The sequence below is a fragment of the Mesorhizobium sp. WSM4817 genome, assembly GCF_055811135.1.
This window is the reverse complement of record NZ_JBVVQQ010000012.1, coordinates 1-197081: the sequence shown is the minus strand read 5'-3', so window position 1 is coordinate 197081 and position 197081 is coordinate 1. Positions and strand designations below refer to the sequence as shown.

Below are 197081 nucleotides of genomic sequence, written 5' to 3'. Positions count from 1 at the left end.
TCCCGGCGTCAGGCCGACGCGGTATTCGTGGTTCTTGATTTCCCGGGGGCAGCCGACGCGCATCTTCTTCTCCTCCTAATCCAGCCTTTTGGGGCATGTTCGCTGTTGAGAGACAGTGAACCACGAATCGTCGCGTAGGTGTTTGCGAATACGCTTGCGCAAGACGGTGCGGTTCGATAATCGTTGCGTAAAACAGCTGGGTTGTCGCAGGAATCCCGAAAAATGCCGCTAGACAGGATTGATATCGCCATCCTCGAAACGTTGCAACGGGATGGGCGGATACCCAACGCGGCGCTTGCCGAGAAGGTCGGCCTGTCGCAGTCGGCCTGCTCGCGGCGGCTCGACAATCTGGAGAAATCCGGAACCATCCGCGGCTACCACGCCCGGCTTTCCAATGCCGCTCTTGGCCACCAGATGACGGCGATCGTGCATATATCGCTGTCGGGGCAATTCGAAAAGACACTGTCGGATTTCGAGGCGGCGATAAAGCGCTGCCCGAATGTGTTGTCCTGCCACCTGATGTCGGGTGAATACGATTATATCCTGCGCATCGCGGCAAAGGACCTCGTCGACTATGAGCGCATCCACAAGGAATGGCTGTCGGCAATGCCGCATGTGACGAAGATCAATTCATCCTTCGCCTTGCGCGAGATCGTCGACCGGACGGCGGTGGGGATGAAGCCGGAACTTGCCTAGGCTTTGAAAGCCTCCGTTACCACCCGGTCCATCGGGATATCATGCGGCTGCGGGTAGATGGTGGCGATGCGCTGCAGTTCGTAGCCGACACCGATGACCAGCGGCTTGAACGGCATCGCCGCCAGCGTGCGGTCGAAGAAGCCGCCGCCATAGCCCAGCCGATACTGTCCCGGATCGATGCCGACGACAGGCGAGATGACGATGTCGGGCAGCACCGGATCGCCTTCAGCCGGGATCGGGATATTCCAGACACCTTTTTCCAGCCGATCGCCCGGAACGTAGGCGCGAAAGATAAGCGGGCGGGCTTTCTCGATAACGATCGGCAAGGCAGTGCGGCCACCACGCGCGTTGACCGATGCCATCCAGGCCCGCAAATCCGGCTCGCCGCGGAACGGCCAGTAGAGGCTGACCATGCGGCCGGCAATGTCGCCGATCATCGCGTCGAGGCTTTCGCCGATGCGCTGCGACATTGCCGTCCGCACGTCAGCCGGGACAGCGAGGCGGGCGGCAATCAGCCGCTCGCGCTCGGCCTTGCGCCATCGTTTCACGTCGTTCCAATCGGATAGGCGCGGCCGGAATTCCGGGTCGAACTCGTGCATGAAGCAAGGCGGCGAGGAATATTGCCCCGGACCGTCGTCGTCAAGATCGCTAGCCAACTTTCACTCCTGTCATCTGCTTCGATGAAATTATACGCGGCGGCAGGATGGGGGCATGTACAACAGCGACATCTCAGGGCGGGCAATCGGCAAAGTCGGATGTTGTTGCGGTGCACAAAAATAGCTACATCAGCCTTGACGAAATTGCTGTCCAGTCTGCGCTCCCGCCCACCTGCTCTCCTGGCCCAACCTGCTCCCGGAGTGAATGAGATGAACGAAACCAGCCATCATGTCGTCGTCGTCGGGGCGGGATTCGGGGGTCTCGAATTCACCCGCGCGCTTGACGGCGCGCCGGTGCGCATCACCATGATCGACAAGCGCAACCATCATCTTTTCCAGCCGCTGCTCTATCAGGTGGCGACCACGGCGCTGGCGACCTCGGAAGTCGCCTGGCCGATCCGCCATCTCCTGCGCAAGCGCAAGGATGTGACGACACTGCTGGCCACCGTCAGCGGCGTCGACCGCGCCGGCAGAAACGTGCTGCTCGATGATGGCGGCGCGGTTGGATACGACACGCTGCTGCTGGCCACCGGCGCCCGCCACGCCTATTTCGGCCATGACGAGTGGGAGCCTTTCGCACCGGGGCTGAAGACGTTGGAGGACGCCACCACCATTCGACGGCGCATCCTGCTCGCCTTCGAGCAGGCCGAGCGGGAGACCGATCCCGCCAGGCGCCAGGCGCTGCTGACACTGGCGATCGTCGGTGGCGGACCGACCGGCGTGGAACTGGCCGGCACCATTGTCGAACTGGCGCACGAGATGCTGCGCGGCGAGTTCCGCAACATCGATACGCGACAGACGCGCGTGGTGCTGATCGAGGCCGGCGACCGTATCCTTCCCAATTTCGCGCCGGAACTCTCCGACTATGCCAGCAAGGCGCTCGAGCGGCTTGGCGTGACGGTCGAACTCGGTCGGCCAGTGACACGTTGCGACGCGGAGGGTGTCGTCTTCGGTGAAACGCATCTGCCGGCCAGGACTATCCTGTGGGCAGCAGGCGTCGCCGCTTCGCCGGCCGCCGAATGGCTGGGGGCGGCAGCGGACCGCGCGGGCAGGGTGCTGGTCGAGCCTGATCTGACCGTGCCGGGCAACCCAGAGATTTTCGTCGTCGGTGACGCTGCACACGTCCTGCGGCCGGATGGCCGCATGGTGCCCGGCGTAGCACCCGCCGCCAAGCAGCAGGGCCGGCATGTCGCCGCGACGATCAAGGCCCGGCTTGCCGGCGACGCAGCCCCGCGGCCTTTCCGCTACAGGCATGACGGCGATCTGGCGACGATCGGCAAGCGCGCCGCCGCGATCGACTTCGGCTGGATCAAGCTCACCGGCCGGCTGGCCTGGTGGCTTTGGGGCCTGGCGCACATCTATTTCCTGATCGGCTTCCGTAACCGGCTTGCGGTTTCGCTGAGCTGGCTATGGATCTACCTGACAGGGCAGCGCAGCGCGCGGCTGATCACCCAAGGCGATGACGACAAGAACTGACGTCTCCGCCCGCGCACATGCATCCGCACGTCATCTGTTCCCAGATGGACTCGACCGGATTCAGGCGCGAAGCTCTGCTTCGGTCAGGACTTGGCACGCTGTTGAAGGCTGGCACGCCGTTGAACAGCAGCCGGCTCGAACCGCATCATCGACTTGATGTTCGACGGAGAACCAATTGATCCCATGCGGAAATCAGTCGTCGCCACCCTAAGCCCTGTAAACCACCTGGCGGACATCGATGTAGCTGGCGCGGAAGCCGGCTTCGCAATAATGCAGGTAAAACTCCCAGAGCTTCTTGAAGCGGTCGTCGAAACCGAGCGGGACGATCTTTTCCCATGACCCACAAAAACGGTGGCGCCATTCGGCGAGCGTGCGGGCATAGTCGTCCGGGAAAATGCGCTCGCGCAGATGAGCAAGGCCATGGTCTTTGCCGAGCGTTTTCAGGATCGACGGCGTCGGCAGCATGCCGCCCGGGAAGACGTAACGCTGGATGAAATCCGGCCGGGCGCGATAGGTATCGTAGGCTTTCTCGTTGATAGTGATGATCTGCAGGCCAGCGGTGCCGCCAGGCCGCAGGCAATCCTTCATCTTGCCGAAAAACACAGGCCAGTACTTTTCGCCGACCGCCTCGAACATCTCGATCGAGGCGATGCGGTCGTAGGAACCGGTTTCGTCGCGGTAGTCCTGCAGCTTGATGTCGACCTTGTCGGCAAATCCAGCCTTCTGGACGCGTGCTCTGGCGAAATCATGCTGCTCGCGGCTGATCGTCAGCCCGGTGACGCGGCAGCCGATCTCGCGCGCCGCGAATTCGGCAAAGCCGCCCCAGCCGCAACCGATTTCAAGCACGTGGTCGTTCGCGCCGATGCCCGTGTCCTTGGCCAGCGCACGATATTTGGCGGCTTGCGCGCTTTCCAGATCGTTGGCGCCAGCCGCATAGAGCGCCGACGAATAGGTCATGCTCGGATCCAGCCATTCCTTGTAAAAGGCGTTGCCGAGATCGTAATGCGCCGAAATGTTGCGCTTCGAGCCGGTGCGGGTGTTTTGGTTGAACCAGTGGCGGACACGCTGGACGGCGTTGATCAGCCAGTTGGCGCCGCCGGCGATGCGCTCTCCGATTTCTGAATTGACTACGAACAGTTCCAGGAAACTGGTCACATCGGGACTGTCCCAATCGCCGTCGATGTAGGATTCGGCGATGCCGATGGTGCCGCCGGTGAAGGCGCGGCCGGGCAAGCGCCAGTTCTTGAGCACCAGTTCGGCGTCCGGACCCGGGCCCTTGCCGCCGACGAGGACGGCGCGGCCGTCCGGCATCCTCACCTTGAGCGAGCCACGCGGCAGGTTCATCGCCGCCGACAGCACCATGCGCGCCTTGGCCGGCAGGCCTTTGACGGTTTCGGCGAAATTGAATTCGTCCAATCTGACCGCGTCGCCCGACGCAACGCCGGTGTCTTCCTTGTGAGCCATGTCACGCCCCCGGGACTTCTGCGGCGCCGGCGCAAAATCGCCGGTTTCCAACTCTCTCGCAGTTCATCGGCAGGGCGCGAACGCCGCTTCCCGATGAATCCCCGCAGCAATCTTTCACGTCATCAAGGGGAACATCAAGAGCCAAGGCAAGCGAGCACGGATCATGGAAAGATTTTGCGGGAGGGCGCTGATCAACGCCGGAATCACTATGGTTGCAGCCACCCGGATGCAGTAGTTTTAGCCATGCGTTATGTCATCGTCATCTGCGCCGTCACGTTCTTCCTGATCTGGGACGGGCTCTACAATCAGGGCAGCTATCTCGACACGACGGTCAGGGAGATTAACCGCATCGTGCGCTACATCACCAGCATGATGTAGGTTTCCTCGCCTTCGCCCCAACGCGTTGTTGCCGCGACATCGTTGCCGGTTGACGCGCCCGTGTTGCCCACACAAAACAAGTCGCCCACACAAAACATGGCTGCACATCGATCGAGGAGGCTGGGGTTGATCCGGCATATCGTTTTCTTCAGCGCACGGCACAAAGAGGATGTTGAGGCCGTACGGACGGGTTTGCTGACGCTCGGCAACATCCCCCATTCCCGTCGGTTCGAGGTGACGCTCAACAGCAAGGTCGACCCGCTTTCGGACGAGATCGACGTGGTCGTTTATGCCGAGTTCGAGGACGCCGCCGCTCTGGCCGCCTACAAGGCGCATCCGCTCTATGCCGAGACGACCAGCCAGGTCAAACCGCTGCGCGAATTGCGCTATTCGGCGGACATTGTGGCTGCGACTTGAAGTGAAACTGATCGAAGCTGGAGCGCACCCGTCTGCGGCCGTTGGTTCGGTCGGATCAGCGCCCTGCCGCTTTCGCGCGTCGCCAAGGCAGCGTGGCCAAGAACAGCCATCGCGACGACCGCTGCCGCTATATGAAATCCCTGCGCGTCAGGCGAGGGCTCTTGAACCAACTTCCGGAATGATGCACACCGCGCCAGCATGATCGAGACGATGCCAGCACGCCCTCATTCGCCCGGCGCTTATCCGCCCGGCGCTTGTCCGCCCGGCGCTTACCCGCTTGACCATCTTGTGCTGCCGACCGCCAGCCTCGACGTGGCACGGGCGCGGCTGGTTTCGCTTGGCTTTGTCGTGGCGCCGACCGGCATCCATCCTTTCGGCACGGAAAACTGCTGCGTCTTCCTCGAAGACGGCACCTATCTCGAGCCGCTGGCAGTGGGCAATGCGCAAGCGGCGGCGAAAGCGATCGCCGACGATAACGCCTTCGTCGCGCGCGATCGCGCCTATCGCGACAGCTGCGGCAATGAGGGATTTTCCGCCCTTGTCCTGGGTACCCAAAGTGCGGATGCCGACCACGCACGCTATGTCGAAGCCGGCCTTTCGGCTGGAGACATGCTGAGCTTTTCGCGCGCCTTCACCGACGCGGCGGGAAGCAGCGACACGGCATCGTTCAAACTGGCCTTCGCCTCCGGCACCGGGGCGACGGACGCATTCCTGTTTGCCTGCGAGCGGATCAATGCGCCGAAAGTGGACCGCAGCGCGTTGCAGGTCCACGCCAATGGCGCAAACGGCATTGTCGAGGTCGTGGCGGTCAGCACCGAGCCATCCGAACAGCGCCGTTTGATTTGGATCGCGACGCACAGTCCGGCGACCGTGCCGGGGAGCAGCACTGCGTTTGAGCTGCCGAACGCGACCTTGACCCTGCTTGACCCCGTCGCTTTCGAATCGCGCTTCGGCATACCTGCCGGCGCGCCATCGGAACTCCGCTTCGCGGCGATCGTCTTTTCAATTGGTTCCGCCGACACGGTCGCCAAGCTGCTTGCAGCAAGTTCCGTAGAACATGACATTCGCGGCGATGATATTGTCGTGTGGCCGACATCCGGGCAGGGTGCGGCCTTCGTTTTCCAGGAGAAAGCATGAGCAAGCCCAATTCGTCCGTAACCGTCGGCAATGTCGTCTTCGGCAACACCGCGCCGATGTCGCTGATTGCCGGCCCGTGCCAGCTTGAATCGCGGCAGCACGCCTTCGACATGGCTGGCGCGCTGAAGGAACTGACCGAGAAGCTCGGGCTGGGCCTCGTCTACAAGACCAGTTACGACAAGGCCAACCGCACCTCGCTTGGCGGCACGCGCGGCGCCGGGCTCGATGCGGCGCTGCCCGTCTTCGACGATTTGCGCAAGGCGTTTTCGCTGCCGATCCTGACCGATATCCACACCGAGGAACAGTGCGCGCTCGTGTCGCCGCATGTCGATATCCTGCAGATTCCGGCTTTCCTCAGCCGCCAGACCGATCTGCTGATCGCGGCGGCAAGAACCGGCAAGGTCGTCAATGTGAAGAAGGGCCAGTTCCTCGCGCCGTGGGACATAAAGAACGTCGTCGCCAAGGTCACCGGTTCCGGCAACGCCAATGTGCTGGTCACCGAGCGCGGCGCGTCCTTCGGCTACAACACGCTGGTGTCCGATATGCGCGCCCTGCCTATCATGGCCGAGATCGGCGCGCCGGTGATTTTCGACGCCACGCATTCGGTGCAGCAGCCGGGCGGGCAGGGCGGCTCGTCAGGCGGCGATCGGCGCTTCGTCGAGACACTGGCGCGCGCCGCGGTTGCGGTCGGTGTCGCCGGCGTCTTCATCGAGACGCATCAGGATCCCGACAACGCCCCCTCCGACGGTCCCAACATGGTGCCGCTGAAGGACCTTCGGGCGCTGCTTGAAAGGCTGATGGCATTCGATCGCGTCGCCAAGGGCTGAGCAAGTCAAGGGCTGAGCAAGTTCAGCGGTCCAGCCCTAAGTCCGACCCGAAACTTGTGATCAACAGGCGCCGGTTGTACGCTGCCCAGGCAACCGAGTGCCTTGGAGGAGGAAGCCATGTCCGTCGCCCGCGTCACCGAAATCACATCATCGTCGAATAAGAGCTTTCAGGACGCCATCGAACAGGGGATTGCCCGCGCCGCAAAGACATTGAAGAACGTCGAAGGCGCCTGGATCCAGGACCAGAAGGTCGTCGTCGAGAACGGCATGATCTCCGCCTACCGCGTCAACATGAAGGTCACCTTCATCCTCGCTGAGTGATCAGCCCTGCACGTATGACCGCGTCCATAAAAGTCTGGAACCTTCGCAGCCCTCTCCTCATTGTCGACTTGAAGTGAACGACAAGAGGAGCACATCATGACAACCCAGACAGGACACACTGAAGCCATCGCTGCCTCGCGGGTGATCGGCACTTCCGTCTACAACACGGAAGGCACGCACATCGGCGACATCGAGGATGTCATGCTCGACAAATTGTCGAATGGAATCATGTTTGCCGTGATCGGCTTTGGCGGATTTCTCGGCATCGGCGAGAAATACCACGCCATCCCGTGGGCGAGCCTCGACTATGACGAGAACAAGGGCGGCTATGTCGTGCCGTTCACCAAAGAGCAACTGAAGGCTGCTCCCGCCTATTCGATCAACGAATTGACGGGCGCCGACGGCGAGGCCGCGCGTGATGCTTCATACAGTTACTACAATGTCGAGCCTTATTGGCATTGACCTTGCTCTGCCGTAATCAAAAAGGCCCCCGGTTGAACCGGGGGCCTTTTCTCTGGGATATCTACTCCGCTGCAAGGGTCGACAACTCTACCGCGCCCTGTTGAGGCTGCTGAGTGTCACACGACGTCAAAAACGCCGCCGCGATCAGGAACAAACTCACAATACCGCTCAACTGAGACATGGCGAAACTCCTCCTGTTTCGCCCCGCGCAGCTGTGAGCATAAACCAGAAAGACGCACGCCGCCAAGGCCTATGACTAACATGACTTATGATGACAGCAATTTGTGCTTCGTGATTCGATGTGGCGGAAGTGGCGGCACTATTTGCGGACGCCCCAATTGCGTTTTGCGGCACTTTGGCTAAGACGTGCGCGACGCTTCGTCAGATCAATCGGGGACATCGCAATGACTGCCATCATCGACATTGTCGGGCGCGAAATCCTGGACAGCCGCGGAAACCCGACCGTCGAGGTCGACGTCGTGCTCGAAGACGGCTCGATGGGCCGCGCTGCGGTGCCTTCCGGCGCCTCGACCGGCGCGCATGAGGCGGTCGAACTGCGCGACGGCGGCGCCCGCTACCTCGGCAAGGGCGTCCTGCGGGCGGTAGAGGCCGTCAATGGCGAGCTGTTCGAGGCGATCGGCGGGATGGAAGCCGAGAACCAGATCCACATCGACCAGACCATGATCGAGCTCGACGGCACACCCAACAAGAGCCGCCTTGGCGCCAATGCGATCCTTGGCGTGTCGCTGGCGGTGGCCAAGGCTGCGGCGGAAGCGGCTGGCCTGCCGCTCTACCGCTATGTCGGTGGCACCAAGGCGCATGTGCTTCCGGTGCCGATGATGAACATCATCAACGGTGGTGCCCATGCCGACAACCCGATCGATTTCCAGGAATTCATGATCCTGCCGATCGGTGCGCCGACACTGCGTGATGGCGTGCGTTGGGGTTCGGAAATCTTCCATACGCTGAGGAAGCGGCTGAAGGACGCCGGCCACAACACCAATGTCGGTGACGAGGGTGGCTTCGCTCCTAACTTGAAAAGCGCACCCGCAGCGCTCGATTTCATTATGGAATCAATCGAGAAGGCCGGCTTCAAGCCGGGCGAAGAGGTTGCGCTCGGCCTCGACTGCGCCGCGACCGAATTCTTCAAGGACGGCAACTACGTCTATGAAGGCGAGAAAAAGACCCGCGATCCGAAGACCCAGGCCAAGTATCTGGCCAAGCTCGCCGCGGACTATCCGATCATTACCATCGAGGATGGGCTGGCCGAGGACGACTGGGACGGCTGGAAAACGCTGACCGACCTCATCGGCAACAAGACCCAGCTGGTCGGCGACGATCTGTTCGTCACCAATACGGCCCGGCTGCGCGACGGCATCCGCATGGGCGTCGCCAATTCTATCCTGGTCAAGGTCAACCAGATCGGCTCACTGACCGAAACGCTCGATGCCGTCGAGACCGCGCACAAGGCCGGCTACACCGCGGTCATGTCGCACCGCTCGGGCGAAACCGAAGATTCGACCATCGCCGATCTCGCCGTCGCCACCAATTGCGGGCAGATCAAGACGGGTTCGCTGTCGCGCTCGGATCGCATGGCCAAGTACAACCAGCTCATCCGCATCGAGGAAGAGCTCGGCAAGCAGGCGCTCTACGCTGGCAAGTCGATCGTGAAGGGCTGAGCCGCAGAAAATCCGAAAACCCAGAAAATCCGAAAACGAAAGGGCGGGGCATTCTCGCCTTTTTTGTTTCAACACCGCCAGATCCGGTCGTCCGTAACCGTCCATTAAGCACAATCGGGCGAGAAAGGGCTCGGTCGCAGAGTGGTTAGAGCGCCCTTGCGCGTCCAGGCGGGCGCGCGGCGCTCTAAGGGATTTGGATCATGTGGACACGTCAGCACAAGCAGAGAAATACCGGTCGGCTGATCATCCCCTCGCTCTGCGTGGCGTTCCTCGCCTATTTCGGCTTTCACGCCTACCACGGCGAATTCGGCATCTATTCCAAATACCGGTTGGAAGCCGAAGCCGTCGACCTGCAAGGTAAGCTCGATGCCGTCAAGGCGCGCCGGCTCGATCTGCAGCGGCGTGTTCAGCTCATGCATCAGGGCACGCTGGAGAAGGACATGCTCGACGAGCAGGCGCGCAAGGCGCTCAATGTATCCCACGCCGACGAAATCACCATCATGTTGCCGGCTACGGCAAGATAACCGAATTCAAGTTAATCGCCGATATTTTCAACGATTTTAATCGCTTAGACGCATGTCAGCCATGCATTTTTCGGCATGGCGAAACGCTTTCTTGCGTGTTAGCCTTTGCCAAATCGGTGGGGAGAACTGATCTCCCTCAGTGTCCGCAAGAGACGCCAACAGGGAGTGATGCATGGCCACCGCCGCCAGAAAAGCGCCTGCCAAAACCAAACCCAAATCCGACGGCAAATCGGCGGGGCTTTCAGCCCCCAAACCTGTCGACTTCACCAAGGATGAGGAGCTTGACGCCTACCGGCGCATGCTGCTGATCCGCCGGTTCGAGGAAAAGGCCGGCCAACTCTACGGCATGGGCTTCATCGGCGGCTTCTGCCACCTCTATATCGGCCAGGAAGCAGTTGTCACCGGCATGAAGATGGCGCTGATCGACGGCGACCAGATGATCACCGCCTACCGCGACCATGGTCACATGCTGGCGATGGAACTGTCGCCGCGCGGCGTCATGGCCGAATTGACCGGGCGCCGCGGCGGCCTGTCCAGGGGCAAGGGCGGCTCCATGCACATGTTCTCCAAGGAGAAGCATTTTTACGGCGGCCACGGCATTGTCGGCGCGCAGGTTTCGCTCGGCACCGGCCTCGCCTTCGCCAATCGCTATCGTGGCAACAACAATGTGACACTGACCTATTTCGGCGACGGCGCCGCCAATCAGGGCCAGGTCTATGAAAGCTTCAACATGGCCTCGCTGTGGAAGCTGCCGGTGATTTTCATCATCGAGAACAACCGCTATGCCATGGGCACCTCGGTAACGCGTTCGTCGGCCGAGACGGATTTTTCGCACCGCGGCGCCTCCTTCAAGATCCCCGGCATCCAGGTCGATGGCATGGACGTCCGCGCGGTCAAGGCAGCCGGCGATCTCGCCACCGAATGGTGCCGTGACGGCAAGGGGCCGCTAATTCTCGAAATGCAGACCTACCGCTACCGCGGCCACTCGATGTCCGATCCGGCAAAATATCGTTCCAAGGAAGAAGTGCAGAAGATGCGCTCCGAGCGCGACCCGATCGAGCAGGTCAAGGCGCGCCTGCTCGACAAGAAGTGGGCTGATGAGGACGAGCTCAAGGCCGTCGACAAGGAGGTCCGCGACATTGTCGCCGACGCCGCCGAATTTGCCCAGAACGACGCAGAGCCGGATCCGTCCGAGCTCTGGACCGATATCGTACTGTAACGAGAGGGCAAGGCCATGCCGATCGAAATTCTCATGCCCGCTCTCTCGCCGACGATGGAAGAGGGCAATGTTTCCAAATGGTTGAAGAAAGAGGGCGACAAGGTTGTCGCTGGTGATGTCATCGCCGAGATCGAGACCGACAAGGCGACGATGGAAGTCGAAGCGGTCGACGAAGGCACGCTCGGCAAGATCCTGGTTGCCGAGGGCACCGAGGGCGTAAAGGTCAACACGCCGATCGCGGTGCTGCTGCAGGACGGCGAGAGCGCCGCCGATATCGGCAAGGAGGCCAAGGCTGCACCGGCCTCCACCCAGGATGCGATTTCAGACGGCGGGCAGCGCACCGACGCAGCCGAGGAAGGCTCGAAGGCCGCGCCGCAGGATGCCGGCGAGGCGCCGAAGGCGTCCGTACCCGCTGCCCCTGCGATGAAGGCAGCCGCCGATCCCGACATCCCGGCCGGCACGGAAATGGTCTCGACCACGGTGCGCGAAGCGCTGCGTGACGCGATGGCCGAGGAAATGCGCCGTGACGGAGACGTCTTCGTGATGGGCGAGGAGGTCGCCGAGTACCAGGGCGCTTACAAGATCACGCAAGGGCTGCTGCAGGAATTCGGGCCGCGTCGCGTCGTCGACACACCGATCACCGAGCACGGTTTTGCCGGCGTCGGCGTTGGCGCGGCGATGGCCGGCCTGAGGCCGATCGTCGAGTTCATGACCTTCAACTTCGCCATGCAGGCGATCGACCATATCATCAACTCCGCCGCCAAAACGCTCTACATGTCCGGCGGCCAGATGGGCGCGCCCATCGTCTTCCGCGGGCCAAACGGTGCGGCCGCCCGCGTCGCCGCCCAGCATTCGCAGTGCTATGCCGCCTGGTACAGCCACATTCCCGGCCTGAAAGTGGTGATGCCCTACACCGCCGCCGACGCCAAGGGATTGCTGAAGGCCGCGATCCGCGACCCGAACCCGGTCATCTTCCTCGAGAACGAAATCCTCTACGGCCAGTCCTTCGATGTGCCGAAGATCGACGATTTCGTGCTGCCGATCGGCAAGGCGCGCATCCACAAGTCGGGCACGGATGTCACCATCGTCTCCTTCGGCATCGGCATGAGCTACACGGCAAAGGCCGAGGCCGAATTGCGCGGCATGGGCATCGATGCCGAGATCATCGACCTCAGGACCATCCGCCCTCTCGATTTCGACACCATCATCGCCTCGGTCAAGAAGACCAATCGTCTCGTGGTGGTGGAGGAAGGATTTCCGCAGAGCTCGGTCGGCGACCATATCGCCAGCCAGGTGTCGCAGCGCGCCTTCGATTTCCTCGACGCGCCGGTCATCACCATTGCCGGCAAGGACGTGCCGATGCCCTACGCGGCAAACCTCGAAAAGCTGGCATTGCCCAATGTCGCGGAAGTCATCGAGGCGGTGAAAGCCGTGACGTACCGGGGTTAACGAAATGTCGCGCGAACTAGAAGTTCCCGCGGTGGTCGTCGAGAACAGCGAATTCGATGAAATACTCCGCGTCTGGATTGGTTCGGACGCGGTCGTCACGATGCAAGACCTCTTTGGACCAAACGCTCACAACTGGGGCATGGTGCTCGCTGATGTCGGCATGCACATAGCCAGGATGAGACTGGAACAAGATGGGATCCTGAAATCGAGACGCTTCAGGCATTGGAAGAAGGCTATCGAGGCAGAATGTCGGAGCAGTTCAATATCCAGCACCGTTCGCTAACCGGGCGGAACTGAGGAGGAAAAATGCCGATCAACATCACCATGCCGGCCCTGTCGCCCACGATGGAAGAGGGCAATCTTGCCAAGTGGCTGGTCAAGGAGGGCGACAAGGTTTCGCCGGGCGACGTGATCGCCGAGATCGAGACCGACAAGGCGACGATGGAAGTCGAAGCCGTCGATGAGGGCACTGTGGCCAAGCTGGTGGTTCCAGCCGGCACCGAAGGCGTCAAGGTCAACGCGCTGATCGCCGTGCTCGCCGCCGAAGGTGAAGATGCGGCGGCTGCCGCCAAGAGCGGTGACGGCGCTGCGCCGGCAAAGGCCGAGGCAAAACAGGATAAGGCGCCAATCTCCCCACCCGTGGGGGAGATGTCGACGAAGTCGACAGAGGGGGGCGCTGTCCCGCCAGCGGCAAGGAACGAGGCGCCCCCCTCTGGCCTGCCGGCCATCTCCCCCACAAGGGGGGAGATCAGCCAGTCGGACGGTCGCACCTTCGCCTCGCCGCTGGCCCGTCGCATCGCCCGGGAAGCCGGTGTCGATGTCTCCGCGGTGACAGGCTCCGGCCCGCATGGCCGCGTGGTCAAGGCCGATGTCGATGCAGCGATTTCCAGCGGCGGCGCCAAGGCGGCACCGGCCGCGAAAGCCGCACCTGCCGGCGCTCCGGCTCCGGCGGCCGCAGCCAAGCCAATGTCGGACGACCAGGTGCTGAAACTGTTTGCCGACGGCTCCTACGAGCTTGTCCCGCATGACAACATGCGCAAGACCATTGCGCGCCGGCTGGTCGAGGCCACGACCACCATCCCGCATTTCTACCTGACGCTCGACTGCGAGCTTGATGCGCTCCTGGCCCTGCGCACGCAGGTCAATGCGGCCGCCCCGGTGAAGAAGACCGACAAGGGTGAGGCGCCGGCTTACAAGCTGTCGGTCAACGACATGGTCATCAAAGCGATGGCAATGGCGTTAATGGCGGTGCCGGATGCCAATGCGTCATGGACCGAGAGCGCCATGGTCAAGCACAAGCATGCCGACGTCGGTGTCGCCGTGTCGATCCCCGGCGGGCTGATCACGCCGATCATCCGGCGTGCCGACGAAAAGACGCTGTCGGTCATCTCCAACGAGATGAAGGATCTTGCCAGCCGCGCGCGCAGCCGCAAGCTGAAGCCGGAAGAATACCAGGGCGGCACCACTGCGGTGTCCAATCTCGGCATGTTCGGCATCAAGGACTTTGCCGCCGTCATCAACCCGCCGCATGCGACGATCCTGGCGGTCGGCGCCGGCGAGGAGCGCGCGGTGGTCAAGAACGGTGAGATCAAGATCGCCACCATCATGTCGGTGACGCTGTCGACCGATCACCGCGCCGTCGACGGCGCGCTCGGCGCCGAACTGCTCGTCGCCTTCAAGCGCATGATCGAAAACCCGATGGGCATGCTGGTCTAGAAAGGAAAGAAGGCGGTGCGGGAACTCTTCACCAGCCTTTTTGCCTTCAGCCTTTCCAGTGTTGCAACGATCGTCGTGCATTGGCTGTTCGTGGGCTGGCGGGTGAGGCGCGCACAGGCATATTTCGGCCGGAGTGGGGCAAACGCATGAAAACAGTCCTTTGCTACGGCGATTCGCTGACCTGGGGCTATGATGCGGCAAGTCTGGATCGCCACCCGCTCCAGGACCGCTGGCCGAGTGTGCTGCAGGCGACGTTGGGAGCCAGCGTCGAGGTCATCGCCGAAGGCTTGAACGGCCGCACAACGGCTTTCGACGACCATCTGGCCGGCGCCGACCGTAACGGCGCAAGAGTGCTGCCGACGATCCTGATGACGCATGCGCCGATCGACCTGGTCGTCATCATGCTCGGCGCCAACGACATGAAGCCGTGGATTCACGGCAATCCGGTCGCCGCCAAGCAAGGCATGCAGCGCCTGATCGATATCGTGCGCGGTCACGACTACCCGTTCGATTGGCCGTCGCCGCAGGTCCTGATCGTCGCGCCGCCCGCCGTCAGCCGCACGGAAAACGCCGAATTCAAAGAAATGTTCGCCGGCGGCGATGAAGCGTCGAAGCGGCTGGCGCCGCAATATTCTGTCCTTGCCGACGAGGTCGGCTGCGGCTTCTTCGATGCCGGCTCGGTGGCCGAGACCACGCCACTCGACGGCGTCCATCTCGACGCAGATAACACGCGGAAAATCGGGCAGGCATTGGCGCCAATCGTGCGCGTCATGCTGGAACTCTAAAGAATCAGGGGAGAAATCCGTGGCTGAGAACTACGACGTCATCATCATCGGCTCCGGCCCCGGCGGCTATGTCACGGCGGTGCGTTCCGCCCAACTCGGATTCAAGACAGCGATCGTCGAGCGCGAGCATCTCGGCGGCATCTGCCTCAACTGGGGTTGCATCCCGACCAAGGCACTGCTGCGTTCGGCCGAGATCATGCACTACTCGGATCATTTGAAGGACTACGGCTTGAAGATCGACGGCAAGGTCAGCGTCGATACCGCTGCCGTGGTCGACCGCTCGCGAAAGGTCTCGCTGCGGCTGAACGGCGGCGTCGCCTTCCTGATGAAGAAGAACAAGGTCGATGTCATCTGGGGCGAAGCCAAGCTGTCCAAACCGGCTTCCGGCGACAGACCGGGCGAGATCGTCGTGTCGAAATCGTCGAAGAAGCCGATGGAGCCACAGCCACCTGCGCCCAAGGGCGTCAAGGGCGAGGGCACATACACTGCCAAGCACATCATCCTGGCGACCGGCGCCAGGCCGCGGGCGTTGCCCGGCATCGAGCCCGACGGCAAGCTGATCTGGACCTATTTCGAAGCAATGGTGCCGAAGGAGATGCCGAAATCACTGCTGGTGATGGGTTCGGGCGCAATCGGCATCGAATTCGCCTCATTCTACCGCACCATGGGCGCGGAGGTGACGGTGGTCGAGCTGTTGCCGGCGGTGATGCCGGTCGAGGACGCAGAGGTCTCGAAATTCGCGCAAAAGCAGTTCGAGAAGCAAGGCATGAAGATCATCCTCGATGCCAAGGTCACCAAGGTCGAAAAAGCTGCGAACTCGGTAACCGCGCATGTCGAGATGAAGGACGGCAAGGTCGAGAAGATCACCGCCGACCGGATGATCTCGGCCGTCGGCGTGCAGGGCAATATCGAGAATCTCGGCCTCGAGGCGCTCGGCGTGAAGACCGAGCGCGGCTGCGTCGTCGTCGACGGTTACGGCAACACCAATGTGCCCGGCATCTATGCCATCGGCGACGTTGCCGGCCCGCCTATGCTCGCCCACAAGGCCGAGCATGAAGGCGTGGTCTGCGTGGAAAAGATCGCCAACGTCCCCGGCGTGCACGCCACTGACAAGCTGAAGATTCCGGGCTGCACCTATTGCAACCCGCAGGTTGCCTCCGTCGGGTTGACCGAAGCGAAAGCCAAGGCCGAAGGCAAGGACATCCGCGTCGGCCGCTTTCAGTTCGCCGCCAACGGCAAAGCCATCGCGCTCGGCGAGGACCAGGGTTTCGTCAAGACCATCTTCGACAAGAAGACCGGGCAGTTGCTCGGCGCGCATATGGTCGGCGCCGAAGTGACCGAGCTGATCCAGGGCTTTGTCGTGGCGATGAACCTGGAGACCACCGAGGAAGAGCTGATGCACACGATCTTCCCGCATCCGACGCTGTCGGAGATGATGAAGGAAAGCGTGCTCGACGCCTATGGCCGCGCGCTGAACGCATGATAAATTGAGTGCGTGAGACTCGGCACGTGAGAGCCAAGGAACTCAACCGCAAGGTAATTCGTTTCCGGATGCATTCGTCACACAAGGAGAGGGCATATGGACGTGAATGGCGTGGGCTGGATCGCAGCCATCATCATCGGCGGGCTGGCGGGCTGGCTTGCCGAGATGTTCATGAAAAGCAACATGGGCATCTTGATGAACATCGTTCTGGGCATCGTCGGCGCGATCGTGCTGAATGCCATCCTGCAGGCGCTCAACATCGGCGCCTTCGGCACCGGCTGGATCGCCTATCTGATCACCGGTTTCGTTGGCGCCTGCCTGCTGATCTTGGCAGGGCGCATGGTGCGCCGTTAGTTGCTGAACTCTTGCCATGCGAAAACGGCTGTGGCGGCATGCGCCGCCGCGGCCTTTTTCTTTGCAGCGAAAAGTCCTAGATGACTTGCTATAAGCGAACGCCGGAAGCGATCGCGAATGAACTGGATTTCTGATGGTCACCGTCCTCGACACGATCGCCAATGCGCCGCGCCTGCGGCATCCTGAAAAGGCGCACAAGCCTGACCAGGATGTGCTGCGCAAGCCCGACTGGATCCGCGTCAAGGCGCCGATGTCGAAAGGCTATGCCGAGACGCGCGACATCGTGAAGTCGCACAGGCTGGTGACGGTGTGCGAAGAGGCCGGGTGCCCCAATATCGGTGAGTGCTGGGAGAAGAAGCACGCCACCTTCATGATCATGGGCGAGATCTGCACGCGCGCCTGCGCCTTCTGCAACGTCGCTACCGGCATTCCGACCGCACTCGATCCCGATGAACCGGCGCGCATCGCCCACGCCGTCAAGCAAATGGGTCTAACCCATGTCGTCATCACCTCGGTCGACCGCGACGATCTCGCCGATGGCGGCGCTCAGCACTTTGCCGAGGTCATCCGCGCCATCAGGGCGGCAACGCCTTCGACGACGATCGAAATCCTGACGCCCGACTTCCTGCGCAAGGACGGCGCGCTGGAGATCGTGGTGGCGGCCAAGCCTGATGTGTTCAACCACAATCTGGAGACCGTTCCGTCGAACTATCTGACGGTCCGGCCGGGCGCCCGCTATTTCCATTCGATCAGGCTGCTGCAGCGGGTCAAGGAACTCGATCCCTCGATCTTCACCAAATCCGGCATCATGGTTGGCCTTGGCGAGGAGCGGAACGAGATCCTGCAATTGATGGACGATCTGCGTTCGGCCAATGTCGACTTCATGACCATCGGTCAGTATCTGCAGCCATCGAAAAAGCACCATCCGGTGATCCGTTTCGTCACGCCGGAGGAATTCAAATCCTTCGAGACGATCGGCAAGACCAAGGGCTTCCTGCTGGTGGCATCGAGCCCGCTGACGCGTTCGTCGCATCACGCCGGGGACGATTTCGCCAAGCTGCGCGCGGCACGGGAAGCGTTTCTCAACAAGTCCGCCTAACACACTGGTTTCATGCCACAATTCGAAGCCCATCGCCGCGTTGCGCATACGCCGGAACAGATGTTCGCTCTGGTCGCCGATGTCGAATCCTATCCGCAATTCCTGCCGCTTTGCGAGGCGCTGACGGTTCGCTCGCGCAAGGAACGCGACGGACGCACCCTCCTCGTCGCCGACATGAGCATTGGCTACAAGGCGATCCGCGAGACTTTCACCACGCAGGTGTTGCTAAAGCCTGACGAGAAGGCCATCGACGTCAAATATATCGACGGTCCGTTCAAATATCTGAGCAATGCCTGGCGTTTCGAGCCGGCCGACGGCGGCTGCAATGTCTGCTTCTTCATCGACTACGAATTCAAGAGTCGTATTCTGGGTGCGGTGATGGGAGCGATGTTCGATCGCGCCTTCCGCATGTTTTCCGAGGCGTTCGAGAAGCGCGCCGACGTCATCTATGGCGCAGCGCCGGCAGCCTGATCCGCAGCGAGCGCGCGCAAGCCCAGTTCAAGCGCGTGTCTGACGGTCTCCCGGCGGATGAACTTGCGGCCTTTGTCGGCAAACAACTGGCATTCGCTGACGACCGGCCGGCCGGTCAAGGCGATACCGAACCAGACCAGGCCGACGGGCTTTTCCGTCGAGCCGCCGCCCGGACCGGCAATGCCGGTGACGGCAAGAGTTAGCCCGGCGCGCGAATGGTCCAAGGCGCCGGCCGCCATCTCGACCGCCGTTTCCCGTGAGACCGCGCCGTGCGCCTCGAGCGTGGCGGCGGAAACCCCGAGCATCTCAGTCTTGGCCTCGTTGGAATAGGTGATGAAACCCCGGTCGACCACTGTCGAAGAGCCGGCGATGTCGGTCAAGGCGGCGATGATCATGCCGCCGGTGCAGCTCTCGGCCGTCGCCAGCATGATGCCGCGCTGTTGGCAGGCTTGAAGCAGGGCATCTGCGAGATCGCTGTTGCTCATTCGGGGACATCACCTGGAAACACGACGCTGGCGGTGGCGATGGCGGCTATGCCTTCCTCGCGTCCGACAAAGCCGAGCTTTTCGTTGGTTGTCGCCTTGATCGAGATGCGGTCCCGGGAAATCGCCAGCATTGCCGAAAGGATTTCGGTCATCGCTTCGCGATGCGGGCCGACGCGCGGCGCCTCGCAGATCAGCGTGATGTCGGCATTGGCGATGCGCCCGCCGCGCGCGCGTACCAGTTCTGCCGCATGTTCGACGAAGATCCGCGAGGCCACGCCTTTCCACTGCGGGTCCGACGGCGGGAAATGCGTGCCGATGTCGCCGGCACCGCAAGTGGCGAGCAGCGCGTCGGTCAAGGCGTGCAGGCCGACATCGGCGTCCGAATGGCCGGACAGTTTCTTGTCGTGCGGGATCGAGACGCCGCACAGGACGACATGGTCGCCGGGCTCGAAGGCATGGACGTCGTAGCCATTGCCGGTGCGGATGTCCGGAAAACGCGGCCGTTCGCCGGAAAGCCGCTGATCCGCCATCGAGATATCCCTTGCCCAGGTGAGTTTGACATTGTCCGGCGAGCCCGGGACGATTTTCACTGGAATGTGTGCCCATTCGGCAATCGCGGCATCGTCGGTGAAGTCCGCCTTGCCCAGATGATGGGCCTTTTCATGGGCGGCCAGGATCGGCCAGAACGGGAAGCCCTGCGGCGTCTGCGCGGCATGAAGCCCGTTCCTGGAAACCGTCTCGCCGATCATGCCCGCGGCCGACTCGCGTTTCAGCGTATCGGCGACGGGCAGGGCAGGCAGCGCTGCCTGGCGCTCGCCGATGGCGGCGATCGTGCGGTCTATCAATTCCGCGTCGACGAACGGGCGGACGGCGTCATGGACCAGAACCCGGCGCGGCGCATGGCCTCTCAGCGCAAGCAATCCGAGCCGGACGGAGTCCTGTCTGGACGCGCCACCGGTCACCGTGACCACCCGGTCGGCGTTGGCGCCAGCGGCGCTGCGAAAAAGCCCGCTGTCGTCGGCATGAATGGCGACGACGACAGGACCGATTTTCGTATGCGCCAAAAATACGTCCAATGTGCGCGCGATGACGGCACGGCCGCCGATCCTTTGGTATTGCTTCGGCCCGTCGGCCTGACCGGCGCGCGCGCCGCGGCCGGCGGCGACGATAACGACGGCAACCTTGTCGTCCGCAGCCAAAGCCTGCTTTTCGCTTGCGTCTGTCATGCCGAGACGCTTAGCGCATCATCCCAAAAAGTGGAATCGCTTTTCGGAAGAGATCATGCGCAGATGCAAAGTGCCAATAGCGTCCCCTACACGCACCGCACTTTGGCTAGTGCCAGCATTTTCCCAAATGCGCCTTAATGCGACGTCATTGCGCGTTGCACATTGCCGCCATTCTGGCTAGTGAATGTGCAGCTATTAAAAATGCTTGGTTTTTGTGCATGCTTGACCTGACCAAATTGGCATCTCCGCTGGATGTGGGTCGTGTGAGAATCCGCAATCGCGCTTTTCTCGCGCCCATGTCGGGCATAACAGATGAGCCGTTCCGGCAGCGTGCCTATGCGCATGGCGCCGGGTTGGTGGTGTCGGAGATGGTGGCGAGCGGCGAACTTGCCAGGGGCAGAGCCGGTTGCGGCCTGCGCATCCGCCATTCCGGGCTGCCGGTGCACATGGTCCAGCTTGCCGGCCGTGAGGCGGTGCCTATGGCAGAGGGCGCCCGTATAGCCGCGGGCGAGGGCGCCGACATCATCGACATCAACATGGGCTGCCCGGCCAAGAAGGTGACGGGCGGCTATGCCGGTTCGGCGCTGATGCGCGATCTCGATCACGCTTTGTCGCTGATCGAGGCGGTGGTCGGCGCCGTCGAGGTGCCGGTCACGGTCAAGATGCGGCTCGGCTGGGACGAAAGCGCGCTCAATGCGCCTGTTCTGGCGCGCCGCGCCGAGCAAGCGGGGGTTCAGATGGTGACGGTGCATGGCCGCACGCGCTGCCAGTTCTACCAGGGCAAGGCCGACTGGCGCGCCATCGCACGCATAAAGCAGGCTGTTTCGATCCCGGTCGTTGCCAATGGCGATGTCGGCTCGCCGGCGGAGGCAGCAATGATCCTCGACCAGTCGGGCGCCGACGCGGTGATGATCGGCCGCGCGCACTACGGCGTGCCATGGACGGCAGGCAGCATCGCGGCAGGCGCGGCAAAAGAGGCGACGCCCGGTGTGCCGGAAAGCCCGCAAGCGCTGGCCGACTACGTCGTTGCCCACTACCAGGACATGCTGTCGCTCTACGGCATCGAAAGCGGCGTGCGCCAGGCGCGCAAGCATCTTGGCTGGTATCTCGACCACCACGCCGCTGGCGTCGTTGATGAGCAGCGAAAGGCCATCCTTACCTGCTTCGAACCCGTCCGCGTCATCGCCGCGTTGCGTGAGGTGTTTTCAAGCGCTGCCGAGGCGATGAACCTGCGGAGCGCAGCATGAATGCCACCGTTGCACAAAACATGGACATGGCGGACGCCGCACACATCGTGCTCAACACCATCCGCCGCCCGGTGATCATGCTCGATGCGGAAGGGTTCATCACCTTCGCCAACGCCGATGCCGAGGATTTCTTCCGCTCGAGCGCGACCATGCTCGCCCGCAACACATTACCCAAGCTCATTCCATTCGGCAGTCCGTTGCTGACGCTTGTCGACCAGGTGCGCGAGCGCCGGGCACCCGTCAACGAATACAGGGTCGACGTATCATCGCCGCGCCTCGGCATCGAGAAGGTCGTCGATCTCTATGTCGCGCCGGTGTCGGAATTCCCGGGCTCCGTCGTGGTGATGTTCCAGGAACGGTCGATGGCCGACAAGATCGACCGGCAGATGACGCACCGCGGTGCGGCACGCTCGGTGACCGGCCTTGCCGCGATGCTTGCCCACGAGATCAAGAACCCGCTATCCGGCATCCGGGGCGCCGCCCAACTGCTCGAATTGTCGGCTTCCGACGAGGATCGCGCGCTGACCCGGCTGATCACCGACGAGACCGACCGCATCGTCTCGCTCGTCGATCGCATGGAGGTGTTTTCCGACGAGCGGCCCGTCGATCGCTATCCGGTCAACATCCATGTCGTGCTCGACCACGTGAAGGCGATTGCCAAGAACGGTTTTGCCAAAAGGATCAAGATATTGGAGGATTATGATCCATCATTGCCTCCGGTTTTCGCCAACCGCGACCAGCTCATCCAGGTGTTCCTCAACCTGGTCAAGAATGCGGCCGAGGCCATTGGCGGCGATCCGCAAGGCGAGATCACCCTGTCGACCGCGTTCCGGCCGGGCATCCGTGTTTCCGTTCCGGGATCGCAGGGCCGCGTGTCGCTGCCGCTGGAATTCTGCGTGCGCGACAACGGTTCTGGCGTCTCCGAAGATATCCTGCCGATCCTGTTCGACCCCTTCATCACCACCAAGCCGAACGGGTCGGGGCTTGGTCTGGCGCTGGTCGCGAAAATCGTCGGCGAGCATGGCGGCATCATCGAATGCGATTCGACGCCGCGCGCAACCACCTTCCGCATCCTGATGCCAGCCTGGAAAGAAACGCCGTTCGGCACAGACGACGATGGCGAAGGAGACCGCAAATGACGGTTCGCGGCAATATTCTCGTCGCCGACGACGATGCGGCCATCCGCACCGTCCTCAATCAGGCGCTTTCGCGCGTCGGCCATGAGGTGCGCGTGACGTCCAACGCCTCGACGCTGTGGCGCTGGGTGGCGGCGGGCGAGGGCGATCTCGTAATCACCGACGTGGTCATGCCCGACGAAAACGCCTTCGACATGCTGCCGCGCATCAAGAAGGCGCGACCGGAATTGCCCGTCATCGTCATGAGCGCCCAGAACACGTTCATGACCGCGATTCGCGCCTCCGAAACCGGCGCCTACGAATATCTGCCGAAACCGTTCGACCTGACCGAGCTTCTCAACATCGTCAACCGGGCGCTTTCCGAGCCCCGACGGCCGAAAATCGATGCGCGGGCGGACGAGCCGCCGGAAACCATGCCGCTGGTTGGCCGCTCGGCCGCAATGCAGGATATCTACCGCATGCTGGCGCGCATGATGCAGACCGACCTGACGGTGATGATTTCAGGCGAATCGGGCACCGGCAAGGAACTGGTGGCGCGCGCGCTGCACGAGTATGGCCGCCGCCGCGGCGGCCCCTTCGTTGCTATCAACATGGCTGCGATCCCGCGCGACCTGATCGAATCGGAACTGTTCGGGCACGAGAAAGGCGCCTTCACCGGCGCGCAGAACCGCTCCACCGGCCGTTTCGAGCAGGCCGAAGGCGGCACGCTCTTCCTTGACGAGATCGGCGACATGCCGATGGAGGCGCAGACCCGCCTGCTGCGTGTCCTGCAGCAGGGCGAATACACCACTGTCGGCGGCCGCACGCCGATCAAGACCGACGTGCGCATCGTCGCCGCCACCAACAAGGATCTGCGCACGCTGATCAATCAAGGGCTTTTCCGCGAGGATCTGTTCTATCGCCTGAATGTCGTGCCGCTGAGGCTGCCGGCGCTGCGCGAGCGGTCCGAGGACGTTCCGGATCTCGTCCGGCACTTCTTCAAGCTTGGCGCCAGCGAAGGCCTGCAGACCAAGCGCATTTCCACGGGCGGCATCGAGCTGATGAAGCGCTATCCGTGGCCGGGCAACGTGCGCGAGCTCGAAAATCTTGTCCGCAGACTTGCCGCGCTCTATTCGCAGGACGAGATTTCTGCCGAAGTCATCGAGGCAGAACTGAAGACCGGCGAGAGGCCGGTCGTTCCCGGCGGCGGCAACCTCATTCCCGACGACCTGTCCATCGGCCAGGCGGTGGAACATTTCCTGCAGCGCTATTTTGCGTCGTTCGCCGGCGACTTGCCGCCCGCCGGCCTCTATCAGCGTATCCTTTCCGAGGTCGAATATCCGCTGGTGCTTGCTTCGATGACGGCAACCCGCGGCAACCAGATCAAGGCTGCGGAACTCCTCGGGCTCAACCGCAACACCCTGCGCAAGAAGATTCGCGAACTCGGCGTCAACGTCTACAAATCGACCAGGCAAGCTTAGAGCGCCGTTTTCTTTCATCAAATCGATCCCGAATTTCGGGCCGGTGTGACAGAGCGAAGCCTTTTCCGGGGGATCGAGCGCCGAAACAGTTCCGTCCAGGCCACACTTGTTGCATAATCGCCACAATGCGTTGCATACATCCGACGCAATCACTGGCTCTAGACGGCGACATGGCTCCACGGGCATCGAGACTGAGCGAAACGCTTTTCAGCGAACCCCGCACAAGTGACGGGCGCCGGCTGCTTGCGCTGCCGGGCGTGGTGGCAATTGCCGGTGCGCTGGTTACGGCGGCGATCTCCTTCGCCATCCTCGTCGGTGCCACGCCGATCACGCCGGACGAGAGCACAACGCTGGCGCTAATCGCCGTCAATGCGGCGTTCATCCTGTTCCTGATCGCGCTGGTTGGCCGCGAAGTACATCGTATCGTGATGGCGCGCCGGCGCGGCAAGGCGGCGTCGCGGCTGCATGTGCGGATCGTCGCGATGTTCGCGCTGGTCGCCGCGATTCCCGCCATCATGGTGGCGATCATCGCCTCGATCACGCTCGATATCGGTCTTGATCGCTGGTTCGAAATCCGCACCAAGACGATCGTCAATTCGTCGCTGTCGATAGCCGATGCCTATGTGCAGGAGAACGCGCGCAATCTCCAGGGAACGACCCTGTCGATGGCTTACGATCTCGACGCCTCCCGCACGCTCTACGGCCTCGATCGAACCGGTTTCCTCGATCTGATGAACAAGGAAGCCGTCGGACGCTCGCTGGCCCATGCCGCACTGATCAGGTCCGACGGTTCGTTCGTCATGAGCGCCAAGACCGACGCCGATTTTGCCATGCCGGAGCCGCCGGAAGGCGCCATGAGCGGTGCCGCTGACGGCAGGCCGGTGCTGATCGAGCCGAAGACGCGCAACATCATGGGCGCCATCGTCAAGCTGCGCGAGATCGAAGGGCTCTATCTCTACACCATCCGGCTCGTCGATCCCGAGGTGATCAAGGCGCGGCAGATTGTCAGGTCCAACACCGACGAATATCGCGGCCTCGAAGACAGTCGCCGCACTTCGCAGGTGGCCTTTGCACTTCCTTATCTGTCGCTGACGCTGATCATCATCCTGTCCGCCATCTGGACGGGCATCGCCGTGGCCGACCGCCTGGTGCGGCCGATCCGCCAGCTCATCGGCGCCGCCGACGAGGTCGCGACCGGCAATCTCGACGTTGCCGTGCCGGTTCGGCCCTCCGACGGCGACGTCGCCTCGCTCGGCGACACCTTCAACAAGATGCTGCTGGAGCTGAAATCGCAGCGCAACGAGATTCTGTCCGCCAAGGATTTGATCGACGAGCGGCGGCGTTTTTCGGAAGCCGTGCTTGCCGGTGTCACCGCCGGCGTTATCGGCGTCGATCCCTATGGCATCGTCACCATCGTCAACCGGTCGGCCGAAACGATGCTGGCCATATCCGCCACCGCCGCACTCGGCCAAAATCTCTCCGCCGTGCTGCCGCATGTCGGCCGCGTCTTCGAGATCGGCCGCAAGTCGGGCAAGCCCGTCCATCGCGAGCAGGTGACCTTCTATCGCGCCGGTGCGGAGCGCACCTTCAACGTGCAGATCACGGTCGAGGCCGGCGACGACGGTTCGGAGGAGAAATCCTATGTCGTGACGGTCGACGACATCACCGATCTGGTCCAGGCGCAGCGTTCCTCGGCCTGGGCGGATGTGGCGCGGCGCATCGCCCACGAGATCAAGAACCCGCTGACACCGATCCAGCTTTCCGCCGAGCGCATCAAGCGCCGCTACGGCAAGGTCATCACCGAAGACCGCGAGGTGTTCGATCAATGCACCGATACGATCATCAGGCAAGTGGAGGACATCGGCCGCATGGTCGACGAGTTCTCCGCCTTCGCACGCATGCCCAAGCCCGAAATGAAGGCCCTTGATTTGCGCGAATCGTTGCGCGAAGCCTCGTTCCTCGTCGAAGTGAGCCGCTCCGATATCACCTTCGAGCGCGTATTCGGCAATGAACCGCTCAAAGGCACGTTCGACAGCCGCCTGATGGCGCAGGCTTTTGGCAATGTCATCAAGAACGCAGCCGAGGCGATTGACGGACTTGATCAAAAGGACCGCTCGCACGGCATAATCCGGATTCAAGCCGGGCGCCAGAATGGTACGATTCGCATCGATGTCATCGACAACGGCAAGGGCTTGCCGCGCGAGAACCGCCAGCGATTGCTCGAGCCTTACATGACGACACGCGAGAAGGGCACCGGGCTCGGCCTCGCTATCGTCAAGAAGATAGTGGAGGACCATGGCGGCCGGCTCGAACTGCATGACGCGCCGGCGGATTTCCACAACGGGCGAGGCGCGATGATCAGCATCATCCTGCCGCTCGCCGCCACTGTGCCGTCGCACGGCGAAGGCAGGACAGAACCCGAAAGAGAAACTGAAAAGGTCGGTAATGGCGTCTGACATTCTCATCGTCGATGACGAGGAAGACATCCGCGAGCTTGTCGCCGGTATCTTGAGCGACGAGGGTCACGAAACCCGCACGGCATTCGACGCCGACAGCGCCCTGGCGGCGATCGCCGACCGGGCGCCGAGGCTGATTTTCCTCGACATCTGGCTGCAAGGCTCACGTCTGGACGGACTGGCGTTGCTGGACGAGATCAAGACGATGCACCCGAGCCTGCCGGTGGTGATGATCTCGGGCCACGGCAACATCGAGACGGCGGTCTCGGCCATTCGCCGCGGCGCCTATGACTTCATCGAAAAACCGTTCAAGGCCGACAGGCTGATCCTCATCGCCGAACGTGCCATTGAAACCTCGAAGCTGAGACGCGAGGTTTCGGATCTCAAGCTGCGCAGCGGCGAAACCTTCGACCTGATCGGCATGTCGTCGGCGATGAGCCAGTTGCGCCAGACCATCGAGCGCGTCGCGCCGACCAACAGCCGCGTCATGATCATCGGCCCGTCCGGCTCGGGCAAGGAACTCGCGGCACGCGCCATCCACACGCTGTCGGCGCGCAAGGGCGCCCCGTTTGTCACGCTGAGCGCCGCCAACATCACGCCCGAGCGCATGGAGGTCGAGCTGTTCGGCACCGAATCAAACGGTGTCGAACGCAAGGTCGGCGCGCTTGAGGAAGCCCATCGCGGCATTCTCTACATCGACGAAGTGGCCGACATGCCGCGCGAAACGCAAAACAAGATCTTGCGCGTGCTGGTCGAACAGCAGTTCGAGCGGGTAGGGGGCACCAAACGGGTCAAGGTCGATGTCCGCATCATTTCGTCGACCTCGCAGAACCTGGAGGCGATGATCGCCGACGGCCGTTTCCGCGAGGACCTCTATCACCGCCTGGCGGTGGTTCCGGTCATGGTGCCGGGATTGGCAGAGCGGCGTGAGGACATCCCTTATCTTGTCGACAATTTCATGAAGCAGATCGCCCGCCAAGCCGGCATCCGGCCGCGGCGCATCGGCGACGACGCGCTGGCGGTGCTGCAGGCGCACAACTGGCCAGGCAACGTTCGCCAGTTGCGCAACAACGTCGAGCGATTGATGATCCTGGCGCGCGGCGACGATATCGACGCACCGATCACCGCCGATCTCTTGCCTGCCGAGATCGGCGATGTCATGCCGCGCACGCCGAACCAATCCGATCAGCACATCATGGCGCTGCCGTTGCGTGAAGCGCGCGAACAGTTCGAGAAGGACTATCTGATCGCCCAGATCAACCGTTTTGGCGGCAACATCTCGAAGACGGCCGAGTTCATCGGCATGGAGCGCTCGGCGCTTCACCGAAAGCTGAAGTCGCTGGGCGTCTGACAGCCAATCCGGTCGTGGCCTACGCAATTATCGGTTACGGCGGCGGCGGAATCGCATAAGAAACGCTGCCGCACGTCTTTCGGGACGCGCAACGGACGCTGTAGCATTTTGTTTTTTGCGCATGGTCTTCCCCGAAAAATGGATTCCGATTTTCGGGGGCCATGCGCTGACTTCTTCAGGGGTGACCCATGCCGCGCATTGCCTATGTGAACGGGCGCTATGTCGCTCACGCCGACGCTTTCGTGCATATCGAGGACCGTGGCTATCAGTTCGCCGACGGTGTCTACGAGGTCTGCGAGGTGGCGCGCGGCTTCATCGTCGATATGCCTCGCCATCTCGGACGGCTGAACCGCTCGCTGACCGAATTGTCGATCGACTGGCCGGTCACGCCGGGCGTGTTGCCGATTATCCTGCGCGAGGTGGTCCGCCGCAACCATGTCGCCGATGGCCTGGTCTATCTTCAGGTGACGCGCGGCGTCGCCAGCCGTGATTTTGTTTTCCCGGCAGGGACGAAGCCGTCGCTGGTGGTTACCGCCAGGAAAGCCGACCCCGCTGCTGCCACCAGGAGGGCCGAAAGCGGAATCAAGGTCATCACCGTGCCGGAGAACCGTTGGGACCGGGTCGACATCAAGTCGGTCGGCCTGCTGCCAAACGTGCTCGCCAAGCAGAAGGCCAAGGAAGCCGGCGCCCAGGAAGCCTGGTTCGTCGATGCCGATGGCACCGTCAAGGAAGGTGGGTCGTCGAACGCCTGGATCATCACCAGGGACGGCGTGCTGGTGACGCGTCCGGCCGAGCACGGCATCCTGCGCGGCATCACCCGCACCACGCTATTCGACGTGGCCGCCAGGCTCGGCCTGAAGATCGAGGAGCGGGGCTTTTCGGTCGCCGAAGCCAAGGCCGCGCGCGAGGTTTTCATCAGCTCCGCGACGACAATCGCCATGCCGATCGTGGCGATCGACGGTGCTCCCGTCGCCAACGGCCACCCGGGCTCGATAACACTTTCCTTACGGCACGCCTTTTTTGACGTTGCGGAAAAAAGTCCAGCCTGATAACCGCACAGGTGGAATGAACATCAATATATCTCGTTCTGCTTGTCGTTATTGACGACAAGACGGTGTTTGCGTGCTTGACATGTGCCAGTTAATTTGGCGCATTGGCCTGCAAACCGAAGGGGATCGGCGAAAGACAAGAACAATGGCGGAACGATCGCAAAATCTTCAGGACCTGTTCCTGAATTCAGTTCGCAAAAGCAAAAACCCACTCACCATCTTTCTCATCAACGGCGTGAAGCTGACCGGCGTGGTCACTTCCTTCGACAATTTCTGTGTTCTGCTGCGTCGAGACGGCCACTCCCAGCTCGTCTACAAGCACGCCATTTCCACGATCATGCCGAGCCAGCCGGTTCAGATGTTCGATGGCGAGGAAAGCCAGGGCGCCTGATTGGCACGTAAGAAAGACGCGGACCGCAGCGTTCGCGAAAAACCAGCATATCAGCCGGGGGCGGAGGCCGAAGGCCCGACCCGGGCCGTGGTCATCGTGCCGGTGCTTACTCGCCAGCCGCGCGGCGACGAAGACACCAATCGTCCGCGACTGACGCGTTCTGCCGAGGCCCGCCACGACGAGGCGGTTGGTCTTGCCCAAGCCATAAACCTCGACCCGATCCATACCGCGGTTGTGACCGTCAACGATCCCCGGCCTGCCACCCTGCTCGGCAGCGGCAAGGTCGCGGAGTTCGCCGAGATCGTCAAAGAGGGCCGTGCCGAACTGGTCATTGTCGATCATCCGCTGACGCCGGTGCAGCAGCGCAACCTGGAAAAGGAATTGAACGCCAAGGTGCTGGATCGCACCGGCTTGATCCTGGAAATTTTCGGCGAGCGCGCGCGGACCAAGGAAGGCACGCTGCAGGTCGATCTGGCGCACCTCAACTATCAGAAGGGCCGGCTGGTGCGAAGCTGGACTCACCTGGAGCGCCAGCGCGGCGGTGCCGGTTTCCTCGGTGGCCCTGGCGAAACGCAGATCGAATCGGACCGCCGTGTCCTGCAGGACAAGATCAACAAGCTCAAGCACGAGCTCGAAACAGTGCGACGCACCCGTGACCTGCACCGCGCCAAGCGCAAGAAAGTGCCGTTCCCGGTCGTGGCCATCGTCGGCTATACCAACGCCGGCAAGTCGACGCTGTTCAACAGGCTGACCGGAGCAGGGGTGCTGGCCGAGGACATGCTGTTCGCCACGCTCGACCCGACACTGCGTCGGGTACGGCTGCCGCACGGCACGCCGGTCATCCTTTCGGACACGGTCGGTTTCATTTCGGACCTGCCGACGCATCTGATCGCGGCCTTCCGGGCAACGCTCGAAGAGGTGGTCGAGGCCGATCTCGTCATCCATCTGCGCGATATTTCGGACCCCGACACCGCCGCCCAGGCCGAGGATGTCGAGCGCATCCTCGCCGATCTCGGCGTCGATGCCGGCGACAGCAGGCGCGTCATCGAAGTGTGGAACAAGATCGACCGGCTCGATGCGGGCAACCGGGAGCGGTTGCTCGCCGACGGCATCGACGGCAACAAGGCACCGCGGATTGCCATATCGGCCAGCACCGGGGAGGGCATCGATGTGCTGAAGGCGATCATCGAGACACGAGTGTCAGGCGAACTGGAAACGCTGACCGTCACGCTCAAGCCTGACCAGCTTGGGTTCGTCGACTGGCTCTACCGCAATGGCGACGTCGTCTCGCGCACCGACAATGAAGATGGCGGCATAACCGTGTCGCTCAAAGCGACGCGAAGCGCACACGAAGAGATAGAAACAAGATTGAACCGTAAAAACAACGCGTAATGGCCGTTACTTCGCGCTCTTGGCTTGCTGCCAAAGCGCCTCCATCTCGTCGAGCGTCGCCTTTTCCAGCGTGTTTCCGGACGCTTGCAATGCTTGCTCGACATAGCGGAACCGCGAGCGGAATTTCTCGTTGGTGCCGCTGAGCGCCGCTTCGGAATCAACCTTGAGATGACGCCCGAGATTGACGACGGCAAACAGCATGTCGCCGAACTCGTCCTTGATCGAAGCCGTATCACCCTTGGCAAGGGCCTGGCGCAACTCGCCGATCTCTTCCTCGATCTTGTCGAGGATCGGCGTGGCCTCGCTCCAGTCGAAGCCTACGCGGGCCGCCTTTTCCTGCAGCTTGAGCGCCCGCGTCAAAGCGGGCAGGGCGACCGGTACGCTGTCCAGAAAACCATTGCCATGATCCTCCGGATCGTGCCCGCGGGCGAGGCGGGCATTTCGCTTTTCGGCTTTTTCCTCGGCCTTGATCTTCTCCCACATGCCCTTGGCCATGCCGGCGCTGCGCGCCTCATCGTCGCCGAAGACATGAGGATGGCGGCGGATCATTTTTGTGGTGATGGCCTGGACCACGTCGCCAAAGGCGAATTCACCGGCTTCCTCGGCCATCTGCGCATGGTAGACGACCTGCAGCAGCAGGTCGCCGAGCTCGTCGCGCAGATCGTCCAGGTCGCCACGCGCGATGGCGTCCGCCACCTCGTAGGCTTCCTCGATCGTGTAGGGCGCGATGCTCGAGAAATCCTGCTCGACGTCCCACGGGCAGCCGGTTTCCGGCGCCCGCAGCGCCGCCATGATCTCGATCAGCCGGGAAATATCTTTCGAGGGTTTCATCGGTCGCATGCTAGCCTGCGTCCGACGCTGCAGCCAACGCCGTCGCACGGCGAGGGGCGATTGTCCACAGCGCCGCTCAAAGTCTCAGTCGAGCACGGAGACGATCGCCTTGGCGAGCGCGTCCATGCCGTCCTCCGGCAGGCCGGCGACGTTGATGCGGCTGTCGCCGACCATATAGACGCCGTGCTCGGCGCGCAGCCGCTCGACCTGCGCTTCGGACAGGCCAAGCCGGGAAAACATGCCGCGATGGCTGGCGACGAAATCGAAGCGATCGGAATTAGACTGCCGCCGCAGCGCTTCGGCGAGTTGCACCCGAAGCCGCAGCATGCGCAGGCGCATTTCCTCGAGCTCCGCTTCCCAGTCGGCGCGCAGCGTGGCGTCTTCAAGCACGATGCGCACCGCGGCCGCGCCGTGGTCCGGCGGCATCGAGTACATGGCGCGTGCCGCCGACAGCATCTGGCTCATTGCGACATCCGCCTGCGCGCTGTCTTTTGCCAGGATCATTGCCGCGCCGACGCGGTCGCGATACACGGCAAAGTTCTTCGAACAGCTCGAGGCAACGACCATTTCCGGGACTTTCGCCGCCAGCAGGCGCAAGCCGGCGGCGTCAGCGTCAAGGCCCTCGCCAAACCCCTGATAGGCGATGTCGACAAATGGCAGCAGGCCGCGCTCGACGACGAGGTCGGCTATTTCAGCCCACTGCGCGGTGTCCAGATTGGCGCCTGTCGGATTGTGGCAACAACCATGCAGCAGCACCACGTCGCCGCTCCTGGCGGTCGCCAGCGCGCTCATCATGTCGGCGAAGCGAACAGCACCTGAGGCTGCGTCGAAGTAGGGATATTCGCGTATCTGCAAGCCGGCGGCGCGCATCACCGGCATGTGGTTCGGCCAGGTCGGGTCCGACAGCCAGATCGTCGCGTCGGATCGCGTCCTCTTGAGCAGCTCGGCAACCAGCCGCAGCGCGCCCGAGCCGCCGGGCGCCTGCGCCGCGCGAATACGCGAAAACTCGGCTGCAGGGCCAAAAACCAGCCTCGCCATTGCCGTGTTGAAGCCGGTATCGCCGGCCAGGCCAAGATAGGTCTTGGTGTCCTGGCTCTGCAGCAATCGTTCTTCGGCTTCGCGCACGGACCGCATCACTGGCGTCTTGCCATCGCGGTCCTTGTAGACGCCAACGCCGAGGTCGACCTTGCCGGGGCGGGAATCGGCGCGATAGAGGCCGATCAAGGCGAGGATCTTGTCGGCTGGGGCAGGCTGGAGGTCTTCGAACATCGGCGCGGTTCCGTTGGCGGCGGAGTGATACGCAAATCGGCTGTGCTGCGCCAGCGGTTTTCATTTGCGCCAGGTTGAAAACCGCCAACCGGTAGACTGGACACGGAAATCCATAGCGTGGCCTGGAGGACAGCCTCGCACCCGGCGAAAGGCCTTGATCGCACGGCGCGTCGCGCCGTTCTATCATGCCGGTTTGAGAGCAGCAGACGGCAAGGCGGCTCCAGATTGCTGCTTCTTGCCGCCCCAACCGATCCGCGGCAGCCATTCGAGGTAGTAGGCGAAGCCGAACTGCAGCGCGATGCCTGTCGAGATCAGGATCGAATCGTAGAGGAGGCCGCCCGGGCTGACGACTTTCATCACCTGCGCGATCATGGCGAGGATTGTCCCGGCGACGAAGACCGGCAGCGAATGCTTGCCCAAAACCGCGAGCGGGTGTCCGGGCCTCGTCTTCGCCAGGTTGGAAAGCGCCGGGATTGCCACGATCAGATAGGCGATCGCCAGGATGTGCATGAGGCGCGACAGCGACAGGAACGTCTTGTCGAAGCCGGTCAGCACGGTAGGCAGGCCGGAGGCCGTCTCGATGCCCCACAGCGGCAGCCGCACCCAGATCAGCGCGCCGACCAGATACAGCACGGCCGCGCTCGCCATCATCCAGTTGAAGCGGATTTCGCCGCCGCGCTTGATATGCAGCATGCCGGCGATGCCGATGACGAAAAGAAACTGCCAGGAGAGCGGGTTCAGGAACCAGAAGCCGTCGCCGGGAAAATTCGAAGGCGCGATCTGAAAAATGCCGGCGACGAGCCAAAGAAGAGCGGACGCAGCAAGCATCAAGCGCAGGCTGAAAGTGCCGAGCCACAGGAAAAGCGGCATCATCAGAAGTACGACGGCATACATGGAAAGAATGTTGTTATAGCCGATCTGATGCCCGAGCGCCGCGATGCCGAGCAGCGCTTCCGGCGTGTCCTCGATGATCAGCTGGATGTTGATCAGCTTCAAAAGATCCGGCCGCGAAAAATGCAACGCAGCCGCCGAGAAGATCGCCAGCGTTGCGACAGTGGTCATGACGTGAGTGACATAGAGGACACCGGCACGCCGCCAGGCTTTTAGGGTGATGAGCAACCGGTTCCCCGGCTGGAACTTCAGTCCGTAGGCGAGCCCAACGGCAATCCCCGAAATCAGCACGAAGGCTTCGGCAGAATCGGAAAAGCCGAGATTCTTGTGCGTGACATACTCGAAGATCGTCCCCGGCACGTGGTTGACGAAGATCGTCAGCAGCGCCAGCGCGCGGAAGACATCGATGCGGGTATCCCGCTGGGCTGGCACATTGCCTGTCATGTCGGGGCTTGTCATGTCGGGTCGATAATTCGTTGAACAAAAGCGGGCCCAAAGGGCCGTCGGCGAAGGGAAGATTCGGCGGTGAATGTTTCCTGCCTATAACTCGCAAGTGCCCCGAAAAAGATGACACTTTCGCGATTTTTCGCGTCACAAATTAATTCAGGGATAAACATCGGAATCCCCGGTGGCGCTAAAACCGCGCGGCGAACTGAGGCGGCTGCGGGGAGGGCCGCTCGTTCCCGGACAAGGAATCGTACGCGCACCGGTGGCGTTGTACCGGTTGTGCCTGACATCCCGGATCGCAAAAAACTCAAAGAGCGGGATTAAAAGCCTGCCATGCTCCGTAAACAGGACGTGAGAGGGTCGATGCCACGCTTCGATATCGTAGGACAGCTTGGTTCTTTGCGCCGCTACGCGCGTTCGCTGACGCGCGACAGCGCGGAAGCAGAGGATCTTGTGCATGACGCGCTGGTGCGTGCCTATGAGCGGCGCGGCACCTTTCGATCCGGCGGAAACCTGCGCGCGTGGCTGCTGTCGATCGTCCACAACGCTTTCATTGACGGCCTGCGGTCCCGCAAATCCGAAGCGGTGCGCGTCGAGCAGGCCGGATATCTTGCCGACGCCAGCATGCAGGCACCCCAGGAGCATTCCGTCCGCCTGGCACAGGTACGCGAGGCTTTTTTCAAATTGCCCGATGAGCAGCGTTCGGCGCTGCATCTCGTCGCCATCGAGGGACTTACCTACAGCCAGGCGGCCGAGGCCAGCGGCGTGCCGCTGGGAACGCTGATGTCGCGCATCGGCAGGGCGCGCGCAGCGCTCCGCGAGATGGAGGAAAAATTGCCGGCACATGCGAAAAGCCACCTCAAGATCGTGGGAGGCCCGTGATGTCCATGACGAGCGAACTGCGCGACCCGGTGACCGATGCCGACCTCGACGCCTATGTCGACGAACAGCTGGACGTTGCCCGCCGCATTGAGGTCGAGGCGTTTCTTTCCGCCCGTCCCGAGGCTGCCGCCCGCGTGATGTCAGACCTCAGGACGCGCGACGAACTGCGCGTGGCGCTTGCCGGATGCAAGGGCATGGCGCGGCCGGCGACGGCTGATGCGGCACGGCGGCTGGAACGGGGACTGGCTCGAGGGCGCGCCTTGCGCACGTTGCAGCGGGCTGCGGCGGTCGCAGTCCTGGTGGCTGCGGGCTGGCTGGCCAACGGGATCGTCGGGCCGATATCGGTGACGAAAGTCGTCGCCTCGACCCAGCCGCCTATCTATCTGGAAGAGGCGATCCGGGCGCACAGGACGACGATCATACGCGAGGCCATGTCATCCCAGCCCGAAGCGCCGGATTACGATGCGGACGAAATCCGCGCCGCCACGGCGATCGTCATGCCGTCGCTGCCGAAGGACTGGAAAGTCCGTGACGTCCAGATCTATCCATCGCAGTTCGGCCCGAGCGTCGAGATGGCTGTCGAAACAACAGACCTGGGACTGGTCTCGCTGTTCGCGATCAGGCCCGGAACGTTCGACGTCGTCCAGCCGACCGTCGCCCCGTCGGGCGAAATTTCCTCGGCCTATTTCCAGATCGGCGAAGTTGCTTACGCAGTCGTCGCCCGAAGCGGTGTCCGCGATCTCGATCGCACCGCAGAAACGCTCGCCAACACGCTTTACTGACCTTCACAAAGGAGAAGCCGCATGAACACCCCCAATCTAGGTTACCGCACCGGCGTCGGAGCCCAAACCGGCGCCGTCTATGACGAGGGCCTGCGCCAGCACATGCTGCGCGTCTACAACTACATGGGAATTGGCCTCGTCGTTACCGGCGTGATCGCCTTCGTCGTGGCTTCGACGCCAGCCCTCTACGTGCCGATCTTTTCCACTCCGTTGAAGTGGGTGGTGATGCTGGCGCCGCTCGCCTTCGTGCTGTTGTTCTCGTTCCGGATACAGACGATGTCCGCAGCCGGCGCTCAGGCGATGTTCTGGGCATTCTGTGCGGTCATGGGCCTGTCGCTGGCGTCCGTGTTCCTGGTGTTCACCGGGACCAGCATCGCGCGCACCTTCTTCATCGCCGCCACCATGTTCGGCGCGACCAGCCTTTACGGCTACACGACCAAACGCGACCTGACCCAGTTCTCGTCCTTCCTGATCATGGGTCTGATCGGCGTGGTGATCGCCAGCATCGTCAACATCTTCCTCGGCTCGACCGCGCTCCAGTTCGCCATCTCGGTGATCGGCATCGCCGTGTTCATCGGCCTCACCGCCTGGGATACCCAGACGATCAAGGAGCAGTTTGCTGAAAACTTCGGTGCGGAATCGCAGCAGAAGCTCGCCGTCTTCGGTGCATTCTCGCTCTATCTGAATTTTATCAACATCTTCCAGCTGCTGTTGAACTTCACCGGCGAGCGCGAATAGCCGCGTCAAATCCATGCATGTCGCGGCAGCGGTTTTGGAGCAGCGACATGCGTGAACAGCGACTTGAGGCGCTTCGCGAAAATCTCTCGCAACGCGGCGCGCCTGGATATCGGAGTTGCTTCCCATGGACAGGAACGATCAGCAGGCGATCGGCACTCTTTTCGAGAAACTTGCCAACGTCGAGCGGCAGACGCCGCCGCGCGACGCCGAAGCGGAACGCTTCATCAACGATCAGATTGCCCGGCAGCCCGGCGCCCCATTACTACATGGCGCCAGGGAGGGTAGGAGGCACGGCAATCGAGGAAAAGGTCGGGCTGATACGGACCTGTCGCTGGGTGGCTGCATCGCGCGAAGCTGGCTGGTAGGAGACCGGGCATCCATGGTGGCGATACGCTTGCGATCCAGCCGACGAAGCAAGCCGCTGTGACCACTGTGTCTTCGAGGTGCCCAAGGCGAACTCTGCCAACCTGAGGAGCTGCACGTCAGAAGTGCCCGCCGGCGCGAAGATGTGGTGCGCATCCCGCAGCAATCTTTCGATGGGCCGGTCGGCGAACAATCCACAGGCGGCATGCACCTCCATGGCATTGCGGGCGTCGACAGCGACGCCGGGCGCGTCGCCAGCACTCGATCTTCCGACGTGAATCCAAATCGATCTGGGATAGGTGCGTTTCACGAGTGACTCCTTGCTATGCGATAAGACGTTGATCGCTGCAATGTCGCACTTCAAGATAGAACCCGCTTCCACCCATCAGAAAGTCGCATAAGATAGATTATGGAACTGATAGCGTTGCTTTTCGGCCCAACCGCAGTTCCTTGTTTCCTTGGAACCAGCGGAACTGCGGTTGGTAGTGCATTGCGCGTCTCCTGCGACGCACCCAAGTCCTACGCCGCTTGCGGCACGCAGGCCTCGCAGATCGCCGCGATGTGCCGGTGGTCGGTGCCGCAGCAGCCGCCCAGGATGCGCATCGTCGGAAACGAGGCTGTCAGCCTGCTGTAGCGCCGCCCGAGATCGTCCGGGTCGCCCGCGTCGAGCGTTTCCAATTCGTCCAGTTCGGCATGGCTTTTGGTTGAAGCGTTCGCCTTCACGCCATAGACGCGATCGAGCCAGCGCTCGCCCTTGTTCAGCGCCTGCATGAAATGCGTCGGATGGGCGCAGTTGATCATATAGTAGGCCGGCGCACCGTCTGTCGCGTCATCGACCCTGTCGATCGCCTCGCTGAGCGTCGTGCCGGTTACCAGCTTGCCGTCCGTCTCCACCGTGAACGAGATCATGCACGGCATCTCATGCGCCTTGGCAGCCCGCGCCACGCCGATTGCCTCGTGGAAATTGGTGAGCGTATAGGCCGCAACCATGTCGGCCTCGGTCCGCGCGAAACTCTCGATCTGCGCCGCGTGATAGGCTTCCGCCTCGCTGGCGTCCATCTTGCCGGCTTTGTAGCCGTCGCCGCGCGGTCCGATCGCACCGCTGATGACGCACGGCGTTTCGGCGGTCTCGAACTCATTGCGCAGGTCGAGAAGAAGCTCGATCGAGGCCTCGTTGACGGCCCGCAACGCTTCCGGCCCGTAGCCGAGCAAGTTTCCCCAATCGGGGTTGGCTCGCCATGTCGGCGTGTCGAGGATGAAACCGGTCCCATTTCTGCGCGCAATGGTCAGATAACGGACAAAATATTCCCTCAGCTTCTGCCGGCCTTCGGCCGTTGCCATCAGCGTGAATGAAGCAAAGTGCGGAAGGTCGAGGCCTTCGTGAAAGATGAGGGTCGTTTCCATGCCGCCATCGCTCAGGAATGTTCTGTTGGCGAGTTGCGGCAGATTCTGGCGGTACTTGGCCATGTTTGTCTCCAGTGGTAAGATGACACCGTGCCGACCTGATGGCGGCCGGTTCGCAATAGCCAGGTTTTAGCAGTACGTGCCGCCGTTGCGGTAGAAGGCTTGTGGTCCGGTACTCCACCGAAGCGGAAACCGCAGCAATTACAGACGGATAGCCGCGCTGGGCCGGTCATATTGCTATCGGTGCCGATGGTGGCGGGTGTGAAAACCATACCGCCGGTACAGTAGATTTGAGGGCATTCGGCCATGCGCAAAGGTGCGGAAACGCGCGAACGCATTCTGGAGATCGCCGAGGCCTCGGTGCTCGCCAAGGGGTTCGGCGCGACGTCCATCGAGGAGGTGATCGCCGAAGCCGGCATCACCAAGAGCGGCTTCTTCTATCATTTCAAGGACAAGAACGAACTCGCCCGCGCCTTGATGCTGCGCTACGTCGAGGAGAACGACCGCATCTTCGATGATGTGTTTCACCGCGGCCGGCAATTGTCCGATGATCCGTTGCAGTCGTTCCTGATCACGCTCAAACTGCTTGCCGAACTGATGGGTGATCTGCCGAACGGCCACCCCGGCTGCCTGATCGCGACGTTCACCTATCAGGAGCGCCTCTTCGACCGCACCGTTCGCGACATCGCCGCCGCCGCCGTCCGCTCCTGGAACGGGCGGTTTCGCGATGCGCTGAACGAGATCGCGGCCGTTTACCCTGCCCGCAAGGGCATGGACCTCGACGACGTCGCCATCATGTTCTCCTGTGTGATCGATGGCGGCATCATCATGTCGCGGGGGCTCGGCGACCCGCGTGTCCTCGAACGCCAGATCCTCGCCTTCCGCAACGTCATAAAGATGTTGTTCGCGCCGGCGGCGCCCGAAATCATGCTGCCGCCCACCGCCATCGCCGCCGAATAGAGTGCTCCGGTCGCACGTTGCGGCGCGCCGAGGTCCCATTGCCCGGCTGTTCGCCGCGCTGCGATATCCAGCGCGTTCGATTCAGACTGCCAGCGTCGCCACGACAGCCTGCGCTGCCTGGACCATCGCCTGTGGCTCGGCGGCGAACACCGCATCGTGCGCGCCGGCCGCTGCCCAAATACGATCGAAACCGAGCAGCGTTTCGTCGGCGAACGCCGGGATTGCAATCAGATGGCCGATCGGCGCCACGCCGCCGATTGCAAATCCAGTCTCGTCGCGGATCTGCCGCGGGTCGGCGCGCTTCAGCAGCTCGCCGGCCAGTGCTGCAGCCTTGGCTAGATCGAGCTGGTTGGAGCCGGAAACCAGGAAGAGAAACAGCTTTCCGCTGGTTTCTCCCTGGAACACCAGGGATTTGACGATCTGGGCGACTGTGCAGCCGCATTGCGCGGCGGCTTGCTCGGCGGTGCGTGTCGAGGCGCCCATGCGCCTGATTTCGATGTCGAGGCCGGCATCGGCCGCTGCCCTGGTCACACGATCAATGCTTCCAGCCATGAAGAACCGAACCTATCGTTCAGATTCATAAGGGATTTCGATCGTCATGCCGTCATAGGCCGGGTCGACGTCGGCCGGCGTCTCGGCCATCACCGCAGCGTAGTCGAGCGGCACATGCATATGCGTCAGTACGGCCTTTTTCGGCGCCAGTTTTTCGATCCAGCCGAGTGCCTGGCCGAGCGACAGATGGCTCGGATGCGGCCTGTATTGCAGCGCATCGATGACCAGCACGTCGAGATCGCGCAGCCGTTCGGCGGTGGCGTCGGGGAAATCACTGACATCGGGGCAATAGGCGAGGCCGCCGATGCGAAACCCAAGCGATATGATGTCGCCATGGATCTGCGGCAGCGGCTCGAGGGACAGGGCACCCCCCTCGCCTTCGATCACCACCGGCCTGGCATGGTCGATGATATGGGGCTCGACAATGGGCGGATAGGAACTGCCTAACGGTGTTTCGAAACAATAGCCGAATGCTTCCCGTAAGCGCAGCATGGTCGGCTGGTCGGCGTTGATATCGATCCGATGACGCTGCTCGAGCACGAAGCCGCGCAAATCGTCGATGCCGTGGATGTGGTCGGCATGCGGATGCGTATAGACGACCGCATCTATGCGCCTGACTGAAGCCAGCAGCATCTGCGCGCGGAAATCCGGCCCGGTGTCGATGACGACTGTGGTCCTGTCGCCGTTTGCCGCGATCCGCTCGATGAGCGCTGCGGTGCGCATGCGCCGGTTCCTCGGATTGGCCGGATCGCAATTGCCCCAGTCGCCGGTGATGCGCGGCGTGCCCGGCGATGAGCCGCAGCCGAGAATGGTGAGGCGCAGCCGGTCGCTCATGCGTCAAACGCTCAGCGCGGTCGGGCGCGGCATCTTGCTGAACAGCCGGAAGAAATTGTCCGTGGTGACAGCGGCGATGTCAGCCTCGCTGACGCCGATCGTTTCGGCCAGCACCTTGGCCGTATGCGCGACATAGGCAGGCTCGTTGCGCTTGCCGCGAAACGGTACCGGCGCAAGGTACGGCGCGTCGGTTTCGACCAGCAGGCGGTCATGTGGCACATCGGCGGCGATGGCGCGCAGCTCGGCTGAATTCTTGAAAGTCACGATGCCGGAAAAGGAAACATAGCCGCCGAGCGCCACGCCGATTTCGGCCAGCCTGCGCCCTGACGAAAAACAGTGCAGGATGAACGGGAAGGCGCCCTTCCCTGTTTCCTCCTTGAGGATATCAGCCATGTCGCTGTCGGCATCACGCGCGTGGATGACCAGAGGCAGGCCCGTCTCGCGCGCTGCGGCGATGTGCGTGCGAAAGCCCTGCGCCTGCGCATCGCGCGGCGCATGATCGTAGAAATAGTCGAGCCCGGCCTCGCCGATCGCCACCACTTTGCGATGAGCGGACAGCCGGACAAGCGCCTCGACAGTCACGTCCAGCTCCTCGGCGGCGTTGTGAGGATGGGTGCCGACAGAGCAATAGACTTCGTCAAAAGATTCAGCGATCTCAATCACTTGTTGGAACCGCTTCACATGCGTCGAGATCGTCACCATGCGACCGATTCCAGCGGTCAAGGCGCGGGCGACGATGGCCGCCCGCTCCTCTGCGAACTCCGGAAAGTCGAGATGGCAGTGACTGTCGACCAACATCAGATGTTCGCGTCCGGCTGCTCGACGTAACGCGGAAACACGCCCTCCGGCGCGGGCAGAGTAACCCCCGATACCAGCGCATGGTCCGCGTGGACATGCACGAAATCGCGGCTGTCCTGTGGCACAGCCAGCAGGTCGAGCAGCTTGGCGGCCGACCCCGGAATGAAGGGCTGGCACAGCAGCGCCACGCGTCGGACGACTTCCGCGGTCGTCCACAGCACCGTTTCCATCCGCGCCGGATCGGTCTTTCTGAGCGCCCAGGGTTCCTGCGAGGCGAAGTAGCGATCGGCCTCCGCCACGACGCCAAAAATCGCCGCCAGCGCCAGATGGATGGCCTGCTCCGCCATTGCCTTGCGTGCAGCAGCAAGCGCCTCCACCGCCTGGTCGAGGGTCGCCCTGTCGGCCTCCACCAGCTCGCTGCGTTTCGGCACCATGCCGCCGCAGTTCTTGGCGATCATCGACAGCGAGCGCTGCGCCAGATTGCCAAGACCGTTGGCGAGGTCGGCATTGGTGCGGTTGACGATCGCCTCGTGGCTGTAGCTGCCGTCCTGGCCGAACGGCACCTCGCGCAGGAAGAAATAGCGCACCTGGTCGAGGCCGTAGTGCTCGACCATCGCGAACGGGTCGATGACGTTGCCGACCGATTTCGACATCTTCTCGCCGCGGTTGAACAGGAAGCCGTGACCGAAGACGCGGTTCGGCAAGGGGATTCCGGCCGACATCAGGAAGGCCGGCCAATAGACTGCGTGGAAGCGCACAATGTCCTTGCCGATGATATGTGCATCGGCAGGCCAGAAGCGCCAATTGTCAGCATTTTCATCGGGATATCCGGCAGCGGTGATGTAGTTGGTCAAGGCGTCAACCCAGACATACATCACATGCTTCTCGTCGCCCGGCACGGGGACGCCCCAATCGAACGTGGTCCGCGAAATCGAAAGATCCTTCAGGCCTGACTTGACGAAGCTGACCACCTCGTTGCGCCGTTCGGCAGGGCCGACGAAGTCGGGTTGGTTTTCGTAGAGCGTGATGAGCTTGTCCTGATAGGCCGACAGACGGAAGAAATAGCTCTCTTCCTCGACCCATTCGACAGGTGTTCCCTGCGGCCCGTAGCGGAGATTGTCGGCGCGGACCTCGGTCTCGTCTTCGCCGTAATAGGCTTCGTCGCGTACCGAATACCAGCCGGCATAACCGCCCTTGTAGATGTCGCCATTGGCGGCCATCGCCTTCCAGATCGCCTGAGAGGCTGCGTAGTGCCGCTTTTCGGTAGTGCGGATGAAATCGTCATTGGAGGCGTTGAGCGCAACGGCCATGCGCTGGAAGTCGGCCGCATTGCGGTCGGCCAGTTCACGCGGCGAAATGCCTTCCTTCTTCGCCGTCTGCAGCATCTTGATGCCGTGCTCGTCGGTGCCGGTGAGGAAGAAGACTTGCTTGCCGTCGAGCCGCTGAAAGCGGGCGAGTGCGTCGGTGGCGATAAGCTCGTAGGCATGGCCGATATGCGGCTTGCCATTGGGATAGGAAATCGCCGTGGTGATGTAGAATGTGTCGCGTGACATGAATGAACCGTCATGAATGTCTGAATGAATGATGCCGGTGGATATCGCATCGAAACGGCGATTGCCATCCCGATGGGCCGTCACATTCGCATTGCAGAATTCAGGCGGTCGATCATGGTCAAGGCATGCTGCTTCTTGTCGAGATTGTAGGTGTCGGTCTCAGATATAGCGTTCAAAGCCTCGTGCCAAGTATCGGACAGCGTTTTGGCCCGCGCCAGATCGCCCGCCAGCGCGGCCTGGCTGGCGCCGGTCGAGAGCAGGTCTAGCGCCCGGCGATTGAAAATTTCGAACTGGATCGCCCGGTCGCGCCCGGCGACCGCCTCCGCGAGGCGATAGGCGCCGGCAACATCGCTCTTTGCCGCTGTCGCCAGGGCGTCGAGCGTCTCGGCGATTTCCAGCCCGCCATACTGCGTCAACAGGATTGCGGTGCGCGCGCTGCCCCCTGCCCGCTTGGCCAGTGCCGCGCGCGCCGCGGGATCGTCCGGTGGCGGTGGTTCGACGCTCTCCAGAACCGTCATCAGGCTCTCGGCATCGAGCGGTGTCAGCCGCACCATCTGGCAGCGCGAGCGGATCGTCGGCAGCAGGCTGCCCGGCGCATGGACGATGAGGATGAACAAGGTGCGTGCCGGTGGTTCTTCAAGATTCTTCAGCAAGGCGTTGGCCGCATTGGTATTCATGTCGTCGGCCGGGTCGACGATCACCACCCGGTAGCTGCCGTCATGCGAGGTCAGCGACAGGAAACGGCTGACCTTGCGGATCTCGTCGACGGTGACGACCGTCTTGAAACTCTTGGTCTTGTCGTTCGGCGGGCGGGTCAGATGCAGCACCGAAGGATGCGCGCCGGTGGCGATCTGGCGAAAGAGCGATGACGTCGGATCGGGAACGGCAAGGACCTCCGGCGCCTGTTCGAACGCGGGATGCTTCAACAGATGATGCGCCAGATGAAAGGCGAGTGTCGCCTTGCCGATGCCGACCGGCCCGACAAAGATCAGCGCATGCGGCAGCTTCCCGGAGCGATAGGCTGAGGCCAGCATGTTCGCTGCCTGGTCATGTCCGACCAGGCGCGGCGTCTCGGATGGCTCGGGTACGCCGTCAAGCGTGTCGTGCTGTTCTGGTGCGATCCGTTCGAAAATCATCCCGGCGCCTGCTTCCTGTGCCTCGGCGTCATCGTCCCCAGCGCCGCGAACACGGCGCCGGTGACGACATTCTCCACCGTATCGGGGTCGGCGGACGCGTCGACGACGATGCAGCGCTCGGGTTCTGCCGCGGCGATCGCCAAAAACGCTTCGCGGCGGCGCTGGTGGATATCAAGCGTTTCCTTTTCGAAGCGGTCGGCGCCGGCATCGGTGCCCCGCCGTGCGGTGGCGCGCCGCAGTCCTTCGGCCGGGTCGACATCGAAGATCAGCGTCATGTCGGGCACCATGCCGTTGATGGCGACCTTTTCCAGAGCGTCCATAAAGGCTGGATCGAGGCCGCCGGTGACGCCCTGATAGACGCGCGAGGAGTCCATAAAGCGATCACAAAGCACGATCGAGCCGCGCTCGACCGCCGGCCGGATGACCTGCTCGACATGGTCGGAACGCGCGGCGGCGAACAGCAGCGCCTCCATCCTGGGACCGAATGGCTCGGCAGCCCCGGAAAGCAGGACATGCCGGACCGCCTCTGCGCCTGGCGAGCCGCCCGGCTCCCGCGTGACAACGACATCGTATTGCTTGGCGCGCATCTTGCCGGCCAGGCGCTCGATCTGCGTCGACTTGCCTGCCCCTTCTCCGCCTTCGAAAGTGATGAAGAATCCGTGCGCCAAAGCCTTTATCCATGCTGCGGGACCGTAATAGTCCTGACTTGAGAAAAGGTCTACGCCGCGGCCGCTAACGCAGCCAGCCCACCGCCAGTTCCTTGGCGGCATCGAGCGCGCGTTGCGGCAGCGAGCCTACGCCAACCGTTTCGGCGGCGAAAAGCGGCGTTTCCTGGCTCAGCGTGTCACCGATCCAGACCCGCAGGGCACCCACCGGTTGCCCCCCCTCCACGGGGGCTGCAACCGGTCCCTCATAGACGATCCTGGCGGTCAGCTTGTCGCGGTTGGCGATCGGCAGGAAGATGACCACTGGCGCTTTTGCCTTCAGCGCCACGCCGGATTTCGCGCCGCCGAAAACCTGGGCCTCGCCGACCACCTCGTCCTTGGCGAAAATCTCGGTTTTCTCAAAGGAACGAAGGCCCCAGTCGAGCAGCTTTCGCGCTTCTTCGGCGCGCTCGCGGTCGTTTGCCAGGCCGCTCATCGCCGCAATGACCCGCCTGCCACCTTGGCTGACCGAGCCGACGATGCCGAAGCCGGATGCCTCGCTCCTGCCCATCGCCAGCCCGTCGGCGCCGATATCCATCGCCAGCAGCGGGTTACGGTTCCTCTGGGTGATCTTGTTCCAGGTGAAGTCCTTCTGGCTGTAATAGCGATAAAGCTCCGGGTACTCGCGCCAGATATGCAGGGCAAGGAGCGCAAGCTCTCGAACCGTCGTTTGCTGACCATCGGCCGGCAGTCCGGTTGCATTGACGAATGTCGATTTCTCGAGGCCAATCTGCCTTGCGCGCTCGGTCATCTCAGTCGCGAAATTCGTCTCCGACCCGGCAAACCCTTCTGCGATGATGATGCAGCCGTCATTGGCTGCCTGGACCGTCACGCCCTGGATCAGGTCTTGAAGCCGGATCGTCGACTTGAGTTGGGCAAACATCGTCGATGTTCCGGATGGCGCGCCGCCGGTGCGCCATGCGTTCTCACTCACCACGTATGTATCGTCGAGCGTCACGCGCCCCGATTTGATGGCGTTGAACACCACCTCCATCGTCATCAGCTTGGCCAGCGACGCCGGCTGAATCGGCCTGTCGGCATCCTTGGAAAACAGCACCGTTCCGGTTTCGGCATCGATCATGAAGGCCTGCGCGGCCTTGGTTTCGAAAAGCTGCGCCGTGGCCGGAGCCAGCGAAAGCAGCAGGAGGCCAAAACCCAGAAGCCCGGCGAGAGGCGCGGCGAAGCGAAATTTCATGAGAAGTTCGACCTGTCAGCCGGTAGTTCCGGGCAAGCTCTATCAGGCTTTGTCCCGGCCGAGCAACCGCGCGATGGAGAACTGGCCAAAACTTCAGATTTTGCCGGTCAATTCCGAACCACGAGCGCGTCCGGCGCGCCATGCGACCATGCCGCCTGCAGCATCTCGTCCAGGCTGCCATGGCCGTCCGGGTAGAGATTGACCGAATACCAGTCCTTGCCCTCGAACTCGGAGCGCTGGATTTCGGTCTTGCCAAAGCCGGAAAGTTGGGTTGCCACCTGCTGCGCCTCGGCGGCATCCTCGAACGAGCCCGCCGCGATATAGTCCGTGGGCAAAGCGGCCGTAGAAACTTGCCGCTTCCACGATTGCAGGATTTCGGCGGGCCCGGCGCCATCCAGCGCGGCAAAGACAGTGGAGGCGCGCTGCACGCGTTCGTTGGCGTAAGACAGCGTCGCTACCCTGAACGGCGATTGCGGCGGCAGATTGATCTGCGGCCGTTCCGGTACGATCGGCCCGAAATCGGGCAGCGTCACACTGCCAGCGGCCGACGTCTGCGCTGCCACGACAGGCTGTGCTGATGCGGAATTCGTCAACTGGCCGGGAAAGGCAGCGGCGGCGGCCAACGCCGTGCTCGGCGATGGTCCATTCATGGCGATCATGACGCCGGTGGGCAGGCTGTCCGACGGATCCGGCACTCTGTTGCCTGGATTATAGGAGGCCATCAGATACTGTTCGTCATTGCCGTGAAGCGGCGCCCGTCCGACATATTCGACCTTCACCTTGGCCGTGCCGATATTGGCGTAGTCGAGCATTTCGGCGGCCCGCTTCGACACATCGATGATGCGCCCGTCATGGTAAGGACCGCGATCGTTGACGCGCACGACGACCGAGCTGCCGGTCTTCAGATTGGTGACGCGCGCATAGCTCGGCAGCGGCATTGTCGGATGCGCGCCGGTCAGATGTGTCATGTCGTAGACTTCGCCGTTGGCGGTCAGCCTGCCGTGGAAGGCTTCGCCATACCAGGAGGCGAGACCCTTCTTGGCGTAGCGCTTGTCTTCCTTCGGATAATACCACTTGCCGCGCACTTGATAGGGCTTGCCGAGCTGATCGCGTCCGCCGCCACGCTGCAGGCCCGACATCTTGAAGGTAACGCGCGGGCTGGCTTTTACGCCATATTCGGATTCGGAAAAATATTCCTTGGAGCGAGGCTTCTTGTTGACCATTGCCTTCGGCTGTGGCGGCGCCGCGCAAGCCGCCAGCAAGGCAGCCGACAGGGCACACAACGCGAAAGCGGAAGCGCGACGAAGACGCGGGCGCGTCGTGCGTGGCATTTTTCGATTGTCCCCTCTCAACAAAGGCGCCGCGACTTGACCGTCGGCCGGGCCAAAACCTACCCGACAATGCCAGCGCCGCCTTGATTCCCAATCCCTTGTGCACAGGAATTGTTTATCACCGTATTAACCGATTATGGTCGGAACCGGGCGAGATTGTGGCCCAAGCCGGCGATCGCTGTGAGAAATCACAGCGTTTCGAGCTTTGGCGCAGCGCTGCTCGTCCTGCTCAAGCCCCGCTGTCAAGCGCCCGTGCCCTGCCCCTGGCAGGAACCGGCAACAGCCGGTTGACAGGACTTCGTTGGGCGCACTAGAGCAATGAAGCGCGAACGATCTCCGAGGCGCGCCCACAGGGTACGCGTTGCGATCAGGACGAGCATCCAGGTGGTTGAAAAATCACGATGGAGGGATGGCCGAGCGGTTTAAGGCACCGGTCTTGAAATTCGGTGCCAGCCATACCGAGCCATATCGCAGCGTCCCTGCAAAGCCTTCTCTAGCAAGGGTTTGAAGACTCGCCAGCGCCGTTTGTGCCACGTCGTCCCGTCCGATACCGTAGCGTTGCGTTGCAAAAAGCGTAGCAGCACGTTCTTAGCCTGTTCCCCAAAGGACGAAGCCGCCACCATGAGGCAGCGGGCTAACCGGGAATATCGCGTTGAGACGTCAGGGGCGCCTCTTGCGGGGGCGAAGCTTTTGAAGTTCAGTGTGTGGAGGGGGAACCACAATGCGCAAACGCTTTCTACTTGCAGCCCGCCGCTGTGATTGCCGGCTGTCAGACAGGTCCGGCGCCGATCATCTTCAAGCCGGGCGTGGATCTGAATTCGACCGTCGTAGCGCTTGACCAATGCAAGATCGACTCCTTCAAAGAGATTCCGCAGTCGCTCGCGACGGATGTTCGCCCTGGATACAACAACCCAGGCACAATCCAGTGCAACACCTATGGAACGATGGTGACGTGCAACCGAATCGGCGCCGTGAATATCCCGGCCTCTTCGACAACCTATGACGTTAATGGCGAATTGCGCGACCGATATATAGTTCGCTGCCTCCAGTCCAACGGCTTCACCGTCAAGATGGATGGCCGAGCCTGCGTGACAGAAGCTGAGACGAAAAAGGCGCTTGCAGATCGGGCCGCGGGACAGTTTCCGCAATGCGCCGTCAAAGCAGGGCCCTAAGCACAAGACGAGCTACGCTCAAATCGTCGAGCGCGCCTTGCAGCAAGCGGCGCCGGCCACTTTCAGCCCTTTCGTTCGAAGGTTGGCTTCCAGTCGCGATTGCGCGCCCGCTGCTGTGAAGAACACTTGCCGGCGGTCACGGCCAGCAGCCTTGCAATTTGAGCAGACAAAGAGCCCGACCAGGTCGTCATGCATCGAGCCGTGGTCACGCCCGAGCCTGTCAATCAGCGCCTGGATGTCGAGCTTCGTCGATTTGCAGCACATCGGGTGCGCACAATTGACATAGATGGTTTCGCGGGCGGCCAGGGTGTCGGCGAGGGTTTTTTGAGGCATGGCGATCTCCGTAAAAGGGGTTCGCCGCAATGGAGATTATATTCCTAAAATTTGATGTCGCTGGCAAGCGGGTTGGAGCGCGAGGAAGCTTGCCGACCCTCGCTTCTCGGCCTCGCTGATAGCGTCTCGAGTCTTCAGCGATGCCGCCCGGCTAACTGGCCCGGCGTCATAGCGGACATGAGGCGTTCGCTGACCCACCCTCGAACTACGCCGCGGCCCCATCCAGGGCACCTGAACATTAGCAGCTTCTAACATTTTGTGGTATAACCGGCATCAAAATTTGCTCTATCACATCAAGCGGGGGCACCATGATCGACCTGCCACCGGGCATCGAGCCAGCCGACTACGCCCGCCTCCTCATGGACAAGCAGACCCCAAGAGCGACGACAAGTGGGGTCCAGCTGGCCGCCTCGACCTCGGTGGCGGCGAGCACTACTTCTTTGGATGAGGCGTCGACATGAAGACGCTAGTCGTCGCGGCCATTCTCATCGTCTGCATCCTCGTGCTGGATAACATTCGAGGATCGCGGACCGAGTGCTACACCCAGGGGAACCTCCAGATCGGAGGCGTTCAGCAGCCGTGGGTATGCGTGGGGCCGGATGGAGTGGCGTATGGGCCATGAATAGAGGGAGACACACGTCGTCGTCTTCAATCGTCGTCCAGAAATCCTGCAGTGAGGCGTGCCGAAGGTCTTCCTCGCCTCTGAGGTGCTTTACGCGGGCTTTGATCCCCGGCTTAACCCACTGCGTTGCCGGCCGCTTTGGCATGTCCTTGGGCGGTGGCCCGGCATGTTCCTGGACGCGCTTCCAAAGCCGCTCCCGCATCTCGCGATTGACGCTCACGAACGCACTGCCGACATATTTCCGGGTACCTGGGTCAGCCATCAGAGCAAACGCCGGCTTGCCCCTCTCGCGTTCAACTCCGAGAAGTTCAAACTCGCTTTCGGTGAAGGATTTTGTCTTCAGCCAATTTGTAGTCGGGCCGCTGCGATATTTGCTGTCTCGACGCTTCGATACCATCCCTTCCAGGCCTGCCGCGTCGATCAGATGATAGATCCCGTTGGCTTCGCCTGGCATCGTCTCGCTGAACTGGATGCGGCTGTCAGACCCTATAAGGCCGGCCAGGATTTCCCGCCTGTCCTCCAGCACCATGTCGCGCAAGTCGTGGCCGTTGAGATGCAGCAGATCGAACGCGACGAAATAGAGGTCGTGCTGGCGCCTGGTGATGGCCTTGCGCAGCGCGGCAAATCGCTCACCGGCATGTTGGCGGTGTGGTTAGCTGCGAGATCCTAGATTGCGGCTACGCTGCCTGCGCATTTTGTTGCGCTTAGCAGTCGCTGGCGTAACTCCCTCGTGCTCAGCTTCTTGATCAGCCGCCGCCGCTTCCAGTTCAAGCCGCGCCAAATGGGCTTTGATCTCCTCGGGCTCGGCATGCTCGAGCCCGACGACATTGTTCCTCGTTTCCTTCAATGCGACAATGATCTCGTCGAGCTTCGCATGGATGGCAGCAGTGTCGCGATAGCCCTGAATCAGCACGACGCCGGTAATCACTATCGCAGCTACAGAAAGCGCATAGGTGATTACGTTTGTTAGCCCAAACGGAACCATCGCAGTGCAGGCTATCATCGCGGCGATCAGCACATAGAAGCCGGGCGGGCGGGACAGAAAGTCGGCTATCACGAAGAGAAATCGGTTCATGCGAATCCCCGTACGATGTGATCCGATTGGGGCCGCATTTCGGGTGCTCGTCAATGGCACCCTCTTTTTGTTGGCCTACTGCCCATGTTGGTCCTCGGGCCGTCCCGATCTGGGGCCGGCGGAACTCCTTATATTCCAGGTACGCGCTTGGAACCACGGCAGACACGCGGCGTTTGGCGTTCTCACAGGAGACAAGCCATGCCCGACAACGATGAGGAATTCAAAAGCAAGTTTTGGGATTCGATCCGTTCCGACATGACGGCAATGATCGGCGTCCCGAGCGTCCACCCTCGACCGATGACAGCGCAGTTCGATGGTGACCGCAACGTCATCTATTTCTTCACAGCGAAGGACACCGACCTGGCCGAGGCCGTTGCATCTGCAAAGGAAGCGACACTGGTCTACTCCTCCAAGGGACACGACCTGTTCGCCACCGTCGAAGGCAAACTGAGGATCGACGATGATCGGGAAGTCATCGACCGATTGTGGAATCGCTTCGTCGCCGCATGGTTCGAAGGAGGCAAGGAAGATCCGAAGCTGTGCTTGCTCAGGTTCGATCCTGCGGACGCCGAAATCTGGAAAGATGCATCCAGTATCGTCGCCGGGGTGAAACTTTTCCTCGGGATGGGCGACCCGAAAGCGGACTACAGGGACAGCGTGGCACAGGTTCGCATGAAGTAACCGGCCCTCTATACTGGACCCAGGCAGTGCCCTTTCGACCGTGCTGAAGAGCGCGTCCGTGCCATAGCGCCTGATGAGGGCGGGCGCCTTGACCTCCGCATGGTGCGAGCAATTTCTGCACCAGGCCCGTAACATGTGCCATTTGCGGAGATCGCTCAGCGATACGTCCAGCCCGGCATGTATGCTGCCCTCTACGATGGTCTGCGGCGCCCGGATGGCGGTTTGCCAGGCCGCTTGGCTGACAAATGAGTCCGGCGATCGACAGATGGTCTCGACAAGCGCCTTCTCCTCGCGGTCCCAAACCTCGATCCGGAAATTGTCCTCCGCTGTTGTTGCCATGGCTCGAGTCGCGCCTCGAGCGATAGCGCGTTATCGCCTCGCCGTCGCCTGCGATCGTTGCCCTGACCTCGTCACAGCTCATGCTGGTCGAGTTGTAACGAGAAATCGCCTGCGCCTCGAACGAGACCAGCAACGGGCATAGGAAAATCAATGTGCGTTTCATGATCATCTCCGCACGGCAATTCGGAACATTTCTCTCTCCCTGCGGTTGGAGAGTCGAGGGCGGTCAGCCCCAGCAATGAAGGCCATCATCGCAGCGCTGGTTCCCCAGGAGCTTGCCGCAATAACAAGGACAACAGTGATGAGCGACGCAATTCCCAACCCCCGCCAAGAAGAAAATTTGGCTTACTCGACCGCAAGTGATGATGCTCACGCGATCCTTCTGAACAAAGTCAGTTGGGGCGCCATTCTCGCCGGAGTGGTTGTGGCTCTCGTGACGCAAGTCCTGCTGACGATGCTGGGTGCTGGTGTCGGCATCGCGACGCTCGATCCCGGGACCGGTGACAATCCCGAGGCATCGACGTTTTCAATTGTAGCCGGTATCTGGTACGTCCTGTCTGGCATTGTTGCTGCGTTCGTCGGCGGCTACATCGCTGCTCGGATGTCCGGCAAGACGCCCCCCACCACGGGCGCGCTCCATGGGCTGACAACCTGGGCACTCACAACCTTGCTGGTGCTATATTTCCTCACCAGCACAGTCGGCATTATTGTTGGCGGAGCTTTTAGCGGTATCGCAAGCGCCGTCGGCGGCTTGGGCGAGACCGTAGCGCAAACCGCGGAACCAATTGTGGCAGAGGCTAATCCTCTGGAAGCCATTGAGGCTCAGGTGCGCTCGACCGGTACGGACCCGGAGGCGCTTAACAATGCGGCCATCAGTGCGATGCGTGCGCTCGTCATGGGCAACGAGGCGGATGTCAATTCAGCCCGTCAAAACGCAGCACAAGCACTGGCGACGGCACGTGGTATCCCTCTCGAACAAGCCACGGAACAGGTGACGCAGATGGAACAGCAATATCGCCAAGCCGTCGAGCAGGCGAAGCAACAAGCGGCGGAAGCCGCAGATACCGCTGCTTCGATCGCATCGACCGGCGCGCTTCTGGCATTCGTCTCCCTTGTGCTTGGCGCGATTGCTGGCTGGTTTGGCGGCCGTTCCGGGGTGGTTCACCCAGTCTTTGCAGACCGTCTCATACCTTCGCGGCGCGGTTTGTAACGTAACGCGTCGCGCTCCATTGATGCTTAGAAACGTCTCCGGCGTGCTGCTGGAGCCCGCAATGGATGACGCTCTCAACTTCATAGCGGCTGAAATGAAAATTGGCCGGTCGGAACTCATTCAGATCGTGCTGCGCGAATGGCTGGAAATCAACGCCTATCAGCCAGTTCGAACGATCGACGAGGGTATCGAAATAGACGGCAGCGCTTAGGACTTCCGTGATCCCTACCTACCCTCTGGTAGTTGTCGTGCGGCCGACCCCAATCCGCCAGGCCGGCACCCTACAGGCAATCCACCCCAACGCCCCCCCAGCGGCGCCGGCCTTCCCCGTGTCTGACGTTGCCAATCAGTAGTCTTCGGTAGTCTTCTTCATTTGCCCGGGGGGCGGCGGTATTGGCGTCCGTGTCCTGCTGACCGGGGGCGGCTTCCCCTACTTTAGGCGCGGCGCCCCGTGCCTGGCCGGCAACCGATTGAGAATGCAGCGCTTTTGAATTTTACTCCCCCCGTTCGCTCTATTTTAGACCCCCGAGACTGACGTTAAAAAAGCAGTAGCGTCGAAGCATGCCGAGCCATCAGAACGCCCTAAACACTTGATTCATAAAGAAATGCCCGGTTAACTGGTGGATGCCTGCGCGCGGGGAGCCTTCTCCAGCCTAGGCAATATCAGGTGAGGCAAAACACTCACGTATTGCCGGCGGGGCTGGTGGGATCGATTTTCGTCATGCGTTCCCTCGCCTCGCTCACGCGTCTTTGCTCGGACCGTATGCGGTCGCACAACGCGAGATTGACGGCGACGCAGCCATGGTCCGCCAACTTCGCATGCTTAAGCGAGCGCTCGGCTCGTTTTACGCGCAGCCTGGCACTGGCCAATTCGAAGCTAAAAATATCAATCATCATCATACCGCTTCGTTTGCGGTCCCTTCGATTGTTAACCGGCTTCGATCCCATTTGTTCCGACCGCACGCGGCGCAACGCCGGGACGGAGCGATCTGACTGTGCCGGGGAAGTCCCCACCTCGCAACCAAGCCGCGGGGCCGTCCCCGCTAGAGCGAAGCGCGCTGTCTCGGAGATTACCAATCTGTTGACTAAGATCCCACCCGCTCCAGAATCCTATCCATGCCGCGGGAGATCAATATCGGCGACAAGGTGGCGATCATGGCCACGGTGGGCAAGCGTATCGAGGATCGCGTGACCCTGCATATCTGGACGGCAAATCAGTCCTATTCAACCATCGAACCGAAGGCCAAGCCAGGCGACAAGATCAGGCTTGAAGGCGAGGTCGTACACGTTGACGAGGAGTTGCGCCGCGTAACGGTGCAGGTGCTCGGGCGGATCACGGTCGATGCCAGTTCGGTCGAACTGGTGAAAAAAATCCGCCGACCGAAAGGCACAACGCCGCTGCCGGCCGACTAGGCAGCTTCGAGACTCTCGCCCGCAATAGCGGCATTCTCTCTTCGGGGGGATAAGGCGTGGGCAAAGGTCACCGTTATCAAGGCGCCAATCAGGCTGACCGCTGGCGAAGGCGCGCTGGCAGAAGAATGCCGGCACGGCGGCTGCCGCGACCGCTCTTGGGGCTGATGTTCCGTAGGTACGCTTGCCGCCACAATCATCCAATTCGTAATGCAGAGCACCGCAAGCCTTCAGGGCACGGTAACGAATTGGACCGAGCCGCTGCCTGCTTCGATGGAAGGCCGCGCCTCCGTGATCGATGGTGACACGGTAGAGATTGCCGGCCAAAGGATTCGGTTCAGCGGCATCGACGCGCCTGAGAGCCGGCAATATTGCGATGACGCCAAAGGCTTCGATACCCCTGCGGGCGCCGCGCTGCCGCCGCGTTGGATACCTTCCTGTCCGCATCTAGGCCCCTACACTGTAACTTTGTCGACCGGGATCGCCACGGTCGGCTCGTCGGCGATTGTGCGCGTGCCGACGGTCGCGACGTCCAGCAGTGGCTTGTAGAGCAAGGTCTGGCACTCGACTGGCCGAAACACAGCAGCGGCGCCTGTGCACCCGCGATGCGTTCGCGGCGCTGATCGCGGTCAGGTCATGACTCAGGCAACCTCGATCTCGCGGGCAGGACCTTCGCCACCGTTGACCGAATCCGGCGTTAACATTGCCGCTAATTGCCCGCCGTTGTCAGCGCGCGACGCTGCCGCTGCCTCCGACGCTGCCGCTGCCGTCAATGCTGCCGGTGGCGCTGCCGTCAATGCTGCCGCTGCCGGTGGCGCTGCCGTCAATGCTGCCGCTGCCGTCAATGCTGCCGCTGCCGTCAATGCTGCCGGTGGCGCTGCCGTCAATGCTGCCGCTGCCGTCAATGCTGCCGCTGCCACCGATGCTGCCGGTGGCGCTGCCGTCAATGCTGCCGCTGCCGCCGACGCTGCCGGTGCCGTGGTCGCCGACGCTGCCGCTGCCGGCGATGGTGTCCCTACTAGCTGTGCCTGTCGGATGGCCCTCGCCAGTGGTGAGCGGCGGGCACAAGCGACATTGCTGCCCCGCCAAGATCTGGCGCTCAAACGCCTGCGCAAATACTGGAACGGTCGCCGCTGAGCCGAAAAATGCACCTGAAATCAGCACCATACCGGTGCCGGCGAGGAGATGATGGATGGTTTTCATTGTGTTGCTCCCTAAGACTTTCACCTTGGGTTAACAATTGAAACTCAGAGCTTGTTAAATCGGTTCCCTGCTATGTCGTTCTTAGGCGGGCCGTGCCGGAAACTGGCCGTTGGCAAGCGCCTGGGGTTGATTTTGAAACGCAGGCGAGCCGCTGGACGCGATCTCGCCCTTGGCTGGTCTTATGGACCGGGATGCGGCTCCCGCGCGTCCTGACGCGGCCGTAGGACTCGCCAATCGCCAATCCTGCGCCAGTCTGGTCAGCCGCGCATCGTCTTCGATCCACTCGGCATGCATCGGGTAGCACAACACCGCCCATGTTGGCGCGCCGTACCTCCGCTCAAGCTCATCGTCGCTCACGCTAAGATTGCCCCAGTACCTCGCACGCCATACTCGATCCGCCTCGGGCTCGGGCTCCGGATCGACCTGCACCCGCTTCGGTTTCGCGCCCTTGAGCTCCAGCAGCATTGCATCGAGACTGGTTTTCGTCCGCGTAACTGGGATCGCGTCAGCGACAGACGGCGCTGCGGTCGCGTCGAGATCGTTGAAGCGGCAGCCAAGGCCGCCGCAGCGGCAGCGGCGGTTGAAGTAGCCGCGAGGCCAAGCAGAAGGCGGCGGCGGTTGATATCGGGCATACCTTCGGCGGCTGCCCGAACAGTGGTGTTCTCGGGCTCGCCCAATACGCAGCGGGTCAATACGCCGATGCCGTCGAAACACTCAGGCATGAGGCGACGCATCGGCTCGGTTCGCAACGCATCTTGGCTGCAAGTCTGGCGCGGCTGGGGCAGTTGGCAGAGGCCAAGGAAGAAGCAAGGGAATTCCTCGCCTCGAACCCGGATTTTTCGATACAGCACTTCGCCTGGTCTTCCGCCGTCCGGCAAAGCTGTCAGGAACTGCCCTCGCAATCGATGCAGTTCGGCGTCCGGCCAGCGCTGCCCCGCCGCTCGACCGCCGCTATAGCCTCATCCAGTTCCCCGAGCGCCCGTCGCACGTCGCCGGAGAGTGCGCAGGCGTCGGCAAGCAGGCTGAGAAAGAATGGTCGCATCCATTCTGCGCCGCTGCCCGTCCACTCCGCGAGACCGCGCCGTCCGCTTCGACCGAGCATGACACCGAGGCGCTAGGTTCATGAGGTTGACGTTATTTTTTTCCGTCACCCTGCCCCCCATCGACATCGCACGGCATGCCGTGCGATCCTCCGGTACAATCACCCACGGGGATCTCGACGGCGGCCTGCCGGGCTCCATCGGGGCTCCGGGCTTGGCGGCTGGCGCTCCGGCTCGCAAATAAGAAGAACGCGAAACGTCGACGATGCAGCTTCCGCAGGACGCGACGGAAGCGGTCACCGTCCATGACTTCGGGACCCTCCCCCGCCGGGCGGCTTTTCGGGCCCTCCGGTCGACACAACGCGCTTCCTGTTCGCTGCGGCCAGAATCGCCATCCCCGCGCCCAGAAAGAGTGTTTTCAGTATCTTCATGCGACGCGGGAATGCGACGTAGACTCAGCCACCGGAGCACGGCAAGCTTCGGCTGCTCACATCGAGCAGGGACAGTTCAATGTCGGCGACACGACGCAAACTGACGACCATCTTTTCGGCGGATGTTCAGGGCTATACGCGCCTGATGGAAGCCGACGAAGAAGGAACGCTGGCGACTCTGAAACAGTACAGGGACGCAATGGCGCGCCTAATCGAGGCCCGCGGCGGGCGTGTCGTCAACACCTGGGGCGACGGGTTGATCGCCGAATTCCCGAGCGTGGTCGAGTCCGTCCGGACGGCCATCGACGTTCAGAACGAGTTGGCCGGGCACAATGCCGTTCGCCCGGCCGAAACGCAGATGCGCTTTCGGATTGGAATCAACCTTGGCGATGTCATGGTCGAGGGAGATGACATTTATGGAGACGGCGTCAACATTGCCGCCCGCGTTCAGACCGCCGCCCCGGCAGGCGGGATCGTGATCTCAAATACGGTGTACGATCAGGTCCGCAACAAAATGGCGGTCGGGTTCGAGTTCCTGGGCGACCTCGCCGTCAAGAACATCGAAGAAGGTGTGCCGAGCTACGTTGTCCGGATCGGCGGTGAGAAGAGCGGGGCCGAAGCGGTGGCGCGCCGTGCCGAACCGGCCGCTGACGGGCGGTCGCGCGACGCCGCCCGGTCTGGCGCTTTCCTCGGGCGCAGGATCAGCCGGAAATTCCTTCTGCTTGCCTTGACCGCGTTGGGGTTGGTGGCCATCAATGTGCTTTCGTGGAATGGGATTTTCTGGGCTGGGTGGCCGATGCTCGCCGTAGCGGTTCTGGCGGGCCTCCGCTGGGCAAGCATGACGAGGCTCATCAATCGGGGCGTCGCCATGCTGAGTGTCGTCGCATTGGGGGTCGTCGGTGTAAACCTGCTGACCTGGAACGGGATTTTCTGGGCGAAATGGCCGCTACTCGGCATCGCGCTTGCGGGAGGCATCGGCTGGATCATCCGGAAACGGGCGTCATGAGCAGGCTACATGCCTGATCGTCCCAGTTCTCAGTTTCATCCTCTTTGGCGTACAATGATTTCAAAGGTTTACCAACCAATCGCCCAATCGTAATGGCGGAAGGAAACCACGTGCTAGCAACAGCCGAATCTATTGCCCCACGCGTGCCGTCGAACTGTCCTAAAACTTTTTTCGTGGCGTTTATGGAAGAGAGACGACCCGACCGGTACGCACGCTCAGATGGCGCAGGGTTGTCGGTGCCCCCCCGCCCCCCAGAGCCTCAACCGATGTCGTCTAGCGTCTGTCGGCAGAGCCACGCCATTGCTCGGACGTTAGCCAAGGATGCCATGATTTCCTTTGTCTGCCCGCCGTGGCGATAGTTGCCGTTACGCTTGCCCTCAGGTGCGCCGCCGGAAGCGCAAGCCGAACACGGGTGGCTAAAGCGAACGCTGGACACTCTGCGCGGGTGGATGAAATAGCCCTTCATTCAATCAAGGCCGCAAGCTAAGGAGCGCAGGCACAACGCCAGAATGAAGGCCGCGGCGAGCAGCATGGCGACTAGTGCCCAGTTAATCCGGTAGATCATCGATCGTCTGCCGACATATCCGCGCCATTGCCTGGACAACCGCCAAGGCTGCCATTGTGCGTTTGGTCCTGCCTCCGTTGCGATAGTTGCCGTTCCGCTTGCCTTCAGGTGCGCCACCGCCGGCACCGTGCATGCGACAGACTGCGCTGCCCCTCACCGCTGGTGACCGACACTGGCAACCCGTCCGCTTCGACCGAGCATGACACCGAGGCGCTAGGTTCATGAGGTTGACGTTATTTTTTTCCGTCACCCTGCCCCCCATGCGAGACGTTGCCGACAATAGCTTGGCCGCCTTCGTTCACCGTGACGTGCTTCACGGTGACGAGCTGCTGGCCGCCCGTGCGGTATTTCTTTAGGGCTTCGACCTGGGCCGCGAATGTCCTGGTGAGCTTGTTGAAAGCACGTTCGGCGCTGTCTTGCTGCGGGATAGTTTCGCAGTGAGCAAGGCGGCGGGCGAACGTCATTGTCGCTATGTGCACAGCAGCCATCTGCGAAGCCAACATAGCTTCGATCTGATCCTGCGGTTCAATGCCTTTCACGATCGAGGCAACGAAGGCCGTGCCCTGATCGTCTGGCATTTTGCCGTGGCTGCCGACATTCACCAGCTGGCGAAGGAAGCCATTGATGAAATCTTCGTCTGATGACCCGAAGGCTTTCTGGGCTGCCGTATGATCGATCGTGACGCTGCTGCCCTTGATCTTTAAGAGGCGCGACGGCTTCGCTTGGCTCGCGCTATCGGGCTTGGGAAGGACTTCTGCTTTTGCCGTCATGGATTAGGCCGCCCATATTTCACGACTGCGATTAAGCGGCACCTTGCCCTGCTGGACAGGAACGTTGCCATCACGGTTGCCATGGGGATCGAACTTTGCCGCTGCGATGTCGCGGACCCAACGAGGAGCCTTCGCAGCGGCTTTGGCTTGCTTGCGCTCACGCTTGGTCTTCTTCTTCGGGCCGACCGGCATCGGGCCGCTCGACAGGATCTTGCTCGATATCCAGTCCGCACGATTTTCGGCCGTCGATACCGGCGAGTCCGCTAGCCGATCGGCGCTTCCGCATTCGTCGGGAATGGTCCGGCGAGCGTTCGCCGATCATTCGGCGAACCGTCGTCGACCACAACGAGGCCTCCCTCAGTCTCAATCACCGTCATGCTGGCACCCCTCCTTTTCGGACCAAAAAATTTTTTGGCTTTCTCGCCCAAATCCTGTTTTTCCCCCCTTAAAACAGCAAAAATCGGCCGAACAGGAGAGACGGAGGAGGAAGAGGCCGGGGCACCTCTCTCCATATGTAAGACGTTTATGGCACACGTTCCTGTATCCATTAGGTAATTTCCTTCAGCCAAAGGTGACTTGCAGGGCTTCTATTCCAGTCTCGTAGGCCGCCCTCTGCATTGCCTCTTCAAGCAATTCGGCCTTCGACGCTTGGACCAGAAAACTGTCATGTACCGGCAGGACCGTGACGCCAGCCATCAGCATCAAGTGCATGACAGTTTCGGCAATGGCGCTGTCCAGGCACATAAGTTCCGCGCCTTTGTCAGAGTGGAAGTACTTAGCGATGCGGTGATGAGCCTGCTTCACATCGGTTATCAATTCGTCTGCCGCTGCAAACGCCAATTGCGATCCAGGCCCCGCAACCCGCGCCATCTCCTTGTGATGCGCAATGGCAAGGCGAGCTTTTGCCTTGGTTGGGGCGTTGACCAGAACAAGCAATCCAAGTTTGGCGAGCGGTCTCGGCCAACCTGCTATGGCGTAGCAGTCTTCGGGCAAAGCTGCGCCCGCCTCGGCGTATAGGAGAGCTGGGTGCAGGGTTTTGTAATCAATCTCTACGACGCTCTCGCCGCCGATCGTAATCAGTTTTCGCGCTTCTTTGCTCATCGACTGCCAGCCGCCACCTAATGCGTAATAGCGGCCACCTCGGTTGAAGGTGCGGTTGAATATTCGAACCATTGGAGAAGGCAGGACGCCCGTTAGAAGCGTGCCGCGAATGGCTTCGTTCATCTCTTCGACACGACGGCGCATCCGGCGAATCGTGGGGGTGTCGCGATAGTCGACAGGCTCTTTGTCCGCGTCTCGAAGGATGATGCTTTCCCGAGGTCTGGCGATTAAAAGAGCGGGACCAGCGTTCAGTATTTTGCCGGTTCGCTCGATTAGCTCAGGCGTGGCTACCATCGAGCTTTGCCACCTCCGATGATTGGGTGGCACCTTGTCATGATGAACAAGGCCGACGCCATCGAGATAGTCGGCCGAGCCCGTCACCTTGACGTAAGTGTAGAGGGACTCAATGTAGCGGCGCGGCCGGGTGTAGTGATTGCGATTGCGCGAATACGAAACAGCACCATCAGCGGTGACAAGTGAGAGAATAATGGCGGCCGTTGTTTCAGAGCCGCCATACTCTTTGCGAAGGGCCGGCCAGTGAGGCCGGTGCTCCCATCGAAGTGACAGAGGGGTTTGCGCTTCCTCCAACCTACGCAGCCCTCGCCGTGATCAAGTGGCTTCTCGCATTTGCCTGGAGGGCCTGCAATGCAGTCATCGCCCAAGCCGGCCGGCCTTCAAGGTGGAAGATTTCGCCATCCGGCTCGACCTTGACCGTGAGAGTGAATTTCTTGTTCGCCGATGCTGAATGTGAATTAACGTGCGCCTTCGCGCCTGCTATGTCCTGCATGTCTGTTTCTTTCAATTCCCTGGGAGGGGTTGCGAAAAATTGGGCAGATTGGCTTGAGCGGTCGGGTCTGGAAACTGGACCGCTCAAGCAGCTTCCCTCCCCGCCGTTGAGCGGAGGCCGAGTTGCAGTGCGACCGGCGCCACCGGCACTACAATCTTTCGACCAATGCGGATTGTGGGAATGTCGCCACGTTTGGCGGCATCATAAGAGCCGTTCCGACTCAGGCCGTAGAATACCGCCCCGGCATCTGTCACGGAGATGGTGGGGCGGCTCAGCGCGTCTTCCAACGTCATATGGCCGTATCCTGTTCGTTCACGTGGTCGGATCATCCAACGCACTGCCATAGTAATACATCCCGCGATTCGGCGGTTCAAGGGCGGACAAGGGCAAAGTAGGGCTTTCCCCAGTCAAATTCACGTCATTTGAGGGTTTTTGTTGCTTCAATCGCCGACAGCGTGTACCGCTATGGCACTACAAAGGAGTAAGTGGCATGGCGAAAGAGGCGAAGCGCGGCGGCAAGACTGAGACGTTGACGATCCGCCTCGATCCGAAGACTCGCTTCATTCTGGAATACCTCTCCAGGTTGAAGGGCCAGAACATCACCACGGTTGTGGAGCGCGCTATCATGACGGCGGCGTCTCACGAGACGGTGCGTGATCCGAAATTTCCCGAGGAGCCGGACAGCTGGCAACGATTTTGGGATGTCAGCGACGGGTGTCGTGCGCTGCGGATGGCGGAACGCCCCGAATTCTTTCCAACGTATGAAGAAGAACGTCGACTGGCGTTTGCAAAGGAACACTGGCCTTTTTTCTACGCCTCACAGCAAAAAGAAACGTTCCTGACGTTCTACGTTGATGTGCTGTGGCCGCGCATTGACGAATTTATTCAGATTCATGACGACCAGAAAGCCGATGACTACTTTGCGGCCGGAAAGGCCATGCAGGGCGCTCTCCGAGCGGCTAAGCTCAGTGCGCCGGAATGGCCGATTCATGCGAAACCTAAACCGTCAGGGCCACCTCGCGACCTCGACGACGAAATCCCGTTTTGAAAGGGTGAATTGCGATGAAAGGCCACATTCGCGAGCGCAGCCCAGGCAAATGGGCAATTGTCCTTGATGTCGGCGAGATCGACCCGAAGACCGGCAAGAAGAAACGCAAATGGCATAGCTTCAGCGGGACGAAGCGCGAGGCGCAGAAGGAATGCTCCCGCCTCATCACGATTCTTGACCAAGGGCTTTACGTCGAGCCTACCAAACAGACGGTCGCCGAGTTTCTTGACGAATGGCTGGCGTTTATCAAGCCGTCAGTCGCCCCAAAGACGCACGAGCGGTACGCCGAGATTTGCCGGAAGGGTCTGGCGCCGCTCATCGGCAATGTGATCCTGTCCAAGCTGAAGACCGACCGGATAGACGCGACCTTCACCAACAGCGCTGACAACGCCACGCGTTGACCATCGCAGAAAGAAAGATGGCGAAGCGCGCGATCCCCTGCCGCCTCGTACCGTCCACCACTACCGCCGCGTGCTTATCAAGGCGTTGGGCCAGGCGGTGACATGGAAAAGGCTGTCGCGCAATCCGGCGCGCGCGACGACACCGCCGAAGGTCGAGCGGAAGAAAATGCTTGCCTACGACGTGAGCCAGACCGCCATCTTGCTTGAAACGCTCCGACCGACGCGCATGTTCATCCCGGTTCTGCTCGCTGTGACGTGCGGATTGCGACGCGGCGAGATCCTGGCGTTGCGCTGGCACCATATCGAACTAGGCGATAACCGCCGGCAGGTATCTGTCGTGGAGAGTGCCGAACAAACTGCAGAGGGTGTCCGCTACAAGGAGCCGAAGTCCGGCAGGGCGCGGACCGTGGCGCTGTCGGCCAGCGTCGTTGCCGAACTGAAAGCGCATCGCATTCGGCAAGCCGAGGAATAGCTCCGGTTGGGGCTGCGGCCGGACGGTGACAGTTTCGTTATCGCCCAGGTCGACGGCTCGCCTTTGCAGCCAAGGTCGCTTACGCATGAGTGGGTGCGCGTCTTGGGCAAGACAGCCCTGCCCCGCATCCGCTTTCATGACCTTCGGCACACCCACGCCACGCAGATGCTATCGGCCGGCGTTCATCCAAAGGTCGCCAGCGAACGCCTTGGGCACTCGACCATCGGGATCACATTGGATCTGTATTCCCATGTCATGCCCGGCATGCAGGCTGACGCGGCAGAGCGAGTTGACGCGGCGTTGCAGGTAGCTATAAGCGCAAGTCGAAAGAACATATAGTTGCAAAGTGCGTAGCAAGCGGCCTTTTGAGCAAACCGCAAAGAGGCAGAAAGCACTGTAAAGTCAACTACTTGGAGGGATGGCCGAGCGGTTTAAGGCACCGGTCTTGAAAACCGGTGTGTGCTATCTCGCAAGACATTGTGGATTATTGAGTTTTACGGAGATAAGGCGTCGCAAGTGGCACAGAAATGGCACAAACTGAAAAAGCGACGCCGAGCAGTGACTTGGATGGGTGGCCGAGTGGTTTAAGGCTCTGGTCTTGAAAACCAGCGTAGGGGCAACTCTACCGTGGGTTCGAATCCCACCCCATCCGCCAGCCCTCCCCGCAAGTTGCCCCGCTTGACGGCGGCTTGCCGTTAGAGACAACTTCACCACCAGGAGTGGCATCAGGAGGAGGAACCATGCCGAGCCAGGCCTGGAACAAACCCAAATCGTATCGGCGGTCGTTTTCAGTGCCATTGGCGTTGCGACAAATGTCCCCGACGAGAGCCGTCCTTCTCGCTGTCAGCTTCTCGTCTTTTGCCACTGCGACGTCGGGTGCAGAGTTGCAGAGAAGCTGCATAGAACCGCCTGCGACAGTCATCGAGATCACCGGCGTTAACACCAAACATGCACGCGCCACGGCAAAATTCACGGAGCCGGATATCGTCAAGGCATGCCATGAAGGCTATGTGAACCAAGGCGGCTATGCCTCGCCCGAAGAGTGCATTCGCCAGACGAAAGCGGACCTTCTCGGCGATGCAATTCGTGCGGAAGCAAATTGCAGTAAGGGCACCATCAAGTTGGGGCAAATGTCCTTCAAAATGCCCGTTGAAAATAACTGCGCCTCCGGCGGTATTTTTGCCGCGCCAGCTTTCACAATGCTCTGCCCTCAATATCGAGGCAAGGTTGTGAATGAATGAGCGAGCATTAGCTTTCTTAAAAACTGCCGTGTGGGATCACACGAAAGCTCCGACAAACGACCGACCCAGCAGAAGAATACAAGATGGTTGGATGCTGCCCTCGCCCGGCACTTCCGAGGCGCCGTGGTTCGCCCGATCGGGATCAAGTCTTCAAATGGGTGGGGTCGCAGGTTCAATCCCTGCATCGCCCACCAATTCTTCAAATTATATCAGCCACTTACCGTCAACTCTCCTCGGCCGCTGGACCTCTGCATCTTCCGTGTCGCCACAGTGTCGCCACCGTGCTGGCCGCTTTCGGATGTGTCTGCAAATGCGATGGACCCGCCACCAACGCCTCTTTCACGGCGGCAACAGGGGTTCGATTCCCTTGGGCGTACCAGAAAAATCAAGTACTCAGCTGAAAGCCTCCCCTCCCTGTCCAACGTTTGGACCAATTTCCCTTGGCGGGGCCGATTCGCATAATGCCGAATTTGCTTTCCACGGGTTTCCTGCGAGTATCCGCCTAGGGACTTCCGCGATCACGGAAGTTACATGAATCGCCACGGTCGGTACTTTCTAACGGCGGACCCCAATCCGCCCGGCCGGCGCACTCAGGCGATCTTACCCCAACGCCCCCCACAAGCGGCGCCGGCCACTTTCAGCCCCTTCGTTCGAAAGTTGGCTTCCAGTCGCGATTGCGCGCCCACTGCTGGCCTTCGTAGTCAGGAATGCATGTGAAGAACACCTGCCGGCGGTCACGGCCGGCAGCCTTGCAATTCGAGCAGACAAAGAGCCCGACCAAGTCGTCATGCATCGAGCCGTGGTCACGGCCGAGCCTGTCGATCAGCGCCTGGATGTCGAGTTTCGTCGATTTGCAGCACATCGGGTGTCCGCAATTGACATAGATGGTTTCGCGGGCGGCCAGGGTGTCGGCGAGGGTCTTTTGGGGCATGGCGATCTCCGTGAAAGGGGTTCGCCGCAACGGAGAGGATTATATTCCTGAGGTCTATGGGAAACGCAAGTGGGCCTCCCGATCAGAGTGTTGACGCAACCGCCTCATCTAATAGCCCGGAACCTGCCACGCCCAGGAGCAACAGCACGGAAAGCGCCAAAACAGCCAATAGCATGATGGGTGTTGCGTCTGGGAAGATGACGGTGATCGCGCGAGTCGACAGAGCCCCCAAAATCTCACCGCCGCCCTCGATCGACGCTTCTTTCCGCTGGCTTCTCCTCATCCCACGGGACGGGACCCCAACATTGTTCATGTTCAAAATTCTGGCCGAGATGTCTCTGGCAATTACCGGATCATCGGACAGATGGCCTGTAATCCATTCAGGGAGGTATTCCTCACCGCGCTCGCTCATGGCACCTAGTAACCCGCGTCACATTTACTCAACTTTTAGACTTAATCATATCAGTTACTACCATCGGTTGCGACAGGCAAGTCTTAAAGCGCGCGTCTGACCGACCTCATGCGACGCGCTTTATCCTGGCGCGCGGCCGGTATGTAGTAGACCCGCCGCTCCATTTGCGAAGCGACCGGCCTCCAACCCATTCCCCATCCTTGACCATGCAATTGCGGTGCCAGACGTATTGACCCATTGCGGGGCACCTTATGGCTTTACACAGCGGACTACCGCCAGTCAGCTTTGACGACAAGACGCCGTACAGCGAAAAGCCCGCTGGCGGGAGGGGCCGGCAACGGGCTTTCACTTGGGGAGTGTCTTAGCGGCTACATCCTGAAGGAATCGACCGCTGCAGTTGTAATGCGTGATTTCTGCAACGGTTCCGAAGTTTTTTGAGGCAGGGACCACGACCAACCAATCAAGCCCGAGGCGGAGCATTTCGAACATTGTCCAGTGTGCGGCATTTCGACATGCGCGATCTCGGCCAGGTGCTTCACCATGCGAAGCCGGAGCATCAACCGCTGCAGCCTGTGAATTGAAAAGCCCGCGCTCCACAGAGGAGAATGAACCCTACGGCGGGGTGGCGCCTGCCTTGTCGGCTAGACGCTCTAGCTGCTCCGGGTGAAGCTGCGGAACCACTGGCGAAGGTGCGCGTTAGGCACGACCCTGGTGAGGATGCAGCATGACAGCTCGCCCAATCGTATCGACAGCCGCGGCGATCCTGTTCGCGGCCACAAGCATGGCTTACGCCCGGCCGGATGCGCGCACCATGACTTGCGAACAGACGCAGCAGCTGATCCAGAGCCGGCGCGCGGTCGTCCTGACCACCGGCCGCAACACCTATGATCGATATGTCCGCCAATTTGGCAATGAGTGCGACCGGCCCGCCGTGCCCGTCGCCTCCTATGTCCAGACGCTTGAGGGTCAATGTCGGGTCCATCGATGCGTGGAATGGCAGCATTTCGATTTCCCGTGAGCCGGCTTTTGATCCAATGTCTGTTCGCGCGACGTCTCTGCCCCGCTCTTCACGGAGAAAAGCGAGAGAAGCCCGCGCCTCTGGCGGAGAGCGCGGGCCCGATCGGGTTGCAGCCCGATCTACAGCGGGCAGCGGGGGGCATGCCCACTGGTCACAGACAATTTTTAGAAATGGCTAAAGTTCCAGGAAGTTTCTGTGTTGGATTATGGCTCGCTATCGTCGGGTTGGAATGGCGCAAACCTCCCATGCAAACTCCAACGCAACAGACCCCACTCAATAAAATTTGAACGTTTCGGTTCCTGTGCACGGCGAAGCCAGCCCCATGAGGGGATTCGGTCCGATCCTCCACCGGACCTAAGTCTTATCTGTTCGCAAAACAGGCAAGGACGTATCGCCGCTCGGAACCGCGGCTGCAGGCAGTCGTTGCTAGGGTCCTTTCAACGTGCCGTTTGCTTGAACCCGGCTAGGAATACGGAAATGGAAGACAACCAGAATCGTTTGTCGATCGACGAGTACTACGAGATAGAACGTTTCGCGCGAGAGAATGGAATCTCGCCGAGCCAGGTCAGCAAGCTGATCAAAAAGAACGGCAATGATCGGTCAGCCCTGACAAAAGCCGCGAGGGTATTGCGGGAGCGGAAATGAGATATCGGACCAACAACGAAGGCACGGGTTTTCGAGGCAAAGATCACGACCGGCCGATCAAGCCCGAGGCGTAGCATTTGGAACACTGCCCTACATGCGGGCAGCATTTCGACATGCGCGATCTCGGCCAGGTGCTTCACCATACGGAGGCGGAGCACCAACCGCTCGAGCCTGTGAATTGAAAGTGTGCGACATCCGGTGTTCAACAGCACGCACGCGAAGTGAGCCCTAGTTGGAGGACTTGCGTAGCAACCCCTCCTCCTGGGCAGCAGCCTCGAAGGCCTTTCCTTACGTCGTCGCGGCCCTACTGACGCCGCGCGAGCCGGTCCATGGGTGCGTTTGCTTCGGCCAGACTAGCCAGCGCTTGCTCGACTTTTTGAGCCGCGGCGCCAGTGCGCTTGATGTGCCGGATCATTTGCTGCCTCAGGCGAACAAGCCTTGCGGCGCGATATACGTCGCCGTAACTCGCAATTTCAAGGTGGAGGGTCGCGAGCCTCATGGGCGACGATTCCGATTATCTCGCAGTAGAATTCGCGAATCCGCCTTTCGTTCCGATATAAGACCTTGCCTCGCAAAGGGCCGGCCGGACGGCCGGACGGCCACGGCGAATGAGCCGCATCCCTGCCCAAAGAGATCGTCCGCTGATGCTGCTCAGTCGACCGCCGGTCCAACCAGACGGTAGCGGAAGTGATTGCGGATGTGCTCGTTGAAGTAGCGGCCCTTGGCAAAGGCGGCTTTGAACGCGGCAAAGGTCTCCGGCGGCACGCCCTCGAACTCGTACCGTTTGCCGCTGGCCACGAACCACACCGAGAGGATTCTGCTGTCGGGATCGTATGCCATTTTTCGTATCGAGGTCGATGGCATGATATGGCTCGATCAAAAGCCTTCAACGATCGGAGAGCCTGTCACGTTCCTTCGTGGTGTTGCTCCCGGAGCAGCGCACGAGGATTTGCGCTGGGCCACCTAACGCATCGCGGCATCGCAAACGCGGCAGGCACGGTCTTCCGGAAGCTAGCCTTCCGGGTCTCTGTTTTCTCCGAAATAGGCGTCTAGGGTCGGATCGTTCCGACGCTCCTTCGCGTTGGGTGAGAACCTACAAGGAGGAACGTTCATGTCAGACGACAAACACGAACGCATTCGGCGCCGCGCATATGAGATCTGGGAACGAGAAGGCCAGACGCACGGTCTGCACGAGCGTCATTGGAATCAGGCGACCTTGGAAATCGAGAACGAAGACCGCTCGCTTGGTGCTCGTCCACCGGCCGACGTACCAGCTCCCGCGCAGACCCAAAGCCGAGGGAAGCAAGGCAAGCGCGCCGCTGGTCAATCGGATGTTGAGGCAGCGGAAGCGCTGGCGATGAGAACAGCCATCACCGGCGATCAAGCTCAAGACCTCATAGATCGCCTCGGTGACGATCCGCTGGCACTCGATGAGGCGGCGCGGAGCCTCAGGGCATCCGAAAGGTAACCGCCGGCTTTCTCAGGGAGCCCATCGCTGTACTCGACAGATCACCACAGATTTTCAACCTCGGCCCCCCGCCAGCGGACCGCCGCATCGGCCAAACAAATGAAAGCCCGCGCCTCTGGCGGAAAGAGCGGGCCGGCCGGGTCGCGGTCGGAGTTTCACGACATTGGACTGAGACGGCGGTTTCGCCTTCGACGCTCGATGACGCGCGCGTTTCGACGAGCAATTCTAAGTTCGCCAAGCGTCGGCCGCCACCAGCCGCGGGAGTGCTCCATTTCGCCGGCCTCACGACGAGCGGGCCATGTCCTGATGAGTTCCGTCAGCGTCGCCGAGCACCACGTTCCCCACACGTAGTCGATGTCCGTCCGCGTCGCATGTGGATAGAAGGCGGCCATTACTGGCGGCTCGGCGACTTCGCCTGACACATCGGTAAAGACGACGACGCCGTACTGCTCTGTTGCGACGGGGCGGCCCATCGGAGGCAAGTCTTCAGCCGACAACGGATAGCGTTGGCGGCGGCGTTCCGCATATCGCAACCGTGTGGCTCTTTGAGCCTCCGAGTCCTTCTCCGCCTCTCGTCGTCGCTTCCTTTCCTCGGGTTCGCTACATTTGGCAGCCTCTTCGATTGTCGGCCATCGGCGCCGCAGTTCCTCATAGGACCGAAACGGCACGCGCCACGCGCGGAGTTCATCATCCCAACTTGCCCAGGGAATTTCGTGTAGTTCCCGAAGGATGGTCTTCGAATAGGGTGTCCGAATGCGCAGATCCTCGGCAACCTCGAGATAGGGACTGGAGATGGGGTCGAACGAATAGGCATCCCGCCCCTTGCTGTCGCCGTGGATCGCCAGCAATTCGGCCTCGCGCGCCAGCCAACGGTCGACGCGGCGGGCTGCCGTCTTGCCTGGTACAAACCAGCTCCTGCGCTCGTCGCTCCACCTCGCTCGCGGAAAGGCCGCCCGAAATCGTTCGACAGTCATTCGGTCGTACGGAAAGTTCGCCAAAGCACCGGGCGTGTCTTGTTTCTGCCGCGCAGGCTTATGCTCGGATTTCTCCACGGTCTTGCCGTCAATGGTGTTGGATTCGCAGAGAAACGTCCGCCGGCCTTATCAGTTCACTCGCGAACCAGAACGCGACTGCCCTTCGCGACTGAAGGTCGCCCGCGGGTCGGAGCGCGAAAATCACGAATGTGGCAGCCGCTAGGCCGCGCGATCTTCGCAGGCGTCCCTTCGGGTCGCAACTCGGCATAAGCTCGAATCACTGCTCCCTTCGCCGCCTTGCGCTGCACCGCCACTGATCATTTGGCCCGCTCCCTGCCGGCCAGCACTGAAACTCCGTGTTAACGTCGTTCGCGGGTGAGAGGATGCGGCCGCAGCTCGAAAGTGTAGGGTACAGCTCGCTGCCAGGCACGGAGGCGGAAATGAAATTGCTTCGGATTGCGCTCTTGTGCACGGGCATGATCAGCGTAGCAATGCCGGCCGTTCGCGCTGAGGATCAGCTTGTTCCGCCTAACCACGTAGAAGCGCCAGAGCCGGCAGTTCATTGCGAGGGCCAAAACTGCCTTCCACCAGCCGATAACCCTGTCGAGGAATGCAAGGGGCAAGATTGCACGCCGGCTCCGCCGGTCGACCCAGGTCCGCAGATTGAACAGGTCGACTGAACAGCATCGGCCGAACACCCCGACTACGAAGGTGATCGCAGATTCGTGGAGAAGGTTGGATTTCAGGTCCTCTCCCTCCGCCAACGCACCTTGCCCCAACATTCTCTGTCGGTCTAACGGCCCGCGAATCCCGCAGAACTGCGGGCTTTTCAAAGAAAAGCTGGCAGCCGCACCGCCGACTATTCCCCGTTGAATGAGGGCTCTCTCGGCCGATATTCTCCGAACCTGGCAACCTCGCTCTTTTGGTTCACAGATTTCGATACCAATAGTCTCAACAGGTTACCGGTTTCGTGATCGTGCGAAGTTGCTAGGCGAATGCAATTGAGTTCCAACCTGCATGACGCGAACTGACCGCCAGTAGCGGCCGTCAGAGCGAGTGGCATTAAAAGACCGAAATGGGCCGGGAGCAGTAGGTCCGCTTGTGGTGCAGGGAAGAACGATAGCGGACGTCGATGCAGAGGAGCTTAGCCCTTTGCCGTGGCGTCATTCGCAGCAGGATCTAAATTCGGCCGCTCGATCCCTTGCGTCTCAACATTGTAGACGCGAACGTGCCCGTCTAGGCCTTTGAACTGGCGAGTACTGAGGTCAACGATCGGTATTTTGTCATGCAGATGGCGCGCTACGGAATAATCGATGAGGATTTGTCGATCTTCAGCGGACGAACACAGCCTCGATGCCAAGTTCACGACATTGCCAATTGCGGTGTAGTCAGCGCGGGCCTCATAGCCAATTCGACCCACCGTTGCCCACCCCATAGCGAGCCCCATGCCGAAGCCAATATCATAACCACGCTGCCGCCAGCCAGATATGAGCTCTTGTGTGGAATCCTGCATGTCGACAGCCATTTTTACGGCATGAAGCGCCGGCTCTTCACATGGAACCGGGGCGTTGACGAGAATCATCAATCCATCCGCCGAAAAACTGGTCAGCGTCACCTCATACCGGGTGATGATCGCGCCGAGCGCCTCGTAGTACTCACGCAAGAGCTGCATGATGTCCTCAGGCGCAGCGTGCGCCGAAAATGCGGTGAAGCCACGCAAATCGCAAAAAACAGCGACCACTTCCGCGCGCTGTCCGGCGAGCATTCTCTCGTCGCCAGCCTTTTCTACGAGCTCCGCCACCTGTGGCGCCAGGAAGCGCTTCAAACGCGTCATTCGCTCAGCGCGGTCCCGCGATATGGCGAGTTCCTGCGCCATTTGGTTGAACCGCGCAGCCAGCCGCTCGAGTTCGTCTCCACTGACAATGTTGATCCGATGATCGAATTGCCCGGCACCGATCTTGAGGGCGCCTTCTTCCAGCAATCGGATGGGCCCGCTCATTCGTCTGGCAAGCCAATAGGCGAGTACCGCCGCAAGGACTGTGGCGGCGAGGAACAACCCGCCGGTCCGCCACAATGAAGCGTATAGGGGTGCAAAAGCCTCTGCCTGCGACTGCTCGACAAATACCGTCCACCCGGCCGCGGCAACGGGCGCGCCAGCGGTCACAACGCGTTCATTCTCGGCGTTGCGGTTTGCAATCGCAGTGCCGCCCGCGGCGGCGATCGCATCCCCCAATCCGCGCAGGGCCAAAGCTGCTTTCTCGTCGGCGCCCTGCATCACTTTGCTGATCGCGGGGTGAGCGATGAGGTGGCCGGTCTGGTCGACGACAAGTCCCTGGCCGCTGCGGCCCACGCGGATTTCGGAAACGATGAGCCAGATCGGCTTCAGACTGATTTCGGCGATGATCGTGTTTTCTAGGACTGTATCGTCGTAGTTCGCCATCGCCATGGTTACCGACGGTTCGGAACCCTGGCGATAGGCGACCGGGCCATACCAGACCTTCGCCGTCCTGGCGCCGACGACAGCGGGATCGCCCGAGCGATCCGCCCCGCCTTCCGTCCTGTTTGAGCCAGTGCGCGAGACGTGCAGCCGTTCCGCGCCGGCGCCGTCGACGAAACTGATGCTGAGAATTCCCGGGACCTGGTGCATCACGCGCAGGACAAGAAGCCGAAGCTGTTTCACGCCGGCATTGGCCGACACGTCCTCCGGGATCGTGGAGCCGAGCGGAATCTTGATGCCGTCAAGATAGCTCTCAATTTTGTCGGCCGCCGATGTTGCCTCGGACCGCAGCAGGGCACTGAGGATCGCTCGCTGGTCGAAATAGCTGAACCACGTGTTGCTGATGCCACCGGCAGCCATTGGAAAAATGGCCGCCGCGAACAAGACTACAAAATACTTCTGAAATAGCGATCGACGCATGGAAGCGGCTTTGAGATTGGAGAAAGGTCTCCCACATGATGCGACCGACCATAAGTCGCGACAGCTCAGTCCCAGAAAGGTAGCCTAAATTCTTGCGTCTTGGTATGGGCTGAGCCGTTCCCACTCATGGTCGAGTCTGGTGCCTTCCATGGGGCTTGGATGGACGTTTCCCTGATCGGGGAGAGTCGCGTATTCACCAGCCACGTGAGCACGCCCCCGAAGGCTCGCTAGGCCCAGCGACCTCCCCCCGCAACCAAAGCCGCTGGGCCGCCCCGCTCCGCTAGTCCAGTCTAGAGCTTCCCTTTGAACCGATCTCCATTCATGGGGCTCGGCAGCTACATCACAGGCGAACGAATCCTATAAGCGGCAGATGATCGGAGGCGACCCGCGAAAGCGGCGTGTCATGGGCTTCGACGGATGAGATCATTCCGTGTCGGTTTGCCATGATCCGGTCGAGCGACAGCAGCGGCAGACTCGATGGAAAGGTGGGGACCGCCGGTGGCGCGGGACCGAAAGTCGTGTGCAGCGTATTCAGCGCGGAACGGTTTCCGAGTCGCCATTCGTTCAAATCGCCGAGCAGCAGTGTTGGCTTTTCGTCCGGTCTGTTCATGATTTCGAGCACGACACGGGCCTGTTCGGAGCGCGATCGGCGCAGCAAGCCGAGATGGGCTGCGATAATGCGCAGAGTTCGTTTCTCGTCCAGATCGATTTCGGCAACCAGGGCTCCGCGCGGCTCCAGCCCCGGGAGCTTTATCTGATGGACATTGCGAACGATGCCCCGTTTGAAAAGCAGAACGTTGCCGTGCCAGCCGTGTCCTTTGCCGTTTCCGGACACCGGCACCGGCACCAGGCCTGTTTCCAATTCGAGACGCAGCAGATCCAGAAGGCCGGCACGATCTCCAAAGCGATTGTCCGCTTCCTGCAACGCAATGACATCCGGGCCGATTTCCCGGATGACGCGAGCGATTCGTTCGGGATCGAACTTTCTGTCGACGCCCACGCATTTGTGAACGTTGTAAGATGCGACCAGAGTCCCCGCGGGGCGTGCCCCTTCGGACGGCGCAGCCTTCGCCTTCTGCTTCTTTCTGTCGCGAATGGATTTGAGCACACTTGCAGGAAAGCTATGTCCAGTTCTTTGCATGAGTCTGCTGCTCGTCCTCACCACCTTCAAGACTTAGCTTTGTCTCACTCAAACAGGATGTGCAATCGCTGCTTCCTGCCCTGACGAGATGCGGCGCTCGAAAGGAGCGATGGCTGCGTCGCCCGAATTGCCGCGGGCAGAACGAGAAAGCCTCTAAAGGTAGGGCGATCCCAGCCACAACACTCGGTCGAACAGGCGGACGATGAATGGCCGGGCTCTCAAGGTTTCGATCGTTACAGACGTGGCGGAGGCGATTGCCGATCCGATCCGCGCTTCAATCTCCGCGGCAAAGCCTGCATCAAGAACCTCTACATCAATCTCAAAATTCAGCCGCAGGGACCGGGCGTCAAGATTGGAGGATCCTATAAAAGCCCAAACCCCATCGACCGACAGCAGCTTCGAATGATCGAACGAGCCCTGCGTGCGCCATACGCGGCAATAGTGCTTCAGGACCTGATCGAATTGCGCCGTCATCGCCCGGTCAATAAGGAAAAGATTGTTCGTCGCCGGTACCACGATGTCGATCTCGACGCCTCGCCTGGCTGCGGTCGTCAGCGCGCTGATCAGTTCCCGATCCGGCAGGAAATAGGGCGACATGATGCGGATCGATTTGCGGGCGACGGAAAATGCCCCGATCAGCAAGTTGTGGTTCGTTTCGATGCTGGCATCCGGCCCGGATGCAACCGCCCGCGCCAGCATTGGTTGACCGGGAGCCGCGGGAAGCGCGACCACTTGCCAGGTGTCGCCTTTCAGGAGCTCGCCGCTCACGAAGCGCCAATCTTCGGCGGCAACCGAAAAAAGGTCGGCAACGACCGGCCCGGTGACCTGAAAATGCGTGTCCCTCGCGCTGGAGGAGCCGGCGAACTCGGCTGAGAATCCCTTTCGGATGTTCATCCCTCCGGTGAACGCAATCGTGCCGTCGACGACCAGGATCTTCCGGTGCGTTCTGAGGTTGGCGTAGGGAAGACGCAGGCCCATGACAATGTTGCCGTTGAAGAGGTCTGCTGTGATTCCTGCCTCTCGCAGGCGCCCAAGAATGCTGGGGACGGAGTAACGCGCCCCGACGGCATCGATCAGCACGCGAACGCTGACACCCCGCTGGACGGCTCCGGCGAGAGATTCCACGAAAAGCCGCCCGACATCGTCGTTGTCGAAGATGTAGGTCTCGAGCAGGATAGCGCGTTGAGCGCCATCAATCGCTCGGCACATTGCGGCATAGGCCTCGTCACCTGTCTCCAATATCGCAATCGCGTTTCCCGAGGTCAGGGCACGCCGGGCCACCCTGTCGCCCAATGTCTTCAGGCCGGTGAAGCGTTGGCCGTACCGCTCGGCAATCAATTCCTCGGCGGCAAAGTTGCGCTCATGTTTTGCGGAAGCCGCCTCGCTGGAAGGGGGCCGCATGGCGCTGATCGTTGCACGACGAATGCGGTTTATGCCGGCAACGGCGTAGATGATCGCGCCGAGGAATGGCGACAGGAACATCACGCCGACCCAACCTGTGGCGGCGCGGACGTCTTCCTTCGTCATTATGGCGTGGACGATGCCGATGGCCGCCATCACCACCGAAATGATCGCGAGGACCTGGGGCCAATGAGTCATCAAGGTCTGCAACATCGCCAGGACTATCCAGCGAGCGGTTGCAGAACGCAATGCAACTCATCCCCGGGGTCAGACCACGGTAACAAACTGGACAGAGCCGCTGTCGGGTTCGATGGAACGGCCCCGTCGCCGGAGGCCAGCAGCCACGAGCGGGCACTACAGGCCTAACTTCTCCCGGAGTGCATCGATGCGTTTAGAGGCTTCCGCCTTGCTGAGGCCGTCAGCATAGGCGTCAGGGTCGTCGGCCTGTTCGGCCAAAGTTTTCAAATAGGAGGCTTGTGCGGGGGTCATGGGATCATCTCCGCTGATCCAATCTTCCGGGTCCTTTTCGACATTTGCCGGTGCCTCGATTTTTGGGTTGTGCCGGTCACCCATGATCAATCTCCCTTGATGATCACCACAATGAGAATGATCATGATTTGTTCCGCCAGATTGGTATGCGCGTCGCGTCCGCCCGCGTAGGCCTCAAATCGGTGAGGACGCCCGTGAGCAGCGATCAGGGCATTGGAGCCGTGCCTGGCTCATAAACGACCCCCAACTCGGGAGTCGGCTTCTTCAAATTTTTTGGCCTTCAGCCATGTGCTCGACAGTCCGCTCCTATAGCGGCTGTCGGCGCGCTTCGAGATAATTCCATTGAGCCCGATCTTCTCGACGGTGCGGAAGAGCGCCAGCGCGCTGCCCTCGAAATGCTCACTGTATTGGATCTTGCCGAGGCCAGGCTCAATCAGTTGCCACAGCGCCTGCTTGCGCTGCAGCAGCGGCAAGGAGCCTAGATCGTGGCCGTCGAGATGGAGGATATCGAACGCGACGAACACCAGCCGGCTCGGCTCGTTCCAGATCGCCGCTTCCAGCGCAGGGCAATCGAAAGCGCTCTGCTCGCCGGGAACAATGACTTCGCCGTCGAGAATGGCAGTCCGGCATGGCAGATCGACGGCTAGTGCGATGGGCCAGTATTTCGTGGTCCAGTCGCGGCCGTTCTTGTTGTAAAGACGCACACCGCCATTATCGATGATGATCTGGGTTCGATAGCCGTCGAGATTCGCCTCGTGGACCCAGCCCTCACCTTCAGGCGGCCGCTCGACCCGAGTCGGGATCTGCGGCGGAAGAAACTCCAGCCGGCCGCCAACGACCTTGGCACGCTTACTCAATGACGCCACCTTTGACCGCGCAGCGGCGGCTATCGGCACAGGCAGCACGACATCTCCCCAACATGATGCCTGCCACCTGTGCCGAGCCCCCGCCAAGCCGCCGAGCCCCCGCCAAGCATTGCAAGCATCTACGCACGAAGCCGATCTGTCGTTAGCTTTGCATCCTAATACTTATCCCGGCGTACATATCTTGCCCGGCGCGGCGCTCTTGCACCGTTCCCGACCGGCTAATTGCTGTCCGGGATCGCCGCCAGCCTACGCAGCCCTTTGCTGGTGAGATAATCCGGGCTAGAGCGGTTCGTCATTTCAAGGAACCGCAGAACCGCTCTATCTCTTTGTTTCTTGACTTGGCAAACATACGACTCGCGGTCTCAACAAGTGTCTTATGCTGCGTAGTTGCAATGTATGCTCCGCTGTGATGCGCGGCGACATCGATGAACAGTTGGTCGATAAATCGGGAATTGGCTATAATTGATGGCGCGGTGGACGCGACACGAAAATATTCTGGTCCATGAGCTTCCCGATCCTGTACTCAGCTTCCGAGCGCTTTGAGCCAATGTTCAAAGGAAGAGGCCTCCTCGTGTCCGGCATGCGAAACAGAGTGGGCGGGGCGCGGTAACACCACGGAGCTTCGGACTTCGCGGGGGCTGTAGCCGAATTCCTTGCTAAAAGCTCGGCTGAAATTAGCCGCTGAACTAAACCCGACGGCTTCGGCAATATTAACAATGCGCCGGCTGTCCGCCGGATTGCTAAGCGCAACATGGGCTGCCAGAAGTCGGCGACTTTGTATGTAGTGGAGAACACCACCGCTCGGTTCGAACAACTGATAAAGACGAGAGCGCGAGACGCCGAGCGCCCGGCACATTGAATCCGGCGTCAGATGAGCCGCATCCAGATTGTTGTGGACGTATCGACGGGCTCGCTCCATCAGCGCGACACTCACCAATTGTTCGGTGGCCGCGGCATGTTCCGCCGGGGGCGAGAGGCAGGCAATGATCATGCTGCGTGTTGCGTGCACGATGCGGGGCAGATCGTCAACCGTGAGACTGCGCAGTCTTGCTTCGATGTTCTTGAGGTAGTCGAGCAAAAGGTTGGCAAAGTTGCCGGACAGAATTGAATTATTCTTTGCGTCCAGGGTTGCCGCCGCATCGGCGAACAAATCACGCGGCAAATAGAGAAAGAGACTTTGGGATTCCGTTGCCCTCCCCCGAAACGGGTAGCCAAGCGATCTAATCTCCAATTTGCCCGGCTGGTTTTCCGCTACGCGGCGATCGACCTCCGTCCACGACCGGCCAGTATGCGGCAAAGCGATATACCAGTGATCGATCGAGCTGGACCGAAGCTTCGCAGCAGAACGCATATAACTATGTGCCGGTGCGCGCTGTTGAACGATCAGCATGCCGCCGAGGTTCCAAGCCGTGTGGTCGGCGGGAAAGCCATCGTCGAGCGATTTGTCATCCGGCAACTTGATCTCGACAAGCGGAGCCATATGCGCCTGCCAAGCGACGAATTGATCTTCTGGCGCCAGTTCGAGCGTCGAAAAGGGCAAAGGTTCGAGCGCCGGCGCAAGTGACGGGGCAGCCTCATTGTAAGGCTGAGCTTCGCGCGGCCAACGACGTCGATCGCGCTCAAGCGCCTGCCTCGCAAGCGCCTTGTCCTGCCTCTTAGCGTCCATCGCGTAGTGCCGTATCCGATTCCGGTATGCCCATCGCCACCGCAATCATGTGGTGTATCACAGCCATCTGGCAAGACCAGCTGAACGCGAGTCCACAGAGGGCTATCACACTGGGTTACAGCAAGAAATGCATTCCGAGATAAGTTTCTGGATGCGACGATAACGACACTCTTCAACGTGGTGCGTATAGAGTCTGGCACGGTGAAAGCGTAGTTGAGGAGGCAACGAAATGAACGCAAACCTCAAAACAGAAGCTCGTCGCAAGATAATTCTTGATGGATATTTTAATAACGAACCTTTGAAAGATATTGCAGCCAAGGTCGGATGCTCACTGGCGAGTTTGAAAGTCACCGCCAGTAGACTCGGTTGCACACGAACTCCGAAAGAGGCGGCGGAATTTCGGCGAGGATTTCATGTCCCAGAACAAAAATTGCGGGATTACCGCCAACTTATGATTGCTGGACAGTATAGAGCTCGCGAGTGCGCCCTGATTTTGGGACTATTGAAAGACCAATTATCGGTCAGCGAGTAAACTTATTCCAATCACGCCTCAGCGGTTCATCGACAAAAAAAATCCGCCGCAAACACTGGCAACAGGCCCTGAAAGGTTCGCACAGATGCTGCGTCGGCGTTTCAATCGCACCTGCCTCAGCCCTCATGATCTGGCTATTTGCGAACGCGTGTTCGATCAGGTTTGCGCAGATGAACACATGGACTCTTCAAGCCGGGATGCCGAGGCCTTAGCGGTGGCGATTGTCGCAATCTTCCGAAACATTACTACCAAGGAGCGCGAACTGCTGGATGAATTGAGGTCTCTTCGTCTCTCAAAGGGCGCAGAGAAGGCGCACTAGCTGGGCGGCTTTCCCTGACGAATTGTTCTAGTCCCGCGTTGGCATTCGCATCTGCATTGCCCCATTGAGTCCCGCCAGAGTGTAGCCACAGCGCTTGCGAAGGAGATGGAAATGGGTTTAGCCCAAGACTTGTCTGATGTTGCGCTCACATTCGATTGTCCGGATTGCTCGCATCCGGCGGTAAGGAAGGGCTCTGCGCTAAGAACGATCGCGCACTTCAGATGCGACGGGTGCAACGCCAAGGTACGGATCACCTATCCGCAGAAGCTAGCGATCTTCGAAAAGTACAGGCTATTAGCCGCCCAAGGGGCATTGCGATAAGACGATCCGGAAACGCGTCGCCAATGGCGGTCACGTGGACCAGATGCAAGAGGTCGATGCCCTGGTGGGTCCCCGCTAAAGAAATAACGGCAGTAGCGCACGTTCCCGCAGCTGCACTCGGCTTTGACGAGCATGTTGTGCCGGGTCGCCTTGCCGAGCGTATCGATCGGATCATGCGCCATGGAGGATTCGCAGTATCGAGTCCCGGCAACGTCAACCGATTTGCGACTTCTCCCAAATTTCTCGTGAAGCGCTGGGGGATAACCGCACTGACCCCATTTGCGGGGGAATCGGTGTCCGTTACACTTCCGTTAACAAATGGACGATTAGATCTGGTGGGGGTCACCGCGAAAATGTTGCGTGAACGAGGAACCCATCAATGGCTGCGATTGCTCTTCCTGGCGATTGGACTGGACAGTACAAGGGATCGGAGCTGAACCTCTCCGGCTTCAAGCTCTCCTTTTCTGACGAGTTCAATACGATGGATGTCGTGCCGAACAACGGCACCGGCAAGTGGTTCGCGCCTGTGCACGCCCCCTATGGGGCCGCCACGTTCATGTCGCCGGTGGGGGCAACGAACCCGTTCTCCGTCTCTGACGGGAAGCTGACCATTACCATGAAGCAGGTGGACGGCGTCTGGCAGTCTGGAACGATGCAAACGGTTAACAGCGCCGGCCAGGGTTTCGCGCAAGAGTACGGGTACTTCGAGATGCGCGCAGCCTTTCACGGCGGGGCGGGAGCCTGGCCGGCTTTCTGGATGCTGTCGCCCAATCAGACTGTGCCACGCGTCGAGGTCGACATCGTTGAAGCGTATGGGGGCGATCCCGATGGTCATCACCAGGCGGTGCACTTGAGCAATAAGGAAAGCCACGCCTGGGAAAGCAACTATACGGGCCTCCCCGGTTCGATGTTCGACGGGGCGTTTCACACCTACGGCGCGAGGATCACGACGGACTGGATCACCGTGTACTATGACGGCAAGGAGCTGAGCCGCTTTCCAATGAGCGAGTCCTTCCGCACGCCGCTCTATATGATAGCCTCACTTGCCATGAATCCCCTTGAGGTCGAGCGGGCGTCCGGCACCTACAAGATGGTCATCGACTACGTGCGCGCCTATGCCGCGCCGGACGTGATGGAGCAGCACCTGACCGGGACGGATGCGGCGGATATCCTGAACGGCGGCAGCTTTGATGACGTTCTGGACGGCAGAGCTGGTGCTGACAAAATGTCCGGCGGTTTCGGCAACGATACCTACCGCGTCGACAACGCATTCGACGTAGTCATCGAGGCTGACGGCGCCGGCATCGATGTGGTCATCACGTCGATGACGTATTCGCTGTCCGGCCAGCAAATAGAGCAGCTCACACTCACCGGCGTTGCCGACATCGACGCGATGGGTAACGAACTCGACAACACGCTGGTCGGCAACGCTGGCAGCAACCTGCTCGACGGCGGAGTCGGAATCGACAAGATGGAGGGCGGCGCAGGCAACGATACCTACTATGTCGACAATGCGCTCGACCGTGTGGTCGAGGGCGATGCGGCGGGCAACGATTCGATGTTCAGCTCGAGCACCTATTCACTGCCACGCTATGTCGAAAATCTGACCCTCATCGGCCTTGGCGCTATCAATGGTCGCGGCAATTCTTCCGACAATGAGCTGACCGGGAACAATGGGAACAACACGCTGGACGGCCTTGCCGGCAACGACACCATAAGGGGCGGGGCGGGTAGCGACCGGTTAGCGGGCTATGATGGCACCGACCTTCTCGATGGCGGGACCGGGGCCGACCTGATGAATGGCGGTGCCGGCAACGATACCTATTATGTGGACAATGCACTGGACAACGTCATCGACGAAGCGGGCCTCGACCAGATTTTCAGCTTGGTCACGTACTCACTGGCGGCCGCTAACCGAGCGGTAGAAAATCTGCGTCTGACCGGAAACGCCAACGTCGGAGCCACGGGAAATTCCCTCGACAACGTGCTCGACGGCAACGACAGCGACAACAAACTGGACGGCGGCCGAGGCAATGATTCCGTGTTTGGGTGGGGTGGCAACGATACACTAACGGGCGGCCTGGGCATTGACCGGCTTACTGGTGGCGCCGGCAACGATTCCTTCGTTTTCAGCGCGCCGCTCTCAGTGGCTAACCGCGACATCATCACGGATTTCAACCATACGGCCGATGCATTCAGGCTCCAGAATTCGGTAATGCAGGGGCTTGGAGCCACGGGAGCCCTCGAGTCAAGGTACTTCTTCGCTGGGACTAGCGCGCACGACGCCGACGACCACATCGTCTATGACGAGGTTACGGGTGCGTTGTTTTACGATTCCAACGGAAACGTCGCAGGCGGCATGACACAGCTCGCGACGCTGACGAACAGGCCGACGCTGCTGGCCGACGATTTTTTCGTGATCTGATCCGGCGCTACAGCGGTGCGCGTGAAAAAGAGATTAAGCGCACCGTTGTAACTTCTTGTTTGCGCATCGCTTTGTTCGAAAAACCGGTGACTTCTTTTTCGAGCGATGCTCTAAATTATGTTGCTAGGCGATACGTATCAAATCTCTATCTGACGACGTCCCTCAGGTCTGCCGCAGCGTTTCAAAAATTCGATGACGAACCATGATGTAGAGTGAGTGCGCCGGCCGGCGTGATCGTGAGATCCTCGCTTACTCGAACATGATCCGAGAGGTTCCTCTTTCTGCGATCGACATTCTCCGAGCTTCTTGGATCCGCTCGGCCTGTTGTTTGGTATAGGGACCCATCGGCCGGGTCTTTTCATGGCCGCGGCGAACCCGACAGTACCAGTGGCCGCTGTCAGAGAAGATCTCAACCGAGGTCGGTGCATCGTTGGCCGCCGCCTTGGCGACCTCGCTGATGAATTTCACGACCTTTGAATGGTGCCGGGCGGGTGCAACCGTGCGCAAACCACTGGTGACGATAAGTTCCTGCTGCACTGGGGACATGGTCGAACTCCTGTCGGTCATTTGCTTGCGCTCCCTCCCACCGGCGCTGCGCAGCATTCAGCGCAGAGCTGGGTGGATAATCTCGAAGCCTATTGCTCTGACTATCTATCTAGCAAACGAAATTGATTGACATTTAAACGCAATTTTTATGCTATATGTTTTATGGACATTGAACTCGCCCGGACTTTCATCGAGATCGTTTCGACAGGGAGTTTCATTCGAGCATCGGAGCGCTTGAATGTCGCCCAGACGACCGTAAGCGCACGGATTCGCAGCCTCGAGCAGCAATTGGGCCGCGCGCTTTTTGTTCGCCACAAAGGCGGAGCTTCTCTCACCCCGGCCGGTGAGCAATTTCTGCGCCACGCCCCGATGTTCGTCCAACTATGGCAACGCACCCTTCACCAGGTTGCCGTGCCCCCGGGACGTCGAGCTGTTCTGACGGTCGGCAGCGAAGTCAGCCTAGCGCAACCTCTTCTGCTCGATTTGGTCCGATGGATGCGCGGGTCGCTTCAGGACATTGCACTTCGAGTACACGTCGATGTGCCGAAGGATTTGATCAATCAGGTCGCGTCAGGAATGGTCGACTTGGCTATCATGTACGCGCCCCCCCACAGACCGGGTTTGAAGATCGATCTGCTTCTGGAGGAAAAACTCGTCCTCGTTACGACCAATTCCGAAGCGCGCCTCCTGGACGAATCCGATTATGTTTATATGGATTGGGGGCCGGATTTTGAACTTCACCACGGGATGAATTTCCCGAGTGCTGCGCCGGATCTTTCTTTCGATCTCGGTCCGCTCGCACTGAGCTATGTTCTTGCGACTGGCGGCTCCGGATATTTCAGGATGAGTTCTGTGCGGCCTCACATGGAGGCCGGCCGGCTGCACCTTGTGCCTGGAATGCCGCAGTTCTCCTATCCGGTTTACGCGGTGCAATCCGCAAGTGCGGACGAGAGCGTGGTAGGTCCTGCCCTGGCAGGATTGCATTCCGTCGCGAGCGCCGACATCAAATTGTAGGAGTTGTTGGGCGTCTAAAGGTCGCTTGGATTGACGGGAACAGAAGGTCGACCGTTGTTCCAATCCCTCGCTCACTCTTTATCCGGATCCGACCACCAACCATTTGCGCCAATGCCTGCACTTGCAACATCCCTATCCCGGTGCCCTTCTCACCCTTCGTCGTGAAGAAAGGATCAAACACCTTTCGCAAGACTTCCGGAGCCATGCCGCAACCATCGTCCTTGACGCGAACGCATGCGTAGGTTTCGGGCCCGGGCAGGTCAGGCGTCGGGGCCGTCTGCACCAATCGCTCAGTGGTGACGCGGATCTCCCCGCCACTTGGCATCGCATCTCGTGCGTTCATTACGAGATTAAGCACTGCAGAGTCGAACAGCGCCGGGTCGATCAAGCAGTTCGGGATATCGGAACCAAGCTCCAGCTTGACTCGGACATCGGGGCCTGCGCCATATCTCAGGAAAGGCTCAAAAGACCTGAGGAATTCATTCAAATTGCCAGCGTGGATTTCGAGTTCCTGATGTTTTGCGAAGGCCAGTACCAGTGACGTCAGTTCGATACCTCGATCGATTCCCTGCCGCGCTGCAGCAATGTAGGTCCTCACGCTTTCGGGCTCCTCGGCTCTTATTTCGGCAAGCCTCAGGCCGGATCCGATGACTGCCAGGAGGTTTCTGAAATCATGGGCAATACCGCCAGTCATCTCGCCTAAGGCGGCAAGCCGATGTGTGGCACGCTCACGTTGTTGGGCTGCGGCCCGAGCACCGAGAGGCATATCTACCTGACGCTCGTCGCGCTTCGCTCGTGTTTCATTATCGTATGGAAACGCGCTGCCGGTCATGATGGTCGCCCCTATCGATCATTGACGACAAACAGGAAACTCGGGCTCCCATTCGCATCGTCGTTTGGGTTCTCCTGTTGCTGGTGTCACGCATCCTGCACGCATGCCTAGGCGCGCCGCACGATCCCTTTCGTCATGATGTCTTCGACCATCGGAAAGGCCTTGACGGCCTCTTCCGGTAGGTCTCCCTTCGCTCCGGTTAGCTTCGTCCAGTCATGCGCCTCGGGCTCGCCGACGACGATACGACCGACCATTCCAGCATGCTCATGCGGAATGCAGTAATAATCATAGACCCCCTGCTCGGTGAAAGTAACCGAAAAGCTTTCGTCGGGCAGTAGATAGTCAGAATCCCAAGATTTTGCCGCTTTGGGCATGCGGAGCGGCCGCTCGAAGTTTGTGGGATTGTATGCCGTCGTCGTGTGCGAATTGCCGGGATTGAGATTGGTCCAGCGGATCGTCTGTCCTGGTTTGATCAGAATGCCTATCGGGTCGAACCAGACGTGTGAACCGTCGTCGCGCCCTTGCATCTTGACTTCGATCATCTCGCCACCCAACACGGCCAGAGAAGAGAGGGAAAGGGCGGCGGCGAGCCCGCCGCCAGCGCCCAGTATCTCACGACGCGTCAGTGTCATTTGGCGACCTGTGCCTCGTCAGCCGCCGAAGCATGCCACAGCACGACATGGACATGCGGCTCTTCTACCCCCGGATGGCCGGCATTGTAGTAGACGTCCACATGGTCGACATTGCCGCCGGGTGAAGCGAGGTCGTCAAAACGCTTGTCCGGATTGAGGTCTTTGATCGGCAGCATGTAAATCGTGCTGACAAGCTCGCCATCGTGGTCATAGGCAAGGAATGGTCCGGCAGGCAATGTCGTCGGATCGACGAAAAGTTGGCCCATGCCCGGCAGGAAGTCGGGCAGTTTCACAAGCTTGCTGACCTGTTCGTAAGGAGCGGCTGGCGGAGCTTTGGTGACCTCATTCGCCGCCATGGCGCAAAGCGAACTGCCCACTGTCAAGGCAACTGCGAGGACGAGTTTTTTCATCACGGCATCTCCTGGTTGAAATAAAAATTGCGACGGTTGAAGATCTGGAAGTCCGTCTAAAAATTCGATTTTCACTTTCTGACACGGCATGTTCGCGCCCAGCTAGCAAGCAGGAGACTGTTCTGTTCGTCAAACGAAAATAACTGGCATTTAAAAGCATTATTTCTGTTAGTCAGGCCCGTACCTGTTTTGCTTGATTTTCAAATATCTTCCACTACCTCTGAATTGCTATGAATATTTTCAGCCTCAATTTCCGGCGGGAGCCTAAACGCCTCAAAACGGGCCATTAGCCCGGACGCGAGAGAGTTCGCGTCCGGGACAGCCAGCCTCATCTCCACTCCTTCAGTCCACTGAGAACTCTGTCCTGCTTGACCAGTGCGGCTGAACGCTCATTTGCGATCGCGTCTGGATCGACACGGAGGTTGACCCTGATGATCTCCCCCATCCTGTCAAAAGATCTTGTGACGAAGGGAAAGCAATCAGCCTTGTCAAGAATTGCGATCAGGATTGCTCGGAGAAATGGGCTTGACGAGCAGATGGTTATCCGTGGTCTTTTCGACCGTGAGTGTCTCGGCTCGACGGGCATCGGTCGTGGCGTCGCGATCCCCCACGCTCTGCTCTGTATGATCTCTTCGCCTGCCGCGTCTTTGACACGTTTGGCTCAGCCTATCGATTTCGACGGCCCGGACGACGATCCCGTCGACCTCATTTACACTATACTTTGGCCGGCCACTGCCACATCCGCCTTCCTCCCTGCCCTTTCCCAAATATGCCGGCTGCTTCGGGCATCTCAGGTTCGGGCGCGACTCCGACAGGCACGGACATCCGATGAGGCGTTGGCGATTCTCGAAGCTAAGCCGGTTCCGGCAATTTCCACCAATTTGCATACTTGCTGCTTCGAGCCTGGCGTTCTGGTGTCCGGCACCTGAGCAATGCCTAGTCAGATGGCCCTGCTCGACCAGCGCCTTCAGATGGTCCTTGATCGTGTTGCGGCTCGCGCCGCTGACTCTCGCGGTCTCGGCCACCCTAGCCCGGCCATGCTCACTCGCCAGTTCGAGGATCGGGACCGATGACTCCGGCAGCGCAGCGAGCATGACCTGCTCGCGCTCCATCTTCTTCTCGAGGTGCTGTTTTTGGCTCTGCAAGGCCCGCAGAAGAACTCCAGCCATGGGTTCCAGTCCGGCGCATCCATCCGGATCGTCCCCTGCGTCCGCCGAAGCGACAGGTAATAACTTCCTTGTTCTGCTCGATCACGCTCTCCAGCGAGCTTGTAGGGCACGTAGGCATAGCCCGCGCGCAGCAGCAGCAGCGTCGTCAGGTGATGCCGCCATGGCCGTTTGTCCACCTGTTTCCATCCAATTGTCGTTCTGCGCAACACTCCTAACAGAGGATGGCCGGAAGGGGCCGTAGCGTAATCCAAGCGCACCTCCGCGCACATCGCTGGCAAGCATCGCACATCGCGGAATCGCCAGATATACAGTAAGCCTTTGTCCTTGCGCTTTGTGAGTTGTGGCGTTTCTGTTCCAAACTCCATTTCTAACCTCCACAAACGATGAAGCTCGGCCATCGTGCCGCGCTGCTCAGTCTCCTTTGACACGCGCGGTGAACGGCGAGCGACCGCACCCCTAAAGTTTGGAAAGAAGACTGCTCCAGATTGGTATCGAGTTCGTGGCGTCGCCGTGGTTCCGCGCAGTTGCGGGTTGCGCCGACGCATCTTGCACGGCAAGCTGCCTCGAAGCACTCCAGCGATCGCACGTGGCCGCTCCAATGGGGCTATTCTGGATCTTCAGGTTCTGGCGTTCCTTCTCAGCCGCTGGCCTGCTGATCGGAACACTTTTCTTTGCGGCCTCGCTCACCCCTACCCTGCTTCCACGCACGTTTGTGACGCAAGGCATTCTATCCGGATGTTCTTTCGCGGCCGGATATGGGCTTGGCGTGTTCGGGCGCTGGCTGGCCGACTATCTGGAGTTGCCCAAGCCCACCGGCCGCATCTTGCGGGCCATCAAACTCGTCGCTGCGGCCACCTGCATCCTGGTTGCCGTCGCGTTTCTCTGGCAGGCTTCGGAATGGCAAAATTCGATCCGGCAGCTCATGAGGCTCGAGCCGGTAGACACTGCGCACCCCCTGAAGGTCGGTCTGATCGCGTTGCTGACCTTCGTGCTCTTGATCCTCTTGGCGCGATTGTTTCAGGTCACGTTCCTGTTCATCTCGCGAATGCTTGGCCGGATGGTGCCGAAACGCGTGTCATACGTGATCGGCATTGCCGCTGCGGCTGCGTTATTCTGGACAGTGGTCAACGGCGTTTTCTTCAGGGTTGCGCTCCATGCCGCGGATTCGTCCTTCCAGGCATTCGATGAACTGATCGAGCCCGAGACCCAACAGCCTGCCGACCCCAGCAAGACCGGAAGCGATACCTCGCTGATCGAGTGGGACGAACTAGGAAGGGCGGGACGGGAGTTCATCGCGACCGGGCCGACGAGCAAGGATTTAGGCTCGTTCCTGGGGATGGATGCGCGTGAGCCGATCCGCGTCTATGTCGGATTGCGGTCTGCGGAGACAGCCGAGGAGCGCGCAAAGCTCGCCCTCGAGGAGCTCAAGCGCGTCGGCGGATTCGATCGCTCGGTGCTGATCGTGGTGATGCCGACAGGCACCGGTTGGATAGACCCTGCTGCAATGGACACCGTCGAATATCTCCACGGCGGCGACGTCGCGAGCGTCGCCATGCAGTATTCGTATCTCACAAGCTGGCTGTCTCTCCTGGTCGAGCCCGGCTATGGCGCCGAGGGAGCTCGCGCCCTGTTTGCGGAAGTCTACGCGTATTGGACCACGCTTCCCAAGGAAAGGCGCCCCAGGCTCTATTTGCATGGGCTGAGCCTTGGCGCCTTGAGCTCCGAGCAATCCGCCGAGTTGTTCGAAGTGATCGGCGACCCGTATCAGGGGGCACTTTGGAGCGGCCCGCCATTTCCGAGCAGGATCTGGCGTTCCGTCACCGGCGACCGCGAGCGAGGATCGCCAGCCTGGCTGCCACGCTTCAGGGACGGGTCGTATGTGCGGTTCACGAGCCAGGAGAACGGCCTGGCGATCCCGGACGCACATTGGGGACCGATGCGGATCGTCTATCTTCAATATGCGAGCGACCCGGTGACGTTCTTCGACTACCGGTCCCTGTACCGACAGCCGGAATGGTTGGCGGGACCGCGCGGTTCCGACGTGTCTCCCGAGCTCAAATGGTATCCGGTCGTGACGCTTCTCCAGCTCACCGTCGACATGGCGATGGCCACAACGGCCCCGATGGGGTACGGCCATGTATATGCGCCGGAGCATTACATCGATGCCTGGATCGAAGTGACTGACGTTCGGGGATGGACCGCGGAGCAGATCAACCGGCTGAAGCTGGAATTTTTGCGACGGCGGTGAAGGGGCGCGGCTGGCGAAGGCCAAGCGCCTGGACGTATGCCGTTCACGACCATCCCGGGCGTTGAAGGGGGTGAGGCCTCACGGCACGGCAGCGAAAAACAAGAACACTGCGAAGATGACCAAGTGTACTATGCCCTGAAGCACTGTGGTCCGGCCGGTACCAAAGTGATCACGCTGACGATAAGCGTCAGAAACCAGCAGGACCTGGTGCCGATCGACTCGAAATAACCCGGCTTTTGATCCATTTCTCTCAATCGCCCACGACCTGCCACGTATCGTCCGGATTGAAGCGGTCGATGTATTTGACGATCTGCTCGGTGGTTGGCCCGAGATCGGCCTCGTAGACGACGCCGTGCTGGTTGACGGCGAAGGTTTTTGCGCCTGTCTCGCCATATTTGGCCGGCCAGGCGATGAGGCCGAAACCGGCGATCATGTTGCCGTTGATCACGTAGTCGTAGGCGCCGCCAGCGATATGATCGCCCTGGCCGGTCAGGATGTTGTATTTGTAGCCGAAATAGCCTTCGCCCTTGGCCGCGTCCTGAAGTTCGGCCTGATCGATATTGCCGCCGGCCGGACTCTCACCGTTGATGTCGTCGGTCGGCCAGTAGAGCCCGTCGGTCATGCCTTCAGTACTGATAAGCTTCTGCGCGTACTCCTCCACGCCGTCCTCGTCGCGGTCCTGAGCCGCATAGTCCTCCTGCGCATCGACATAGGCGCGCATCGTCTCGATCGCGGTGAGCTCGTTCTCGCCGACATACCGGTTTACGATCTCTTCGAGCCCGGCATAGGTGTCGAAAGCCCACTTGCCGTCCTCGCCCTTGACGATCGGAAAAGGCAGCGGCCACAGCTTGTCGCCGATCTGCGGCGTGCGGCGGTCGCCCTCGCCATCGAGGACAAGCTGCTTGGCCACACCCTCCTTGATCGCCGCCAGCGTCTCGTCCGCGTTCTCGTCGGCCTTCAGCTTTTCCGCATCGAGGCCGAGTAGGGCCGCAACCGCACCGTTGCCGGCGTCGTTGAGCGCCTGCTTGAATGCTTCGACCGCTGCCTCGGGCGTATCGAAGACAGGCGGCTCGGCGGCGGCCGCAAAGGCGGTGATCTCCGGCGCATCCGGCGCATCCTGTGCAGTGGCTGGCTGCGAGACGGCGATGCCCACTGCAAGCGCCACCGCGCAGACAGAGCGGAGAAGGATCGTATGCAAAACTCCCGTGTGACGGGTGGTGCTGAACATCTGTGTCATAATCCTGTCCTCCCGTTCCGTTAACGCCCGCGTCCGCCGCCGCCGCGCTTGATCTGCTTGTGGCCGCCACCGCCGCGCTGGCCGCCGCCCATCGACTTGTGGCCACGGTTGGAGCTGGCCTTGGTCGCCTTGCCGCGATCGACGTTGCCAAGCCCCGACGGTTTCTTCGGCCGGTTGTCGACCCTTGCCGCAGGTTTTGGCTTGCCAGCCGGACGGTTCACCTTGGCCGGCTTCGCCGCCGGGCGGTTGGCGGTAGGCCTGGCCGCAGGTTTCTGGATGTTGGCGGGCTTGGCGGGGCGGGTCACGTTGGCGGGCTTGGCCTTCAGCCCGTCGAGCGTGCTCTTGCGCACGTCTCTCGTTCCCGCCGTCTTGCCCGGCGCCCTGGTGGCGAGGCTGTCGTTCTTCTTGATGTCGCGGGCGCGGTCGCGGATGGCGTTGTCGCCATTCTTCTCGATCCTGTTCTTGATGTTGTTCTGGTCGAACTTGTTCAACTGATCGCGGTCGATCTTGATTTTGCTGCGATCGACATTCTTCCAGTCGACGTCGTTGATGTTGATATTGCCGTTGAAGTCGCGGTTGTTGAAGCAGTTGTTGCAGTCGATGTCGATGTCGTTGCCGTTCCAGCGGCCGCCCCACACGCCCCAGTCGTCCCAGTCGACGGCGGCGGCCCAGATGGCGCCCGTCACCGCCCCGGCGAAAAAGGTCGCTCCCGGATACCAATAATAGGGGTAAGGATCAGGATAATAGCGGATCGGTTCCCAGACGTAATCCGGCTCATAAAACATCTGCGGCGGATATTGCGGGACGTAGATCACCTCGGGGCTCGCCGACTTGATGACGAAATTGTCGTTCTCCTTGACCACCTGGATCTTGTCGTCGGTCTTGATGACGCCCTTGGCAACCGCCTCGTCGCGCAGCTGCTGGATGGCAACCAGCACGTCCTTCTGCTGGTAGGCGATGGCATCGCCGAGCGTCTGCGTCCATTCGAGGTCGTCGCTCATCATCTTGACGATGTCCGGATAGTTGAGCAGCGACACCACTGAGCCGTCCCAGCTGTCCTTGGGTTTCAGGCTCTTGTCCTTCTCGTAGCGGTCGAGGAAGCGCGCCGCCTCGACGATCTGCAGCGGATAAAGCGCAGCCGCAGTGATCACCGCGATCAGCTCGTCCGGGTAGAGCGCGATGCGCGCGACCAGAACCTCCATCTCGTCGGCGCTCAACGGCTCCGGCGAGGCCGCCGCATCGGCGGATGCGTCAGCCGCCGCGACCTGTTCTTGTGCAAGGACAGGATGCGCCGAACCAAACCCGGCAAGCAGCAGCGCCAGCGCCGCAGCGCCGATCTTCAACAAGTCATTGCCCGTCATGCTCGATCCTCCCTGTCGGTCTCTGTCCGGGCAGCCTTTGCGCCGAAAGGCCGGCACCAACGAGGACGCCTGTCCGCAGGCTGAAACGATGCGCCAATAGACCCTGCTGCACCAGCGACTCTATGTAATTTACGTCGAACGCGAGCAGCCAAATGCGGGCGACCGCACAATTGGCGGTGAGCGGAAAACTGCATCTCGCCGGTGCCTACTCTGGATCCAATGCTCGACATATCGCGCCGATAAGAGATGTCCCGCAGAATACGCGGAGCGTCGAGAAGGCTGGTTCGAAGCCGCCTCAAGCGTCTGGTCGAGACCGCCCGTGTGCTCCCGGCGGGATAAGTCGCCACACTGCATAAGGCTTGTAAACGGATCGAGATGGATGTGCTGAATTTTGCCGTGCCAAGTGAAGCGGCGGCCGGTGACCATGTCCTCCACTTCGATCGAGGCGACTCTACAACCTCAAGAGCCAGGCCTCTACTTTCCCTTTGCCCTTGACTTCTATAGCGCCGCGCGGCTCGAAAACGAACTGGTCCTTAAGCCGCTCGTAGACGGCCCGCGTCACCTGAACCGCGTCGGGAATGCTACCTGATTCCATGCGGCTCGCGAGATTCACCGTGTCACCCCACAGGTCGTAGATGTACTTGCTCTTGCCGATGACGCCGGCCACCACCGGCCCGCTGTTGACGCCAACCCTAAGCTTCATCGGGACGTTGTGCTCCATGGCGTGCTCGCGGGTAATGTGGACCATGCGGATGGCCATGCGCACCATGCGCTCGGCGTGGTTGGCGACCGGCACGGGCAGACCGCACACCGCCATATAGGCATCGCCCACAGTCTTGATCTTCTCGATGCCGAGATCGTTGGCCGCGGCATCGAAGCGCGTGAACAGCCCGTTGAGAAACGTCACGACCTCCTGCGGCGGCATCTCCGATGTGAGAGCGGTGAACCCGACAAGATCGGCGAAGGCCACCGTGACCTCCGCGAAGCCGTCGGCGATCCTCTCTTCGCCTCCGCGCAGCCGATTGGCGATCGGCGCCGGCAGGACGTTCAGTAGCAGCTCCTCATTCTCGCGGTTCTTGTTCTCGATGACGACATTTTTTTCGCGCAGATCCTCGACCATGCCGTTGAAAGCTGCGCACAGCTGGCCGATTTCGTCGCGCGTGCGCACTGGCACGCTGGCGCGATAGTCGCCGGCAGCGAAGCGTTTTACTCCGGCAGTGAGCTCGCGCATCGGTCCGAGCAGCGCGCGCGACAGCCACGCGGCGGTGGCGGCCACCACCAGCAGGGCCAGTCCCCCTACAAGCAGCAGATCCTGGCGGAGCCGGGCGATCGGCGCGAAGGCCTCGGCGCTGTCGATCTTGGCGACGAGGGCCCAGGTGACGCCGGGAATCGCCAGCGGCCCCCACGAAGCGAGCGTCGGGACGCCACGGTATCCGATGATCTCGCCGGTGCCCTCGACACCGGCCAGTGCCGCCTGAGTGGCCTTGGTGTCAATGCGCTGATGCAGCACTGGCGTCCCGTAACGCTGAATTGCGTCGAGCTCCTCGTCGTCGGCGCCAACGGACTTTAGTTCGGCGAAGTAGGTCTCCCGGTTCTCGTAGAACGCCCGCGGGCCGGAGCGAACCAGATAATCGGGCCCCACGAGATAGGCCTCACCCGTTTCGCCGAACCCCTCCTGCCGCCAGCGGCGACCGCCGGTGACAACGTCGTCGATCTCCTCGTTCGACAATTGCGCGATCAGCACGCCGATGACGATCCCTTGGTCGATCACCGGTGCTCCCATGAAGGCAATCGGCGCGCCGCCAGAGGGCGCATAAGGAGCGAAATCCTCGAGACAGACGGCCGATCGGTCGGCGCTCTCCGCGCAGCGGGCGACGACGGCGGCGGCGTTGGAGCGGCGGTACGGACCGAACTGGAGGGACGTGGTGAAGTCGACCTCCTTCTGGACGGTGTAGATCAGGCGACCGGATTTGGAATCGGCGATCATGAAATCGAAAAAGCCGACGGTCATAGCCGCGGCGCGCATCAATGGATGATAAACGGCGTGCAGCCTGCTGTAGTCGCTCCTGTCGCCGGCGTCGTCCAGAAGCTTGCGCCGTTCCGCCGGGTTCGGATTTTCCACAATGTAGTGATACTGCAGATGGTAGGGGGCGCCACCGACCGGCAGGTAGTCCGACAGGGCTGGTTCCCTGCCCAGGATACGCGTCATCTGGGGGATGAAGTTCGCGGCGTACCAATCGCCGACCTTCTTCTGCAGTTCGGGCGGCACGCCCGCCCGGTCAAGTTGGTCGACTGCAATCCGGAACTCGCGCGTCGCATCGACCACCATCTTGGAGGTGGCGAGCAGGCGCAGATCGGCCTGTATCGTACGGAAGTAGGTTTCAACCTGGCGCGTCTTGGTCTGGCGGGCGGCCGTGAGCTGGTCGAAGACTGCCTTTTCGAGAGCATTCTGTGCGCGGAAGTAACCGAGCACCCCGGTCACCAGCACCGCGATAGCGCCGAGCAGGACGAGGATTGTAAACAGCTTCGCCGCCAAGCCCCAGCGCGCGGGTCGAAACGATCCAGCCGCCTCCATAGAAGACATCAATTAACCCGCTAACCCGCTGCGGCAGAAATGACATCTGCAGCGCGAACAGGGAATGTGAGCATGGCGCGGCAAGCAAAATAAAGAACAAGGCGCTTCAGGTCAGATCGCATTGGAGACCTCTTCTGCCACAGCACAGCGTTTTACTGATCGACTCGAAAATAAACCGTTTCTCGATACATTGATATTAGCGTTGGCAGATGGAACGCGGTTTTCCTCAATCGGCCACCACTTCCCAGGTGTCACCGGGATTGAAGCGGTCGATATGTTTTACGATCGCCTCGGGTGGCCGGGCCGAGATCGGTCTCGTGCCGGGTCTTTTTAGCAGTATTTGTCACGTTCTGCGTGCAATGCAGCGGAACCCCAGATGGCACGTCGACGTGTCGATCGGCTGCGCCATTCGGGCGGCCGGGCGGTAGCGCCGGCAATAGTTGGGCGCGCAAAGATGCGAGCCGCCTTTCATCACCTTGCGCGGTATCCTGATCTGCGGCTGCCGTGGATCGAGGCTGTCGTCCCGTTTGGCACCGCGGGGGTTGTCAACCGTGCAGCACGGGCTGTCGATCTTGCCGTGTTCCTGGTACCAGTCCGTGGTCCACTGCCAGACATTGCCAGCCATGTCGTAGAGGCCGTAGCCGTTGGCGGCAAAGGAGCCGACGGGTGACGTCCCCTCGTAGCCGTCCTCGCAGAGATTCTGCCATGGGAACTCGCCTTGCCAGGTATTGGCCATGTGTCGGCCAGCGGGCGCCATTTCACCGCCCCAGACAAATTCGGCCGCGTCGAGCCCGCCACGCGCCGCGAATTCCCACTCGGCCTCGGTGGGCAATTGCTTGCCCGCCCACGATGCGTAGGCTTCGGCATCCTCAAAGTTCACATGCACGACCGGATGGTCGGCCAGCCGCTTGATCGAACTCGCCGGCCCGCGCGGATGGCGCCAATTGGCGCCGCGCACGTAGACCCACCAATTGTAGTGATCGCGAAGATCGACACCCTGTTTGGCCCTGCTGAACACCACGGACGATGGCGCCAGCATGTCCGGCTTCGCTCCGGGATAATCGTCGGGATTTACAGGACGTTCGGCCGAGGTGACGTAACCAGTTGCGTCGACGAAGCGAGCGAACTCGCGGTTGGTGACGGTGCAGACGTCCATCCAGAAGCCGCCCACTGTCACGCTATGCGCCGGGGCTTCTTCGGGATAGTGCTTGTCCGATCCCATGAGGAATGTACCGCCAGGAATCCAGACCATGTTCAGGAATGGCTCTTCGACCTGTGTAGATTGAGCCTGGCGTTCCACAACTTGACGCATCGTCTTGCTCCGACTCCTTACTTCTCGAAGGCGAACACCCGGTTCCAATCCTTCTTCATATCGACAACCGTCCAACCAGAATCGGCTGCAGCGTCGAGACCCTTGTCCAGACGGCCGATGTGCGACTGGCGGTCGTAGGCCCATTCGCGCTCCGCGTCGGTGTGGTGCACGTAAAGGCAAAAGTGCGGGCCAGGTCCCGAGCATGTCCATTGCAGCATCTGCAGGTCGCCGTCCGAATTGCCAAACGCCGCGATTGGCCGGCGACCGATGTGCTGGTGGATGCCGACAGGCTTGCCCGCCTTGTCATCAATGAAGTTGATTTCCGGCAACCGCATCAGCACCGGCGTTCCGTCGCGCATCTCGAACTTGGTCTTGCCACTGCTGCCGACGACCTGCTCGGGCGGTATGCCATAGACCTTCTCCGTCCATGGACGCATGAAATCGATGCCGCCGCCGGAGACGATGAAAGTCTTGAAACCGTTGGCGCGAAGATAGGCGAACAGCTCCAGCATCGGCTGGTAGACCATCTCGGTGTAGAGCCGGCCAGTCTTCGGGTGTTTGGCGGTGGTAATCCATTCGCGAACGATCTGGTCGAATTCCACCGTTGTCATACCTGAGTGCGTGGTCATGACGATGTCCATGATCGCTGGCTCGCCACCGGAAAGCGCAGTCTTGATGTCCCCTTTCAGCAATGAGGCGAATGGTTCCTTGTCCTTCCACTCCGGATGCTGCGGCGCCATTGCCTTGACCCGATCGATTGCGAACAGGAGCTGGAAGTACAGCGGTTGCTCGCCCCACAGCGTGCCGTCATTGTCGAAGACGGCGACACGCTCTGCTTTGGGCACGAAGTCTGCCGCGCCTTCCGCAGTTACACGTTCGATGAAGGCGACGATGGCTTGCTTGGCCTGGACATCATTCCAGGAAGGCAGCTGATCGGCGCCCTGCGCAGTGGCAGAGCCTGCGACCCCCAATAACAGGAGGATGGACACCAGGTAGCGCTTCGCGGCGCAAGCAAGATTGGTCATGGGTTGATGTCTCCTGTAGGTCAGCGCCCATCGGGAGCGCCATCATCAAACAGCGTTACCGGGAAAGGTGATCGCTCGGGTTCGTTGGGCCTGACTCTCTCGCGGCAGCTGCCAAACCGGCTGACTGAGGTTCGTCGAACAGCAGCGTCCAAAGCCTGCCTTCCCCAAGCGCAACGTTGACTTCCCTGGACGCCAAATAGGGGATCAGTATCAGCAGCATGATCAAGCTTGTGGCGAGCGTCTGCGGCAGCTTGTCTCCTCCGAATTCAGCGAGGGAGGCAGCGCTCGTTCGCCCGTGAACCAGCCCGACGATGACTTCCTCAATGACCGAGAGGACGAGAAGCAGGATCAGGTATAGCAGGGCCTTGTAGGCTATGACGTAGACCATCCTGCTTCGACGCCGGTCGCCCAATCGGATCATCTGCCCGAGCATTATGAACTTTGCCAGGATCAGTGCCTTGATGGCCGCCAGGCCTGATGGCAGATAGCTGATGCCCTCCTCGCCAAGGATCGCTGCCTTGTAGAGAATGAGCGCACCAAAGCAGACGAATAGATACAAGGACAGGAGCGCGTACTCGCGCAGCTCGTTCTTTGCCCGCTGAGCAATGGTCTCGGTCGAGGGATTGTTGTTCGCGACTGCCATTGATCTGCTTCCGAGTTGGCTTGGAGGCCGCGCCTGCCGATAGTGCGAGCGCGGCCTGTTCACAGCGAAGACTCAGTTCCTGCCACCCTCCTGCAGTTTCGCCAGGACCTGGTCGAGCGCGAAGCTGCCGGGCCTCTGCCGCGGCGGGAACTCGACATAGGTCTGCAGGTGTTTGGCGACATAAGCCTGCGCCGGCACGAGCGCGAAGGCGTGCTCGACACGCCATCTGGCGTATTCCCCGGCGTCCGTCTGCGCCCGTTCGAACGGGTCACCCTTGATGTCGAAGAGCTTCGGGAACCGCAGCGGAATCAGCGGATTCTCCCACACGGCAAGCCCCTCCTCGCGCTGCTCGAGGAAGACCATCTTCCAGCGTTCGTAACGCAAGCCGGCGAGATTGCCGTCATCGGTCCAGTAGAAGTATTCGTGGCGCTTGCCTTCGCCTTCGCCAGCCAGCACATCGCGTTGGTTGTAGCCATCCAGATGCACCTTGAAGCTCTTGCCAGCGGCTTCGTATCCCTTCAACAGCTTGGCCGTCACGTCCGGTTCGCCTGCGGCGGCGACGAGCGTCGGCACGAAGTCTTCATGTGACGTTATGTGATTGATTTCGGTTCCGGGCTTGATGACGCCGGGCCAGCGCATCATGCACGGCACGCGGTAGCCACCTTCCCAGTTTGTGTTCTTCTCGCCTTTGAAGGGCGTGGTGCCGCCGTCCGGCCACGAGAAAACCTCCGCGCCGTTGTCGGTCGTCCAAAGGACGATGGTGTTGTCGGCGATGCCGAGGTCATCGAGCTTGCCCAGAAGCTGGCCGACCATGCCGTCCATCTCCACCATGGCGTCCGCATAGATGCCCAAGCCGGTCTTGCCCTTCGAGGCCTCCTTGAGAAACGTGTAGATGTGGGTCCGGGTCGAATTGAACCAGCAGAAGAACGGCTTCCCGTCGGCGTTCGAGCGGTCGATGAAGTTGAGCGCGCTGCCGAGGAACTCTTCGTCTACAGTTTCCATGCGCTTCTTCGTCAGCGGACCGGTGTCCTCGATCTCCTGTTTACCCACCCGCCCGAACCGCGGATCCTCGGTAGGATCGTCGGTTGCACTGGCCTTGCATTTCATCACGCCGCGTGGACCGAACTTGGCCTTGAACTCGGGGTTCTTCGGGTAGTCGGGATGCTCAGGCTCGTCCTCGGCATTGAGGTGATAGAGATTGCCGAAAAACTCATCGAAGCCGTGAACGGTGGGCAGATGCTCGTTGCGGTCGCCGAGATGGTTCTTGCCGAATTGCCCGGTAACATAGCCCTGCGGCTTGAGCAGTTCCGCAAGTGTCGGGTCCTTCTCCGACAGCCCTTCCTTGGCACCTGGCAGGCCTACCTTCAGCAGGCCGGTGCGGAAGCAGGATTGGCCGGTAATGAATGCGGCGCGCCCGGCTGTGCAGGACTGCTGGGCGTAGTGGTCGGTGAAGATCGCGCCCTCTTTGGCGATCCGATCGATGTTCGGCGTGCGATAGCCCATCATGCCCCGGTTGTAGGCGCTGAGGTTCCAATAACCGACGTCATCGCCGAAAATGACGAGGATGTTGGGTTTTGCACCGGCTGCTTGAGCTTTCGCGCTCGTGGCTATTCCGGATGCGACAGCTGAAATGGCGAGCACAGATCCTCCGGTCAGCAAAATGTCGCGCCGGTTCGGTTGTCGGTCTGGATTCGCCTGCTTGTCACTCATCTGACGTCCTCCTTTGATTGTACCGCTTTTCCAAAATGAGCCGGGTTTTCGGTTCCTTGGCGAGAAAAACATGCTCCGCGTTCTGTCGACGAGACGAAACTCGTGGCAGGACGCTTCAACCATGCCTTCGACAAAGTCGTCCTTCGTGAGGTTTGCCTATTGCCGCTCGGGGCGGAAGGTAATTAACGGTAACCTACGGACGGAATCCGCTCGGTTGCATCGAAAGCGGGCTATCCAGGATACGGCTAGCTCGATGGGACAAATGGCAGTAGGGAGATCCAATTCCCGGCGCCGATATACCGCGCAATGGCCTTGGGTCGGATCGGGAAGACATTGCGGGTTCTTTGAGGACCGCTGCCACAAGCGTGTCAATCCTCGGCCATCGGCGGATACAGCTTCACCAAGCAACAGTCCGACTGCGTAACTTACATACCGATACTGGCACCATCAAAAAGACTATGCGCATTCTAGCGCATAAGGGATGGCGCTATGGCAGCAAACGGCAAAACTCCTGGCAGGGAGCAGTGATATTCGGCGGCAAGCGACGCCTGCCAAATGCCGAATTTGCGATCCGCAAATGAGGCATTCCGCGACAGTAGGGTGTGGACGGTCGACACCGACGTCTCCTTCAGTGAAGCGACGGCGCAGCCTGGGTGGATGCCACGGCCGGTCGTCGCGGAAACTATTCGGTCAGGCCCGAGGTCTATTCTGGCCGGTGGGGCTCGTCGGCGCCGGCGAAGCCGACATTGACTGGATGTCGCCGTGGCGATCGGCTATCGTTTCAGCGATCGCGTCTCATCGGTCATCGGGTACCGGGCATTGGGCGTCGACTACAGCAACGACGACGGTTTCCTCGATGTCGCAGCAAGGTCCGATTCTGGGACTCGTTGTCCGGTTTTAGTGGCACAAGGAGTCTGATGGATTTTGACTTCGCCCTTAGCTTGCAGCCACTCTGCCCGGAGACGTAGCATGCAGCCAGAACAGTTGCCCATAAAAGGGCGAGGAGCCAATATGTGCAGCTGCGGCATTCAAAACTCGAGGCACTCATGAATTACAAGCTACGGCTCGGGTTCTTGCCAGTTATCGTCGTGCTCTTGCTAGCGCTCTTGCAGGGAACTTCGCTAGCTCAACAGCCCTCCCCAGACCTTCCGCCCGAAAAGGCAAAGCAGTTCCTCGAGCTTTTGTCCGATCCGCAACTAAAGGCGTGGCTCGAGGGAAAGATTCCAGCGGCCACGGACGAGCCCGGCCTGTCCATTTCCGAGGACATCTTGAGCTTGGAGGCGGGTATTCGTGCCCGTATCGGTGCGCTCGGCGCCGCGATCCCGCGCCTGCCGGAAGAACTGTCGCGCGCCGCCAAAATTGTCTCGCGTGACGTGAACTCCGGCAGGCCAGGGCTGGTCATGGGCATCCTGGCGGTCTTGATCGCGGTCGGTTTCGGAGCCGAGTGGGCGGTGCGACGAGCGCTCGCCAGGACGAGGAGCGCGGTTGCTCAGGAAGACGCCGGACAAGCGATCCTCTTCGAGACTGTCGCCCTGCTGACTTTTGCGCTCGCCAGCGCCGGTTCGTTCTTGGCACTCGGATGGCCACCCCTGCTCCGCAGGATCATTCTGACCCTGCTTCTTGCGTTCATAGCGTTCCGTATCGTTCGCGCGGCAGCCCGATTGCTGTTTGCGTTCGGCGGTGCGACGAGCGCTCCCTCGGACAGGCCGACTCCGCTTTTCGAAAGCGAAGCTTCGACCCGTTTCTGGCGGTGGCGAGTCAGCCTTGTGGCCGGGTTCCTGTTGTTCGGCTGGGCGATTGCCAGCCTCATGCCTGGCCTGGGCTTCTCTCCCGAGGCTGCAGAGCTCGCCGCCTTCCTGTTCGGGCTTGGCATTCTGGCAACCGCAATCGACGTTGTCTGGCATCGGCCCGACGTGCGAGGTTCTCTGGTCAAGCAATCGTTTCTTACCTTGTTCCTGATCGTGCTCTGGGGGGCTTGGGTCGCCGGCCTGCTCGGCGTCCTGTGGCTTGGGATTTTCGCCCTGGTGCTGCCGACAGCCTTGCGCGGGGTCGGCGCCGCGGCACAGGCCTTCGCCGGCAGGTCGAAGCGCAGCGGCGCGATGGGCGTCGTATTCAACGTGCTCATTGTCAGGGGCGCCAGGGCGGCGGTCATTGCCGCGGCGGTGGCGTGGCTCGCCTATATCTGGCGGATCAGGGCCGCGAGCCTCGCCGGCAGCGAAACCGGCGGCTTCCTGATAACCGGGCTGCTCAACGGCATCATCATTTTGCTCATCGCCGACCTGCTCTGGCAACTGTCGAAGGCCTTGATCGAATATCGGATGAACCTCGCGCCGGCGGATGCGAGCAGCGCCGACCAGCTGGCCCGCAGCGGCCGGCTGCGCACGCTGTTGCCGATATTCCGCAACGCCCTTGCCTTGTTCATAGCGGCGGTCACCGTGCTAACGATCCTCGCCGGGCTCGGCGTGAAGATACTCCCGCTGATTGCGGGTGCCGGAATTTTCGGCGTCGCCATCGGCTTCGGCTCGCAGACCCTGGTCAAAGATGTGCTGAGCGGCGTCTTCTACATGATGGACGACGCCTTCCGGGTCGGTGAATACATCCAGAGCGGCAGCTACAAAGGCACGGTCGAATCCTTCAGCATGCGTTCGGTGCGTCTGCGGCATCATCGCGGCCCCGTCTACACCGTCCCATTCGGTGAGCTCGGGGCGGTCCAGAACATGAGCAGGGATTGGGTGCTCGACAAGATGATGATCAACGTTACCTACGATTCCGACGTGGATCTGGCGCGCAAGCTCATCAAGAAAATCGGCCAGGAACTGGCAGCCGATCCTGAATTTGCGACCGACACGATCGAACCGCTCAAGATGCAGGGCATCGACAGTTTCGGGGACTATGCGATCGTTCTGAGGATGAAGTTGATGACGAAGCCCGGGACCCAATTCGGCATCAAGCGGCGCGCACTCATGATGATCAAGGCGGCATTCGCGGAAAACGGTATCAAGATCGCGGTTCCCACCGTTCACGTCGAGGGTGGCGGGGAGACTGCGGCCGCTGCTCATCAGGCAAACCAAACCCTGAAAAAGAGCAAGGCCCCCTTGGAGGCGGTGAGGGACACGCCATAGAGCTGCGCGGTCCTGTCCACGTCATCCGAACTCGGCCTGACCTCTCTGAGAAAGGCATCGATGTTAACCGTGTACGTGGCTCAGATTTCAGGACGTGGGATTGTCGCCTCGACGCGGCGAACGAAGACGAGGCTAGAGTGCGGCTGGCAGACAGGACAATTCGGCGGGACCGATTGTGTTTTCAAAACCAAGATCGCCCCTTTGGAACGGCGTCTCGCAGCTTGCCCCCGATCTATCGGAGCCCTTCAAGAGCAAAGGTATTGCCGATCTCGAGGACGGCACCCTTGTCATTCGGGCAAAGTTCACGGCGAAACCGGGCAAGCAATTCGCGATCTGCCGGGCGGCACTGAAAGCGGTTCACAACGCATTCCGAGAGAACGGAATTCGGGCCGTGCCAAAGCCGACCAAAGGGCAATGGCTATCGCGTGATGGTCGTTCGCCGGATGTCGGCTATCTCTCAGGACGGCCGCAATGGGTCAAACCGGACATCATGCCGTCGTCGATGGCGTCGAGGACTGAACGGTCCGCAGTGCGCTGGCCAGCATTAGCCCGTAGGTTACAGTTATTTACGTTCCCTGACGTGAGCCGATCGGCCAAGGTCACTCACAGCGCGTAATATCGCCTCGCCCCGCAAGAGGATAGCAGCCTCTGAGCAATCGAAATGGGGGCGCCCATAGCCAGAAACAATCCTGCACACAAGGGGAATATCAATGCGAAAATTCATGACACTCATCGCGGCAACGTCAGTAGCACTTTCGTCTGCGATGGCAGCCTACGCACAAGATCAAAACCCCCTTCCCAAGGCCAGCGATGTGCTTGTCCGATACGGGGACGACATCGAGGGCTGGACGGTCTATGCCAATCAAACCCGCGGAGATTGCTTGATCGTGCGCCAAGATGGGCCAAGTGCGGTGCAAATGGGCGTTACCGCAAATCAGGAGGTCGGGTATCTTGGCGTGTTCACCAAGGAGGACATCGGCCTTCAGAACGGGAAGACGTCAGATATCTTCGTCTCTATCGACGGCCAACTCTTTAAGGGTGTCGCCACTAGCACGAGCGGCGAACTCAAGGGCGGATATTCTGGTGGCTACATATTGACAGACGATCCGAAATTCAAGCGCGCCGTGGCGAAGAGATATAAAATGACCGTGTTTCCGGAAACCAAGGGGGCCTTTGTCGTCGATCTGAAGGGGACTTACAAGGCAATGGCAATGGGCCGCAAGTGCCTCACGCAGTGACCCCCGCTGTGACCACTCATTTGCCTTCATGGGTCCGGAACGCGAGGTTGGCGTTTAAAACACAGAATTGAATTGGCAATTCTGTTCCACCCGATGCCTAATTGGGCACCGGGCGCGGGTGTATTTCTTGGGTGGCGCGGAGCACCATGGTCCGCCGATCTGCGGGCAGAAGAAAGGTGCAATTCCAACGCCGTCTTGAGCGTCGCAGGGTGGAAGGCCGTCGTCGGCCTCGTCGATCAGAACCGGCAGGAAGCGCCAAAAGCTGCCGTAGCGCCAGCGCGCAGGCGACCCTCGCCACGCACCCGGCAACTGGACGACGGCATAAGGGTAGATGGCACTAGCCGTCAGGTTTTCGGAGGAAATCGACTATTCGAGACGCGGCTTCCTCCGGCTGCTCCAAGGGTAGGAGATGCGCCGCCCCGGGGACATTGACGAGCGTCCCCTTGCCTTGTTCATAGCGGCGGTCACCGTGCTAACGATCCTCGCCGGGCTCGGCGTGAAGATACTCCCGCTGATTGCGGGTGCCGGAATTTTCGGCGTCGCCATCGGCTTCGGCTCGCAGACCCTGGTCAAAGATGTGCTGAGCGGCGTCTTCTACATGATGGACGACGCCTTCCGGGTCGGTGAATACATCCAGAGCGGCAGCTACAAAGGCACGGTCGAATCCTTCAGCATGCGTTCGGTGCGTCTGCGGCATCATCGCGGCCCCGTCTACACCGTCCCATTCGGTGAGCTCGGGGCGGTCCAGAACATGAGCAGGGATTGGGTGCTCGACAAGATGATGATCAACGTTACCTACGATTCCGACGTGGATCTGGCGCGCAAGCTCATCAAGAAAATCGGCCAGGAACTGGCAGCCGATCCTGAATTTGCGACCGACACGATCGAACCGCTCAAGATGCAGGGCATCGACAGTTTCGGGGACTATGCGATCGTTCTGAGGATGAAGTTGATGACGAAGCCCGGGACCCAATTCGGCATCAAGCGGCGCGCACTCATGATGATCAAGGCGGCATTCGCGGAAAACGGTATCAAGATCGCGGTTCCCACCGTTCACGTCGAGGGTGGCGGGGAGACTGCGGCGGCTGCTCATCAGGCAACCCAAACCCTGAAAAAGAGCAAGGCCCCCTTGGAGGCGGTGAGGGACACGCCATAGAGCTGCGCGGTCTGTCCACGTCATCCGAACTCGGCCTGACCTTTCTGAGAAAGGCATGAAGCGGGGCGAGCATCCACCCACGGGTCAGAGCCTTCCTGCGGATCGGATCGCTGCTCGGATTTCATTGTACCCATGGGGTCGCTCTACGCCCGCTACATGAACATTGAATCAAAGCGGTCAATGCTCCAGAACGCTGCGATCGCCCCGATGACATAGGCTGAGGCGACAACCGCCTGCCGCGGCAATTCATAAACGCGCTGGACTAGATGGATGGCGACCAGCACGACGGCGATAAATATCAGCTGGCCAAGTTCGACGCCGACGTTGAATGAGAAGAGCGCCAGCGGGACCATGGGATCCGCGCCCCATGGCCAACCGTATCCACTTGTCACGGGACGAGTTCGATCTCGCCCGGCTTCCAGGTCTTGTCGAACCATGGCTGCAGCGGACCATAGAGGCGAAGAAGAACGTTCCAGCCCTTGCCGGGAACTGTCTGGATCCAGTTGGCCTCATGGCCTTCCGGCGCCGTCGGGCCGAACCAGACATCGACCGAGGAGTCCGCGTTGATCACAATGTCTTTCTTGTCGCTGCCGATGCTAGGGAATTGCTGGTCCGTCTGCAGCATGGAACGCGTCTGATTGTCATACAAGACGAACGACCAGAAATTCTTTGCCGGAATGTTTGGCGGCAGATGCACCTTATAGGTCTTGCCGCCATCGAACGGCTTGCCGTCCTTGTCGGTCGTGGCGCCTGCATACTGCGAACCGATGCCGACGCGCTTTATCGCCATGGCCGGCGTGATGCCCGTCGCATAGTAGTGGAACAGGACACGGGCATCCAGATAGCGCACGCCGGGCTGCAGAAGAAACTCGTAGCTGCCGCCGACAAAACCGGTGAACCAGGCACTGTCCGGGTAGTAGTAGGCATCCTTCATGCGGGTCTTGAAGGTGATGGTGCGCGCCGTCGCGTTGCCGACGGCTACGGCTTCGGTGAGGATCTTTTTCATCCGCTCGTCCGGCGCGAAGGGTTTGCCTTTTACGATGCCGATGGCGGCGAGTTGTCCCAACACTTCCGGGTGATAGGACTCCTCCGGCTCGTATTGGACGATGTCGTTCACTTCCTCGTAGAAATGAAAATCATTGGCATGGATGGTGTTGAACTCCTTGCCGGAAGAATTGATGATCTTCATCGGCGGCGGGTTGTCAGCTTCCGAAAGAGGATAAACCTTGGCGAATTTCCTGGTGTTTTCGACAGCAGTGGCGGTACTGCCGTTCTCGAGGAAGCCGCGCCAGAAGAACAGGTTTCCGTAGGTTGACGTCTTAAACACGAAATAGCCTTCGGGTATCTCGCCTTGGTAACCCGGCGGCAAAAGCAGGTATTTTCCGCCCTTTCCCTTGTCCGGTCCGGCATTGCCGACATCGCCGACATATTGGAACCAATGGTTGTCGATCATGCCCAGGATATTGGGCGGTGTCTCGATGACCAGCGGGCCAGCCTTGGTGTCCAGCCACATGAGATTGTAGATGCTTTCGGTGTTGGCCGTCAGGAACAGCGAATGCGAGTCGGCCAGGTTTTCGAACACCAGGATGGTCTGGTTGTTGTCGGCTCCCTGGCTGGCAAATCCAACCCGCATAGCTTCGACGGATGCACCAGGCATGGCGTTGAGAAAAGCATCGACGCCGCGCATGAAATCGAGATTGTCGTAGATCTTCTCCGAAGTGGCGTCATCCGGGAAGCCATCGAAAAAATTCAGTTTGCCAATCCTGGTGTCCACACTTTCCGGCGTGACGATGGAATCCGGTATCGGCGTCGTCATTTTCATCTTCGGCGCTTCGGCGGAAGCGGTGCTCATGCCGATCAGTACCGCCGCGGCGGTGGCGCAAAGCAGTCTCGTCGTGCGTGCAGCGGTCGCAGTAGAGCCGGCCAATTTCAGGTAGTGTTTCATGGCTTTTCATCCTTCACAGCGGTTCAGGCCGCGGGGCGGCCGGTCTTCTCATTTTTTCGGGAACAGAAGCGTCCGGTCCATCAACCGACGGATCGGGAACCGACGCGCTGCGCTGAAAATGCTTTTCTTGCCTTTTGGCCGATACTCGCTGGCATTGCGCCACGTTATTCAAAGCAACTTAGGCTCGGCATTCGTGCCGTGCTAGCCGCAGTATGTAAATTACGTGGACCAACCCGTAATTGACGAAAAAACGAGGCGCGGGCGGTCGAAAACCTCAACACGCGAGGGTACGGTGATCCGGGCGGATGCCTCTGCAGTAAGGAAGTTCAATCCCCTGCGCGGAAAGACTGTCGTGCCCAAGTCCACCGGATCGCGGACGGCATACCGGTGGGCCTCGTTCCCAAGGCCAGCGCTGGAGCACGCGTTTGCCTTGGATGGTCGGGCGATTTCCTAACTATGCGACTGCCTGGGCCCTGCTGGCTCAAATCACCATCGACGAAGTCCGATTCACGCTTTCCGGCTGCCTCCGCCTCGTCGTCGGCGGTCGGTCGTGCCCTGGCCATCGCCCGGCACGCGGTGGAGTTAGATCCCCGCAAATGTGTGCGCTCTGCACGCCGAAATGTCCGCTCTATCAGCAAAGAATTCAGGGCGAGAGCCGTCGCGACAACTGGCGGCGAGAGCCTCCAGGGCCAGGCAAGATGTTCGGCGGGACGCGGGATGACGTCAGCCTTCGCGGAGATCACAGCGTCGGTCACGGATGACAATGTCGCAAGATTAACAAGGTCGCCTGGCGCGAAAGCTGCTCTCGAAGCCAAGCCATCATTTGAACCAAAGCCGTGTTTGAGCCTTCTTGTCTTGGCAGGCGGCGCACGATCCGCCTGCCCCAACACCAGCCAAGCAAAATCCGGCGTTTCCTTTAGCCAGCCGGATTGTACCAGATCGGCGAGGTGTACGCGCGCTCCTGCATCTCCATCGTCGCTTCCGGCGGCATTTTTACGCCGAAATATTTGGCGTCGTAGGCCGTCCAGCGCGGCGTCGGGATTTCCAGCACGCGGCCGTAATAGAACGCCCGCTGGGCCGGATCGAACTCGGGATCAACCCAGACGGCGACCAGTTCCGGCGCGCCTATCGTGTTGGTCCAGGTGGCGTCGGCGACATCGACAGTGCTCCCGACCGAAGGCATCTTGCCGTCAGCGCCCGGCTTGCGGTCGCCCGACCACGCAACATCATAGACCTTTTCCTGCACTTCGCCCGCAGCATCGAGCCATCCCTTGACGATCTGGTAGCGATCGAGGTTTGCGCCGATCGGATCCTTCAGCGCTGCAACCAGGAAGGTCGGCGCCTTGCCTTCCGGCGCGGCTGTGAGATCGCCGCCCATCGGCACGCCCTTGGTATAGCCGGCCAGCGCCGGACTACGGGTATCGGCATCCGCGGCGACGAAATCGAAGCCGCCAAACAGGCGAACCAGCATCCGCGATCCGGTCGTGGCATAAGTCTCCCGGCGTGCCATCGCGTCGAAGATCGCCTCGCGGGTGTTCTCGGTCGCCCAGACCGCCGCGTAGCCGGAAGCGGTCTGCTCCCAGCCCATAATGGTCGCCTTCTCGGTCTTGACGAACGGGTGTGTGGCGCGGCCCGGCCCCGGCTCGCTGTTGGATGTCTTGCCGAAAAAATTGTCCTCCTCGACAGCGGCAAGCCCGGTATGCGCGTCGGTCGAGCCGACCATGCCGAACTTGTAGGGGTTCACCCCGAGTTCCTGCTCCAGCTTGAGCCCGTTCTTCAGGGCCGAGCGCGCATATTCGAACTCCAGCATATCGGGCGTCTTTACGACGGTCAGGTCGAGATTGCCCTTGTCCCAGCGCTCGAAGTTGGCGAATTCGTCATTTGGCGACAGGAAGGGGTGCGTTTCGCCGTCGCCCTTGATCTGTGTCGCCTCGTAGAGACGCTCCCACTTGGCGCGCGTCTCCGCATATTCGCGGTCTATTGGCTTGTCGACGCCCGGCTCGATCATCGGGAACATGCGGCCATTGGAAAGGTTGCCATTATGGGCGATGGCGAGCACGTCGCCGCCGGTTTTCTCCTCATAGGCCGCCATCCACTTCCATAGGTCGCGCGGATTGTCGCTGCCCGGTGCGAGCACGGTGAAAGGCACGATCTGGCGGGCGAGATCGCCATTGTCGCGGAAAATGACGTTGCGATGCAGGTTGTTGCCGCTCGTGTTGGAGGTCCACTCGTAGCCAATGACCGCCGTGAAGCGGCCTGGATCGTTCGCCTCCTCCGCCGCGTCGATAGTCTCCTGCCATGCCGAGCGATAGGGGGCGGAGTCGGGCGAATAAAGCAGCGGCCCGGTGAGCTCCCCTGCACCGAAAGCAGTGATGAGCTCGATCGCGGCAGCGGCGCCCTGGCCGGACTGGATCATGTCGTACCACCGTCGTCCCTTGGGGTCCGCCACGATATCAGGCTTGCCGGCCAACAGGTCGTTGAAGAAGCCCATATTGTCGGAATGGTCGGTGACGACCAGGAAATCGAGCGGCCGCGACAGTTTCACCAATTGCCCGGAGGATGCCATCACCTCCTCACCTTTGCCGAAGCGATAGGCATCGCGCGGTCCAAGGCGCGCACCGAAGGCGCCGGCATCGAAGGAGAAGGATGTGTGGGTGTGGGTGTCGCCGAACAGCGGCCTCGTCGGGAAGTTGCGCCCGGCCCAGGGAGAATAGGGCCGTTTGGCCGGATAGAGCTGGTCGGCGGTTCCCTTGTCCAAGGAACCGGAATCCAGCAGGGTATCCTGCGCCGCAGCGGGCAGCGCGCCTGTCAGGCTTGCTGTTCCAAGAGCGGCGACCGAAACAAACTGCAAAAGTCCGAACGTTCTCATCATAGTCCTCCTCCAACTGTGGTGCATGCCCAAGCCAATCATCCCCTGGAAAACTGGTCATCGGAGACCACCGGACCGCGTGAACACGGCCTTGGAACTCGCGCCTTCATCAGCGCTTGAAAGGTACATAGCGATCGCGAAATGCGATGCTTCGTCCAGGCCAACGCCCGCATTCAGGATTTCACGCAGCCGGGGGACGAAACGAACCACTTTCCAATCGGACAGGTCATTTGCGACATTCCCGGCAAGCTCGGGGTGATGCGCGAGCAGCCGACCGTAAGCTTCGATGATCGCGGATCGCAGTTCGACTGCCCCGCCTGTCCCCTGCACCGACAATGCTCTCACGATTTCGAGCAGCTCTGCATGACTTCGGCCCGGCTCGACGAAGTATTCTTCCGCAAGCTGCGTCACCCCGTCCGCGCCCGTCATTTCAATAAGCGCAGTGGCATAGGCACCGAGGCTGATCGTCAGCCCATACTCCGCCGCGGTCTTCAGTTTTCCGCGAACGAAGGCGATGTCGTCCGGGCGGTCCGACATGCCCAGCATGAGGATGTAGAGCCCACGCCATTCGACATGAAACAAGTCGTTGACGATTCGATAGATGTCGTCACGCGCAACGCTTGTCTTGAGATCGCGCAGCGTTGCGTAAGGCGCGCGCGCGACCTCGAGGAAGGCCAGTTCGGCGAGCCTGCGATCTTCGTGCCGGAGGTAAGTGGCGAAGAACACCGCGCGTTCGGCCAGCGTCTTCGAGCTCTTGTCCCACTGAGCCACCTGGCGCATTACACTTTGATACTCGCGCCCCGCCATGCCAAGCGCCCTCCAGGCCCCGCCGGGACCGTTCTGGACAAGAATAACCTGGAGAGCCGGATGCAGCTGGAGGGCGCGCGCCGTCGTCGAATCGAGGAACAGAGGGATGGCGCTGCCGTCGTAACGTCCCTTGAATGTTTCCAGCACTGCGTAGGAGAAAGGCCTTGTCGGATTCTCGCGCGCGAAGACCGCCGTGCCGCTCCCGACGACCTGGTCGGCATTCGTCACCTTGGGATAGGGCATACAGAGCACACAGGCATGTGCCGGCGTCGCGGTCAGTAGGAACGCCGCGGCAATCATGCACATCAGCGATGCCAGTGCTGCGCTTGTCAGCCCGGTTCGCCGATCCCTGCGCGAGGTGTTCATATGCCGCCCTTCCCGACAATCTCAAAAGGTCGCCACACGTTCGATCACCCAGAACATTGCAATCGTGCCGATAGCGTATGGCGGCACGAGATCCAGCCAGGCCGGCAGCGATCGCCTGCGGACCCGGATCAGTGCGACCAGCGCAAGTACGGCTCCGACAAAAAGAAGCTGTCCGACTTCCACTCCGAGGTTGAAGAACAGTAGCGCAACGGGAATCTGTCCCGCCGGCAGTCCAATCTCGCTAAGGGCGCCGGCAAAACCGAAGCCATGGAGAAGCCCGAATGCAAATGCTACCAGCCAGGGTGCTCGAGCGGCTAAACTTCTGCGCCCCTGCCGTACGTGGACGATCTCGACTGCGACGAACGCGATCGACAACGCAATCACCGCCTCGACCGGCGGCGAGGGTACGTTAACAAAGCCGAGCGTCGCCAGCGCCAGCGTGATGCTGTGCGCAACGGTAAAGGCGGTGACCGTCTTGACGAGCCGCCACGAGCCCTCGGTGATGATGAGCAGGGCAAGCACGAAAAGCAGATGATCGAAGCCTGACAGGATGTGCTCGACGCCAAGTTTGAAATAAGTGGCGGCCGTAAACCAGCGGCTTGGAGTTGCAGGGATCATCGCTTCCGGGTCGCCGGGCGTCAGCCGCTCGATCCACACGTCGCCGCTGGCGAACTCGATGCGCACGAGCGCATCGGTCATCGTGTTTTGCAGGCCGTCAATCGATACTACCTGGCCTTCCAACGGCTCGACCGCGCGCATCTGCCAGGTCTGCACCATTGCGTCGCCGGTCGGGCGCGAGACGACCGGCGTGAGGTTCTCGACCTTGCCCGAGAATGCTGCCGACAGCGCCAGACGCGCGTCACCCTGCATCGGTGTCTTGAACAGCACGCTGAACGCGTTCGGCGCTTCTTCCTGAACGCTGAGGTAGGCTGGGCGCACCTCGTGCGCCGAGGCAACCTCCGAGAACAGCATGGCGATGGCCGCTGTCAGCACGACCAGCCGAACGCACTCCGTCGCGGCGCGGGCACCTCGGACGAGTGCAGACCATTTGGCCAGCGGGTTCATTGAGTGGCCACTTTCGGTGCGGGCTCGGGCCCCAATACCGCTTTCGTGGTGTCGTCCAGCTCGACGCCATACTTGTTGCGCAGCGCGATCAGATAATCGCGGCTGAACCCGGTCTGCTTCGCAGAGCGCCACTCAGAAAGGACCGCATCCCTGACCGTCTCGAAGGGCTTCAGCGCCGTCGCCGTATGCTGCGTGACGAGCACCAGATGAAAGCCATAGCCGGATTTCATCGGTCCCTGCCATCCGCCGGCTTCGAGTGCAAACACGGCGCGCGCAAAATCGGCACCGAACATTCCGGACAGCGCCAACTCGTCGGTATCGGCGAAGCTGTCGCCGAACAGCAGCCGGTCGCCCGCGGTCGAACCGTCCTCTGTATTCGCTGACAGCACACCCAGCGCGGCGGCCGCGTCCGCCGCGGCATCCTTGCGATGCTTCGGGTTGAAGTAGACCTGTCGGAACGAGAGTTTTCCAGGCGTCTCGAAGTGTGCAGGGTTGGCGGCATGGAACTGCCGCAATTCCGCTTCGGTCGGCTCGGCAAGCTTGGCCGTGTCCTCGACAAGGAATTTCAGCTTTTGCGCCAGGCGGCGGCGGATGATGGTGTCGTCCTTATCGAGGCCAATCTCCCGCGCCTCGCGCGCCATCACTTTCTCATTCAGCAGATCGTCGACAAGACCCTTGAGCTCATCGGCGGTTGGCTCACGCAGCCATTGGCTCGACCAAGTCTGCTCGAGCCAGCGCACATCGCCTTCACCGATCCGGATCGGCTCGGCGGCTGTGGCTTCGATGCGCCTGTCGTTCAGCCAGGAATAGCCGCCAAACAGGATCGCACCGACGACAGCAAAATGCAGCAGAGGCTCCCTGAGCAATATCATACGCTTTCCTGCGCCCCCGCTGTCGCATCCATGGTTCGGTCCAAGACGACAGCATCTCGCATCAGAGCCATTCGAATGTGATACTTCGAAGACTACTTCTTTCGCTCCTGCATGGATGGTAGGCCCCAAAGATCCGGGGCGGAATGTAATTTACGTGGGCAAGCACGTAACAGGGCAACAACAAAGCCGCTGCTGAGCGTGTGAGGAGTCGTGCCAAAATTACGGTGAGCATCGATTGCGAGCCGGTTACGTCGCACGACGATGCTCTCGCTCCGGCGAATTCATCAAAACATCCGGCACCAAAGGGACCGTGGAGAAGATTTCGATACGATCAGTGACACTGTGCACTTCGAGCGGTTCGTAGCACAGTTTTGCCGAGCCACTTAGGGCCGGAGACGAACCTCGAAATTACTCCGCGCAGGCCAACCGAGGGGCTATTTCTTGCAATCTTTTGTGGCGGAGCCAACGCATTTCTTGCCACCACCCGATTTCTGGCTGGTTTGGGAACCCGTCAAGGCGCCGATGTGATTGCCCAAATTTTCTCTGCTGTTTTGATCGACGGCTGCAACGGGTGCGGCAATCACCAACCCTGCCGCGCTGCCCGCCGCTGCCGCCACACCGGTCGTTGCGTGAATGATCGTGTCGCCGAGGCCTATCCTGTTGTCGGTCAACGTCTGGCCGCCGGCCATACGCGCCCCAATCAGTTGCACGACCTGCGGTGACGAGGCGAACTTGCCGTGATGCAAAGGATCTCCGGATTTGACTTTCGTCAGATCGATGACGGTTATGTTGTTGCTGGCGAGATCTTCCTTGTATGGAGCTTGTTCCGGATCAATCGATCCGAGCCGGGGGATATCGCCCCAGACCCGTCGCGAAACTTTGAGCGCGCGATCGTCCTGCGAGACAAAGAGGGTGAACTGCGGGTGCTGTTTGCCCATGTCGGCAATCTGTGTGCGAAACACATCGACGTCGACGTCTGGCGCTGCCAGCATGACGTTCTTGAACTTTTTCGGAAGGCCGCCATTGCGGATGGCCATCTGGCGCAAGCCTTCCAGCGCAAGCCAGTTGCCCATCGAATGGGCGAGGATCGAAACTTCCTTTATCTGGGGATCGCGTGCAAGGTATTGGAACAGCAGTTCAAGCGCATTTCGCGTGTAGTTGGTGCTTTCACGATCGTAGCCATACGCCAGCGCACTGCCTCGGGAGGGCCAGGTGACCAGGATCGGGACGCTCTGCGTGTCCGTGTCCTTTGCGATCTGCGCAAAGCGATAGACCGCGTCTTCAAAGCGATTGTTGAATCCGTGAATAAAGACGAGGGCACTGTGATCCGGGCTCTTCCTGACAGAGGCGCTAAGCCACGCCTTCGCTGTCTCGAGCGTCAATTCCTGGGCCTGCACGACGGCGAAATCGGTCGCCGGGTTTGACGGCAGCTTCTTGGGCCATGCGACCTCTCCAACCTTGCGGACCGATGCCGGAGGGATCGACACCGTAATCTCCGCGAACGAGGGAGCCAGTCCGCGCTCGCCCGTAAACATTTGTGCCGGATTGGAGGAACGACTGCGTGTCGTTGTGACCAGCATCTCCACCTTGCTGGAGGAAGGCGAGGTATCGGCCACGGGCAGCAGCACATTCGTCGGACGGGACGCGCACCCCAACAGCAGGCCAGCCAACGCCGACGCCAACAAGACGTCGCTGATACGCCTGACTTTGGACAGGCTCACGAAACAGTTTCCCAAACTCTTCTCCCGTTTCGAAGTCATCCCAGGCTCAGATCCGATCAGAACCGAAATCTGGCGCCAATGATTGGACCCTGCATTGCTATGTCAAACACAAATCGGTCGTCGTCGTAGTCTACGGCAAGGTAGCGATAGCCCGCTTCCAGCGTGACCCAATCACTGTACCGGTATTGAAGCGTGCCCTGCACTTGCCAATCGATGTCGGCGCCAAGGCCGAAGCCACCGACATCCGCCTCGCCATGGAGCACGAAACCGTTGCCGAGAGCAACATCGCCGGCCACGCCAATAATGGGGTCGACCCAAGTCTTGCTGCCGCTGGCCTCTCTTACGGCGAGAGGGCCAGTAACGGTCAGATCCGCATCGAGGTACCAAAGCCGTCCGCCGGCCAGAACGTCCAAGGTCGCGGTGGCATTGTCGACGACCCGATAGGAGCCGCCGAAGGTCCACACCACCGTATTCATGTTCGCTTCGGCCGAAAAAAGAGCCAATGGGCCGGGCGACGTGCCATCGGCCTCGAGTCCCAGGTATATGAAGTCGGTGAACAGTGCGTAGCGGCCATTGCGCGCCTCGCCGGCAAGCATGACCGGCGGAGGAGACCAATCGATGTGGTCGAAAATCTGGCCGAAATCGACGTCGATGTCTACCGGCGACAGGCCCCTGACGCCGACCCTGCCCTTCATTCCAGCCATCCAGAAATAGGGTTCTGCGGTGAAGGTCCAGGCCGGCACGGCTTCAGCAGGCACGGGCGGGGCTTCAGGAAGTTGCGTCGCAGCGTCCGCAGCGATCGCCGGCACCGCAAACAGCGCTGCCGAAGCCAACACGAGAGTTCGAAAGATTCCCATATCGAAGTCCCCACTAGTTCCGTCCTTTACTTCATGTCCGACGCGATCGTCTTGCCCGCAGTGACAACATATCTCTATTCGCGCCGCTCAGCTAATGGATATCGGTTTCCGATCGTCTTTCATGTCGACAGGGGTTCATTTATTGCTGTCACGGACGGACAGTGCCGGGCCTACTTCGGGAACAGCAGGCTGATTCCCGTGCGGAAACCGAAGCTGTCGGGGCTTACCGCCCAACACCGCACGCAGGTCGATTGCCATTCCAAGCCAGCCTCGGCTCAGTTCTGGCGTGGCGGCCAAGGAATGACGTGCGGTTTCCGGGCGGCATCCGCGCGCAGCACGGCTCCGACCTCCCCAACCAACCGATCAACCAGTTCCTGCCATTCGGCTCGTCTGGACTCGCGGGATGCCGGCGGGACCTTGTCGATCCTTGAGAGTGCGAGTTCCGCTTCAGCAAGTTCCTCGCACATATCCTGAAAGCCCTCACTTCGGTCCACCAGCCGATGGATCGACAACTCAAATTGCGGGAACCGACGCACCGCCGCCGAGACCGCTCTTTTTTTATCAGCCGGTTCGTCGTCCATCCTCATGACGCAGATTCGTGTTTCCCTGGACCACCGTAACCTATCGCATGGAGGCGGCTGCGGAATGTAAGTTACGTGGGCAACAGGGTAATTTCTGAACATCCCGTAGCGAGTTCGATCGGCGCCAAGCCCTATAAAATCGCAAATTCAAATTGCGCTGCCGGCGAGGCCGCCCAACTCTTTGATCCGTCGTCATCCGCCGGCGCATTGCGAGAACCGTCGCCGTCGTCCCAGCGTTATCTGTTCAGACTACTGGGAGTATTGCAAGAACAGGCTCGCGGTTATAAATTACGCAGCGAGGGTAGCCGGCGAAAAATGAAATATAACTGGGAGTGGTCACCCCCAGAACGTCAGGTGAGGGAACCAAGGTGATCCGGGCCGAACCAGCCATAGGGAGGGAGCATGGGCTCGCCCCAGAGGATTGTCGTGCCCAGCTTGCCCGGATACTCAACAGCGCGGACTTCGATGCAACCGGTCGCGAGCGCCGCTTCCTCAGCCATGTGGTGGAGGAGACGCTGGCGGGTCGCGGTGATCGGATCAAGGCCTATTCGATCGCAGTCGAAGTGTTCGGCCGTGACATGTCCTTCGACCCGCAGACGGATCCGATTGTCCGCATCGAGGCTGGCCACCTCCGGCGCGGGCTCGAACGATACTACCTGACTGCCGGACACGACGATCCTATTCTCATCACGATCCCGAAAGGCGGTTACGTTCCAACGTTCTCGGTGCGATCGCCCCTCGAGACCATTGAGCCGGCCTTGCCGGTCAACCGAGCAGAAAAAGTCCCGCCCCCTGCTCGATGGATGAAGGCATCATGGCTGACGGTGGCTCTTGCGGCAATCATCGCGGCACTGGCTGTTCTGGCATTGGGATTGGCGAGGAGCGACGTTCGCCCGACTTCGCCTGAGATCCCGCGACTGCTGGTCGAGACGTTTGACGACCTTTCAGGAACGGAAGCCTCCAAGGCCATCGCGAGTGGATTGAGGCAGGAAGTCGTCAGCCAGCTTTCCAAATTCAAGGATATCGTGGTCGTGGAGTCGGCCGCAAAGGGGGAGGATCCATCGATCTCGCCGGCACGATTTGTCCTGGCCGGAAGCGTGAACCTGTCGACCGATGCCTTCCGGCTTCGGGTCCGGCTGCTCAACCGGGCGGACAACTCGGTTCTGTGGGCAGAAAGTTATGATGGCGGGCTGAAAGTGGCGCAGCTTGTGGAAGTCCAGACGGACATCGCGCGTAATGTGTCATCGAGCCTGGCCCAGGCATATGGCGTCATCTTCCAGGCAGACGCCAATCTCCACGTCGTCAATCCGCCCGACGATTGGGCCGCCTACTCTTGCACGCTTTCTTTTTACGCATATCGGGTCGGTGTCGATGCAGAAAGCCGGTCATCGGTACGCGCGTGCCTTGAGAAGGCGGTGGACCGCTTTCCGACCTACGCCACCGCTTGGGGTCTTCTCTCGCTGATCTACATAGATGACTACCGATTCGAGTTTTCAGCCAACCCCGCTGAGTCCGCCGCTGCGCTCGATCGCGCCTTGGCGGCGGCAAGGCGATCTGTGGGGCTTGATCCTGTCAACATCCGGGGACGCCAGGCGGAAATGGTTGCGCTCTATTTCCACAAGGAGATCGATGCCGCATTGAAAGTGGGCAAGCAGACTTTGACAATCAACCCGAACGACACCGAGTTTATGGGCGAATATGGAGAGCGCCTGGCGGTTTCTGGAAATTGGCATGACGGATGCCAGTTGATAGCGGAGGCGCGTCAGAAGAACCCAGGGCCAGGCTACTATGACGTGGATCTGGCCCTTTGCTCGTATTTCAGCGGGGATTATCCTCAGGCAGCTATGTGGATCAACAAATCGCCATTTCCGTCGAATCCGATCTATCATTTGCTTGCCGCTGCCGTTTTCGGTGAGGGAGGCTACAAAATCGCGGCTGATCGCGAGGCCGCATGGCTGAACCAAAATCAACCTGATTTGGTGAAGAACATGCGCCAGGTGGTTTCGGCGCGGTTGGCCCGTCCGCAAGATGTCGAGTTGTTCCTCGGCTCGCTAAGGAAAGCGGGCCTTGGCGTCGCAGACGACTAAGAGGTCAGCGGCGCCCGCCCCTCACCTGCCCTGCGTCGAAGCCGGCATCAAAAACAACGAGATCTGGATGGACGGAAGTGTTCGTTCGAATGATGCTATTGCGTTGTCTTGAGCGCAGATTTTGCTCAGCCAGCACAGCGCCTCCTCTTAAGCCCGCTGGTCTTGGCCCGGCGGCCTGCTGACAGTCCCCCAGTAGAGCTGCCGGGCCACTCGAACTTGCTCAATGGAAGGCGCGGACTTCCAGGATTAGAACCAACAAGCACACCAGAGGCATCATCTTTGGCGAGTTGCTGCATCATTGAGCACTTGCCAATGAAGAACGCAAAAAAGCCCCGCCGCTCCATTTGCGAAGCGGCGGGGCCCCCCACTCGCCCCCCATCAATGCCCATGCAATTGCGGTGCCAGACATGTTGACCCATTGCGGCGCACCTTTGATGCCACGACCGCCTGTCGCAGTTGCGAGGGCTGTATCGAGCCGGTCGATGGAGTATCGACTTTTTTGCCGCAAAAGCCTTCCCGCCGGAACGCTTGCTCGTCTGGATGGTTGGTTGGGATGCAGGAGATGCAGGCGTGGCCAAGAAGCTGTCAATCGCGCAAACGTTGCGACGAACCTCCGACCAACTGAAGAGGATCCGCAAACACGTCGCCAATGCCGGTCATGTGGACCAGATGCAAGAGGTCGACGCCTTGGTAGGCCTCGCCAAAGAAGTGGCCGACCGGCAGCTGGCCGGGTTTGAAGGCCCGGCAGATGAAAACGATGGCTCTGTGCAAGACGATGACGATGCAAAGGACTGAGCGTTGTCGACCGGCTCGTGACATTCCGCGATAACGGAATTACTTGATTTGCCAAAATCGGTACTATCCAACGGCGGCGGACCCCCAATCCGCCTGGCCGGCGCCGTCGAGCGTTCTTACCCCACGCCCCCCAAGCGGCGCCGGCCGCTCGGCTGCGCACCCTCGTGTCCGGCCCCGAGGGCATGCTTTTGGGCAACATGCATTGGACCAGGAGACGCGCGGGTTTGACGGGTTTTTTCTGCAACTTGCGGCGATCTGTTCACGCGCCACGCAATCGGCAGATTCCCATCGCTCTCGGCGGCCTTTAATATCCGATCTGCGATATCGCAGCGGATAATGGGATCGTCTGTTAGATGATCCATTGAATTCTGTGGATTCTGTTTGAAAAACATCTCCGCCCCCGCGCTTGGCGCTGAGAATGCTCAACGGATACCGCTTTGAACAGTCGTCAAATGACGACCACAGACGGATTTATACGCCATCCCACGACGCACGTTGGCGTAATTGCGTGGAGGCGAGATGCGGATCCTGCCGGTGGTCGGTGCAACAGAAGCTTGCAGCCGGGAACAACCACTCGACGGTTCGCGTTTGTGCAAAGGCCCGCTTCTTTTGCACGGGCAGCGAGCCTCGAAGGTTCGCAATGCCGCACCGGCGTTTCAATCGCACCCGCCTCAGCCCTCACGATCTGGCTATTTGTGAACGCGTGTACGATCAGGTTTGCGCAGATGAACACATCGACCCTTTGAGCCGGGATGCCGAAGCCTTGGCGGTGATGATTGTCGCAATCTTCCGAAACATTACGACCAGTGAGCGCGAACTGCTGGAGGAGGTCAGGTCGCTTCGTCGTTCAAAGGGCGCAGAACAGGCGCGCTAGCTTGGCGGCTTTCCCTGACGAATCGTTCCAGTCCCGCTTTGGCACAGCCGGATTGGCATCGTAATTGCCTTTTGAGTCTCGCCAGAGTGTAGCCACAGCGCTTGCGAAGGAGATGGAAATGGGTTTGGCCGAAGACCTGTCTGATGTTGCCCTCACATTCGCTTGTCCGGCTTGCTCGCATCCGGCGGTAAGGAAGGGCTCTGCGCTGAAAACGATCGCCCACTTCAGATGCGACGGGTGCAACGCCAAGGTGCGGATCACTTATCCGCAGAAACTGGCGATCTTCGAAAAGCACAAGCTATTGACTGCGCACGGGGCATGGCAATAACTCAACGCAGTTAAGAGCCAGGTTCGACTTCTACGTGATTCCAAAGGGTTTTGGCGAATTGATGAATTGATTTGGACGATGACGGGGATCCCCGATCGCCCGGAAACAACTTGGCCGAGCATGGCTGCGCTGTGAAACGGATTTGACGGACGCCGAATGCCATGGTTGAACCGCAGCTGCCATCGCCTGCAAGGCGGATCAGGTAAACTTGCGAGACCCTCCGATCGTATTCAACCCCAGGTGGTTTGATTTGATCGCAACGGTCTGAAGGCGGACCGTTTGGTGAAACAAACTGTTGAAGTCCAGGATCGGACTACGAAACCGACGCGATGACCACGGCAATTGAGGACATATATCGGCCGCTTGCCTTAACCGCGAGATTGCTTGTCCAGTGCTGGCCGCAGCTATTGCTTGTCGGCTGCCTGGGTATGATCGCTCGTGGTCTGCTGCTTCAGGGCGCCGTGACGATCGGCCTCCAATTCCCGCTAGGCGGAATGGTCATGCTGTCGCTGGTGGTCCTCGCCAAGCTTACGGTGCTGGTCATGATGTTCGTGGTGCTCCGGCCGCATATGCCGGCGGTGGCGGCACTGAGGCAAAAAGCCAAAAAGGCAGTGGACGAAACAAAGCGCGAGCCGGTCCTGGCGATTACCGCCGCTGCGATCCTGCCGTTCTTCGCCTATTATGCCGCCTGGGGTTTTCTTGGCGATACGGTTCGCGAATATTCGCGCATGGCGCTCGCCCAGGCCGATTTCGGCAAGAGCGTCGACATCTTCGCCATTCTTCAGTCAAGTGGCGTGGCACTGTCGATCGTCATCTGCTGGCTGGTGCGTTTTGCCGCCAAGCGACTGGATGCGCGGGCGTCTCATCCCTACTGGCGGCTGCTGATCGTAGCGACGGACGCAACCTGGGTCTTCATCGGCCTCTATGCGCTCGGCGTATGGAAGGACCAGTTCATCCGCTGGCTTGGCGCAGGCGCCGCTCTGCAACAACTCGGCCTCGATTTGCTTGCGCCGGTAAGTCAGGCGGCCGCAGCCGGCCAGTTCGTTCCCGTGGAATTCCGGCCGCTTCCCTTCGGCGAGCAGCTTCAGAATCTATTCTTTTTCGCGTTGCTGCCGATTGTCTGGCTGGTGATGGCGGCGATCATCAACGGCTATGAGCTTTCCGCGCCGGCCGCTCCCGGTCCTGCGCCATCCCGAGCGACCTCCTGGCAGAAGTGGCTGAAGGATTTCGCGTCTCACTTCGTTGGCGGTTACCGCAGCCGCTATTCGCCGGTCTGGACTTGCGTCAAGCTGACGCTCAGTGCCGGCCTGGCCACGCTTGTCACCTTCGTCATCGCCTATCAGGCCATCTCCTGGGCCGGCGCCTGGACATGGTATGGCCTGACGAGGCTGATCGGAGCGCACGATCTCGGGACCTGGCAGATCTTCGCCGATGCTACCAGCCTGTTCATCGGCAGCCCAAGCGACCTCGACGGAGGAATCCTGCTCGACCCGGTCCGGGTCGCGCTGCTTGCAGCCGTGCTCGAGACCGCGGTCGCCATGGCTGGCGCAGCGAATGGAGTCAGGACCGCGGCTCGCTGACGCTGAGATAATTCGGCAACGCCGAGTAGAGGGCAATCGATAGCGTGAGGCTGCTCGCCGCAGGTGGGATCGAAAAGCTGGCAGCCATCCGTGCCGGTTTGCCGGGCTCCGTCGTCGCGAATGCCATGCCGCCGCACAGGGACCGTTGCTCGGCCTCCGGATACTGTTTCCTGACCACCGGATCGGCAAACAGGGTTGGCCGCCATTCGCGACTGCTGCCATCGGAAAGCCGCACCTCGCAAGGTACCGAGCCGAGCGCTTTCGGGTCAGCAGCGAGAGCTTCGAATTCGGCAAGCACGACGGCGCTGCCCGCGCTGCCTGCCAGTCTGGTGAAGCGTGTCACGGTCCAGCTGGCGCCGGCATAATCGACCGGCTGCCCCAGGCTCGCAGATAGCGGCTGGCGCAGATGTTGGGAGCGCCAGTCCTTGATGCTTCCCCACGTCTGCACGGCCAGCGCGGCAGGCAGTGCGACCACCAGCGCCATCATGCTCAGCCAGTAGCCTGCGCGTTGACGTCACCTTTGCGGGAGAACTGTCCATGGCGGCCTTTCTTCGTTGCGGCGGATGGTGATCGCCGGCTCGATGTCTTTGCCCGAAATGTTCGTGGCGATGCGGATCTCGTCGTCGAGCGGCAGCAATTTTGTGGGTGCGACCACGACGGTGCCGTCGGCGACGGCATCCTCCGGCACTTCGAACACCAGAAGGACCCGGCGTGGCAGCCCGGGCTGGTAGACATCGCCCGGCATCATTTCGATCGTCGCCCACAAGCGGTCGGTCAGGACATAACGGATGCCGCTGCGGCTCAGCCACTCGCCCGATGTGAGCCCCAGGGTCTCGAATTTCGCCTCGGCCTCGCCTTCGACCACAACCCATACGCCGGAACTCGTGTAGGTCTTTGACTTGCCGAAGGTCTCGACGTTGAGAACACGCGCCACCCTGGCGCTGTCCAGCGAAAGCGCGAAGGCGCGGGCCTCCACACGCTTGTTCATCCCGCCCGAAGCGACTATCGGCGATGTAATGTCGCTGTACAGCGGGCGCGTGTGCTGCATGCCGTAGAGCACGGCGGCAGCCAACAGCAGCGCCAGCGCCGAACGCAGCATGCGCATTATGGCGCCTTCTCCACCGGCAGGTCGACCGTCGCAACCGGATCACGGTCGAACCACCCGCTTGCGCCGTAGACATTGTCGCGCAGCTTGTAGATCTGGCCGGTGACGGTGATCGTCACCTTGTCGGGCACGGGCACACCGGCCGGCCACTCCCAGGCCATGGTCAGGCGTTCCGGCATGTTGGGATTGAAATATCCCGCCAGATACTTGTCACGATCGAGATAACCCGTTGGCATCGGCAGCTTTTGCGCCGGCGCGCTGAGCGTGACGACGCGATGGAGCACGTTGTTGGGGGTGGCGGAACGGTTCACCACATCCATGTCCACCATCACAAGCTGCACGGGCAGCGATGGGGGAACGCCTGTCGGCGGCACGGTTCCGACACGTGCCGTTCGCAAGGTCACAAACCAGCGACCGGCATCGATTTGCTGGCCTGCCTGCACAACCGGCACCTTTGGCGGATGGGCAGCTTCGTAGAGCGTCATTGAAAACGGGATTGCCGATGCGGCCAGCCCGCCCAGGCCTGCAATCAAAAAAGCATACAGCCTTTGCCGTATTGTCGTTCGTGTCGGTTCCGTCATGCGCCGTGCGGTATGCGATGGTCCTCAGGCCAGCCTTATACGATGCGAGATCAATTTGTTACAACAGCAGCGGCAGGCATCTCCAAGGGGTTCAGCGCAGGGACACCAGCCGCGCAATCGGATCGTTGGTGGCTCGCCCGGTCAGTGTTCAATCCCCGCTCCTGGCGCCGAGCGCGGCCCGCCTAAACCATTCGCCCCCAAACCATTCGAGAGGCACCGGACTCGGCTCGGCGCCCCTCACCTTCTTCACTTGTCCGACCACACGGCCAGCTCGTAGCCGTCCGGATCGGAGAAATGGAAGCGGCGGCCGCCCGGGAAGGAATAGGCGGGCTTGACGATCTTTCCGCCGGCCTCCTCGACATGGCGCTGGGTCTCGTCGAGCTTGTCGGCATAAAGGATCACCAGCGGTCCGCCTGCCGCCTTGCCCTGGCCACCCAGAGCGAAGCCGCCGGTCAGGCGGCCGTCGTTGAACTCGCAATAGCTCGGCCCGTAGCCCTTGAAGGACCAGCCGAACGCCTTTCCATAGAAGTCGCGCGAGCGCGCGATGTCGCCGACGGAAAACTCGACATAATCGATGCGCTTGTCGTTGCTGGATTTGGCCATGATCTTCTCCTTTCGCGGTTATTGGATGCTCAGCGCTCGAGCATTGCCTTCAGGCTGTTGAGGTCGCGCTGCACGGCCTCGGCGTCGGCAGCCAATATCTCCTCCGTCATGTCCGGCGTCCTCAACAGCACGAACATGACCTCCGCGCCGGTCCCGTTAGGAACCACGCGCACCGCATTGCGGGTTTCCTTGTCATCGGCAAAGACGATGTGATCGAGGACGCCGTATTCGTTCGGCCGGGAGAAGCGGATGCGGATGGGCCGGCCGTCGGGGTCCTCCGCGGTCCATTCCTCGCCCGATCTTTCGAAGCGCCTGCCGAGGCCTGCCGCCCAGCGCTGGAAATTCTCAGGGATGGAGGCGAAGTCATAGACTTCGCGCCAGTCCCGGTCGATGGACACGGTGATGATGCGGGATTTGTAGATCGTCATATCTGCCTCCTTTCAACGAAGGCAGACTAGGCCGCGTTGGCGGTGGCGTATTGAACGAAACGGCCAGCTCAGGCGCCGAGCTGCCGCAGAACCGTCGCCGGCGAGAAGCCCGACAGGCGCCGCACCTCGCGCGTCAGATGCGCCTGGTCGGAATAGCCCGCCTCGAACGCCAGACCGGCCAGGCGCGGCTCGGTGGACTGCCGCGCCAGGTTCAGGAACCGCTGGAAGCGGAGGATGCGGTCGAGCGTCTTCGGGCCATAGCCGAAAGCCTCCTGGCAGCGGCGGCGAAGCGTTCGCGGGCTGACGTCGAGCCGGTCGAGGATCACCGCCATGCCCGGACCGGCGGATTCGGTTTTCAGCGCGTTGAAGGCAAATCCCATGTCCGCAGGCGGCGGCTCGACATCCGGCGCAAGCCTGCAGAGTGCCGCTTGCATCGCCCGCATCCGCTCTATCGTCGAGGACGCCTCGCCAATTTTTTCGGCGATTTCGCGCGCAAGCGCTCCCCAGAAGTGGCTGAGCGCCACCCGGCCGCCGACGATTTCCGACATCGGCAGGCCGAGCCATCGGCTTGCCGCACCCGGTCGGAAGCGGGCGCCGATCACCGTAGAGCCAGGTGTCAGAGTAGAGAGGGCAACGGCCACGTCGGGGCCCGCCACGACCAGATCGCCGTCGATCCAGGTGATGTCGACGCAGCCGTCGGGGACCACGGCCGACAGGCTCGCCGCGTCCGGGCGCAATGTATTGGACCAGGCACACTGGAAATGCCCTTCGAGTGCGGCCGCAGGATCGAACTCGCGGTATTCCCCGATTGCCCCGGAAAGGATTGGTGCCCCGGAAAGGACGGGTGTGTTGTCGTCAGACGTCACGAGCCTCTCCTGTGAGGAACACTTTAGGCATCGTACTCTTCGGTCCCCGAAATCTATTGCGCTGGCGGCGCGCTTCAACCCTGTCCTCTGCGCTCCACCCTCGTTTGAGGCCTGCACTGTGAGCGGACGTCTGCGGTGCAATGCGTCCTGACGACCGGGGCGCCGTTCGATTGGCAGCTTTCACCGGCTGCTGGAGATGTCGCCCGCGATAGGCAGTTTGCCGTCTTTATCGCCATGGAGCCTTGACGCACGGGAACCATACACGTTAGGGCGTCCGGGCACGAACGATTGGCGACCAAGCAAGGAAATTCCAGCTGATGGAAATTTTTACCGCCGCCGGCCTCGCGGCCCTGCTCCAGGTCATTGCCATCGACCTTGTGCTTGCCGGCGACAATGCCATCGTCATCGGCCTTGCTGCGGCGGGCCTGCCGTCGGATCAGCGCAAGAAGGCGATTCTCGTCGGCATTGCGGCGGCCACCGTGCTTCGCATCTTCTTCGCTCTGATCACCCAGTGGCTTCTCACCATCGGCCCCATTCTCCTCATAGCCGGCGGCCTGCTGCTGCTTTGGGTGTGCTGGAAGATGTGGCGCGAGTTGCGTGTCAGCTACGAGCAGGAACATGACGCGACGGAAGCGTTGTCGAATGTCGATTATGACAAAAGCGGGACGATTGGCGGCAAGGGGCCGCGCAAGACCTTCGCTCAGGCAGCCTGGCAGATCGTCATTGCCGACGTTTCGATGTCTCTCGACAACGTCCTTGCAGTCGCCGGCGCGGCGATGGACCATCCGACGGTCCTGATCATCGGCTTGGGCCTGTCGATTGCGCTGATGGGCTTCGCCGCTTCGTTTGTCGCTCGCCTCCTGCATAAGTACCGCTGGATCGCCTATATCGGCCTGGTGATCATTTTCTATGTCGCCGTGAAGATGCTTCTGGATGGTGCTGTGCAGCAGTGGCCCGAACAGTTTGCGTTCCTGGCGCCCTGGTTCGGGCCGGGCGGTCATTGAACCTGAGCAGTGCCGGTCTTAGCGTGCAGGCCCGCCCGAGGCGCCAAGCCATTCCTCGGTTTGCCTGATTGCGGAACTATGCTATTGCGCCGTGCGAATTGAGCTTCTGCGAAAGTTCAAAAGATCAACATGCATCGAGACTTCCGGGCCGGGCCTAAGGGTTTCCGGCCCGCGTCCATTGGAAACCGCAAATGTCTGCCCCTCGCGTCAGTTTCGTCAGCCTTGGATGCCCCAAAGCCCTCGTGGACTCGGAGCGCATCATCACGCGCCTGCGCGCCGAGGGCTATGAGATCGCGCGCAAGCATGACGGCGCCGATCTGGTCGTCGTCAACACCTGCGGCTTTCTCGATTCGGCTCGCGATGAATCGCTCAATGCCATCGGCTCCGCCCTTTCGGAGAACGGCAGGGTCATCGTCACCGGCTGTCTCGGCGCCGAACCGGACGTCATCCGCGAAAAACATCCCAACGTTCTCGCCATCACCGGTCCGCAGGCCTACGAGAGCGTGATGGCCGCGGTGCATGAGGCCGCGCCCCCGAGCCACGATCCCTATGTCGATCTGTTGCCGCCGCAAGGCGTCAAGCTCACGCCGCGCCACTATGCCTATCTCAAGATTTCGGAGGGCTGCAACAACCGCTGCACGTTCTGCATCATCCCGGCGTTGCGCGGCGATCTCGTTTCGCGGCCGGCGGCCGACGTGCTGCGCGAGGCCGAGAAACTGGCCAAGGCCGGCGTCAAGGAAATCCTGGTGATCTCGCAGGACACCAGCGCCTACGGCATCGACATCAAATACCAGACCAGCATGTTCGGCGATCGCGAAGTGCGGGCCAAATTCCTCGATCTGTCGGAGGAACTCGGCAAGCTCGGCGTCTGGGTACGCATGCACTACGTCTATCCCTACCCGCATGTCGCCGATGTCATCCCGCTGATGGCCGAAGGAACGATCCTTCCCTACCTCGACATTCCTTTCCAGCACGCCTCGCCGCGAGTGCTGAAGAACATGCGTCGGCCCGCCCATGGCGAAAAGACGCTCGACCGCATTCGCGGCTGGCGCGAAATCTGTCCGGATCTGGCGATCCGCTCCACCTTCATCGTCGGCTTCCCCGGCGAGACGGACGACGATTTCGAGATGCTGCTCGACTGGCTGGACGAAGCCAGGATCGACCGCGCCGGCTGCTTCAAATACGAGCCGGTCAGGGGCGCCCGCTCCAACGACCTCGGCCTCGAACAGGTACCGCAGGAGATCAAGGAGGCGCGCTGGCACCGTTTCATGCAGCGCCAGCAGAAGATCTCGGCAACGCAACTCGCCAGGAAGGTCGGCAAGCGTCTGCCAGTGCTGATCGACGAGGCGCATGGCACCTCGGCGAAGGGCCGCACCAGATACGACGCACCCGAAATCGACGGCTCGGTGCATATCCAGTCGCGGCGTCCGTTGCGCGCCGGCGATGTCGTGACCGTCAAGATCGACCGTGCCGACGCCTACGATCTTTACGGCTCAGCGGTCTGACCGCATCTCGCCCTACGGCGCCGCGTCCTTTCGGGCGGCAAAGGACGCCGCATAACATCACACCTGATTTTGCGCATGACCCTTCCCGAAATCGATCCCTATTTCGGGCTCTTGCTAAACGAAAGGGCGCCGCGCGGCGCCCTTCCTGTCAAGATTTTGGCCCATCTTGCGCTTACTGCGGCAGCTTGTCGTCGACGCCCTTGACGTAGAAGTTCATGCCGAGCAGCGTCGGGTCGTCGGCGACTTCGCCTTCCTTCAGCCACGGCGTGCCGTCCTGCTTGGCGATCGGGCCGGTGAACGGGTTCCATCCTTCGACGATCTTCTTCTCGGTGGCTTCCGCCATCGCCTTCACGTCGTCGGGCATGTTGGTGTAAGGGGCCATTTTAACGGCGCCGTCCTTGATGCCCAGCCAGACATTGCCGGGTTTCCATGTGCCGTCGAGCGCGGCCTTCACCCGGCCGATATAGTACGGGCCCCAATCGTCGACGATCGAGGTCAACTGCGCCTTGGGGGCGAACTTGATCATGTCCGAAGACTGGCCGAAGCCCTGCAGTCCGCGCTCTTCGGCGACTTGCAGGGCAGCGGTCGAGTCGGTGTGCTGGACGATGATGTCGGCGCCCTGGTCGAACAGAGCCTTGGCGGCATCGGCTTCCTTGCCCGGATCGAACCATGAATTGATCCAGACGATCTTCGCCTTGAAATCCGGCTTGATCGACTGGGCGCCGAGCATGAAGGAATTGATACCCATCACCACTTCGGGAATCGGGAACGAAACGATGTAGCCGGCGACGCCCGACTTCGATTGCTTGGCGGCGATCTGGCCGAGGATGTAGCGGCCTTCGTAGAAGCGTGCGTTGTAGATGCCGAGATTTTCTGATGTCTTGTAGCCGGTCGCGTGTTCGAACATCACGTCGGGGAATTTCTTGGCGACCTTCACTTCGGGGTCCATGAAGCCGAAGGACGTACCGAAAATGATCTTGCATCCTTCGCGCGCCAGGCGCTCGAAGGCACGATCGGCATCGGGACCCTCGGAGACGTTCTCCAGATAAGCGGTTTCGACCTTGTCGCCGAGCGCCTTCTCCACGTCCAGGCGGCCCTGGTCATGCTGGTACGAATAGCCGAAATCACCGATCGGGCCGGTATAGACCCAACAGGCTTTCAGCTTTTCCTGCGCTTCGGCGGTCGCCGCCAGCGACAATGCCGCCGCCGCGGTCATCAGCGCAATAAGCAGTTTTTTCATCGTGTTACCTCTCTGAGTTAAGCCTTGGAGCTTCCCGTTTGTCTTTTTATCGTCAGCGATCCGGAACGAATGGCTGCCCCAAGGAAGCCGGTGTGTTCATCATCGTCAAACGCTTGTTGCGCGAGATTAGAACGAGAACCACGATGGTTGCCAGATAGGGCAATGAAGAAAGCAGTTGCGAGGGAACCGGAATGCCGAAAGCCTGTGCATGAAGCTGGCCGATCCAGACCGCGCCGAAGATATAGGCGCCCGCCAGCACCCGCCATGGCCGCCATGATGCGAACACGACCAGCGCCAGCGCAATCCAGCCGCGCCCGGCGGTCATGTTCTCCACCCATTGCGGCGTATAGACCAGCGACAGGTGGCCCCCGGCAAGGCCCGCACAGGCGCCGCCGAAGATCACTGCCAGATAGCGGTAGCGGATGACCTTGATGCCAAGTGCATGGGCCGATGTGTGGCTGTCGCCGATCGAGCGCAGCGTCAGTCCGGTGCGGGTCTTGAACAGGAACCACATGACGGCGGCGGTCAATGCAATCGAGATGTAGAAGATCGGGTCCTGGCCGAACAGCAACCTGCCGACGACGGGCATCGCTGTCAGGCCGGGAATGTCGAGGTTTGGCAGCCTCGCGCCGGGCTGGCCGACAAAGCTGGTGCCCATCATGCCGGAAAGCCCCAGGCCGAGCAGTGTCAGCGACAGGCCGGTCGCAACCTGGTTGGTGGCCAGCGACAAGGTCATGACGGCGAACAGCAGTGAAAACACCGCACCCAGGGCGATCGCCGCCAACAACCCGATCCATGGCGATCCGGTGAGATAGCCGGCGCCGAAACCGCCGACCGCCCCCATGATCATCATGCCTTCGACGCCGAGATTGAGCACGCCGGAACGTTCGACCACCAGCTCGCCGATCGCCGCGATCAGCAAAGGCGTCGCCGCGGTTGCGATGGTCAAAAGAATGTTGACGGTGATGTCCATCAGCGGGCCTCCTCCAGCTTCGGCGCGGCTTCAAGCGTCGGCGCAGCCAGGCCGATCAGACGAATGCGGTAGTGAATGAGCGTGTCGCAGCCGAGCACGAAGAACAGGAGCATGCCCTGGAACACGCGCGCCACCTTGTCGGAGATGCCGAGCGCGCTTTGCACCGCCTCGCCGCCAAGATAGGTCAGCGCCAGCACCAGGCCCGCCGCGACAATGCCTAATGGATTGAGCCGGCCGAGGAACGCCACGATGATGGCGGCAAAGCCGTAGCCGGGCGAAATCACCGGCTGCAGCTGGCCGATGGCGCCGGAGACTTCCGAGATGCCGGCAAGTCCGGCCAGTGCCCCCGACAGCATGAAGGCGAAGAACACCATCCGGTGGATGCCGAAGCCGGCGAAGCGCCCTGCCCTGGGGCTTGAGCCGAGCACGCGGACCTCAAAGCCTTTCAGCATGCGGCTCATCAGGATCCAGACCAGCACCGCCGCGACCAGCGCGAACACGAAACCCCAATTGGCGCGGCCGGAGGCCGGCATCAGTTCCGGCAATATCGCCGAGTCGTTGAACTGTATCGTCTGCGGGAAATTGAAACCCTTCGGATCGCGCCACGGCCCGCGCACCAGCCAGTCGAGGAACAGCTGCGCGACATAGACCAGCATCAGGCTGGTCAGGATCTCGTTGGTGTTGAAGCGCGCCTTGAGCAGGGCTGGAATGGCGGCGTAGGCGGCACCGCCGACCATGCCGAACAGCAGCATCAGCGGCAGCACCAGCGGCCCTTCAAACTGCGGAAACAGCACCGGAATGCTCGATCCGACGATGCCGCCCAGGATGAACTGGCCTTCCGCGCCGATGTTCCAGATGTTGGCTCTGTAGCAAACCGACAGGCCGACCCCGATCAGGATGAGCGGTGCCGCCTTGATCGCCAGCTCATGCAGCTGCCAGACCTGACTGACAGGCTCGAGGAAGTAGATTTGGAACGCCTTCAAGGGATTGACGCCAAGCAGCGCGAACAGGATGGCGCCGGCAATGATCGTCAGCACGAATGCAATGAAGGGCGACAGCGCCGAGAACAGCATCGAGCGCTGCGGCCGTTTGACGAGTTCGAGGCGCATCATGACGTCTCCAGAGCGTGTTCGGCGTGGCCCGGCTCGGCCCCGCCCATCAGCAGTCCGATCTTTTCGAACGTCGCCTCGGCGATCGGCAAAGGCTTCGACAACTCGCCATTGTGCATCACCGCGATCGCGTCGGATATCTCGAACAATTCGTCGAGATCCTGGCTGATGACCAGCACTGCCGAGCCGCTGCGCGCCAATTCGATAAGCGTCTGCCTGATATGGGCGGCCGCACCGGCGTCGACGCCCCAGGTCGGCTGATTGACGACCATGACGCTTGGCCTGCGGTCGAGTTCGCGGCCGACGATGAATTTCTGCAGGTTGCCGCCTGAAAGCGCTGCCGCCTCCGGGTCCGCAGCGCTCTTGCGCACATCCATCGCCTTGATGATGCGTTGGGCAGCTGCATAGATCGCATCGCTTTTGACCATTCCGCCGGCGCCGACAAAAACCTTGCCGTCGGTGGCATGGCGCGACAGCAGCAGGTTTTCCGAAAGCTTCATGCGCGGTGCTGCACCGTGGCCGAGCCGCTCTTCCGGCACGAAGGCAGCGCCCCTCAGCCGTCTGCCGGTGATGCTGAGGTGGCCGGCGTGCTTGCCACGGACACGCACCGAGGCGGCATCCTGCTGCGGCACCTCACCGGAAACGGATTCGAAGAACTCGCCCTGGCCGTTGCCGGCGACGCCTGCAATGCCGATCACTTCGCCGGCGCGTACGGCCAGGTTGATGTTTCTGAGCGGGATCGAGAACGGCGTTGCGGGCTTGCGGCTGAGCGCGCGGATTTCAAGCAGCGGCTGCGCAGTCTCGATACCCTGGGCCGGCGCGCGCACCACGGCCTGCACGTCGTTGCCGACCATCATGCGCGCCAGCGATGCCGCGGTTTCCTTGCGCGGATTGCAATGGCCAACGACCTTGCCGTGGCGCAGCACGGTAGCGCGGTCGCAGATACGCTTGACCTCTTCCAGCCGGTGCGAAATGTAGAGGATGGACTTTCCTTCCGAGCGCAGCCGTTCGAGCGTCTCGAACAGCTTGTCGGCTTCCTGCGGCGTCAGCACCGAGGTCGGCTCGTCGAGGATGATGAGCTGCGGCGTCTGCAGCAGACAGCGGATGATCTCGATACGCTGGCGCTCACCGACCGAGAGGTCGCCGACCAGCGATTGCGGATCGAGCGGCAGGCCGTAGCTATAGGAAAGCGCCCTCGCCTTCGCGGCGATCGTGCTGATCGGCGAACCGTCGTCCAGCGACAGCGCGATGTTCTCGGCCGCCGTCAGTGCCTCGAACAGCGAAAAATGCTGGAACACCATGCCGATGCCAAGCTTCTTCGCAAAGCCGGGATTGGTGATCGTGACCGCCTGGCCGTTCCAGAAAATCTCGCCCGAATTGGGCTCCAGCGTTCCGAACAGCATTTTGACGAGCGTCGACTTGCCGGCGCCGTTCTCGCCGAGCAACGCATGGATTTCGCCTTTTGCGACGATGAGATCGATATGGTCGCACGCTGTCAGTGTGCCGAACGTCTTGGTAAGGCCACGAACCTCAAGCAGGTTGGCGTCGTCCTGATTTGCACTCACAGTGCCTCCCATCTGGTTTGCCAGATATGTTCTGTGTTCCCGCAGGCATGGTATGCGTGGCCTGCTGTCGTCGCAAAGCGGCACCCGTCTTGAAAGAGCTTCAAGAATTTCAGCGGAAACCTAACGCATCGGCCCGAAAATCGAAATCGATTTTCGGAAAGCACGATGCGCAGATTCAAAATGTCAGAGCGTGCTTTTGTGCGTCCAAGTGGACGCAGGTCGCTCCAAGCGATGGCAAGGCTCAGGGGACAAAAATGGTTGTCCCGGTCGTCCTGCGGCCTTCGAGGTCGGAATGCGCCCTGCCGGCGTCCTGGAGCGCGTAGCGCTGATTGATCTTGATCTTGACCGCGCCGCTGAGCACGATTTCGAACAGCGCGGCGGCTGACGCCTCCAGGTCTTCGCGCCTGGCGTTGTAGACGAACAGTGTTGGACGGGTTGCAAACAGCGAACCTTTCTGCGCCAGCAAGGACATGCTGAACGGCGGGACCGGTCCCGACGATTGGCCGAAGCTGGCGAACATGCCGAGCGGCTTCAGGCAGTCGAGCGAAGCCGGAAAGGTGTCGTTGCCGACCGAATCATAGACGACGTCGCACTTCTTGCCGCCGGTGATGGCGAGGACGCCGGCGACGAAGTCCTGCTCGCGGTAGTTGATGACGTGGTCGAAGCCATGCGCCTTGGCGAGCTCGATCTTGTCGGCGGAGCTGGCGGTGCCGATCACGGTTGCGCCGAGATGCTTGGCCCATTGGCCGAGGATCAGCCCGACGCCGCCGGCCGCCGCGTGAAACAGGATCGTGTCGCCCGCCTTCACCTCGAAGGTACGGCGCAGCAGATATTCCGCCGTCATCCCTTTCAGCATCATGGCGGCCGCCTGTTCGTCGCTGATGCCGTCCGGCACCTTGACGACGCGATCGGCGGCGATCACGCGTTGTTCGGCGTAGGCGCCAGTCGTCACGGCGTAGGCGATGCGATCGCCCGGCTTCAGCCAGTCGACGTCCGCGCCCACTTCCACCACCACCCCGGCCGCCTCGCCGCCGGGTATCAGCGGGAAACCGCCTGGCGGCGGGTAAAGGCCGGAGCGATGATAGACGTCGATGAAATTGAGGCCGATCGCCGTGTGCCTGACCAGGATTTGCCCCGAGCCGGGTTGGCCCGGATCGGCGTCCTCATAGGTCAGGACCTCCGGACCGCCATGGGCGTGGATGCGTATTGCTTTGGACATTGATGAGGCTCTCTTGGGACCAGACTCTATGGGATCAGGTTTTCTTGGCGCCGAGCGTTGGAAAGAGCTGCATGATACCGCCGATGCATGCGAGGTAAAGTCCGGTGACCGTGATGCCGATCTTGGTGAAGACACTCACCTGCTCGCCCAGGACACCGATCTGGTCGTAGAAGGCGGCAAGAGCTGCCTGCGCCAGCGCCAGCGCTCCGAAAGCGCACCATAGCAGCGTCATGCCAAGGTTGATCGGCCGCAGCCGCGCCACCCGCACCGGGTGGATGAAATTGATCGGCACAAAGGTCAGGATGCCGGCCACCACGACCACGGCGAAGGAAACCCATTGTCCCGGCTCGATGACGAACAGCGTGAACACCACCATGTTCCAGACCACGGGAAACCCCTTGAAGAAATTCTCCTTGGTCTTCATCCCGGTGTCGGCATAGTAGATCGCGCTCGACACGACGATGATCGCCGCCGACAGGAACGACAGGCCCTCGCCCATGAAGCCGCGCTGGTAAAGCGCGAAGGCCGGTATCAGCACATAGGTGACGTAATCGATGATGTTGTCGAGGAGTTCGCCCGACCACGTCGGCAGGATTTCCTTGACCTCGAGCTTCCTTGCGATCGGCCCGTCGATGCCGTCGACGAACAGCGCCAGCCCCAGCCACCAGAACATCGCCGTCCAGCGCTGCTCGCTCGCCGCCACCAGCGACAGGAACGCCAGGAACGAGCCTGATGCGGTCAGCAGATGCACCGAAAACGCGCGCGCCTGCGGCCATGTGACTTTCTTCTTCGGCCTCGGAATCTTGTCGGCGATTTTCCTGGCCGTGATTTTTCCGGCCGTGATTTTTCTGGCCGTTGTTTTTTTGCTCACGGGCCCCGCCAGTCCAGCTTGCAGATTTCGGCCGAGCGGCCGGCAAAATTCCAGTTGCGGCCGAAGGCCCGCATCTTGCTCTTGTCGGACCTGGCGACGATGATTTCCGGTGCGATCCAGTACTCCGAATTGCTGATCACCGTATCCTTGTCGCGGTCCTTGCCGGAAATCGGCGTTACGGCTCCATCGATGATCTTCGGGATCTGGAAGATTCGGGTCCTGTCGCGCGTCTCATAGGTGATCGGCGCCTGCTCGACGCCGAGGAACTTTCCGACCAGGATGGAGAGCAGCGAGGTGGTCCCGCCAGCCTTGCCGGTGAAAATCCTGGTCAGCGCCTTTACCGCGTAGACTGAGGCGCGCTTGTCGATGAACAGTCCGGCGGTCCAGTTGCCGCGGCTCATATAGCCGGGGATTTCCATGACCAGCCCAAGATTGAGGCCGGACAGCTCGACCTCGCCGAAATGGCCGGCATCGATGCGGAACCCCGCCCAGGTCTGACAATAGCCCTCGGTCGGCGGATGACTGCCGAGAGAGAGCACGCAAGGACAAAAAACCGTGCAATTGCAGGAGAGCACCAACTCTCCTTTCATTGCCCAGCCTTGATCCGCCATAGAATTCTCTCCCTATGCCGAGACTACTAGCAGGGCGGTTGCCCAGACAAGCAGTATCGCACCGGCGACCCGGGTTGGCAGCCTGCCCGCCGTCTGTTTTTCGATCAAGGTGAACAGGCCGATCAACGCCAACCAGAACACGTTCATCACACCGACGGCGAACATCACCAGCATCAGCGCCCAGCAGCAGCCGAGGCACCAGACGCCCTGCTCCATGCCGAGCCGAAAAATGCGGCCGGGCCTCGCGCTCCAGTTCGAAAACAGGATCGAGAACGGGCTTTTGCATTTTGTCAGGCAGGCTTCCTTCAGGCCGCTGAACTGATAGAGGCCAGCAACCAGAAGCGCAGCCGCTCCTGTCGCTCCGACCACCGGATCGAGCATCTGCACAGATGAGGCGAAGGCGTGAACGATGAGCGTCAGCGCCGCAAACACTGCCGACGCAGCCAACCACACGCTGAGGTAACCGGCGACCAGGATCAGCGGATGGACGACCGCTTCGCCCTTGATCCGCGCGGTATCGGCAATCTCGCAATAGGTGCGGATCATCGGCGCCGCCGAAGGCAGCATGGTGGCGACCGCCATCAGGAACCACATGACGATGAGCGCTCCGGCCTGCGCGCCGACGCCGCCGTCGAGCGGCGCAGGTGCAAGACAAAGGCTGAAGAAGCGCTCGAGAAGATCCGGCAGCGGCAGCCCCGGCAGGTGCCTGAGCATCGTGTCGCCGGGTGCATCCACGCCCGGAACCCGGCTTTCGGCGCCACGTATGGCCATGGCGCCAAGCAACAGCCATGCCAGGACGACGGCTGCGCCCAAAACGATGTTCACCGCCAGTCGAGGATTGCGCGAGACGCTCGCCGCTGCGCGGCCGAAACGGTCGAGATGACTGAAATCATGGTCTTCGGCGGTCATGGCAGTCGAATGGGCCGAATCGCCGCGTTGATCAAGCCGCATGATCTGATCTATATGCTCCTCAGGTCGGACCGACCGCCTCGCATCGCAACCGGGAAGCCGAATTGGACCGTCGGGAAACAGCACGGATACTGGTGGCCGGCAGTGGCCCGGCAGGGCTGATTGCAGCGCTTGGTTTCGCAGACGCCGGCTTTCCCGTGACGCTCGTCGGACCCGAGGCAAATGGCCAGGACGGCCGCACGACGGCCCTGATGAACCCGGCCCTGAAGATCCTCGAGCGGTTGGGCGTCCTCGATGCGGTGAGGTCCCAGGCCGCACCGCTGAGGGTGATGCGCATCGTCGATGCAACCAGCCGGCTGATCCGCAGCCCGGTGGTCATTTTCCGCGCCAGCGAAATCGGCGAGCAGCAGTTCGGGCTGAATTTACCCAATAGTGCGCTCAACCCCGCACTTGCCCGTGTTGTTGCCGCCCATTCCGGCATCGAATGGCGAAAAGCGATGGTGGAGACCTGGCGCCTGGACGGCGACCATGCGCATGCGATCCTGCCTGACGGCAGCGAGATCACGGCATCGCTGGCCGTCGCTGCCGATGGCCGTTTGTCGCCGGCCCGCGAGGCTGCCGGCATCTCGACGTCGGCGCGGTCCTATCTGCAGGCGGCATTGGTTCTCAATTTCGGCCACCGCAGCGACCACTCTTTCACGTCGACCGAGTTCCACACCGAGACCGGCCCGTTCACCCAGGTTCCCCTGCCCGGCAACCGGTCCAGCCTTGTCTGGGTGGTAGAGCCGGAAACGGCGAAGGAACTCGCCGCACTGGACGACGCGGCGCTTTCGATGCGCGTCGAACAGCGGATGCAATCGATGCTGGGCCGGGTTTCCGTCGAACCCGGCCGGCAGATCTACCAGCTTTCCGGCGTGACGCCGCGGTGCTTCGCGCGCAACCGGGTCGCACTTGTCGGCGAAGCCGCCCATGTGTTTCCGCCGATCGGCGCACAAGGTCTCAACCTTGGTATCAGGGATATCGATGATCTGATTGGAATTGCTTGCAAAAAGAGGGATGACCCGGGCGCCGTCAAGGCCCTCGCAGCCTATGATTTCAAGCGCCGGCCCGACATCCTGGCGCGCAGCAATGCGGTCAACCTGCTCAACAAATCGCTGCTCTCGCAGATGCTGCCGGCACAGATGGCGCGCAGTGCTGGCCTTGGCGTGCTCGGCGGATTCGCGCCGCTCCGCGCCTTTTTCATGCGCGAGGGGCTGCGGCCCGGCAGTGGTTTTGCAGCGCTCGCCGGCGGCTTAAGGAAACAGATCCGGCGCTAGCACAGGGCGGGCTGGCCCGTAGCTTGGCGGGGCGTCAAGCGTTCGGCATTGAAATCATGCGGCGTCTGCGTCAAATAGGTCAGGTATCAGCCATAAGTCGGGCTCGATTTTTTGAAGCGTAACGCGTAAATTCAAGGTCTTAGGGAGTCTTTGCGCGTTCCAAGGGCGCGGCACTCTAGGACTTAGTGGTGAGTTCCATGATGAAAACAGCCAAATTCTCGATCGGACAGGTGGTCCGCCACCGGCTGTTTCCGTTCCGCGGCATCATTTTCGATGTCGACCCGCAATTCGCCAATACCGACGAATGGTACGAGGCGATCCCAGCGGATGTGCGGCCGCGCAAGGACCAGCCCTTCTACCACTTGCTCGCCGAGAATTCGGAAACGGAATACATCGCCTATGTGTCTGAGCAGAACCTGCTCGAGGACCGGTCTGGCGAACCGGTGCGGCATCCGGAGATCGGCGAGATGTTCGACAAGAGGCCGGACGGACGCTACGAGCCGAGACGCCAGTCAAGACATTGACCTGACGAAAATTACGGGGACCTGACGAAAATCGCGGAGACCTGACGCGATTGCGGGCCTCATGGGATCAAGAAGAGGCCGGACGGAACAAAAAAGCGGGGCATGACCCGCTTTTTTGTTGGCTTGAGAAATTGTCTTGTTTGCCTCAGGAATCAGTTGGCGGTCTTCGCTTTGTCCTGTTCTTCCTTGAGCTTCTTGGCGAAGTCCTGGTTGTTCTTGGCAACGAAATCCTGAAGCTTCTTCTGCCGATCCTCGATGTCCGACTGCTGCAGCGGCGGCCCGTCGAAGGCGCCGCTGAAGCCGGTCAGAGCGACCTTGATCGGGTTCGGCTGGTTCTGGAAATTGACTGAGGTCAGCGTCAGGTTCGAACCCTTCTTGAAGGAACTGATGAGCTGATCGGTCAGCGGCACTTCCGCCACGCAGCGGTCGGGGAAGCAGATCACATAGTCGAGCTTCTGCGCCTTCGCGGTATCGATCTGGAGGCCAATCCCGGGAGGAATCAGGCGACCGCTCGGAACCGTCACCTGGAACACCTTGCGGTTTACCTTGCCCTTCAATTCGATCAGGCTGACGCCGGTGACGAGCTGGCCGTTGCCGGCGGTGGTGATGTTCTGGACATTGCAGATGTCGACGTCTTCCTGCTTGGTGCAGGCTTTGAACCAGCCCTGCGGAATCTGCTGTTGCTGCTGCGCAAGAGCAGCGGGAAGCTGTGCGCCCAAAAAGCCGACCACTCCAGCGGCCATGACCGACAGGCGGTACGCGTTGCTGTTCAGGCTCGTCATATCGTGCACTTCCTCTCAAATGATCCCGGGACCGGCTTCTTCGCGCCGTGTGGTCCAGCTAACTGTTGCCGAAATGAGGCAACAGAATGACTTCGAACGGCGTGTTACACTGCAAGCGGTGCCGAATCCAGTCCGATACCCGCAATTCTTGAGCTCGCGATTAGCCGGGAGGCGGTCGGCTCATGTTAGGGTGCGCTCCGAATCATCAAGCCGACCCGGTAAGGAGACGGTCATGGGCCGCGTTCTTGTTTGGCTGATCGCCGCGATTATCACCCTTTCGCCCCGGCCGGCCTTGTCGGAGCCGAAACACGCGATCGCCATGCAGGGCGAGCCGGCGCTGCCGGCCGACTATGCGCATTTCAACTACGTCAATCCCGATGCGCCGAAGGGCGGCAGCATCACCTATTGCGTCGTTGGCAGCTTCGACAATCTCAACCCGTTCATCCTGAAGAGCCTGCGCACGACGGCACGCGGCATGATCGACAGGATTTTCGGCAATCTCGTCTTCGAGCCGTTGATGCAGCGCAACGACGATGAGGCCTTCAGTCTTTACGGCCTGCTTGCCGACACTGCCGACATTGATCCGGAGCGCAAGAGCATCGAATTCCACCTCGATCCGAGGGCCAAATGGTCTGATGGTCAACCGGTGACTGCGGAAGACGTGCTGTTCACCTACGACGTCTTTACCGAGAAAGGCCGGCCACCCTACAGCGCCCGCATGAGCATGGTCGCCAAACTGGAAAAGACCGGCGACCGCAGCGTGCGCTTTACATTCAACGACAAGGCTAATCGCGAGACTCCGTTAGTTATCGCGATGACGCCGATCGTGCCGAAGCACGCTTTCGACAAGGCGACCTTCGACAGGACCACGCTGAAACCGGTGATCGGCAGCGGCCCCTACACCGTGGCGCATGTGGCGCCTGGCCAGCGCATCGTGTTCAAGCGCAACCCGAATTATTGGGGCAAGGACATCCCCGCCAAGCGCGGTTTCGACAATTACGACCAGATCACCATCGAATATTTCCTCAACGCCAACGCCAAGCTGGAAGCTTTCAAGAAAGGCATCTGCGCCATCGCTGACGACAGCGATCCGGTCAAGCGCGAGCGCGATCTCGACTTCCCGGCCTTCCACAAGGGCGACGTGATCGCCGAAACGTTCGACACCGGCATCCCGCCAGTGGTGACGGGGTTCCTGTTCAACACGCGGCTGCAGAAGTTTTCCAATCCGGTGGTTCGACGCGCGCTCGGCATGCTCTACGACTTCGAATGGGCCAACAAGAACTTGTTTGGCGGCAAGTACATGCGCACCATGAGCTATTGGCAGAATTCCGAGTTGTCGGCACTCGGCCATCCGGCCGACGACAGGGAAAAGGCGCTCCTGGCGCCCTACCCGGGTCGTGTGCCAGCCGATGTCATGGACGGCACCTGGCGGCCACCTGTCACCGACGGCTCGGGCCAGGACCGCAAGGTGCTGAAAGCCGCCTTCGACATATTCAAAGGCGCGGGCTATGCCTTGCAGGATGGAGTGATGCTCGATCCCGAGGAGAAACCCTTCGGCTTCGAGATCCTGACCGCCTCCCAGAACGAGGAGCGCCTTGCCGCCATCTACCAGCGCACGCTTGCGAAGATCGGCATCGATGTCACCATCCGCAGCCTTGACGGCGACCAGATCCAGTCACGCAAGCAACGTTTCAATTTCGAGGTGCTGATCGGCGCCAGCGGCTTCGAGAACTCGCTGTCGCCGGGCATCGAGCAGTTCGGGCGCTGGGGATCGGCTGCCGCCGAAGGATCGTTCAACCTTGCCGGCGTCGCCGATCCGGCGATTGATGCAGCACTTGAGGCGATTGTCGACGCCCGCAGCCGCGAAGATTATGTTGCCGCCGTCCGGGTCCTCGACAGGTTGTTGATCTCCGGCCACTACATGGTTCCGATGCAGCACAACACGCAGCAATGGCTCGCCTACTGGAGCTATCTGGAACATCCGCGAAAGACCCCCATATCCGGTTATCGACTGCCGACATGGTGGCGCAAGCCGAAGTGACCTCTTCGGAACAGGAGATCAAGATGAGCGACGCGAAGTCGATTACCGTCGATGTGGTCTCCGACGTCGTCTGCCCCTGGTGCTTCATCGGCCAGAAGCGGCTCGACAAAGCGATCGCCGCGGCAAACGAGGTCGAGGTGCATATTCGCTGGCGGCCGTTCCAGCTCGACCCAACCATCCCGCCCGAAGGCAAGGATCGCCGCGAATACATGATGGCCAAATTCGGCAGTGACGAACGCGTCAGCGAGATCCACGCCCGCATCGAGCCATTGGGCGAAGCCGAGGGCATCAATTTCGCCTTCGCCGCCATAAAGGTTGCGCCCAACACGCTGGACGCGCACCGCCTCATCCGTTGGGCTGGTGCCGCCGGCGAGGTCATGCAGAACCGGCTGGTTCGACGTCTGTTCCAGTTGAATTTCGAGGAAGGCGCCAATCTCGGCGAACATGTCGTGCTGATCAACGCCGCCCGCGAGGCCGGCATGGATGCGTCCGTCGTCGAGACGCTTTTGCCGACGGACGCAGATGTCGAGGCGGTGCGCACCGAAATCGCCACCGCATCGAGCATGGGCATCACGGGCGTGCCGTGCTTTCTGCTTGAGGGCAAGTATGCGGTGATGGGCGCGCAAGACGTTGACACGCTCACCGACGCCATTCGCCAGGTTGCGGCGGCGAAGGCGCGGGGCGAGTTGAAGAAAGCGAACTGATAGACGTCCTTCTATAGGCGCGTTTGGCGACATCGCCACAGCAGCCAACGCCCTCCGGGCCAACGCCCTCCGGTCACTTTCCGGCTGTCGCCAGGTCGATTTGGCAACAAAGATGACGGCGCGCTTTGCGTCGATTCGTCTTCCGCAGCATAAAAATCGGCCGATCGATCACGCTCTTCCCATAACAAAACTGTGCAAAAGCTTTCCCTCGGGGAAGATGCTGACGCTTGCACACGTGAATCAGCAACTCATTGATATTAGACGGACAATCGGCGTCGAGGGCGACCTCGCAAGGCGTTGCCGCTGTTGCTTAATGGCAACGGCCAGGGGTTCAATCCTCGACAGCCCGAGAAAAGATAATGGAAAATGATCAATTGGTGTTACTGTCTGTAACAAAACTAAAAGAGGGTTGGGCGGGATTGTGATTCGGGTCGGTAGACCAGGGCGACATTCAATATCGGAAAAATGGCTCCGCGGTGCCGCAAGGTCGCCGCTCCTGACACCGGTTTCCTCGATGCGCAGCTTCTGGGGACTGATGCGGGCCTACTGGTTCTCGGACCGCTGGGTGGAGGCCTGGACGCTGACGCTGGTCATCGCCCTGTTTACCGCGCTCTCCAGCAAGGCTGGCGTCTGGTTCGCCGAAGCATCCGGGGAACTGGTCAACTCGATCGCCTTCTACCACGACGCCGCGAACACCACGCCGCTCGCATCGCTGCTCACCAATGCCGGCGTGCTCATCCTTCTGGTCGTGCTCAAAGACGCGGGCTTTACCGGCATCCGCACTTTTGTTTCCGCGACGCTGCATCGCAAATGGCGCGCTTGGCTGGACAGCCGCTTCAACGCAGCGCTTCTCGACACCAATCACACGCATTTCCATGCTCAGCACGGTTCCTCCGGCGCTGCTGCCCCCGACAACATCGATCAGCGTGTCCAGGAATCGATCAAGGACATGACCGGCGGAGCCATCGGCCTCGCCATCGGGGTGATGGCTGTCGCCACATCGCTTTATTTCGTCGGCCGGAAACTGCTTGAAACCTCGGCAGAGGTGAAAGGGCTGGAGTTCCTCGGCAGCTATGGCAGCGCGGTCCTGGCTTTCCTGGCGGTCGCCATTTACGTGCCGCTGAACACCTGGATCGCGGTGAAGCTCGGCAGGTTGCTGGAACGGATCAACATCCGGATGCAGCAATCCGAAGGCAGTTATCGCGGCGAGCTGACCACGTTCCTGCGCCGCAGTTTCCATGTCGCCGCCTCCCAGGGCGAGAATGTGCAAAAGACGATGCACGAACGGCTTTATGTCGACATCGACCGCACCTGGGCAAGGCTGAACATCGTCAACACCAGCTATCGTTCTTTCGAGCTGGTCTACACTTTCATCGGCGCCCGCATTGTCGCCTACGCGCCGGGCCTGGTGCCCTATATCCACAACCGTTTCGACCTCAAGGGCTACATAACGGGCTCCGAGATGGTCAACTCACTCATCAATCAATGTTCGTGGTTCATCCATGTCATGCCTTCCATTGCGGCGCTGCGCGCCAACAGCCTACGCGTGACCGAACTCGCCAACGCGATCGAAAACGTCCAACACCCGCAGGAATTCTATAGTCTCACCGGCTGTTCCGATTTCCGCTACGACCGTCAGAACCCGGTTTTCGGCCTGACCATCCAGAAACTCGAGCTGACCCATCAGGGCGAGGACGCCACGCCCTTCCTGAGTGCCGCGAATTTGCGCTTCCGGCGTGGCGAGTGGACGTTCCTGAAGGGCGAATCCGGCTGCGGCAAGACATCGCTGATCAAGGCGATCAACGGCCTGTGGCCCTATGGCCGCGGCTCCATCGTCTTTCCGGAAGGGGTCGAAAGTTTCTATGCCGCCCAGGAGGTCAAGCTGCAGCAGGTCTCGCTGAAGCAACTGGTCTGCCTGCCCGGTTCAGAGCGCGATCACACCGACACGCAGGTTGCATCGGCCCTGCATAAAGCCGGCCTTGGCGATTTCATCGAACACATGGGCGATGAGAGCCGCGACGGAATGAGCTGGGACCAGGTGCTTTCGGGCGGCCAGAAACAGAAGCTGGTTGTCGCTCGTATCGTGCTGCAGCAGCCGGGGCTGCTGTTCCTCGATGAAGCGACCGGAGCGCTCGATCCGGAAGGGAAGATCGCTTTCCATCAAGCGATCAAGGACAATTGTCCAGATGCCACGGTGATCTCGATCATGCACGAGGCCGTGCCGCCAAGGTCGCTTTCAGGCGCCGAATTCTACCACAGCATCGTTGCCATCGCGGACGGCGTCGCGACCAAAAAGCCGCTGGCGCCGAGCCTGCCGGTCGAGCTCACCACCATCCTCGCGCACCCCAGGCCAGTCGAGGAAACAAGGCCGGTCGAGGAAAGATGGCTGCGCTTCCCTCGCCGCATCAGGCAGAAATAGCGGCGAACAGAATATCGTTGCACGTCGCATCGGATTGGTGATCTGTGGTCGGGTGGTGCGGCGCCATTGCTTGCGAGCATCGAGTGCTCCGTTGGCGAGGGTGTGGGAAAAACGTCAGGCGCGCTCGCCGTCCCTCACCCGGTAGGTCGGCTTGTACATGGTGACGAGTTCTTCCGCCGCAGTCGGGTGCACGGCCATCGTGCGATCGAAGTCATCCTTGGTCAGCCCGGCCTTCAGCGGAATGCCGAGAAGCTGCGCCATCTCGCCGGCATCAGGCCCGAGGATATGGGCGCCGAGCACCTTTTTCGAGGCGCCGTCGACCACCAGCTTCATCAGCATCTTTTCGTCGCGGCCCGACAGCGTGTTGCGCATCGGCCGGAAGCTGGCGCGGTAGACCTCAACGTCGGAAAAACGCTTTATGGCCTCGTCTTCCGACAGGCCGACCGTGCCGATCTCGGGCTGCGAGAACACCGCTGTGGCGATCGTTTCATGGTCGGGCGAGGTCGGGTTGCCCTTGAAGGCGGTCTCGACGAAACACATCGCCTCATGGATCGCCACAGGCGTCAGTTGCACGCGGTTGGTGACGTCGCCGATCGCCCAGATGTTGTCGATGCTGGTGCGCGAATATTGGTCCACATGGATAGCGCCGGTCCTGGTCATCTCGATGCCGACGCCCTCAATCCCCATGTTTTCGGTATTGGGCAGACGGCCGATGGCGAGCATGACCTGATCGACCGTCAGCACCTTGCCACCGGTGACGACAGCGTCGAGGCGCCCGTCGGGACGCTTCCTGACCCATTCGGACACGGCATGGCAGAGGATTTTTATCCCCTTCTTTTCCATCGTCTCGTGCAGCATGCGCCTGAGATCCATGTCGAAGCGAGAGAGGATCTCCTTGCCGCGATAGACCAGCGTTGTGTCGACGCCGAGGCCGTGAAAGATGTTGGCGAATTCGACGGCAATATAGCCGCCGCCCTCGATCATGATCGCGTCAGGCAATTCCTTGAGATCGAAGGCCTCGTTGGAAAAGATACAATGCTCATGGCCGGGCAGAGCCGGGTGCGGTGCCGGGCGGCCGCCGGTGGCGATGAGAATCTGGTCGGCGGTGACGGTGCGGTCCTCGCCGAGAAGATGCACCGCATGCGGATCGACCAGCATGGCGCGTGACTGAAACGTCTCGCCGCCGGCGCCTTGGACATTTTTCCTGTAGATAGCTTCCAGCCGGCTGATCTCGCGATCCTTGTTGGCAACCAGTGTCTGCCAGTCGAAGCTCGCCTGCGGCACGGTCCAGCCGTAACCGGCGGCGTCGGCAAAGTGCTCGGGAAATTGCGAGGCATAGACATAGAGCTTTTTCGGCACGCAGCCGCGGATGACGCAGGTGCCGCCATAGCGGTATTCCTCGGCGATGCCGACGCGCTTGCCGAGTGCCGCCGCCACGCGCGCCGCCCTCACCCCGCCGGAGCCGCCGCCGATGACGAAAAGATCGTAGTCATAGACGGCCATGGCGCGGCTCCTTGCCCTTCAAAATGTCTGAGACAGGTAGGCTGCAAACCGGCAAAAGAAAAGCCCGGACGCCGCGCATCCTGTCGGACGCGCAACGGAGGCGGGCTTTCCGGTCCAGCAGCGATGACGCCGCCGGAAACAGGCTCAGTTCTTCGGTGCTTCCGGCTGCGTGCCATCAGCAGGAGCCGCGGCATTTGACGGTGCTGTGGCCTTTGCCGCCGCGGCCAGCGTTTCGCCGACCTGCTGGGCGAGGTCGCGAGCGAGGCCGTTCTGCCATATCTCGGCGGCCTTGAGCAGCTCACGCGTCACGGCCTGGCCGCTGTCGAGCAGTTTCTTGCCGGTATCGGAATTGTAGAAAGCGGCGATTTCGGTAAGCTCTTTTTCGGAAAATACCTTGGCATAGGCCAGGGCCGCTTCCTTCTCGAGATCGGCGCGGCGCGAGGCCAGCGCCAGAGCCTTTTCGCTAACCGTTCTGCCGATCAGCTCCTGCATGTCCGGGTTCTTTTGGATAAGCTGCTGCTGAAGCGCGGCGGCGGCCTGCGGCAGGATGTTGTCGAACGGGTCCGTCGCGTCGATCGCCGCGACTGCGGCGCGGGCTGCCTTAAGATGCCCTTCGCTGACGTCCTGCGAGAACGCCGGCGATGAAAACGCAAAGACGGCTGAAGCTGCCAGAATTGCAGAAAAACGGCGAACCCGGTTATGCAACATCATGATCGATAGAACTCCCTTATTTTCGGGCGGCATGGACGGTTTGGACGCCGTCGCCGGCTACGATGGCCGCTGATGCCAGCCCGATGAAAAGACCATGCTCGACCACGCCCGGAATGGCATGGAGAGCATTCGAAAGCGCTCTTGTATCCGGAATGCGGCCAAAAGATGCATCGAGGATAAAATGGCCGCCGTCTGTAACAAAAGGCTGGCTTCCCGTCATCCTCAATGTGACGGGGCCGGAAAGGCCGAGCCTTCCGGCTGCCGCGGCGACGGCGATTTCCGTGGCACGCAGGCCGAACGGGTTGACCTCGATCGGCAGTGGAAAACGGCCGAGCGTCTCGACCATCTTCGAACGGTCGGCGATGACGATCATGCGGGCGGAAGCCGCCGCCACGATCTTTTCGCGAAGCAGCGCACCGCCGCCGCCCTTGATCAATGTCAGCTCCGGATCGATCTCGTCGGCGCCGTCGATGGTAAGGTCGAGCTCGGGCGTTTCTTCCAGCGTCGACAGTGGCACGCCAAGCTCGCCGCAGAGGATAGCGGTGCGCTCCGAGGTCGGCACGCCGATAATGGTAAGTCCGGTGGCGACCTTTTCGGCGAGCAGCCGCACGAACTCGTCGGCCGTCGAGCCGGTGCCGATGCCAAGCCGCATGCCATCGCTGACATGGGCAAGTGCCGCCCGCGCGGCCTCGACCTTCAGTTGCCTCGCATCCATACTTTGCCCCGGATTTCGCTTGTTTCGGCGCTCCTAGCATCTTTGCCCGTCCGGTCAAAGACTTTGCCCTGTGGATTGACGCCCTGTGGATGAGTTGGCACGGCTTGCCTGGATGGGCTGCAGCGGCTATCGCCTGCCGGCAGCGCAATCGTCACAGGACATGCCATGACCCGACCGATCATCGTGTTCGACCTCGACGGGACGCTGGTCGACACAGCGCCGGACCTGCTCGACAGCCTCAACCACAGCCTTGCCGCCAGCGAACTCGCAGCCGTCGACGAGGCCGGCTTCAAGCGCTTCGTCGGCCATGGCGGCCGGGTGATGATCGAGCGCGCGCACGCCGCGCAGCAGAGATCGCTGGTGGTAGAGGAACACGACCGATTGCTAAAGCTGTTCCTCGATCACTACACCGACAACATCCCGGGCAAATCGCTCCCCTACCCCGGCGTCGTCGAGACGATCGCGCGATTCGAGGCGGCTGGCTATCTCCTGGCCGTCTGCACGAACAAATACGAAGCCAACTCGGTGGCGCTGATCGAGGCGCTCGGCCTGGCGAAGCATTTCGCGGCGATTTGCGGTCAGGACACGTTTGCGTTCCGCAAGCCCGACCCGCGCCATCTGACCGAAACCATCGTGCTCGCCGGCGGCGATCCGCACCGCGCGCTGATGGTCGGTGATTCGCAGACCGACATCGATACGGCGAAGGCGGCCGGCATTCCCGTGGTGGCGGTGGATTTCGGCTACACCGACCGCCATGTGCGCGAATTCGAACCGTCGGCGGTGATCTCGCATTTCGATGCGCTGACGCTTGGTCTGGCCGAACGCCTGATTGCCGCTGCCGGGCACTGAGCGCGACGGCGACCGGACCGTTCCCGGCGTGGTTGCATTCGGTCTTCGTCGGAACGCCAGCACATCGCCTTGACTTCCCCGGCCGGCCTCCCTTATATCGCGGCGCGCTTGGCCTTCGGGCAACGAGCGGGCGATTAGCTCAGCGGGAGAGCACACCCTTCACACGGGTGGGGTCGCAGGTTCAATCCCTGCATCGCCCACCAATACCCGCTTCCGGTACAAAGCTACCATCCGCTTCGGAGCCGCCTACGCTTCGAACTTCCGCCTCATCGCCAGGTTTGCCATGACTTGGTCATACGACTCGCCAGGCAGCCGGGGACACATCACAAGGCGCTCGTTACCCTTGGAATCGCTCAAGCTGCACATTGAACGCGGCCGGGAGAAAGTTGACGGACGATAAAATCGTCCTAGGTGAACTGCTATCTCAGTGGCCCGGGAACTGACGAGGGGAAATCGCCGTCGACCTGCTGCTCCGACCAGGTGAAACTGCGCAATTGCAAATGCGTCCGGCTTCCGCGAACATTGCTCGACCCCATCAAGGGCCCGTAGCGGCCGACCCGAAACTGAGCGCTGGCTTCCCGGCCCGCTGTCCTGGCGGCCTCGCCTTGGATCCAGCCAGCGTCCTTAAAGTCAAAAGGGAGGAATATCAGATGAAACTGACAAAACACCTTGCCGGTGTGGTGATCGCGTCGACCTGTCTGTGTGCGCCCGCGCTGGCGCAGACCAAGTTGACCATGTGGTATCACGGCGCCGGCAATGAGGTGGAGTCGCGAATCCTCAACCAGATTATTTCCGACTTCAACACCAGCCAGTCCGACTGGACGGTGACCATCGAGAGCTTCCCCGAGAAGAGCTACAATGATTCCGTCGCGGCGGCGGCCCTGGCGGGCAACCTGCCCGACATTCTGGATGTGGACGGGCCCGTCATGCCCAAATGGGCCTGGGCCGGCTATCTGCAGCCGCTGCCGATCGACAAGAGCGAGTTCGCCGACTTCCTGCCCGGCGCCAAAGGCGTGTGGGATGGCAAGCTCTATTCGGTCGGTCTGTGGGAGGCGGCGGTGGCGCTTTTTGCACGCCAATCGACGCTGGATGAATTGGGCTTGCGCACCCCGACCCTCGACAAGCCTTGGTCGCGCGAGGAATTCATGGCCGCGCTCGACGCTGCCAAGGCCTCCGGCAAGTATGAATTCGCCCTTGATCTCGGCATGAACGACCAGGCCGAGTGGTATTCCTACGCCTTCTCGCCGTTCCTGCAGAGCTTCGGCGGCGACATTGTCGACCGTTCGACCTACAAGACCGCGGAAGGCGCGCTGAACGGCGAGGCTGCGCAGGCGTTCGGCAAGTGGTGGCAAGCGCTGTTTACCGGAGGCTATGCGCCTGGCACCAGCGAGGACCCGGCCGATCAGCAGACCGGTTTCATCGGCGGCAAGTTCGCCTTCCAGTGGAACGGCAACTGGCGCGCGGTGGCAACGATGGAAGCCGTGGATGACGTTGTCTTCCTTCCAGCCCCCGATTTCGGCGCCGGCAACAAGATCGGCGCGGGATCCTGGCAATTCGGCGTGTCGGCCAAGTCAAAACATCCGGAAGGCGCTGCCGAGTTCATCAAGTTCGCCGCGCAGGACAAATACCTGGCCGCCTTCTCCGACGGCATCGGCCTGATCCCGCCGACGCCCTCGGCGGCGCAGATGACGAAGAACTACAAGGATGGCGGCCCGCTCGCGGTGTTCTTCGACCTCTCCAAGGCACAAGCCCTGGTGCGCCCGGTCACCCCGGGCTACGTGGTCCAGGCCAAGGTCTTCACCAAGGCACTGGCCGATATCGCCAATGGCGCCGACGTGGCCGACACGCTTGACGCGGCGGTCGACGAGATCGACGCCGACATCGAAAGCAATGGTGGCTACGGTCACCGCTAGTCTGTCGCGCCGGGGTCCTCGCCAGCCGCGGACTCCACCCTCTGTGGCTTGCTGGGCGGATACCGCAAATGGCGTCGAAGCTAACCCTGTCGAACCGGGCGGGCTGGACATTCGTCCTGCCGGGCTTCGCACTTATCTTCACATTCATCGTGCTGCCGTTTTTCTTCGCGATCGGTCTGTCATTGACAAATCAGCGGCTGCTGTCACCGAACCCGACCCAGTTCGTCGGGTTGGAAAACTATCAGCAGCTCCTGGGCCTTGCTGTGGTGACCCTCAAGCCAGAGCGCGACGATGCTGGCGAAGTGGTCCGAAACGAGGCCGGCGAAATCCAGTATCCCCGCCTGCGTGAGATCACCCGTAGCGACGACTATCCTCAGTATCGCGGCATGCGCGAGTGGTTTCGCTGGCAGTCCGGCGAAAACGTCATGATCGTCATCGCCAGCGACGTTGTGTTCATGAAGGCGCTGGTAAACACCTTCCTGTTCGTCCTGGTCGTGGCGCCGGTACAGGGCAGCCTCGCGCTGATGCTTGCTTTGCTGATCAACCACAAGGTCAGGGGCATCAACCTGTTCCGGACCATCTACTTCATGCCGGTGGTGGTCTCCATCGTCGTGGTCTCGCTCCTCTGGCGGTTCATCTATGACGGCCAGAACGGGCTGTTGAACAGCATCCTCCAGGCCCTCACCTTCGGCCTCTTCCAGCCCGTCGACTGGCTCGGCAATCCCTCGACGGCGCTGCCCGCAGTCATGGCCATGTCGATCTGGCAGGCCGTCGGCTTCCACATGGTCATCTGGCTGGCGGGGTTGCAGACGATCAGCCCCACGCTCTACGAGGCCGCCGCCATCGAGGGGGCTTCGAGATGGCAGACCTTCCGCTATGTCACCTGGCCGGGCCTGCGCAACACCGCCGTGCTTGTCCTTGTCGTGATCACCATGCAGGGCTTCGCGCTTTTCGCCCAGATCGACGTGATGACCAATGGCGGTCCGCTCGACAGCACCCAGACCCTCGTCTTCCAGGCGGTCGAGCGCGGCTACGGCAAGCAGGACATCTCCGGCGGCTCGACCATCTCGGTCATCCTGTTCGCGATCGTGCTGGCGATTTCACTCATCCAGCGCTGGCTGACACGGGAGCGTTAGGATGGCCTTCGATCCCGACAATTACGGCCTCAGGCTGTTCGTCCGCTATCTGGTGCTGTGCCTGATCGCGCTGATCTTCGTCTTTCCGCTCGTGTTCATGATCAACTCGAGCTTCAAGCCGGACAGTCAGCTTCTCGCGGACACTTCCAGCCTGCGTGCATTCCTGCCCGTCGGGGACATCAGCCTCAACAACTATTTCGGTGCGTTCCGGCGGGCGCCTGTCGGCCTGTTCGTCCTAAACTCGGTTCTGGTCACCGGGGTGACCGTCCTTCTCTCGCTGCTGATCTGTTCGCTGGCCGCGTTCTCCTTTGCTTTCCTGCGGTGGAAGGGGCGCGATGTCCTGCTCACGATCGTGATCGCGACGCTGATCATCCCTTTCGAGACCATCGCTATCCCGCTCCTGCTCCTGGTCTCGAAACTGCCCTGGATCGGGCTTGATGGGCTGCATTGGGGCTGGCTCAATACCTACCGGGTGCAGATCATTCCGTGGATCGCCGACGGACTGACGATCTTCCTGTTCGTGCAGTATTTCAAAGGGCTGCCGGGCGAACTGATCGAGGCAAGCCGGGTGGAGGGCGCGAATTGGTGGCAGGTCTACTATCGCGTCGTCATGCCGCTTTCAGGGCCGGTACTGGCGACTGCCGCCATCCTGAAATTCCTCGTCATGTACAACCAATATCTCTGGCCGCTCATCGTCGTGCAGCAGGAAGGCTATCGCCCGGTCATGGTCGGCCTCGGCTACTTCTTTCAACTCAACGTCGCCTGGGGCGAAGTCATGGCTTATCTCACCCTTATCACCGTCCCGGTGCTGGTCTTCTACCTGTTGCTGCAGCGCGCCTTCATCGCGTCGATCGCCTCGACCGGCGTGAAGGGCTGACTGCATGGCTCTCGCGCTCAAACGCCAGTGGATCTGGGACGGCCGGTCAGCCCCATTCCTCAAGGCCGACCAATCGATCGGAGACCCCGAATTGCCGCACATGAATCAGGAAACGGGAGCCATCGCTCATGGCTGAGGTCTCACTCAAGGGCGTCAAGAAATCCTTCGGTCGCGTCGAAATCATCAAAGGCGTCGATATCCACATCAACGACGGCGAGTTCGTCGTCTTTGTTGGACCGTCGGGCTGCGGGAAGTCCACGTTGCTGCGCATGATCGCCGGACTCGAGGACATAACCGAAGGCACCCTCGAGATCGGAGGCCGGGTGGTCAACCAGCTGCAGCCCAAGCAACGCGGTGTTGCGATGGTGTTCCAGAGCTATGCCATCTTTCCGCACATGACCGTGCGCGAGAACATCGCGTTCGGCCTTACGATCGCGGGCGCTTCCAGGCAGGAAAAGCAGCAGAAGGTGGCCGAGGCCGCACGCATCCTGCAAATGGAACATTTGCTCGACCGCCGGCCAAGTCAGCTTTCGGGCGGCCAGCGCCAGCGCGTCGCCATCGGGCGCGCAATCACCCGGAAACCGGCCGTATTCCTGTTTGACGAGCCGCTCTCCAACCTCGACGCCGCACTGCGCATGGACATGCGCATGGAAATCGGTCGGCTGCGCAGGCAACTGGGCACAACGATGATCTATGTAACCCACGACCAGGTCGAGGCGATGACGCTGGCTGACAGGATCGTCGTCCTCAAGGACGGTCAAGTCATGCAGATCGGAGCGCCGATGGAGCTCTATCACGAGCCGGCCAACAGGTTCGTTGCCGGCTTTCTGGGAGCCCCGTCGATGAATTTCCTGGACGTCGACGTCCTCGACCTCGATGGCGAAGCGGCAATGGTTGGCAACCAATCCCTGGAGCCGATCAGGGTAGCGACCAGAGGACGCCCCTTCCGGAAAGACGGCAAGGCCATCCTGGGTGTCCGTCCGCAGTACCTGCGGCCGGTGCAATCTGGAAAAGGCTTGCTGCATGGCATCGTGGCACATGCCGAGCGCTTGGGCAGCGAGACGGTCGTCGACCTGACACTTCGCGATAACAGCGAACTCATTGCGGCCTTCAATGAAGACAAGGTCTTTCAACCGGGCGACGCTCTGGAGCTCACGTTCGACACGGCCCTGGCCCACCTCTTCCCCGACGAAGGTGAGTTGCAGACGCATTAGCACGAGCAACGACAACAAGATGCGTCGGCGCAGATTCGCGGGTGTCCATTCCGGAACCCGGAACAAACCTGCATGGCCGCGAGTTTCTACTTTTGCGAGAAGTGAGGGAAAGCCATGTTCAGACTTGTTTTGGCGACAGGCGTCGCAGTTCTCTTTTTCGGTGAACCGGCCCTTGCCGCAGACGGAAGTCCGTTGCCGCCGCAGAATGCCAGGAAACTGTCGGAGATAATCGCCAAGGTCGAGCAGCGCGACGACTTTCGCTATGTCGACGAGGTCGCCTGGGACAGCGGCGCCTACACCGTTACGTATTACACAACCGACAAGGCGAAGGTCGAAATCACCTACGATCCGGTGACAGCCGAGCCCAAATAGATCGCGGCCATCTTCCCCCAGCCGATACGTGCGGCCGGCTTATCTCAAAGGAACCGGGAATAATTCCGGCAACCAGGTTACAGCGCAGCCTGGGGACGATCCCTCGGAAGCGGGCGGCGGCGTAGCTTCACCATGACTGGGGCGACGGTTCCCGCACGCTTTTCGGCATCCCCTTGCGCCGATGCGCCTTTGATGGCTGACTGCGGCGTGATCATTGAGCCGCACGGGGGTGGGCATGGCGACGGCAAAGCATGTGGCGAAACGCGTTCTGATGATGCTCGCCGGCTATTTCGTTGCGGTGCTGGTCGGACTGATTGCCGTGGCCACGATCTATGGTGCATTGAGTTCGCTGCCTGATGCACCGGCGTATTTCGATCTCATGGGGGTCTCCCCCATCGCGGCGCTGGTCGTGCCGCCCCTCGGCATGTTGATCTATTTCCTGACGATCATGCTGACGGGTCTGCAGACGCTGATCTTCGCGCTGATCGCCGAATTGTTTTCGCTGCGCAGTTTTTGGCTGCATATGGTCTTCGGCGCCGCAGCAGCGGCTGCCGGCTTCGTCCTGATCTGGCCGAGCGCGCCGGAGGACCTGAGCCCCGAGCGCTGGGCCGATATCGGCATCATCGCCGCCGCTGGCCTGGTCGCCGGTCTGGTCTACTGGCTGATTGCCGGGCGCGAGGCCGGCTTCCGGCGCCCGCTCTCCCTACGTTAGAATCCTCAGCTTGCCGGCGAGCGCACCGCTTCCGTGCTGTCGAGTGCCTGCTGCAGCCGCGTGTCGCGGTCATAGACGTCGCTGAAATATTCGACTTTGCCGGACATGTCCGGCCAGGCGGTGAAATAGGCGACATAGACCGGGATCGTGCGCGCCACCTTTTCGGTCGAATGTCCGTGCTTCAGCTTCTCCGCAATGTAGTCGACCGAGGTGCCGAGCACGGCCGCCGCCATGCCGCGCGGATCCTGCAGACGAACGCAGCCATGGCTGAGCGCGCGCGTGTCACGCTGGAAAAACGTCTTTTGCGGCGTGTCGTGCATGTAGATGGCGTGCTTGTTGGGGAACAGGATCTTCAGTTCGCCCAGCGCATTGGCCTCGCTCGGCAGCTGGCGCACGCCATAAGGTATCTTCGCGCCATAGGCGCCCCAATTGACCGAGGAGGAGGGAATGCGTTTGCCGCGCGCGTTGACCACTTCGTAGCCGGCGCGGTCGAGATAGCCGGGATCCCTGCGCAGCCGCGGCAGCATCTCGTTGACGAGGATCGACTGCGGCACGCCCCAATAGGGATGGAAATCGACCTGCTCAAGCTGGTCGTAAAAGAAGGAAGTCTGGTTGGTGGTCTTGCCGATGACGACTCGGGTCTTCAGCTTCTCCTCGCCATTCTCGATGTAGCTCGCGGTAAAGGCCGGCTGGTTGATGAAGACACGCGGGCTGCCGAGATCGGATGGCAGCCAGCGCAACTCTTCCAGCGCGACATGCACCTTTTGAATCTTGTCGGCCGTGGACGTCCCGACCAGCGCCGCGACGGTGCGCGGACCGATGACGCCGTCGCCCTTCATGCCAGCCTTTTTCTGCACCGCCTTGATGACCGGCACCAGTTCCGGGGCATAGACCTCGCTGGTGGCGAGTTGGGCCAATATCTCGCCATAGGCGCCGCCCATCTCGTCGTCGAGATTGCGCGCTATCTTCGTCAGAAGCTTCGGCAGTTCGGGGCTGGTCTCCCCCGGCTTCAGCAACAGCTTGGGATCGACGACGATCTCGTCGTCGACGCTGGCCTGAAGTGATTCCAGTTCGACGCGCAGCGCCTGATATTCGGCGTTCTGCGGATGCCGCGATTCGAGATAGGTGCGCACTTGCTGGGTGCGTGCCAGCGTTTTCAGCACGCCTTCCATGTCGAGCGGCTTGACCGGGAAATCATAGTAGCCGGTGATGCGATTGGGATCGACGCGGCCGCTTTGCGCGTCGTGGACATAGCGCAAGACGCGCGCTGACAGCGCCATCTCGAAGCGGACGAGTTCCTTCAGCCGCGCATCGGCGCTGCCGGTCGATGCGCCGGCGGCAGGCACTTCAACCGTATAGTCGGCCGGCGTGAGGCCATAGCTCGTCGCCTCGCCAAGCACCCTGACCGCATCTTGCGCGCGGCTGTTGGCACTGGCTCCCGTCACCCAGATGAAATCCGGATTGGCCGCGTAATAGGCGACGAGCGCCTTGGCGATGTCTTTCTCGGCGTAGAGCTCGTAGTCGTCCAGTCCGGCAATCGCTTCGCGGAAGGCCGCGCCGGTGGCGGAAGATGGCTGGAATGCGGCGTCCTGTGGCATTGCCGGCTCCGGCGCTGCCGTCAGCGTCGAGAAGTCGACGCGCACAAGCGGATCGCTCTTGTAGGTGTAATAGGACGGGCTGCGGATCCGAGAGGCACCGGGCGCTGCTGCATATGGCTTGTATTTCGGCTTCTGCCTTGATGGCGGCAGGGGGAAATCAGCTCGCGGCGAATGCCTGACACCACCGCCGAAGAGCCTCTCGAAAAACCCTTGCGCGTCTGCCTGCGGCACGCCGAAGGCCAGCATTGCCGCGACCGCCGCAAGCGGCATCACGGTTGCTTTGTTTCCGAGGAATTTCATCGAATCACCCGCTCCGGCTGCAACCGGCTCCCGTTCCGCATCCCTTGACGGTCTCGCCACCGCATCATGGATGTAGGGCGCGACTACACCGATTCATACTGATTTCGTTAAGCTTTCATAAATTTCAGAAGGTCTGTTGCAGAACAGTTTCACAGCGGTAGCAACCGAAACGAATTGGATCCGCTCCGGTTCCGGCAAATAGCGCGCGGGGTCAGGCGTTAGCGCCGCCGTCGATGGTCAGTGCGGCGCCTGTCACGAAGCGCCCTTCAGGACCTGCCAGCCAGGCGACCATGCCGGCGATCTCTTCAGCCTTGCCGAAGCGAGGCGTCGCCATCTTCTCTCGCTGGTGTTCGGCGTGCGGGCCACTTGCCGGGTTCATATCGGTATCGGTCGAGCCAGGATGAACAACGTTGGCGGTAATGCCCCGCGATCCGAGGTCGCGCGCCAATGCCTTGGTCAAGCCGACCAATGCCGCCTTGCTGGCCGAGTAGGCACTGAGGCTGGTGTCGGTGACACGCTCCGCCAAATTGCTGCCGATCGAGATGATCCTGCCGCCCTCGCCCATATGCACGGCTGCCGCCTTCGAGGCCACGAACGGGGCTCTGACATTGACCTCCATTGTTTCGTCGAAGTCGGCAAGCGGCAATTCGTCGATTGGCGCGACGCGCCAGATACCTGCGCTGTTGACGAGGATGTCGAGCCGCCCGAAGGTCTTCACTGCCTCGCAGACCGCCTCCTGGATCGCGGCGGCGTCGCGATTGTCGGCTTTGAGGGCAATGGCGCGACCGCCGGCTGCCGCGATTTCCCCGACGACAGCGCGGGCCTGCTCCTCGCTATTCACGTAAGTGAGCGCGACGCTGGCGCCGTCGGCCGCGAGCCTTCGCGCAATCGCCGCGCCAATGCCACGGCTGCCGCCAGTTACGAGCGCGACCTTGCCGTTCAAGCCTTGTGATGACATTTGTTTCTCCTTTATGTACTGATCGACACATAAATATCTGCCAGCCTTGCTCGGGTGCGTCAACAGTTTTATGTATCAATCAACACAGAAAGGATGCCATGCCTGAACGAGGCCGCCCCCGCACCTTCGATCGGACCGCCGCCTTGCGGCGCGCAATGGAGGTATTTTGGGTCAAGGGCTACGAGGGCGCATCGATGAGCGACCTGACCGCGGCGATGGGAATCAACTCGCCCAGCCTCTACGCCGCATTCGGCTGCAAGGAAGCGCTCTTCCTCGAAGCGGTCGAGTTCTACACGCAGGTCGAGGGCACCGATATCTGGTCCGCACTCGAAAAGGCGCCAACGGCGCGCCAGGCGATCGAGTGTTTCCTGCGCCAGACGGCCAAGGCCTATTCGCAGACTGATCGTCCACAAGGCTGTCTGATCGCGCTCGGCGCACTGCACCAGGACTCAAGCCGTGGCGCCATCTGCGATGACCTGCGCCGCCGCCGCGCCGAAAGCCACGCAGCCTTGCTGAAACGCTTGGAACGTGGTGTGGCGGAAGGCGAATTTCCGGCAGATTTCGACTGCGGCGCGGCGGCGACCTTTTATGCGACCGTCCAGCACGGCATGTCGATCCAGGCGCGCGACGGCGCGTCGCACGCAGCCCTGCTGGCGACTGTCGCCGGTGCGTTGGCAGCGTGGAAGGTGATGGCGGGCAGCAATACGTGACAAACGCCGCCGATGTTTAATGCAGCGATACCGGCTCCCGGTGTTCGGCAACGAAGCCGACCGCACGCTCGACCACGCCCTTGTCGGCGAGGATGCGGCGGTGGCCGAGCCCATCGGCCCAGTACAGCCGCACATGGTCGCCGGCGCCGGCATAGAGCCTTGCATGGTCGGCGGACACTTCGCGGTCGTCCGGCGCATGGATGACCAGCGTTGGCACCGGCGTGCTGGCAAGCTGGCGGTCGCCGGTGAATTCGTGCAGCGGCCGGCCGGCGATGCGTTCGACCCGGTCGGCCATGGCGGCCTGCGAGCGTGGGCCGACACTGAGCATGCGGCTGAAATCGTTGAAGATCTCCGGCAGCGAGCTCGGTGCCGCGATCAGCACCAGCCGCTCGGCCGCCAGCGGCGGAACGTCCTTGACCGAACCGACGACGGCATTGGCGGCGACGGCACCGCCGAAGGAATGGCCGACGACCGCCACGAACGGGCCGAACCATTCGCCAGCGAGTCGGGCGGCCTCTACAGCGCTGACCAATGTGAGCCGGCGGCCCTGCGACTGGCCGTGGCCCGGCAGGTCGAGCGAGACAACCTTGTAGCCGGCGTCTCGATAGGCTTCGATCAGCGTGCGCATATATTCGGTGCGCGAACGCCAGCCATGGATGACGAGCACCGTGCCGGCGGCCCGCCTGCCCGGCTCTGGCCTGAATTCATGCACCATGACGCAGCCGTTTTTGGTCTTCAGCCGATGATGGCGCGCCTCGGCCATGAAGCCGGCGGCGCGGTCGACGGCGCGCCGCTCGCCGTCGCTGAGGATTTTGGCGTTCGGCGTGCGGCAGAACAGTTCGAATGCCGCGCGACCGGTCAGGCGGGGAGCCACATGTTCGGCGGCGGCAAACACGCCCCGGATGACCTTCAATCCAAATGATGCCATAGTGGCGATCCATCCATTCGTTCAAGCATGAACATAATAGTTCAAACATGAACATTAAACAAGAGCTGCCCTGGGACAACCCGCGTTTTCGCAACTGGGTCGCGGTGGCGCGCGCCTGCCATGCGCTGGAACGCACGCTGGCAGTGAAGCTAGCGCCGCTGGACCTGAAGCCGGCGCAGCTCGACGTGCTGATGAACCTTTACCGCCATCCCGGTATGTCGCAGCACGATCTCGCCCGCCGGCTGCTGGTCGGCCGTTCCAACATCACTATGCTTTTGCCGCAACTCGAGACACGCGGCCTGCTGCGCCGCGAAGGCGATCAGAAGGACAAGCGCGTGCTGCGCCTGACCCTGACCGAAGCCGGCACGGAACTGCTGATGCAGGCGCTGAAGGTCCACATGGCGCTGATCGAGAAAGCGATGAGCCAGTCGACGCCGGAGCAATGCGACATGATCGGCGAGCAGATGCGAAAGATTGCCGACGTGCTCAAGGAAGCATGACTGGAGCATCGGACCCAAAAGCCCGCCCTCGAGCCCGCCCCGGGGTGGATATCGGTTTTGGGAAAATCCGATGCTCAAACAAAGGATGGCGCTCGCGGAGCGACCCACTCACCACATCGACTTTTTCGCGCGCTCCGGCCATTCCCTGTCGTAAGCCTTGCCGTCGATGCCTTTCCGGCTGGTTATTTCCAGGATTTTTCCGGGTGTCGGCAGCGACTTCGGGTCGACATGCCTCGCCGGGTTCCACAGTTCCGATCGGACAATGGCGCGGGCGCACTGGAAATAGACCGAATCGACATGGATGACCGTGACCGAACGCGCCGGTCGGCCGTCGACGCTGAACGAGGCGCACAGCGCCGCATCCGTGGTGATGTGGGCGCGGCCGTTGACGCGCAGCGTCGTGCCGCAGCCTGGGACCAGGAACAACAGGCCGACGCGCGGATCGCGAATGATGTTTTTTAGCGAATCGGCACGGTTGTTGCCGCGCCGGTCCGGCATCATCAGGGTTTTCGGATCATGGATGCGGACGAAGCCGGCGAGATCGCCGCGCGGCGAGCAATCCAGGCCTTCCGGCCCGCTGGTCGCGAGCGCGGCAAAAGCCGAGGCCTCGATGAAGGCGGCGTATTCGGGGATCACATGGTCGAGTTCCTTGACCATCGAGGTCTCGCCGGGCAGGCCATAGAGCGCTTCGAGCTGCTCGACCGTGGTGATGACGGACATGTTTTCGCCTCCGAGTATCCGCAGCCGCTACTCCAATTCCGTGACGTCTTGACGACACGTGCTGCACCTCATTTCGACCGTCTGGAAACGGGTGTCGATCCCCCAATATTAAGGGGTAAGCCACGTTGATAGCACGATCCTGCAACGGAGACGGAAAATGGATAAACCCTTCGATCGGCGACGTACCGCCTTGGAACTTCTCGAAAATATGTTCGAGGCTGAGATGCGATTCCTGCAATCAGGGTCGGAGAGCCTCGATATCCTTGCCAGCGCGTTTCACGCGGAAGTTGTCGTGCATGAGCCGCAGTCCCTGCCCTATGCCGGCGACTGGAATGGCCTCGACGGCGTTGGCGCCCTTTTTCGCAAGGTGCGGGAAATCTGGAGCGACGTGACCGTGGAAAGCCTTCAGGCCGCCCAAAACGATGACATGGTATTCATGAGCTGCACACTTGCGCTGACATCGCGGGCCAATGGTGCAACCATCAAACAGCCATTTGCCGAAGTCTTGCGCTTCAAGGATGACCGGCTGATCGAAGGCACGCCGTTTTATTACGACACCAGCGAAATACTGGCGATCCTGCGTTGACCGAAGCGTCCCGCCCGAACCATTCAACGATCGCGGCTTAGCCCCTTCTCTTCCAGCTCGGCGAGATAGGCGGCCCAGCGTGCGTCCTTCTCATGACCCAGCGTATGCAGGTAATTCCAGGTGAAGATGCCGGTATCGTGGAAATCGTCGAAGGTGATGCGGACGGCATAGTTGCCGACCGGTTCGATCTTCAGGATCGCAACGTTGCGCTTGCCGGGAACGGTCACGCGCTGTTCGGGCGAATGGCCCTGCACTTCGGCCGATGGCGAGGCAACCCGCAGCAGCTCCGCCGGCAGCTCGAACGGCTGATGGCCAGGGAACGTTACGGTAAGCAGCCTGCGGTCCTTCGAGACCCTGAGTTCCTTCGGCGCCGTCATGGTGATAGGTTCCACATCATCTGTCCTTTCCCTACGCCGCTTCGCGCAGCGGGAAAAGGCCGCTTCGAAACTTCCGACACGATCTGTCGGCGGTGTGATGTTGCCTAATGCATGTCGCGCAAAATTGTGCAGCGGTTTTTGCGATAACGACATGCATAAAACAACAACCTAAAGCGCGTCGTATGAGGCCGGTCGAACGCGACGCGCTTTAGGAATCGGAACTTCTTGACTTGAATGGTTGGTTGGATCGTATCACATAGCCATATATAACGAAGCCGTTCGCAGCCACGGGAAACGCACCAGCATGGACATGATCGATCCTTTTGGTCGCACGATCAGCTATCTGCGCGTTTCGGTCACCGACCGCTGCGACTTCCGCTGCACCTATTGCATGGCCGAGGACATGGCTTTCCTTCCCAAGAAGGATTTGCTGTCGCTGGAAGAGCTCGACCGGCTATGCACGGTTTTCATTGAAAAGGGAGTCAGGAAACTGCGTCTTACCGGCGGCGAGCCGCTGGTGCGCAAGAACATCATGCATCTGGTGCGTCAGATTTCGCGTCATCTCGAAAGCGGCGCTCTGGAAGAACTGACGCTGACCACCAACGGCTCGCAGCTTTCGCGCTTTGCCGCTGAACTCGCCGATTGCGGGGTCAAGCGCATCAACGTCTCGCTGGACACGCGGGACCCGGAAAGATTCCGCCAGATTACCCGCTGGGGCAATCTCGACAAGGTCATGGACGGCATCGACGCCGCGCAGGCAGCGGGGCTGAAGGTGAAGCTCAATGCGGTGGCGCTGAAGGATTTCAACGACGCCGAGCTGCCCGAGATGCTGCGCTGGGCGCACGGCCGCGGCATGGAGTTGACGGTCATCGAAACCATGCCGATGGGCGAGATCGACGCCGACCGCACCGACCAGTATCTGCCGCTGTCGCTGCTGCGCGCAGCACTTGAGCGGCAGTTCACGCTGACCGACATCCCCTACAAGACCGGTGGCCCGGCCCGCTACGTCCACGTCGCCGAGACCGGTGGCAGGCTCGGCTTCATCACGCCGATGACGCATAATTTCTGCGAAAGCTGCAACCGCGTCCGGCTGACCTGCACCGGCACGCTCTATATGTGCCTCGGCCAGGAAGATGCCGCCGACCTGCGCGCACCGTTGCGTGCATCCGAAGGCAACGAACTGGTCGCCGACGCCATCGACGAAGCCATTGGCCGCAAGCCGAAGGGCCATGATTTCATCATCGACCGCCGCACCAACCGTCCGTCGGTATCGCGGCACATGAGCGTGACCGGCGGCTGATCTTCCTGGTCGCACCGCCGAAATAAATCCTGCCGCTCTTGCGAGGAGGTTGTAACGAGCCTCCGAGGCCGTGGACCAGCCCTTTGACGTTGCTGTCTTGCCGCCGGCTGGTAGAGGCTTGATGCAGGACCACAGTGGTAACGCCTTTGCTTTTTTCCCCAAATCTTCGCGGTGCACTGTTCATGGTGGTGGCGATGAGTGGTTTCACCCTCAACGACGCGATCACCAAAGTCGCGTCGGAATCCATGAACATGGCGCAGGTCATGCTGATCCGCGGCGCCTTCGCTTCGCTTTTCGTAGGCCTGCTTGCCTGGCAACGCGGTGCGCTTGCCCTGCCCGGCTCGATGCTGCAGCCGATGGTGGCGATACGCGTGATCGGCGAAGCCGGCGCTACCGCGTCGTTTCTCATCGCCCTTGCCCATCTGCCGATTGCCAATGTCTCGGCCGTGCTGCAGGCGCTGCCGCTGGCGGTGACGATGGGCGCAGCACTTGTGTTCAAGGAAGGCGTCGGCTGGCGGCGCTGGCTGGCCATCGCCATCGGCTTTGCCGGCGTGCTGATCATCGTGCGGCCCGGCTTCGAGGGGTTCAGCATCTATTCGCTGCTGGCACTGGCCTGTGTCGCCTGTTGTGCGGTGCGTGACCTCGCCACCAAGCGGATACCGCAAGCCATTCCGACATTGCTGGTGTCGACCACCACGGCAGTCGCCATGACCGTGCTCGGCGCGGCGCTGCTTTTGCCGATGGGCGGATGGACACCGATGACGGGGGAAAGCACGGCGTTCCTGGCATTGGCGGCAGTGCTCGTGGTCATCGGCTACCAGTTCATCATCATGGCGATGCGGGTGGGCGACATCTCGTTCATCGCGCCGTTCCGCTACACGGCCCTGCTCTGGTCGATCCTGCTTGGCCTGTTCATCTTCGGCGACGTTCCTGACCTGCCGATGATCCTCGGCGCCAGCATCATCGTCTGCTCCGGCCTCTACGCACTTTACCGCGAACGGATCGTCGGCCGGCGCAAGACAGCCGCCGAAAGCGCTGGACCTGATATGGCGCCGGACGGCATATAGGCTTGCCATTCGCCACGAGTGACCTTGTCCGTGTCGAGGGTCTGTTGCAGAGCATGAAGCCATGATGAGACGCGTCTTCGGTATCACCGGCTGGAAGAATTCCGGCAAGACGACACTGACCGAAAAGCTGGTCGCCGAACTCGTCCGGCGTGGCTGGAAAGTCTCGACGGTAAAACACGCCCATCATGCCTTCGACATCGACAAACCGGGGGCGGACAGTTTTCGCCATAGGCAGGCCGGGGCCACTGAAGTCGCCATCGTGTCGGACAGGCGCTGGGCGCTGATGCACGAATTACGCAGCGAGGACGAGCCGACGCTGGATGCGATCCTGTCGCGGCTCGGCACCGCCGACATCGTGCTGGTCGAAGGCTACAAGCGCGAGGCGCACAGCAAGATCGAGACGCGGCGGCTGGAGGCCAAGGACCAGGCACCGCTTTCGGCAAATGATCCGCACATCGTCGCCATCGCCGCCGACTTCACCATAGCCGACGAAAGCCTGCCCGTCTTCGATCTCGACGACACCAGATCGATAGCCGACTTCATCGAGCGCGCGACAGGTTTGACGCGCTGAGGGTACTGCCGAAGAAGGATCGGCCGCCCCCTGTTTCCCCGTTGCTATACCTGCCGCAACGTCAGCATTGTCCGGCAATGCGAAACCCGCAAGCAACGGTTTTACAGTTGCTTTTTCTTGGGAAAGAATGGGAGTATCGCGCCAGCGGGCGGTCAACAGAACCGCCCACAGAGCCGTTTAGAACGACGGCCGGGGACATACAGAGAGGACTATCATGCGTACTGCACTGCGTATAGCGCTCGCCGCATCGGCGGCGCTGCTGACATTGGGCGTTGCCCAGGCTCAAGAGAAAACCTTGAGGATCGGCTCGGAGGGAGCCTATCCGCCGTTCAACAACCTGACCGCTGATGGCCAGCTCGTGGGCTTCGACATCGATATCGCCAAGGCGCTTTGCGAGGAGATGAAGGTGACGTGCACTTTCGTCGCGCAGGATTGGGACGGCATCATCCCGGCGCTTCAGGCCGGCAAGTTCGACGCCATCGTCGCCTCGATGTCGATTACGCCGGAGCGTGCCGAGAAGGTCGACTTCACCAACAAATACTACAACACGCCGCCGGCCATCGCCGCGCCCAAGGACAGCGATATCAAAGGCGTGACCAAAGAGGACCTGGCCGGCAAGACGATCGGCGTGCAGGCGTCCACCACCCACTTCAATTATTCAACCAAGACTTATGCCGACAGCACAATCAAGCCGTACCCGACCGCGCAGGAATACCAGCTCGATCTCGCCAATGGCCGCGTCGATGCGGTCAACGACGACATCACTGTCATCGAAGGCTGGCTTGCCACGCCGGACGGCGCCTGCTGCAAGCTGATCGGCGCGATCACGCCCGACATCGAGATCCATGGTCCGGGCGCCGGCATCGCGGTACGCAAGGGCGATACCGCGTTGGTCAATCAGTTCAATAAGGCGATTGACGCCATCCGCGCCAACGGAAAGTACAAGGAAATCAACGACAAGTACTTCAAGTACGACGTCTACGGCGGCGAGTCCTGATCCTTCCGGGTTGACGGCGAACGGCGGGACATCCCCGCCGTTTGCGCAAGGCGCGGCGCGCCAGGGGCTGACGCCGCGCTCTCAAAAAAAGCATAGAGGAGAACAGGCAGGCGGATGCAAAGCGTTTGGACGCTGCTCAGTTGGGGACCCGAAGGCTGGCTCGACGACATCGCCTATGGTGTCTTCATCACCGTTTTGCTTGCAGCCGCGACCCTGCCTGTCGGTCTGATGATCGGCTTTCTGGTCGCACTGGCCAAGCAATCCAACGAACCGTCGCTGCGGCTGGCCGGCAATATCTACACCACGATCTTTCGTGGATTGCCTGAGCTGCTGACCCTGTTCATGATCTTTTACGGCGCGCAAATCGGCATCCAGCAATTGATGCGCCTGTATGACCCGACCGCCGCGGTCGAAGTGAATGCTTTCGTTTCCGGCATGATCGCGCTCGGCGTCGTCTTCTCATCCTACGCCAGCGAGGTCTTCCTCTCGGCATTCCGCGCCATCCCGAAGGGACAGTATGAGGGCGGCTATTCGGTTGGCCTGTCGGGCGGGCAGACGATGCGACTGGTGGTGCTGCCGCAGCTTATCCGCATCGCCCTGCCGGGTCTTGCCAATCTGTGGCTTATCTTGCTCAAGGACACTGCGTTAGTTTCGGCGATTGGCCTTGCCGATATTCTGCGGCAGACCGGTGTTGCTGCCCGCGTGACCAAGCACGCCTTCCTTTTCTATGGATTTGCGGCCCTTATCTATCTGCTCCTCGCCATCATATCGTCTTTCGGCATCAATGCCATTGAACGCAGGGTTGGCCGACAACAGGTGCAACGATGAGTGCGGCAGCGGCCGACGTGGCGACCAAGGTCGAAAAACCGCCGGCAATCCCGCGCGGCTGGTCCCGGCAACGTGTATTGGGATATGCGTTGGTCGGTCTCTGGATCGTGCTCGGCATCGGCATGATTGTATACTTGGTCGAGGCTTGGAATTCCGAACTCTTCCAAAAATACGCCCCGGGCTACATCTCTGGCCTGGGAGTGACCCTCACGCTTGTCGCTGTGTCGATCGTATTGGGAGCCGTTCTTTCAGTTCCTGTCGCGTACGCGCGGATGTCCAGGAACCGGACCCTGTCCAGCTTTGCCTACGCTTACGTCTACTTCTTCCGCGGCACTCCGCTTTTGACCCAAGTCTTTCTTATCTACTATGGAGTGGGTTCGTTTCGACCGGCACTTGAAGCTGTCGGCCTGTGGGGCTTTTTTCGCGAAGCTTGGTACTGCGCCATTTTCTCGTTCACACTCAATACAGCAGCCTATCAGGCTGAGATCCTGCGCGGCGCAATCGAGAGCGTGCCCAGGGGCCAGTGGGAAGGCGCTGCCTCGCTTGGCCTGCACAAATTGCAAACACTGCGCAAGATCATCCTGCCACAGGCATTGATCGTGGCGCTGCGCCCCTACGGCAACGAGATCATCCTAATGATCAAGGGCTCGGCCATCGTAGCCCTCATCACCGTCTATGATCTGATGGGCATCACGAAGCTTACCTATTCGCGGACTTTCGACTTCCAGTCCTATGTCTGGGCGGCGATCATCTATCTGATCATTGTCGAAACGCTGCGCCACGTAGTCGAATGGATCGAACGGCGCATTACGATCCATCTGCAACGCTGACTCCCATCGCTTTGCCTGATCCGCTAAGAAGGCCGGAAAACAGGATTGAAGGGATTCGAAAACATGGCATCGGTGGCATTTCTCGGTCTTGGCGTCATGGGCTATCCAATGGCCGGACATCTCAGGAACAAGGGCGGCCACGACGTTACCGTCTACAACCGCACCAAAGCAAAGGCCGAGCAATGGGTTGCCCAGTATGGCGGCAGTGTTGCCAACACGCCGGCTGAGGCCGCCGACGAAAAGGACTTTGTCTTTTGCTGCGTTGGCAATGACGATGATTTGCGCGCGGTGACGATTGGAGCCGAGGGTGCGTTCCAGTCGATGAAGAAGGGAGCCATCTTCATCGACAACACCACGGCCTCGGCTGAAGTCGCGCGCGAACTGGCGGAGAAGGCGCAAGTTCGCGGTTTCTCGTTCCTCGACGCACCGGTCTCCGGCGGTCAGGCCGGCGCCGAAAACGGCATCCTGACCGTCATGGTCGGCGGCGAACAGAAAGCCTTCGAGCAGGCGAAGCCTGTCATCGATGCCTATGCCCGCATGGTCGGGCTGATGGGCCCGGCCGGCTCGGGCCAACTCACCAAGATGATCAACCAGATCTGCATCGCCGGCCTTGTCCAAGGGCTGGCCGAAGGTATTCATTTCGGAAAGAAGGCTGGGCTCGACATCGAAAAGGTCATCGAGGTGATCTCCAAGGGCGCGGCCGGCTCATGGCAGATGGAGAACCGCCACAAGACGATGAATGCCGGCAAATATGATTTCGGCTTCGCCGTCGACTGGATGCGCAAGGATCTCGGCATCTGCCTGGCGGAGGCCGACCGCAACGGCGCCAAGCTGCCGGTGACGGCACTTGTCGACCAGTTCTACAAGGATGTGCAGGGCATGGGCGGCAAACGCTGGGACACGTCTTCGCTGCTGGCGCGATTGGAGAAGTAGGTTTTGTCGTGGCCGAGCTTTCGCCTCAATCCAGCGCCGAGGAGATTGTCGCCCATCTGCGCTCGATCGGCTCGCAGGAGAACCGCCTTGGCATGCTGCGCTACGGCATCAAGATCGAACGTGCGCTCGGAATCTCGCATGGCGTGCAGAGGCAGATTGCCAAGAAAATCAAGCGCAACCATGAGCGTGCCTTCGAACTATGGGAGTCGGGCATCATGGAAGCGCAGTTCATCGCTTCCGTCACAGCCGATCCGAAGCGGTTTTCTGCTGCGGATGCAAGACGATGGGCGGCGACTTTCGACTCGTGGGATATCGTCGACGGCGTCTCCGATCTCTTTGTCGATACGGATTGCTGGAAGGAGCTGATAGAAGAGTTCGCGGCCGACGAACGCGAGTTCGTTCGACGCACGGCCTTTGCCATGATGGCCTGGTCGGTCGTCCACCGGAAGAAGGAGCCAGAGACGACCTTCCTCGACTTCCTGCCGATCATCGAAGCGCACGCCAGCGATGCCCGTAATTTTGTGAAGAAGGCAGTGAACTGGGCGCTTCGCTCTATCGGCAAGCGGTCGATGAATTTGCACGGCGCTGCCCTTGCCCTGGCACAGAAGCTTGCCGGATCGACCGACAAGACGGCGCGCTGGATCGGCAAGGACGCTGCACGGGAGCTTTCCGATGCCAAGACGCTCGAGCGGCTCGCCAGGAAAGGCTGACCGGAGCCAAATCCGCTTTACTGAGGTGACGCGATCCACGCGCGCCGATTTCGAAAACCTGTTCGAGCAGGCGGGCGGCCCGAAATATTGCTGGTGCATGGCCTGGCGCCACCTCGAAAACCGCGAGCACGCGTCCAACGATGAGCGGAGACGGGCCATGATGGCGCTCATCGAAGCCGGCACGCCGGTCGGTATCGTTGCCCATGCCGAAGGCAACACCGTCGGCTGGTGCTCCGTGGCGCCACGCGAGACCTATCGCAAGCTGTCGCAGGCGCAGGACGACAGCGAGGCGGGCGTGTGGTCGATCGTCTGCTTCTATGTGCCGAGGGCGTCGCGCGGCCGTGGACTGGCAAGCGCCTGCTCGACGCGGCCATCGATCACGCCTTCGCCAACGGCGCCAGGACCATCGAGGCCTATCCAGTCGACCAGGCGTCGCCGAGTTACCGTTTCATGGGCTTTCGAGAGATGTTCGTGGCCCGCGGATTCCATGAGATCGGCATGGCTGGCTCGCGCCGGCATGTGATGCGGCTCCAACGTTGACGCTGTCGGCGACGGCAGCTTTACTCCTGTCAAATGGAGAGCACACGGTGAGCAATCGTTTCAAATCGACAGCGGCGCTGGCGGCCGTGCTGATTTCCATAGTGGCGGGCAGCGCTTCCGCCGAAACCGCGCGCATATTCTGGAAGGACCTGCGCCCGGCGACCCAGCCCGCTGCCGAAAGTGTCGGATTGCCGATGGTCGCGGCAAAAATGCCTGACCGTGGCGAGACGCTGTCTGTCAATTTGCGAGACAAGGCCATTCAACTGGTGGGCTACGCGCTGCCGCTCGATCGGGACGGCGATCTCGTCTATCAGTTCCTGCTGGTGCCGTGGACAGGGGCGTGCAGCCACATGCCGACGCCGCCGCCCAATCAGATCGTCCTCGTCACGCCCGCCCGCCCCTACAGAATGTCGCAAGCCTATCAGCCGGTTGCCGTGACCGGCGCGCTGGAGCCGGGCATGGAGAAAAGTCAGCTCTTCATCCTTGACGGTGTCAGCGTGATCCAGTCGGGTTACACCGTACGCAAGGCGGAGGTGACGGATGTCGATCTCGTGCCGGACACGATCACGCTACCGGCAAACTCGCCGTGGAGTTTCCTCAACAAAAAGAAGAACTAAGCGAAAACTCCTCAGGCCGCGTTGGCGCCCGATTCCTTGTCCAGAACCATGTAGTCGAGCGGCATTTCGGTCGTGTATTTGATCTGCTCCATGGCAAACGACGACGAGACGTCGCGGATCTCGATCTTGGCGATCAGCCGCTTGTAGAAGGCGTCGTAAGCAGCGATGTCGGGCACCACCACGCGCAAGAGATAGTCGACGTCGCCGCTCATCCGGTAGAACTCGACCACTTCCGGAAATTCCTGGATGACCTCCGAAAAGCGGCGCAGCCACTCATGGCTGTGCGAATTGGTGCGGATCGACACGAACACGGTGACGCGCACATTGACCTTTTCATGATCGAGGATGGCGACGCGCCGCTTGATGACGCCTTCCTCCTCGAGCTTCTGGATGCGCCGCCAGCAGGGCGTGGTCGACAGTCCGACTTTCTTGGCGACATCGGCGACCGCGAGCGTCGCGTCCTCCTGCAAGAGGCGGAGGATTTTTCTGTCAAGGCGGTCCATTTGGGTGCTCCCACGGGGATAGATCAGGAATAGATTGGCTATAGTCCTTCTTATTTGGGCCATTCACAAGAAAGAAATTCTGTCAGATGGCGCAAAAGCGAGTGATTTCTTGCTTACGCGTCAGCCGAGGCGATAGCGGATTTCCGATCTCAGAAACGGCAGCAAATCCATTTCAAACCACGGATTGCGCTTCAGCCAGCCGGTGTTGCGCCACGACGGATGCGGTAGCGGCAGCACTTTCGGGATGGTGGGCGCATCCCAGATGGTGCGCCAATCCATCACCGTCTCCGTCAGCGAGGGCCGGCGCGCGGCGCCCATGTGCCAGGATTGCGCATAGAGGCCGATCGTCAGCACCAGGTCGATATGCGGCATCAGCGCCATCAGCGGCGCACGCCAGGCCGCTGCACATTCGCGGCGCGGCGGCAGGTCGCCGCCCTTGGCATCCTGGCCGGGAAAGCAAAAGCCCATCGGCACGATGGCGAATTTTGTCGTGTCGTAGAATTCTTCGCTGCTGACGCCCAGCCAGTCCCGCAACCGATCGCCGGAGGCGTCGGTGAACGGCGTGCCTGACATATGCACCTTGGTGCCCGGTGCCTGGCTGGCAATCAGGATACGGGCGCTCGACGACGGCCTGAGCACCGGGCGCGGCTCATGCGGCAGCGGCTGGCCGACCGGGTTTTCGACGCAGATTCGGCAGGCGCGCACCCTCGCCGCGAAGTTTTCCAGCTCTCGATCATGCCTGGGGCTCATCCTCAGGCCGCGGCGCTCGGCCGGCTGGAGATCGCCTGATGCCAGCGCAGCACGTTGACACAGTCTTCCGGCACCTTGATGCGCGCCGGCTTCATGAAGTCGATGGCAATCAGCCCGGTGATGTCGGCGATCGAATAGGCGTCGCCGGCGACGAATTCGCGGTTCGCCAGTTCGTCGTCGAGGAGTTTCAGGAATTCAAGGGCTTTCAGCTTGTTGGCCTCGCCCCATTCGGGGATTTGCGGAATTTCCCATTCCTTCATCGCCGGATGGACGTGGCGGAACGCGGCGCTGACGCAGTTGAGCAAGTTGAGCTCCATCCGTCTTTGCCACATCTCGACCAGCGCCTTGCCGAGCGCGCCGCGGCCGAACAACGCCGGTTCCGGGTGCAGTTCCTCGAAATAGCGGCAGATGGCGACGGATTCGGTGATGACGGTGCCGTCGTCGAGTTCGAGCACCGGCAGGCGCTGCAGCGGGTTGCGCGAACTGACCGGCTGCTCTCTGTGCTCCAGTGCGCCCATGTCGACGGGCACCAGCGGAACCTCAAGCCCCTTTTCAGCGAGGAAGACGCGAACCCGCCGTGGATTGGGCGCCCGGCCGCCGTCGAAGAGTTTCATCCCATCCTCCTTTCGCCTCGGCCCGACAACCGGAATCGATTGCCGGAAAGCACGACGCGAAGATCCAAAAATCTCAGCGCATGGCTTGTGCGTCCGACTGGACGCACGTCGTTCTGTTGCAACACTATAGGATTGACCATCACCAGAAGCGAAAAATTTCTCGTAAGCCATCGCCGATCGAAGCCAAGCGACCGTGCTTTCTTTCGACCACTTCGTGATCGCGGCTCTCGCGCCAATCGTGCGGCTCGTCGAAAGTGCCGGCCCAGATGCCGGCCTTGCCTGATCGGGCAGCGGCCTCCTCGGTTTCGAAATCGCCATAGGCAACTGCCCAGCCGGCCTCGACCTGGGCGCGGTTGAGATCCTTGCCGCCGGCGTTGCAATCGCCGAGCAGCCGGCGGTATCGGTCGCGCTGCCAGCCGGTGCAGGAGACGGGTTTGCCTGCTATCAGACGTACCAGCGACTGCCGCGCCAGCTTGCCGCAGGGATAGTCGGCGCCGTCCTTGCGGCAGATCTGCGAATATTCTGGCGCATCAATGCCGCGCATGCGGATGCGCTCGGTACCGAGCGTGATCGTATCGCCGTCATTGACGACGGCGGCACCCTCAGCCTTGCGCGTCTCGATCCGATCAAGGCGCGCCGCCAGAAGGATCAGCAGACCGAGGACAAGCACGGCCAGTGCATAGTCCACCAGCCGGCGCCAAAGGCTTCGCGGCTGCGGCGGGACGTATCGCAGTCCCGGCCGCCGCGACCACGAACCGCTCATATGGCAAACCGTTGGTTAATCATTCGAACGTAGCTTAACAATTTGAAACCGCTGCCCGCATAAATTGAAGTCTCCATGCCCTCGCAACGTTCGACCACAGCGGACAAGTTTATTGTGGACCGCCGGAAACCCCATCGCAACAGCGATGTGGCGCGCGCGGTGCGCAAGACGCGCGACCGTCTTTCGCAGCAGGCCGGAAATCCTGATTTCGACCGCGAGCTGTTGAAACTCCACGCCCGTGCAATGATAGGCGGCGCGATCATAGTTCCGCTTCTCGTCCTGGCTACCGCCGCGACCGGTCTGTTTGCTGGCGTCGGAAAGGCAATTGGCGTCTGGGCGCTTCTTATACTCATCTGCTACGCCATCGTTGTGTTCATGGCGAGGCGCGTCGACCGAACGGAAGCTGCCGAACTCAACCCGCTGCAAACGCACCGTGATTTCCTGATAGGCCATTTCCTTTGCGGCCTGGGCTGGGCCTGGTTTGCCTGGCTCGGTTGCGACGCCTGCCAGGTCGACCAGTTCCAATTGGCCAAGGCGGTGGTGCTGCTGCTTGCCATGGCGGCGACCGCGATCACGGCGTCATCGTTGCGCGGCGCGTTGCTGGCGACTTTTGCCGTACCGGTGGCCGCCTATGCCTATGCCGGCGCCAGGCAGTGGATGCCGGTCGAGTTGATCATGGCCGGATTGCTGATTGTCTCGCTGCCCTTCTTCGCCTATGTGGCGCGCCGCCTCAATCGCTCGTCCTTGATGCTGCTCTCGTTCCGCTCCGAAAAGGACGCGCTGATTGCCGAATTGGACACGGCGAAATCGATGTCGGACGAAGCGCGCCGTCGGGCGGAGGACGCCAACCTGGCAAAGTCGCGGTTTTTGGCCTCGATGAGTCATGAGTTGCGGACGCCGCTCAACGCCATTCTCGGTTTCTCCGAGGTGATGGCGAACGAGGTGCTCGGACCGATGAGCAATCCGACCTATCGCGACTATGCTCGCGACGTCCATGACTCTGGCCAGCATCTGCTCGACCTGATCAACGAAATCCTCGACCTGTCGCGCATCGAAGCGGGCCGCTACCAGCTCAACGAAGAGCCGATGATGCTGCTGTCCGTCGTCGAGGATTGCTGTCACATGATGGAGCTGAAGGCGCGCAACAAGGACATCCGTATCATCCAGGATTTCGAACACGCCTTGCCGCGCCTGTTCGCCGACGAACGCGCGGTGCGACAGATCGCGCTCAATCTTTTGTCGAACGCAATCAAGTTCACCGGAACAGGCGGCGAGATCCGCGTGCGCGTCGGCTGGACGGCGGGCGGCGGCCAATACTTCTCTGTTAAAGACAATGGGCCCGGCATTCCGGAAGACGAGATTCCGGTCGTGCTGTCCGCCTTCGGCCAGGGCTCCATCGCCATCAAGAGCGCCGAGCAAGGCACCGGGCTTGGCCTGCCGATCGTCCAAAGCCTGCTCGCCATGCATGGCGGCGAGTTCGAACTCCATTCCAAACTGCGCGAAGGCACCGAGGCGATCGCCATCTTTCCATTGAGCCGGGTGATGGAGGAATTGCCGGCGCTGCCGACCAGGGCCGTTGCTGCGCGCCGGCGATAGACGCTTAATGCATGTCGCGCAAAAGCATGCCCTCGGGCCTGACCCGAGGGTGTGCAGCGGTTTTGCGATAACGACATGCGTAAAAACAACAACCTGAAGCGCGTCGCATGAGGCGGGTCGAACGCGACGCGCTTTAATGCAGCGCCGCTGCCATGCCCGAGGCGGTGAGCGCAGCGGCTTTGACCAGGCCGGCCGCAAGTGCCGCCCCTGCCCCCTCGCCGTGGCTGACGCCGAGATCAAGCAGCGGGCGCAAGCCGAGCCGCTCGGCGGCCCGAGCATGCGCAGGCTCTGGCGACAGGCTGGCGAGCAGGCAATGATCGAGCGCAGTGGCGTCGGCGGCATGCAGCGCCGCCGCAGCGGCTGTCGCCACCAATCCATCGAGCAGGACGGGGATCTTCTGCGTCCGGGCGGCGAGGATGGCGCCGGCAATCGCTGCGAACTCACGGCCGCCAACCCGGCGCAACGCATCCAGCGGATCCCTGAGACTTGTGCCGTGGAAGGCTAGCGCGGCATCGACCACTTCCGCCTTGCGCACCCGCATCGATCCATCGGCGCCCGATCCGGATCCGACCCAATCTGCGCCACTGCCGCCAAACAGTGCGGCAAGCAAGGCCGCGGCGACGGTGGAATTGCCGACGCCGAGGTCGCCAAGGCAAAGCAGATCGGCGCCGCCGGCGATCGCCTCCATACCGAAGGCCATGGTGGCGGCACAGCCGCGCTCGTCGAGTGCCGCGTCCTCGGTGATGTCGGCGGTTGGAATGTGCAGCGCAAGATCGAACACTTTCAGCCCGAGATTATTGGCGATGCAGATCTGGTTGATCGCCGCACCCCCGGCCGCGCAAAGCTCGACGGCGTTCGCCGTGGCAGCGACAGGCCGTGGCGAAATGCCGTGGCGAGCGACGCCGTGATTGCCGGCGAAGATCGCCACCAGAGGCCGGTTCACTGCCGGCGGCGCGCGGCCGCTCCAGGCGGCCAGCCAAGCCGCGATGTCCTCGATGCGGCCGAGCGAACCTTTGGGTTTGTCGACCCTGGCAAACAGCGCACGGACGCGGGCTTCGGCTGCCGTGTCGGCTCGCGGCAGGGTCGCCAGAAGATTGCGAAAATCGTCGAAGGGCAGCGCGCTGGTCATGTCGTTGATGATCGTTCCCGGAATTGGTGACCGGCATAGCCGCCTTGCTCGGCCGGCACAACTGCCTGCACTGACGCGAACGCGGCTGCCGGCGGCGCATTCCGGAGGGCTTGCATTGGCGTTGCCGTTACACCATGTGGAGGCGAGACGAGGGATTCCTGACGGAACCCTGAGAGAATAAACATGACGGCCATCGAATCCCCATGCGTCCTGGTCTGTTCGATCGATATGAAAACCGGCTTCTGCTTCGGTTGCGGCCGTACGCGCGAGGAAATCGGCGCCTGGATCGAGATGACCCCTGAGATCCGCCGCAGCGTCATGGCCGAGCTGCCGGCCCGGCTGGAAACGGTTGAGCGCAGACCGCGCCGCGAAACCCGCCGCACCCGCCTGGCGCGCGAACGCGACGCTCTCTCGTGAGCCACATATGAACCGGGTTTTCTGGGTTTTGATGATCCTGATCGGGGTAGGCGTTGTCCTGCTCATGCTCAACGATTCCGCCGGCAGCACATTCGGCGTCGAGAATTACGATTTCAGCCGGCTGATCTGGCTTGCCGCACTGGTCGCGCTCATCGGCGCCGGCCTGCTCAGATCAGGCAGGCCCTTGGGCACGATGGCCCGCAGCCTGGGCACCTGGGCCGTCATCGTGCTCGCACTGATCGCCGGCTACCAGTACCGTTATGAATTGCAGGATTTCGCCAGCCGGGTGACGGCCGGCCTTGTTCCCGGCAGTCCACTGGCGTTGGGCCTCGACGACGGCCATGCCACGGTGACCCTGGACAAGGCCGGCAATGGCCATTTCGAAGCGCGCATCATGGTCAACGGCACGCCGGTCCGGGCTGTGGTCGATACCGGCGCAACCAGCACCGTCTTGACCGCGCAGGACGCGCAAGCCGCCGGCTTCAACCCAGCCGCTCTCAATTTCACCATACCGGTTTCCACCGCCAACGGCATGGCGCGCGCCGCCGTCGTGAGAACCGACGAATTGGCGATCGGCGGGATCGTGCGCAAGGACATGCCGGTCATGATCGCCGCGCCCGGCATGCTCGGTCAGAGCCTGCTCGGCATGAACTTCATCGGCTCATTGTCCGGATTCGACGTGCGCGGCGACCGCATGATCTTGCGCGATTGAACAGTCAGGCCACTGCGCCGCTCAGTGAGCGTTAAGCATCTCGACCGCTTGATCAAACCGGCCGTCCCGCTCTGCCCAGCGCAGGAAGCCCACGCACTCCACCAGGATCTCCTTCGGCGTCGGCTCCCGGCTGAACAACGCCATCGCTTCGTCGACAAACGCATCGAGCGGCATGTAGTCGTCGCGCCTCGACTGGCCGGGTGCCGCCGAAGCGCGATGCGATGCGCGCTCGATCCATGTCGCACGCGATCAAAGACTTGGAACAAGCGCAATCGATCGCATGATCTTGCGCGAGACAGTCAGGCTGCTTCGGCGTCCGTCCCGCCAAGATCGACTGCGGCGAAAGCTGCCTTCAGCACATCGGGTCCGGCGCCGGGCCTTGTCGCATCGGTCGAAAGGATCTGCCGGTAACGGCGCGCACCGGGCAGGCCGTGGAACAGGCCGACCATGTGACGGGTGACATGGCCAAGCCGCCCGCCCCGCTCGATATGGCGTGCCGCATAATCCGCCATCGCATCGATCAGCGCGGCAAAATCGAGCGTTTTGGGTGTGTCACCGTAAAACGCGGCGTCGACGCCTGCCAGAATGCCCGGCGTGTGGTAGGCGGCGCGGCCGAGCATGGCGCCATCGACATGATCAAGGTGGTCAAGCGCCTCCTCAAGGGATTGAATTCCGCCGTTGATCCCGATGAATTTGTTTGGTTTTTTGGTTTTTAGCCGATACACCCTGTTGTAGTCGAGCGGCGGGATGTCGCGGTTTTCCTTCGGGCTCAGCCCTTCCAGCCACGCCTTGCGGGCATGCACCCACAGCGCGTCGGCGCCGGCCGCGAAAACCCCGTCCGCCAGCGCATCGAGCGCCGGCTCGGGATCCTGCTCGTCGACGCCGATGCGGCATTTGACGGTGACGGGAATGCCGACAGACGCCTTCATCGCCGCGACACAATCGGCGACCAGGTCAGGCGCCTTCATCAGGCAGGCGCCGAACGTACCCGACTGGACGCGGTCGGACGGGCAGCCGACATTGAGGTTGATCTCGTCATAGCCGAACGCTTCGCCGATGCGGGCCGCCTCGGCAAGCTTCTGCGGATCGGAGCCGCCGAGCTGCAACGCCGCCGGATGTTCCGTAGCATCGAAGCCGAGCAAGCGCTCGCGCTCGCCGTGGATGACCGCGTCGGCGACGACCATCTCGGTGTAGAGCAAGACCCGGCGCGTCAACTGACGATGGAGGAACCGGCAATGCCGGTCCGTCCAGTCCATCATCGGCGCAATGGCAAATTTGTTATATTCTTCAATCATTTATATATAGTTTTTAAACCACACTGAATTTGGACAGACTGATACTGCCGGCCTCTATGATATGTGACTCATTTCATTCTACTTTTCAAAGCGTAATCATCAATGTCACTCAACACCGCTTTTCTGCTCATGGCACAATACAATGGTAAGGCAATCATTCCGCTCGATGAGGTCCGTCGCGATCCCTTGGCACATTTCTGACTTGTTTCTATTCGCACCGTCTAGCTGGCAGACACTTGGCTCACGTAGCGGAGCCAGACTAACTCTGCGTCGCGAGCAGACGTGCAGCTGACTTCAGATCAGCAGTATCCAAACCCTCAACGAAGCGCTCGAACCGCGGCTGGAGATGCGCCCGGGCGGTTTCGTGTTGTCTGCGATCGATCAGAAGGGTAGCCAGGTCGATCGCGGCGCGCAGCTCCCACCCCCACGCGCCCCAACCCTGACTCATTTCGAGAGACCGCCTGAAGTAGGTTTCAGCCTCGTCGGCGCCAGACTGCACTGACGCCAAAACAAGGCAGCCCTTCACGCGCAGCAACTCCGGCATATAGCAGAGATCTCCGTTTGCCTCGACCGACAGGATCGTGTCGTCGAGCAGTGCGAGGGCCTCCGCGAGCCGGCCCGTGGCGGCAAGGCCTTGAACGAGCGCGACGTTGAGCGGAGTGGTGAGCAGTTCGTAGGGTGCTGCGTGGAGCTCCGCGAGACTGCGTTGCAGACTCTCGATTCCCTTCTCCGCATCGCCTCGACGAATGGCCAGTTCTCCCTTGAAGCCTCGTCCTAGCGCCAGATACGGTCCGAGCGAGTGGGGTTCCGCACGCAAGCAGAGACGGTCTATATGCTCGTCCGCGCGGTCGAGATCGCCGACCCAAAGGAACACGGAAACGGCCCAGACAAGAGCGATCGAAAGCGTCAGCGGATGGTTCAGGATCTCGGCGTCCTTGATCGTCAGCAGCGCGCGTTCCACCGCCCGATCCGGATGGCCTTGCAGCCAAAGCGTTCTTGCCAGGATCGCGCCGGCCAGGATTCTCCCGTCGAAGCCGAGATAGTTGGTCGTGGTCCGACCGGAACGCGGCCCGTATCGCAATGCTGCCGCAAGCGAGGTCTGGGCGCGAGCTAGTTCTCCATTGAGGTGAAGCGATATTCCCATCAACGAATGCGCCAATGTCGTGGAGACGGAGTCTTCCAGCGCGTCGGCAATGACGGTGCAACGCTCCGCGTAGCGGAGCGCGGCCCTGAAATCTCCCGTACGCAAATGGAACATCTGCAGCGGCCCGAGAACCTGAATCTGGTCGAGCGCATCGCTGCGCTGCTCGGCAATGGAGAAGCTTCTGTTCAGCGCCACGCGCGCTGCGTCCCTTCCCCCGTGCGTGAACATCAGGGAAACTCCAAGGGCCGCCTGAAGGTGCATCTCCTCGCGTCCGCTGCGCATGGAGTCGTCGAGAGCGAAAATTGCCCGGGAGCTCCAGCGATGGCACTCGGTGAGCAAGGACATCGACAGGAAAAGCGGAGCAGCGGCGGCGGCAAGACGAATGCCGAGCCTGGCATCCCCGTTGGATCCGAAACACCAATCCAGAGCCCCACGCACATTGGCAAGGCCCGCGAGGTGCAGTGATCGTTGCGACGCGCTCGACAACGTAGGCCACTCATTCCCCGTATCCTCCAGCCATCGCAGACAGTACGTCGCGTGCCGGGCGGCCAGTTCCGTGAGTTCCGCATCCTGGACCTCGAACTGAAGGGCATAAGCCCGCGTCGTATCGAGCAGTCGATAGCGCATCGTTGCACCGGCTGGCCTCGCCGCGACGATCGACTTCGCCACGAGGCTATCGATGGCGCTGAATACGAGCGCATCGTCCACGGTCGGGCTCGTTACTATTGTCAGCGCGGCATCGATCGAAAAATGACCGACGAAAACGGCAAGCCGGCGAAGCACCAGGCGCTCGAATTCGGACAGAAGCCCGAAGCTCCAGTCCAGAGTAGCCTGAAGTGTCTTCTGGCGCGGCGGTGCGCTGCGCTGCCCCGGCCACATGAGGGCCAGGCGTTCGTCGAGAAGCATCGCGGTCTTCTGCAGGCCGTAGCTCGCAACCCGTCCTGCTGCCAGTTCGATGGCAAGTGGTACGCCATCAAGCTTCCGGCAGATGTGCGCCACGACCCCCGCATCCGAATCGTCGAGGTCAAGACGAGCACCGCTCGCTGCTGCGCGCTCCAAGAACAGCTCGGTCGCAGGGAACGCCTGCGCGACTGCCGCGGTGGGTTCCAGATCGTCCGGCGGGTAAGCAAGCGGCGCCAGCTTGTAGACGTGCTCGCCTTCGACCTGGAGAGCCTCCCGGCTCGTCGCCAGGATGTGGGCCTGCGGCGCGGAAGCGAAGATACGGGCGGCCAGGTCTGCCGCCGCGTCTATGACATGCTCGCAGGTATCCAGGATCAGGAGGATTCTCTTGTCAGCCAGGTATGTGATGAGAGCGGACGTGGCGTCGTCAGACTGAAGCGACAGGCCCAGCATCGAGGCTACAGTCGGCGCAACCAGGTTGGGATCATTCAGCGCGCCAAGATCGACGAAATGCACGGCGCCGGCAAACGCATCGACGACGTGATGCCCGGCCGCCACTGCAACGGTGGTCTTGCCGACCCCACCCGTGCCGACGATCGTGACGAAGCGCGCGGCCGCCAGCTCCGCGGAAAGCGCGGCCGTGTCGTCGGTTCGCCCAACCATGCGAGCTAGTTGGCTCGGGAGGTTGGCCTGCGGGTAGCTGGCGGCAGCCTCGCTTCGCGCATCGTTGCGACCACCCGATCGCGAGACCGGCGCCACGAAGCAATAGCCCCGGCCCTTCAAGGTAGCGATGTAGCGCGCGCCGTCCTTGCCGTCGCCCAACGCCTTTCTGAGATTGGCCATGTGAAACCGCAGACTACCCTCCTCGACGGTGACGTCGGGCCAGACGTTCGCCAATAAATCCCTCTTGCTGATCACCTCGTTGGAGCGGGCAGCCAAAGTAGCCAGGATATCGAAAGCGCGCCCGCCCAGATCGACGGTGGTGCCTTGCCGCAAGAGCAGCCGTTCGCGGACGGCAAGCGTAAAGGGACCAAATGATATCGTATCGGTTGCAGGCCCTGTCATGACACTCCCTTCGCAGCCTGCTCATGCAGGCGACCACTCACCTATGAGAACAACAAAAGTGGGGGCTTCGCTGCAAGCCTGCATTCGCCGACGAGCGCTAACGTTGCATAACGGGCGCTTCGGGCGATCTCCTTCTATGTGTCGAAAGCAGCAAGAACCTCTCTGCCGACGGACCCAAGGAAAACGACCATGCCCGCATCATCGCCATCGCTCACGCGACGAAGCCTGCTTGCCGCATCAGCGGCCACAGGCGCCTTGAGCCTGCTTCCAGCAATGGCGCGCGCGAGCGTCGATAGTGAAGCCGTCCGTCCCTTCCGCGCCGGCATTCCGGAGGAGGCAATCGTCGGTCTCCGCCGACGTCTGGCAACGACGCGCTGGCCCTTGCGGGAAACAGTTACGGATCAGTCCCAAGGCGTGCAGCTCGCAAAGCTCCAGGATCTCCTTCGATACTGGATGACCGATTACAACTGGCGGAAGGTCGAGGCGAAGCTCAACGCTCTGCCTATGTTCGTCACCGAAATCGACGGCCTCGCTATCCACTTCATCCACGTCCGGTCCCGCCATGAGAATGCTATGCCGATGATCATGACGCATGGCTGGCCCGGCTCGATCTTGGAATTCATGAAGGTCGTCGGTCCGCTGACAGATCCCACGGCCCATGGCGGCGCGGCGGAAGACGCATTCCATCTCGTCGTGCCGTCGATACCTGGCTTCGGCTTCTCCGGGAAACCGACGGAGGCTGGCTGGGGCTCAGACCATATCGGCCGTGCCTGGGGCGTGCTGATGAGGCGGCTGGGTTACGACCGCTACGTCTCGCAGGGTGGCGACTGCGGTTCGGTCATCTCCCATCGCATGGCGCTGCAGAAGGTGCCTGGGCTCATTGGCATACACGTCAACATGCCGGGTACCGTGCCGCCGGAAATTGCATCGGTGCTGGCGGCCGGCGGGCCGACGCCGAGCGGACTGACCGAGAAGGAAAGTGCGGCATTCGATGCGCTCGACACCTTCTACAAGGACAGTTCCGGCTGCCGCCATGATGGTGACGCGGCCACAGACCATCGGCTACTCCCTGGTGGATTCACCTGTGGGTCTTGCCGCCTGGATCTACGAAAAGTTCGCGCAGTGGACCTATAACGGTGGCGACCCCGAGCGGGTTCTGACCAAGGACGAGATGCTCGACGACATCTCGCTCTACTGGCTCACTGAATCCGGAACCTCCGCGGCGCAGATCTACTGGGAAGACCACTCCAACAATTTCAATGCCGTGGACATTGCCGATCTTCCGGTCGCCGTGACGGTATTCCCCGGCGAAATCTACTGCGCGCCGCGAAGCTGGACCGAGCGCTGCTACCACAACCTCATCTATTTCCATGAGGCCAAGGCCGGCGGGCATTTCGCTGCCTGGGAACAGCCGGAAATCTTCACGCAGGAGGTCCGTGCAGCTTTCAAATCGCTGCGCTGATCGAAGATCCGATGTCATACAGGATGCATGCCATGACTACCCAAGCAAAACGACTCTACACAGCGAAGGTGCACACAACGGGCGGCCGGGAGGGCGGCTCACGCAGTTCCGACGGCAGGCTGGACATCAGGCTCTCGACGCCCGGCGGCGCGGGCAGCGGCACCAATCCCGAACAGCTTTTTGCTGCCGGTTGGTCGGCATGTTTCGAGGGCGCGATGGCGATCGCCGCGCGCAAAATGAACGTCGTGCTGCCAGCAGACCTTTCGATCGATGCGGAGGTTGATCTCAACAGCGGCGACGGCGCCTTCTTTCTCAGCGCCCGGCTCAATGTGAGCCTGCCAGGGATGGATCGCAACGACGCCCGGGCCGTTGTCGATGCTGCTCATCAGACCTGTCCCTACTCGAAGGCCACGCGCGGCAACATCGAAGTCGAAATTAACCTGATCTAGTCCCTCGGTTTCGGCACTGCCGCGACAGCCCTGGAAACATGAACAAAGGTAGTAGTCCCATGAACGCAATCAATATTCCGGAAGTCGTCGACCATCATCGCCGACGCCTGTTCGGCATCGCGGCCGCGACCGTGGCGTTGGCTCAGTTAGGAGCGGTCCGAACCTCCACTGCTCAGGGCGGGACGCAGACGACATTAGCCGGCGGGACAGGATCGCGAAACTCACTCGCATCGCTGAAGCAGATCGAGGCTGGTCTGCTCACCGTCGGGTATGCCGAGGACGGCCCGGCGGATGGGCCACCCGTCATACTGCTGCACGGCTGGCCCTACGACATCTACAGCTATGTCGATGTCGCGCCGCTGCTTGCAGGAGCCGGCTATCGGGTCATCATGCCCTATCTGCGCGGCTACGGCACGACGCGGTTCCTGTCGGATGCCACTCTTCGCAACGGCCAGCAGGCTGCGCTGGCGGTCGATATCATCGACCTGATGGATGCCCTGGGCGTCGAAAAAGCGATCGTCGCCGGCTACGACTGGGGCGCGAGGACGGCAAATATCCTTGCCGCGCTCTGGCCGGAGCGCTGCAAGGCCATGGTTTCGGTCAGCGGCTATCTAATCGGCAGCCAGGCGGCCAACAAGGCGCCGCTACCGCCACAGGCCGAACTGCAATGGTGGTATCAGTTCTATTTCGCGACCGATCGTGGCCGTGCCGGCTATGCGCAATACACGGACGACTTCGCCAAACTGATCTGGCGGCTCGCCTCACCGCGCTGGAACTTCGACGATGCGACCTTCGCCAGAAGCGCCGCTGCGTTCAAAAACCCCGACCACGTCGACATCGTCGTCCACAACTACCGTTGGCGGCTCGGCCTTGCTGAAGGCGAGCGCCGCTATGACGAACTGGAGGGAAAGCTTGCCAAGCGCCCGGAGATCGACGTGCCAACGATCACGCTGGAGGGCGACGCGAATGGTGCGCCACATCCCGATCCCGACGCCTATGCGAAGAAATTCTCCGGCAAGTACGAGCATCGGCTGATCACCGGCGGCATCGGGCATGACCTGCCGCAGGAGGCGCCTGATGCCTTCGCCACGGCCATCATCGATGTCGACAAGTTCTGAACGCGGACGGAGCGAGCGCATGAGACGCAATCTTGCAATTGCAGCCGTCATCGCCGTGTCGATCGCTTTCGCTATCGGCTGCGTTGAGATCGACAGCGTTCGAGCTAAGAACGCGGAAGCCTCGCCGATCTACGGCGTGACGATCCCGGTCGGTTACCGCAGCTGGGAACCAGGACCTGGCCACCTGGTCGCAGGCATGCGGTCTAGCCTGCGACCTTGATGAGCGCCCGCTCCATGGCTGCAAGGAAGATGTCGACATGCTCGGCCTGGCAAACGAGCGGCGGGCGCACTTTGAGCGAATCCTCGTTGGCCCCTGTCGTGCTGACAAGGACGCCGTCGTCGCGCAGTGCGTTCACGACATCCAGCGCCATTGCCCGCCGGCTTGCCGCCGGGGCACCCTCACGCCCGATGTCGATGCCAAAGAACAGACCGGCGTTTCGGATAGCGCGAACTCCATATGGCTGCTGTGCGATTTTCTCCAGCCCGGCTCGGAGGCGCTGGCTCATGGCAAGCGCTTTCTGGGGGATCTGGTCGCGCTGCAGGATCGCCAGCACGGCGTCGGCGGTCGCTATGCCAACCGTATTTCCGGCGAACGTGTTGGAGTAGCGAGCGGTTGCGCCAAATTGCTCCATCGGTGCTTTGCGACCAACGACCGCGCCAATTGGAAATCCGTTGCCCATCGGCTTGCCGAGGGTAGCGAGATCGGGAACGATCCCGTGCCGTTCAAAGCCCCACATATGAGCGCCGGTTCGCCCAAAACCCGGCTGAACCTCGTCGGCGATGACGAGACCACCTGCCTCCCGCACCGCCGCAACTCCGCCGGCGATGAAGCCGGGGGGATCGACCCATACGCCATCGCTGGAAAAAATACTGTCGATGAGCAGGGCCGCAACGCCGATGCCACGACGGTTCAGATCTACGATGGCCGCGCGTACTTGCGCCTCGAAAAAGTCCGCAGCCTGGGCTTCCGGCACACCCTCCGGCCCCGGCAGGGAAACCATGCGCACGAATGGGCTGAGCTTGACGGCGTCGCCCAGGTTCGGGGAAACCGCGGCGACAGCCGCGCTGGTGCCGTGATAGGCGTAGCTCGAGACGATCACGCCTTCATTGCCGCTCGCAAATCGCGCGATACGCAGGGCCAGATCGTTGGATTCACTTCCCGTGCAGGTAAAAACCACCCGGTCGAGCTCGCTTGGGAAAGTGTCGACCAGTCGCTCGGCATAGTCGACAAGTTTTGGCTCGAGATAGCGCGTGTTGGCGCTTATCCGGCCCGCCTGTTCAGCCATTGCGGCGTTTACTTCTGGGTGGCAATGGCCGAGCGACGGCACGTTGTTGTAGAAATCAAGATAGGCACGCCCGTCAGGGTCGTAGAGCCACATGCCTTCGCCGCGAACGAAGTGCACGGGCCGGCGGTACTGAAGCCGATAGGAGGCCCCAAGTACTTCGTCACGGCGAGCAATGAGCTCGGACTCGCGCCTCGGAAGATCGGATTCGCCGGGCCTGTAGCGATTAGGCATGAGATCTGTGGACATGTGCTGCTGCCTATCTGAAAGAGTACCTTGATCAATTCGCGGTTCGTCTTTTGGCTACCGTGCCGGTCGAGCGAACCGAGATGCGTTACGGCTGAAACGACGACATTGCCGCCAGGACGGCTGCCTCGCCCGATGCGACACCAAGAGGCGCCAGGATGGAAAGTCCGTGCTCGGCACGCGAGACATTCTTTTTGATGTATTGGGCATCGGCCGGAAAAAGGTGGGACCGCCAGTAGTTGACCAGGATCAACGCGCTTTGTCGCGCCCGCATCAGTCCGACGAGCAATTTTGCTTCCAGTGCCGAAAGTGCAATGACAGAGGCATAGCCGGCAATAAGATGCTCGGCTCCACCCAAAGGAAGTGTCGAATCCCCTACGACGTGACTTGCTGCGATCGCCAGGTCCTGGATCCTGGGGCTCCAGCAGCCATCGCCGAAATCGATAAAACCCATTCCCTGGCCAGTCACCATCATGTTGAATGGGCTGGGATCATTATGCGTTACCTGCCACGCCACATCAGAGATTTGTGGCTCAACGAACTCCGCATACTCCGCCATCGCGACGCGTACGCTCTCGGCAATGCTCCCGGATGGCAGGTATTGCTCCAGTTCCATCAACCTCGACCAGCAACCGACATGCCAAAGAACGGGACGGTAAGCCGCGGGCACACTGACCAGCTCAAGAGCCAGGTCCAGCCGGGCGAGAGCGCTGCCGGTTCGAAAAAGCAGGTCGGGAGTTGGCGTCGCCTGGTGCAGCGGAATGCCCTCGATCCGGGTCTGCAAGTACCCGCATGTCCCCTCTTGCTCGAACATCCCCTCTTGCTCAAACATCAACGCGCCGCTGGTCGTGCGGAGCACTTCGGGTGCAACGAAGCCCGTGAACCCTTGCAATCCGGCCATGGCGGCGGTTTGAAAACGAAAGCTGTCGACCGCCTCCGCTGTTGCCGACGTCTTCAGGATCAACCGGCGGCCGTCCGACAGGTTGACCTCAATGGTGCGCTCAACCTCGGAGGACAATGTCGCGATCGATCCCGTCAATCCGTAATGGCGCTTCAGCAGTGCCGCCGACATGTCCGGTTCGGAAGCGCCCGGCCGCATCGCCAGGCTTGCGGCGGCAGCGCGAAAATAGGCTTCGGTTGAAGCTGCCGCGTAAGGCAGATGGTCGCATCCTGCCGTCATGGAGCCATCGAGCTGACCAGCTTCCTCATCGGGGACCAGATCACCATAAGCGCCCAATTCGAAAGATCCTCGCCTGTTGGGGACGGTTGTTCTTCATGCTTCGACAGATGGAGCGCTCCAGCGATGACGCCCCGCAGGTCTATTTCTCGCGGTATTTCAGACGGCGCCGCTGGCCGCCCTCGCAAAATGGGCGCAGTGCTCTGCGGGTCTCCGGCCTATCCTCGCCCTCAGAGTCCGAAAACGCCCGGTAGCTGCGTCACGTCACGGATTTCCGTATACTCGTAATAGGGGTTGGCCGGCTCATGGCCGCGATTGACCCAGACCTTGCTCTTGATCCCCAGATCATAGGCAGACATCAGGTCGTGGCGGAATGACGAGGACACATGCGTGATATCCTCCGGGCCGCAGCCCAGCGTGTCGAACATGTACTCGAACGCCTTGAAATGCGGCTTGTAGGCACCCGCCTCTTCAGCGGTCAAGACGGCATGAAACGGCGCACCGAGCTTTGCCACGTTCGACGGAATCTGGGCCACCATGGAGTTCGTCAGGGTGACCAACGGAATTTCCTTGGCCAGCTTGGCCAATCCCTCGGGAACGTCCGGATGCGGCCCCCAAGTCGGGATGCGGTTGTAGATCGTTTCGGCGTCTTCGGCACGGAACGCGACGCTGTTGCGGCGGCAGGTGCGTTCCAGTGCGTTGTGAACGACATCTGCATAAGGCTTCCAGTCCTGCAGCACCTCGTCGAGGCGGTAGCCCTGGAAATTCCTGATGAATTCAACCATGCGCGGCCCATCCAGAAGATGACCGAACAGGTCCCTGGCGGCTTCCGCCATTTGGAAATTGATGAGCGTGCCGTGGCAATCAAACGTCACGTATTTCGGCCGGAAGCGATCCATGTCCTTGGTTCCTGTCAATCTGCCCTATCAGCCGAGCATAATCGCAGGCGTCCGGCAGAATGTGCGGCAATGCATGGTCATTCAGCACAAGGCCCTCCGGTCGACAGCCAAACCAGCACGCCCTTTCGCAGCGCTGTCTCTTTCGCCCCGCCTGAGCCGATACGGGCGCAAAGGCGACCTTATTTTCTTAGTTTAGCTGTTCTCAAGCACCTGCCGCTTGAACGATCCCTCGGACTCTGCGGTCAGCCAATCGCGCAATGCGGAGAGGCCGCTTGAAACAATGATCGACTTCGGATGGATCAGGCCGTAGTCCGTCCCGTCGCGATCAAAGCCGAGTGGTGCTTCCAATCGCCCATTCGCGACGTCATCCGTTGCAATCGCCTGGGGGGCAAGAGCAACGCCAAGACCACCCAGGGCCGCTTCTGCCATCAGGAAATGATGATCCAGCAATCGGGTCGTTCGAGGACGCGGCGCATCCATGTGCGCGTCGAGCCACGCTTCCCAGGCATCCGGTCGCGTCCGTGATCCGAGCGCCACATAGTCGCCACTCTCGAACCGCTTGCGCAGGGATGGCAGCATGACCGGACCGACGCGCTCGGGCATCAGCCTGATGATGGTCCATTCCGGGTCCACCGGAAAATCGAGACGGCGGATCGCAAGCGTCACCCGGTCACGCGCGAAGTCGAGCCCTCCGCCGCCGGTCGACAGATGCACCTCGACGTCCGGGTATCGATCCTGAAACCCAGACAAGCGGGGGATCAGCCAGCGCATCGCCAGCGAGCGCTCGCAGGACAAGATGATCGGAATGGGCGTCGAGCTGGATCTGATCTTTGCCAAGGCATCAGTGATTAAATGGAACGCCTTGCCGGTCGCCTCCGCCAGCTTCGCGCCATCGGAGGTCAGACGCACCCCGCGCCCGTCCGCTTCGAGCAAGCGCAAGCCAAGATCGGCGGAGAGTTTGGAGACGCGACGGCTGACTGCACCATGCGTCAGAGCGAGTTCGGCCGCCGCAGCACGCACAGACCCCAGACGCGCCACTGTTTGGAAGGCACGCAGATCGTCGAGTGAAGGTAGGTCAGATCGTTTCATTGGTGATTTCATATCACCATAAATCGTCAGATCATATCGATATTCGGTTCTCACCGTTCTGCTATTCTCACCAACATGAAGCAGACCACATCTCTCCTCGTCGGGATAGTCGCCGACGATCTGACCAGTGCTACCGACGGCGCGGCGGCCTTTCTCGCGAGAGGCTATGCACCTGTGATCAGGCGACAGGTCGACGGCGCGGAGAATGGAGCTATCACTTCTATCGATACCAACAGCCGCGCCTCCGACATCTGGCAGGCGACAAGGGCTATCGCCGACGCCGTGTCGGCCCTCTCGCATGCCCGCCTTCTGTTCAAAACGATCGATTCGACCCTGCGCGGCCATATCCGCGTGGAAGTCGCCGCCGCCTTTCGCGCCAGCGGCCGGAGCAGGCTTGTCATCGCTCCAGCCTTTCCCGAAGCGGGGCGGCTCACCGTCGGCGGGATCCAGACGGTGAACGGCATTCCCGTGAGTCAGAGCGTCTACGGCCGTGACCCAGTCCATCCCGCAGGCACATCGCACATTGCCGATCTGGTCGACCCGTCCCTGGGGATACCGATCATTCTCGCAGCAAACAGTTCCGGCGATGCGGCGACGAAAGGGTCCATTCTGATCCTCGACGCCGACAGTCAGAACATACTGAACCGGCAGGTCGCCGACATTCCCGATCCCGAGACTGTCCTTTGGGTGGGCTCCCCTGGTCTCGCCATCGCGCTGGCATCGCTGGTCCCTGCAGTGCCGGACGAACGCCCGGTAACGGGCAAAGCCGCCGGGCAGGTGGTGATCGTCGCAGGAAGCACCAATCCGGTGACGCGCGTCCAATGCGAGACCTTGCGTGTACGAGGCGTTCCCGTCGTCAGCGACCTGGCCGACGCTCCCGGCGACGCCCGTGTGATTTGTCTTCGGGCACCGCTGCAAGGGCAGGAGAATGCCAGCGCGGTGATGACGAACCTCGCCGGACAAGCAGCCGCAGCGGTCGCCCGGCGCGACTATGACGCGGTGATCGCCACCGGCGGCGAGACGATGGCCGCGATCCTCGACCGCCTCGGCATCAACGGGTTCCTTCTCACCCGCGAGTTGGAGCCCGGCTTTCCGGTTGGCCGCGCCGAACGGGCGGATGGAGAGCCGCTCACCATCGCCATGAAGGCGGGAGGCTTCGGCTCACCCTCTGCACTCCTTGATGCCGCCCGCGACCTGCTGGCAAACCGCTTTCACGAAAGGCTCTGATCGATGACCGCCCATGACGCTCCTCTCGCCGTGACCATGGGCGATCCCTCCGGCATCGGCCCCGAGATCATCGCAAAAATGTATCTCCGTCGCCCGGACAAGCGACACTGGATCGTCGTCGGTGATCCGCTGGTGATGACCCACGCCCTTTGCGGGCTCGATGCTGATGTGCGGATCCGGCCGATCGCTTCCGTCGATGAGACCGTGCTCGATGACGGAACCCTCAACGTGCTTTGCTCCTCGCAGCTTTCCGCCCTGCCACCGGTCAGCCAGGTTTCGGCCGTCAGTGGACGCGCGGCGTTCGACGCCATCGTTGTCGCGATCGGACTGGCGCGGGACGGTTGGGTGGGCGGCATCGTAACGGCGCCGATTCACAAGGAAGCACTTGCAGCAGCCGGTTTGCACTATCCCGGCCACACCGAAATCCTGGCCGATCATGGCGGGGCTCCCAAGGTCGCCATGATGCTGGCGAACGAGGACATTCGCACGGTCCTCGTCACCATCCATTGTTCGCTGTCCGAGGCGATCCGCAAAGGCGATTTCGCGGCGCAGATGGATGCCATCCGGTTGGCCGATGCCGGTGCGAAGGCGCTCGGCATCTCCCATCCGCGCGTCGCCGTCGCCGGCCTCAATCCGCATGCCGGCGAAGGCGGTCTCTTCGGAGACGAGGAAATCCGCATCATCCGGCCGGCAATCGAGGCGGCCCGTGCCGAAGGCATCGACGTCTCCGGCCCATGGCCAGGCGACACCGTGTTCATGCAGGCCCGCAAGGGCCGGTTCGACATCGTGGTCGCCCAGTATCACGACCAGGGTCTCATCCCGGTCAAATATATGGGCCTCGACCATGGCGTGAACGTCACGCTGGGCCTGCCATTCGTGCGCACCAGCCCCGATCACGGCACCGCCTTCGACATCGCGGGGTCCGGCGTTGCCGACCCCTCCAGCCTGGAGACCGCCTTCGACTACGCCCTTAGGCTGAAGGCCTCCCTCCCCTACCAGAAAGCCGTCACCCCATGACCCAATTCGACTTCATCTTCATGCTGACACGCAACGACCGCACGGTGACCGACGCCGCCGTCCACGCCGAAACGGCGCTCAGAGCCGGAATCCGCCACATCGGCTTCAAGGACATCGGCCTGCCGCTCGACGCGCTTGCCGCCCTCGCCCGCCAGATCCGCGAGGGCGGAGCCAACACTTATCTCGAAGTTGTATCGCTCGACCGCGACAGCGAGATCCGCTCGGTCAAGGCGGCGATCGACCTCGGCGTCGACTTTCTTCTCGGTGGCACCCATGCCGAAGACGTGCTGCCGCTGCTGGAAGGGACGCCCATCCGCTACTATCCGTTTCCGGGTCGCATCGTCGGGCACCCGAGCATTTTGGAAGGATCGCAGGCCGAGATCGTCAAAAGCGCGGTCGCGCTCGCCAGCCATCCCGGTGTCGCCGGTCTCGACCTTCTCGCCTACCGTTCGGCAGGCAATGTGCCGTCTCTGATCGACGCTGTGTGCCGGGCCGTGCCCAAGCCCGTTATCGTCGCGGGATCGGTGGACCGGCCGGATCAGATCAACACCATTCGCAACAGTGGCGCAGCGGGATTTACCGTCGGCACCTCCGCGCTGGACGGCCGGTTCCCGGCGGAGGATCCCGCACTGGAATTCCAGCTGCGGGCGATCTCGGCGTGCCTCGAAGGACATCAAGAGAGCGTGGGAGGTTAGTCCTGGTCAAAATAAATTACAAATTGAACTCAACACGGCGGAGCTTCGAGCAATCGAGGAAGCTCCAGACCAGAGTTCTCTGCCACTCCATTCGATCGCATAGACAAACGCCCTGTCGACGCACCTGCCCGCGCGCCGTCGCAACATCGAGGTCTTTGATGCCACGCCCGATCGTCGAACGGCCAGACCGGTGATCTCAGACACCACCGCAAGCCCACAACCCGCAGCACGAGCCTCACTCGCAGCGAATACCCGGCGGCCACGCTCGTCCGCTTCGAGCGGTCCGCCTCCACCGCTGCTCGATTCCGCGTCGGTCGATCATGCCCGATCGGTAACCCACAAAGCGACCGGATAGAAACGCAACCTGATGAGTCAAACCGACGCAGACGTCACCAAATCCGATTCAGTCATCAACCGACATGTTCTAACTGATTACCGATCCGCTCAGCCTACAGGCGTAGACGGCAGCTGCGCCCTCTGCGCCAGGCGAATGTCGCCTAGAAATAGCCGAGGATGGATTTGACCTCGAGGTACTCCAACATGCCTTCGATGCCATATTCGCGTCCGTTTCCGGACTGCTTGAAACCGCCAAACGGGGCGTGCGGGTCCCAGGCGGGGTAGTTGAGATGAACCTGACCGGCGCGGATCCGCGAGGCGACGTCCCTGACGGCGCCCATATCCGTGCCCTGTACATGGGCCCCCAGGCCGTAGACCGTATCGTTGGCGATAGTGACGGCCTCCTCGACTGTGTCGTAGGGGATGATGCACAGAACTGGCCCAAAAACCTCTTCCTGGGCAATGCGCATGCCTGTGCGCACGTCGGAAAAGATGGTCGGCTTGACATAGAACCCGACGCTCAGATCGTCCGCGCGACCCGACCCGCCGGTGAGGAGCCTGGCGCCCTCCGAAATGCCGATGCCGATCATGGTTTGGATGCGGTCGAACTGGGAACGGTTGGCGATTGCACCATGAGTGGTGGCTTCTGAAAGCGGATCGCCGACGATGATCTGGGCTGCGGCCCTCTTGGCGACCGCCTCGATCTCGGACAGCCGCTCGCGCGGCACGATCATACGCGTCGGCGCGCTGCATGACTGGCCGAGATTGCGGAAGGCGGCGGCTATGCCCAGCGAAACGGCACGATCGGGGTCGGCGTCGGGCAGAATCACATTCGGCGACTTGCCGCCGAGCTCCTGTCCGACGCGCTTGACCGTCGGCGCGGCGGCCTGGGCCACCGCGATGCCGGCACGGGTGGAGCCGGTGATGGAGATCATGTCGACATCCGTGTGGGAGGCGAGACCCATGCCCACGCCTGGGCCGTCACCATTGACGAGGTTGAAGACACCGGCAGGGAAGCCGGCTTCCTCAATCGTCTCGGCGAACAGCAGGGCGTCCAAAGGAGAGAGTTCGCTTGGCTTCAGCACGACCGTGCAGCCTGCGGCGAGCGCCGGCGCAACCTTGGCGGTGATCTGGTAGAGCGGCCAGTTCCAGGGCGTGATCAGGGCGCAGACACCGATCGGTTCGTGGGTGACGGCGGTGTGGCCGCGCTGCACGACGAAGGGGAAGGTTTTCAGGACATCGCGAGCGACTTGCACATGGGCGATCGCGAGCGGCACCTGCGCGGTGCGCGCATATCCGATCGCCGCTCCCATCTCGAGGCTCAAGCATTGCGCAAGCAGTTCATTGCGCGCTTCGAGCAGCGCCTGCAGGCGATCAAGCAGACCCGCGCGGTATTCCGGCCTGGTACGGCTCCAGGTGGCGAACGCCCGGCGGGCCGCTGCAACGGCCGCGTCCACATCCCAGCTGTTTCCGAGCGGAAACCGGGCCACGATCTCTTCGGTGGCGGGATTCACCACGACGCTCTGGGCGGTGCCTCTCGGCTCGACCCATTGACCGTCGATGAAGAACTTGTCGAGGCGGCCGTTGCGGGACAGGTGTTCGAGGGGCGAAATCATGTGACAAGGTCCTTCATGCGGTAATAGGCGCCGAGGATCGGCAGGAACCAGGGACGCCCAAAGTATCCAGGGATCGCCGGCCAGTCGAAATCCTTCCAGGGGTTCAGGTCGGGACGCCCGTCCATGACATCGGCCATGATGCTGCCCATCAGCGTCGACATATGGGTGCCGTGGCCGCTATAGCCCATGGAGTAGTAGATTCCGTTGCGCTCCCCGGCGCGTGGCAGGCGGTCGCGGGTCATGTCGACCATGCCGCCCCAGCAGTAATCGATGCGGATGTCGGCCAGTTCCGGATAGACCTCGACCATCGCCGCTTTCAGGATCCGGCCGCTCTTCTCGTCGGACTGCGGGTTGGATACTGCAAACCGGGCCCGCCCGCCGAACAGCATGCGATTGTCCGGCGTGAGCCGCCAGTAGACGACGAGATTGCGCGTGTCGACGACATTGCGTCGGGTCGGCATGAGGCGCTCGAGTTGCGAAGGCGACAGCGGTTCCGTCACGACCAGGAAGGCGCCGACCGGCACGATGCGGCGGCGGATCCATCCGAGCGGACCGACCTGGGAAATGCCGCTCGCCAGCAGGACCTGACGCGCGACGATCTTGCCTCGCGGGGTCTCGACCTCATGCCCGTCGGCGACCTTGCGCAGAGCCATGACGGGGGCGTTTTCATAGACCTCTGCGCCCCGCCGTGCGGCGGCGGTCGCCAGGCCCCGGACGAAACGGCCGACATGCATGCTGGCGCTCTTGGGAAACAGCAGCCCGCCATGGTAGCGGCTGGTGCCGACTTCAGTTCGCAGGTCGGCGCGCGCGATCATCCTCGTCCCGGGATCGACATTTGCCGCCAAGAGTTCCTGGCTGCGCGCCAGCACGTCGTAGTGCTCAGGCTTGGCGGCAAGCTTGAGCTTGCCGACCCGGGAGAAGCTGCAGTCGATCTTTTCTTCCTGCACCAACCGCTCGACCATATCGACGCCGGCGTCGAAAGCCTTGTAGAGGGCGTTTGCGGCCGGCTTGCCGTGCTTGCCGGCCATGATTGCATAGTTCTGGGCAAAACCGTTGTTGCACATGCCGCCATTGCGGCCGGAAGCGGCGTTGCCGATCGTTTCGGCCTCCAACAGTGCAACCCGGGCGCCCTTTTTGGCGAGGGCCAACGCGGCAGAGGATCCAGTCAAGCCGCCGCCCACAATCGCTACATCGTAGTGGCCTTCGAGCGGTTTGGACGCGCCCTCGTTGAACGGCTGAGAGGTGTCCAGCCAATAAGATGTAAACTTCATGATTGCACCACCAGTGCGTCAGTTTGCACGGGCGCCATGCAAAGCGTTGCGATTGCAGCCCCTACCATCCGCGGATCCGCTCCCAACGGGCTTCGATCCGGGGACTGTCCCCGTTGACGACGCTGTAGAAGTGGTGCTGGGCGGCCATCGCGCAGGCATGGTTGGGCAGAATCCGGACCCGAGCCCCGAGCGGGAAATCGGGCATGGACTTTCCAGAACCGGCACGAATGGTGAGGATACCGTGTTCCTGGCTGGCCTGCGCCACGATCACATCTTCAAGCACCCGCCCCTTTTCATCGCAGACCACGCCGTAACCCTGGTCGACCTGCTGGTTTGCGGTTCCGCGGTCGCGCGAAAGCGCCATCCAGCCCGCGTCGACCAGCACCCATCCTTTTTCCGGCTTGGACCCGATCACCGTGGCCAACACGGAAATCGCGATATCGTCGAGACGGCAGACCCCTACCCCGTGCTGGACGAGATCGAAGAACATGTAGACCCCGGCGCGCAGCTCCGTGACGCCTTCGAGGTTCTCGGCGAAGTGCGCCGTCGGCGTCGAGCCGAGGCTGACGATCGGGCAGGCATGGCCGTGGGCGCGCAAAGTTTCGGCGGCGCGCACGGTGGCCGAACGCTCGTCCTCGGCTGCCATGACCAGCGCATCGGGCGTGCTCAAGCCATAGGACTCGCCGGCATGGGCGAGGACGCCGACCAGGTTGGCGCCAGCTGCGACGATCCTGTCGGCCACATCGAGCAGCTTGGGATCGTCCGGCTTCAATCCGCCGCGATGGTCGTCGCAGTCCAGTTCGATGAAGACGGACGGCGTCACACCGGTGGCCTCGCGTACACCGGCCAGGGCGTCGGCCTGCTCCACGAAATCGAGCAGCAGCTTCACATCAGCGCCGGTGCGGCGACAAAGCTCCATGGCGCGGACGGCCGACGCCGGCGACATGCCGACTGCATAGGTGATGTCGCGAAAGCCGTGGCCGGCGAAATACTCCGCCTCGGCGATGGTCGAGACCGTGATCGGGCCGGGTTCGCCGGGGAACACATGTCGGGCGACGTCGATGCTTTTGGCCGTCTTCATATGCGGGCGCAGCACTACGCCAAGCTCTCTGGCATGCTCGGCCAGACGCTGGATGTTGCGCTCGATCCGCCCCCGGTCCAGAAGCAGCGACGGGGTGATGAGGGCATCGATCGTTTGTGCCGCCTCACTGATATTTACATTCGTATCCATCGCCACCCTACCTCATTCCTCAACCGAACGACTGATTTGCCAAGGCATACATGCGGGCTGTCCCGTCGCAGACGGGCCGTCGCCCCTTGACCATCGCGATCACAGCACCGACACGCGCGAGGCCCAGGCTCTCCAGCCAGTCGCCCAATCCGTGTTCGGCATAGACGTCGATGCGCACGAATTGGCCGTGAAGCGTCGCAAGCTGGGCCAGGATCAGAAGCCGCGCGTCTTGGGCGCTTTCTGCTGCAACAGGGCCGACGACATAGCCGCGGCCGAACCGCCTGGCGATGGCGTAGCCTGCAATCCGCCCCGCGCGTTCGATGACCAGAACATTGCCAGCATCAGCGAGCGCAGCCACCATCGACGGCCGGGGCATGCCTGTCGCCCGCTCGTCAAAAGCCTGGATCGCCGCGAGGTCGGAGACCGTCGCCTGACGGATGTCGTCGCGGGTACTCTGCGTCACGGCGACGCTCAGCGAGCCCTGGTGCTGAATCACCGTGCCCCAGGCATTGAAGCCGCGTCGCTTGTAGAGCGCGAGCCCCTCTTCCGTCGAATTGAGCAGCACGTTGCGCCCGTCCGTGGCCTGAAGCAACCCGTCAAAAAGCCGGGAGCCGTTGCCGCCGCCTTGCGCGGAGCCGGTTACTATGATCATCCCGGCAGTGGCATAGGCCTGTCCGTAATTCCAGGACATGGCAGTGCCGATCACCTGTCCTGCCCGCTCGAGGACCAGGCCATTGCCGACCTTCACGGCAAATTCCCAGTCCTCCTGGCGATAAGGCCAGCCCATCTCCTGCGACAGATTCAGCGCGCCCGGCACATGGCGGGTCTCGAATTTCATCAGCTCGGTCGGGGCGCTGACGCTATCCCTGTCATGATCAACGGCCATAGGTGCAACGCTGTCGCTTGATCCAAAGTCACATTTGTAGTCGGACCTTAGAGTGGCGTCCGGCGGGCAGATTTCGCTGCTGTTATGCCCCTTCAATTCAGCGGGATCATTCGTTTTGAGCCGTCCGTCGGCATGCCATATGGCGCAAATCGGGCGAGGAATGCGGCAAGACCACTCGGGCGTCGCTCAGGCGAGGTGGAATGCAGACCTCAGCGGCATCTTTCGGTCGCAGCCTGCCACTCGCCTGACCAACCTCAATGCAATTTGAGACGCGGACGGACAACCCGGTTGACATGGCCGACCAGGATAAGAGCCAGGCCCTTGATCCAGCCATGTATGGCCACCAGGTGCATGCGGTACAAAGACACGTAGATCATCCTGGCCAGCCGCCCTTCGATCGCCATCCGCCCTCCGACGAGATTTCCCATCAAGCTGCCGACGGTGGAAAACCGGCTCAACGACACGAGCGAGCCCTTGTCCCGATAGACAAATGCTTCCGGCGTTTCCCCGGCAATCAAGTGAAGAATGTTGCGATAAGCGGTCGATGCCATCTGGTGGGCGGCCTGAGCGCGTGGCGGCACTGGGCCGCCCGCCCCTTCCGGCTTGAAAAAGCAGCAATCGCCGATAGCGAAGATGCGCTCGTCCCGGCTCGTTTGGAGGGTGGGAAGGACGACAAGTTGCCTGCTGCGCGCCACCTCAAGTCCGTCGAGCTCTCCCAGAATATTTGCCCCCTGCACTCCTGCAGCCCAGACGCAAATATTGGCGTGTATCTGCTCCCCGGTAGCACACCGCAGTCCCTGTTCCGTTGCTTCGGATACAGCCGTGTTTGCGAGCACCCGGACGCCGAGGGCCTCAAGTTCCTGATGCGCGGCCTTTGCTAAAGCTTCTGGGAGAGCCGGAAGAATCCGCGGCCCGGCCTCTATCAAAGTGACCCTCAGCCGGGTCTCGTCGAAGACTTCCAGGCCATAATGTCTGAGAGATGATGCAGCATTGTAGAGTTCAGCAGCGAGTTCGACGCCTGTCGCGCCACCACCTACGATAGCTATATCAACAAAGGCGTCGTCGGTTGAATCAGCTGACATTGTCCTGGAAACTCGAAGACAATGATTCAACAACTTCAATCGAAAGCGATCCGCTTGGTGACGGTCTTCGAGGAAAAGGCAATGATCCTTGACTCCGGGAGTGCCGAAGTCGTTTGAAACCGACCCGATTGCGATAACGAGGTAGTCGTATCGGAGCCGATGTCGACCGACCAGTTCCGACCCGTCATCGTCGAATATCGGCGCCACTGTGACCTGCCGCGCGGTGCGATCGATGGCCTCCAGCGACCCGTAGAAGAAGCGGTAGCCCCAACGGTGCCCGTGGCCGCGGTAGCCCACTTCGTCAAGATTTGCGTCGAGTGATCCGGCCGCGACCTCATGGAGCAGCGGCTTCCACACATGGGTGTGGTTACGCTCGACAAGAATGATATCGAAATCCTTGCGGCCGAGCCGTGCTCCGAGCCGGCGCACGAGTCCAAGGCCTCCAGCCCCACCGCCAACGACGACTATTTGAGTCTTCATTCGTGCTTGCCCGGTCTCGTTGAGGAATGCCCCTTAACACGACTACCCGCTGTCAGAGGCGCCAGATGGCAATCTAGTCCTGGATTCGATAGCCCTGAATGATAAAGAAGCGTCATCATCGCCCTCACGAACTCAAAAATCGCGCTATTCCCGGGCGTTCACGCCGCGAATGGCGAGCCCTGTAGTCCGGCCCCAAGGCCGCCCTCACCAATCCATGACAACCTTGCCGGAATTGCCGCTCTTCATCGCCTCGAAGCCGGAAATATAGTCGTCCACGCCGATGCGGTGGGTGATCAA

At 61.3% G+C, this 197081-nt stretch carries 197 protein-coding genes, 2 tRNA genes and 4 pseudogenes; 103 read left to right on the top strand and 100 right to left on the bottom strand.

Annotated features, from left to right (window positions below; all coding sequences use genetic code 11):
* Positions 1-222 precede the first annotated feature (222 nt).
* Positions 223-696 (top strand): Lrp/AsnC family transcriptional regulator, encoded by a 474-nt coding sequence (locus AC0L2K_RS18385; protein ID WP_023799250.1) that lies wholly within the window; start codon positions 223-225, stop codon positions 694-696.
* Here AC0L2K_RS18385 and AC0L2K_RS18380 read toward each other — a convergent pair.
* The gene (locus tag AC0L2K_RS18380) at positions 693-1352 is read right to left on the bottom strand and encodes a 5-formyltetrahydrofolate cyclo-ligase (protein ID WP_287066670.1); all 660 of its coding nucleotides are present in this window, start codon (positions 1350-1352) and stop codon (positions 693-695) included. The genes AC0L2K_RS18385 and AC0L2K_RS18380 overlap by 4 nt on opposite strands.
* Positions 1353-1562: 210 nt before the next feature.
* On the opposite strand from AC0L2K_RS18380, the gene AC0L2K_RS18375 reads away from it, so the two are divergent.
* Positions 1563-2828, top strand: coding sequence for an NAD(P)/FAD-dependent oxidoreductase (locus AC0L2K_RS18375; protein WP_287066669.1), 1266 nt, complete (start codon positions 1563-1565; stop codon positions 2826-2828).
* Positions 2829-3035: 207 nt separating this feature from the next.
* Here the strand turns inward: AC0L2K_RS18375 and AC0L2K_RS18370 are convergent, their stop codons facing one another.
* A complete protein-coding gene (locus AC0L2K_RS18370) occupies positions 3036-4292 on the bottom strand; it encodes an SAM-dependent methyltransferase (RefSeq protein WP_287066667.1) in 1257 nt (418 codons plus the stop codon).
* 243 nt (positions 4293-4535) lie between these two features.
* Here AC0L2K_RS18370 and AC0L2K_RS18365 point away from each other — a divergent pair, with 243 nt between their 5' ends.
* The 17 genes from AC0L2K_RS18365 to AC0L2K_RS18285 all read left to right on the top strand — a co-directional run bounded on the left by AC0L2K_RS18365 (position 4536) and on the right by AC0L2K_RS18285 (position 18613).
* Positions 4536-4670 carry a hypothetical protein gene (locus AC0L2K_RS18365; protein ID WP_023799246.1) on the top strand — a complete coding sequence of 45 codons (135 nt, stop codon included), beginning with the start codon at positions 4536-4538 and terminating at the stop codon, positions 4668-4670.
* Between the two features lie 126 nt (positions 4671-4796).
* Positions 4797-5087, top strand: a complete 291-nt coding sequence (locus tag AC0L2K_RS18360) for a Dabb family protein (RefSeq protein ID WP_287066664.1) — start codon at positions 4797-4799, stop codon at positions 5085-5087.
* Positions 5088-5297: 210 nt separating this feature from the next.
* Positions 5298-6224, top strand: a complete 927-nt coding sequence (locus AC0L2K_RS18355) for a VOC family protein (protein WP_287066661.1) — start codon at positions 5298-5300, stop codon at positions 6222-6224.
* Positions 6221-7051, top strand: coding sequence for a 3-deoxy-8-phosphooctulonate synthase (gene kdsA, locus AC0L2K_RS18350; RefSeq protein ID WP_287066660.1), 831 nt, complete (start codon positions 6221-6223; stop codon positions 7049-7051). Before AC0L2K_RS18355 ends, kdsA begins: the two co-directional genes overlap by 4 nt.
* Positions 7052-7168: 117 nt before the next feature.
* Complete coding sequence (locus AC0L2K_RS18345; protein ID WP_287066657.1) at positions 7169-7372, top strand: dodecin family protein; 204 nt, start codon at positions 7169-7171, stop codon at positions 7370-7372.
* 96 nt (positions 7373-7468) lie between these two features.
* A complete protein-coding gene (locus AC0L2K_RS18340; RefSeq protein WP_287066656.1) occupies positions 7469-7834 on the top strand; it encodes a PRC-barrel domain-containing protein in 366 nt (121 codons plus the stop codon).
* 404 nt (positions 7835-8238) lie between these two features.
* Positions 8239-9513, top strand: a complete 1275-nt coding sequence (gene eno, locus AC0L2K_RS18335; protein ID WP_027154001.1) for a phosphopyruvate hydratase — start codon at positions 8239-8241, stop codon at positions 9511-9513.
* Between the two features lie 200 nt (positions 9514-9713).
* Entirely contained in the window at positions 9714-10037 is a 324-nt protein-coding gene (locus AC0L2K_RS18330; protein ID WP_128187469.1) for an FtsB family cell division protein, read from the top strand.
* Between the two features lie 172 nt (positions 10038-10209).
* Complete coding sequence (gene pdhA, locus AC0L2K_RS18325; protein WP_023799237.1) at positions 10210-11256, top strand: pyruvate dehydrogenase (acetyl-transferring) E1 component subunit alpha; 1047 nt, start codon at positions 10210-10212, stop codon at positions 11254-11256.
* A gap of 15 nt (positions 11257-11271) precedes the next feature.
* Entirely contained in the window at positions 11272-12705 is a 1434-nt protein-coding gene (locus AC0L2K_RS18320) for a pyruvate dehydrogenase complex E1 component subunit beta (RefSeq protein ID WP_287066654.1), read from the top strand.
* A 4-nt stretch (positions 12706-12709) separates the two neighbouring features.
* Entirely contained in the window at positions 12710-12988 is a 279-nt protein-coding gene (locus AC0L2K_RS18315; RefSeq protein WP_287066653.1) for a DUF5076 domain-containing protein, read from the top strand.
* A gap of 23 nt (positions 12989-13011) precedes the next feature.
* Positions 13012-14421: a pyruvate dehydrogenase complex dihydrolipoamide acetyltransferase gene (locus tag AC0L2K_RS18310; protein ID WP_287056860.1), complete on the top strand. Its 1410-nt coding sequence runs from the start codon at positions 13012-13014 to the stop codon at positions 14419-14421.
* Between the two features lie 146 nt (positions 14422-14567).
* Positions 14568-15206 carry an SGNH/GDSL hydrolase family protein gene (locus AC0L2K_RS18305; RefSeq protein ID WP_473531994.1) on the top strand — a complete coding sequence of 213 codons (639 nt, stop codon included), beginning with the start codon at positions 14568-14570 and terminating at the stop codon, positions 15204-15206.
* A gap of 19 nt (positions 15207-15225) precedes the next feature.
* Positions 15226-16689 carry a dihydrolipoyl dehydrogenase gene (gene lpdA / locus AC0L2K_RS18300; protein WP_287282723.1) on the top strand — a complete coding sequence of 488 codons (1464 nt, stop codon included), beginning with the start codon at positions 15226-15228 and terminating at the stop codon, positions 16687-16689.
* A gap of 96 nt (positions 16690-16785) precedes the next feature.
* Positions 16786-17043, top strand: a complete 258-nt coding sequence (locus AC0L2K_RS18295; protein WP_023799232.1) for a GlsB/YeaQ/YmgE family stress response membrane protein — start codon at positions 16786-16788, stop codon at positions 17041-17043.
* Positions 17044-17176: 133 nt separating this feature from the next.
* Complete coding sequence (gene lipA, locus AC0L2K_RS18290) at positions 17177-18142, top strand: lipoyl synthase (RefSeq protein WP_287066650.1); 966 nt, start codon at positions 17177-17179, stop codon at positions 18140-18142.
* Positions 18143-18154: 12 nt separating this feature from the next.
* Positions 18155-18613 carry a type II toxin-antitoxin system RatA family toxin gene (locus AC0L2K_RS18285; RefSeq protein WP_023799229.1) on the top strand — a complete coding sequence of 153 codons (459 nt, stop codon included), beginning with the start codon at positions 18155-18157 and terminating at the stop codon, positions 18611-18613.
* On the opposite strand, the gene AC0L2K_RS18280 is transcribed toward AC0L2K_RS18285, so the two are convergent.
* Positions 18589-19098: a CinA family protein gene (locus tag AC0L2K_RS18280; RefSeq protein ID WP_023799228.1), complete on the bottom strand. Its 510-nt coding sequence runs from the start codon at positions 19096-19098 to the stop codon at positions 18589-18591. The genes AC0L2K_RS18285 and AC0L2K_RS18280 overlap by 25 nt on opposite strands.
* Positions 19095-20324: a bifunctional 2-C-methyl-D-erythritol 4-phosphate cytidylyltransferase/2-C-methyl-D-erythritol 2,4-cyclodiphosphate synthase gene (locus AC0L2K_RS18275; protein WP_023799227.1), complete on the bottom strand. Its 1230-nt coding sequence runs from the start codon at positions 20322-20324 to the stop codon at positions 19095-19097. The genes AC0L2K_RS18280 and AC0L2K_RS18275 overlap by 4 nt, the downstream gene beginning before the upstream one ends.
* A 218-nt stretch (positions 20325-20542) precedes the next feature.
* Between AC0L2K_RS18275 and dusB the strand changes: the two genes are divergently transcribed.
* The 8 genes from dusB to hflX all read left to right on the top strand — a co-directional run bounded on the left by dusB (position 20543) and on the right by hflX (position 30806).
* Entirely contained in the window at positions 20543-21571 is a 1029-nt protein-coding gene (dusB, locus tag AC0L2K_RS18270; RefSeq protein ID WP_473531993.1) for a tRNA dihydrouridine synthase DusB, read from the top strand.
* Positions 21568-22710: a two-component system sensor histidine kinase NtrB gene (locus AC0L2K_RS18265; RefSeq protein WP_023799225.1), complete on the top strand. Its 1143-nt coding sequence runs from the start codon at positions 21568-21570 to the stop codon at positions 22708-22710. Before dusB ends, AC0L2K_RS18265 begins: the two co-directional genes overlap by 4 nt.
* Positions 22707-24167, top strand: coding sequence for a nitrogen regulation protein NR(I) (gene ntrC, locus AC0L2K_RS18260; RefSeq protein ID WP_023799224.1), 1461 nt, complete (start codon positions 22707-22709; stop codon positions 24165-24167). Before AC0L2K_RS18265 ends, ntrC begins: the two co-directional genes overlap by 4 nt.
* Before the next feature lie 170 nt (positions 24168-24337).
* Positions 24338-26623, top strand: a complete 2286-nt coding sequence (locus AC0L2K_RS18255) for a sensor histidine kinase NtrY-like (RefSeq protein WP_473531992.1) — start codon at positions 24338-24340, stop codon at positions 26621-26623.
* A complete protein-coding gene (gene ntrX / locus AC0L2K_RS18250) occupies positions 26613-27974 on the top strand; it encodes a nitrogen assimilation response regulator NtrX (RefSeq protein ID WP_027153990.1) in 1362 nt (453 codons plus the stop codon). Before AC0L2K_RS18255 ends, ntrX begins: the two co-directional genes overlap by 11 nt.
* Before the next feature lie 188 nt (positions 27975-28162).
* On the top strand, positions 28163-29023 hold the full coding sequence (locus tag AC0L2K_RS18245; RefSeq protein ID WP_473531991.1) for a D-amino-acid transaminase: 861 nt from the start codon (positions 28163-28165) through the stop codon (positions 29021-29023).
* A 145-nt stretch (positions 29024-29168) separates the two neighbouring features.
* Positions 29169-29414 (top strand): RNA chaperone Hfq, encoded by a 246-nt coding sequence (gene hfq / locus AC0L2K_RS18240; protein ID WP_006202172.1) that lies wholly within the window; start codon positions 29169-29171, stop codon positions 29412-29414.
* On the top strand, positions 29415-30806 hold the full coding sequence (gene hflX, locus AC0L2K_RS18235; RefSeq protein WP_473531990.1) for a GTPase HflX: 1392 nt from the start codon (positions 29415-29417) through the stop codon (positions 30804-30806).
* A gap of 6 nt (positions 30807-30812) precedes the next feature.
* Here the strand turns inward: hflX and mazG are convergent, their stop codons facing one another.
* The 3 genes from mazG to AC0L2K_RS18220 all read right to left on the bottom strand — a co-directional run bounded on the left by mazG (position 30813) and on the right by AC0L2K_RS18220 (position 34241).
* Positions 30813-31637: a nucleoside triphosphate pyrophosphohydrolase gene (gene mazG / locus AC0L2K_RS18230; RefSeq protein ID WP_473531989.1), complete on the bottom strand. Its 825-nt coding sequence runs from the start codon at positions 31635-31637 to the stop codon at positions 30813-30815.
* An 84-nt stretch (positions 31638-31721) separates the two neighbouring features.
* Positions 31722-32906: an amino acid aminotransferase gene (locus tag AC0L2K_RS18225; RefSeq protein ID WP_473531988.1), complete on the bottom strand. Its 1185-nt coding sequence runs from the start codon at positions 32904-32906 to the stop codon at positions 31722-31724.
* A 183-nt stretch (positions 32907-33089) separates the two neighbouring features.
* The gene (locus AC0L2K_RS18220; RefSeq protein WP_473531987.1) at positions 33090-34241 is read right to left on the bottom strand and encodes an OpgC family protein; all 1152 of its coding nucleotides are present in this window, start codon (positions 34239-34241) and stop codon (positions 33090-33092) included.
* Between the two features lie 366 nt (positions 34242-34607).
* On the opposite strand from AC0L2K_RS18220, the gene AC0L2K_RS18215 reads away from it, so the two are divergent.
* The 4 genes from AC0L2K_RS18215 (at position 34608) to AC0L2K_RS18200 (ending at position 37073) form a co-directional block, all read left to right on the top strand.
* Entirely contained in the window at positions 34608-35126 is a 519-nt protein-coding gene (locus tag AC0L2K_RS18215) for a sigma-70 family RNA polymerase sigma factor (protein WP_473531986.1), read from the top strand.
* Between the two features lie 5 nt (positions 35127-35131).
* Positions 35132-35908, top strand: coding sequence for an anti-sigma factor family protein (locus AC0L2K_RS18210; protein ID WP_473531999.1), 777 nt, complete (start codon positions 35132-35134; stop codon positions 35906-35908).
* A 21-nt stretch (positions 35909-35929) separates the two neighbouring features.
* The gene (locus AC0L2K_RS18205; protein WP_023799215.1) at positions 35930-36646 is read left to right on the top strand and encodes a Bax inhibitor-1/YccA family protein; all 717 of its coding nucleotides are present in this window, start codon (positions 35930-35932) and stop codon (positions 36644-36646) included.
* A gap of 124 nt (positions 36647-36770) precedes the next feature.
* Complete coding sequence (locus tag AC0L2K_RS18200) at positions 36771-37073, top strand: hypothetical protein (protein ID WP_473531985.1); 303 nt, start codon at positions 36771-36773, stop codon at positions 37071-37073.
* Between the two features lie 455 nt (positions 37074-37528).
* Here AC0L2K_RS18200 and AC0L2K_RS18195 read toward each other — a convergent pair whose 3' ends face one another.
* Positions 37529-38476, bottom strand: coding sequence for a homocysteine S-methyltransferase family protein (locus AC0L2K_RS18195; RefSeq protein ID WP_473531984.1), 948 nt, complete (start codon positions 38474-38476; stop codon positions 37529-37531).
* A gap of 243 nt (positions 38477-38719) precedes the next feature.
* Between AC0L2K_RS18195 and AC0L2K_RS18190 the strand changes: the two genes are divergently transcribed.
* On the top strand, positions 38720-39373 hold the full coding sequence (locus AC0L2K_RS18190; protein WP_473531983.1) for a TetR/AcrR family transcriptional regulator: 654 nt from the start codon (positions 38720-38722) through the stop codon (positions 39371-39373).
* A gap of 81 nt (positions 39374-39454) precedes the next feature.
* Here the strand turns inward: AC0L2K_RS18190 and AC0L2K_RS18185 are convergent, their stop codons facing one another.
* The 8 genes from AC0L2K_RS18185 to AC0L2K_RS18150 all read right to left on the bottom strand — a co-directional run bounded on the left by AC0L2K_RS18185 (position 39455) and on the right by AC0L2K_RS18150 (position 47476).
* A complete protein-coding gene (locus AC0L2K_RS18185; protein WP_473531982.1) occupies positions 39455-39925 on the bottom strand; it encodes a YbaK/EbsC family protein in 471 nt (156 codons plus the stop codon).
* Between the two features lie 12 nt (positions 39926-39937).
* Complete coding sequence (locus AC0L2K_RS18180; protein WP_473531981.1) at positions 39938-40759, bottom strand: MBL fold metallo-hydrolase; 822 nt, start codon at positions 40757-40759, stop codon at positions 39938-39940.
* A gap of 3 nt (positions 40760-40762) precedes the next feature.
* Complete coding sequence (locus tag AC0L2K_RS18175; RefSeq protein ID WP_473531980.1) at positions 40763-41557, bottom strand: TatD family hydrolase; 795 nt, start codon at positions 41555-41557, stop codon at positions 40763-40765.
* Positions 41557-43110, bottom strand: coding sequence for a methionine--tRNA ligase (gene metG / locus AC0L2K_RS18170; RefSeq protein WP_473531979.1), 1554 nt, complete (start codon positions 43108-43110; stop codon positions 41557-41559). Before metG ends, AC0L2K_RS18175 begins: the two co-directional genes overlap by 1 nt.
* 80 nt (positions 43111-43190) lie before the next feature.
* Positions 43191-44246 carry a DNA polymerase III subunit delta' gene (locus AC0L2K_RS18165; RefSeq protein WP_128248160.1) on the bottom strand — a complete coding sequence of 352 codons (1056 nt, stop codon included), beginning with the start codon at positions 44244-44246 and terminating at the stop codon, positions 43191-43193.
* The gene (gene tmk, locus AC0L2K_RS18160) at positions 44243-44914 is read right to left on the bottom strand and encodes a dTMP kinase (protein ID WP_287282751.1); all 672 of its coding nucleotides are present in this window, start codon (positions 44912-44914) and stop codon (positions 44243-44245) included. Before tmk ends, AC0L2K_RS18165 begins: the two co-directional genes overlap by 4 nt.
* A gap of 64 nt (positions 44915-44978) precedes the next feature.
* The gene (locus tag AC0L2K_RS18155) at positions 44979-46145 is read right to left on the bottom strand and encodes a D-alanyl-D-alanine carboxypeptidase family protein (protein WP_287282752.1); all 1167 of its coding nucleotides are present in this window, start codon (positions 46143-46145) and stop codon (positions 44979-44981) included.
* Positions 46146-46252: 107 nt separating this feature from the next.
* Positions 46253-47476: a septal ring lytic transglycosylase RlpA family protein gene (locus tag AC0L2K_RS18150; protein ID WP_473531978.1), complete on the bottom strand. Its 1224-nt coding sequence runs from the start codon at positions 47474-47476 to the stop codon at positions 46253-46255.
* A gap of 740 nt (positions 47477-48216) precedes the next feature.
* On the opposite strand from AC0L2K_RS18150, the gene AC0L2K_RS18145 reads away from it, so the two are divergent.
* Positions 48217-48648, top strand: a complete 432-nt coding sequence (locus AC0L2K_RS18145) for a hypothetical protein (protein WP_128248162.1) — start codon at positions 48217-48219, stop codon at positions 48646-48648.
* 18 nt (positions 48649-48666) lie between these two features.
* Here AC0L2K_RS18145 and AC0L2K_RS18140 read toward each other — a convergent pair whose 3' ends face one another.
* The 3 genes from AC0L2K_RS18140 to AC0L2K_RS18130 all read right to left on the bottom strand — a co-directional run bounded on the left by AC0L2K_RS18140 (position 48667) and on the right by AC0L2K_RS18130 (position 50678).
* Positions 48667-48981 carry a hypothetical protein gene (locus AC0L2K_RS18140; RefSeq protein ID WP_128248163.1) on the bottom strand — a complete coding sequence of 105 codons (315 nt, stop codon included), beginning with the start codon at positions 48979-48981 and terminating at the stop codon, positions 48667-48669.
* Positions 48982-49466: 485 nt separating this feature from the next.
* A complete protein-coding gene (locus AC0L2K_RS18135; protein WP_287240919.1) occupies positions 49467-50162 on the bottom strand; it encodes an ATP-dependent DNA ligase in 696 nt (231 codons plus the stop codon).
* A 93-nt stretch (positions 50163-50255) separates the two neighbouring features.
* Positions 50256-50678, bottom strand: a complete 423-nt coding sequence (locus AC0L2K_RS18130; RefSeq protein WP_128248508.1) for a low affinity iron permease family protein — start codon at positions 50676-50678, stop codon at positions 50256-50258.
* Between the two features lie 198 nt (positions 50679-50876).
* Here AC0L2K_RS18130 and AC0L2K_RS18125 point away from each other — a divergent pair, with 198 nt between their 5' ends.
* The 3 genes from AC0L2K_RS18125 to AC0L2K_RS18115 all read left to right on the top strand — a co-directional run bounded on the left by AC0L2K_RS18125 (position 50877) and on the right by AC0L2K_RS18115 (position 53119).
* The gene (locus AC0L2K_RS18125; protein ID WP_287240868.1) at positions 50877-51359 is read left to right on the top strand and encodes a pyridoxamine 5'-phosphate oxidase family protein; all 483 of its coding nucleotides are present in this window, start codon (positions 50877-50879) and stop codon (positions 51357-51359) included.
* 640 nt (positions 51360-51999) lie between these two features.
* Positions 52000-52908 carry an MFS transporter gene (locus AC0L2K_RS18120; protein WP_287240869.1) on the top strand — a complete coding sequence of 303 codons (909 nt, stop codon included), beginning with the start codon at positions 52000-52002 and terminating at the stop codon, positions 52906-52908.
* 61 nt (positions 52909-52969) lie between these two features.
* Entirely contained in the window at positions 52970-53119 is a 150-nt protein-coding gene (locus AC0L2K_RS18115) for a hypothetical protein (RefSeq protein WP_287240870.1), read from the top strand.
* A gap of 470 nt (positions 53120-53589) precedes the next feature.
* On the opposite strand, the gene AC0L2K_RS18110 is transcribed toward AC0L2K_RS18115, so the two are convergent.
* On the bottom strand, positions 53590-53808 hold the full coding sequence (locus AC0L2K_RS18110) for a hypothetical protein (RefSeq protein ID WP_287240872.1): 219 nt from the start codon (positions 53806-53808) through the stop codon (positions 53590-53592).
* A 216-nt stretch (positions 53809-54024) separates the two neighbouring features.
* Between AC0L2K_RS18110 and AC0L2K_RS18105 the strand changes: the two genes are divergently transcribed.
* Positions 54025-54321 carry a hypothetical protein gene (locus AC0L2K_RS18105; protein WP_128248512.1) on the top strand — a complete coding sequence of 99 codons (297 nt, stop codon included), beginning with the start codon at positions 54025-54027 and terminating at the stop codon, positions 54319-54321.
* A 452-nt stretch (positions 54322-54773) separates the two neighbouring features.
* On the opposite strand, the gene AC0L2K_RS18100 is transcribed toward AC0L2K_RS18105, so the two are convergent.
* The 4 genes from AC0L2K_RS18100 to AC0L2K_RS18085 form a co-directional block, all read right to left on the bottom strand.
* Positions 54774-54899 carry a hypothetical protein gene (locus AC0L2K_RS18100; RefSeq protein ID WP_288142346.1) on the bottom strand — a complete coding sequence of 42 codons (126 nt, stop codon included), beginning with the start codon at positions 54897-54899 and terminating at the stop codon, positions 54774-54776.
* Positions 54900-55044: 145 nt separating this feature from the next.
* Complete coding sequence (locus AC0L2K_RS18095) at positions 55045-55521, bottom strand: hypothetical protein (RefSeq protein ID WP_473531977.1); 477 nt, start codon at positions 55519-55521, stop codon at positions 55045-55047.
* Between the two features lie 81 nt (positions 55522-55602).
* Complete coding sequence (locus AC0L2K_RS18090) at positions 55603-55986, bottom strand: hypothetical protein (RefSeq protein WP_287240880.1); 384 nt, start codon at positions 55984-55986, stop codon at positions 55603-55605.
* Between the two features lie 418 nt (positions 55987-56404).
* Complete coding sequence (locus AC0L2K_RS18085) at positions 56405-56563, bottom strand: hypothetical protein (protein ID WP_287364366.1); 159 nt, start codon at positions 56561-56563, stop codon at positions 56405-56407.
* Between the two features lie 508 nt (positions 56564-57071).
* Between AC0L2K_RS18085 and AC0L2K_RS18080 the strand changes: the two genes are divergently transcribed.
* The gene (locus AC0L2K_RS18080; RefSeq protein WP_287240882.1) at positions 57072-57998 is read left to right on the top strand and encodes an adenylate/guanylate cyclase domain-containing protein; all 927 of its coding nucleotides are present in this window, start codon (positions 57072-57074) and stop codon (positions 57996-57998) included.
* Between the two features lie 798 nt (positions 57999-58796).
* On the opposite strand, the gene AC0L2K_RS18075 is transcribed toward AC0L2K_RS18080, so the two are convergent.
* The 5 genes from AC0L2K_RS18075 to AC0L2K_RS18055 form a co-directional block, all read right to left on the bottom strand.
* Complete coding sequence (locus AC0L2K_RS18075; RefSeq protein ID WP_473531976.1) at positions 58797-59333, bottom strand: hypothetical protein; 537 nt, start codon at positions 59331-59333, stop codon at positions 58797-58799.
* 3 nt (positions 59334-59336) lie between these two features.
* Positions 59337-59525, bottom strand: coding sequence for a hypothetical protein (locus AC0L2K_RS18070; protein WP_473531975.1), 189 nt, complete (start codon positions 59523-59525; stop codon positions 59337-59339).
* Between the two features lie 369 nt (positions 59526-59894).
* A complete protein-coding gene (locus AC0L2K_RS18065; protein ID WP_473531974.1) occupies positions 59895-61022 on the bottom strand; it encodes a hypothetical protein in 1128 nt (375 codons plus the stop codon).
* Position 61023: 1 nt separating this feature from the next.
* Positions 61024-61221, bottom strand: a complete 198-nt coding sequence (locus tag AC0L2K_RS18060) for a hypothetical protein (RefSeq protein WP_128248483.1) — start codon at positions 61219-61221, stop codon at positions 61024-61026.
* Positions 61222-61304: 83 nt separating this feature from the next.
* Positions 61305-61514 (bottom strand): MerR family transcriptional regulator, encoded by a 210-nt coding sequence (locus AC0L2K_RS18055; protein WP_287240889.1) that lies wholly within the window; start codon positions 61512-61514, stop codon positions 61305-61307.
* A gap of 197 nt (positions 61515-61711) precedes the next feature.
* Here AC0L2K_RS18055 and AC0L2K_RS18050 point away from each other — a divergent pair, with 197 nt between their 5' ends.
* From AC0L2K_RS18050 to AC0L2K_RS18025, 6 genes are all read left to right on the top strand, one after another.
* Positions 61712-62269, top strand: a complete 558-nt coding sequence (locus tag AC0L2K_RS18050) for a hypothetical protein (protein ID WP_287240890.1) — start codon at positions 61712-61714, stop codon at positions 62267-62269.
* Positions 62270-62283: 14 nt separating this feature from the next.
* Positions 62284-62670: a tyrosine-type recombinase/integrase gene (locus AC0L2K_RS18045; protein WP_473531973.1), complete on the top strand. Its 387-nt coding sequence runs from the start codon at positions 62284-62286 to the stop codon at positions 62668-62670.
* 97 nt (positions 62671-62767) lie between these two features.
* On the top strand, positions 62768-63142 hold the full coding sequence (locus tag AC0L2K_RS18040; RefSeq protein ID WP_473531972.1) for a site-specific integrase: 375 nt from the start codon (positions 62768-62770) through the stop codon (positions 63140-63142).
* Between the two features lie 6 nt (positions 63143-63148).
* On the top strand, positions 63149-63481 hold the full coding sequence (locus tag AC0L2K_RS18035) for a tyrosine-type recombinase/integrase (RefSeq protein WP_288142330.1): 333 nt from the start codon (positions 63149-63151) through the stop codon (positions 63479-63481).
* 226 nt (positions 63482-63707) lie between these two features.
* A tRNA-Ser gene (locus tag AC0L2K_RS18030) sits at positions 63708-63797 on the top strand.
* Between the two features lie 85 nt (positions 63798-63882).
* Positions 63883-64383: a hypothetical protein gene (locus AC0L2K_RS18025; RefSeq protein WP_287240894.1), complete on the top strand. Its 501-nt coding sequence runs from the start codon at positions 63883-63885 to the stop codon at positions 64381-64383.
* 637 nt (positions 64384-65020) lie between these two features.
* On the opposite strand, the gene AC0L2K_RS18020 is transcribed toward AC0L2K_RS18025, so the two are convergent.
* Both AC0L2K_RS18020 and AC0L2K_RS18015 read right to left on the bottom strand, forming a co-directional pair.
* Positions 65021-65314, bottom strand: coding sequence for a hypothetical protein (locus AC0L2K_RS18020; protein WP_473531971.1), 294 nt, complete (start codon positions 65312-65314; stop codon positions 65021-65023).
* A gap of 82 nt (positions 65315-65396) precedes the next feature.
* On the bottom strand, positions 65397-65726 hold the full coding sequence (locus AC0L2K_RS18015; RefSeq protein WP_128248488.1) for a hypothetical protein: 330 nt from the start codon (positions 65724-65726) through the stop codon (positions 65397-65399).
* Between the two features lie 724 nt (positions 65727-66450).
* On the opposite strand from AC0L2K_RS18015, the gene AC0L2K_RS18010 reads away from it, so the two are divergent.
* Both AC0L2K_RS18010 and AC0L2K_RS18005 read left to right on the top strand, forming a co-directional pair.
* Entirely contained in the window at positions 66451-66744 is a 294-nt protein-coding gene (locus tag AC0L2K_RS18010; RefSeq protein WP_287240898.1) for a hypothetical protein, read from the top strand.
* A gap of 477 nt (positions 66745-67221) precedes the next feature.
* Complete coding sequence (locus AC0L2K_RS18005; protein ID WP_128245077.1) at positions 67222-67389, top strand: DUF3606 domain-containing protein; 168 nt, start codon at positions 67222-67224, stop codon at positions 67387-67389.
* A gap of 651 nt (positions 67390-68040) precedes the next feature.
* Here the strand turns inward: AC0L2K_RS18005 and AC0L2K_RS18000 are convergent.
* Positions 68041-68253 carry a KTSC domain-containing protein gene (locus tag AC0L2K_RS18000; RefSeq protein WP_128245075.1) on the bottom strand — a complete coding sequence of 71 codons (213 nt, stop codon included), beginning with the start codon at positions 68251-68253 and terminating at the stop codon, positions 68041-68043.
* 247 nt (positions 68254-68500) lie between these two features.
* On the opposite strand from AC0L2K_RS18000, the gene AC0L2K_RS17995 reads away from it, so the two are divergent.
* Positions 68501-68857, top strand: a complete 357-nt coding sequence (locus AC0L2K_RS17995; RefSeq protein WP_128245074.1) for a DUF2934 domain-containing protein — start codon at positions 68501-68503, stop codon at positions 68855-68857.
* Between the two features lie 155 nt (positions 68858-69012).
* On the opposite strand, the gene AC0L2K_RS17990 is transcribed toward AC0L2K_RS17995, so the two are convergent.
* The 7 genes from AC0L2K_RS17990 to AC0L2K_RS17960 all read right to left on the bottom strand — a co-directional run bounded on the left by AC0L2K_RS17990 (position 69013) and on the right by AC0L2K_RS17960 (position 78311).
* A complete protein-coding gene (locus tag AC0L2K_RS17990) occupies positions 69013-69831 on the bottom strand; it encodes a hypothetical protein (protein WP_473524321.1) in 819 nt (272 codons plus the stop codon).
* Positions 69832-70975: 1144 nt separating this feature from the next.
* Positions 70976-72748: an adenylate/guanylate cyclase domain-containing protein gene (locus AC0L2K_RS17985; protein WP_128245072.1), complete on the bottom strand. Its 1773-nt coding sequence runs from the start codon at positions 72746-72748 to the stop codon at positions 70976-70978.
* Positions 72749-73088: 340 nt separating this feature from the next.
* Positions 73089-73889, bottom strand: coding sequence for an endonuclease/exonuclease/phosphatase family protein (locus AC0L2K_RS17980; RefSeq protein ID WP_473531998.1), 801 nt, complete (start codon positions 73887-73889; stop codon positions 73089-73091).
* Between the two features lie 153 nt (positions 73890-74042).
* A complete protein-coding gene (locus AC0L2K_RS17975; protein ID WP_473531970.1) occupies positions 74043-75503 on the bottom strand; it encodes a phospholipase D-like domain-containing protein in 1461 nt (486 codons plus the stop codon).
* A 141-nt stretch (positions 75504-75644) separates the two neighbouring features.
* Positions 75645-75863 carry a DUF3072 domain-containing protein gene (locus tag AC0L2K_RS17970; protein ID WP_091591041.1) on the bottom strand — a complete coding sequence of 73 codons (219 nt, stop codon included), beginning with the start codon at positions 75861-75863 and terminating at the stop codon, positions 75645-75647.
* Between the two features lie 146 nt (positions 75864-76009).
* Positions 76010-76684, bottom strand: a complete 675-nt coding sequence (locus tag AC0L2K_RS17965) for an ATP-dependent DNA ligase (RefSeq protein ID WP_473507676.1) — start codon at positions 76682-76684, stop codon at positions 76010-76012.
* A gap of 484 nt (positions 76685-77168) precedes the next feature.
* On the bottom strand, positions 77169-78311 hold the full coding sequence (locus AC0L2K_RS17960) for a helix-turn-helix domain-containing protein (protein WP_031255952.1): 1143 nt from the start codon (positions 78309-78311) through the stop codon (positions 77169-77171).
* A gap of 229 nt (positions 78312-78540) precedes the next feature.
* Between AC0L2K_RS17960 and AC0L2K_RS17955 the strand changes: the two genes are divergently transcribed.
* From AC0L2K_RS17955 to AC0L2K_RS17945, 3 genes are all read left to right on the top strand, one after another.
* A complete protein-coding gene (locus tag AC0L2K_RS17955; RefSeq protein ID WP_128172562.1) occupies positions 78541-78843 on the top strand; it encodes a hypothetical protein in 303 nt (100 codons plus the stop codon).
* A gap of 85 nt (positions 78844-78928) precedes the next feature.
* Complete coding sequence (locus AC0L2K_RS17950) at positions 78929-79162, top strand: hypothetical protein (protein ID WP_023801795.1); 234 nt, start codon at positions 78929-78931, stop codon at positions 79160-79162.
* A 700-nt stretch (positions 79163-79862) separates the two neighbouring features.
* Positions 79863-81908 carry a family 16 glycosylhydrolase gene (locus AC0L2K_RS17945; RefSeq protein WP_473531969.1) on the top strand — a complete coding sequence of 682 codons (2046 nt, stop codon included), beginning with the start codon at positions 79863-79865 and terminating at the stop codon, positions 81906-81908.
* A gap of 249 nt (positions 81909-82157) precedes the next feature.
* Here the strand turns inward: AC0L2K_RS17945 and AC0L2K_RS17940 are convergent, their stop codons facing one another.
* On the bottom strand, positions 82158-82454 hold the full coding sequence (locus AC0L2K_RS17940) for a hypothetical protein (protein ID WP_287320897.1): 297 nt from the start codon (positions 82452-82454) through the stop codon (positions 82158-82160).
* A 162-nt stretch (positions 82455-82616) separates the two neighbouring features.
* Here AC0L2K_RS17940 and AC0L2K_RS17935 point away from each other — a divergent pair, with 162 nt between their 5' ends.
* Positions 82617-83468, top strand: a complete 852-nt coding sequence (locus AC0L2K_RS17935; protein WP_473531968.1) for a LysR family transcriptional regulator — start codon at positions 82617-82619, stop codon at positions 83466-83468.
* Here AC0L2K_RS17935 and AC0L2K_RS17930 read toward each other — a convergent pair.
* The 3 genes from AC0L2K_RS17930 to AC0L2K_RS17920 all read right to left on the bottom strand — a co-directional run bounded on the left by AC0L2K_RS17930 (position 83458) and on the right by AC0L2K_RS17920 (position 85342).
* Positions 83458-84300: an ATP-binding protein gene (locus tag AC0L2K_RS17930; RefSeq protein ID WP_473531967.1), complete on the bottom strand. Its 843-nt coding sequence runs from the start codon at positions 84298-84300 to the stop codon at positions 83458-83460. The two genes, AC0L2K_RS17935 and AC0L2K_RS17930, sit on opposite strands and share 11 nt — an antisense overlap.
* Before the next feature lie 107 nt (positions 84301-84407).
* Entirely contained in the window at positions 84408-84932 is a 525-nt protein-coding gene (locus AC0L2K_RS17925) for a plastocyanin/azurin family copper-binding protein (RefSeq protein WP_287067154.1), read from the bottom strand.
* Positions 84929-85342 carry a DUF5602 domain-containing protein gene (locus AC0L2K_RS17920; RefSeq protein WP_128170655.1) on the bottom strand — a complete coding sequence of 138 codons (414 nt, stop codon included), beginning with the start codon at positions 85340-85342 and terminating at the stop codon, positions 84929-84931. The genes AC0L2K_RS17925 and AC0L2K_RS17920 overlap by 4 nt, the downstream gene beginning before the upstream one ends.
* Before the next feature lie 431 nt (positions 85343-85773).
* Between AC0L2K_RS17920 and AC0L2K_RS17915 the strand changes: the two genes are divergently transcribed.
* Positions 85774-86271 (top strand): PTS sugar transporter subunit IIA, encoded by a 498-nt coding sequence (locus AC0L2K_RS17915; RefSeq protein ID WP_473531966.1) that lies wholly within the window; start codon positions 85774-85776, stop codon positions 86269-86271.
* 838 nt (positions 86272-87109) lie between these two features.
* Positions 87110-88759: an alpha/beta hydrolase gene (locus tag AC0L2K_RS17910; RefSeq protein WP_473531965.1), complete on the top strand. Its 1650-nt coding sequence runs from the start codon at positions 87110-87112 to the stop codon at positions 88757-88759.
* A 250-nt stretch (positions 88760-89009) separates the two neighbouring features.
* Here the strand turns inward: AC0L2K_RS17910 and AC0L2K_RS17905 are convergent, their stop codons facing one another.
* The 7 genes from AC0L2K_RS17905 to AC0L2K_RS17875 all read right to left on the bottom strand — a co-directional run bounded on the left by AC0L2K_RS17905 (position 89010) and on the right by AC0L2K_RS17875 (position 98622).
* Positions 89010-89996 carry a DUF2950 domain-containing protein gene (locus AC0L2K_RS17905; protein WP_473531964.1) on the bottom strand — a complete coding sequence of 329 codons (987 nt, stop codon included), beginning with the start codon at positions 89994-89996 and terminating at the stop codon, positions 89010-89012.
* Positions 89997-90016: 20 nt separating this feature from the next.
* Positions 90017-91357, bottom strand: a complete 1341-nt coding sequence (locus AC0L2K_RS17900; protein WP_473531963.1) for a DUF3300 domain-containing protein — start codon at positions 91355-91357, stop codon at positions 90017-90019.
* A gap of 451 nt (positions 91358-91808) precedes the next feature.
* Positions 91809-93893, bottom strand: coding sequence for an adenylate/guanylate cyclase domain-containing protein (locus AC0L2K_RS17895; RefSeq protein ID WP_473531962.1), 2085 nt, complete (start codon positions 93891-93893; stop codon positions 91809-91811).
* Positions 93894-94275: 382 nt separating this feature from the next.
* On the bottom strand, positions 94276-95244 hold the full coding sequence (locus AC0L2K_RS17890; protein ID WP_287241514.1) for a formylglycine-generating enzyme family protein: 969 nt from the start codon (positions 95242-95244) through the stop codon (positions 94276-94278).
* Between the two features lie 17 nt (positions 95245-95261).
* Positions 95262-96269, bottom strand: coding sequence for an HAD family hydrolase (locus AC0L2K_RS17885; RefSeq protein WP_473531961.1), 1008 nt, complete (start codon positions 96267-96269; stop codon positions 95262-95264).
* A 55-nt stretch (positions 96270-96324) separates the two neighbouring features.
* A complete protein-coding gene (locus AC0L2K_RS17880) occupies positions 96325-96912 on the bottom strand; it encodes a hypothetical protein (protein ID WP_287241510.1) in 588 nt (195 codons plus the stop codon).
* 72 nt (positions 96913-96984) lie between these two features.
* Positions 96985-98622, bottom strand: a complete 1638-nt coding sequence (locus AC0L2K_RS17875) for an arylsulfatase (RefSeq protein ID WP_473524330.1) — start codon at positions 98620-98622, stop codon at positions 96985-96987.
* A 635-nt stretch (positions 98623-99257) separates the two neighbouring features.
* On the opposite strand from AC0L2K_RS17875, the pseudogene AC0L2K_RS17870 reads away from it, so the two are divergent.
* The 5 genes and pseudogenes from AC0L2K_RS17870 to AC0L2K_RS17850 form a co-directional block, all read left to right on the top strand.
* Positions 99258-99523, top strand: a pseudogene (locus tag AC0L2K_RS17870) (hypothetical protein); the annotation flags it as partial.
* A gap of 145 nt (positions 99524-99668) precedes the next feature.
* Positions 99669-101744 (top strand): mechanosensitive ion channel domain-containing protein, encoded by a 2076-nt coding sequence (locus AC0L2K_RS17865; protein ID WP_473524331.1) that lies wholly within the window; start codon positions 99669-99671, stop codon positions 101742-101744.
* A 175-nt stretch (positions 101745-101919) separates the two neighbouring features.
* On the top strand, positions 101920-102360 hold the full coding sequence (locus tag AC0L2K_RS17860; RefSeq protein ID WP_287290416.1) for a hypothetical protein: 441 nt from the start codon (positions 101920-101922) through the stop codon (positions 102358-102360).
* A gap of 94 nt (positions 102361-102454) precedes the next feature.
* Positions 102455-102982, top strand: coding sequence for a hypothetical protein (locus AC0L2K_RS17855; RefSeq protein WP_353836000.1), 528 nt, complete (start codon positions 102455-102457; stop codon positions 102980-102982).
* Between the two features lie 442 nt (positions 102983-103424).
* A pseudogene (locus tag AC0L2K_RS17850) lies at positions 103425-104138 on the top strand (mechanosensitive ion channel family protein); the annotation flags it as partial.
* 152 nt (positions 104139-104290) lie between these two features.
* Here AC0L2K_RS17850 and AC0L2K_RS17845 read toward each other — a convergent pair.
* From AC0L2K_RS17845 to AC0L2K_RS17820, 6 genes are all read right to left on the bottom strand, one after another.
* On the bottom strand, positions 104291-104491 hold the full coding sequence (locus tag AC0L2K_RS17845; protein ID WP_473531960.1) for a HupE/UreJ family protein: 201 nt from the start codon (positions 104489-104491) through the stop codon (positions 104291-104293).
* A 35-nt stretch (positions 104492-104526) separates the two neighbouring features.
* Positions 104527-106083 carry a DUF1254 domain-containing protein gene (locus tag AC0L2K_RS17840; RefSeq protein WP_023801817.1) on the bottom strand — a complete coding sequence of 519 codons (1557 nt, stop codon included), beginning with the start codon at positions 106081-106083 and terminating at the stop codon, positions 104527-104529.
* A 916-nt stretch (positions 106084-106999) separates the two neighbouring features.
* Positions 107000-108955 (bottom strand): DUF3604 domain-containing protein, encoded by a 1956-nt coding sequence (locus tag AC0L2K_RS17835; RefSeq protein ID WP_473531959.1) that lies wholly within the window; start codon positions 108953-108955, stop codon positions 107000-107002.
* A 54-nt stretch (positions 108956-109009) separates the two neighbouring features.
* Complete coding sequence (locus tag AC0L2K_RS17830) at positions 109010-110065, bottom strand: hypothetical protein (RefSeq protein WP_473531958.1); 1056 nt, start codon at positions 110063-110065, stop codon at positions 109010-109012.
* Positions 110066-110146: 81 nt separating this feature from the next.
* Positions 110147-111190, bottom strand: coding sequence for a HupE/UreJ family protein (locus tag AC0L2K_RS17825; RefSeq protein WP_473531957.1), 1044 nt, complete (start codon positions 111188-111190; stop codon positions 110147-110149).
* Positions 111187-112062 (bottom strand): peptidyl-prolyl cis-trans isomerase, encoded by an 876-nt coding sequence (locus tag AC0L2K_RS17820; protein ID WP_473531956.1) that lies wholly within the window; start codon positions 112060-112062, stop codon positions 111187-111189. Before AC0L2K_RS17820 ends, AC0L2K_RS17825 begins: the two co-directional genes overlap by 4 nt.
* Before the next feature lie 235 nt (positions 112063-112297).
* On the opposite strand from AC0L2K_RS17820, the gene AC0L2K_RS17815 reads away from it, so the two are divergent.
* Positions 112298-112426, top strand: a complete 129-nt coding sequence (locus tag AC0L2K_RS17815) for a mechanosensitive ion channel domain-containing protein (protein WP_473524337.1) — start codon at positions 112298-112300, stop codon at positions 112424-112426.
* A 70-nt stretch (positions 112427-112496) separates the two neighbouring features.
* On the opposite strand, the gene AC0L2K_RS17810 is transcribed toward AC0L2K_RS17815, so the two are convergent.
* The 3 genes from AC0L2K_RS17810 to AC0L2K_RS17800 all read right to left on the bottom strand — a co-directional run bounded on the left by AC0L2K_RS17810 (position 112497) and on the right by AC0L2K_RS17800 (position 115227).
* Positions 112497-113777, bottom strand: coding sequence for an alpha/beta hydrolase (locus tag AC0L2K_RS17810; RefSeq protein ID WP_473524377.1), 1281 nt, complete (start codon positions 113775-113777; stop codon positions 112497-112499).
* A 62-nt stretch (positions 113778-113839) separates the two neighbouring features.
* Positions 113840-114640 carry a porin family protein gene (locus AC0L2K_RS17805; RefSeq protein WP_473524338.1) on the bottom strand — a complete coding sequence of 267 codons (801 nt, stop codon included), beginning with the start codon at positions 114638-114640 and terminating at the stop codon, positions 113840-113842.
* Between the two features lie 275 nt (positions 114641-114915).
* Positions 114916-115227 (bottom strand): hypothetical protein, encoded by a 312-nt coding sequence (locus tag AC0L2K_RS17800; RefSeq protein ID WP_473524339.1) that lies wholly within the window; start codon positions 115225-115227, stop codon positions 114916-114918.
* Between the two features lie 362 nt (positions 115228-115589).
* Between AC0L2K_RS17800 and AC0L2K_RS17795 the strand changes: the two genes are divergently transcribed.
* From AC0L2K_RS17795 to AC0L2K_RS17775, 5 genes are all read left to right on the top strand, one after another.
* A complete protein-coding gene (locus AC0L2K_RS17795; protein ID WP_473524340.1) occupies positions 115590-117308 on the top strand; it encodes a hypothetical protein in 1719 nt (572 codons plus the stop codon).
* A 570-nt stretch (positions 117309-117878) separates the two neighbouring features.
* Positions 117879-118103 carry a hypothetical protein gene (locus AC0L2K_RS17790; RefSeq protein WP_473524341.1) on the top strand — a complete coding sequence of 75 codons (225 nt, stop codon included), beginning with the start codon at positions 117879-117881 and terminating at the stop codon, positions 118101-118103.
* A gap of 640 nt (positions 118104-118743) precedes the next feature.
* Positions 118744-118977, top strand: coding sequence for a hypothetical protein (locus AC0L2K_RS17785; RefSeq protein ID WP_023801823.1), 234 nt, complete (start codon positions 118744-118746; stop codon positions 118975-118977).
* A gap of 118 nt (positions 118978-119095) precedes the next feature.
* Positions 119096-119305: a hypothetical protein gene (locus tag AC0L2K_RS17780; protein ID WP_473531955.1), complete on the top strand. Its 210-nt coding sequence runs from the start codon at positions 119096-119098 to the stop codon at positions 119303-119305.
* Between the two features lie 428 nt (positions 119306-119733).
* Positions 119734-120885 carry a hypothetical protein gene (locus AC0L2K_RS17775; RefSeq protein ID WP_473531954.1) on the top strand — a complete coding sequence of 384 codons (1152 nt, stop codon included), beginning with the start codon at positions 119734-119736 and terminating at the stop codon, positions 120883-120885.
* Here AC0L2K_RS17775 and AC0L2K_RS17770 read toward each other — a convergent pair.
* The 6 genes from AC0L2K_RS17770 to AC0L2K_RS17745 form a co-directional block, all read right to left on the bottom strand.
* A complete protein-coding gene (locus AC0L2K_RS17770) occupies positions 120866-121372 on the bottom strand; it encodes a hypothetical protein (protein ID WP_473531953.1) in 507 nt (168 codons plus the stop codon). The two genes, AC0L2K_RS17775 and AC0L2K_RS17770, sit on opposite strands and share 20 nt — an antisense overlap.
* A gap of 27 nt (positions 121373-121399) precedes the next feature.
* Positions 121400-121990: a hypothetical protein gene (locus AC0L2K_RS17765; RefSeq protein WP_473531952.1), complete on the bottom strand. Its 591-nt coding sequence runs from the start codon at positions 121988-121990 to the stop codon at positions 121400-121402.
* On the bottom strand, positions 121990-122523 hold the full coding sequence (locus AC0L2K_RS17760) for a hypothetical protein (RefSeq protein ID WP_473531951.1): 534 nt from the start codon (positions 122521-122523) through the stop codon (positions 121990-121992). Before AC0L2K_RS17760 ends, AC0L2K_RS17765 begins: the two co-directional genes overlap by 1 nt.
* Before the next feature lie 294 nt (positions 122524-122817).
* Entirely contained in the window at positions 122818-123174 is a 357-nt protein-coding gene (locus AC0L2K_RS17755; RefSeq protein WP_473531950.1) for a VOC family protein, read from the bottom strand.
* Between the two features lie 29 nt (positions 123175-123203).
* Entirely contained in the window at positions 123204-123602 is a 399-nt protein-coding gene (locus AC0L2K_RS17750; RefSeq protein ID WP_473531949.1) for an SRPBCC family protein, read from the bottom strand.
* Between the two features lie 68 nt (positions 123603-123670).
* The gene (locus AC0L2K_RS17745) at positions 123671-124468 is read right to left on the bottom strand and encodes a helix-turn-helix domain-containing protein (protein WP_128172543.1); all 798 of its coding nucleotides are present in this window, start codon (positions 124466-124468) and stop codon (positions 123671-123673) included.
* Between the two features lie 317 nt (positions 124469-124785).
* Here AC0L2K_RS17745 and AC0L2K_RS17740 point away from each other — a divergent pair, with 317 nt between their 5' ends.
* Together AC0L2K_RS17740 and rimO are read left to right on the top strand one after the other, a co-directional pair.
* A complete protein-coding gene (locus tag AC0L2K_RS17740; protein ID WP_473531948.1) occupies positions 124786-125472 on the top strand; it encodes a TerC family protein in 687 nt (228 codons plus the stop codon).
* 191 nt (positions 125473-125663) lie between these two features.
* Complete coding sequence (gene rimO, locus AC0L2K_RS17735; protein ID WP_023801833.1) at positions 125664-126977, top strand: 30S ribosomal protein S12 methylthiotransferase RimO; 1314 nt, start codon at positions 125664-125666, stop codon at positions 126975-126977.
* A gap of 172 nt (positions 126978-127149) precedes the next feature.
* Here the strand turns inward: rimO and AC0L2K_RS17730 are convergent, their stop codons facing one another.
* The 8 genes from AC0L2K_RS17730 to AC0L2K_RS17695 all read right to left on the bottom strand — a co-directional run bounded on the left by AC0L2K_RS17730 (position 127150) and on the right by AC0L2K_RS17695 (position 135516).
* On the bottom strand, positions 127150-128217 hold the full coding sequence (locus AC0L2K_RS17730) for a BMP family ABC transporter substrate-binding protein (RefSeq protein WP_023801834.1): 1068 nt from the start codon (positions 128215-128217) through the stop codon (positions 127150-127152).
* Between the two features lie 52 nt (positions 128218-128269).
* Positions 128270-129190, bottom strand: a complete 921-nt coding sequence (locus tag AC0L2K_RS17725; RefSeq protein WP_031255985.1) for an ABC transporter permease — start codon at positions 129188-129190, stop codon at positions 128270-128272.
* Positions 129190-130302 carry an ABC transporter permease gene (locus tag AC0L2K_RS17720; protein ID WP_128169542.1) on the bottom strand — a complete coding sequence of 371 codons (1113 nt, stop codon included), beginning with the start codon at positions 130300-130302 and terminating at the stop codon, positions 129190-129192. The genes AC0L2K_RS17725 and AC0L2K_RS17720 overlap by 1 nt, the downstream gene beginning before the upstream one ends.
* Positions 130299-131876: an ABC transporter ATP-binding protein gene (locus AC0L2K_RS17715; RefSeq protein ID WP_473531947.1), complete on the bottom strand. Its 1578-nt coding sequence runs from the start codon at positions 131874-131876 to the stop codon at positions 130299-130301. The genes AC0L2K_RS17720 and AC0L2K_RS17715 overlap by 4 nt, the downstream gene beginning before the upstream one ends.
* 229 nt (positions 131877-132105) lie before the next feature.
* Positions 132106-133083 carry a quinone oxidoreductase family protein gene (locus AC0L2K_RS17710; RefSeq protein WP_023801838.1) on the bottom strand — a complete coding sequence of 326 codons (978 nt, stop codon included), beginning with the start codon at positions 133081-133083 and terminating at the stop codon, positions 132106-132108.
* Between the two features lie 34 nt (positions 133084-133117).
* Complete coding sequence (gene pcsA / locus AC0L2K_RS17705) at positions 133118-133954, bottom strand: phosphatidylcholine synthase (RefSeq protein ID WP_023801839.1); 837 nt, start codon at positions 133952-133954, stop codon at positions 133118-133120.
* Complete coding sequence (locus tag AC0L2K_RS17700; protein WP_023801840.1) at positions 133951-134565, bottom strand: DUF1326 domain-containing protein; 615 nt, start codon at positions 134563-134565, stop codon at positions 133951-133953. Before AC0L2K_RS17700 ends, pcsA begins: the two co-directional genes overlap by 4 nt.
* A 12-nt stretch (positions 134566-134577) precedes the next feature.
* Positions 134578-135516, bottom strand: a complete 939-nt coding sequence (locus tag AC0L2K_RS17695) for a DUF2182 domain-containing protein (RefSeq protein WP_287342571.1) — start codon at positions 135514-135516, stop codon at positions 134578-134580.
* A gap of 62 nt (positions 135517-135578) precedes the next feature.
* On the opposite strand from AC0L2K_RS17695, the gene AC0L2K_RS17690 reads away from it, so the two are divergent.
* Positions 135579-136790: a UbiH/UbiF family hydroxylase gene (locus tag AC0L2K_RS17690; RefSeq protein ID WP_473531946.1), complete on the top strand. Its 1212-nt coding sequence runs from the start codon at positions 135579-135581 to the stop codon at positions 136788-136790.
* Between the two features lie 200 nt (positions 136791-136990).
* A complete protein-coding gene (gene hspQ, locus AC0L2K_RS17685) occupies positions 136991-137314 on the top strand; it encodes a heat shock protein HspQ (protein WP_023801843.1) in 324 nt (107 codons plus the stop codon).
* Positions 137315-137466: 152 nt separating this feature from the next.
* Here hspQ and AC0L2K_RS17680 read toward each other — a convergent pair whose 3' ends face one another.
* Positions 137467-138096: an invasion associated locus B family protein gene (locus tag AC0L2K_RS17680; RefSeq protein WP_023801844.1), complete on the bottom strand. Its 630-nt coding sequence runs from the start codon at positions 138094-138096 to the stop codon at positions 137467-137469.
* Positions 138097-138328: 232 nt separating this feature from the next.
* On the opposite strand from AC0L2K_RS17680, the gene AC0L2K_RS17675 reads away from it, so the two are divergent.
* The 3 genes from AC0L2K_RS17675 (at position 138329) to AC0L2K_RS17665 (ending at position 143260) form a co-directional block, all read left to right on the top strand.
* Entirely contained in the window at positions 138329-140137 is a 1809-nt protein-coding gene (locus AC0L2K_RS17675; RefSeq protein ID WP_473531945.1) for an extracellular solute-binding protein, read from the top strand.
* A gap of 23 nt (positions 140138-140160) precedes the next feature.
* Entirely contained in the window at positions 140161-140841 is a 681-nt protein-coding gene (locus AC0L2K_RS17670) for a DsbA family oxidoreductase (protein ID WP_473531944.1), read from the top strand.
* A gap of 514 nt (positions 140842-141355) precedes the next feature.
* Positions 141356-143260 carry an ABC transporter ATP-binding protein/permease gene (locus tag AC0L2K_RS17665; protein ID WP_023801847.1) on the top strand — a complete coding sequence of 635 codons (1905 nt, stop codon included), beginning with the start codon at positions 141356-141358 and terminating at the stop codon, positions 143258-143260.
* A 114-nt stretch (positions 143261-143374) separates the two neighbouring features.
* On the opposite strand, the gene gor is transcribed toward AC0L2K_RS17665, so the two are convergent.
* The 3 genes from gor to rpiA form a co-directional block, all read right to left on the bottom strand.
* Complete coding sequence (gene gor, locus AC0L2K_RS17660) at positions 143375-144763, bottom strand: glutathione-disulfide reductase (RefSeq protein ID WP_128169533.1); 1389 nt, start codon at positions 144761-144763, stop codon at positions 143375-143377.
* Positions 144764-144907: 144 nt separating this feature from the next.
* On the bottom strand, positions 144908-145474 hold the full coding sequence (locus AC0L2K_RS17655) for a DUF2059 domain-containing protein (protein ID WP_023801849.1): 567 nt from the start codon (positions 145472-145474) through the stop codon (positions 144908-144910).
* A gap of 16 nt (positions 145475-145490) precedes the next feature.
* Positions 145491-146189, bottom strand: a complete 699-nt coding sequence (rpiA, locus tag AC0L2K_RS17650; RefSeq protein ID WP_473531943.1) for a ribose-5-phosphate isomerase RpiA — start codon at positions 146187-146189, stop codon at positions 145491-145493.
* A 165-nt stretch (positions 146190-146354) separates the two neighbouring features.
* Between rpiA and AC0L2K_RS17645 the strand changes: the two genes are divergently transcribed.
* From AC0L2K_RS17645 to AC0L2K_RS17610, 8 genes are all read left to right on the top strand, one after another.
* A complete protein-coding gene (locus tag AC0L2K_RS17645) occupies positions 146355-147038 on the top strand; it encodes a phosphoglycolate phosphatase (RefSeq protein WP_023801851.1) in 684 nt (227 codons plus the stop codon).
* Between the two features lie 128 nt (positions 147039-147166).
* Positions 147167-147241: transfer RNA gene (locus AC0L2K_RS17640), tRNA-Val, on the top strand.
* Between the two features lie 447 nt (positions 147242-147688).
* Positions 147689-148951, top strand: coding sequence for an ABC transporter substrate-binding protein (locus AC0L2K_RS17635; RefSeq protein ID WP_473531942.1), 1263 nt, complete (start codon positions 147689-147691; stop codon positions 148949-148951).
* Positions 148952-149019: 68 nt separating this feature from the next.
* Positions 149020-150087, top strand: a complete 1068-nt coding sequence (locus tag AC0L2K_RS17630; RefSeq protein WP_473531941.1) for a carbohydrate ABC transporter permease — start codon at positions 149020-149022, stop codon at positions 150085-150087.
* A gap of 1 nt (position 150088) precedes the next feature.
* Complete coding sequence (locus tag AC0L2K_RS17625) at positions 150089-150964, top strand: carbohydrate ABC transporter permease (RefSeq protein ID WP_128169529.1); 876 nt, start codon at positions 150089-150091, stop codon at positions 150962-150964.
* 128 nt (positions 150965-151092) lie between these two features.
* Positions 151093-152178 carry an ABC transporter ATP-binding protein gene (locus AC0L2K_RS17620; protein WP_473531940.1) on the top strand — a complete coding sequence of 362 codons (1086 nt, stop codon included), beginning with the start codon at positions 151093-151095 and terminating at the stop codon, positions 152176-152178.
* Positions 152179-152292: 114 nt separating this feature from the next.
* The gene (locus tag AC0L2K_RS17615) at positions 152293-152550 is read left to right on the top strand and encodes a PepSY domain-containing protein (protein WP_473531939.1); all 258 of its coding nucleotides are present in this window, start codon (positions 152293-152295) and stop codon (positions 152548-152550) included.
* Positions 152551-152785: 235 nt separating this feature from the next.
* Entirely contained in the window at positions 152786-153262 is a 477-nt protein-coding gene (locus AC0L2K_RS17610) for a hypothetical protein (protein WP_473531938.1), read from the top strand.
* 5 nt (positions 153263-153267) lie between these two features.
* Here AC0L2K_RS17610 and AC0L2K_RS17605 read toward each other — a convergent pair whose 3' ends face one another.
* Both AC0L2K_RS17605 and AC0L2K_RS17600 read right to left on the bottom strand, forming a co-directional pair.
* The gene (locus AC0L2K_RS17605) at positions 153268-155160 is read right to left on the bottom strand and encodes a L,D-transpeptidase family protein (RefSeq protein ID WP_473531937.1); all 1893 of its coding nucleotides are present in this window, start codon (positions 155158-155160) and stop codon (positions 153268-153270) included.
* A gap of 211 nt (positions 155161-155371) precedes the next feature.
* A complete protein-coding gene (locus AC0L2K_RS17600; protein ID WP_473531936.1) occupies positions 155372-156118 on the bottom strand; it encodes a 3-oxoacyl-ACP reductase family protein in 747 nt (248 codons plus the stop codon).
* 98 nt (positions 156119-156216) lie between these two features.
* Here AC0L2K_RS17600 and AC0L2K_RS17595 point away from each other — a divergent pair, with 98 nt between their 5' ends.
* Entirely contained in the window at positions 156217-156828 is a 612-nt protein-coding gene (locus tag AC0L2K_RS17595; RefSeq protein WP_473531997.1) for a TetR/AcrR family transcriptional regulator, read from the top strand.
* A gap of 16 nt (positions 156829-156844) precedes the next feature.
* On the opposite strand, the gene AC0L2K_RS17590 is transcribed toward AC0L2K_RS17595, so the two are convergent.
* Positions 156845-157756, bottom strand: a complete 912-nt coding sequence (locus AC0L2K_RS17590) for an alpha/beta hydrolase (protein WP_473531935.1) — start codon at positions 157754-157756, stop codon at positions 156845-156847.
* Between the two features lie 47 nt (positions 157757-157803).
* On the opposite strand from AC0L2K_RS17590, the gene AC0L2K_RS17585 reads away from it, so the two are divergent.
* Complete coding sequence (locus AC0L2K_RS17585) at positions 157804-158256, top strand: MarR family winged helix-turn-helix transcriptional regulator (RefSeq protein WP_128172525.1); 453 nt, start codon at positions 157804-157806, stop codon at positions 158254-158256.
* A 108-nt stretch (positions 158257-158364) separates the two neighbouring features.
* On the opposite strand, the gene AC0L2K_RS17580 is transcribed toward AC0L2K_RS17585, so the two are convergent.
* Entirely contained in the window at positions 158365-158976 is a 612-nt protein-coding gene (locus AC0L2K_RS17580; protein WP_473524361.1) for a pyridoxamine 5'-phosphate oxidase family protein, read from the bottom strand.
* Positions 158977-159133: 157 nt separating this feature from the next.
* Between AC0L2K_RS17580 and AC0L2K_RS17575 the strand changes: the two genes are divergently transcribed.
* The gene (locus AC0L2K_RS17575; protein ID WP_473531934.1) at positions 159134-159562 is read left to right on the top strand and encodes a nuclear transport factor 2 family protein; all 429 of its coding nucleotides are present in this window, start codon (positions 159134-159136) and stop codon (positions 159560-159562) included.
* A 23-nt stretch (positions 159563-159585) separates the two neighbouring features.
* Here the strand turns inward: AC0L2K_RS17575 and AC0L2K_RS17570 are convergent, their stop codons facing one another.
* On the bottom strand, positions 159586-159939 hold the full coding sequence (locus AC0L2K_RS17570; RefSeq protein ID WP_023801862.1) for a gamma-butyrobetaine hydroxylase family protein: 354 nt from the start codon (positions 159937-159939) through the stop codon (positions 159586-159588).
* 304 nt (positions 159940-160243) lie between these two features.
* On the opposite strand from AC0L2K_RS17570, the gene moaA reads away from it, so the two are divergent.
* From moaA to AC0L2K_RS17520, 10 genes are all read left to right on the top strand, one after another.
* The gene (moaA, locus tag AC0L2K_RS17565) at positions 160244-161239 is read left to right on the top strand and encodes a GTP 3',8-cyclase MoaA (protein WP_473531933.1); all 996 of its coding nucleotides are present in this window, start codon (positions 160244-160246) and stop codon (positions 161237-161239) included.
* 146 nt (positions 161240-161385) lie between these two features.
* Positions 161386-162306 carry a DMT family transporter gene (locus tag AC0L2K_RS17560; protein WP_287241942.1) on the top strand — a complete coding sequence of 307 codons (921 nt, stop codon included), beginning with the start codon at positions 161386-161388 and terminating at the stop codon, positions 162304-162306.
* Between the two features lie 61 nt (positions 162307-162367).
* On the top strand, positions 162368-162877 hold the full coding sequence (gene mobB, locus AC0L2K_RS17555) for a molybdopterin-guanine dinucleotide biosynthesis protein B (protein WP_023801865.1): 510 nt from the start codon (positions 162368-162370) through the stop codon (positions 162875-162877).
* A gap of 214 nt (positions 162878-163091) precedes the next feature.
* On the top strand, positions 163092-163874 hold the full coding sequence (locus tag AC0L2K_RS17550) for an ABC transporter substrate-binding protein (RefSeq protein ID WP_023801866.1): 783 nt from the start codon (positions 163092-163094) through the stop codon (positions 163872-163874).
* Between the two features lie 114 nt (positions 163875-163988).
* Positions 163989-164702 carry an ABC transporter permease gene (locus AC0L2K_RS17545; protein ID WP_023801867.1) on the top strand — a complete coding sequence of 238 codons (714 nt, stop codon included), beginning with the start codon at positions 163989-163991 and terminating at the stop codon, positions 164700-164702.
* Positions 164699-165532 carry an ABC transporter permease gene (locus tag AC0L2K_RS17540; protein WP_287241947.1) on the top strand — a complete coding sequence of 278 codons (834 nt, stop codon included), beginning with the start codon at positions 164699-164701 and terminating at the stop codon, positions 165530-165532. Before AC0L2K_RS17545 ends, AC0L2K_RS17540 begins: the two co-directional genes overlap by 4 nt.
* A gap of 63 nt (positions 165533-165595) precedes the next feature.
* Complete coding sequence (locus AC0L2K_RS17535; protein WP_473531996.1) at positions 165596-166465, top strand: NAD(P)-dependent oxidoreductase; 870 nt, start codon at positions 165596-165598, stop codon at positions 166463-166465.
* Positions 166466-166473: 8 nt separating this feature from the next.
* Entirely contained in the window at positions 166474-167175 is a 702-nt protein-coding gene (locus AC0L2K_RS17530) for a DNA alkylation repair protein (RefSeq protein ID WP_023801868.1), read from the top strand.
* Positions 167138-167698, top strand: a complete 561-nt coding sequence (locus AC0L2K_RS17525) for a GNAT family N-acetyltransferase (RefSeq protein ID WP_473531932.1) — start codon at positions 167138-167140, stop codon at positions 167696-167698. The genes AC0L2K_RS17530 and AC0L2K_RS17525 overlap by 38 nt, the downstream gene beginning before the upstream one ends.
* 64 nt (positions 167699-167762) lie before the next feature.
* Entirely contained in the window at positions 167763-168332 is a 570-nt protein-coding gene (locus AC0L2K_RS17520) for a DUF3299 domain-containing protein (protein ID WP_473531995.1), read from the top strand.
* Between the two features lie 11 nt (positions 168333-168343).
* Here the strand turns inward: AC0L2K_RS17520 and AC0L2K_RS17515 are convergent, their stop codons facing one another.
* From AC0L2K_RS17515 to AC0L2K_RS17500, 4 genes are all read right to left on the bottom strand, one after another.
* Positions 168344-168835: an Lrp/AsnC family transcriptional regulator gene (locus AC0L2K_RS17515; RefSeq protein ID WP_006333679.1), complete on the bottom strand. Its 492-nt coding sequence runs from the start codon at positions 168833-168835 to the stop codon at positions 168344-168346.
* 120 nt (positions 168836-168955) lie between these two features.
* Entirely contained in the window at positions 168956-169648 is a 693-nt protein-coding gene (locus AC0L2K_RS17510) for a uracil-DNA glycosylase family protein (RefSeq protein ID WP_287175080.1), read from the bottom strand.
* On the bottom strand, positions 169588-170199 hold the full coding sequence (locus AC0L2K_RS17505; RefSeq protein ID WP_128169516.1) for a glutathione S-transferase: 612 nt from the start codon (positions 170197-170199) through the stop codon (positions 169588-169590). The genes AC0L2K_RS17510 and AC0L2K_RS17505 overlap by 61 nt, the downstream gene beginning before the upstream one ends.
* Positions 170200-170338: 139 nt before the next feature.
* Positions 170339-170962 carry a thermonuclease family protein gene (locus tag AC0L2K_RS17500; RefSeq protein WP_473531931.1) on the bottom strand — a complete coding sequence of 208 codons (624 nt, stop codon included), beginning with the start codon at positions 170960-170962 and terminating at the stop codon, positions 170339-170341.
* Positions 170963-171037: 75 nt separating this feature from the next.
* On the opposite strand from AC0L2K_RS17500, the gene AC0L2K_RS17495 reads away from it, so the two are divergent.
* Entirely contained in the window at positions 171038-172558 is a 1521-nt protein-coding gene (locus AC0L2K_RS17495; RefSeq protein ID WP_128169514.1) for a sensor histidine kinase, read from the top strand.
* A 133-nt stretch (positions 172559-172691) separates the two neighbouring features.
* On the opposite strand, the gene AC0L2K_RS17490 is transcribed toward AC0L2K_RS17495, so the two are convergent.
* Positions 172692-173687, bottom strand: a complete 996-nt coding sequence (locus AC0L2K_RS17490) for a nicotinate-nucleotide--dimethylbenzimidazole phosphoribosyltransferase (protein WP_128169513.1) — start codon at positions 173685-173687, stop codon at positions 172692-172694.
* A 183-nt stretch (positions 173688-173870) separates the two neighbouring features.
* Between AC0L2K_RS17490 and AC0L2K_RS17485 the strand changes: the two genes are divergently transcribed.
* Together AC0L2K_RS17485 and AC0L2K_RS17480 are read left to right on the top strand one after the other, a co-directional pair.
* Positions 173871-174104 carry a DUF1289 domain-containing protein gene (locus tag AC0L2K_RS17485; protein ID WP_027151770.1) on the top strand — a complete coding sequence of 78 codons (234 nt, stop codon included), beginning with the start codon at positions 173871-173873 and terminating at the stop codon, positions 174102-174104.
* A gap of 7 nt (positions 174105-174111) precedes the next feature.
* Positions 174112-174816 carry a TIGR02281 family clan AA aspartic protease gene (locus tag AC0L2K_RS17480; protein ID WP_128169512.1) on the top strand — a complete coding sequence of 235 codons (705 nt, stop codon included), beginning with the start codon at positions 174112-174114 and terminating at the stop codon, positions 174814-174816.
* A gap of 21 nt (positions 174817-174837) precedes the next feature.
* Here AC0L2K_RS17480 and AC0L2K_RS17475 read toward each other — a convergent pair whose 3' ends face one another.
* Both AC0L2K_RS17475 and dusA read right to left on the bottom strand, forming a co-directional pair.
* Positions 174838-174990, bottom strand: a complete 153-nt coding sequence (locus AC0L2K_RS17475; protein ID WP_473531930.1) for a hypothetical protein — start codon at positions 174988-174990, stop codon at positions 174838-174840.
* A 125-nt stretch (positions 174991-175115) separates the two neighbouring features.
* A complete protein-coding gene (gene dusA / locus AC0L2K_RS17470; RefSeq protein WP_473531929.1) occupies positions 175116-176111 on the bottom strand; it encodes a tRNA dihydrouridine(20/20a) synthase DusA in 996 nt (331 codons plus the stop codon).
* 102 nt (positions 176112-176213) lie between these two features.
* Here dusA and AC0L2K_RS17465 point away from each other — a divergent pair, with 102 nt between their 5' ends.
* Positions 176214-176312 (top strand): pyocin activator PrtN family protein, encoded by a 99-nt coding sequence (locus tag AC0L2K_RS17465; protein ID WP_292396357.1) that lies wholly within the window; start codon positions 176214-176216, stop codon positions 176310-176312.
* A 58-nt stretch (positions 176313-176370) separates the two neighbouring features.
* Here AC0L2K_RS17465 and AC0L2K_RS17460 read toward each other — a convergent pair whose 3' ends face one another.
* Positions 176371-179220: an ATP-binding protein gene (locus AC0L2K_RS17460; protein WP_473524373.1), complete on the bottom strand. Its 2850-nt coding sequence runs from the start codon at positions 179218-179220 to the stop codon at positions 176371-176373.
* Between the two features lie 189 nt (positions 179221-179409).
* Here AC0L2K_RS17460 and AC0L2K_RS17455 point away from each other — a divergent pair.
* The 4 genes and pseudogenes from AC0L2K_RS17455 to AC0L2K_RS17440 all read left to right on the top strand — a co-directional run bounded on the left by AC0L2K_RS17455 (position 179410) and on the right by AC0L2K_RS17440 (position 182469).
* Positions 179410-180682: pseudogene (locus tag AC0L2K_RS17455) on the top strand (epoxide hydrolase family protein).
* Between the two features lie 32 nt (positions 180683-180714).
* The gene (locus AC0L2K_RS17450) at positions 180715-181131 is read left to right on the top strand and encodes an organic hydroperoxide resistance protein (RefSeq protein WP_023801884.1); all 417 of its coding nucleotides are present in this window, start codon (positions 180715-180717) and stop codon (positions 181129-181131) included.
* Positions 181132-181190: 59 nt separating this feature from the next.
* A complete protein-coding gene (locus AC0L2K_RS17445; protein ID WP_473531928.1) occupies positions 181191-182249 on the top strand; it encodes an alpha/beta fold hydrolase in 1059 nt (352 codons plus the stop codon).
* 19 nt (positions 182250-182268) lie between these two features.
* Complete coding sequence (locus tag AC0L2K_RS17440; RefSeq protein ID WP_419693283.1) at positions 182269-182469, top strand: hypothetical protein; 201 nt, start codon at positions 182269-182271, stop codon at positions 182467-182469.
* Here the strand turns inward: AC0L2K_RS17440 and AC0L2K_RS17435 are convergent.
* The 4 genes from AC0L2K_RS17435 to AC0L2K_RS17420 all read right to left on the bottom strand — a co-directional run bounded on the left by AC0L2K_RS17435 (position 182453) and on the right by AC0L2K_RS17420 (position 186997).
* A complete protein-coding gene (locus AC0L2K_RS17435; RefSeq protein ID WP_473524374.1) occupies positions 182453-183781 on the bottom strand; it encodes an aspartate aminotransferase family protein in 1329 nt (442 codons plus the stop codon). The two genes, AC0L2K_RS17440 and AC0L2K_RS17435, sit on opposite strands and share 17 nt — an antisense overlap.
* An 85-nt stretch (positions 183782-183866) precedes the next feature.
* Complete coding sequence (locus tag AC0L2K_RS17430) at positions 183867-185015, bottom strand: phosphotransferase enzyme family protein (protein ID WP_473531927.1); 1149 nt, start codon at positions 185013-185015, stop codon at positions 183867-183869.
* A 170-nt stretch (positions 185016-185185) separates the two neighbouring features.
* On the bottom strand, positions 185186-185854 hold the full coding sequence (locus AC0L2K_RS17425; protein ID WP_287227990.1) for a haloacid dehalogenase type II: 669 nt from the start codon (positions 185852-185854) through the stop codon (positions 185186-185188).
* A 192-nt stretch (positions 185855-186046) separates the two neighbouring features.
* Positions 186047-186997, bottom strand: a complete 951-nt coding sequence (locus AC0L2K_RS17420; protein ID WP_287227992.1) for a LysR substrate-binding domain-containing protein — start codon at positions 186995-186997, stop codon at positions 186047-186049.
* Between the two features lie 21 nt (positions 186998-187018).
* Between AC0L2K_RS17420 and AC0L2K_RS17415 the strand changes: the two genes are divergently transcribed.
* From AC0L2K_RS17415 to AC0L2K_RS17405, 3 genes are read left to right on the top strand one after another with little or no spacing between them, the layout of a single operon-like run.
* Positions 187019-188170: a four-carbon acid sugar kinase family protein gene (locus AC0L2K_RS17415; protein WP_473531926.1), complete on the top strand. Its 1152-nt coding sequence runs from the start codon at positions 187019-187021 to the stop codon at positions 188168-188170.
* Positions 188171-188173: 3 nt separating this feature from the next.
* Positions 188174-189187 carry a 4-hydroxythreonine-4-phosphate dehydrogenase PdxA gene (gene pdxA / locus AC0L2K_RS17410; RefSeq protein ID WP_287227996.1) on the top strand — a complete coding sequence of 338 codons (1014 nt, stop codon included), beginning with the start codon at positions 188174-188176 and terminating at the stop codon, positions 189185-189187.
* On the top strand, positions 189184-189882 hold the full coding sequence (locus AC0L2K_RS17405) for a beta/alpha barrel domain-containing protein (RefSeq protein WP_287227998.1): 699 nt from the start codon (positions 189184-189186) through the stop codon (positions 189880-189882). The genes pdxA and AC0L2K_RS17405 overlap by 4 nt, the downstream gene beginning before the upstream one ends.
* Before the next feature lie 109 nt (positions 189883-189991).
* On the opposite strand, the pseudogene AC0L2K_RS17400 reads toward AC0L2K_RS17405, so the two are convergent.
* The 6 genes and pseudogenes from AC0L2K_RS17400 to AC0L2K_RS17375 all read right to left on the bottom strand — a co-directional run.
* Positions 189992-190204: pseudogene (locus tag AC0L2K_RS17400) on the bottom strand (ISAzo13 family transposase); the annotation flags it as partial.
* Between the two features lie 175 nt (positions 190205-190379).
* Positions 190380-191834, bottom strand: a complete 1455-nt coding sequence (locus AC0L2K_RS17395) for an aldehyde dehydrogenase family protein (RefSeq protein ID WP_473531925.1) — start codon at positions 191832-191834, stop codon at positions 190380-190382.
* The gene (locus AC0L2K_RS17390; RefSeq protein ID WP_287228002.1) at positions 191831-193105 is read right to left on the bottom strand and encodes an NAD(P)/FAD-dependent oxidoreductase; all 1275 of its coding nucleotides are present in this window, start codon (positions 193103-193105) and stop codon (positions 191831-191833) included. Before AC0L2K_RS17390 ends, AC0L2K_RS17395 begins: the two co-directional genes overlap by 4 nt.
* A 61-nt stretch (positions 193106-193166) precedes the next feature.
* Entirely contained in the window at positions 193167-194336 is a 1170-nt protein-coding gene (locus AC0L2K_RS17385; RefSeq protein WP_287228169.1) for an alanine racemase, read from the bottom strand.
* Positions 194337-194355: 19 nt separating this feature from the next.
* On the bottom strand, positions 194356-195174 hold the full coding sequence (locus tag AC0L2K_RS17380) for a GNAT family N-acetyltransferase (protein WP_287228004.1): 819 nt from the start codon (positions 195172-195174) through the stop codon (positions 194356-194358).
* A gap of 302 nt (positions 195175-195476) precedes the next feature.
* Positions 195477-196784, bottom strand: a complete 1308-nt coding sequence (locus tag AC0L2K_RS17375; RefSeq protein WP_091590903.1) for an NAD(P)/FAD-dependent oxidoreductase — start codon at positions 196782-196784, stop codon at positions 195477-195479.
* Between the last annotated feature and the right edge of the window lie 297 nt (positions 196785-197081).

What these genes read in the sequence shown, in the direction of transcription:
- AC0L2K_RS18385 (WP_023799250.1), top strand. Translation starts at nt 223, where the DNA reads ATGCCGCTAGACAGGATTGATATCGCCATCCTCGAAACGTTGCAACGG.
- AC0L2K_RS18375 (WP_287066669.1), top strand. Translation starts at nt 1,563, where the DNA reads ATGAACGAAACCAGCCATCATGTCGTCGTCGTCGGGGCGGGATTCGGG.
- AC0L2K_RS18370 (WP_287066667.1), bottom strand. Translation starts at nt 4,292, where the DNA reads ATGGCTCACAAGGAAGACACCGGCGTTGCGTCGGGCGACGCGGTCAGA.
- AC0L2K_RS18365 (WP_023799246.1), top strand. Translation starts at nt 4,536, where the DNA reads ATGCGTTATGTCATCGTCATCTGCGCCGTCACGTTCTTCCTGATCTGG.
- AC0L2K_RS18355 (WP_287066661.1), top strand. Translation starts at nt 5,298, where the DNA reads ATGCCAGCACGCCCTCATTCGCCCGGCGCTTATCCGCCCGGCGCTTGT.
- kdsA (WP_287066660.1), top strand. Translation starts at nt 6,221, where the DNA reads ATGAGCAAGCCCAATTCGTCCGTAACCGTCGGCAATGTCGTCTTCGGC.
- AC0L2K_RS18345 (WP_287066657.1), top strand. Translation starts at nt 7,169, where the DNA reads ATGTCCGTCGCCCGCGTCACCGAAATCACATCATCGTCGAATAAGAGC.
- AC0L2K_RS18340 (WP_287066656.1), top strand. Translation starts at nt 7,469, where the DNA reads ATGACAACCCAGACAGGACACACTGAAGCCATCGCTGCCTCGCGGGTG.
- eno (WP_027154001.1), top strand. Translation starts at nt 8,239, where the DNA reads ATGACTGCCATCATCGACATTGTCGGGCGCGAAATCCTGGACAGCCGC.
- AC0L2K_RS18330 (WP_128187469.1), top strand. Translation starts at nt 9,714, where the DNA reads ATGTGGACACGTCAGCACAAGCAGAGAAATACCGGTCGGCTGATCATC.
- pdhA (WP_023799237.1), top strand. Translation starts at nt 10,210, where the DNA reads ATGGCCACCGCCGCCAGAAAAGCGCCTGCCAAAACCAAACCCAAATCC.
- AC0L2K_RS18320 (WP_287066654.1), top strand. Translation starts at nt 11,272, where the DNA reads ATGCCGATCGAAATTCTCATGCCCGCTCTCTCGCCGACGATGGAAGAG.
- AC0L2K_RS18315 (WP_287066653.1), top strand. Translation starts at nt 12,710, where the DNA reads ATGTCGCGCGAACTAGAAGTTCCCGCGGTGGTCGTCGAGAACAGCGAA.
- AC0L2K_RS18310 (WP_287056860.1), top strand. Translation starts at nt 13,012, where the DNA reads ATGCCGATCAACATCACCATGCCGGCCCTGTCGCCCACGATGGAAGAG.
- AC0L2K_RS18305 (WP_473531994.1), top strand. Translation starts at nt 14,568, where the DNA reads ATGAAAACAGTCCTTTGCTACGGCGATTCGCTGACCTGGGGCTATGAT.
- AC0L2K_RS18295 (WP_023799232.1), top strand. Translation starts at nt 16,786, where the DNA reads ATGGACGTGAATGGCGTGGGCTGGATCGCAGCCATCATCATCGGCGGG.
- lipA (WP_287066650.1), top strand. Translation starts at nt 17,177, where the DNA reads ATGGTCACCGTCCTCGACACGATCGCCAATGCGCCGCGCCTGCGGCAT.
- AC0L2K_RS18285 (WP_023799229.1), top strand. Translation starts at nt 18,155, where the DNA reads ATGCCACAATTCGAAGCCCATCGCCGCGTTGCGCATACGCCGGAACAG.
- AC0L2K_RS18280 (WP_023799228.1), bottom strand. Translation starts at nt 19,098, where the DNA reads ATGAGCAACAGCGATCTCGCAGATGCCCTGCTTCAAGCCTGCCAACAG.
- AC0L2K_RS18275 (WP_023799227.1), bottom strand. Translation starts at nt 20,324, where the DNA reads ATGACAGACGCAAGCGAAAAGCAGGCTTTGGCTGCGGACGACAAGGTT.
- dusB (WP_473531993.1), top strand. Translation starts at nt 20,543, where the DNA reads ATGCTTGACCTGACCAAATTGGCATCTCCGCTGGATGTGGGTCGTGTG.
- AC0L2K_RS18265 (WP_023799225.1), top strand. Translation starts at nt 21,568, where the DNA reads ATGAATGCCACCGTTGCACAAAACATGGACATGGCGGACGCCGCACAC.
- ntrC (WP_023799224.1), top strand. Translation starts at nt 22,707, where the DNA reads ATGACGGTTCGCGGCAATATTCTCGTCGCCGACGACGATGCGGCCATC.
- AC0L2K_RS18255 (WP_473531992.1), top strand. Translation starts at nt 24,338, where the DNA reads ATGGCTCCACGGGCATCGAGACTGAGCGAAACGCTTTTCAGCGAACCC.
- ntrX (WP_027153990.1), top strand. Translation starts at nt 26,613, where the DNA reads ATGGCGTCTGACATTCTCATCGTCGATGACGAGGAAGACATCCGCGAG.
- AC0L2K_RS18245 (WP_473531991.1), top strand. Translation starts at nt 28,163, where the DNA reads ATGCCGCGCATTGCCTATGTGAACGGGCGCTATGTCGCTCACGCCGAC.
- hfq (WP_006202172.1), top strand. Translation starts at nt 29,169, where the DNA reads ATGGCGGAACGATCGCAAAATCTTCAGGACCTGTTCCTGAATTCAGTT.
- mazG (WP_473531989.1), bottom strand. Translation starts at nt 31,637, where the DNA reads ATGAAACCCTCGAAAGATATTTCCCGGCTGATCGAGATCATGGCGGCG.
- AC0L2K_RS18225 (WP_473531988.1), bottom strand. Translation starts at nt 32,906, where the DNA reads ATGTTCGAAGACCTCCAGCCTGCCCCAGCCGACAAGATCCTCGCCTTG.
- AC0L2K_RS18220 (WP_473531987.1), bottom strand. Translation starts at nt 34,241, where the DNA reads ATGACAGGCAATGTGCCAGCCCAGCGGGATACCCGCATCGATGTCTTC.
- AC0L2K_RS18215 (WP_473531986.1), top strand. Translation starts at nt 34,608, where the DNA reads ATGCCACGCTTCGATATCGTAGGACAGCTTGGTTCTTTGCGCCGCTAC.
- AC0L2K_RS18210 (WP_473531999.1), top strand. Translation starts at nt 35,132, where the DNA reads ATGACGAGCGAACTGCGCGACCCGGTGACCGATGCCGACCTCGACGCC.
- AC0L2K_RS18205 (WP_023799215.1), top strand. Translation starts at nt 35,930, where the DNA reads ATGAACACCCCCAATCTAGGTTACCGCACCGGCGTCGGAGCCCAAACC.
- AC0L2K_RS18200 (WP_473531985.1), top strand. Translation starts at nt 36,771, where the DNA reads ATGGACAGGAACGATCAGCAGGCGATCGGCACTCTTTTCGAGAAACTT.
- AC0L2K_RS18195 (WP_473531984.1), bottom strand. Translation starts at nt 38,476, where the DNA reads ATGGCCAAGTACCGCCAGAATCTGCCGCAACTCGCCAACAGAACATTC.
- AC0L2K_RS18190 (WP_473531983.1), top strand. Translation starts at nt 38,720, where the DNA reads ATGCGCAAAGGTGCGGAAACGCGCGAACGCATTCTGGAGATCGCCGAG.
- AC0L2K_RS18185 (WP_473531982.1), bottom strand. Translation starts at nt 39,925, where the DNA reads ATGGCTGGAAGCATTGATCGTGTGACCAGGGCAGCGGCCGATGCCGGC.
- AC0L2K_RS18180 (WP_473531981.1), bottom strand. Translation starts at nt 40,759, where the DNA reads ATGAGCGACCGGCTGCGCCTCACCATTCTCGGCTGCGGCTCATCGCCG.
- AC0L2K_RS18175 (WP_473531980.1), bottom strand. Translation starts at nt 41,557, where the DNA reads ATGTTGGTCGACAGTCACTGCCATCTCGACTTTCCGGAGTTCGCAGAG.
- metG (WP_473531979.1), bottom strand. Translation starts at nt 43,110, where the DNA reads ATGTCACGCGACACATTCTACATCACCACGGCGATTTCCTATCCCAAT.
- AC0L2K_RS18165 (WP_128248160.1), bottom strand. Translation starts at nt 44,246, where the DNA reads ATGATTTTCGAACGGATCGCACCAGAACAGCACGACACGCTTGACGGC.
- AC0L2K_RS18155 (WP_287282752.1), bottom strand. Translation starts at nt 46,145, where the DNA reads ATGAAATTTCGCTTCGCCGCGCCTCTCGCCGGGCTTCTGGGTTTTGGC.
- AC0L2K_RS18150 (WP_473531978.1), bottom strand. Translation starts at nt 47,476, where the DNA reads ATGCCACGCACGACGCGCCCGCGTCTTCGTCGCGCTTCCGCTTTCGCG.
- AC0L2K_RS18140 (WP_128248163.1), bottom strand. Translation starts at nt 48,981, where the DNA reads ATGCCTCAAAAAACCCTCGCCGACACCCTGGCCGCCCGCGAAACCATC.
- AC0L2K_RS18130 (WP_128248508.1), bottom strand. Translation starts at nt 50,678, where the DNA reads ATGAACCGATTTCTCTTCGTGATAGCCGACTTTCTGTCCCGCCCGCCC.
- AC0L2K_RS18125 (WP_287240868.1), top strand. Translation starts at nt 50,877, where the DNA reads ATGCCCGACAACGATGAGGAATTCAAAAGCAAGTTTTGGGATTCGATC.
- AC0L2K_RS18120 (WP_287240869.1), top strand. Translation starts at nt 52,000, where the DNA reads ATGAGCGACGCAATTCCCAACCCCCGCCAAGAAGAAAATTTGGCTTAC.
- AC0L2K_RS18115 (WP_287240870.1), top strand. Translation starts at nt 52,970, where the DNA reads ATGGATGACGCTCTCAACTTCATAGCGGCTGAAATGAAAATTGGCCGG.
- AC0L2K_RS18110 (WP_287240872.1), bottom strand. Translation starts at nt 53,808, where the DNA reads ATGATGATGATTGATATTTTTAGCTTCGAATTGGCCAGTGCCAGGCTG.
- AC0L2K_RS18105 (WP_128248512.1), top strand. Translation starts at nt 54,025, where the DNA reads ATGCCGCGGGAGATCAATATCGGCGACAAGGTGGCGATCATGGCCACG.
- AC0L2K_RS18095 (WP_473531977.1), bottom strand. Translation starts at nt 55,521, where the DNA reads ATGAAAACCATCCATCATCTCCTCGCCGGCACCGGTATGGTGCTGATT.
- AC0L2K_RS18090 (WP_287240880.1), bottom strand. Translation starts at nt 55,986, where the DNA reads ATGCTGCTGGAGCTCAAGGGCGCGAAACCGAAGCGGGTGCAGGTCGAT.
- AC0L2K_RS18085 (WP_287364366.1), bottom strand. Translation starts at nt 56,563, where the DNA reads ATGCGACCATTCTTTCTCAGCCTGCTTGCCGACGCCTGCGCACTCTCC.
- AC0L2K_RS18080 (WP_287240882.1), top strand. Translation starts at nt 57,072, where the DNA reads ATGTCGGCGACACGACGCAAACTGACGACCATCTTTTCGGCGGATGTT.
- AC0L2K_RS18075 (WP_473531976.1), bottom strand. Translation starts at nt 59,333, where the DNA reads ATGACGGCAAAAGCAGAAGTCCTTCCCAAGCCCGATAGCGCGAGCCAA.
- AC0L2K_RS18070 (WP_473531975.1), bottom strand. Translation starts at nt 59,525, where the DNA reads ATGCCGGTCGGCCCGAAGAAGAAGACCAAGCGTGAGCGCAAGCAAGCC.
- AC0L2K_RS18060 (WP_128248483.1), bottom strand. Translation starts at nt 61,221, where the DNA reads ATGCAGGACATAGCAGGCGCGAAGGCGCACGTTAATTCACATTCAGCA.
- AC0L2K_RS18055 (WP_287240889.1), bottom strand. Translation starts at nt 61,514, where the DNA reads ATGACGTTGGAAGACGCGCTGAGCCGCCCCACCATCTCCGTGACAGAT.
- AC0L2K_RS18050 (WP_287240890.1), top strand. Translation starts at nt 61,712, where the DNA reads ATGGCGAAAGAGGCGAAGCGCGGCGGCAAGACTGAGACGTTGACGATC.
- AC0L2K_RS18045 (WP_473531973.1), top strand. Translation starts at nt 62,284, where the DNA reads ATGAAAGGCCACATTCGCGAGCGCAGCCCAGGCAAATGGGCAATTGTC.
- AC0L2K_RS18025 (WP_287240894.1), top strand. Translation starts at nt 63,883, where the DNA reads ATGCCGAGCCAGGCCTGGAACAAACCCAAATCGTATCGGCGGTCGTTT.
- AC0L2K_RS18020 (WP_473531971.1), bottom strand. Translation starts at nt 65,314, where the DNA reads ATGCCCCAAAAGACCCTCGCCGACACCCTGGCCGCCCGCGAAACCATC.
- AC0L2K_RS18015 (WP_128248488.1), bottom strand. Translation starts at nt 65,726, where the DNA reads ATGAGCGAGCGCGGTGAGGAATACCTCCCTGAATGGATTACAGGCCAT.
- AC0L2K_RS18010 (WP_287240898.1), top strand. Translation starts at nt 66,451, where the DNA reads ATGACAGCTCGCCCAATCGTATCGACAGCCGCGGCGATCCTGTTCGCG.
- AC0L2K_RS18005 (WP_128245077.1), top strand. Translation starts at nt 67,222, where the DNA reads ATGGAAGACAACCAGAATCGTTTGTCGATCGACGAGTACTACGAGATA.
- AC0L2K_RS18000 (WP_128245075.1), bottom strand. Translation starts at nt 68,253, where the DNA reads ATGCCATCGACCTCGATACGAAAAATGGCATACGATCCCGACAGCAGA.
- AC0L2K_RS17995 (WP_128245074.1), top strand. Translation starts at nt 68,501, where the DNA reads ATGTCAGACGACAAACACGAACGCATTCGGCGCCGCGCATATGAGATC.
- AC0L2K_RS17990 (WP_473524321.1), bottom strand. Translation starts at nt 69,831, where the DNA reads ATGACTGTCGAACGATTTCGGGCGGCCTTTCCGCGAGCGAGGTGGAGC.
- AC0L2K_RS17985 (WP_128245072.1), bottom strand. Translation starts at nt 72,748, where the DNA reads ATGCGTCGATCGCTATTTCAGAAGTATTTTGTAGTCTTGTTCGCGGCG.
- AC0L2K_RS17980 (WP_473531998.1), bottom strand. Translation starts at nt 73,889, where the DNA reads ATGCAAAGAACTGGACATAGCTTTCCTGCAAGTGTGCTCAAATCCATT.
- AC0L2K_RS17975 (WP_473531970.1), bottom strand. Translation starts at nt 75,503, where the DNA reads ATGTTGCAGACCTTGATGACTCATTGGCCCCAGGTCCTCGCGATCATT.
- AC0L2K_RS17970 (WP_091591041.1), bottom strand. Translation starts at nt 75,863, where the DNA reads ATGGGTGACCGGCACAACCCAAAAATCGAGGCACCGGCAAATGTCGAA.
- AC0L2K_RS17960 (WP_031255952.1), bottom strand. Translation starts at nt 78,311, where the DNA reads ATGGACGCTAAGAGGCAGGACAAGGCGCTTGCGAGGCAGGCGCTTGAG.
- AC0L2K_RS17955 (WP_128172562.1), top strand. Translation starts at nt 78,541, where the DNA reads ATGAACGCAAACCTCAAAACAGAAGCTCGTCGCAAGATAATTCTTGAT.
- AC0L2K_RS17950 (WP_023801795.1), top strand. Translation starts at nt 78,929, where the DNA reads ATGCTGCGTCGGCGTTTCAATCGCACCTGCCTCAGCCCTCATGATCTG.
- AC0L2K_RS17945 (WP_473531969.1), top strand. Translation starts at nt 79,863, where the DNA reads ATGGCTGCGATTGCTCTTCCTGGCGATTGGACTGGACAGTACAAGGGA.
- AC0L2K_RS17940 (WP_287320897.1), bottom strand. Translation starts at nt 82,454, where the DNA reads ATGTCCCCAGTGCAGCAGGAACTTATCGTCACCAGTGGTTTGCGCACG.
- AC0L2K_RS17935 (WP_473531968.1), top strand. Translation starts at nt 82,617, where the DNA reads ATGGACATTGAACTCGCCCGGACTTTCATCGAGATCGTTTCGACAGGG.
- AC0L2K_RS17930 (WP_473531967.1), bottom strand. Translation starts at nt 84,300, where the DNA reads ATGACCGGCAGCGCGTTTCCATACGATAATGAAACACGAGCGAAGCGC.
- AC0L2K_RS17925 (WP_287067154.1), bottom strand. Translation starts at nt 84,932, where the DNA reads ATGACACTGACGCGTCGTGAGATACTGGGCGCTGGCGGCGGGCTCGCC.
- AC0L2K_RS17920 (WP_128170655.1), bottom strand. Translation starts at nt 85,342, where the DNA reads ATGAAAAAACTCGTCCTCGCAGTTGCCTTGACAGTGGGCAGTTCGCTT.
- AC0L2K_RS17915 (WP_473531966.1), top strand. Translation starts at nt 85,774, where the DNA reads ATGATCTCCCCCATCCTGTCAAAAGATCTTGTGACGAAGGGAAAGCAA.
- AC0L2K_RS17910 (WP_473531965.1), top strand. Translation starts at nt 87,110, where the DNA reads ATGGGGCTATTCTGGATCTTCAGGTTCTGGCGTTCCTTCTCAGCCGCT.
- AC0L2K_RS17905 (WP_473531964.1), bottom strand. Translation starts at nt 89,996, where the DNA reads ATGACACAGATGTTCAGCACCACCCGTCACACGGGAGTTTTGCATACG.
- AC0L2K_RS17900 (WP_473531963.1), bottom strand. Translation starts at nt 91,357, where the DNA reads ATGACGGGCAATGACTTGTTGAAGATCGGCGCTGCGGCGCTGGCGCTG.
- AC0L2K_RS17890 (WP_287241514.1), bottom strand. Translation starts at nt 95,244, where the DNA reads ATGCGTCAAGTTGTGGAACGCCAGGCTCAATCTACACAGGTCGAAGAG.
- AC0L2K_RS17885 (WP_473531961.1), bottom strand. Translation starts at nt 96,269, where the DNA reads ATGACCAATCTTGCTTGCGCCGCGAAGCGCTACCTGGTGTCCATCCTC.
- AC0L2K_RS17880 (WP_287241510.1), bottom strand. Translation starts at nt 96,912, where the DNA reads ATGGCAGTCGCGAACAACAATCCCTCGACCGAGACCATTGCTCAGCGG.
- AC0L2K_RS17875 (WP_473524330.1), bottom strand. Translation starts at nt 98,622, where the DNA reads ATGAGTGACAAGCAGGCGAATCCAGACCGACAACCGAACCGGCGCGAC.
- AC0L2K_RS17865 (WP_473524331.1), top strand. Translation starts at nt 99,669, where the DNA reads ATGAATTACAAGCTACGGCTCGGGTTCTTGCCAGTTATCGTCGTGCTC.
- AC0L2K_RS17855 (WP_353836000.1), top strand. Translation starts at nt 102,455, where the DNA reads ATGCGAAAATTCATGACACTCATCGCGGCAACGTCAGTAGCACTTTCG.
- AC0L2K_RS17845 (WP_473531960.1), bottom strand. Translation starts at nt 104,491, where the DNA reads ATGGTCCCGCTGGCGCTCTTCTCATTCAACGTCGGCGTCGAACTTGGC.
- AC0L2K_RS17840 (WP_023801817.1), bottom strand. Translation starts at nt 106,083, where the DNA reads ATGAAACACTACCTGAAATTGGCCGGCTCTACTGCGACCGCTGCACGC.
- AC0L2K_RS17835 (WP_473531959.1), bottom strand. Translation starts at nt 108,955, where the DNA reads ATGATGAGAACGTTCGGACTTTTGCAGTTTGTTTCGGTCGCCGCTCTT.
- AC0L2K_RS17830 (WP_473531958.1), bottom strand. Translation starts at nt 110,065, where the DNA reads ATGTGCATGATTGCCGCGGCGTTCCTACTGACCGCGACGCCGGCACAT.
- AC0L2K_RS17825 (WP_473531957.1), bottom strand. Translation starts at nt 111,190, where the DNA reads ATGAACCCGCTGGCCAAATGGTCTGCACTCGTCCGAGGTGCCCGCGCC.
- AC0L2K_RS17820 (WP_473531956.1), bottom strand. Translation starts at nt 112,062, where the DNA reads ATGATATTGCTCAGGGAGCCTCTGCTGCATTTTGCTGTCGTCGGTGCG.
- AC0L2K_RS17805 (WP_473524338.1), bottom strand. Translation starts at nt 114,640, where the DNA reads ATGGGAATCTTTCGAACTCTCGTGTTGGCTTCGGCAGCGCTGTTTGCG.
- AC0L2K_RS17800 (WP_473524339.1), bottom strand. Translation starts at nt 115,227, where the DNA reads ATGAGGATGGACGACGAACCGGCTGATAAAAAAAGAGCGGTCTCGGCG.
- AC0L2K_RS17785 (WP_023801823.1), top strand. Translation starts at nt 118,744, where the DNA reads ATGCCGCACCGGCGTTTCAATCGCACCCGCCTCAGCCCTCACGATCTG.
- AC0L2K_RS17780 (WP_473531955.1), top strand. Translation starts at nt 119,096, where the DNA reads ATGGGTTTGGCCGAAGACCTGTCTGATGTTGCCCTCACATTCGCTTGT.
- AC0L2K_RS17775 (WP_473531954.1), top strand. Translation starts at nt 119,734, where the DNA reads ATGATCGCTCGTGGTCTGCTGCTTCAGGGCGCCGTGACGATCGGCCTC.
- AC0L2K_RS17770 (WP_473531953.1), bottom strand. Translation starts at nt 121,372, where the DNA reads ATGATGGCGCTGGTGGTCGCACTGCCTGCCGCGCTGGCCGTGCAGACG.
- AC0L2K_RS17765 (WP_473531952.1), bottom strand. Translation starts at nt 121,990, where the DNA reads ATGCGCATGCTGCGTTCGGCGCTGGCGCTGCTGTTGGCTGCCGCCGTG.
- AC0L2K_RS17755 (WP_473531950.1), bottom strand. Translation starts at nt 123,174, where the DNA reads ATGGCCAAATCCAGCAACGACAAGCGCATCGATTATGTCGAGTTTTCC.
- AC0L2K_RS17750 (WP_473531949.1), bottom strand. Translation starts at nt 123,602, where the DNA reads ATGACGATCTACAAATCCCGCATCATCACCGTGTCCATCGACCGGGAC.
- AC0L2K_RS17740 (WP_473531948.1), top strand. Translation starts at nt 124,786, where the DNA reads ATGGAAATTTTTACCGCCGCCGGCCTCGCGGCCCTGCTCCAGGTCATT.
- rimO (WP_023801833.1), top strand. Translation starts at nt 125,664, where the DNA reads ATGTCTGCCCCTCGCGTCAGTTTCGTCAGCCTTGGATGCCCCAAAGCC.
- AC0L2K_RS17730 (WP_023801834.1), bottom strand. Translation starts at nt 128,217, where the DNA reads ATGAAAAAACTGCTTATTGCGCTGATGACCGCGGCGGCGGCATTGTCG.
- AC0L2K_RS17725 (WP_031255985.1), bottom strand. Translation starts at nt 129,190, where the DNA reads ATGGACATCACCGTCAACATTCTTTTGACCATCGCAACCGCGGCGACG.
- AC0L2K_RS17720 (WP_128169542.1), bottom strand. Translation starts at nt 130,302, where the DNA reads ATGATGCGCCTCGAACTCGTCAAACGGCCGCAGCGCTCGATGCTGTTC.
- AC0L2K_RS17715 (WP_473531947.1), bottom strand. Translation starts at nt 131,876, where the DNA reads ATGGGAGGCACTGTGAGTGCAAATCAGGACGACGCCAACCTGCTTGAG.
- AC0L2K_RS17710 (WP_023801838.1), bottom strand. Translation starts at nt 133,083, where the DNA reads ATGTCCAAAGCAATACGCATCCACGCCCATGGCGGTCCGGAGGTCCTG.
- AC0L2K_RS17700 (WP_023801840.1), bottom strand. Translation starts at nt 134,565, where the DNA reads ATGGCGGATCAAGGCTGGGCAATGAAAGGAGAGTTGGTGCTCTCCTGC.
- AC0L2K_RS17695 (WP_287342571.1), bottom strand. Translation starts at nt 135,516, where the DNA reads ATGCGGCTTGATCAACGCGGCGATTCGGCCCATTCGACTGCCATGACC.
- hspQ (WP_023801843.1), top strand. Translation starts at nt 136,991, where the DNA reads ATGAAAACAGCCAAATTCTCGATCGGACAGGTGGTCCGCCACCGGCTG.
- AC0L2K_RS17680 (WP_023801844.1), bottom strand. Translation starts at nt 138,096, where the DNA reads ATGACGAGCCTGAACAGCAACGCGTACCGCCTGTCGGTCATGGCCGCT.
- AC0L2K_RS17675 (WP_473531945.1), top strand. Translation starts at nt 138,329, where the DNA reads ATGGGCCGCGTTCTTGTTTGGCTGATCGCCGCGATTATCACCCTTTCG.
- AC0L2K_RS17670 (WP_473531944.1), top strand. Translation starts at nt 140,161, where the DNA reads ATGAGCGACGCGAAGTCGATTACCGTCGATGTGGTCTCCGACGTCGTC.
- AC0L2K_RS17665 (WP_023801847.1), top strand. Translation starts at nt 141,356, where the DNA reads ATGCGCAGCTTCTGGGGACTGATGCGGGCCTACTGGTTCTCGGACCGC.
- gor (WP_128169533.1), bottom strand. Translation starts at nt 144,763, where the DNA reads ATGGCCGTCTATGACTACGATCTTTTCGTCATCGGCGGCGGCTCCGGC.
- AC0L2K_RS17655 (WP_023801849.1), bottom strand. Translation starts at nt 145,474, where the DNA reads ATGATGTTGCATAACCGGGTTCGCCGTTTTTCTGCAATTCTGGCAGCT.
- rpiA (WP_473531943.1), bottom strand. Translation starts at nt 146,189, where the DNA reads ATGGATGCGAGGCAACTGAAGGTCGAGGCCGCGCGGGCGGCACTTGCC.
- AC0L2K_RS17645 (WP_023801851.1), top strand. Translation starts at nt 146,355, where the DNA reads ATGACCCGACCGATCATCGTGTTCGACCTCGACGGGACGCTGGTCGAC.
- AC0L2K_RS17635 (WP_473531942.1), top strand. Translation starts at nt 147,689, where the DNA reads ATGAAACTGACAAAACACCTTGCCGGTGTGGTGATCGCGTCGACCTGT.
- AC0L2K_RS17630 (WP_473531941.1), top strand. Translation starts at nt 149,020, where the DNA reads ATGGCGTCGAAGCTAACCCTGTCGAACCGGGCGGGCTGGACATTCGTC.
- AC0L2K_RS17625 (WP_128169529.1), top strand. Translation starts at nt 150,089, where the DNA reads ATGGCCTTCGATCCCGACAATTACGGCCTCAGGCTGTTCGTCCGCTAT.
- AC0L2K_RS17620 (WP_473531940.1), top strand. Translation starts at nt 151,093, where the DNA reads ATGGCTGAGGTCTCACTCAAGGGCGTCAAGAAATCCTTCGGTCGCGTC.
- AC0L2K_RS17615 (WP_473531939.1), top strand. Translation starts at nt 152,293, where the DNA reads ATGTTCAGACTTGTTTTGGCGACAGGCGTCGCAGTTCTCTTTTTCGGT.
- AC0L2K_RS17610 (WP_473531938.1), top strand. Translation starts at nt 152,786, where the DNA reads ATGGCGACGGCAAAGCATGTGGCGAAACGCGTTCTGATGATGCTCGCC.
- AC0L2K_RS17605 (WP_473531937.1), bottom strand. Translation starts at nt 155,160, where the DNA reads ATGAAATTCCTCGGAAACAAAGCAACCGTGATGCCGCTTGCGGCGGTC.
- AC0L2K_RS17600 (WP_473531936.1), bottom strand. Translation starts at nt 156,118, where the DNA reads ATGTCATCACAAGGCTTGAACGGCAAGGTCGCGCTCGTAACTGGCGGC.
- AC0L2K_RS17595 (WP_473531997.1), top strand. Translation starts at nt 156,217, where the DNA reads ATGCCTGAACGAGGCCGCCCCCGCACCTTCGATCGGACCGCCGCCTTG.
- AC0L2K_RS17590 (WP_473531935.1), bottom strand. Translation starts at nt 157,756, where the DNA reads ATGGCATCATTTGGATTGAAGGTCATCCGGGGCGTGTTTGCCGCCGCC.
- AC0L2K_RS17585 (WP_128172525.1), top strand. Translation starts at nt 157,804, where the DNA reads ATGAACATTAAACAAGAGCTGCCCTGGGACAACCCGCGTTTTCGCAAC.
- AC0L2K_RS17580 (WP_473524361.1), bottom strand. Translation starts at nt 158,976, where the DNA reads ATGTCCGTCATCACCACGGTCGAGCAGCTCGAAGCGCTCTATGGCCTG.
- AC0L2K_RS17575 (WP_473531934.1), top strand. Translation starts at nt 159,134, where the DNA reads ATGGATAAACCCTTCGATCGGCGACGTACCGCCTTGGAACTTCTCGAA.
- AC0L2K_RS17570 (WP_023801862.1), bottom strand. Translation starts at nt 159,939, where the DNA reads ATGACGGCGCCGAAGGAACTCAGGGTCTCGAAGGACCGCAGGCTGCTT.
- moaA (WP_473531933.1), top strand. Translation starts at nt 160,244, where the DNA reads ATGGACATGATCGATCCTTTTGGTCGCACGATCAGCTATCTGCGCGTT.
- mobB (WP_023801865.1), top strand. Translation starts at nt 162,368, where the DNA reads ATGATGAGACGCGTCTTCGGTATCACCGGCTGGAAGAATTCCGGCAAG.
- AC0L2K_RS17550 (WP_023801866.1), top strand. Translation starts at nt 163,092, where the DNA reads ATGCGTACTGCACTGCGTATAGCGCTCGCCGCATCGGCGGCGCTGCTG.
- AC0L2K_RS17545 (WP_023801867.1), top strand. Translation starts at nt 163,989, where the DNA reads ATGCAAAGCGTTTGGACGCTGCTCAGTTGGGGACCCGAAGGCTGGCTC.
- AC0L2K_RS17540 (WP_287241947.1), top strand. Translation starts at nt 164,699, where the DNA reads ATGAGTGCGGCAGCGGCCGACGTGGCGACCAAGGTCGAAAAACCGCCG.
- AC0L2K_RS17535 (WP_473531996.1), top strand. Translation starts at nt 165,596, where the DNA reads ATGGCATCGGTGGCATTTCTCGGTCTTGGCGTCATGGGCTATCCAATG.
- AC0L2K_RS17525 (WP_473531932.1), top strand. Translation starts at nt 167,138, where the DNA reads ATGCCAAGACGCTCGAGCGGCTCGCCAGGAAAGGCTGACCGGAGCCAA.
- AC0L2K_RS17515 (WP_006333679.1), bottom strand. Translation starts at nt 168,835, where the DNA reads ATGGACCGCCTTGACAGAAAAATCCTCCGCCTCTTGCAGGAGGACGCG.
- AC0L2K_RS17505 (WP_128169516.1), bottom strand. Translation starts at nt 170,199, where the DNA reads ATGAAACTCTTCGACGGCGGCCGGGCGCCCAATCCACGGCGGGTTCGC.
- AC0L2K_RS17500 (WP_473531931.1), bottom strand. Translation starts at nt 170,962, where the DNA reads ATGAGCGGTTCGTGGTCGCGGCGGCCGGGACTGCGATACGTCCCGCCG.
- AC0L2K_RS17495 (WP_128169514.1), top strand. Translation starts at nt 171,038, where the DNA reads ATGCCCTCGCAACGTTCGACCACAGCGGACAAGTTTATTGTGGACCGC.
- AC0L2K_RS17490 (WP_128169513.1), bottom strand. Translation starts at nt 173,687, where the DNA reads ATGACCAGCGCGCTGCCCTTCGACGATTTTCGCAATCTTCTGGCGACC.
- AC0L2K_RS17485 (WP_027151770.1), top strand. Translation starts at nt 173,871, where the DNA reads ATGACGGCCATCGAATCCCCATGCGTCCTGGTCTGTTCGATCGATATG.
- AC0L2K_RS17480 (WP_128169512.1), top strand. Translation starts at nt 174,112, where the DNA reads ATGAACCGGGTTTTCTGGGTTTTGATGATCCTGATCGGGGTAGGCGTT.
- AC0L2K_RS17475 (WP_473531930.1), bottom strand. Translation starts at nt 174,990, where the DNA reads ATGCCGCTCGATGCGTTTGTCGACGAAGCGATGGCGTTGTTCAGCCGG.
- dusA (WP_473531929.1), bottom strand. Translation starts at nt 176,111, where the DNA reads ATGATTGAAGAATATAACAAATTTGCCATTGCGCCGATGATGGACTGG.
- AC0L2K_RS17465 (WP_292396357.1), top strand. Translation starts at nt 176,214, where the DNA reads ATGTCACTCAACACCGCTTTTCTGCTCATGGCACAATACAATGGTAAG.
- AC0L2K_RS17460 (WP_473524373.1), bottom strand. Translation starts at nt 179,220, where the DNA reads ATGACAGGGCCTGCAACCGATACGATATCATTTGGTCCCTTTACGCTT.
- AC0L2K_RS17450 (WP_023801884.1), top strand. Translation starts at nt 180,715, where the DNA reads ATGACTACCCAAGCAAAACGACTCTACACAGCGAAGGTGCACACAACG.
- AC0L2K_RS17445 (WP_473531928.1), top strand. Translation starts at nt 181,191, where the DNA reads ATGAACGCAATCAATATTCCGGAAGTCGTCGACCATCATCGCCGACGC.
- AC0L2K_RS17440 (WP_419693283.1), top strand. Translation starts at nt 182,269, where the DNA reads ATGAGACGCAATCTTGCAATTGCAGCCGTCATCGCCGTGTCGATCGCT.
- AC0L2K_RS17435 (WP_473524374.1), bottom strand. Translation starts at nt 183,781, where the DNA reads ATGTCCACAGATCTCATGCCTAATCGCTACAGGCCCGGCGAATCCGAT.
- AC0L2K_RS17425 (WP_287227990.1), bottom strand. Translation starts at nt 185,854, where the DNA reads ATGGATCGCTTCCGGCCGAAATACGTGACGTTTGATTGCCACGGCACG.
- AC0L2K_RS17415 (WP_473531926.1), top strand. Translation starts at nt 187,019, where the DNA reads ATGAAGCAGACCACATCTCTCCTCGTCGGGATAGTCGCCGACGATCTG.
- pdxA (WP_287227996.1), top strand. Translation starts at nt 188,174, where the DNA reads ATGACCGCCCATGACGCTCCTCTCGCCGTGACCATGGGCGATCCCTCC.
- AC0L2K_RS17405 (WP_287227998.1), top strand. Translation starts at nt 189,184, where the DNA reads ATGACCCAATTCGACTTCATCTTCATGCTGACACGCAACGACCGCACG.
- AC0L2K_RS17395 (WP_473531925.1), bottom strand. Translation starts at nt 191,834, where the DNA reads ATGATTTCGCCCCTCGAACACCTGTCCCGCAACGGCCGCCTCGACAAG.
- AC0L2K_RS17390 (WP_287228002.1), bottom strand. Translation starts at nt 193,105, where the DNA reads ATGAAGTTTACATCTTATTGGCTGGACACCTCTCAGCCGTTCAACGAG.
- AC0L2K_RS17385 (WP_287228169.1), bottom strand. Translation starts at nt 194,336, where the DNA reads ATGGATACGAATGTAAATATCAGTGAGGCGGCACAAACGATCGATGCC.
- AC0L2K_RS17380 (WP_287228004.1), bottom strand. Translation starts at nt 195,174, where the DNA reads ATGAAATTCGAGACCCGCCATGTGCCGGGCGCGCTGAATCTGTCGCAG.
- AC0L2K_RS17375 (WP_091590903.1), bottom strand. Translation starts at nt 196,784, where the DNA reads ATGAAGACTCAAATAGTCGTCGTTGGCGGTGGGGCTGGAGGCCTTGGA.